Annotated in this window: 220 protein-coding genes, 3 tRNA genes and 7 pseudogenes (1 of these 230 running past the window's edge); 119 read left to right on the forward strand and 111 right to left on the reverse strand. The window is 66.3% G+C overall.

The annotated features are described in order from the left end of the window. Positions 1-1,338, reverse strand: partial view of an alpha/beta fold hydrolase gene (locus tag FXF75_RS09695; RefSeq protein ID WP_163521672.1) — the 5' portion only. 99 nt of this gene lie to the left of the window's left edge; only the first 1,338 of its 1,437 coding nucleotides appear in the window; its start codon is at positions 1,336-1,338; its stop codon lies off the left edge, out of view. Between the two features lie 337 nt (positions 1,339-1,675). On the opposite strand from FXF75_RS09695, the gene FXF75_RS09700 reads away from it, so the two are divergent. Both FXF75_RS09700 and FXF75_RS09705 read left to right on the forward strand, forming a co-directional pair. Continuing rightward, positions 1,676-2,056: a MaoC/PaaZ C-terminal domain-containing protein gene (locus FXF75_RS09700; protein WP_163521673.1), complete on the forward strand. Its 381-nt coding sequence runs from the start codon at positions 1,676-1,678 to the stop codon at positions 2,054-2,056. Between the two features lie 136 nt (positions 2,057-2,192). After that, positions 2,193-2,747: a metal-dependent hydrolase gene (locus FXF75_RS09705; protein WP_163521674.1), complete on the forward strand. Its 555-nt coding sequence runs from the start codon at positions 2,193-2,195 to the stop codon at positions 2,745-2,747. Here the strand turns inward: FXF75_RS09705 and FXF75_RS09710 are convergent, their stop codons facing one another. Continuing rightward, positions 2,748-3,773: a hypothetical protein gene (locus FXF75_RS09710; RefSeq protein WP_163521675.1), complete on the reverse strand. Its 1,026-nt coding sequence runs from the start codon at positions 3,771-3,773 to the stop codon at positions 2,748-2,750. An 84-nt stretch (positions 3,774-3,857) separates the two neighbouring features. After that, positions 3,858-5,063: an enhanced intracellular survival protein Eis gene (eis, locus tag FXF75_RS09715; RefSeq protein WP_163521676.1), complete on the reverse strand. Its 1,206-nt coding sequence runs from the start codon at positions 5,061-5,063 to the stop codon at positions 3,858-3,860. A gap of 113 nt (positions 5,064-5,176) precedes the next feature. On the opposite strand from eis, the gene FXF75_RS09720 reads away from it, so the two are divergent. Further along, the gene (locus FXF75_RS09720; RefSeq protein WP_163521677.1) at positions 5,177-5,407 is read left to right on the forward strand and encodes a hypothetical protein; all 231 of its coding nucleotides are present in this window, start codon (positions 5,177-5,179) and stop codon (positions 5,405-5,407) included. 17 nt (positions 5,408-5,424) lie between these two features. On the opposite strand, the gene FXF75_RS09725 is transcribed toward FXF75_RS09720, so the two are convergent. Further along, a complete protein-coding gene (locus FXF75_RS09725) occupies positions 5,425-6,513 on the reverse strand; it encodes an NADH:flavin oxidoreductase/NADH oxidase (RefSeq protein ID WP_163521678.1) in 1,089 nt (362 codons plus the stop codon). 189 nt (positions 6,514-6,702) lie between these two features. Between FXF75_RS09725 and FXF75_RS09730 the strand changes: the two genes are divergently transcribed. Continuing rightward, positions 6,703-7,338 (forward strand): hypothetical protein, encoded by a 636-nt coding sequence (locus FXF75_RS09730; protein ID WP_163521679.1) that lies wholly within the window; start codon positions 6,703-6,705, stop codon positions 7,336-7,338. Positions 7,339-7,365: 27 nt separating this feature from the next. Here the strand turns inward: FXF75_RS09730 and FXF75_RS09735 are convergent, their stop codons facing one another. The 3 genes from FXF75_RS09735 to FXF75_RS09745 all read right to left on the reverse strand — a co-directional run bounded on the left by FXF75_RS09735 (position 7,366) and on the right by FXF75_RS09745 (position 9,769). Further along, complete coding sequence (locus FXF75_RS09735) at positions 7,366-8,205, reverse strand: hypothetical protein (protein WP_163521680.1); 840 nt, start codon at positions 8,203-8,205, stop codon at positions 7,366-7,368. Positions 8,206-8,286: 81 nt separating this feature from the next. Further along, positions 8,287-8,820, reverse strand: coding sequence for a DNA starvation/stationary phase protection protein DpsA (gene dpsA / locus FXF75_RS09740; RefSeq protein WP_163521681.1), 534 nt, complete (start codon positions 8,818-8,820; stop codon positions 8,287-8,289). A 151-nt stretch (positions 8,821-8,971) separates the two neighbouring features. Next, the gene (locus FXF75_RS09745) at positions 8,972-9,769 is read right to left on the reverse strand and encodes a sugar phosphate isomerase/epimerase (protein ID WP_163521682.1); all 798 of its coding nucleotides are present in this window, start codon (positions 9,767-9,769) and stop codon (positions 8,972-8,974) included. Positions 9,770-9,909: 140 nt separating this feature from the next. Here FXF75_RS09745 and FXF75_RS09750 point away from each other — a divergent pair, with 140 nt between their 5' ends. Beyond that, entirely contained in the window at positions 9,910-10,551 is a 642-nt protein-coding gene (locus FXF75_RS09750; protein ID WP_163521683.1) for a plastocyanin/azurin family copper-binding protein, read from the forward strand. Positions 10,552-10,684: 133 nt separating this feature from the next. Here FXF75_RS09750 and FXF75_RS09755 read toward each other — a convergent pair whose 3' ends face one another. Next, entirely contained in the window at positions 10,685-11,899 is a 1,215-nt protein-coding gene (locus tag FXF75_RS09755; RefSeq protein ID WP_163521684.1) for a Cdc6/Cdc18 family protein, read from the reverse strand. 468 nt (positions 11,900-12,367) lie between these two features. On the opposite strand from FXF75_RS09755, the gene FXF75_RS09760 reads away from it, so the two are divergent. Next, positions 12,368-13,729 (forward strand): hypothetical protein, encoded by a 1,362-nt coding sequence (locus tag FXF75_RS09760; protein ID WP_163521685.1) that lies wholly within the window; start codon positions 12,368-12,370, stop codon positions 13,727-13,729. A 163-nt stretch (positions 13,730-13,892) separates the two neighbouring features. On the opposite strand, the gene FXF75_RS09765 is transcribed toward FXF75_RS09760, so the two are convergent. Further along, positions 13,893-15,323 carry an aldehyde dehydrogenase gene (locus FXF75_RS09765; RefSeq protein ID WP_163521686.1) on the reverse strand — a complete coding sequence of 477 codons (1,431 nt, stop codon included), beginning with the start codon at positions 15,321-15,323 and terminating at the stop codon, positions 13,893-13,895. Positions 15,324-15,483: 160 nt separating this feature from the next. Here FXF75_RS09765 and FXF75_RS09770 point away from each other — a divergent pair, with 160 nt between their 5' ends. From FXF75_RS09770 to FXF75_RS09785, 4 genes are all read left to right on the forward strand, one after another. Beyond that, positions 15,484-16,314, forward strand: coding sequence for a carbon-nitrogen hydrolase family protein (locus tag FXF75_RS09770; RefSeq protein ID WP_309221786.1), 831 nt, complete (start codon positions 15,484-15,486; stop codon positions 16,312-16,314). Between the two features lie 85 nt (positions 16,315-16,399). Further along, positions 16,400-17,377, forward strand: a complete 978-nt coding sequence (locus FXF75_RS09775) for a carbohydrate kinase (RefSeq protein ID WP_163521687.1) — start codon at positions 16,400-16,402, stop codon at positions 17,375-17,377. A 125-nt stretch (positions 17,378-17,502) separates the two neighbouring features. Continuing rightward, positions 17,503-18,861 (forward strand): MFS transporter, encoded by a 1,359-nt coding sequence (locus FXF75_RS09780; protein WP_375335534.1) that lies wholly within the window; start codon positions 17,503-17,505, stop codon positions 18,859-18,861. A 120-nt stretch (positions 18,862-18,981) separates the two neighbouring features. Continuing rightward, positions 18,982-19,458 carry a YbaK/EbsC family protein gene (locus FXF75_RS09785; protein ID WP_163521688.1) on the forward strand — a complete coding sequence of 159 codons (477 nt, stop codon included), beginning with the start codon at positions 18,982-18,984 and terminating at the stop codon, positions 19,456-19,458. Positions 19,459-19,497: 39 nt separating this feature from the next. On the opposite strand, the gene FXF75_RS09790 is transcribed toward FXF75_RS09785, so the two are convergent. After that, positions 19,498-20,121, reverse strand: a complete 624-nt coding sequence (locus tag FXF75_RS09790) for a trimeric intracellular cation channel family protein (protein ID WP_205427492.1) — start codon at positions 20,119-20,121, stop codon at positions 19,498-19,500. Between the two features lie 273 nt (positions 20,122-20,394). Here FXF75_RS09790 and FXF75_RS09795 point away from each other — a divergent pair, with 273 nt between their 5' ends. The 4 genes from FXF75_RS09795 (at position 20,395) to FXF75_RS09810 (ending at position 22,478) form a co-directional block, all read left to right on the forward strand. Beyond that, the gene (locus tag FXF75_RS09795; protein ID WP_240334596.1) at positions 20,395-20,703 is read left to right on the forward strand and encodes a DUF4149 domain-containing protein; all 309 of its coding nucleotides are present in this window, start codon (positions 20,395-20,397) and stop codon (positions 20,701-20,703) included. A gap of 29 nt (positions 20,704-20,732) precedes the next feature. Continuing rightward, on the forward strand, positions 20,733-21,164 hold the full coding sequence (locus tag FXF75_RS09800) for a DUF123 domain-containing protein (protein WP_163521690.1): 432 nt from the start codon (positions 20,733-20,735) through the stop codon (positions 21,162-21,164). Between the two features lie 96 nt (positions 21,165-21,260). Then, a complete protein-coding gene (locus tag FXF75_RS09805; RefSeq protein WP_163521691.1) occupies positions 21,261-22,151 on the forward strand; it encodes a mechanosensitive ion channel family protein in 891 nt (296 codons plus the stop codon). A gap of 111 nt (positions 22,152-22,262) precedes the next feature. Beyond that, positions 22,263-22,478 (forward strand): YgaP-like transmembrane domain, encoded by a 216-nt coding sequence (locus tag FXF75_RS09810; protein WP_163521692.1) that lies wholly within the window; start codon positions 22,263-22,265, stop codon positions 22,476-22,478. Between the two features lie 30 nt (positions 22,479-22,508). Here the strand turns inward: FXF75_RS09810 and FXF75_RS09815 are convergent, their stop codons facing one another. Further along, positions 22,509-24,035, reverse strand: coding sequence for a phosphoenolpyruvate carboxykinase (ATP) (locus FXF75_RS09815; protein ID WP_163521693.1), 1,527 nt, complete (start codon positions 24,033-24,035; stop codon positions 22,509-22,511). Positions 24,036-24,321: 286 nt separating this feature from the next. Here FXF75_RS09815 and acs point away from each other — a divergent pair, with 286 nt between their 5' ends. Continuing rightward, a complete protein-coding gene (acs, locus tag FXF75_RS09820; protein WP_163521694.1) occupies positions 24,322-26,433 on the forward strand; it encodes an acetate--CoA ligase alpha subunit in 2,112 nt (703 codons plus the stop codon). Further along, entirely contained in the window at positions 26,430-27,539 is a 1,110-nt protein-coding gene (locus tag FXF75_RS09825) for a phosphotransacetylase family protein (RefSeq protein ID WP_163521695.1), read from the forward strand. The genes acs and FXF75_RS09825 overlap by 4 nt, the downstream gene beginning before the upstream one ends. 2 nt (positions 27,540-27,541) lie before the next feature. On the opposite strand, the gene FXF75_RS09830 is transcribed toward FXF75_RS09825, so the two are convergent. The 5 genes from FXF75_RS09830 to FXF75_RS09850 all read right to left on the reverse strand — a co-directional run bounded on the left by FXF75_RS09830 (position 27,542) and on the right by FXF75_RS09850 (position 30,761). Next, the gene (locus tag FXF75_RS09830) at positions 27,542-28,573 is read right to left on the reverse strand and encodes an NAD(P)-dependent alcohol dehydrogenase (RefSeq protein WP_163521696.1); all 1,032 of its coding nucleotides are present in this window, start codon (positions 28,571-28,573) and stop codon (positions 27,542-27,544) included. Positions 28,574-28,653: 80 nt separating this feature from the next. Next, complete coding sequence (arsN2, locus tag FXF75_RS09835; RefSeq protein ID WP_163521697.1) at positions 28,654-29,103, reverse strand: arsenic resistance N-acetyltransferase ArsN2; 450 nt, start codon at positions 29,101-29,103, stop codon at positions 28,654-28,656. Between the two features lie 57 nt (positions 29,104-29,160). Further along, positions 29,161-29,451 (reverse strand): hypothetical protein, encoded by a 291-nt coding sequence (locus FXF75_RS09840; RefSeq protein ID WP_163521698.1) that lies wholly within the window; start codon positions 29,449-29,451, stop codon positions 29,161-29,163. 85 nt (positions 29,452-29,536) lie between these two features. Next, positions 29,537-30,403 (reverse strand): arsenite methyltransferase, encoded by an 867-nt coding sequence (locus FXF75_RS09845; RefSeq protein WP_163521699.1) that lies wholly within the window; start codon positions 30,401-30,403, stop codon positions 29,537-29,539. After that, complete coding sequence (locus FXF75_RS09850; protein WP_163521700.1) at positions 30,396-30,761, reverse strand: helix-turn-helix transcriptional regulator; 366 nt, start codon at positions 30,759-30,761, stop codon at positions 30,396-30,398. The genes FXF75_RS09845 and FXF75_RS09850 overlap by 8 nt, the downstream gene beginning before the upstream one ends. Positions 30,762-30,922: 161 nt before the next feature. Here FXF75_RS09850 and FXF75_RS09855 point away from each other — a divergent pair, with 161 nt between their 5' ends. The 5 genes from FXF75_RS09855 (at position 30,923) to FXF75_RS09875 (ending at position 33,608) form a co-directional block, all read left to right on the forward strand. Further along, positions 30,923-31,453: a GNAT family N-acetyltransferase gene (locus FXF75_RS09855; RefSeq protein WP_163521701.1), complete on the forward strand. Its 531-nt coding sequence runs from the start codon at positions 30,923-30,925 to the stop codon at positions 31,451-31,453. Between the two features lie 120 nt (positions 31,454-31,573). Beyond that, positions 31,574-31,858, forward strand: a complete 285-nt coding sequence (locus tag FXF75_RS09860; RefSeq protein ID WP_163521702.1) for a hypothetical protein — start codon at positions 31,574-31,576, stop codon at positions 31,856-31,858. Further along, positions 31,855-32,250, forward strand: a complete 396-nt coding sequence (locus FXF75_RS09865) for a hypothetical protein (RefSeq protein ID WP_163521703.1) — start codon at positions 31,855-31,857, stop codon at positions 32,248-32,250. Before FXF75_RS09860 ends, FXF75_RS09865 begins: the two co-directional genes overlap by 4 nt. Further along, complete coding sequence (locus FXF75_RS09870; RefSeq protein ID WP_163521704.1) at positions 32,193-32,723, forward strand: hypothetical protein; 531 nt, start codon at positions 32,193-32,195, stop codon at positions 32,721-32,723. The genes FXF75_RS09865 and FXF75_RS09870 overlap by 58 nt, the downstream gene beginning before the upstream one ends. Positions 32,724-32,816: 93 nt before the next feature. Continuing rightward, positions 32,817-33,608: a rhodanese-like domain-containing protein gene (locus FXF75_RS09875; protein ID WP_163521705.1), complete on the forward strand. Its 792-nt coding sequence runs from the start codon at positions 32,817-32,819 to the stop codon at positions 33,606-33,608. Between the two features lie 100 nt (positions 33,609-33,708). Here the strand turns inward: FXF75_RS09875 and FXF75_RS09880 are convergent, their stop codons facing one another. Beyond that, the gene (locus FXF75_RS09880; RefSeq protein ID WP_163521706.1) at positions 33,709-33,993 is read right to left on the reverse strand and encodes a HalOD1 output domain-containing protein; all 285 of its coding nucleotides are present in this window, start codon (positions 33,991-33,993) and stop codon (positions 33,709-33,711) included. A gap of 242 nt (positions 33,994-34,235) precedes the next feature. Between FXF75_RS09880 and FXF75_RS09885 the strand changes: the two genes are divergently transcribed. The 3 genes from FXF75_RS09885 (at position 34,236) to FXF75_RS09895 (ending at position 39,347) form a co-directional block, all read left to right on the forward strand. Continuing rightward, positions 34,236-37,376, forward strand: coding sequence for an MMPL family transporter (locus FXF75_RS09885; protein WP_309221787.1), 3,141 nt, complete (start codon positions 34,236-34,238; stop codon positions 37,374-37,376). Then, positions 37,376-38,146 (forward strand): TrmB family transcriptional regulator, encoded by a 771-nt coding sequence (locus FXF75_RS09890; protein WP_163521707.1) that lies wholly within the window; start codon positions 37,376-37,378, stop codon positions 38,144-38,146. Before FXF75_RS09885 ends, FXF75_RS09890 begins: the two co-directional genes overlap by 1 nt. 163 nt (positions 38,147-38,309) lie before the next feature. Beyond that, a complete protein-coding gene (locus FXF75_RS09895; RefSeq protein WP_163521708.1) occupies positions 38,310-39,347 on the forward strand; it encodes a hypothetical protein in 1,038 nt (345 codons plus the stop codon). Between the two features lie 40 nt (positions 39,348-39,387). Here FXF75_RS09895 and FXF75_RS09900 read toward each other — a convergent pair whose 3' ends face one another. The 4 genes from FXF75_RS09900 to FXF75_RS09915 form a co-directional block, all read right to left on the reverse strand. Further along, positions 39,388-39,810 (reverse strand): hypothetical protein, encoded by a 423-nt coding sequence (locus FXF75_RS09900; protein ID WP_163521709.1) that lies wholly within the window; start codon positions 39,808-39,810, stop codon positions 39,388-39,390. A 104-nt stretch (positions 39,811-39,914) separates the two neighbouring features. Next, positions 39,915-40,703 (reverse strand): hypothetical protein, encoded by a 789-nt coding sequence (locus tag FXF75_RS09905; RefSeq protein ID WP_163521710.1) that lies wholly within the window; start codon positions 40,701-40,703, stop codon positions 39,915-39,917. After that, entirely contained in the window at positions 40,700-41,146 is a 447-nt protein-coding gene (locus FXF75_RS09910; protein ID WP_163521711.1) for a hypothetical protein, read from the reverse strand. Before FXF75_RS09910 ends, FXF75_RS09905 begins: the two co-directional genes overlap by 4 nt. A gap of 127 nt (positions 41,147-41,273) precedes the next feature. Further along, a complete protein-coding gene (locus tag FXF75_RS09915) occupies positions 41,274-41,669 on the reverse strand; it encodes a thioredoxin family protein (RefSeq protein ID WP_163521712.1) in 396 nt (131 codons plus the stop codon). A 72-nt stretch (positions 41,670-41,741) separates the two neighbouring features. Between FXF75_RS09915 and FXF75_RS09920 the strand changes: the two genes are divergently transcribed. Continuing rightward, positions 41,742-41,915, forward strand: coding sequence for a hypothetical protein (locus tag FXF75_RS09920; protein WP_163521713.1), 174 nt, complete (start codon positions 41,742-41,744; stop codon positions 41,913-41,915). Positions 41,916-41,957: 42 nt separating this feature from the next. Here FXF75_RS09920 and FXF75_RS09925 read toward each other — a convergent pair whose 3' ends face one another. Further along, positions 41,958-44,291 carry a DEAD/DEAH box helicase gene (locus FXF75_RS09925; RefSeq protein ID WP_163521714.1) on the reverse strand — a complete coding sequence of 778 codons (2,334 nt, stop codon included), beginning with the start codon at positions 44,289-44,291 and terminating at the stop codon, positions 41,958-41,960. Between the two features lie 385 nt (positions 44,292-44,676). Here FXF75_RS09925 and FXF75_RS09930 point away from each other — a divergent pair, with 385 nt between their 5' ends. Then, a complete protein-coding gene (locus tag FXF75_RS09930) occupies positions 44,677-45,576 on the forward strand; it encodes a hypothetical protein (protein WP_163521715.1) in 900 nt (299 codons plus the stop codon). Positions 45,577-45,628: 52 nt separating this feature from the next. Here FXF75_RS09930 and FXF75_RS09935 read toward each other — a convergent pair whose 3' ends face one another. Continuing rightward, positions 45,629-46,768 carry a citrate synthase/methylcitrate synthase gene (locus FXF75_RS09935; RefSeq protein WP_163521716.1) on the reverse strand — a complete coding sequence of 380 codons (1,140 nt, stop codon included), beginning with the start codon at positions 46,766-46,768 and terminating at the stop codon, positions 45,629-45,631. 177 nt (positions 46,769-46,945) lie between these two features. Between FXF75_RS09935 and dps the strand changes: the two genes are divergently transcribed. The 4 genes from dps (at position 46,946) to FXF75_RS09955 (ending at position 50,440) form a co-directional block, all read left to right on the forward strand. Beyond that, entirely contained in the window at positions 46,946-47,605 is a 660-nt protein-coding gene (dps, locus tag FXF75_RS09940) for a DNA protection during starvation protein (RefSeq protein ID WP_163521717.1), read from the forward strand. A 136-nt stretch (positions 47,606-47,741) separates the two neighbouring features. After that, positions 47,742-48,104, forward strand: a complete 363-nt coding sequence (locus FXF75_RS09945) for a 2Fe-2S iron-sulfur cluster binding domain-containing protein (protein WP_163521718.1) — start codon at positions 47,742-47,744, stop codon at positions 48,102-48,104. 70 nt (positions 48,105-48,174) lie between these two features. Further along, entirely contained in the window at positions 48,175-48,630 is a 456-nt protein-coding gene (locus FXF75_RS09950) for a DCC1-like thiol-disulfide oxidoreductase family protein (RefSeq protein WP_205427405.1), read from the forward strand. Between the two features lie 118 nt (positions 48,631-48,748). Beyond that, positions 48,749-50,440, forward strand: a complete 1,692-nt coding sequence (locus FXF75_RS09955; RefSeq protein WP_163521720.1) for a thiamine pyrophosphate-binding protein — start codon at positions 48,749-48,751, stop codon at positions 50,438-50,440. A 118-nt stretch (positions 50,441-50,558) separates the two neighbouring features. Here the strand turns inward: FXF75_RS09955 and glmU are convergent. After that, a pseudogene (glmU, locus tag FXF75_RS09960) lies at positions 50,559-51,738 on the reverse strand (bifunctional sugar-1-phosphate nucleotidylyltransferase/acetyltransferase). A 264-nt stretch (positions 51,739-52,002) separates the two neighbouring features. Between glmU and FXF75_RS09965 the strand changes: the two are divergent. The 4 genes from FXF75_RS09965 to FXF75_RS09975 all read left to right on the forward strand — a co-directional run bounded on the left by FXF75_RS09965 (position 52,003) and on the right by FXF75_RS09975 (position 55,012). Further along, positions 52,003-52,869 (forward strand): MarR family transcriptional regulator, encoded by an 867-nt coding sequence (locus tag FXF75_RS09965; protein ID WP_240334597.1) that lies wholly within the window; start codon positions 52,003-52,005, stop codon positions 52,867-52,869. Next, positions 52,863-53,099 carry a MarR family transcriptional regulator gene (locus FXF75_RS22570; RefSeq protein ID WP_240334598.1) on the forward strand — a complete coding sequence of 79 codons (237 nt, stop codon included), beginning with the start codon at positions 52,863-52,865 and terminating at the stop codon, positions 53,097-53,099. The genes FXF75_RS09965 and FXF75_RS22570 overlap by 7 nt, the downstream gene beginning before the upstream one ends. A 142-nt stretch (positions 53,100-53,241) precedes the next feature. Then, positions 53,242-53,808 carry a response regulator transcription factor gene (locus tag FXF75_RS09970; protein ID WP_163521721.1) on the forward strand — a complete coding sequence of 189 codons (567 nt, stop codon included), beginning with the start codon at positions 53,242-53,244 and terminating at the stop codon, positions 53,806-53,808. Positions 53,809-54,265: 457 nt separating this feature from the next. Beyond that, positions 54,266-55,012: a DNA-directed RNA polymerase subunit epsilon gene (locus FXF75_RS09975; RefSeq protein WP_163521722.1), complete on the forward strand. Its 747-nt coding sequence runs from the start codon at positions 54,266-54,268 to the stop codon at positions 55,010-55,012. A 90-nt stretch (positions 55,013-55,102) separates the two neighbouring features. Here the strand turns inward: FXF75_RS09975 and FXF75_RS09980 are convergent, their stop codons facing one another. Next, positions 55,103-55,510 carry a hypothetical protein gene (locus FXF75_RS09980; protein ID WP_163521723.1) on the reverse strand — a complete coding sequence of 136 codons (408 nt, stop codon included), beginning with the start codon at positions 55,508-55,510 and terminating at the stop codon, positions 55,103-55,105. 113 nt (positions 55,511-55,623) lie between these two features. Here FXF75_RS09980 and FXF75_RS09985 point away from each other — a divergent pair, with 113 nt between their 5' ends. Genes FXF75_RS09985 through FXF75_RS10010 form a run of 6 tightly spaced genes read left to right on the forward strand, consistent with a single transcriptional unit; the run spans position 55,624 to position 61,625 of the window. Continuing rightward, positions 55,624-56,511, forward strand: coding sequence for an ABC transporter ATP-binding protein (locus FXF75_RS09985; RefSeq protein ID WP_163521724.1), 888 nt, complete (start codon positions 55,624-55,626; stop codon positions 56,509-56,511). Further along, positions 56,508-58,391 (forward strand): ABC transporter permease subunit, encoded by a 1,884-nt coding sequence (locus FXF75_RS09990; RefSeq protein WP_163521725.1) that lies wholly within the window; start codon positions 56,508-56,510, stop codon positions 58,389-58,391. The genes FXF75_RS09985 and FXF75_RS09990 overlap by 4 nt, the downstream gene beginning before the upstream one ends. Continuing rightward, positions 58,384-59,433 (forward strand): ABC transporter permease, encoded by a 1,050-nt coding sequence (locus FXF75_RS09995; protein ID WP_205427407.1) that lies wholly within the window; start codon positions 58,384-58,386, stop codon positions 59,431-59,433. Before FXF75_RS09990 ends, FXF75_RS09995 begins: the two co-directional genes overlap by 8 nt. Before the next feature lie 42 nt (positions 59,434-59,475). Further along, complete coding sequence (locus FXF75_RS10000; protein ID WP_163521726.1) at positions 59,476-59,721, forward strand: DUF4177 domain-containing protein; 246 nt, start codon at positions 59,476-59,478, stop codon at positions 59,719-59,721. Then, positions 59,714-60,742: a hypothetical protein gene (locus FXF75_RS10005; protein WP_163521727.1), complete on the forward strand. Its 1,029-nt coding sequence runs from the start codon at positions 59,714-59,716 to the stop codon at positions 60,740-60,742. The genes FXF75_RS10000 and FXF75_RS10005 overlap by 8 nt, the downstream gene beginning before the upstream one ends. Positions 60,743-60,797: 55 nt before the next feature. Continuing rightward, the gene (locus tag FXF75_RS10010; RefSeq protein WP_163521728.1) at positions 60,798-61,625 is read left to right on the forward strand and encodes a hypothetical protein; all 828 of its coding nucleotides are present in this window, start codon (positions 60,798-60,800) and stop codon (positions 61,623-61,625) included. 20 nt (positions 61,626-61,645) lie between these two features. Here the strand turns inward: FXF75_RS10010 and FXF75_RS22085 are convergent, their stop codons facing one another. Further along, positions 61,646-61,822 carry a hypothetical protein gene (locus FXF75_RS22085; RefSeq protein ID WP_205427409.1) on the reverse strand — a complete coding sequence of 59 codons (177 nt, stop codon included), beginning with the start codon at positions 61,820-61,822 and terminating at the stop codon, positions 61,646-61,648. Between the two features lie 35 nt (positions 61,823-61,857). Next, the gene (locus FXF75_RS10015) at positions 61,858-62,094 is read right to left on the reverse strand and encodes a zinc ribbon domain-containing protein (RefSeq protein WP_163521729.1); all 237 of its coding nucleotides are present in this window, start codon (positions 62,092-62,094) and stop codon (positions 61,858-61,860) included. A gap of 38 nt (positions 62,095-62,132) precedes the next feature. Between FXF75_RS10015 and FXF75_RS10020 the strand changes: the two genes are divergently transcribed. Further along, complete coding sequence (locus FXF75_RS10020) at positions 62,133-62,273, forward strand: hypothetical protein (RefSeq protein ID WP_163521730.1); 141 nt, start codon at positions 62,133-62,135, stop codon at positions 62,271-62,273. Between the two features lie 6 nt (positions 62,274-62,279). Here the strand turns inward: FXF75_RS10020 and FXF75_RS10025 are convergent, their stop codons facing one another. Beyond that, positions 62,280-63,530 (reverse strand): MFS transporter, encoded by a 1,251-nt coding sequence (locus FXF75_RS10025; RefSeq protein ID WP_163521731.1) that lies wholly within the window; start codon positions 63,528-63,530, stop codon positions 62,280-62,282. Between the two features lie 91 nt (positions 63,531-63,621). Next, entirely contained in the window at positions 63,622-64,554 is a 933-nt protein-coding gene (locus FXF75_RS10030) for a helix-turn-helix domain-containing protein (RefSeq protein WP_163521732.1), read from the reverse strand. 194 nt (positions 64,555-64,748) lie between these two features. Between FXF75_RS10030 and FXF75_RS10035 the strand changes: the two genes are divergently transcribed. Beyond that, positions 64,749-66,182: an FAD-binding oxidoreductase gene (locus tag FXF75_RS10035; protein ID WP_163521733.1), complete on the forward strand. Its 1,434-nt coding sequence runs from the start codon at positions 64,749-64,751 to the stop codon at positions 66,180-66,182. A gap of 127 nt (positions 66,183-66,309) precedes the next feature. Then, positions 66,310-66,510, forward strand: a complete 201-nt coding sequence (locus tag FXF75_RS10040; RefSeq protein ID WP_163521981.1) for a hypothetical protein — start codon at positions 66,310-66,312, stop codon at positions 66,508-66,510. A gap of 84 nt (positions 66,511-66,594) precedes the next feature. Here FXF75_RS10040 and FXF75_RS10045 read toward each other — a convergent pair whose 3' ends face one another. Both FXF75_RS10045 and FXF75_RS10050 read right to left on the reverse strand, forming a co-directional pair. Further along, a complete protein-coding gene (locus FXF75_RS10045; protein ID WP_163521734.1) occupies positions 66,595-67,128 on the reverse strand; it encodes a nitroreductase/quinone reductase family protein in 534 nt (177 codons plus the stop codon). A 121-nt stretch (positions 67,129-67,249) separates the two neighbouring features. Further along, positions 67,250-68,449, reverse strand: a complete 1,200-nt coding sequence (locus FXF75_RS10050; protein WP_163521735.1) for a PQQ-binding-like beta-propeller repeat protein — start codon at positions 68,447-68,449, stop codon at positions 67,250-67,252. A 194-nt stretch (positions 68,450-68,643) separates the two neighbouring features. Here FXF75_RS10050 and FXF75_RS10055 point away from each other — a divergent pair, with 194 nt between their 5' ends. From FXF75_RS10055 to FXF75_RS10075, 5 genes are all read left to right on the forward strand, one after another. Next, positions 68,644-71,649, forward strand: coding sequence for a transglutaminaseTgpA domain-containing protein (locus FXF75_RS10055; RefSeq protein ID WP_163521736.1), 3,006 nt, complete (start codon positions 68,644-68,646; stop codon positions 71,647-71,649). After that, positions 71,649-72,338 (forward strand): hypothetical protein, encoded by a 690-nt coding sequence (locus FXF75_RS10060; protein ID WP_163521737.1) that lies wholly within the window; start codon positions 71,649-71,651, stop codon positions 72,336-72,338. The genes FXF75_RS10055 and FXF75_RS10060 overlap by 1 nt, the downstream gene beginning before the upstream one ends. Further along, on the forward strand, positions 72,335-73,774 hold the full coding sequence (locus tag FXF75_RS10065) for a DUF58 domain-containing protein (RefSeq protein WP_309221788.1): 1,440 nt from the start codon (positions 72,335-72,337) through the stop codon (positions 73,772-73,774). Before FXF75_RS10060 ends, FXF75_RS10065 begins: the two co-directional genes overlap by 4 nt. Further along, positions 73,771-75,411 (forward strand): hypothetical protein, encoded by a 1,641-nt coding sequence (locus FXF75_RS10070; protein WP_163521738.1) that lies wholly within the window; start codon positions 73,771-73,773, stop codon positions 75,409-75,411. Before FXF75_RS10065 ends, FXF75_RS10070 begins: the two co-directional genes overlap by 4 nt. A gap of 83 nt (positions 75,412-75,494) precedes the next feature. After that, on the forward strand, positions 75,495-77,357 hold the full coding sequence (locus FXF75_RS10075) for a prolyl oligopeptidase family serine peptidase (RefSeq protein WP_163521739.1): 1,863 nt from the start codon (positions 75,495-75,497) through the stop codon (positions 77,355-77,357). Positions 77,358-77,411: 54 nt separating this feature from the next. On the opposite strand, the gene FXF75_RS10080 is transcribed toward FXF75_RS10075, so the two are convergent. The 4 genes and pseudogenes from FXF75_RS10080 to leuS form a co-directional block, all read right to left on the reverse strand. Continuing rightward, positions 77,412-77,717 (reverse strand): Htur_1727 family rSAM-partnered candidate RiPP, encoded by a 306-nt coding sequence (locus FXF75_RS10080; protein ID WP_163521740.1) that lies wholly within the window; start codon positions 77,715-77,717, stop codon positions 77,412-77,414. Positions 77,718-77,857: 140 nt separating this feature from the next. Further along, positions 77,858-78,826, reverse strand: a complete 969-nt coding sequence (locus FXF75_RS10085) for a MoxR family ATPase (RefSeq protein WP_163521741.1) — start codon at positions 78,824-78,826, stop codon at positions 77,858-77,860. Positions 78,827-78,942: 116 nt separating this feature from the next. Beyond that, positions 78,943-79,497 carry a hypothetical protein gene (locus tag FXF75_RS10090; protein WP_163521742.1) on the reverse strand — a complete coding sequence of 185 codons (555 nt, stop codon included), beginning with the start codon at positions 79,495-79,497 and terminating at the stop codon, positions 78,943-78,945. Positions 79,498-79,646: 149 nt separating this feature from the next. Next, positions 79,647-82,336: pseudogene (leuS, locus tag FXF75_RS10095) on the reverse strand (leucine--tRNA ligase). Between the two features lie 106 nt (positions 82,337-82,442). Between leuS and FXF75_RS10100 the strand changes: the two are divergent. Then, a complete protein-coding gene (locus FXF75_RS10100; protein ID WP_240334599.1) occupies positions 82,443-83,393 on the forward strand; it encodes a M48 family metallopeptidase in 951 nt (316 codons plus the stop codon). Between the two features lie 74 nt (positions 83,394-83,467). Then, positions 83,468-84,067 (forward strand): plastocyanin/azurin family copper-binding protein, encoded by a 600-nt coding sequence (locus FXF75_RS10105; RefSeq protein WP_163521743.1) that lies wholly within the window; start codon positions 83,468-83,470, stop codon positions 84,065-84,067. A 27-nt stretch (positions 84,068-84,094) separates the two neighbouring features. Here FXF75_RS10105 and FXF75_RS10110 read toward each other — a convergent pair whose 3' ends face one another. After that, complete coding sequence (locus FXF75_RS10110) at positions 84,095-84,817, reverse strand: homing endonuclease associated repeat-containing protein (protein ID WP_163521744.1); 723 nt, start codon at positions 84,815-84,817, stop codon at positions 84,095-84,097. 308 nt (positions 84,818-85,125) lie between these two features. Between FXF75_RS10110 and FXF75_RS10115 the strand changes: the two genes are divergently transcribed. Together FXF75_RS10115 and FXF75_RS10120 are read left to right on the forward strand one after the other, a co-directional pair. Then, positions 85,126-85,584: a type IV pilin gene (locus FXF75_RS10115; protein ID WP_163521745.1), complete on the forward strand. Its 459-nt coding sequence runs from the start codon at positions 85,126-85,128 to the stop codon at positions 85,582-85,584. Between the two features lie 2 nt (positions 85,585-85,586). Continuing rightward, the gene (locus tag FXF75_RS10120; protein WP_163521746.1) at positions 85,587-86,093 is read left to right on the forward strand and encodes a type IV pilin; all 507 of its coding nucleotides are present in this window, start codon (positions 85,587-85,589) and stop codon (positions 86,091-86,093) included. A 170-nt stretch (positions 86,094-86,263) separates the two neighbouring features. Here FXF75_RS10120 and FXF75_RS10125 read toward each other — a convergent pair whose 3' ends face one another. The 10 genes from FXF75_RS10125 to FXF75_RS10165 form a co-directional block, all read right to left on the reverse strand. Continuing rightward, positions 86,264-86,935 (reverse strand): DUF47 domain-containing protein, encoded by a 672-nt coding sequence (locus tag FXF75_RS10125; protein ID WP_163521747.1) that lies wholly within the window; start codon positions 86,933-86,935, stop codon positions 86,264-86,266. Positions 86,936-87,030: 95 nt separating this feature from the next. Further along, the gene (locus FXF75_RS10130) at positions 87,031-87,174 is read right to left on the reverse strand and encodes a hypothetical protein (protein WP_163521748.1); all 144 of its coding nucleotides are present in this window, start codon (positions 87,172-87,174) and stop codon (positions 87,031-87,033) included. A gap of 17 nt (positions 87,175-87,191) precedes the next feature. Further along, positions 87,192-91,856 carry a fibronectin type III domain-containing protein gene (locus FXF75_RS10135; RefSeq protein ID WP_163521749.1) on the reverse strand — a complete coding sequence of 1,555 codons (4,665 nt, stop codon included), beginning with the start codon at positions 91,854-91,856 and terminating at the stop codon, positions 87,192-87,194. Continuing rightward, on the reverse strand, positions 91,856-92,986 hold the full coding sequence (locus FXF75_RS10140) for a hypothetical protein (RefSeq protein WP_163521750.1): 1,131 nt from the start codon (positions 92,984-92,986) through the stop codon (positions 91,856-91,858). The genes FXF75_RS10135 and FXF75_RS10140 overlap by 1 nt, the downstream gene beginning before the upstream one ends. 19 nt (positions 92,987-93,005) lie before the next feature. Then, positions 93,006-93,620, reverse strand: a complete 615-nt coding sequence (locus tag FXF75_RS10145) for a hypothetical protein (protein ID WP_163521751.1) — start codon at positions 93,618-93,620, stop codon at positions 93,006-93,008. A 73-nt stretch (positions 93,621-93,693) separates the two neighbouring features. Continuing rightward, positions 93,694-95,091: a hypothetical protein gene (locus FXF75_RS10150; protein ID WP_163521752.1), complete on the reverse strand. Its 1,398-nt coding sequence runs from the start codon at positions 95,089-95,091 to the stop codon at positions 93,694-93,696. Then, a complete protein-coding gene (locus FXF75_RS23080; RefSeq protein ID WP_275897402.1) occupies positions 95,078-95,206 on the reverse strand; it encodes a hypothetical protein in 129 nt (42 codons plus the stop codon). The genes FXF75_RS10150 and FXF75_RS23080 overlap by 14 nt, the downstream gene beginning before the upstream one ends. Beyond that, positions 95,206-95,757 carry a hypothetical protein gene (locus tag FXF75_RS10155; protein WP_163521753.1) on the reverse strand — a complete coding sequence of 184 codons (552 nt, stop codon included), beginning with the start codon at positions 95,755-95,757 and terminating at the stop codon, positions 95,206-95,208. The genes FXF75_RS23080 and FXF75_RS10155 overlap by 1 nt, the downstream gene beginning before the upstream one ends. A gap of 1 nt (position 95,758) precedes the next feature. Continuing rightward, positions 95,759-96,721 (reverse strand): phage tail tube protein, encoded by a 963-nt coding sequence (locus tag FXF75_RS10160; RefSeq protein WP_163521754.1) that lies wholly within the window; start codon positions 96,719-96,721, stop codon positions 95,759-95,761. Positions 96,722-96,831: 110 nt separating this feature from the next. Further along, the gene (locus FXF75_RS10165) at positions 96,832-97,467 is read right to left on the reverse strand and encodes a hypothetical protein (protein ID WP_163521755.1); all 636 of its coding nucleotides are present in this window, start codon (positions 97,465-97,467) and stop codon (positions 96,832-96,834) included. Between the two features lie 172 nt (positions 97,468-97,639). Here FXF75_RS10165 and FXF75_RS10170 point away from each other — a divergent pair, with 172 nt between their 5' ends. The 14 genes from FXF75_RS10170 to FXF75_RS10235 all read left to right on the forward strand — a co-directional run bounded on the left by FXF75_RS10170 (position 97,640) and on the right by FXF75_RS10235 (position 108,807). After that, positions 97,640-98,617 carry a phage tail tube protein gene (locus tag FXF75_RS10170; protein WP_163521756.1) on the forward strand — a complete coding sequence of 326 codons (978 nt, stop codon included), beginning with the start codon at positions 97,640-97,642 and terminating at the stop codon, positions 98,615-98,617. A 6-nt stretch (positions 98,618-98,623) separates the two neighbouring features. Further along, entirely contained in the window at positions 98,624-99,160 is a 537-nt protein-coding gene (locus tag FXF75_RS10175) for a hypothetical protein (RefSeq protein ID WP_163521757.1), read from the forward strand. Positions 99,161-99,377: 217 nt separating this feature from the next. Continuing rightward, positions 99,378-100,874 carry a hypothetical protein gene (locus FXF75_RS10180; RefSeq protein WP_163521758.1) on the forward strand — a complete coding sequence of 499 codons (1,497 nt, stop codon included), beginning with the start codon at positions 99,378-99,380 and terminating at the stop codon, positions 100,872-100,874. Beyond that, positions 100,875-101,372 (forward strand): hypothetical protein, encoded by a 498-nt coding sequence (locus FXF75_RS10185; RefSeq protein ID WP_163521759.1) that lies wholly within the window; start codon positions 100,875-100,877, stop codon positions 101,370-101,372. Continuing rightward, positions 101,372-102,619, forward strand: coding sequence for a hypothetical protein (locus FXF75_RS10190; RefSeq protein ID WP_163521760.1), 1,248 nt, complete (start codon positions 101,372-101,374; stop codon positions 102,617-102,619). Before FXF75_RS10185 ends, FXF75_RS10190 begins: the two co-directional genes overlap by 1 nt. A gap of 12 nt (positions 102,620-102,631) precedes the next feature. Then, the gene (locus FXF75_RS10195) at positions 102,632-102,991 is read left to right on the forward strand and encodes a hypothetical protein (protein ID WP_163521761.1); all 360 of its coding nucleotides are present in this window, start codon (positions 102,632-102,634) and stop codon (positions 102,989-102,991) included. A gap of 2 nt (positions 102,992-102,993) precedes the next feature. Next, a complete protein-coding gene (locus FXF75_RS10200) occupies positions 102,994-103,578 on the forward strand; it encodes a hypothetical protein (RefSeq protein ID WP_163521762.1) in 585 nt (194 codons plus the stop codon). A 266-nt stretch (positions 103,579-103,844) separates the two neighbouring features. Next, positions 103,845-104,063: a hypothetical protein gene (locus FXF75_RS10205; protein WP_163521763.1), complete on the forward strand. Its 219-nt coding sequence runs from the start codon at positions 103,845-103,847 to the stop codon at positions 104,061-104,063. Positions 104,064-104,067: 4 nt separating this feature from the next. Then, a complete protein-coding gene (locus tag FXF75_RS10210) occupies positions 104,068-104,463 on the forward strand; it encodes a hypothetical protein (protein ID WP_163521764.1) in 396 nt (131 codons plus the stop codon). A 359-nt stretch (positions 104,464-104,822) separates the two neighbouring features. Further along, the gene (locus tag FXF75_RS10215) at positions 104,823-105,077 is read left to right on the forward strand and encodes a hypothetical protein (protein ID WP_163521765.1); all 255 of its coding nucleotides are present in this window, start codon (positions 104,823-104,825) and stop codon (positions 105,075-105,077) included. A gap of 155 nt (positions 105,078-105,232) precedes the next feature. Then, on the forward strand, positions 105,233-105,619 hold the full coding sequence (locus tag FXF75_RS10220; protein ID WP_163521766.1) for a hypothetical protein: 387 nt from the start codon (positions 105,233-105,235) through the stop codon (positions 105,617-105,619). Between the two features lie 54 nt (positions 105,620-105,673). Then, a complete protein-coding gene (locus tag FXF75_RS10225; protein WP_163521767.1) occupies positions 105,674-106,048 on the forward strand; it encodes a hypothetical protein in 375 nt (124 codons plus the stop codon). Positions 106,049-106,549: 501 nt separating this feature from the next. Continuing rightward, positions 106,550-108,031 carry an aminodeoxychorismate synthase, component I gene (gene pabB, locus FXF75_RS10230; RefSeq protein ID WP_163521768.1) on the forward strand — a complete coding sequence of 494 codons (1,482 nt, stop codon included), beginning with the start codon at positions 106,550-106,552 and terminating at the stop codon, positions 108,029-108,031. Positions 108,032-108,171: 140 nt separating this feature from the next. Continuing rightward, positions 108,172-108,807, forward strand: a complete 636-nt coding sequence (locus tag FXF75_RS10235; protein ID WP_163521769.1) for an aminodeoxychorismate/anthranilate synthase component II — start codon at positions 108,172-108,174, stop codon at positions 108,805-108,807. A 121-nt stretch (positions 108,808-108,928) separates the two neighbouring features. Here FXF75_RS10235 and FXF75_RS10240 read toward each other — a convergent pair whose 3' ends face one another. Continuing rightward, positions 108,929-109,384 carry a hypothetical protein gene (locus tag FXF75_RS10240; RefSeq protein WP_163521770.1) on the reverse strand — a complete coding sequence of 152 codons (456 nt, stop codon included), beginning with the start codon at positions 109,382-109,384 and terminating at the stop codon, positions 108,929-108,931. Between the two features lie 115 nt (positions 109,385-109,499). Between FXF75_RS10240 and FXF75_RS10245 the strand changes: the two genes are divergently transcribed. Next, positions 109,500-110,660, forward strand: a complete 1,161-nt coding sequence (locus tag FXF75_RS10245; RefSeq protein WP_163521771.1) for a pyridoxal phosphate-dependent aminotransferase — start codon at positions 109,500-109,502, stop codon at positions 110,658-110,660. A 94-nt stretch (positions 110,661-110,754) separates the two neighbouring features. After that, entirely contained in the window at positions 110,755-111,051 is a 297-nt protein-coding gene (locus FXF75_RS10250) for a PRC-barrel domain-containing protein (RefSeq protein WP_163521772.1), read from the forward strand. A gap of 122 nt (positions 111,052-111,173) precedes the next feature. Here FXF75_RS10250 and FXF75_RS10255 read toward each other — a convergent pair whose 3' ends face one another. From FXF75_RS10255 to FXF75_RS10270, 4 genes are all read right to left on the reverse strand, one after another. Next, on the reverse strand, positions 111,174-112,625 hold the full coding sequence (locus FXF75_RS10255) for a DHH family phosphoesterase (protein ID WP_163521773.1): 1,452 nt from the start codon (positions 112,623-112,625) through the stop codon (positions 111,174-111,176). 101 nt (positions 112,626-112,726) lie between these two features. Continuing rightward, positions 112,727-114,037 carry a YcaO-like family protein gene (locus FXF75_RS10260; RefSeq protein WP_163521774.1) on the reverse strand — a complete coding sequence of 437 codons (1,311 nt, stop codon included), beginning with the start codon at positions 114,035-114,037 and terminating at the stop codon, positions 112,727-112,729. Continuing rightward, positions 114,009-115,079, reverse strand: a complete 1,071-nt coding sequence (locus FXF75_RS10265; protein WP_163521775.1) for a TOMM precursor leader peptide-binding protein — start codon at positions 115,077-115,079, stop codon at positions 114,009-114,011. The genes FXF75_RS10260 and FXF75_RS10265 overlap by 29 nt, the downstream gene beginning before the upstream one ends. Then, positions 115,076-115,996, reverse strand: coding sequence for a SagB/ThcOx family dehydrogenase (locus FXF75_RS10270; RefSeq protein WP_163521776.1), 921 nt, complete (start codon positions 115,994-115,996; stop codon positions 115,076-115,078). Before FXF75_RS10270 ends, FXF75_RS10265 begins: the two co-directional genes overlap by 4 nt. Positions 115,997-116,420: 424 nt before the next feature. On the opposite strand from FXF75_RS10270, the gene FXF75_RS10275 reads away from it, so the two are divergent. Next, positions 116,421-116,494, forward strand: a tRNA-Lys gene (locus tag FXF75_RS10275). A gap of 257 nt (positions 116,495-116,751) precedes the next feature. Here the strand turns inward: FXF75_RS10275 and FXF75_RS10280 are convergent. The 4 genes from FXF75_RS10280 to guaB all read right to left on the reverse strand — a co-directional run bounded on the left by FXF75_RS10280 (position 116,752) and on the right by guaB (position 120,747). After that, on the reverse strand, positions 116,752-117,195 hold the full coding sequence (locus tag FXF75_RS10280) for an AAA family ATPase (RefSeq protein ID WP_163521777.1): 444 nt from the start codon (positions 117,193-117,195) through the stop codon (positions 116,752-116,754). Between the two features lie 33 nt (positions 117,196-117,228). Beyond that, positions 117,229-117,693 (reverse strand): GNAT family N-acetyltransferase, encoded by a 465-nt coding sequence (locus tag FXF75_RS10285; protein WP_163521778.1) that lies wholly within the window; start codon positions 117,691-117,693, stop codon positions 117,229-117,231. A 108-nt stretch (positions 117,694-117,801) separates the two neighbouring features. Beyond that, positions 117,802-118,830: an LLM class flavin-dependent oxidoreductase gene (locus tag FXF75_RS10290; RefSeq protein ID WP_163521779.1), complete on the reverse strand. Its 1,029-nt coding sequence runs from the start codon at positions 118,828-118,830 to the stop codon at positions 117,802-117,804. 423 nt (positions 118,831-119,253) lie between these two features. Further along, positions 119,254-120,747, reverse strand: coding sequence for an IMP dehydrogenase (gene guaB, locus FXF75_RS10295; protein WP_163521780.1), 1,494 nt, complete (start codon positions 120,745-120,747; stop codon positions 119,254-119,256). Between the two features lie 482 nt (positions 120,748-121,229). Between guaB and FXF75_RS10300 the strand changes: the two genes are divergently transcribed. The 7 genes from FXF75_RS10300 to FXF75_RS10330 all read left to right on the forward strand — a co-directional run bounded on the left by FXF75_RS10300 (position 121,230) and on the right by FXF75_RS10330 (position 126,911). After that, the gene (locus tag FXF75_RS10300) at positions 121,230-122,159 is read left to right on the forward strand and encodes a DUF5794 domain-containing protein (RefSeq protein WP_163521781.1); all 930 of its coding nucleotides are present in this window, start codon (positions 121,230-121,232) and stop codon (positions 122,157-122,159) included. 113 nt (positions 122,160-122,272) lie between these two features. Further along, a complete protein-coding gene (locus tag FXF75_RS10305) occupies positions 122,273-122,500 on the forward strand; it encodes a DUF5795 family protein (protein WP_163521782.1) in 228 nt (75 codons plus the stop codon). Positions 122,501-122,545: 45 nt separating this feature from the next. After that, positions 122,546-122,725: transfer RNA gene (locus FXF75_RS10310), tRNA-Trp, on the forward strand. Positions 122,726-123,741: 1,016 nt separating this feature from the next. After that, the gene (locus FXF75_RS10315; protein ID WP_163521783.1) at positions 123,742-124,251 is read left to right on the forward strand and encodes a hypothetical protein; all 510 of its coding nucleotides are present in this window, start codon (positions 123,742-123,744) and stop codon (positions 124,249-124,251) included. A 77-nt stretch (positions 124,252-124,328) separates the two neighbouring features. Then, complete coding sequence (locus FXF75_RS10320) at positions 124,329-124,739, forward strand: metal-dependent hydrolase (RefSeq protein WP_163521784.1); 411 nt, start codon at positions 124,329-124,331, stop codon at positions 124,737-124,739. 71 nt (positions 124,740-124,810) lie between these two features. Beyond that, a complete protein-coding gene (gene dinB / locus FXF75_RS10325) occupies positions 124,811-126,481 on the forward strand; it encodes a DNA polymerase IV (protein WP_205427411.1) in 1,671 nt (556 codons plus the stop codon). Between the two features lie 58 nt (positions 126,482-126,539). After that, positions 126,540-126,911, forward strand: a complete 372-nt coding sequence (locus FXF75_RS10330) for a thioredoxin family protein (RefSeq protein WP_163521785.1) — start codon at positions 126,540-126,542, stop codon at positions 126,909-126,911. A 30-nt stretch (positions 126,912-126,941) separates the two neighbouring features. Here the strand turns inward: FXF75_RS10330 and FXF75_RS10335 are convergent, their stop codons facing one another. From FXF75_RS10335 to FXF75_RS10345, 3 genes and pseudogenes are all read right to left on the reverse strand, one after another. After that, positions 126,942-129,122, reverse strand: coding sequence for a hypothetical protein (locus FXF75_RS10335; RefSeq protein ID WP_163521786.1), 2,181 nt, complete (start codon positions 129,120-129,122; stop codon positions 126,942-126,944). A gap of 37 nt (positions 129,123-129,159) precedes the next feature. After that, positions 129,160-129,921, reverse strand: a complete 762-nt coding sequence (locus FXF75_RS10340; protein WP_163521787.1) for a hypothetical protein — start codon at positions 129,919-129,921, stop codon at positions 129,160-129,162. A gap of 134 nt (positions 129,922-130,055) precedes the next feature. After that, positions 130,056-132,283: pseudogene (locus FXF75_RS10345) on the reverse strand (thioredoxin domain-containing protein). 180 nt (positions 132,284-132,463) lie between these two features. On the opposite strand from FXF75_RS10345, the pseudogene purD reads away from it, so the two are divergent. The 3 genes and pseudogenes from purD (at position 132,464) to FXF75_RS10360 (ending at position 134,849) form a co-directional block, all read left to right on the forward strand. Beyond that, a pseudogene (purD, locus tag FXF75_RS10350) lies at positions 132,464-133,755 on the forward strand (phosphoribosylamine--glycine ligase). Positions 133,756-134,061: 306 nt separating this feature from the next. Next, a complete protein-coding gene (locus FXF75_RS10355; RefSeq protein ID WP_163521788.1) occupies positions 134,062-134,253 on the forward strand; it encodes a hypothetical protein in 192 nt (63 codons plus the stop codon). Positions 134,254-134,306: 53 nt separating this feature from the next. After that, positions 134,307-134,849: an acyltransferase gene (locus FXF75_RS10360; protein WP_309221789.1), complete on the forward strand. Its 543-nt coding sequence runs from the start codon at positions 134,307-134,309 to the stop codon at positions 134,847-134,849. Between the two features lie 28 nt (positions 134,850-134,877). Here the strand turns inward: FXF75_RS10360 and FXF75_RS10365 are convergent, their stop codons facing one another. The 5 genes from FXF75_RS10365 to FXF75_RS10385 form a co-directional block, all read right to left on the reverse strand. Further along, positions 134,878-135,381: a hypothetical protein gene (locus FXF75_RS10365; RefSeq protein WP_163521789.1), complete on the reverse strand. Its 504-nt coding sequence runs from the start codon at positions 135,379-135,381 to the stop codon at positions 134,878-134,880. A gap of 4 nt (positions 135,382-135,385) precedes the next feature. Then, positions 135,386-136,162: a mechanosensitive ion channel domain-containing protein gene (locus FXF75_RS10370; protein WP_163521790.1), complete on the reverse strand. Its 777-nt coding sequence runs from the start codon at positions 136,160-136,162 to the stop codon at positions 135,386-135,388. After that, on the reverse strand, positions 136,162-136,977 hold the full coding sequence (gene dacZ, locus FXF75_RS10375; protein WP_163521791.1) for a diadenylate cyclase DacZ: 816 nt from the start codon (positions 136,975-136,977) through the stop codon (positions 136,162-136,164). The genes FXF75_RS10370 and dacZ overlap by 1 nt, the downstream gene beginning before the upstream one ends. Positions 136,978-137,118: 141 nt before the next feature. Next, complete coding sequence (locus FXF75_RS10380) at positions 137,119-137,709, reverse strand: hypothetical protein (protein WP_163521792.1); 591 nt, start codon at positions 137,707-137,709, stop codon at positions 137,119-137,121. A gap of 322 nt (positions 137,710-138,031) precedes the next feature. Next, positions 138,032-138,116: transfer RNA gene (locus FXF75_RS10385), tRNA-Leu, on the reverse strand. A 159-nt stretch (positions 138,117-138,275) separates the two neighbouring features. Here FXF75_RS10385 and FXF75_RS10390 point away from each other — a divergent pair. Together FXF75_RS10390 and FXF75_RS10395 are read left to right on the forward strand one after the other, a co-directional pair. Beyond that, on the forward strand, positions 138,276-138,605 hold the full coding sequence (locus tag FXF75_RS10390; protein ID WP_163521793.1) for a transcription initiation factor IIB family protein: 330 nt from the start codon (positions 138,276-138,278) through the stop codon (positions 138,603-138,605). Between the two features lie 74 nt (positions 138,606-138,679). Continuing rightward, positions 138,680-139,000: a hypothetical protein gene (locus tag FXF75_RS10395; RefSeq protein ID WP_163521794.1), complete on the forward strand. Its 321-nt coding sequence runs from the start codon at positions 138,680-138,682 to the stop codon at positions 138,998-139,000. An 84-nt stretch (positions 139,001-139,084) separates the two neighbouring features. Here FXF75_RS10395 and FXF75_RS10400 read toward each other — a convergent pair whose 3' ends face one another. The 5 genes from FXF75_RS10400 to FXF75_RS10420 form a co-directional block, all read right to left on the reverse strand. After that, complete coding sequence (locus FXF75_RS10400; RefSeq protein ID WP_163521795.1) at positions 139,085-139,573, reverse strand: phosphopantetheine adenylyltransferase; 489 nt, start codon at positions 139,571-139,573, stop codon at positions 139,085-139,087. Positions 139,574-139,634: 61 nt separating this feature from the next. Next, positions 139,635-140,135 carry a winged helix-turn-helix domain-containing protein gene (locus tag FXF75_RS10405; RefSeq protein WP_309221799.1) on the reverse strand — a complete coding sequence of 167 codons (501 nt, stop codon included), beginning with the start codon at positions 140,133-140,135 and terminating at the stop codon, positions 139,635-139,637. Between the two features lie 272 nt (positions 140,136-140,407). Beyond that, positions 140,408-141,490: a glutamate--cysteine ligase gene (locus tag FXF75_RS10410; protein WP_163521797.1), complete on the reverse strand. Its 1,083-nt coding sequence runs from the start codon at positions 141,488-141,490 to the stop codon at positions 140,408-140,410. Positions 141,491-141,639: 149 nt separating this feature from the next. Further along, positions 141,640-142,272 (reverse strand): fibrillarin-like rRNA/tRNA 2'-O-methyltransferase, encoded by a 633-nt coding sequence (locus FXF75_RS10415; RefSeq protein WP_163521798.1) that lies wholly within the window; start codon positions 142,270-142,272, stop codon positions 141,640-141,642. Then, positions 142,269-143,237: an NOP5/NOP56 family protein gene (locus FXF75_RS10420; protein ID WP_163521799.1), complete on the reverse strand. Its 969-nt coding sequence runs from the start codon at positions 143,235-143,237 to the stop codon at positions 142,269-142,271. Before FXF75_RS10420 ends, FXF75_RS10415 begins: the two co-directional genes overlap by 4 nt. Positions 143,238-143,387: 150 nt before the next feature. On the opposite strand from FXF75_RS10420, the gene FXF75_RS10425 reads away from it, so the two are divergent. Beyond that, positions 143,388-143,771 (forward strand): PaaI family thioesterase, encoded by a 384-nt coding sequence (locus FXF75_RS10425; protein ID WP_163521800.1) that lies wholly within the window; start codon positions 143,388-143,390, stop codon positions 143,769-143,771. Positions 143,772-143,800: 29 nt separating this feature from the next. Continuing rightward, on the forward strand, positions 143,801-144,058 hold the full coding sequence (locus tag FXF75_RS10430) for a hypothetical protein (protein WP_163521162.1): 258 nt from the start codon (positions 143,801-143,803) through the stop codon (positions 144,056-144,058). Between the two features lie 84 nt (positions 144,059-144,142). Here the strand turns inward: FXF75_RS10430 and FXF75_RS10435 are convergent, their stop codons facing one another. Beyond that, entirely contained in the window at positions 144,143-144,886 is a 744-nt protein-coding gene (locus FXF75_RS10435) for a twin-arginine translocation signal domain-containing protein (RefSeq protein ID WP_163521801.1), read from the reverse strand. A gap of 253 nt (positions 144,887-145,139) precedes the next feature. Then, a complete protein-coding gene (locus FXF75_RS10440; RefSeq protein ID WP_163521802.1) occupies positions 145,140-145,784 on the reverse strand; it encodes a helix-turn-helix domain-containing protein in 645 nt (214 codons plus the stop codon). Positions 145,785-146,312: 528 nt separating this feature from the next. Here FXF75_RS10440 and paaA point away from each other — a divergent pair. The 6 genes and pseudogenes from paaA (at position 146,313) to FXF75_RS10465 (ending at position 149,637) form a co-directional block, all read left to right on the forward strand. Beyond that, positions 146,313-147,254 carry a 1,2-phenylacetyl-CoA epoxidase subunit PaaA gene (paaA, locus tag FXF75_RS10445; protein WP_163521803.1) on the forward strand — a complete coding sequence of 314 codons (942 nt, stop codon included), beginning with the start codon at positions 146,313-146,315 and terminating at the stop codon, positions 147,252-147,254. Positions 147,255-147,256: 2 nt separating this feature from the next. Beyond that, positions 147,257-147,577: a 1,2-phenylacetyl-CoA epoxidase subunit PaaB gene (paaB, locus tag FXF75_RS10450; protein WP_163521804.1), complete on the forward strand. Its 321-nt coding sequence runs from the start codon at positions 147,257-147,259 to the stop codon at positions 147,575-147,577. Next, the gene (paaC, locus tag FXF75_RS10455; RefSeq protein ID WP_163521805.1) at positions 147,577-148,416 is read left to right on the forward strand and encodes a 1,2-phenylacetyl-CoA epoxidase subunit PaaC; all 840 of its coding nucleotides are present in this window, start codon (positions 147,577-147,579) and stop codon (positions 148,414-148,416) included. The genes paaB and paaC overlap by 1 nt, the downstream gene beginning before the upstream one ends. A 111-nt stretch (positions 148,417-148,527) precedes the next feature. Further along, positions 148,528-148,949 (forward strand): annotated as a pseudogene (gene paaD, locus FXF75_RS10460) (1,2-phenylacetyl-CoA epoxidase subunit PaaD). 2 nt (positions 148,950-148,951) lie between these two features. Further along, positions 148,952-149,119: a 1,2-phenylacetyl-CoA epoxidase subunit PaaE gene (gene paaE, locus FXF75_RS22090; protein ID WP_205427413.1), complete on the forward strand. Its 168-nt coding sequence runs from the start codon at positions 148,952-148,954 to the stop codon at positions 149,117-149,119. A gap of 311 nt (positions 149,120-149,430) precedes the next feature. Beyond that, positions 149,431-149,637 (forward strand): DUF2196 domain-containing protein, encoded by a 207-nt coding sequence (locus FXF75_RS10465; protein ID WP_163521806.1) that lies wholly within the window; start codon positions 149,431-149,433, stop codon positions 149,635-149,637. On the opposite strand, the gene FXF75_RS10470 is transcribed toward FXF75_RS10465, so the two are convergent. Further along, complete coding sequence (locus FXF75_RS10470) at positions 149,634-150,026, reverse strand: methylated-DNA--[protein]-cysteine S-methyltransferase (RefSeq protein ID WP_163521807.1); 393 nt, start codon at positions 150,024-150,026, stop codon at positions 149,634-149,636. The two genes, FXF75_RS10465 and FXF75_RS10470, sit on opposite strands and share 4 nt — an antisense overlap. A gap of 150 nt (positions 150,027-150,176) precedes the next feature. Here FXF75_RS10470 and FXF75_RS10475 point away from each other — a divergent pair, with 150 nt between their 5' ends. Continuing rightward, the gene (locus FXF75_RS10475) at positions 150,177-150,941 is read left to right on the forward strand and encodes an enoyl-CoA hydratase/isomerase family protein (protein WP_163521808.1); all 765 of its coding nucleotides are present in this window, start codon (positions 150,177-150,179) and stop codon (positions 150,939-150,941) included. 27 nt (positions 150,942-150,968) lie between these two features. Here the strand turns inward: FXF75_RS10475 and FXF75_RS10480 are convergent, their stop codons facing one another. Then, a complete protein-coding gene (locus tag FXF75_RS10480) occupies positions 150,969-151,334 on the reverse strand; it encodes a hypothetical protein (RefSeq protein WP_163521809.1) in 366 nt (121 codons plus the stop codon). 100 nt (positions 151,335-151,434) lie between these two features. On the opposite strand from FXF75_RS10480, the gene FXF75_RS10485 reads away from it, so the two are divergent. Then, on the forward strand, positions 151,435-151,815 hold the full coding sequence (locus tag FXF75_RS10485; protein ID WP_309221791.1) for a hypothetical protein: 381 nt from the start codon (positions 151,435-151,437) through the stop codon (positions 151,813-151,815). Positions 151,816-152,140: 325 nt separating this feature from the next. On the opposite strand, the gene FXF75_RS10490 is transcribed toward FXF75_RS10485, so the two are convergent. The 3 genes from FXF75_RS10490 to FXF75_RS10500 form a co-directional block, all read right to left on the reverse strand. Beyond that, positions 152,141-153,022, reverse strand: a complete 882-nt coding sequence (locus FXF75_RS10490) for an amidohydrolase family protein (protein WP_163521810.1) — start codon at positions 153,020-153,022, stop codon at positions 152,141-152,143. A gap of 70 nt (positions 153,023-153,092) precedes the next feature. Beyond that, on the reverse strand, positions 153,093-153,809 hold the full coding sequence (locus FXF75_RS10495; RefSeq protein WP_163521811.1) for a CPBP family intramembrane glutamic endopeptidase: 717 nt from the start codon (positions 153,807-153,809) through the stop codon (positions 153,093-153,095). 67 nt (positions 153,810-153,876) lie between these two features. After that, complete coding sequence (locus FXF75_RS10500; protein WP_163521812.1) at positions 153,877-154,347, reverse strand: MaoC/PaaZ C-terminal domain-containing protein; 471 nt, start codon at positions 154,345-154,347, stop codon at positions 153,877-153,879. 240 nt (positions 154,348-154,587) lie between these two features. Between FXF75_RS10500 and paaI the strand changes: the two genes are divergently transcribed. The 3 genes from paaI (at position 154,588) to FXF75_RS10515 (ending at position 156,756) form a co-directional block, all read left to right on the forward strand. Beyond that, a complete protein-coding gene (gene paaI, locus FXF75_RS10505; protein WP_163521813.1) occupies positions 154,588-154,989 on the forward strand; it encodes a hydroxyphenylacetyl-CoA thioesterase PaaI in 402 nt (133 codons plus the stop codon). An 81-nt stretch (positions 154,990-155,070) separates the two neighbouring features. Next, positions 155,071-155,283: a hypothetical protein gene (locus FXF75_RS10510; protein ID WP_163521814.1), complete on the forward strand. Its 213-nt coding sequence runs from the start codon at positions 155,071-155,073 to the stop codon at positions 155,281-155,283. A gap of 111 nt (positions 155,284-155,394) precedes the next feature. Further along, on the forward strand, positions 155,395-156,756 hold the full coding sequence (locus FXF75_RS10515) for a hypothetical protein (protein WP_163521815.1): 1,362 nt from the start codon (positions 155,395-155,397) through the stop codon (positions 156,754-156,756). A 57-nt stretch (positions 156,757-156,813) separates the two neighbouring features. Here the strand turns inward: FXF75_RS10515 and paaK are convergent, their stop codons facing one another. Then, the gene (gene paaK, locus FXF75_RS10520; protein WP_163521816.1) at positions 156,814-158,109 is read right to left on the reverse strand and encodes a phenylacetate--CoA ligase PaaK; all 1,296 of its coding nucleotides are present in this window, start codon (positions 158,107-158,109) and stop codon (positions 156,814-156,816) included. A 266-nt stretch (positions 158,110-158,375) separates the two neighbouring features. Between paaK and FXF75_RS10525 the strand changes: the two genes are divergently transcribed. The 4 genes from FXF75_RS10525 to FXF75_RS10540 all read left to right on the forward strand — a co-directional run bounded on the left by FXF75_RS10525 (position 158,376) and on the right by FXF75_RS10540 (position 163,028). Next, entirely contained in the window at positions 158,376-159,605 is a 1,230-nt protein-coding gene (locus FXF75_RS10525; RefSeq protein WP_163521817.1) for a thiolase domain-containing protein, read from the forward strand. Further along, positions 159,602-161,161: an OB-fold domain-containing protein gene (locus FXF75_RS10530; RefSeq protein WP_163521818.1), complete on the forward strand. Its 1,560-nt coding sequence runs from the start codon at positions 159,602-159,604 to the stop codon at positions 161,159-161,161. Before FXF75_RS10525 ends, FXF75_RS10530 begins: the two co-directional genes overlap by 4 nt. Before the next feature lie 149 nt (positions 161,162-161,310). After that, a complete protein-coding gene (locus tag FXF75_RS10535) occupies positions 161,311-162,198 on the forward strand; it encodes a 3-hydroxyacyl-CoA dehydrogenase family protein (RefSeq protein WP_163521819.1) in 888 nt (295 codons plus the stop codon). Beyond that, on the forward strand, positions 162,195-163,028 hold the full coding sequence (locus FXF75_RS10540) for an enoyl-CoA hydratase/isomerase family protein (RefSeq protein ID WP_163521820.1): 834 nt from the start codon (positions 162,195-162,197) through the stop codon (positions 163,026-163,028). Before FXF75_RS10535 ends, FXF75_RS10540 begins: the two co-directional genes overlap by 4 nt. A 317-nt stretch (positions 163,029-163,345) precedes the next feature. Here FXF75_RS10540 and FXF75_RS10545 read toward each other — a convergent pair whose 3' ends face one another. Continuing rightward, the gene (locus FXF75_RS10545; RefSeq protein WP_163521821.1) at positions 163,346-164,107 is read right to left on the reverse strand and encodes an SDR family oxidoreductase; all 762 of its coding nucleotides are present in this window, start codon (positions 164,105-164,107) and stop codon (positions 163,346-163,348) included. A gap of 146 nt (positions 164,108-164,253) precedes the next feature. Here FXF75_RS10545 and FXF75_RS10550 point away from each other — a divergent pair, with 146 nt between their 5' ends. Together FXF75_RS10550 and FXF75_RS10555 are read left to right on the forward strand one after the other, a co-directional pair. Further along, the gene (locus FXF75_RS10550; protein ID WP_163521822.1) at positions 164,254-164,850 is read left to right on the forward strand and encodes a DUF2391 domain-containing protein; all 597 of its coding nucleotides are present in this window, start codon (positions 164,254-164,256) and stop codon (positions 164,848-164,850) included. A gap of 105 nt (positions 164,851-164,955) precedes the next feature. Beyond that, positions 164,956-165,111, forward strand: coding sequence for a hypothetical protein (locus FXF75_RS10555; protein WP_163521823.1), 156 nt, complete (start codon positions 164,956-164,958; stop codon positions 165,109-165,111). 62 nt (positions 165,112-165,173) lie between these two features. On the opposite strand, the gene FXF75_RS10560 is transcribed toward FXF75_RS10555, so the two are convergent. Together FXF75_RS10560 and FXF75_RS10565 are read right to left on the reverse strand one after the other, a co-directional pair. Then, positions 165,174-165,599, reverse strand: coding sequence for an RNA-binding protein (locus FXF75_RS10560; RefSeq protein ID WP_163521824.1), 426 nt, complete (start codon positions 165,597-165,599; stop codon positions 165,174-165,176). Between the two features lie 186 nt (positions 165,600-165,785). After that, on the reverse strand, positions 165,786-165,986 hold the full coding sequence (locus FXF75_RS10565) for a DUF1918 domain-containing protein (RefSeq protein ID WP_163521825.1): 201 nt from the start codon (positions 165,984-165,986) through the stop codon (positions 165,786-165,788). Between the two features lie 298 nt (positions 165,987-166,284). Between FXF75_RS10565 and FXF75_RS10570 the strand changes: the two genes are divergently transcribed. Further along, positions 166,285-166,848: an NUDIX domain-containing protein gene (locus FXF75_RS10570; RefSeq protein ID WP_163521826.1), complete on the forward strand. Its 564-nt coding sequence runs from the start codon at positions 166,285-166,287 to the stop codon at positions 166,846-166,848. A gap of 323 nt (positions 166,849-167,171) precedes the next feature. Here the strand turns inward: FXF75_RS10570 and FXF75_RS10575 are convergent, their stop codons facing one another. The 4 genes from FXF75_RS10575 to pyrB form a co-directional block, all read right to left on the reverse strand. Beyond that, positions 167,172-167,993, reverse strand: coding sequence for a hypothetical protein (locus FXF75_RS10575; protein ID WP_163521827.1), 822 nt, complete (start codon positions 167,991-167,993; stop codon positions 167,172-167,174). A gap of 93 nt (positions 167,994-168,086) precedes the next feature. After that, positions 168,087-168,812, reverse strand: a complete 726-nt coding sequence (locus FXF75_RS10580) for a hypothetical protein (protein ID WP_163521828.1) — start codon at positions 168,810-168,812, stop codon at positions 168,087-168,089. A 158-nt stretch (positions 168,813-168,970) separates the two neighbouring features. Further along, complete coding sequence (gene pyrI, locus FXF75_RS10585) at positions 168,971-169,432, reverse strand: aspartate carbamoyltransferase regulatory subunit (protein WP_163521829.1); 462 nt, start codon at positions 169,430-169,432, stop codon at positions 168,971-168,973. Next, entirely contained in the window at positions 169,429-170,343 is a 915-nt protein-coding gene (gene pyrB / locus FXF75_RS10590) for an aspartate carbamoyltransferase (protein ID WP_163521830.1), read from the reverse strand. The genes pyrI and pyrB overlap by 4 nt, the downstream gene beginning before the upstream one ends. A 227-nt stretch (positions 170,344-170,570) precedes the next feature. Between pyrB and FXF75_RS10595 the strand changes: the two genes are divergently transcribed. Together FXF75_RS10595 and cutA are read left to right on the forward strand one after the other, a co-directional pair. After that, positions 170,571-171,908 carry a cytochrome P450 gene (locus FXF75_RS10595; RefSeq protein ID WP_163521831.1) on the forward strand — a complete coding sequence of 446 codons (1,338 nt, stop codon included), beginning with the start codon at positions 170,571-170,573 and terminating at the stop codon, positions 171,906-171,908. Positions 171,909-172,075: 167 nt separating this feature from the next. Next, entirely contained in the window at positions 172,076-172,396 is a 321-nt protein-coding gene (cutA, locus tag FXF75_RS10600) for a divalent-cation tolerance protein CutA (RefSeq protein ID WP_163521832.1), read from the forward strand. Between the two features lie 111 nt (positions 172,397-172,507). Here cutA and FXF75_RS10605 read toward each other — a convergent pair whose 3' ends face one another. The 5 genes from FXF75_RS10605 to glpK form a co-directional block, all read right to left on the reverse strand. Continuing rightward, on the reverse strand, positions 172,508-173,182 hold the full coding sequence (locus FXF75_RS10605) for an HAD-IIB family hydrolase (RefSeq protein WP_163521833.1): 675 nt from the start codon (positions 173,180-173,182) through the stop codon (positions 172,508-172,510). 64 nt (positions 173,183-173,246) lie between these two features. Further along, entirely contained in the window at positions 173,247-174,299 is a 1,053-nt protein-coding gene (gene arsB, locus FXF75_RS10610; RefSeq protein ID WP_163521834.1) for an ACR3 family arsenite efflux transporter, read from the reverse strand. Then, positions 174,296-174,688, reverse strand: coding sequence for a metalloregulator ArsR/SmtB family transcription factor (locus tag FXF75_RS10615; protein WP_163521835.1), 393 nt, complete (start codon positions 174,686-174,688; stop codon positions 174,296-174,298). Before FXF75_RS10615 ends, arsB begins: the two co-directional genes overlap by 4 nt. Before the next feature lie 129 nt (positions 174,689-174,817). After that, on the reverse strand, positions 174,818-176,005 hold the full coding sequence (locus FXF75_RS10620) for a hypothetical protein (protein ID WP_163521836.1): 1,188 nt from the start codon (positions 176,003-176,005) through the stop codon (positions 174,818-174,820). Next, positions 176,006-177,550 carry a glycerol kinase GlpK gene (gene glpK / locus FXF75_RS10625; RefSeq protein WP_163521837.1) on the reverse strand — a complete coding sequence of 515 codons (1,545 nt, stop codon included), beginning with the start codon at positions 177,548-177,550 and terminating at the stop codon, positions 176,006-176,008. Between the two features lie 242 nt (positions 177,551-177,792). Here glpK and glpA point away from each other — a divergent pair, with 242 nt between their 5' ends. From glpA to FXF75_RS10650, 5 genes and pseudogenes are all read left to right on the forward strand, one after another. After that, positions 177,793-179,535: an anaerobic glycerol-3-phosphate dehydrogenase subunit GlpA gene (gene glpA, locus FXF75_RS10630; protein WP_163521838.1), complete on the forward strand. Its 1,743-nt coding sequence runs from the start codon at positions 177,793-177,795 to the stop codon at positions 179,533-179,535. Then, a pseudogene (gene glpB, locus FXF75_RS10635) lies at positions 179,525-180,858 on the forward strand (glycerol-3-phosphate dehydrogenase subunit GlpB). The gene glpA and the pseudogene glpB overlap by 11 nt, the downstream one beginning before the upstream one ends. Before the next feature lie 6 nt (positions 180,859-180,864). Then, a complete protein-coding gene (locus FXF75_RS10640) occupies positions 180,865-182,265 on the forward strand; it encodes an anaerobic glycerol-3-phosphate dehydrogenase subunit C (protein WP_163521839.1) in 1,401 nt (466 codons plus the stop codon). A 6-nt stretch (positions 182,266-182,271) separates the two neighbouring features. Beyond that, the gene (locus FXF75_RS10645; protein WP_163521840.1) at positions 182,272-183,426 is read left to right on the forward strand and encodes a Cdc6/Cdc18 family protein; all 1,155 of its coding nucleotides are present in this window, start codon (positions 182,272-182,274) and stop codon (positions 183,424-183,426) included. A 115-nt stretch (positions 183,427-183,541) separates the two neighbouring features. After that, positions 183,542-183,781 carry a helix-turn-helix domain-containing protein gene (locus tag FXF75_RS10650; RefSeq protein ID WP_163521841.1) on the forward strand — a complete coding sequence of 80 codons (240 nt, stop codon included), beginning with the start codon at positions 183,542-183,544 and terminating at the stop codon, positions 183,779-183,781. 28 nt (positions 183,782-183,809) lie between these two features. On the opposite strand, the gene FXF75_RS10655 is transcribed toward FXF75_RS10650, so the two are convergent. The 9 genes and pseudogenes from FXF75_RS10655 to FXF75_RS10695 all read right to left on the reverse strand — a co-directional run bounded on the left by FXF75_RS10655 (position 183,810) and on the right by FXF75_RS10695 (position 195,724). Next, positions 183,810-184,784, reverse strand: a complete 975-nt coding sequence (locus FXF75_RS10655; protein ID WP_163521842.1) for a DUF368 domain-containing protein — start codon at positions 184,782-184,784, stop codon at positions 183,810-183,812. 136 nt (positions 184,785-184,920) lie between these two features. Continuing rightward, positions 184,921-188,064 (reverse strand): oligosaccharyl transferase, archaeosortase A system-associated, encoded by a 3,144-nt coding sequence (locus FXF75_RS10660; protein WP_163521843.1) that lies wholly within the window; start codon positions 188,062-188,064, stop codon positions 184,921-184,923. Positions 188,065-188,145: 81 nt separating this feature from the next. Then, positions 188,146-189,609, reverse strand: coding sequence for a lipopolysaccharide biosynthesis protein (locus FXF75_RS10665; protein ID WP_163521844.1), 1,464 nt, complete (start codon positions 189,607-189,609; stop codon positions 188,146-188,148). 3 nt (positions 189,610-189,612) lie between these two features. After that, positions 189,613-190,731 carry a sulfatase-like hydrolase/transferase gene (locus tag FXF75_RS10670; RefSeq protein ID WP_163521845.1) on the reverse strand — a complete coding sequence of 373 codons (1,119 nt, stop codon included), beginning with the start codon at positions 190,729-190,731 and terminating at the stop codon, positions 189,613-189,615. Between the two features lie 5 nt (positions 190,732-190,736). Then, positions 190,737-191,711, reverse strand: a complete 975-nt coding sequence (locus tag FXF75_RS10675; protein ID WP_163521846.1) for a hydrolase — start codon at positions 191,709-191,711, stop codon at positions 190,737-190,739. After that, complete coding sequence (locus FXF75_RS10680; RefSeq protein WP_163521847.1) at positions 191,708-192,679, reverse strand: LTA synthase family protein; 972 nt, start codon at positions 192,677-192,679, stop codon at positions 191,708-191,710. The genes FXF75_RS10675 and FXF75_RS10680 overlap by 4 nt, the downstream gene beginning before the upstream one ends. Beyond that, positions 192,676-193,797, reverse strand: a complete 1,122-nt coding sequence (locus tag FXF75_RS10685) for a glycosyltransferase (protein WP_163521848.1) — start codon at positions 193,795-193,797, stop codon at positions 192,676-192,678. Before FXF75_RS10685 ends, FXF75_RS10680 begins: the two co-directional genes overlap by 4 nt. A 73-nt stretch (positions 193,798-193,870) precedes the next feature. Then, positions 193,871-195,012: pseudogene (locus FXF75_RS23475) on the reverse strand (glycosyltransferase). Between the two features lie 103 nt (positions 195,013-195,115). Continuing rightward, entirely contained in the window at positions 195,116-195,724 is a 609-nt protein-coding gene (locus tag FXF75_RS10695) for an archaellin/type IV pilin N-terminal domain-containing protein (RefSeq protein WP_163521849.1), read from the reverse strand. 207 nt (positions 195,725-195,931) lie between these two features. Here FXF75_RS10695 and aglJ point away from each other — a divergent pair, with 207 nt between their 5' ends. The 3 genes from aglJ (at position 195,932) to FXF75_RS10710 (ending at position 199,460) form a co-directional block, all read left to right on the forward strand. Continuing rightward, positions 195,932-196,837 (forward strand): S-layer glycoprotein N-glycosyltransferase AglJ, encoded by a 906-nt coding sequence (aglJ, locus tag FXF75_RS10700; protein WP_163521850.1) that lies wholly within the window; start codon positions 195,932-195,934, stop codon positions 196,835-196,837. A gap of 78 nt (positions 196,838-196,915) precedes the next feature. Next, a complete protein-coding gene (locus FXF75_RS10705) occupies positions 196,916-198,613 on the forward strand; it encodes an acyl-CoA synthetase (protein ID WP_163521851.1) in 1,698 nt (565 codons plus the stop codon). Positions 198,614-198,896: 283 nt separating this feature from the next. Continuing rightward, a complete protein-coding gene (locus FXF75_RS10710) occupies positions 198,897-199,460 on the forward strand; it encodes a hypothetical protein (protein ID WP_163521852.1) in 564 nt (187 codons plus the stop codon). A 58-nt stretch (positions 199,461-199,518) separates the two neighbouring features. Here FXF75_RS10710 and FXF75_RS10715 read toward each other — a convergent pair whose 3' ends face one another. Then, positions 199,519-199,860 carry a hypothetical protein gene (locus tag FXF75_RS10715; protein WP_163521853.1) on the reverse strand — a complete coding sequence of 114 codons (342 nt, stop codon included), beginning with the start codon at positions 199,858-199,860 and terminating at the stop codon, positions 199,519-199,521. After that, positions 199,857-202,244 carry a penicillin acylase family protein gene (locus FXF75_RS10720; RefSeq protein ID WP_163521854.1) on the reverse strand — a complete coding sequence of 796 codons (2,388 nt, stop codon included), beginning with the start codon at positions 202,242-202,244 and terminating at the stop codon, positions 199,857-199,859. The genes FXF75_RS10715 and FXF75_RS10720 overlap by 4 nt, the downstream gene beginning before the upstream one ends. Positions 202,245-202,437: 193 nt before the next feature. Here FXF75_RS10720 and FXF75_RS22095 point away from each other — a divergent pair, with 193 nt between their 5' ends. The 3 genes from FXF75_RS22095 to FXF75_RS10730 are packed head-to-tail and all read left to right on the forward strand — an operon-like array spanning position 202,438 to position 204,821. Next, on the forward strand, positions 202,438-202,584 hold the full coding sequence (locus FXF75_RS22095) for a hypothetical protein (protein WP_205427415.1): 147 nt from the start codon (positions 202,438-202,440) through the stop codon (positions 202,582-202,584). Next, entirely contained in the window at positions 202,574-204,319 is a 1,746-nt protein-coding gene (locus FXF75_RS10725; RefSeq protein ID WP_163521855.1) for a sodium/proline symporter, read from the forward strand. The genes FXF75_RS22095 and FXF75_RS10725 overlap by 11 nt, the downstream gene beginning before the upstream one ends. Next, positions 204,309-204,821: a hypothetical protein gene (locus FXF75_RS10730; protein WP_163521856.1), complete on the forward strand. Its 513-nt coding sequence runs from the start codon at positions 204,309-204,311 to the stop codon at positions 204,819-204,821. Before FXF75_RS10725 ends, FXF75_RS10730 begins: the two co-directional genes overlap by 11 nt. A 240-nt stretch (positions 204,822-205,061) precedes the next feature. Here FXF75_RS10730 and FXF75_RS10735 read toward each other — a convergent pair whose 3' ends face one another. From FXF75_RS10735 to FXF75_RS10765, 7 genes are all read right to left on the reverse strand, one after another. Then, a complete protein-coding gene (locus tag FXF75_RS10735) occupies positions 205,062-205,379 on the reverse strand; it encodes a hypothetical protein (protein WP_163521857.1) in 318 nt (105 codons plus the stop codon). A 93-nt stretch (positions 205,380-205,472) separates the two neighbouring features. Beyond that, a complete protein-coding gene (locus FXF75_RS10740; RefSeq protein ID WP_163521858.1) occupies positions 205,473-206,126 on the reverse strand; it encodes a glycerophosphodiester phosphodiesterase in 654 nt (217 codons plus the stop codon). Positions 206,127-206,265: 139 nt separating this feature from the next. Next, complete coding sequence (ndk, locus tag FXF75_RS10745; protein ID WP_163521859.1) at positions 206,266-206,730, reverse strand: nucleoside-diphosphate kinase; 465 nt, start codon at positions 206,728-206,730, stop codon at positions 206,266-206,268. Beyond that, entirely contained in the window at positions 206,727-206,918 is a 192-nt protein-coding gene (locus FXF75_RS10750) for a 50S ribosomal protein L24e (protein ID WP_163521860.1), read from the reverse strand. The genes ndk and FXF75_RS10750 overlap by 4 nt, the downstream gene beginning before the upstream one ends. Positions 206,919-206,921: 3 nt before the next feature. Continuing rightward, positions 206,922-207,149, reverse strand: a complete 228-nt coding sequence (locus FXF75_RS10755; RefSeq protein WP_137287534.1) for a 30S ribosomal protein S28e — start codon at positions 207,147-207,149, stop codon at positions 206,922-206,924. Between the two features lie 12 nt (positions 207,150-207,161). Continuing rightward, the gene (gene rpl7ae, locus FXF75_RS10760) at positions 207,162-207,524 is read right to left on the reverse strand and encodes a 50S ribosomal protein L7Ae (protein WP_163521861.1); all 363 of its coding nucleotides are present in this window, start codon (positions 207,522-207,524) and stop codon (positions 207,162-207,164) included. A 171-nt stretch (positions 207,525-207,695) separates the two neighbouring features. After that, positions 207,696-208,235, reverse strand: coding sequence for a GNAT family N-acetyltransferase (locus FXF75_RS10765; RefSeq protein ID WP_163521862.1), 540 nt, complete (start codon positions 208,233-208,235; stop codon positions 207,696-207,698). A gap of 122 nt (positions 208,236-208,357) precedes the next feature. On the opposite strand from FXF75_RS10765, the gene cysK reads away from it, so the two are divergent. The 3 genes from cysK to FXF75_RS22100 all read left to right on the forward strand — a co-directional run bounded on the left by cysK (position 208,358) and on the right by FXF75_RS22100 (position 211,969). Further along, a complete protein-coding gene (cysK, locus tag FXF75_RS10770) occupies positions 208,358-209,293 on the forward strand; it encodes a cysteine synthase A (RefSeq protein WP_163521863.1) in 936 nt (311 codons plus the stop codon). Between the two features lie 67 nt (positions 209,294-209,360). Then, on the forward strand, positions 209,361-211,784 hold the full coding sequence (tmcA, locus tag FXF75_RS10775) for a tRNA(Met) cytidine acetyltransferase TmcA (protein ID WP_163521864.1): 2,424 nt from the start codon (positions 209,361-209,363) through the stop codon (positions 211,782-211,784). Between the two features lie 23 nt (positions 211,785-211,807). Further along, complete coding sequence (locus FXF75_RS22100; RefSeq protein WP_205427418.1) at positions 211,808-211,969, forward strand: hypothetical protein; 162 nt, start codon at positions 211,808-211,810, stop codon at positions 211,967-211,969. Between the two features lie 12 nt (positions 211,970-211,981). Here the strand turns inward: FXF75_RS22100 and FXF75_RS22105 are convergent, their stop codons facing one another. The 3 genes from FXF75_RS22105 to FXF75_RS10785 form a co-directional block, all read right to left on the reverse strand. Beyond that, positions 211,982-212,701 (reverse strand): cyclase family protein, encoded by a 720-nt coding sequence (locus FXF75_RS22105; RefSeq protein WP_205427420.1) that lies wholly within the window; start codon positions 212,699-212,701, stop codon positions 211,982-211,984. A gap of 53 nt (positions 212,702-212,754) precedes the next feature. Beyond that, positions 212,755-213,195: a hypothetical protein gene (locus FXF75_RS22110; RefSeq protein ID WP_205427422.1), complete on the reverse strand. Its 441-nt coding sequence runs from the start codon at positions 213,193-213,195 to the stop codon at positions 212,755-212,757. A 246-nt stretch (positions 213,196-213,441) separates the two neighbouring features. Continuing rightward, a complete protein-coding gene (locus FXF75_RS10785) occupies positions 213,442-215,166 on the reverse strand; it encodes a glutamate--tRNA ligase (RefSeq protein WP_163521865.1) in 1,725 nt (574 codons plus the stop codon). Between the two features lie 114 nt (positions 215,167-215,280). On the opposite strand from FXF75_RS10785, the gene FXF75_RS10790 reads away from it, so the two are divergent. Both FXF75_RS10790 and FXF75_RS10795 read left to right on the forward strand, forming a co-directional pair. After that, positions 215,281-217,368 (forward strand): bacterio-opsin activator domain-containing protein, encoded by a 2,088-nt coding sequence (locus FXF75_RS10790; protein WP_163521866.1) that lies wholly within the window; start codon positions 215,281-215,283, stop codon positions 217,366-217,368. Between the two features lie 206 nt (positions 217,369-217,574). Then, the gene (locus FXF75_RS10795; protein ID WP_205427424.1) at positions 217,575-217,976 is read left to right on the forward strand and encodes a hypothetical protein; all 402 of its coding nucleotides are present in this window, start codon (positions 217,575-217,577) and stop codon (positions 217,974-217,976) included. Between the two features lie 360 nt (positions 217,977-218,336). On the opposite strand, the gene idsA3 is transcribed toward FXF75_RS10795, so the two are convergent. Together idsA3 and FXF75_RS10805 are read right to left on the reverse strand one after the other, a co-directional pair. Continuing rightward, positions 218,337-219,398 (reverse strand): geranylfarnesyl diphosphate synthase, encoded by a 1,062-nt coding sequence (gene idsA3, locus FXF75_RS10800; protein WP_163521867.1) that lies wholly within the window; start codon positions 219,396-219,398, stop codon positions 218,337-218,339. Between the two features lies 1 nt (position 219,399). Further along, the gene (locus tag FXF75_RS10805) at positions 219,400-220,752 is read right to left on the reverse strand and encodes a ribonuclease J (protein ID WP_163521868.1); all 1,353 of its coding nucleotides are present in this window, start codon (positions 220,750-220,752) and stop codon (positions 219,400-219,402) included. Positions 220,753-221,187: the final 435 nt, after the last annotated feature.

Consider the following 221,187-nt stretch of genomic DNA (forward strand, 5'->3'; position numbering starts at 1 on the left):
CGGTTTGCCGCTACCGGGCATGAAGAAGTGGTTGAGCTTCGGGTACCGCTGGAAGGTGACGTTCGACCGGTCGCCGAGCGCCCGCTTCCACCGCGCGAGGTCGTCCTCGACCGTGACCTGATAGTCGCGCTCGCCTTGGAGGAACAACTGCGGCACGTCGAGACGCTTCGCGGTCGCGGTGGCGTCGTACTCCCGGAGCGTGCGCCAGTACTCGTCGCCGCCGAGGTAGATGACCTCGTCGTCGGGAACGTCGAGCGAGCGTATCCGCTCGGCGGTCCGGTTCGCCCTGTCGAGTTGCTGCTGTTCCGGATTGGTCACGGTGCCGTCGAGTCGGGCGAGATACAGGTTCTGGTCGCGTATCGCCCGCGGTGCCGACCGGGCCAGCGCCGCGAGCATGACGATGCCAGCGAGGTCGCCGTCGCGTGCGGCGATGCGGGGTGCCAGCGTCGCGCCGATGCTGTGGCCGACCACGACCACGTCGTCGGAGGCGACGGTCGGGGTCTCGCGCAGTCGCTCGACCGCGGTCAACGCGTCGTCGGTCACCGCTTCGTCGATGGTAATCTCGGCGAGGTCCACGTCGCAGGCCTGCGTGCGCTTGTCGTACCGGAGGACCGAGACGCCCCGGGAGGCGAGTCCCCACGCGAGGTCCTTGTACGGCTTGTTCGGACCGACGGACCCGTCGCGGTCGCTCGGTCCCTGTCCGTGGACCAGCACGACGCCGGGGGCCTCTTGGACCTCTTTCGGGACCGTCAGCGTTGCGCCGAGCGAGCAGTCGCCGGGTGCGTCCAGCGACACCGACTGTTCGGTGAACGCCGACTCGTCGGCGTACGACGGTGACGACCAGTTTGCCGCCGTCTGGCGAACGCGGAACCCCGTGATGCCGTCCTCCCCGAACGCCAGCACGACCTTCCGCTGGCCGCGCTCGAAGTTGGCGATGGCCGTCACCACGTCGTATCCGCCCTGCTCGCCGGTTTCGAAGTTCGAGAGCGACAGGAACGCTCCGTTCTGCTCTTCGAGCCTCGACCAGACCTGTTTCAGTTGGTCCGGGCCGAGTTGTCGGGCCGCCTTCGGGCCGAATCGCTCGTGGGCGGTCTCGTAGGAACCGTCGTCGAGGAGACCGACGAACCCCTTCGCCCGGCGTTCGAGTTCGGCCGGGTCCGCGGTCGTGCTGACCGTTGTCGTCTCCGTCGGTTCTGCGGTCGAAGTTGTGGTCGAGGTCGTCTCCGTAGTCTCGGTCGGGTCTGATTGCGCTGGACCGGACGATTGGCATCCGGCGAGGAACGCCGTCAGTCCCGCGCCTGTGGCGGTCAAGAGGGTTCGTCTGTCGAAGTCGTTCATGGATGAGCGTGTCGCTGTCTGAAACGTTCGCCGTTCGGTGCTTGCGATACGGTATCGAATGCTCGGCCCCGCGAGCGCCGCGAGACGCGGCGACGATTCCGTCGGCCGGGCGAGCGGTCAGTCGGGAGCGATGGGTTTCGGGACATGGTTCGATGGCTGGGAGACCCTTCCGTAAAGCATCCTTTACAGTAAAGCGTGCTTTACACATTTACTTAGTTCTACCGGAACGGTTGACACTTCTGCGGCGCGGAGCGCGGGGGTCAAGCGTGGAACGACACGGGTCGAAGGTTCTTCCGAATCGATAGTTCCAGTAGCCCCCGAGCAGAAATCGACACGGATGACCGTACCCACAGAAGGCGACACCCGAACCTTCGAGCGAACCTTCACGCCAGAGGAGGTCCGACAGTTCGCCGAACTCTCCGGTGACCGACAGCCTCGCCACCTCGAATCCGACGAGGATGGCCGCCTACTGGTCCACGGACTGCTTACGGCCACGATGCCCACGAAAATCGGCGGTGAACTCGAAGTTCTCGGGCGTTCGATGACATTCGAATTCCTCCGCCCCGTCTACACGGGCGACACCGTGACCTGCGAGATGACCGTCGAGACGGTCGAGGAGCGCGAAGACCGCTACGACCTCACCGCGTCGGTTACCTGCGAGAACGAGGACGGCGAGTCAGTGATGACGGGCACCGTCGAGGGACTCGTCCGGAAGTGAGACGACGGAGAGAATCGGGACCGCCGACCGCATCGCGTTCGCCCGGCGCGCCAGCCACCGATACCGACTCGGCGTGTTCGACCGCCAACACCTCATAAACCGGCAGATTAACATTGAACCCGACACCGCTTCCGGTATGTTCCCGCCGGGCCACTACGGGATGGCGCTCGCGCTCTACGCGGTGGTCGGGTACGGACTGCTCTCCCGCGGTTACGAGCGCGACGCGCTCTCCGGCGGCGGTATCGTCCTCGCGTACACGCTCTTCCCGGACTTGGACGGGCAGTTCGAGTTTCTGGTCCACCGAGGCGTGACCCACACCCTCTGGTTCGCGCTGGCGGTCGGCGTCTTCTGCGTGCTGGTCGTGGCGTCGTCGCTCCGACACCGGCCGCGCCGAGAAGCGATTCGGGGGGCGCTCTGGGCGTTCTTCCTCGGGTCGTCGGCGGTCGTCGCCCACCTGCTCGCGGACGTTATCAACCCGTGGGGCGTGATGCCGTTCTACCCCGTCTCGTCGGCGCTCTACTCGCTGGACGTCGTCCGCGCGACCAACGACACTGCCAACTACGCCATGCTCGCCGCCGGGGTCGGCATCGCAACGGTCACGTGGCTCGCGGCCCGGCCGAGACGGTCCCGTCCGTCGCTCGCCCGACGGCTCTACCGGAGATTCCGCGACCGGGAACCGGTAGCCGAGTAGCTACTCGTCGTTCGAGTCGTCGGCGTCGGAATCGCTATCCCCAGATTCGACCTCGTCGGACTCTCCGTCGTCCGACGCGTCACCGTCGGTCTCCCCCGCCTCGTCCGCGTCCTCGACATCGCCGGTCGGCCGGGCGCTCTCGTTCTTCCGATTCTCGATTTCGTCCTTGATTGACCGGAGTTCCGCTTCCACGTCCACTTCCGCGCGGTCGTCGGAGTCGTCCCGGTCCTCGCCCGAACCGTCGTCCTGTTCTCGACCGCGTTCGTCGTCGTCCGCACCCTCGTCGGTGAGTTCGATGGTCGTGCCTCCGTCGAGACCTGTGTCGGTGTGGTCGCGGTCGGCGCGGTTGCTGTCGGTTCGTTCGCGCTCGGCGTTTGGCTCGCCTCGACGGGAGTCGGTGTCGTACCGCTCGCGGTTGATATCGCGTTCGCGCTGACGGGCCTCGTCCACGTCTCGGCGCTCGTCCTCGACCCGGTCGCGTATCTCCCGGTTGATGCGTCGAACGTCGTCGAGGATGCCCCGCGCCTCGTCCTCGCGGGGCAGGTCGCTCTCTCGAATTGTGGTCTCGACCTCTTCGAGCGCGGACTCCAGTCGGTCGAGCGTGAGTCTGCTCGCGTCGGCCGCCCTGCTTTCGAGGCGGTCGCGCTCCTCGTCCACGACGCTCCGCTCGGGGTCGAGGACCCGAACCACCTGCTGGAGCGCCTTCAGCGCGCGGAGGTTGGCTTCGAGGACGGCGATGGCGGTCGGAATCGCGTACTCGCCGGTGAACGACAGCACCTCGCGGGGGGTCGGCGGTCGCGGCAGGCCGAGCGGTCCCTCCGGCGGTCGGCCGAGTTCGTCGCGGAGTTCGCGCACTCGCGCTTCGAGTTCGGCGACGCGCTCGTCGATGTCCTCGGGGTCTCGCCGGTCCGGGGAGCCGTGTCGGTCGTCGGGGTTCTCGGCGTCTCGGGGGTCCACTACGTCGCGGCGGTCGCCGGGTGTACGCCGGTCGTCCCGGTCGCGTCGGTCGTCGCGGTCGTCTCTCATGGTCGCTCCTACGTGTCGCGGCGTAAAGAGTTTGGCCGCTTTTCGAGATAGAGTAGAAAAGTCGCGCTCGGCGCGGACGACCTCTCAAAATCCCTCGCGCAGGAACACGTCGCGCTCGGGGAACATCGCCGACAGCGTCTCGCGTGCGACGGGCGTCCGCACGTCGAGGTCGGTCAGCGACTCCGCGTCCGCGACTGAGTGATAGCCGACGTAGACCTGCGAGAGCGCGGAGACGCCGGTCACGACGTCGGCCTCCGCCTCTCCCGCAGTCCGCTCGCAGGTCGCCCGGCCGCCCTCGACCCGGACCCGGAACGTACCGTCGTTCCAGTCGGCGAGCGAGTCCGAGACCCTTACGGTGAACGAGGCGTCCGGCGCGTCGGGGTAGTCCAGCGCCTCGAACGCCGCCGGAACGTCCACGAGGCGGACCATCGGTCCGGGCTTGATTTCGCAGTCGACGTCCGCGGGGTCGGTCGCCGAATCGAGCAGGGTGGTCTCAAGCGGGCGGTTGACGCTCACTCGCTCGACCTGCGAGTCGTGGTCGGCGAGGAACCGAAGCAGGTTCACCCGCGCCTCGCGGTCGGCGGCCGCGAAGTCGGAGACGTGGAGTCGCTTCCCCTCGCTCTCGACCTCGTCTTTCACGCGGTAGACGAGGTAGCCCCGGAGTTCACCGTCCTCGGACTCCCAGCCGTACGCGTAGGGGTCGGTCTGCCACCCGCTGAAGATGCGCTCGCGCCACCACGCCTCTGTGCGCTCGATGCCGAGTTCGTACCCCGCGTCGGCGGCCGCGAGGACCGAGTCGAGGCGCTCGTACTCGTCGGCGTCGATTGGGCGGAACTCGCCGCCAGCGAGGGAGTCGTCTCTGGTCCACGCCAGCGCCTCGGGGTCGCACTCGTACCGGGTCCACTTGTTCGCCAGTCCCCAGCCCTGTCGCTCGTAGAACGGATGCTCGAACGCCCAGAGGGCCGTCAGAACGTCGCCGCGGTCGCGGTACTCTCGCAACGATTCCCCGAGAAGACGGGTGACGTGGCCCTGTCGTCGGTGTTGGGGCGGGGACGCCACCGCCGACAAGCCGGGCATCTCGAACTGCTGGTCCCGGAGGTGAGTCCGGAACCAGTAGTGCCGACAGACACAGAGCATGCTGTCGCCGTCGAACAGCGCGCGCTCGTCACCGGGTTGCTCGTCCGGGTCCCAGTCGTACTCGTCCTGCGGGCCGTCTTCGGGACTGAACGCGTACTCGACGTACTCCTGAAACTGCTCTTTCCGGTCGTCCGGAAGCGGCCGGTACTCCATGGCGTAGGGCGCGTCCCGGGCAGACAAATAGGTTGCTCCGGTGTGAGACGGGGTCGCAGGAAGCCCAGCGCAGGTTGCGAAGCATTTTCGTCGGACGAGTAACACGTCGAAATGTGTCCCGAATTTCCGCCCGCGACGCCCTCGAGTACGCCACGCGAGACGAGTTCCTGAAACTCTACGGCGTCCTCGTCGTCGGGTGGACGCTGACGCTCGTCGGTCAGTCCGTGGCGGCCGGAGCGACGCCTTTCGGGTTGCTCCTCGGAACCCTCGTCGTCATCGCGGGCCTCCTTGCGATGCTGGCCGCCGCGGTGGCAACCCTCCGCAAGATTCTCGCGGAGCGTTGACCGTCCGTCGGGCCGACCTACTCCGCCGCGCGACGGTACTGAATCGGCCACTCCACCTCGTCGGCGTCCAACTTCTCGGCGGCGTGGAGCGCGAAGTACGGGTCTCGGAGGTGTTCCCGACCGACGATGGCGAGGTCCGCGCGGTCGTTGCGAATCACGGCGTCGGCCTGTTCGGCCTCGGTGATGCCGCCGACCGCACCCACCAGCGCCTCGGTCGCCTCGCCGACGCGTTCGGCGTAGCGCACCTGATAGTTCGGTCCGGTCTGGGGAATCTGCTGGTCGGGGTGGGTGCCGCCCGAACTCACGTCCACGAGGTCCGCACCCGCGTCTGCGAGCAAGGGGGCGAGGCGCGCGGTATCCTCGACGGTCCACGACTCGCGGTCGGGCAACCAGTCGCTCGCCGAGACCCGGACGAAGACCGGTCGGTCGCCCGGCCAGACCTCACGGACGGCCGCCACGACCTCTCTGATGAGACGCGTTCGCCCCTCAAAGTCGCCGCCGTACTCGTCCTCGCGGCGGTTCGTGACCGGCGAGAGGAACTCGTGGAGCAGGTAGCCGTGTGCGGCGTGGACTTCGGCGATTTCGAAGCCCGCGTCGAGCGCGCGTTCGGCCGCGGCGACGAAGTCCTCCTTCAGGGCTTCGATGTCATCGCGGGTCATCTTCCGGGTCTCGGTCTCGCCGTCCTCGTAGGGGTACGGAATCGCGCTCGGCGCGAGCGTCTCCCACCCGCCTTCGTCGGGCGCGAGCGGTTCGCTCCCGTCCCACGGCCGGGTCTTGCTCGCCTTGCGTCCCGCGTGGGCGAGTTGGATGGCGGGGGTCGCGCCGCGGTCGGAGACGAACTCGGCGATAGGTTCGAGCGCGTCGGCGTGGTCGTCGCTCCAGATGCCGAGGTCGTTGGGCGTGATGCGGCCTCGCGGTTCGACCGCCGTCGCCTCGGTCATCACGATGCCAGCGCCGCCGGTCGCGCGACTGCCGAGGTGGACCTCGTGCCAGTCGGTCGCCAATCCGTCTCGGTCGCAGGAGTACTGGCACATCGGCGATACCATCACTCGGTTTCGGACCGTCGTCTCGCGAATCGACAGTGGGCTGAACAGATGGTCAGTCATCGCGTGTGTCTCGTCACTCGGGGTCCGAAAGGCCTCTGCTCACCCACGTTTCTTGCCGACGACTGGGAACCGCCGTTTCACCCCTCCGAAACACTTATTGTACGCGCTAGCTTTATTGGTGAATCAATGTGTGGGGAGGAACGAAGGGGGAGTCAGGCGGCGGTCAGATTCCGACGTCGGCTGGCGAATTTGAAACGAAACGGGAGCAACATCCTGCTCGTCGGTTCGGAGGCGCTCGACGCGGCCTGCGAACGGTTGCTCGGAGAGTCGAGCGCGGGACCGCGGTATCGACTGTTCGTGACGACCGACGCTAGACCGGGGGCGGCGGACGCGAAACTCGCGTCCGTCGAGTCGGGACTGCACGGCGACGAGGCGGTGGTCGTGGACTGGCAGGCCGACGTACGCGGGAGTCGCGCGGCCGACGGACCTGCCGCCGATGGTCCGCCGTTCCGACGCGTGAGCGTAGAGAGCGACGACCTGCGCGAACTCGGCGAGACCGTCGAGGAGACTATCGCGCAGTTCGACCCGGGTCCGGACGGGTTCTCACCCGCGGAACTCCGACTCTGCTTCGACTCGATTACGCCGCTGGTCGCCGACTACGACGAGAGAAGCGTCCGTCGGTTCCTGCTCGGCCTGACCGAGACCGTCGAGCGCTTCGACGGGATGGCCCATTACCACCTACCTGTCGAGTACGACTCCGAGGCGGTCCGGTCGGTCGAACCCCTGTTCGACGCGGTAGTCGAGGTACAGTACGGAGACGGCGGCGTGGAGCAACGCTGGCATCTCACGGACCCCGACTTCACGACCGACTGGCTGTCGCTGTAGGTCGCCGGCGAGTTCGGAAAACGTTCGCTACCCTTTCGCCCCTGCTCCGGCGGTAGCGGCCTGCTCGTCCTCGTGGCCGACGTACCACGGATACTGTTCGAGGAGTCGCTTCCAGACGCGAGCGTCGGAACCGGGCGACTCCCGATTCAGCGTCCGAATTCGGCGCAAGTCGCTCTTGTCGAGGCGGTCGAACTGCGGCCTTCCGAGGAGTTCCTCGATACCGCGAGAGTCCTCCGTGCCCTCGATTCGCTGCTTCCGGCGTTCGCGGTCCTCGGCCACGAGTTCGCCGGGACTGAGACTGTAGTAGTACGACTCCACGACCGGAAACCAACCGCGACTGATGGCCCGGTCGGTGCAGGCGAGTAGCGTCGAACGAATCGCCGACTCGGCCTGCTGACGCTCCGACTCCGGTTTCGTGCGACCGACCGTCTCGGCGGCGACCTCGACCAGCGTGTCGTGGGCCGAGAGTAGCGCGTGGAGGTCGTCCACGCAGTCGCTGAGCGCCTCGGCGGTCTTGATTCGGAATCGTCGCTCCGCGCGTTCGTCGTGTTTCAGATACTTCCCCTTGGCGTCGTCCTCGTACTCGCGGGCCGCGAAGTAGCGTTCGTTGACCCGGACGAGTGCCTTCAGATACGCGGCCTTCGCTTCGTCGGCCTCGTCGGACTCCGTTCGACCGTCCGACGAGTCGAGTCCCTCCGAACCGAAGGGCGCGTGGACGACTTTCTGTCCTGCCGCCGACAGTGCCGCGAGAAATCTCTCGCCGTCGTACCGGACGTAGTCGTGTCTCCCGTCGTTCTCTTCGACGAGGTACTTCGACCCCGTGAAGAACGCTTTCGACACCATCGGCGCTGTTTCGTGACGACTCACCGACCGGTAATAAATCTCTCGCGGATTATCACCCGCGAAAATCGAGCGGTAGACGCTCCCGAGACCACACAGAGCGGGGAATCACCGCGGCGAGAGCGAGTCGCGTGCCAGAAAACCGTGGATGGCGTGTGCGCGAGATTCGAGTTCGACCAGTTGCTCGCGGAGGAGCGACCCGGTGGCGTGGTCGCCGAGACTCTCGGCGAGTTCGATGTGACTGCTGACGCTCTCGATGAGGTCGCCGTAGGCGTCGAGGTCGCTCTCCAGCGAGGCACGGACGTCGTACACGTCCGCGCCCTCGAACGGGACGGGACTGTGTCGCTCGAACGCCGCCGGACCGCTCACCGGAACCCCGCCGATGGCAGCGATTCGACCGGCCAGCACGTCGGCGTGACGCTCTGCCTCGGCCGCGGCCTCGCCGAAGAAGCGACCGAGTTCGGCCGACTGCGCCCCGGTGACGGTCCAGTGGTGCTTGCGGAGTTGATGGTAGAGGACGTACGTCGCCGAGAGGTCGGCGTTCAGCGCCTCGACCATCTGCTCGGCCTTCTCGGCGTCGAAGCGCACGGCGTTGCCCTCGACGGTGCCCGCCTGCTGGAGTACCTGCCGCTGTTGGCTCACGTTCGTGTTCCCCCGCGTCGCGTACCACCGGCGGCCGCTTAAACCTGTTCGCAGTCGGTCGCCGCGTCTCGGCCGTCTCTCCTCGTCGGCCGGTCACTCGTCGCCCAACTTTCGTCGGTCGTTCACTCGTCGCCCGTCTCTCGTCGGCCGGTCACTCGCCCACTGTTCCTGCATCGACCGCCGAGAGAACGTCGTCCAGATACTCCTTGCTCACGCCGATGTAGCCGTAGTCGAGGGTGAACACCTCCAGCGAGAGCGACCCCGTCCAGTCCGCCGGGAGCGCGCCCAGCACTCGCTCGAAGTCGATGGTTCCGGACCCGAACGGCAGGTGTTCGTCCTGCGGTTTCCGGGTGTCGTTCAGGTGGAAGTGCGAGATTCGGTCGCCGTGGTCGCCGACGAACCGGGCCATCTCCGCCGAATCGAGACCGTCCACGCGAGCGTGGCCGGTGTCGAACGTCATCGCGGCGTCGGTCTCCTCGAACAGGTCGGGGAAGTTCCGAGTCGAGAACGCACCGCCGGGGATGTTCTCGAAACAGATTTCGACGTCGTCGGGCGTCTCGGCGTCCACTTCCCGGACTGAACCGAGGACGATGTCGCGGAGGTGGTCGCGGTCCCACGCGGGACCCCACGCCTTCGAGTTGGCGTGGGCGACGCCCTTTTCGGCCCCCATCTCGGCCGCGGTTTCGGCGGCCGCGACGAGTTCCCGAATCGCGCCCTCGCGAACGTGTTCGTAGGCCGACCCCACGTCGAGCGCGAACGGGAGGTGGACGAGCAGGTCGAGGTCCCGCGCGGCGGCCGCCTCGCGGACCGCCGCGGGGTCGAACGCCCGGCGCTCGTAGTCGCCGTCCATCAGTAGTTCGACGTAGTCGAATCCGTGCTCCTCGGCGGCGTCGAAGGCCGCCTCGTGGTCCATGCCGAGTTGGGTGACGAACCCGGTCGTACGTTCCATGGCGCGACCACGACGGCCGAGCAGTTAGTCATTGCCGGGGCAGCGGTGGGGCTACCGGCCGTCGTTTGCACTGTCGGTACCGCGTGCGCGTGGCCCGTGGACTCTTACGGATTCCCCGCCAAGTTACGCCGAGAAGGGAGATGACGGGGGACTCTACGACTGCCGAGACCGCGGACTCGACGCGCGAGGGGACGGGAGCGAAGGGTGAACGAGACGAGAGCGACGACGGCGTGACCCGGCGGTCGTTCATCCGGGCGACTGGTGCGACCGCCGCGGCGGGTGCGACCGTCGCGGCCGGGAGCGACGACGCGTCTGCGCAGGCCCAGACCTACCGCTTCGGCGGCGAGGTGGCCGCGTGGCACGGGCGAGCGCCCCCGGAGATTGAGGGCGAGACCAATCCGAGCGTCGAGTTACAGGCCGGAAACGAGTACGAATTCTGGTTCGAGAACCTCGACGGCGCACCGCACAACATCACGATACAGGACGCTCAGGGGAACGTCATCGCCCAGAGCGAACTCATTCAGGAAGAGGGCGCGACCGCCTCCGTGACGTTCACCGCGACGCCGCAGGCGGCCCAGTACATCTGTACGGTTCACCCGACCACGATGGTAGCCGACGTGAACGTGACCGGCGAACTGGAGGGCGGCCAAGGCGGTCCCTCCATAGAGTCGCTGGCGTTGGTCGGCGCTCTCGCCCTCGCGTTCGTCTCGCCCCTGCTGTTCGCACTGTTCCTCTTCTCGCGCAGGACCGACCGCGGCGACGAAACGACGACGAGAACGTAGTCAACCGCCCGTCTCCGCGGTTCGACGACTGCGGTCCGTGGGTCGTTATCGTCCTTGGGACGCCGTGTTTTTCGTGAACGTTTTGCCAATGAGGAAATTCGCCGGAGGCGGATTCCCGAACGCAGCGAAGGTTTCAGAGGTAGCCCTTCACGCTCGCGTGGACACCCATCGACTCGAAGGTCTCTTCGAGGGCGTCCAGCACGACCGCGAGGTCCTGCTGGAGGTCGTACTCCCGGTACTTCCCGCCCGCGGACCCCTCGTTGATTTCGGTGACGTTGAGGATGCCGAGCATCGAGAGGTCGTCCAGATGCTCGCGGAGCCACCGGGCCGTGAGCGAGTCCTTCCCGGCGGCGTCGGCCAGCGACTTGTACCGGGTGTAGATTTCGCGCGAACGGGCGGGCGTGTCGTCCTCGGCCTCCAGCGTGGCGAGGGCGTAGACGACGAGGCGCTCGTGGTCGTTGAGGTCCGCGATGCCGCGGGCGACCTGCTCGCGTTCGAGGAGTTCCCGACCGCGGCGGACGTGCTGTTCGGTGACCTTCTCGTCGTTCTCCTCGCGGGCGAGGTCCCCGGCTTTGAGCAGGAGGTCGAGGGCCTTTCGGGCGTCGCCGGACTCCTGCGCGCCGAACGCGGCGCAGAGCGGGACCACGTCGTCGGTCAGCACGTCCTCCTTGAACGCCACGTTCTTGCGCTGTTCGAGGACCGCCCGGAGTTCGTTGGCGTCGTAGGTCGAGAAGGAGATGGCGCGTTCACACAGCGAGGAGCGGACCTTCGGCGAGAGGGAGTCGCGGAACGTGAGGTCGTTGCTGATGCCGATGAGACCGATGCGGGCCTCCGTGAGGTTCTCGTTCTCGCGGGCGCGCGAGAGTTGATAGAGGATGGAGTCGTCCTTCAGGTGGTCGATTTCGTCCAGCACGATGAGGATGATGCCGCCGTAGTCGTCGAGTTCCTCCCACATCAGGTCGTACACCTGCGAGCGCGAGTAGCCCGTCTCGCTGATGTGGTTCGAGGGGTTGCGCATGGTGTTGACGAGGTTGCTGGCGACTCGGTAGGAGGAGTTGAGACCGTCGCAGTTGATTATCTCGGTCCGGACGTCGAGGTCCTCGTACTGCTCGGCGTTGTCCTCGAGTTTGTTCAGGAGGAATCGCGTGGCGGCGGTCTTGCCCACTCCCGCTTTCCCGTAGAGAAAGATGTTGTCCGGCTGTTCGCCGTAGATTGCGGGTTGGAGCGCACCGTGGTACTCGTCCAGTTCGTCGTCGCGTCCGACCAGCGTGTCCGGCGTGTAATCGTCGAGTAATGCCTCCCGATTGGTGTAGGGGGAGTACTCCCGGACGAAGTCGAAGGAACCCATGGTACTCGGGGACCACTTGTGGCGGGTTCATGAAGGTATCGAAACCACCCGTTCCGCTGATTCCGCTGATTCATGTGAACGATTCGTTTAAGAAATACCCCCACCCCGTCGTTCCGCTGAATCCCGCGAGAGGAGGGTGGGGTGGCCCACCCTGCGCTCTAGAAGAGCAAACTTCTTGTCCTAGTTGGAGAAACCGTATCCGTAAACCAGTCAATTTAGACTATTCCGACTATATTGGCGCGGAAAGAAGTCCGACTCTTCGATGCGACAGACTCCCGCCCACTCCCCCGTGAGAGATTCAGCGGAACGATGGGGTGGGGGCGTTTATAAATTACCCCAAACAGACGAAACAGCGGAAATGGTGGTTGGCTGTACCACGACTGCACCCCGGGCCGACCCCTTCGGTCTCTCGTCGAATATATTCAATACGACCGAATGCTTTTATGCGGCCGTTCGTTCCACCCGTTCGTGGACGACGTTCGAGACGTCAGTGTGAACGACGACGTTAGAGAGATTCGTGGAGACGGCAACCCCGGAGACGTCCGCGTGAACGACCGCCTCCGAGACGTTCGCGGCGCGGTGTACATCCCGCAGAAAGACTGGAACGCTTACCAGATGTGGGCCGACTACCGCAACGCCGTCGTCGAGCGAGACCTCGGCTACGCCGCCACCGTCGGTCTGAACAGTCTCCGCGTCTTCGCGTCCTACGAGTACTGGCGCGAGGACGGTCCGACGTTCTTCGCGCACGTCGAACACCTCCTCTCGGCCTGCGACGCCCGCGGTGTCCGGCCAGTCGTCGTCCTCTTCGAGGCACCGCCGAAGGCCCCGCCCACCGAGGAGAACCTCCGGGCGACGGACCCAGAGAACGCCTTCGGCGTCCACTCGCCGTCGCGTCCCGAGGTGCTGCAACCCCGCGACTGGAAGGGGGACGACCGGTCGCCCGTCCACTTCGCTCGGCGATGGGCGCGGGAGTTCGCCGAGGACGACCGCCTGCTCGCAACCGAAATCATGAACGAACCCGGGGCGGTCCAACCCCGCCGGGATTTCGTGACCGACGCGCTCCGGGCAGTCAGGACCGAGGCACCCGACGCCACCCTCACGATGGGCACCAAGGACGTTCGGTTCGCTCGATTCTACGACCGAGAGGCCCTCGACGGTCTTGCCGGACTCGACGCCTACCAGTTCCACATGAACCTCCCAAAGCGACCGGCCGAGGCCTACGAGTACGTGACCGAACAGCGCGCGCTCGCCGACGAAATCGCCGCGGAAACCACGGGGGCCACGAAATCCTCCGAAACCGACGCCCGCAAACCCCTCTGGTGTACCGAGTGGCAGCGCACGCTGGAGGAACCGCCCTCGCGGTTCGCGCCGAACCTCGCCAGTCTCGCCCCGACGATTCGGAAGGCCCACGCCGATGGAACCCTCGACGGCGACTTCTTCTGGAGTCTGCTGCTCCGCCCGGCCTACCTGCGCGAACCGCGCGAGAAGGGCCGGGTCAACGGTCTCTTCCACGCCGACGGCGCGGTCTACTCCCGGTCCGACGCCGAGTCACTCGCGGGCCGACCGCTCGCGGTCGCCGAACGCGGCGCGCTCCCGGCGTCGTGGCGCGCCCATCGATTCCCGTATCCCGGTCCGGTCGCCGACGGACCGGTCCGGCCGAGCGATGGTGACGTTCGCCCCGGCGACGCGCGCCCTTCGGACCCGGACCACAGTCGCGGGTCGAAATCGGACGGAATCGAGGGGTTTCGCGCGCTCCACGAGTCGCTCGTCCGACGAATCAGAGACGCTCTCGGCTTCGATTCCGGCCGCGGTCGGTCGCGAGAGAAGTGACGACGAGTGGAAGCGCGAGAAGCGAAGAAGTTCAGGTCACTGGACGAGACGAGACCCGAGCGACGAGGAGAGACCGAAGAACAGAGAAGAGACCGAAGAACAGAGAAGAGACCGAAGAACGACTGAGAGACCCAAGAACAAACGAGAGACCGAAGACGGCCGTTCAGAGGATGATGCTCTTCTTCCGGACCATCTCCTCGATGGTCGTGTGGAGGCCCTGCCGACCGATGCCGGAGGACTTGTTACCGCCGAAGGGGATGTCGCCGAGACCGTGGCTCGGAGCACCGTTGATGCGGACCGCACCGGCGTCCAGTCGGTCGCTCAGGTCCATCGCGCGGTCGTAGTCGCTGGTGAACACCGAGGCGTCGAGCGCGAGGTCACCGCGGTTGGCGATTTCGACGGCCTCCTCCTCGTCCTCGAAGGTCGTCACGGCCGCGACCGGGCCGAACTGCTCCTCGTGGACGATGCGGGCGTCGTGGGGCACGTTCGCCAACAGAGTCGGTTCGAAGTGTGCGCCGTCGCGCTCGCCGCCGCGCACGAGGTCCGCGCCCTTCTCGACGGCGTCCTCGACGAGTTCCTCCACCCACTCTGCCTGCCCCTCGTTGATGAGCGGTCCCATCGTGGTGTCCTCCTCGAAGAGGTCGCCGGGTTGCCAGCTATCGACCTCGGCCTCCAGCAGGTCCACGATTTCGTCGTGGACGGACTCGTGGGCCAGCACTCGACTGACCGCCGAACAGCGCTGACCGGCGTACTTGAACGACCCCTTGGCGCACTGGCCAGCCACGTCCGCGAGGTCGGCGTCGGGGAAGACGACCGCGGGGGCGTTGCCGCCGAGTTCCATGTGGAGGTTGACCATGCCGCTCTCCTTGGCGACGTGCTTGCCCGCCGCGCTGGAACCGGTCATCGAGACGACGTCGATTCGGTCGTCGCCCGAGAGGACGTCGCCGATGACGCTCCCGCGACCGGGGACGAAGTTGAACGCGCCGTCGGGCAGGTCGAGTTCCGAAACCACGTCCGCCAGAATCGCGGCGCTGATGGGCGTGTCACTGGCGGGCTTGAGGATGACGCTGTTCCCGGCCGCGAGCGCGGGGGCGACCGACAGCGCCGTGGTCGAGACGGGGTAGTTGTACGGCGTGATTGCCAGTACCGTCCCCATCGGTTCGTGCTTGACGATGGCGTCCCAGCCCTCGTGTCCGGCGGTCGTCCCCTCCCGGAACTCGCCTTTCAGCGACCGAATCTCCTCGCAGGCGCGGCGGAACCGCTCGGCGGCGGCTTCGACCTCGCCGCGCGCCGAGGAGATGGGCTTGCCCGCTTCGCGGACGATGACCTCGGCGAGTTCCTCCTTGCGCTCCAGCAGCCCGTCGGCGATGGCGTCGAGCCACGCGACGCGCTGGGGGATGGTCGTCTCGCGCAGTTCGGCCTGCGCGCGCTCGGCGGCCGCGAGCGCGTCGTCGGCCTGCTCGGGACTCGCGGCGGCGACTTGCGCGAACGACCCGCCGTCAGCGAGGTCAGAGACTTCGAGTACGTCGTCGGCGTCGAGCCATTCGCCGTCGATGTAGAGACGTTCTCGACGCTGGAGTGGTTGTTGGGACATACCCGCCCCTTTGCGCTCCGAGGGTAAAATATTTACTCACGATTGGGTTAATGGTGTCGCGGATTTTCGACTTCTGCGTGGCTCGCACCGCGATGCGACACGACCGCGTCTCCCGCCGTCTACCGCACCGTTTTTCTCGCTCGCCTTCGACCCGATAGCCGTGACCGACACCGATTCGCCGACCGTCGCGGCCTGTCAGATGACGGTCGCCGACCTCGACGTGGACGCGAACCTCGACGCGATACGGGAGCGCGTGGCCGACCTCCCGTCGGACGTGGACGCGGCGCTCTTCCCCGAGTACGCCCTGACGGGGTTCGTCGCCGACGAACGAATCCGCGCCGCGGCACTCCACCGCGACGGCGAGGCCCTCTCCCGCCTGAGCGACCTCGCAGGTGCCACCGACTGCGCGCTCCTCGTCGGGTTCGCGGAGCGCGATACCGACGCCGCCGTCGCCACGAATTCCACCGAGGACGCCGACGACATCGAGTCGAGTTACTACAACGCCGTCGCGTACCTTGACCCTGATGGCGAGACCACCGTCTATCGGAAACGCCACCTCTGGGCGAACGAGCGAGAGGTCCTCGAACCCGGACGCGAGCGCGTCACGGTCGAGACGCCCGCGGGGACGACCGGACTGCTCACCTGCTACGACCTCAACTTCGTGGACGAGAGCGCCGCACTCGCGGGTCCCGACGTGGACGCGCTGTTCGTCGTCGGGGCGTGGCCCGCGGCCCACACCCAGAACTGGAAACTCCTCTTGCGCGCACGCGCGCTCGACGGCGTCCGCTGGGTCGTCGGTGCGGGACGGACCGGAGAGAAGGCGGTCGGCGACTCGACCGAGTACGCCGGGCGCTCCCGGGTCGTCAGACCGGACGGGAGCGTGCAGGCCGGACTGAACCGGGGCGAGCGCGACCTCGTGGCCGAACTCGACCCCGCGGTCCTCGCGGAGTGCCGGGAGTTCATCCCCGTCTTCGACGACACGCACGGATGACGCAAATTGGAACGGAGCGCCGCCGAATCCGCGTCCCGTCTTCCGCCGAATGCTTTTCGGGGCCTGCGCCGAATCTCCGAGACGCATGACCGACTCCGAGCGCAGTCCCGACATCCTCGTCGCCGGGGAGACGCTCGTCGATTTCCTCCCCGACAGCGTCGGCCCGCTCGCCCACGTGGAGAACTTCTCCCGGCGCGCCGGCGGCGCGCCCGCGAACGTGGCCGTCGCGCTCGCGCGCCTGAACGCGACCCCGTGGTTCTGGACGCGCGTGGGCGCGGACCCCTTCGGCGACTACCTCGCCGCGACGCTCTCGTCGTTCGGCCTGCCCGACCGGTTCGTCGAGCGCGACCCCGCGGCCAAGACCGCGCTGGCGTTCGTCAGCCACGACGCCGACGCCGACCGCGCGTTCACCTTCTACCGCGACGGCACCGCCGACACGCGCGTCGAACCCGGCGGCGTCCCCGACGAGACGCTGGATGCAGTCGAGTGGGTGTACGTCGGCGGCGTGATGCTGGCGGCCGACCCCGGTCGGACGGCCACGCTCGACCTCGCCGAACGCGCGACCGAGCGCGGCGCGACCGTCGTCTTCGACCCTAACGCCCGGCCCGAGTTGTGGGACCGAAGCGACCGCGACTTCCAAGCCCTCGTCGCCGAGATGCTCACCTTCGCCGACGTGGTGAAGGCGACCCCCGAGGACCTCGAAGTCGCCGGGTTCGAGGGCGAGTCGCCGGAGGCGCTCTCGGCGGCCGTCACGGAGACCGGACCGCACACCGTCCTGCTGACGCAGGGGGATGCGGGAGCCTTCGCTTACGCGACCGACCGGGCACCGTGGGGCGCTGGCGCGGCTTCCCACGCCGGCTACGACGTGAAGCCGGTGGACACGACCGGCGCGGGCGACGCCTTCACCGCGGGGGCGCTCGCGGCCCTCGCCGACGCTGACGACGACACCTCGCTCTCGGCGGTCCTCGGATTCGCGAACGCGGTGGCCGCCGTCACGACGACGGCCGCGGGCGCGATGGCGGCGTTGCCGACCCGCGAGCAGGTCCGAGAGTTCCGGGACTGAACGCGAGGACATTGGGTTCGACGCCGACCGACGACGCCCTGTTACCGACCGACAAACTACAGCCACGAGCGCCGAGAGTCCCGAACACCCCGGCTTTACGTACCGCCGTTTCGTTCGCTCCGCCAATGGACGAACGGTGGCTCTACGCGTGGGGACTGGGGTCGGTCGCGCTCGGCGCGGCCTCCCTGCTCGTTCCGCTCTACGTCGTCGCGCTCGGCGGCGACCCGACCGCGCTCGGCCTGCTGGCGGCCAGTGCCGCGCTGCTGGGGACGCCCGGCGCGTTACTCTGGGGCCGCATCGCCGACCGAACCCGGAATCCGCGGTCGGTCGTCGTCGCCAGTCTGCTCGGCGCGGCGGTCTCGCTCGGCGCGATTCCGCTCCTCGACTCGGTGGTCGCCGTCCTCGCCGTCAACGCCGTCCTCTGGTTCGTCTCGGCCGCCGCCGCTCCTGTTCTGACGCTCCTCGTCGTGGCCGACGCGCCCGAGCGAGCGTGGTCGGGGCGAATCGCCGCCCTGAATCGCTATCAGGGGTTCGGCTGGGCGGGCGGTCTCGTCCTCGGAACCCTGTGGCTCGGCGTCCTCGCGCCGCAGTTCGACTCCCCGCTCTCGGCGCGGCGCTGGCTGTTTGGCGTCACCGCGGCGCTCGCCGCCGTCTCCGCGGTGGCGGCCGCGAAGTGGATGCCCTCGGCCGCGACCGACCTCGGTCGGGCCGACCGCAGGCGAATCGCGCGCTTCCTCTCTGGGACCCACCGCAACGTCAAGACCGCGACGTTCGCGTTCACTCCGAATCGGCTCTACTGGACGACGCTCGGGCTTCGGCCCCGACACCTCGCCCGGCGATTCACGCCCCGACTGGCGGCGTACTTCCTCGCGGTCGCGCTGTTCTCGACCGGGTTCGCGGCGTTCTGGGCACCGTTACCGGCGTATCTCTCTGCGGAGGGGTACGGCGGCGATGCGACCTTCGGGCTGTATCTCGCCACCAGTCTCGCGTCGGCGGCCTGCTACGGCGCGGTCGGGAGACTCAGCGAGCGGTTCGACGTGCGACTGTTCCAGAGCGCCGCGCTGGGGGTTCGGGCCGCGGCGTTCCCCGTCGTCGCGCTCGTCGGCGCGGCGACCGGACTCGTGGCGACGGGCGGTGCGGTCGGGGTCTTCGTCGTCATCGGCGTGACGTGGGCGGTCATCGCCGTGACCGGAACCGGACTGGTGACTCGTCACGCCCCTGCGTCCATCCGCGGCGAGGCGCTCGGCGTCCACGCCGCGCTGGTGGCGGCGGCGGGCGGGGCGGGAGGACTGCTCGGCGGGTGGACCGCGGAGTTCGGCTATCTGGTGGCGTTCGGGGTCGCGGGCGGTCTCGTCGTGGCGGGCGCGGTCGTGGTCGCCGCGCTCCGGGGACTCTCGACGCCGGGCAGTTCCGGCGCGGAATCGACCGAACGAGGGACCACCGAGCAGACGGAGTCAACCGACCGAGTCGAGACGACCGATTGAACCGAGACGGCCGACCGAGTGAAGACGACCGACTGAGCGCGGACGGACCGGACGCTGACGGCCGACCCCGACTTGCGCCGACCCCGAACTATTTGAACTGTGCCGACACAACCCACGGCCATGCACGACCGAGCGAAGGAGTTCACAGACCGCGCCCGTCGGGAGCACGACTTCGAGGTAGACGTGAAGGAGTTCTCCGAGGGGACCAAGACCGCCGAGGACGCCGCCGCGGCAGTCGGCTGTGAGGTCGCGCAAATCGCCAGCAGCATCGCGATGCGCGCCGCGGACCGACTCGTCGTGGTAGTGACGAGCGGCGCGAATCGAGTGAGCGAGACCAAACTCGCCGACCTGCTCGGACTCGCCGAAGACGACGTGGAGATGGCCGACGCCGCCGAGATAAAGGCGACGCTCGGGTGGTCCATCGGCGGCGTCCCGCCGTTCTGCCACGACGCCGAAGTGCCGGTCTACCTCGACGCGACGCTCACCGAGTACGAGACGGTCTGGGCCGCCGCGGGGACCCCGGAAGCGGTCTTCCCCATCGACCCGCACGAACTCCGAGAACTCTCGGGCGCGGAAGTAGCCGACATTGCCGAGTGAGACGCCACAGAACCAGCCGGTGAGCCTCTACTCTGTTCCCTATCGATTGCCGGTCTCCCGGCGGGCCAGTCCGAGCATCTGCGCCGTGGGGAGGGTCCACCCGTAGGTCACCGCCGCCATCCGCGTCCCGACCGTCGTCGCCGCGCACACCGCCGCGGCGGTACTGCCGGTCGCGCCGACAGTCACCGCAATCCAGTACGTGCTACCGCCCAGCACTGCGCAACTCGCGTAGAAATCGTCGAACAGGATGAACGGCGACCGGTCGAGGAGGATGTCGGCGAAGGCACCGCCGCCGACCGCGTTGATGGTCGCGATAGCGACGACGCCGAACCCCGAGACGCCGGCGTCGGTCGCCACGATGGCCCCGGCCGTGGCGAACGCCGCGAGTCCGACCGCGTCGGAGAACAGCGTGACGGGGTGGTCGTCCGGCGAGTCGAGGACGACGCTCAGCAGGACGGCCAGACCCACGCCGAGCATCCCGAGGCCGATTTCGCCGACGGACCGCAGCGCCAGCGGGACCCGGTTCACGAGGAGGTCCCGCGTCGCACCGCCGGCGAACGCCGTGACCAACCCGACGACCGCGACCCCGAACACGTCGAACTCCTCGCGTATCGCCTTGGTCGCACCGACGAGCGCGAACGCGACGAGACCGACCGTGTTCATCGCCGTGAACGGGTCTACCAGCAGTACCTCGGCGAAGTCCTGAACCACTAGTTTCGGCCACGGGTGCGAGCGTATTGAGACCTGCGCATCGCGGTCGCGGGGGTCGAGCGGAGCGCACCTCGCCGAAGCCGAACCCTTGATTTCCCGCGCCTCCCAACCGCCGGACATGAGCCTCCTCGAAACTGCGCTCGCGACGGTCACCGACGCCGCGCTCGGCGTCTGGCTCGGGAGCATCGTCTTCTTCTCGTTCGTCGCGCGCCGACGACCTTCGACGTGCTCGGCGACGACGCCGGCCGAGTCGTCAACGCCATCTTCCCGAAGTACTACTCGTTCGGCGTCGGCCTCGGGTTCGTGGCGTTCGCCGCCGCGTACGTCGGGGGCATCGGTCCCTACGACGGTCTGCTCGTGGCGGTCCTCCCGCTGGTCGGCGTCGCGCTCAACCTCTACGCCGACCGGGTCCTCATCCCGAAGATGGAGCGGGCGGGCGACGACGGCTTCGCCGAGTACCACAAGCAGTCGGTGGTGCTGAACGGCGTGACGATGCTCGCGGTCGCCGCGGCGCTGGTCTTCTCACACGTCTGAACGGGAGTCACGCAGGAGGAACATCGACGATGACGAAAGGAACCTACACGCTGCTCGTGGAACTCGCCGAACCCGCCACCGTCGAGTTCGGCGCGGCGGGCGAACGCGACCTGTCCGCCGGATGGTACGCCTACACCGGGAGCGCGTTCGGCACCGGCGGGTTCGCGCGCGTTGAGCGCCACCGCGAACTCGCCCGCGGCGAGCGCGACGCCCGCCACTGGCACGTCGATTACCTGCTCGGCCACCCCGATAGTCGAGTCGCCTCGGTGGTGAAGACGGCGGGCGAGGACGCGGAGTGCGAGGTGAGCCGGGCCATCGAGACCCACGGCGGCCCGGGCGTCGAGTCGGTCGCCGGTCTCGGCGCGTCGGACTGCGACTGCGATTCGCACCTGCAGTTCGGTCCTGACCGCGAGTCGCTGGAGCTGGCGGTTCGCGCGGCCCACGCGGAGTTGGCTGACTGATAGAACGACGTCCCGTCCACGCTCGACGCGCCTCGAAACCGGCCGTTCGCCCAGGGTGATTATCCTTCTGGCGGACATATCAGTGTGGACGCGCCGATGCAACTCGACCCGCTCCAAGACCCCGTCGATACGCCGGCGGAGGCGTACCGCGAGGTACTGCTCCCGTTCGGGAAGTTCGCGCTCGCGTTCCTCGCGGTCTACCTCGTCGGTCGGTTCGTCGCCGAACCCGCCGCCACCCGTATCGTGCGCCAGCGAAACCCGAACAACCCGACGATACAGGACGCCTTCCGGCGCTACCTACATCTGCTCGTCATCGTCGTCGGCGTCATATTCGGGATGGCGGCGGGCGGGTACGGACAGGTGCTGACGAACTCGACGCTCATCGTCGCCGCGGCGACGCTCGCCATCGGCGTCGCGGGCCAAGAGGTCATCGGGGCGCTCATCAGCGGCCTGTTTCTGGTCGTCAACCCGAACTTCAACGTCGGCGACTGGATAGCGTGGGGCGACCGAGAGGGCGTCGTCGAGGCCATCAGTTTCCGCACCACCCGCGTCCGGACCGAGAGCAACGAGACGGTCACAGTTCCGAACACGGAACTGACGACGAGTACCATCGTGAGCCAGTACGGTCGCGCGGAGTTCCGCGTATCCGAGGAGGTCGGCATCGCGTACGAGGACGACGTGGACGAGGCCATGTCGCTGCTCGGGGAGGCGGCGGTCTCACAGCCCGCGGTGCTGTCCGACCCCGAACCGCGCGTCTACTTCTCGGAGTTCGGCGACGACGAGTTGGTACTCCACGTCCAGTTCTGGATACGGAACCCGACGCGAAGGGACATCCTGCGGGTCCGCTCGGAGTTCGGACTCGCGGTCAAGTCGCGGTTCGAGGCCGCCGGAATCACCATCAGTCCGGCCGCAGGGCGCGAACTGAGCGGCGACCTCCGGGTCGAGCGGTCGGCGACCGGCGAAAGCGACGTTGCGGACGAGCGGTAAATCGCGAACCGTCGGGTGGGACCGCCGCTCGGAGTCGTGGACCCGGGAGAGCCGAGTCCCGCCGTCCCGGTCCGGCGTAGAGTTAACTGACTTCGGTCCCCACTCCCGTCCGTGACACTCGAACGAAACGTCGGCGGACTCGACCGAATCGCCCGCGCAGTCGGCGGCGTCGCGCTCGTCGCGGTAGCGGTCGGCGCGTTCTTCACCGGGCGTGACCGCTTCGGCGTCGCCGCGGCGCTCGCGGGCGCGGGACTCCTGTTCAACGCCGCCACGCAGTTCTGCGGCGTGAACGCGCTACTCGAAATCGACACGTGTTCGCGGGAGTAGAAGGGAAAGAACGGAACGCGGGTCCGAGCGTCAGTACACCGCGTCCCGAATCGCGTCGTCGAGGTCCTCGAAGGTGTCGAGGTGGGTCCGGCGCTCGGTCCGGAGCCTCGCCAGTTTCTCGTCCAGATTCGCCACGTTCTCGGCCACGTCGAACTCGGCGATGTCCATGCCGGGAACCGCGCTCGGAATCGTCAGTCCGGTCGCCTCGTCGTCGGTCCACTCGACGGTGCCGCGGGCGATTTCGCGCAGAATCGTCACCGACTCCTCGACGCCGATGTCCTTCTGTTTCGCGCCGAGGTGGCCGGTGTTGATGACGAAGCAGTCCACGTCGAGGTCGGCCACGAGGTCCCGGAAGCGGTTGCCCTCCTCGCCCTTCGACCCCACGATGAACGGGTTGGTGCCGACCACGCGGATGGACTCCCCGGCCTTCGAGGGGTCGCCAGCGCTGGTCTGGATGGACTCGCCGAGCATGAACGCCGCGGCGGCCTCCTCCGGCGAGAGTTTGGCGACTGGGGGCATGACGGGGTTCCGGGTGATGAAGAACACCTGGTCCACACCGTCGAGGTCGATGTCCTCGTCCGCCGACGAGAGCTGCTCGCGCTCGATGACGGCCCGACCGTTGGTGGTGTAACGGTCGCTGTCGAAGTCTACCGTCCCGTCGTCGGCGACGTCCACGTTCTCCAGCACGGCCGACTCGTCGGTCACGGCGTCGTACATCGCGGGCTGTTCGTCGGCGTCGAGTCCGATGGTCTTGACGTAGAGACCGTTGCCCTCGCTCCCCGCGATGGTCCCGTCCGGGAGCAGGGCGCAGACGTCGTCCTGCAGCATGGTCGCCTCCTCGGGGTCGTCCAACCAGAGACCGTGGGCCGTCAGGGTGGACTTCCCGGTGGCCGAGAGACCGAGGAACGCCTGTCCGACCTCCTTCAGGTCGCCGGACTCGTCGGTCAACCGGACGCGCTTGCTCCCGGCGTGGAGACCGAGTCCGCCCTGCTTCTTGGCGTAGTACATGAACAGGCGGAGGAACGACTTCTTGGCCTCACCGGTGTAGTCGCTCCCGAGGACGGCGGTGACGCCCTCGTCGGGGAGGATTCTGACGGCGATTTCGTCGGCGTCGGGAATCTGGACCGTCACGAAGTCCGGGTCCGGACGGGAGTCGCCGTCGCTCGTCACGGGTTCGAAGAGCTTCGCCCACGCCAGCGCGATGCGACCGTACTCGCGGGGAACGTAGAGTCGGCAGACGTAGGAGTGGTCGTCGTCTCGGCCCATCCGGCGGTCCACGCAGACCATCTCTCGCTCGCGGGCCGCGTCGAACGCTCGCTCGATGCGCGCGTAGTCGTCCGCGTCGAAGTCGTCGTCCACCGCGTTCTTCGTCCGGTCGGCGTTGCGCGAGCGCTCGTCGCTCACGTAGGACGGGGAACCGAACTCGGTGGTCGTCTCGAGGTGGTCGGAGAACTCGCGGAGGCGGTCCATCGACGGGTCGTATATCACGTCGTCCGCTTCGGCCGGGTCTGGAAGCGCTGTCTCCAGCGACTGAACTGTCTTCCCGGATTCTGACATCGGGTGAACCAAGAGTACCCGGACGTATAATTATGCACCATTTACGCGGGCGTTGGGCGCTCTACTACGGATTTTTGATTTCACATCCGAGTAAATAATATCGCTTCCGGGGTGGATACCCGAGGTTGTGTCCGTTTAGGTCCCGATTATCGTACTCGCGCTCGCGTCGGTCTCTACGAATCGTTCGCAGCGCGGCGGAAGGGGTGAAGATTCCCAGACGCGGCCGATTCCCGCTGTCCGGAAACAGGACACCACTTTTAAGCGCGAATCGGGCGAACTGCCGAACGTGGACGAGAACACTGGAGGGTTGGCGGGGCTGTTCGCGCCCGAGCGAGTCGCCGTAATCGGGGCGACCGAGAGCGAGGGGTCTATCGGTCGCGCGATTACCGAGAACCTGCGGGCCGACTTCGCGGGCGAGACCGTCCCGGTGAACCCCAACTACGACGACGTGCTGGGGCTAGAGTGCTACCCCGACGTGGCCGACGTTCCGGGCGAGTTGGACCTCGCGGTGGTCGTCGTCCCGCCGAAAATCGCGGTCGAGGCCGTCCGGCAGTGCGGCGAGGCCGGCGTCCGGAACGTGGTGGTCATCACCGCCGGATTCGGCGAGACCGGAAGCGAGGGCGCGAGTCGGGAGCAGGAACTGGCGGAGGTCGCCGAGGCGTACGACCTCAACGTGGTCGGGCCGAACAGTCTCGGCGTGATGAGTACGCCCTCGGGGATGAACGCCACCTTCGGTCCCGAGAACGCGCTCCCGGGGTCTATCTCCTTCATGAGCCAGTCCGGCGCGTTCATCACGGCGGTGCTGGACTGGGCCAACGACGAGGGAATCGGCTTCAAGGACGTGGTGTCGCTCGGTAACAAAGCGGTCCTTGACGAGACCGACTTTGTGGAGGCGTGGGGCGACGACCCCGACACCGACGTGATTCTGGGCTATCTGGAGGGCATCGAGGACGGCCCGGCGTTCATCGACGCCGCGCGCCGAGTCACCGACGACACGCCCATCGTGATGGTCAAGTCGGGCCGGACCGAGGCCGGAGCGCAGGCGGTCTCCTCGCACACCGGGACCCTCGCGGGGAGCGAGCAGGCCTACGAGGCCGGACTCGAACAGGCGGGCGTCCTCCGGGTCGAGAACGTGCAGGAACTGTTCGACTTCGCTCAGATTCTGTCGGGGCAACCCCTGCCCGACTCAGACGACGTGGCCATCGTGACCAACGCGGGCGGCCCGGGCGTGATGACCACCGACGCGGTGGGCGACTCGAACCTCTCGCTGGCTTCCTTCTCCGACGAGACGCTCGACGCGCTCTCCGAGTCGATGCCCGAGGAGGCCAACATCTACAACCCCATCGACGCCATCGGCGACGCCGACATCGACCGGTTCGAGGAGGCGCTGGACCTCGCGCTCGCCGACGAGAACGTCGGGTGCGCGGTGGTCCTGTCCGCGCCGACCGCGGTCATCGACTTCGACGACCTCGCGCGGGTCATCACCGACCTGCAGGCCGAACATGGGAAACCGGTCGCGTCGGTGCTGATGGGCGGCGAGAGCACCGACTCCGCGAGGGAGGTCCTGCGCGAGGGCGGCATCCCGAACTACTTCGACCCGGCGCGCGCGGTCCGGAGTCTCGACTCTCTCTCGCGCTACCGCGAAATCAGCGAGCGCGAGTACGAGGACCCCCGGACGTTCGACGTGGACCGCGAGCGTGCCCGCGAGATTCTCGAACGCGCCGAGGAGCGCGGCGACAACCGCCTCGGCGTGGAGGCGATGGGCCTGCTCGACGCCTACGGGATTCCTACCCCGGAAGGCACCGTCGCCGAGACGCCCGAGGACGCGGTCACGGCCGCGCAGGACATCGAGGACGACGTGGTAATGAAGATAGTCTCGCCCGACATCCTCCACAAGTCCGACATCGGCGGCGTGAAGGTCGGCGTCTCGCCCGAGGAGGTGTACGACGCCTTCGAGGACCTCGTGACCCGCGCCCGGAACTACCAGCCAGACGCCGACATTCTGGGCGTGCAGGTACAGGAGATGGTGGACCTCGATTCGGGTACCGAGACCATCATCGGGATGAACCGCGACCCGCAGTTCGGTCCCCTGCTGCTGTTCGGACTCGGCGGCATCTTCGTGGAGATTCTGGAGGACACCGAGACCCGGGTCGCGCCCGTAAGCGAGCGCGAGGCGACCGAGATGGTCGAGGGAATCCGGTCCGCGCCGCTCCTACGCGGCGCGCGAGGCCGCGACCCCGCCGACCGCGAGGCCATCGTCGAGAGCCTCCAGCGTCTCTCGCAACTCGTGACCGACTTCCCCGCGATACTCGAACTCGACGTGAACCCCCTCGTCGCGGGTCCGGACGGCGTGCAGGCCGTGGACGTGCGACTCACCGTGGACACCGACAACCTATGAAAACGATACTCGTCACCGCGACCGAAGAGAGCACAGGCAAGACCGCGGTCGCGCTCGCGCTGGCTAAACTGGCCGCCGAGCGCGGTCTCTCGGTCGGTTACATGAAACCCAAGGGCACTCGACTCCAGAGCAACGTCGGCAAGACGCTGGACGAGGACCCGATGCTCGCCCGCGAGCTGCTCGACTTGGACGCCGAGATGCACGACCTCGAACCCGTCGTCTACTCGCCGACGTTCGTCGAGCAGGCGATTCGCGGCCGCGAGGACCCCGACGAACTCCGCGAGCAGGTCCGCCAGAGCTTCGACAGTCTGGCCGAGGGCAAGGACCTGATGGTGGTCGAGGGGGGCGGGAAACTCACCACCGGCGGCATCGTCGGTCTCACCGACCCCGAGGTGGCCGACCTCCTCGACGCGGAGGTCCTGCTCATGTCGAAGTACGACCAGGGCGGCGACGTGGACGACCTGCTGGCGGCCGCCGACGACGTGGGCGACCGACTGCTCGGCGTGCTGTTCAACGCGGTGAAGGAGGGGAACTTCGACGGTCTCGAAACCGAAGTCGTCCCGTTCCTCGAAGCGCGCGGCGTCCCGGTCCTGGGCGTCGTCCCCCGCGACCAATCGCTGGCGGGCGTGACGGTCGCGGAACTCGCCGCGGAACTCTCGGCCGAGCAACTGAACGACGCGCCCGGGGACGCCTTCGTCGAGCGGTTCCTCGTCGGCGCGATGTCGGGCGACTCCGCGCTCCGTCACCTCCGCCGGACGAAGGACGCCGCGCTCGTCACCGGCGGCGACCGCCCGGACCTCCAGCGCGTCGCGCTGGAAGCGCCGGGCGTGAAGTGCCTGATTCTGACCGGCGGGTTCCGCCCGCCGGGGGCCATCGTCGGCAAGGCCGAGGAGAAGGGCGTCCCGATTCTGCTGGTCCAGTCGGACACCCTGACGACGATAGAGCGCGCCGAGGACGTGGTCCGGAGCGGTCGGACCCGCGACGCCGAGACGGTCGAGACGATGCGGGGCTTACTCCACGACCACGCCGACGTTGAGTCCATCCTCGGCGACGGCGACGAGTTCTCGCCAGCGGAGGACGCCGACCCGGACCAATCGCAGGAGTAACGCTACTCGCCGATTCGGACCATCCCTTTCACGGTCTCTGGGTCCATCGCGCGCCGGAAGGCGTCGTCCACGTCTTCGAGGTCGGTCTCGAAGTCCACGATGCCCGCCGCGTCCACCGCGTCGTCCGCGAGCAGTTCTATCGCCGCAGGGTACGTGTTCCGGTAGCGGAACGACCCGCGCACGTCCAACTCGTTGTCCACGATGTCGAGTACGTCGAGGGGCACCTCGGCCTCGTCGCCGAGTCCGACGAAGACCACGGTGCCGCCGCGCCGGACCGCGTCGAGCGACCCGGCGACGGCCGACGTCGCGCCGGAGGCCTCGATAGCGACATCGACACCCTCACCGTCGGTGGCGTCCGCGACCGCCGCGCCGAGGTCCTCCTCACGGGGGTCGATGGTCGCGTCCGCGCCGCGCTCCTCGGCCCGCCGGAGTTTGGAGTCTACCACGTCCGAGACGAAGATGTCGGTCGCTCCCGCGGCGCGGGCGGCCTCCATCGTTAGCAGACCGATGGGTCCCGCGCCGGTAATCAGCACCGAGTCGCCGACGCCGACTTCGCCGCGGCGCGCGACGTGGATGCCGACGCTGAGGGGTTCGCACAGCGCGCCCTCTCGCGTGGAGACGGACTCGGGGAGTCGGTAGGCGAAGTCGGCGGGCCACGCGACGTACTCGGCGAACGCGCCGTCGTCCGGCGGCGTCGCCATGAAGGTCACGTCGGGGCAGAGGTTGTACTCGCCTCGCTTGCAGTGGGCGCAGCGTCGGCAGGGGACGCCGGGTTCGAGCGCCACTCTATCACCCCGTTCGAGGTCGGTCACGCGCTCGCCGACCGCGACCACCTCGCCCGCGCTCTCGTGGCCCAGAATCAGCGGGTCCTCCACCACGTAGTCGCCGATTCGACCGTGTTCGTAGTAGTGGAGGTCCGACCCACAGATGCCGACTTCGCCGACCGCGACCAGCATCTCGTCGGGCGCGGGGTCGGGCCGCGGCCGGTCCTCGATGTCGAGTCGGCCGGGTTCTCGCAGGACTGCCGTGCGCATGGCCGGGTGTTGGTCGCGGAGCGATAAATCGGTTCGTACGAGGGGAGCGACTGCTCCGGTTCCGCTCGCTCGTCGAGCGATTACTCGTCGAGGTCCTTCCGCATGCAGGTCGCCGAATCGGGACACAGGTCGGCGAACTCGGTCGTCCCTCGAATGCTCTCCGGGACCGTCTCGCGGTCGGTGACCTCGTAGCCGCGCCCCCGGAAGAACGTCGCCGCGGTGGTGGTCAGGAGATAGAGCGTCTCTATCTCGTTCGCTCGCGCCCGGCCCTCCAGCGCGTCGCACAGCGCGGTTCCGTAGCCCTGCCCGCGATGGGGTTCCGCGACGACGACCGACCGGAGCAGACCGTTCGACCCGTGGGGTTCGACGCCGCCGATACCGACGAGTTCCGCGTCGTCGTGGCCGACGAAGAAGCAACTCGGCTTCTCCCGCACGTCCTCCGACGGGAGTCCGCTCGCCTCCAACAACGCCTCGATGCGGTCCAACTCCGCGGTCTCGGCCTTCCGAATCGATATCGTCGGCGTAGTCATGCTGACCTCGTGAAGTGTCCAGTTCGCCCGCGGTGGCTTTGCGGTTCGAGACGTCGGTTAGCACGAATCATCGGATGGAATCTGGGTGACCGTGATTCTGGCTCTTCCGCCGAGGTCGAACGCCATACCCGGGCAGTCGTAGAAGCAACGCATCAGTGCGTATGCGCGGCGCGCGGCGACGACGAGTCCGGCGACACCTGCGAGGACCACGGTGCCGGTCAGCGGTTGGCTGACGAACCACAGCGCCGCGGGAATCGCGGCGACCACGGCGTAACTCAGCAGGATGTCGCTCCACGTGTACTCCTCGATTCTCGCACGCTCTCGTGAATCTGACGGTGGTCGGTACATTACGTATCTGGTGTGGTAATCGGTGTTCGTTCGTGCGACGCTACTCGCGGCGTCGGCGACGGGTCTGGCCTCGAAACGACTATCCTCATTCGGCGGAGTCCCCCCGCGACGGTCGCTGCCCGGATGCCGGCTTCTCGGCCTCGATTCTCGCGGCGACGACGTAGTCGCTCAAATCGCGCTCGTCGTCCCACTCGCGGATGAACTCGTCGCTGTCGGACTTGGGTTCGATGGAGACGTCCGTGAATCCGGCGTCGGTCAGCATCGCGTCGAGCGCGGGAATCGACGCCGCGCCGCCGACGCAGGCCGCCACCGACGTGGGGTCGGTCCGTATTCCGTCGGGGAGTTCGGCGGTCAGGACGACGTCCGAGACAGCGAGTCGCCCGCCCGGACGCAGGACGCGATACGCCTCGCGGAACACCTGCGGTTTGTCCGGCGAGAGGTTGACGACGCAGTTCGACAGAATCACGTCCACCGACGCGTCGGCGACCGGGAGGTGTTCGATTTCGCCGAGGCGGAACTCGACGTTCGACGCGTCGTTCGCTTCGACGTTCTCGCGGGCCGTCTCGACCATCTCGGGCGTCATATCGACGCCGACGACGCGACCGGACTCCCCGACCTCTCGGGCCGCGAGGAAGCAGTCGAACCCGCCGCCGGAACCGAGGTCGAGGACGGTGTCGCCCGCTTCGAGACTCGCGATTGCGGTCGGATTCCCGCAACCGAGACCCAGATTCGCGTCTCCGTCCACGGCGTCGAGGTCCGCGTCCGAGTAGCCGAGTTTCCGCGACTCGTCGGCGGGGGTGTCACCGCAGGAGTCCGTCCCATCGCAACACGACGACTCCGTCGACGACGACCCGGCGGCGATACGCGAGTACCGTTCGCGCACGGCGGTGCGCTGGTCCGCGTCCGTGAGACCCTCGCGGTCAGTCTCGGCCGTCGGAGCGTCGTCAGTCATCGTCGGCTGACCTCGTCTCGTCGAGGACGCCGAGGAGTCGTTCGGCCCGCGGCGTCGCGGTGTAGTATCGCCATCGACCCTCCTTTCGCCGTTCGACCAGTCCGGCGCTGAAGAGTCGCGAGAGCGCTTGACTGACCGCGCCCTGACTCACTCCGAGCGTTGGTTCCAGTTCACAGACGCAGACGTCGTCCTCGGAGTCCGCGATGAGTCGGAGCGCTTCGTACCGGGTGTCGTTCCCCAGCGTTGCGAGCGTCTGGACGTCACTCGCCACGGCTTCTTCGGACAGCGAGTGTCCGACTTCACAACAGCCAGTCCCTCGTTGCGCGTCCGGTTCGGGGTCCGTCGTTTGCCCACTCATTTTAGCACATGCTAATATTAGACTCTACTAATATAAGCGTTCGGGTGGTTTCTTCGACGGAACCGAGTCGGGAGAATCACCGAGTTTCGACGAGCTATCGGTACGACAGACACTATCGCACGACCACGGTCCTTATGTCAACTCCCGCAGTACCACCGCCCATGCCCGGCGCAGTGTTCCTCCGGGGCGACTCGATTACCCTACGGACCATCGAAGCGGAGGACGTGGAGTTCATGCGCGACACCGTCAACGACCCCGAGGTGCGCGAGGGACTGACGACGGCGTTCCCCTTCAACGCCGAACAGGAGCGCGAGTACTTCGAAGAGCGAATCTCGAATCAAGAGGACGTGAACCTCGCTATCTGTACTGACGGTGAGATGGCGGGCACCATCGGTCTCCACGACATGAACCAGCGGTCGGGCCACTGCGAGGTCGGTCTCTGGCTCGCCACCGATTACCACGGCCGCGGCTACGGCACCGAGGCCTCGCGCCTGTTGACCGACTACGCCTTCCGCGAACTCCGGATGCACAGGGTACAGGCCCGCGTTCTCGCCACGAACGATGCCTCCGCGCGAATCTGGCAGAAGTTGGGTTTCAGGGAGGAAGGCGTCCACCACGACGAGGCGTTCACCGATGGCGAGTACGTGGACATTCGGTACTTCGGGGTGCTGGAAGACGAGTGGGGGAAATAGCGACGGCGGAACCCAGTTGCTGTCGGTTCTCTCCTTGGCGGTGACACTCGACGCCGGAACCAGAGACTGGCCGCGTGCACCGGCGGGTTATTTAATGCGGGAGCGAAAACCCCGGTCCGAATGCCGCTCGAACGCATACTCGCGCTGACGACGACGCTCGTCCTCGCGGGGACGTTCCCGGTCGCGGTCATCGCGGCCCGGGGATTCCGTGGCGCGCCGTTCGGTTCGGTCCTCCGTCCGTTGCCGGTCGTGATACTCGCGTACATCGCGCTCAACGCGAACGTGGCGGTCGGCGTGGCCGTGCCGCCGGGGTACGAACTCGTGGCGTCGGCGGTGGCGACCGTCGCCGCGTTGGTCGCGGCCGCGCACGTCCTCGTCCTGCTGACCGAACGGAGGAAGCTATGACGCCGATGAGCGACCTGCTCTCGTTCGTCTTCATCGCCCAGACCACGATGCTGGTCATCACCTGCGTTCTGCTGGTGTATCCCGTGGTCACCTACAGTCGGAACGTCGCGCACACGCGGGGCTTGCTTTTGCTCGCGGGCGCGTTCTGCGCGCTGACGGTCTCCTACGTCACGGCCGTCGCGTTCGGCATGACGTTGGTCTCGTCGGCGCTGGACCTCGCGGCCTCACTCCTCGCCGCGGCCGGAATCTGGCAGTTCGCCAGACCGTTCGTCCAGTTCGACGAGGGGACCGTGGAGACGACTGCGGTCGGCGAGACCACCGGGGGGGTTCGAGAGTGCCGGGGACGACTGACGGCGAGGGACTCGCGCTCGCGCCGGGCGAGCAGGTGTTGACCTCGGTGCCGTCGATGGGGTCCCCGCTCTCGTTCCTGCCGGACGCCGCGTTCGAGAACCTGTTGGTCGTGTCGGCGACCGCGTCCCCGAAAAAAGTGGAGTCGATAGTCGAACGACGCGGCGGCGACCCTCAGAAGGTCGGCGTCGTCCCCGTCACGGGGTCGCCCAGCGAGTACGAGGGGCCGATGTGGACGACGGACGCGGTCGACCCGAGCGACTTGACGGGCATCAGCATCCGTCTCTCGAAGGCGATGGAGTACGTCATGCGCGGCGGGTGGGTCGTCGTGGACAACGTGAACGTCCTGTTGATGTACGGCCGAGAGGAACAGGTCTTCCGACTCCTCGACTCGGTCGTGTCGAACACCCGGAAGAAGGGGGCGTGCGGAGCGTACTGTACCGTCCGCGAGGCGGTCACCGACCAGACGTACTCCCGGCTGCAGAGTCTCTGTGACCGGACGGTTACGGTCGAATAGTTCAGTCCGTGTTCGTCCTGATTTACCCTCGTCTGAATGCGAAAGTACTGATGGTAAAATTAATACAGCGCGCCTTGCTAAGGGTATGCATAGATGAAACGTCGAACGTTCGTGGCGACCAGTGCGGCGTCACTTTCGGCAGTCGCGGGGTGTCTCGGCGGAATCGGTGGCGGTAGCGGCGGCGAGGACCTCACGGTTACTCCGACCGACGGTAACGTTGACGGCTATCCGCCGGAGTTCGACGAGGTCCCCGAGAAGCGCAGCATCGACACCTCGTCGTTCGCCACCAAGGCGGAGAACGGCGTCGAGGTTCCGCTCGCCCCTATCGACGTCGTGCACTACTGGTACAAGCGCGGAGAAGCGAGAATGGCCGACGCTCGTGGGAAGCAATCCTACAAGAAATCGCACATCTACGGCGCGGTTCTGAGTCAGGCGGACCCCGACCGACGCGTCTCGAACGACCCCGTGATGGACTGGCCGAAGGGCGACCGCATCGTCTGTTACTGCGGTTGTCCGCACCACCTCTCGTCCATCCGGGCGTCCCAACTCATCAACGAGGGCTTCGAGAACGTTTACGTCATCGACGAGGGGTTCTGGGCGTGGAACGAACGCCGCTATCCGAGGCGCGGAACCGACGTGGGCAACAAGCCTAAAAGCTGGGTCGTCCGGGGCGAAACCGCCGCCGGTCTCGCCGGTCGGAACGCGTGGGCGAGACACAGACCGACCGAGCAGGTGGAATCGACCGACATCACCGACGACGGCAGTTACGAACTCCACCTCAAGTTCCACGAGGTCGGTCCGGAATCGACCATCGAAGTCGAGACGCCGGAGTACACGGTCGAAGGCAAACTGAAGAATCTCGCGTCGGGCACCGTACAGGGGTAGCTGACTCTCACCCGACGCGAGACGCCGTAACGGCCGATTGGGGTCGTCACCGTCGTCGAAAAGTACGACGCCGACTCTCGCACGAACCGGTAGTTCTGATTCAGACGACTCGTTCTTGGTCGGAATCGTCTGCGGCCCGAACGACGATATCCCCCGCTCCCTTCACAGTGACTTCGTAGCCGCAGTACGTGAACGACACGTGTGGTCCGTCCTCCGAAGCGGCCCACTTCGTCTCGAACAGTTGATTCAACGCGTCCGGGTCGACGACGCGGTACAGCGGTGGGGTCACTTCGGTCGGAGGGATTCCCTCGGCGTCTGCCACCGCCGTCACTATCCTCGTACTGATTCGGTCGTCGTCACCGAGAGCGGTCCGCGAAACTCGCATACCACGTCTCTGCTCGCCGGACTGTATAAAAGCTATCGCAGATTGCGAAATTCGGTCCGAAACCACCGGTTTACGTTCCGACTCGGAGGCGGATTCGGTTCGCAGTCCATCTTCGAGGGACTGCGCCGACCGGCGACCCTTCCGAACCCGAATCCCGGGTCTTTATGCTCACCCTGTTAGTACCATCCTAACAACAGCGCCGAACACATGTTCCGACACACAGTCGCGCGGAGGGGTGGCTCGTGAACGCGAGCGACCTCTTCGCCGCCGTTACGGAGTACAGTCGCGGAGTTATCGCCGTCCTCCTCGTCCTGACCGTGCTGGTCGGGGCGGGCGCGCCGATGGTCGAACAGTCGTCTTCGCTCGAACAGTTCCAGAGCGATAGCACGGCCGCCCAGAAACTCGACTACATCGACGCCAACTTCACCTCCGGACGGGAGAACACGACGACGGTCCAACTCATCGTGAAGGACGGCAACGTCCTCTCGAAGGACGCTCTCGTCGAGACGCTACGACTCCAACAGGCGTTACGAAACAACGAGACGATAAACCGGACGTTAGCCAACGACACGCCGACCTCGGGCGTCGCTAACGTCGTCGCCACCGTGGCTATCCGGCAGGAGCAGGCGAGTCAACTCCGGAAGTCGGCGGCCGAACTCCAACAACGGCGGCAGTCGCTCAACGAGTCGCGGGCGGAGATTCGTCAGCGAAGTCAGTCGCTGAACCAGACCGCTGCCCGCCTGAGCGACGCGCTGAACCGGACGCGCGAACTGCAGGCGCAGTACGACCGACTCAACGCCTCCTACAAGCAGGGCGAGGTGAACGACTCGGCCTACCGACAGCGGTCGGGCCAAATCGAGACCCGACTCCGACAGGTTCTGACCTCGGCGACGGCGAACCTGAGCGCGAACCAGTCGGCCACGTTCACGCAGGCGTTCGAACAGACGCGGGGCCTGCAACTCCAACTCGACCGTCTCAACGCGTCCTACCAGCAGGGAGATATCAACCAATCGACCTACCGGGAGCGCGCGGCGGAGATTCGGTCGCAGTTCGAGCAGGTGTACCGACTCGGAACGCGCGGCGTGTTGGCGAGCGAGTACCGGCAACTCCAGCAGCGCGCCGCGGAACTGAAAGAGCGCGGCCAGCAACTCAAGGAGGACGCCGAGAAGCTACAGGCCCAACGCCAGCAGTTACAGAACGCTTCCTCGCCCACGCTACAGGAGCAGATTGACAAACTTCGCTCGATGAATCAGTCGGAAGTCGAGTCGGCGGTCACGACGGTCCTGAGCGAGGGCGGCGACGGGCCGTCGAGTCAGGCGTTCGCGTTCATGCCGACCTCCTACGAACCCGGGAGCACGGAGTCGAACGCGACGATGCTCGTCGTGTTCCAGAACGTCGGCGGTCAGGGCATGCAGGGCATGGGTTCGGCCTCCACCGGTCTCGTGGAGTCCCAGACCGCCATCAAGCAGGTCGCCCAACAGTCGATGGACCGCGAGGTCATGGTGTTCGGGTCCGGCATCATCAGCAAGGAGACCGAGCAGTCGATGACCGACAGCATCGCCATCGTCGGCCCGATGGCGCTGCTGTTCGTGATTCTGACCCTGCTCATCGCCTACCGCGACCTGCTCGACATCCTGCTCGGGGTGTTCGGCATCTTCGTGGTGCTCGTCTGGACCTTCGGCTTCATGGGATGGACGGGGGTGACCTTCAACCAGATATTCATCGCGGTGCCGGTGTTGCTCATCGGCCTGTCCATCGACTACGCGATTCACGTGTTCATGCGCCACCGCGAGGAGCGCGAGCAACACGAGGGCGAGAGCGTCCGTCAGGGCATGTCGGTCGCGCTGGCCAGCGTCGGCGTGGCGCTGGTCTGGGTGACCGCGACCACCGTCATCGGGTTCCTCTCGAATCTGGTGAGTCCCCTGCCGCCGATTCAGGACTTCGGTATCGTGAGTTCGGTCGGTATCGTGGCCGCGCTCGTCGTCTTCGGCGGTCTGATTCCGGCGCTCAAGGTCGAAATCGACGGGTTCCTCGAATCCAGAGGCTTCGACCGGAAGAAGCGAGCGTTCGGCACCGGTGGCGGCGCGCTCGGGTCGATGCTGTCGGTCGGTGCGGTCGCCGCGCGAAAGGCACCCTTCGTCGTGCTGGCGCTGACGCTGGTGCTGTCGGCGGGCGGCGCGTACGGCGCGACGCAGGTCGATACGAGTTTCGAGCAGACCGACTTCCTCGCCGAGGACCCGCCGAACTGGATGAAGGACCTGCCCGAACCGTTCGCGCCCGGCGACTACTCGGCGAAGGCGAACCTCGAATACGTCAATCAGAACTTCCTGCGACAGGACTCGCAGGCCCAGATACTCGTCGAGGGTAACGTGACGACCCCCGAGACGCTCGATAAGCTACAACAGGCCGAGCAGACGGCCGCCCAGAAGGAGGACGTGGTCGTCGTCCTCTCGAACGGCGAACCCCAGATTCGGAGTCCGCTCTCGGTGATGGAACAGGTCGCCGCGCAGAACGAGTCGTTCAACGCGACGCTCGCGGCGTCTGACACCGACGGTGACGGCGTGCCCGACCGCAACGTCGAGCAGGTGTACGACGAACTGTTCGCGGTCGCCCCGCAAGAGGCCGAGGGCGTCATCCACCGCAAGAACGACGAGTATCGCGCGGTCCGGATGGTCGTCTCGGTCAAGGGCGGCGCGGCGTCCTCGACCGTGACCGAGGAGATGCGCGCCATCGCGGCGACCATCGACGGCGACGGACTGGAGGCCACCGCGACCGGCCAACCCATCGTCTTCGAAATCGTCCAGAACCAGTTGCTCGACACGGTCATCCAGAGCCTCATCATCACGCTCGGGGCGACGTTCGCCTTCCTGATGATAGCCTACCGGTTGGCTCACGGGAGCGCAACGCTCGGAGCCATCACGCTGCTCCCGGTGGCGTTCAGCGTCTCGTGGATTCTCGGAACGATGTTCCTGCTCGGGATGCCGTTCAACGTCCTGACGGGGATGATTACCAGCCTCACGGTCGGACTCGGCGTGGCATACAGCATCCACCTCAGCGAGCGTTACACCATGGAACTCGGGCGTCGCGACACCATCTGGGCCGCCATGCGCGAGAGCGTGACCGGGACCGGGGGCGCGCTCCTCGGGAGCGCCGCGACGACCATCGGCGGGTTCGGCGTCCTCGCGTTCGCCATCCTGCCCGCGCTCCAGCAGTTCGGTATCATCACCGGTCTCACTATCACCTACGCGTTCCTCGCCAGCGTCCTCGTCCTGCCGAGTCTGCTGGTGCTGTGGACCCGCTACCTCGGGCCGGGCGAGACCGGCGAGGCGACGACGAAAGAGACGAGTACCGCGGTCGCAAATGGGGGTCTCAGAGAGGACTAATGGACGAAGACGACGCCATCGAGGCTCTCGAAAATCTCGGACTGTCGAACTACGAGGCGAAGGTGTTCACCGCGCTCCAGAAGTTGGGCACGGGCACCGCTCGCGACGTGCATCGGACGACCGACGTACCCCGGTCGCAGGTGTACGGCGCGGCCGAGTCGCTTCAGGACCGCGGTCTGGTGGAGGTCCAGCAGTCCAAGCCCATCCAGTACCGGCCCGTCAGCCTCGAAGCGGCGGAGTCACACCTCCGCGGCGAGTTCGAGCGCACCCAAGAACGGGCGTTCGACTATCTGGAGGCCGCCCGCCAACAGCGCGGTGACGGCGACGAGCGCCGCGAGGACATCTGGACGGTCCACGGCCGGGCCAGCATCGACGGCCGGGTCGAGCAACTGCTGGCGGAGGCCGAGGACCGCGTGCTGTTCGCGCTCGGCGAGGACGCCGACCCGATGGGCGAGACCATCGCCGACTGCCTGCGCAAACTGGCGGCCTCGGGCGTCACGGTGAACGTGGTCGGTGACGACGACGTGGCCGAGCGATTCGAGGACAGCGGCGTCGCGGTCCACCAACTGCCGATGGACCACCCCCACGCCGACGACCCCGTGGGTCGGGTAGTCGTGGTGGACGGCGAGATGATTCTCCTGAGCGTCCGCGACGAGAGCGACGACCCCGAACTCGACGAGGAGACCGCCATCTGGTCGTCCCGCACGGGTATCGCCGCGGTCCTCATCCAACTCATCGACGGCGGACTCGGCGAGGCCCTCTCGGTGTAAGCAGTCCGCCCCGTTATCTATCGGGGCCTATCGTTCTCGCAAGATAGAAGTAGGTCTGCTGTTTCACTGACTGCGACCCGCTACGAACGGGCAGGAACTGTACCTATCAAATCCTATTTTCGAAACCCAGACAGTTTTCTCGGTCGGTGTCGTACCCCGAGTCATGCCGTGGTACGCCGTCGAGGCACTCGACGACGCGTTCGACGCCACGAAAGCCCTGCTGACCCCGCTCGACGCACGCCAGTGGCTGGCACTCGCGTTCGTGGTCTTCTTCCTCGGGAACGCCGGGGCCGGGGGTACCTCCGTGACCGCCGGGGGTTCGTCCGGCGCGCCCGCGGACGGGCCGCAGGTCGGTCCCGGCGGTCCGCCCGGACAGATGGGCTGGGAGGGTGACCTTCCGTTCGCGTTCGGAGAAATTCTCCCAATTATCGCCGGTGTCGTCGCGGTCGCGCTCGTCGTCGGCCTGCTGTACGTGCTGGTGGGGTCGGTGATGGAGTTCGTCTTCGTGGAGTCGCTCCGCCGCCAGCGCGTCAGAATCCGGCGGTACGCCGACCAGCACTTCGGGCAGGCCGTCGGCCTGTTCGCGTTCCGGGCCGTCCTCGGTATGGTAGTCGCGCTCCCTGCGCTCGGACTGATACTGGGCGGCGTGTCGGTCGCTACGGGCGGACCGTCCGTCGCTCTCGGGGCGGTCGTACTGCTCGTCCCATTGCTCGTCGTCGCCGGACTCGTCGTCGCCCTCGTGGACGGGTTGACCGTCAGCTTCGTCGTCCCGGTGATGATACTCAGAGACGTCGGCATCCTCGACGGGTGGCGGCGGTTCTGGCCGACGTTGACCGGCCAGTGGAAGCAGTACGCCGTCTACGTCCTCGTGCGGTTCGGACTCTCGCTCGTCGTCGGGACGGTGGCGTCGGTGGTCGGCGGCGTCGTCGGCGCGGTGCTGTTTGCACCGTTCGCCGCGCTGGGGGTCGTCTCCGTCCCCGCGCTCGGCGGTCCCGAGGCGATTCTCTCGAATCCGGTCGCGGTGGCTCTCGGCGTCGCCCTCCTGCTCGGGTACCTCGCGCTCATGACGGCCGTCCTCGCGGCGGTCTTCGTCCCGGTCCAGACCTACCTCCGGTATCACGCGCTGCTCGTCCTCGGGGACACCGAGGGAGACCTCGACCTGATACCGGAACTCCGCGGAGACGTGCGGGAAACGAGATAGTCCGCGAAACACGAGCGCCGAAGAGACGGGAACGTCCGTCTCAGAGCTTCGACCGAAGTTGTAGCGTGACCGTCGAGTCGTCGAGCAGTTCGCCGTCGCGGCGGACGTGGACGACCGGCGCGTCGTCCATCTGGAGCCACTCGTCGTCGTTTTCGCCCGAGATTGTAATCGTCCGCGACGAACGGCCGAGGCACTCGGAGGCGTCGTCGATAGCGAGCGGGTCGGGGGTCGTCTCGGTGGCGACGATGGGGATGGATTCGAGGTGCGGGTCCACGTCGCGCAGTACGTCCCGGTACTCGCAGACGAGTTCGACGGCTTCCTCGGCGACGTTGGCCGACGGGAACGAGGCTCCCCGAACCGGGACGGGGCGCTTCCCCGAGAGGGGACAGACGACGGCGAAGTCGCCTTCGGGGTCGGTTAGGTCGTCGATTCGCCGGTGGAGGACTTCGAGGCGGTCGGGCATTGCGGTTCAGGTGCGACACGGCAGACCAACCGGGAATAGGTTTCGGAATCGCCATCGGCCGCGACGGTGACAGAATAGTCCGGAGACATCTCCGTTCGCGTAACTCAGACTCGCGCACAGAGGTGGCGGCGAACCGCGCGCTGGCAGTCGGCGAGCAGGTCGTCCACTCGCGCGAGGTCGGCCAGCATCGGATGCGCCTCCTCGAAGTCGCCGTAGAGGTGGTCGAGCAGTTCCCGTTCCCTGATTCCGGTGAGACCGTCGCGCCGTGTCCCCCGGATGGTGGCCTGCCGCTCGCGGACGAGACGGTCGCAGGTCTCCCGACGGTCGGCCAGTCGGTCGTGGCGCTCGCGGAGTTCCTCGAACCCGAGTTGCAACAGCGGCGTCTCGTCGGCCTCGGCGACCCAGTCGGTGACTGCGTCGAGTTCGTCGCCGACCTCCCGAGCGCGGTCGCGCTCGGTCGCGATGGCGTCGGCGAGCAGTTGGCACTCCTCTGCGCGCGTCTCGGCCCGCGAGACCAACTGGTCCGCGAGACCGGGTGCGAACGCGCCCGCCGCGGGCGAGAGCGCGGCGGCGAGGTCGGGCGACAATTCGTCGGCCATCGCCTCCGGGAGCGAGTCGGCGTCGGCGTACGGGAGTACGGTGTCGCGGAACGCCTCGCGGACGACCGATACCCCGTCGGCGTTCCCCACCGAAGACGTTCCGACGGCGAGCGCGTTTCCGGCCGACCGACTCGGGACCGACTGCGCGGACGTTCCGACCCGCTGGCCCGCATCCGGCGACGCCTCGCGGACGCGCTCGGCGAACCGTTCGAAGCCCGCGACCTTCTGGTCGATGCGTTCGCGTTCCGATTCGGCGCGCTCGACGGCGTCGTGCGTCCGGAGTTCGACGGTCATAGCTTCGAGTCCAGTTGGCGCTCGACGGCGTCGTCCGGGAGCGGTTCGCCGTCCTGCCGGACGTGGACCAGCGGCGCGTTGTCCATCCGGAGCCACTCGCGCTCGCCGTCGCCCGAGAGGACGACCGAGCGCGACGTGCGCGGCAGACCGTTCTCGCGTCGGCCCGCCGCGCGTTTGCGGGTCGAGACGAGGGTCAACGGTTCGCCGCCGTTCTCGTAGACGGAGAGGCGGTGTTCTGGGAGTTCGGTGTCGGACTCTCGGAGTGCTCCGCGATACCGACGGGCGAGGTCCGCAGCCTCGCGCGCGGCCGCTTCGGAGGGGAACCGTCTGCCGGTCAGCGGCGCGGGACACTCGTCGGTTTCGGCGCAGGCGACGTAGAAATCACCGTCGTCGGTGGCTAACTCGCCGATGGTCTGCCGGATACTGTCGAGGGAATCGGCCATGGTTTAGGCTGGCCTAATCTATGTTAGGTCGGCCTAAAAGAGGTTTCGAACGGTGGAGCGTGTAACCAGTTTGCATAGAGATACCGAGCGAACGAGACGGCCGACGAACTGGGACGAACGCGAAGCGTCACAACGCCGTGTACTCTCCGACGAGTTCCACCAAGTCGTCTTTCTCCAAACTCTCCTCGATGCGCTCCTCGCGCTCGCCGTCGGCGTAGAGGTCGAACGTCGGTGTCCCCTCGATGCCCCGCTCCAGCGCCAACTTCTGGTGGTGTACGACGTTCACCTTCGCCACCGCCGCGAAGGTCTCGCGTGCGACTGACTCCACGACGGGGTGGAGACGTTGGCCCGCGCCGCCGTCCGCGTAATAGTGGACCAGCACGACGTCGTGGGCGGCAACGGTCCGGTCGAAGTTCTGCGAACCGTCTACGTAGACTGGCGCTGACGGGGCACCGAGACCCTGTTCCTGCACGAGCGCTCGCTTCTTGCGCTCCCGAACCGCTTCGAGGTCCTCGTCGTCCATGCAGGAGGGGGTAGCGAACCGGGCGACTTAGTTGTGTAGCCCGCTTCTCATCTCCGATAATTCGGTGGTGATATGGGGACGTCGGGCCGTTCATCCTCGGTCGCCGTGATTACGCAGGACTTCCGTACGCCCGACGAATGCGGCAACCCCGAACAGGGAGGCGGCGCCGGACGCGAGAGCGCCGGCGAGCGGGTCGAAACCGCCGAACGGACCCGCGACGAAACCGACGACGGTACCCGTGATTGAACTGTTCACGGCTACGTGTTACCGAACTCCACCGAACGTAGCCTACTCTCCGGCGTCGATACCGACGAGTCGTTCGAGCAGATACTGCGCCTGTTCTCTGTCCAACGGGTCGTTCGCGTTCCCACAATGGGGTGATTGCACGCACGCCGGACAGCCGCCAGTCGAATCGCAGTCGCAGGCCGCGACCATCCGAGCGGTCCGCTCCATCAGGTCCTCAACCGTCTCGTACCCCTCCCGGACGAGTCCGACACCGCCGGGATAGCCGTCGTAGATGAAGATGGTACTCTGGCCCGTGTGGGGGTGCATCGGTGTCGAGAGACCGCCGATGTCGCCGCGGTCGCAGAGCAGTTCGAGGGGGAACAGCGAAATCATCCCGTGTTCGGCGGCGTGGATGCCGCCGGCGAAGTCTCCCGCCTCGCGCATCGACGACTCCACGTCGGCGGGGACCGTGAAGTAGAGCGCTTTCGTCCGGAGCGACACTTCAGGCAGGTCCAGCGATTCGCGGCCGAGCATCTCTCCGGACCGGTCGCGGCGCTCGAACCCCGTAATCTGCTTGCGCATCGTCACGTCCGCAAACCGGACCGGCACGTCCTCACGGGTCGAGAGTCGCTTCTCTTGGATGTCCTCCTCGACGGTAATCTCCTTCTCGTGGAGGACTTTGGTGTGATAGTCGGCCCACGTCGGCGAGAGTTCGGCGACTTCCCGCGAGAGGTCGAGGTCAACCACCTCGTAGGACTGGCCCTGATGGTGGTAGATGGCCCCCGGGTGGGCGTCCGTCAGCGCGTCGCCGAAGGGGAGGCTGGCGATAGTCTCGCCGCTTCGGCGGTCCAGCAGATTCACCTCGCGGTCGTCGATGGACCGGAGGCTCATCTCGTGTTGGGGGCTTCCGTCGCCGTCGTAGGTCCAGCGCACGCCGTCCGAGGTGGTCCGGCGCTCCAGCAGGCCCTCGGTTTCGAGGTCCGCCACGAGGTCGGGGAACTCGTCGCCGAAGTACTCCTCGTCCTCGGGCGAGAGCCACGTCTCGCGGGCCGCCGACAGCACGTGGTCGGGCAGGAGTTGGTCGTTGGTTGGGTTGACGACTGCACGCTCGGAGTCCCCGGCGAAGAAGTCCTCGGGGTTGGCCATCAGGTACTGGTCGAGTTGGTCCTCGCCAGCCACGAGCGCGACGAGCGACGGGTCGTCACCGCGTCCCGCGCGCCCGGCCTGCTGGAACGCGGCCATACGCGTGCCGGGGTAGCCGTCGAGCAGCACCGCGTCGAGACCGCCGATGTCTACCCCGAGTTCGAGCGCGTTGGTACTCCAGACGCCCCGGACGTCGCCGTCCTGAAGTCCCTCCTCTATCTCCTTACGACGGTCGTTCCCGAGGGCTGCCTGATACGCCGTCACGTCGGGCGCGAGGTCGCCTCGGCCCCGGTCTCGGAGTTCGCTGGCGCTCTCCATCGCCCACTGCTCGGCGGCCTGTCGTGCGCGGGTGAAGGTCAGGGTCTGGTGGCCCTTCGAGACGAGGTCGGCGAACAGGCGCTTGGTCTCGGCGTGGTTCGACTTCCGCCGACCGCTGGTTCCGGCTTGCGGGTTCTCGTACTCCGGCGGGTTCCAGAAGAGCCAGTGGGTCGGCCCGGTTTCGCTCACGTCTTCGTCCACCAGTCGGTAACTCGACTCCGGGGTCCCGGTAACGCTCGCGGCGTGTTCGACGGGGTTCCCGATAGTCGCCGAACAGCAGACGAACTGCGGGTCGGCGTCGAATCGGTCGCAGACCCGTCGGAGGCGACGCAGGACCAGCGCGACGTGGCTGCCGAACACGCCGCGGTACTCGTGGACCTCGTCGAGTACGACCGTCTCCAGCCCTTTGAAGAACCAGTCCCAGAGGCGGTGGGCGTGGGGCAACAGCGCGTAGTGGAGCATGTCGGGGTTCGAGAGGACGACCGTCGGCTGGCGGTCCCTGACCGCGCGCTTCTCGGCCTTGTCGAGTCTCCCGGTGTACTGCGCGACCGAGACGCGACTGCCGAACCCGAGGTCCCGGGCGAGATTCGAGAGCGTCTCCTCTTGGTCGTTGATGAGCGCGTTCTGCGGGGCGACGTAGAGCGTGCGCCCGCCGTGGTCCATCGCGCGCTCGAACGCGGGCACCGTGTACGCGAGGCTCTTTCCGCTGGCAGTCGGAGTGGCGAGGACGACGTTCTGCCCGTCCCGAACCGCGTCGATGGCCTCGGCCTGATGGCGGTAGAGCGCGTCGATGCCCCGCGATTGGAGGGCGCTCTCCAGTCGCTGTTCGAGGTCCACCTCGCGGAAGTCGCCGTCTCGGCCGGGCCGCGTTCGGTGGGCCTCTACCTGCCCGTCGTAGTACGGCCGACTCCGGAGCCAATCGATTGTCTCGTCCACGATTCCGGGATAGGGTCGGGGTACCTAACCGCTTTCGCCGCGGAGCGGAAGTGAACGCGCAGCGAACGCGACGGTGACCGGACCGGAAGAACGAGCGCTCGACCGGAGACCTGAATCTGTCGATTACGACCGCCGGTACGAGTAGCGCGAGTGGCGAACAGGCGGCACGACCGAGACGCGGGGAGACGTGCCGCGCTCCCGCTGCCCTCCCCGCGGTGGAACTCACGTCACGTGGTGGGGTGGTCCCGCTTTGGTACTTAAAATCTCGTACGACACCGGCATAAGCTGCGGAGAACGCCCGTCCAACCGTTCTATCCCTCCGTCACTGGAAACGTTCGCGCGATGTCACAACTCTTATTTCGGTTATCGATAAAATTTGTATCCAATGACAAGACGCCGGAGTCGACGCGCTCTCCTACGGGCGGGGGCGGTCGCGGTCACTGGTCTCGCCGGATGCGTCGGTAGCCTCGATATCCCCGACGACGGTCGGCGTCAGAGCGATACTACCCGCAGTAGTCCCGCCGAGACCAGCCCCGCGGGCGAGACGCAGTCCACGACCGAATCCGAAACCACCCGCGCTCCGACGGTCGAACTCGACCCCATCGACGTCCGGTCGTCGTTCTTCTACCTCACGACGCCGGACTCGCTCGACGTCGAAGCGGTCGAGGCGACCCAGTTCGTGTTCGTGAGAGTCCGGCCGCGAACCGACGCTCCTCGGCCGAGCGACTTCGCGCTGGTCGCCGACGACCGTCACTTCTGGGGGACGCTCGCGCCGGGCGACGTCGGCGGTCCGCACCGACTCTCGGAGTTCGGGTCGGTCTACCGCGCCGGAAAGCGTCGGTCGGGATGGGTCGCGTTCGAGGTGCCGAATCCGTTGGACGCGGAAGCGGTCGCTCTGACCTACGACGATTGGAGATGGTCGCTCGACGAGGACCGTCTCGCCGCCCTGCGCGCGCCGCCCCCCGACTTCGAACTCGTCTCGTTCGAAGCACCCGAGGAAGTGGCTCACGACGAGTCGTTCGACGCGACGGTCGTGGTCGAGAACGCCGGTGAAGGAGACGGCGTCTTCCGAGCCAGTCTGAATCAGGCCGGACCGGCGTACGCGCCCCACAGGGCGGCGGTTGAGGTCCCTGCGGGAGAGCGACGCGAACGAACGTGGACCTTCGGCGACTCGGTCACTCGGAAAACCGAGCGCGTGAACCTGCGACTCGAATCCGCCGTCACGGACCGCGAGACCTCCGTCGAGGTGCTGGGCGGGACGACGCCCGACAGCGCCGTCAACTGAGACGAGCGACGGCACGTCCGCAGAACCAGCCCCCGTCGGGAGACGCCTCGACCTACCGCTCCTCGATGGACGTCCAGCGCCGGTCGGTCTCGCCGACGTAGGTAGCACGGGGTCGGATGAGGCGGTTGTCGTCGAGTTGTTCGAGCGCGTGGGCTGTCCAACCGCCGACTCGGGAGACGGCGAAGACGGCGGTGAACAGTTCCCGCGGGATGCCGATGCCGTGGAGCAGGACCGCTGTGTAGAACTCGACGTTCGTGTTCAGACCCAGCTCTGGCTTGTGTTCTTCGAGGAGTTCGACCCCGACTCGCTCGGTCTCCTTCGCGGCCTCGAAGAACTCGGCGTCGCCGCTCTCGTCGTAGAACGTCCCGGCGGCGTCCGACAGGACCGCCGCGCGCGGGTCCCGGACCTCGTAGACGCGGTGGCCGAACCCCATCAGGCGCTCGCCGGACTCCAGTTTGTTCCGGACGTAACTCTCGGGGTCGCCCGACTCGTAGACGTCGAGCAACATCTCCAGAACCGGGCCGGGCGCGCCGCCGTGGAGCGGTCCCTTCAGCGCGCCGACCGCCCCGGTGACGGCCGAAACGACGTCCGACTCGGTGGAGACGACGACGCGCGCCGTGAACGTCGAGGCGTTGAGTCCGTGGTCCACCACGCTGTTTAGGTAGGTCTCCAGACCGCGGACCTCGTCGTCGCTCGGTTCGCTCCCTGTCAGCATGTAGAGGAAGTTCGCGGCGTGGCCGAGGCTCTCGTCGGGGTCGACCGGTTCCTCTCCGTTCCGGAGTCGCCAGTAGGTCGCCGCGACGGTCGGGAGTTGCGCGACCGCGAGTCGAGCGTCTCGCTCGGGGCGCTGCTCCGCGTCGGTCTGGACGAGGGTGGCCGCGGCGATGCCCATCCGCACGGCGTCCATCGCCGGGACCCCGCGCTCGGCCGCGAGGCGGAGGAGACCGACCGTCGCGTCGGGAATCGACCGCGCGGACGCGAGGTCGGTCTCGAACGCGTCGAGTTCGTCGCGGGTCGGAAGCCGACTGTTCCAGAGCAGGTAGAGCGTCTCCTCGAAGGTCGCGTTCGGCGCGAGTTCTTCGAGGGGGTAGCCCCCGATGACGAGTTCGCCGTTCTCCCCGTCGATGCGACTCAGTCTTGTCTCGGCGACGGTGACGTCTTCGAGTCCGTGGTGGACGGAACTGTCAGCCATGTACGAAACAACTCCGACTCGGTATATAATAGCTATCGTCGCCCCCTGAATCACCGGTATCGCCTACTGTACCCGGCGTCTGCCAGTTTGCGTTCCGCAAACCCGAATCGATGTTCGGAATCTGGGAAGAATAATTAAGGGTTTGTGAGTAGTTCCGAGTCGTGGGGGAGACCACAAATGGCAGACGACGAACGACGACACGGTTCAGGGAGCGTCGAACCGGGAACGACCGACACGCGCGTGGGGATGGAGTCGCTGCGCGAACGCGGTCTCGACCCGGAGGAACTCCGCGAGCGTCTCATCGACGCCATCGGCGCGGAGTTCAGCACGTACTACTACTACACTAACCTCCGGATGCACCTCGCGGGCCACGAGGACTACAAGGAGATTACCGAGGACGCTCGACTCGAAGACCGCGCCCACTTCGAGTTGGTCGCGCCACGGGTGTACGAACTCGGCGGCCACCTGCCCTACGACATCGACGACTTCATGGGGCGGGCGTCCTGCCCGCACGCCGAGATGCCGGTGCCCTACGAGGGCGAGGAACCCGACCTCTCGCAACTCGACGCCGAGGGCGTCCTCGAAGTCCTGCTGGAGGCCGAGCGGTGCGCCATCCGGACGTGGAGCGAGATTTGCGACATGACGCAGGGCAAGGACCCGCGGACGTACGACATGGCGAGTCGCATCCTGCAGGAGGAGATAGAGCACGAGGCGTGGTTCATCGAACTCCTCAGCATGGAGCGCGACGGCGAAATCAACCCCGCAGGCCACTTCGTCCGGGGCGAACCCGGCGACGCGCCCTATTCGACCAACCGGCGCATCAACGACTCGGCGTAACGACTCGACGCACTAGGTGTGACAGACCGCCGAGGCGTGCTCGGTGTGACAGACCACCGGGGTGCGCTCGGGAATAACATCGACCGGCGATTCGGGGGCCGACACGCTCATCCTCTTTTGGCTGTTATCCGTCCCCGTGAGCAGCTACACCGTCGAAATCGAGGTGCCGGACGACTGCGACGTGGAGCAGGCGGGCGAGACGGTCGAAATCGAGGTGCCCGAGACCGAGTACGTCCTCTCGGCCGCCCGGAGCGAGGGACTCTGGCTCCCCGCCGACTGCCAGCAGGGGTGGTGTACCACCTGCGCCGCCGAGTTGCTGGAGGGCGAGGTGGACCAATCGGACGCCCGCCGGTACTACGAGTCCGACGAGGCGGCCGACCTGATTCTGCCCTGCACCGCCAAGCCGGAGTCCGACCTCCGGATTCGGGCCTGCCAGTACGACGAGATGCTCGAACACCGCGCCGAACACGACAACCCGCCGGGCCGGTCGAAGCGGTGAGCGCGCCGAGTCGCGGACGTTCCGAGTCGGCCTTCCGGAGGCAACTCCCGATTCGACGGCAACTGCGTTTATGGGTGCAAACGTGGTACACCCGGACGTGAGCGACTACCACGGCGTACTGGTGTACGACGGCGAGTGTCCGTTCTGCTCGGCGGCCGCCTCGGCGCTCCGGCGCGTCGAGGGCGTCGGCGCGATAGCGTGGGAGGACGACCCGGCCCAGACGTTTCTCGAAGCCCAGTTCGGCGAGACGCCGTTCGCGCTAGTGTTCGCCGACCGGAGGGAGGAGACGGTGTACGTCGGCCGCGAGGCGGCCCGCGAACTCTGCGAGCGCGCCGGGATGCCGGTGCTGATTCGGGACGTCGTGGGCGACAACTACGAGTCCATCGCCGACGCCATCCGGAGCGTGACCGGAGTGGAGGGCGACCCCGACCCCTACCACGGCGAGTATCCGATGGCCGACCGAGCGCGCGAGGCGTTCGGGAAACTGGCAGAGAACGCGTGGCACACCGCGAAAGTGAGCCGGTAGCGACCGTCTCCCATAGGAATCGGTCCCCACTGCGACCGCGACTACAGCCTTCTCGACCGCCAGCGAGTACCGAGCGGGACCAACATCTTTCACAGGTGCTTGCGAACAGTGGACACACATGTCCGACGAGTACACCGGAGCCGACCTGTTCGTGGACGCGCTGGAGCGCTACGGCGTCTCGCACGTCTTCGGCAACCCCGGCACCACGGAACTCCCCGTGATGAAAGCCCTCGGGGACAGCGACCTCGAATACGTCCTCGGACTCCACGAGGACGTGGCGGTCGGGATGGCCGCGGGGTACGCCAGCACCCGGCGGTATCACTCCCACCACGACGACTCGGTGACCCCGGTCGGCGTCGTGAACCTCCACGTCGCGCCGGGTCTCGCGCACGGTCTCGGCAACCTCTACGGCGCGAGCGTGGCCGGCGCGCCGCTGGTCGTGACCGCCGGGAACCACAGCACCGACTTCCGCCACGAGGAGCCGATTCTGTCGGGCGACCTCGTGGAGATGGCCGACGAGTTCGCCAAGTGGAGCGCCGAGGTGCGGGACGTGAGCGCCCTGCCGACGATGCTCCGGCGGGCGTTCCGCGTGGCGCTCACCCCGCCGACCGGGCCGGTGTTCCTCGCGCTCCCGCTGGACGTGATGATGACCCCGACCGACGCCGACCCGGAGCGACTCGGAGAGATTCCCGACGCTGGCCGGGGCGACCCCACGCAGATAGAACTCGCGGCCGACCTGCTCGCGGACCCCGACGAGGACGTGGCGCTCATCGTCGGCGACGGCGTGGCGCGCTCTGGGGTGGACGCCGTGGAGTCCGCGGTGGCGTTCGCGGAGGCCACCGGAGCGCGCGTCCACGGCGAGATTCTGGCCTGCGAGGTGGACTTCCCCACCGACCACGACCAGTGGGTCTCCTACGTCCCGCCGGACGAGGACCTCGCGGCGACCCTGCTCGGCGCGGACAACCTCGTCTTCGCCGGCTGTTCGACGAACACGACGCTGACGCGCCACGACCGCGAACTCGTCTCCGAGGACACCACCTGCGTCCACGTCAGCGACGACGCGTGGCAGGTCGGCAAGAACCAACCCGCGGACGCCACCGTCGTGGGCGACCCCGGCCGAGTCCTCTCGGAACTCGCCGACCGCCTCCGCGAACGCGTCACCGACGAGGGCCGCGAGGAGCGACTGGAGCGGGTCGGCGCGGTCAAACAGATGGTCCAGAGTCGGATGACCGAGATGGGCGAGGACGAGACCGACGACCCCCGGGCCTCGAAGGCCGAACTCGTGGAGGCGATGGAGCGAGTCGCCGGGGACGCCTACGTCGTGGACGAGGGCGTCACCGCCAAGTACGCCATGCTGACTCGGTGGAACTTCGAACCGGAGCAGTACATCTCGAACAAGGGCGGCGGACTGGGGTACGGACTCCCGGCGTCGGTCGGCGCGGCCGTCGCGGAGTCGGAGACCGACGACCCCCGAGACGTGGTCGGATTCGTCGGCGACGGGTCGTACCTCTACTACCCCCAGACGCTCTACTCGGCCGCCCGCCGCGACGTGGACCTGACGGTCGTGATTCCGGACAACCGCAACTACCGCATCCTGAAGGACAACACGCTCGACCTCTTCGGCGGCGAGGAGGACGACTACGAGTTCGTCGGCATGGACTTCGAACCGCCGGTGGACATCCCGGCGAACGCGGAGAGCCACGGCGCTCGCGGGCGGTTGGTCGAGGACCCCGACGAAATCGAGTCGGCTCTGTCCGAGGCGCTGGAACGGGAAGGCCCGGACGTACTGGACGTACTGGTTCACGACTGAGTCCGTTCGCGACTCCGTTCGGTTTCGGGGAGACTCCGGTTCTGAGACCGACTTCGATTTCGAGTCGGACTCCGGGCTTCGAGACCGGCTTAGACCCGATTCCGGGTCGGATTCGCGGCTATCTGTCGCGCGTGACGACTTCGCCGGGCGTCGTCGTCGCACCCGACGAGAGCCTCACGCCCGCGTTCAAACTCGTGTTGATGCCGGTTTTCGCGCCGTCGCCGGCCACGACGCCGAACTTCCGGCGGCCGGTCGAGATTCGTTCGCCTTTGACTGTGAACTTCACTGGTTGGTCGTCGTGGCGGAGGTTGGCGACGTTCGTGCCCGCGCCGAAGTTCACGTCACGGCCTAGCACGCTGTCGCCGACGTAACTGAGATGGGCGACGTGCGTGCCTCGGCCGAGAACGCTGTTCTTGACCTCGACGCTGTGGCCGACCTTGGCGTCTTCATCGACGAGCGTCGCGCCGCGGACGTACGCGTTCGGGCCGACGCTCGCGCCCGAGCGCACCAGCGCCGGACCCTCCACGACGACCCCGGCGTCCACGGTCGCGCCTTCCTCGACCACCACGTCGCCCCGGATGTCGGCGTCCTCGTGGACCGTCCCCCGGAGGTCGCGGTCTAACTCGCCGAGTTTCCACTCGTTGGCTTCCAGCAGTTCCCACGGACGCCCCACGTCCAGCCATCGGTCCATCGCGGCGTAACCTACGTCGTACTCCTCGACGGCGCGCGCGAGAACGTCGGTGATTTCGTGCTCTCCGCGTTCGCTCTCGGCCACGTCCAACCACGTCCGCGTTCCTCGGGGAAGACGTATGCTCCGGCGTTGGCGAGGTCGGTGGGTGGGTCGGCGGGCTTCTCGACGATGTCGGTGACGGTGTCGCCGTCCGTCGAGAGGACGCCGTAGTTCGTGGGGTCTTCGACCCGCATCGCGCCGACCGCCGGTCCCGCCTCGAACAGGTCGGCGATGGCGTCGGAGTCGTAGAGGTTGTCGCCGTTGAGGACCGCGAAGGGACCGTCCAGCAGGTCGCGGGCGGCCCGCACCGCGTCGGCGGTCCCCGACTGGGATTCTTGGACCGCATAGCGGACCGGCACCCCGGCGTATTCTTCGCCGAAGTAGTTTCGGACCGCGTCGGCCCCGTAGCCGACGACGATTACGAGTTCGTCCGCGCCCGCGTCCACGGCGGCGTCGCCGCGTGGGCGGCCAGCGGGCGGTCCGCGACCGGCAGCATCGGTTTGGGGAGCGACGCCGACAGCGGCCGAATCCGTGTTCCCTCGCCAGCCGCGAGAATCACTGCTTGCATGGTCGTGGCTTCGACACACCGCCGTTTTAGTCTCCCGGAGTCGCCTCCGATTTCGACTCCCCACTTAATGTCCCTTACGCGTACTGGCGGGTGCTTTTACGGGAGGGGTCTCTCTTTTGCAATACGACTCGTCCAGTCGCCGAAACGCCGCCGAAACCCGATGGCAATGACTTAATATCCATCGGGCCGTCAACACTCACTACTTGCAATAGCTCCGGAACACGTTCAAATTGATGAAACAAAACGAAACATGATGGCCAACGAATGAACATCGATACATCCGACAGGAGACAACTGGAGCAGTCGTCGAACGTTCTCCTGCTGGCACCGTTGACACCCACGGGCAACCGGGCGTGTCTCGAACTACTCGCCTCGACGACGCCGCCGGAGGACGCGAACGTCGCCGCAGTGACGTACACGCCGCCGCCAGAGACGTGGATTTCCGACTGGAAGAAGTACATCGAGCGTCTGCCCGACGAACTCGCGTTCATCCACGCCAACACGGTGGAGACGACCGGCGACTACGACGAGAGCGAACTCCCGCCGGACGTGTCGGTCGCACGGGTGGACCCCAACCAGCCGATGGACATCATCGCGCCGCTGAGCGAGCAGTTGACCCGGTGGAACGGGAACGGGAATCAGACGCTCGTCTCGGTCCAGACGCTGACCATCCTCTTGGAGTACGTCGATTTCGACACCGCGTTTCGGTATCTCCACATCCTCACCCACCGGGTACAGGCCGCCGACGCCATCGGGTTCTACCAGATGGACCCCGACATCCACGACGAGGAGACCATCAACACGCTGAAGACTCTGTTCGACGCCGTGGTCGAGGTGTCCGACGACGGCGAAGAGTGGTCGGTCACCGAGACCTACGGCGACCGAACCGCGACCAGCGACCACGTCCAGTCCCACGACACGGACGTCTCCGTGCCGGACTCCGAGAGCGGCCTATTCGCCTCGATTCGCGACTCGCTGACGGGCGTGTTCTCCGACGCGAGCGACTCGGAGTCGGCCGGCACCGCGACGGGCGGGTCGCCGAACAGGTCGGCGAGGGGACCTCGGCCGGGTCGGCCGCACAGTCGGGGCGGGAGTCGGGCGTCGAAGACCTCCCCGAAGAGGCGATGCTGACCGACGAGGACCGAATCCGGGAACTGCTCACGACGTACGGGGGCCGGATGAAACAGGCCGACGTGACCGAGGAGACCGACTGGTCGAAATCGACGGTCAGTCGCAAACTTTCGAAGATGGAGGAGAAGGGCCTCATCACTCGCGTCCAAGTCGGCAGGGGGAACCTCGTCTTCCTGAGCGGGTACGAACCCGAGACGGCGAAATCACCTTTCGAACAGGAGACGGACTGATAGATGACGGAACCGAACGCGCGAACGACCGGCCGGACCCACCGGCGAACGCCGGACCGGCGACCAGACTCGCCGAGACACGGCAGTTTAAGTTTGACTGGATATGAGTGAATCACTACAGAGTGCAAGCGAGACCGGAACTATGCCAAAAGATGCTACAGTGCTGATAGTCGACGACGAGAAGCCGATAACGGACGCCTACGCCCAATGGCTGGAAGACGACTACCAAGTTCGGACGGCCTACAGCGGGTCCGAGGCCCTCGAAAAACTCGACGACGAGGTCGACGTCGTCCTACTGGACCGACGGATGCCGGACCTCTCGGGCGAGGACGTACTGAACGAGATACACGAGCAGGGACTCACCTGTCGAGTCGCGCTCGTGTCGGCGGTCGAACCCGACTTCGACATCCTCGAACTCGGCTTCGACGCCTACCTCGAAAAGCCGGTCTCGGAGGCCGAGGAGTTGCTCGAAACCGTCGAGACCCTCATCCGACGCTCGACCTACGACGTCCAGATGCAGCGGTTCCTCTCGCTGGCGAACAAGAAGGCCGCGCTAGAGACCAAGAAGAGTCCGGAGGAACTCGACGCCAACGAGGAGTACGAGAAACTCACGCAGGAACTGGCCGACCTCCGCGCGCAACTCTCGGACACCGCGACGACGCTCGACGACGACGACCTGCGCGCGGAGTTCTACGAGAGCGAGCAGTGACGATTCGGTTTCTCGCTTCGTCGGTCTGACGGCACCCGTGTCCGAGGCTATCGGTTCGTCGTTCGCCGTCGCGCTTTAAGTGGTTCTGGCGATAAGGGATAGATACGAGGGAAGACGGTCTCGTTCTGCAGGACTCAGTTCTGGCTACCACTGCGTCCGTCGTTCGAGACGTGTCGATGGAACCCTTGACCGAAAGAAAGTGCTGTCGCTTCCGGAGAGTGACTCGATAGAGCCGAAGACACCCTTCGTATCCACTCGTTATCGCTAGAGGTGCGTGAACGACCGACGACCAAATTCGGATATCCGCGGCTCTCGTTTAAGTGCTTCTGGCGACAAGGGATAGATACGAGGGAAGACGGTCCCGTTCTGCAGGACTCAGTACTCCGTAGCCGCGCTTTCCGGCGGCGCTTCGTCGCAGGCGCATGTTTAAACTATCCCCGCCGACTACGGATGCGTAATGACCGAGGGGTGGACCGACCAGCAGTTGCCGACGTGGCAGTCGGACGCTGTCGGCGACGACCGCGAGGTGGAGCGACCGTTCAGCCAGCGACCCGGCGACGGCGCTGTCGGCCGGGCGGACCTCCAGCGCGACCAGACGGTCCGCAAGTGGGGACCCGTCACGCCGAGCGCGACTCAAATCGGCCGCGCGGAGTCGCCGGAGGCAGACCTCTCCGAGAACGTGCGCCGACTCCACGAGGAACGCCACTCCGCGATGGCCGGACACAGCGCGCGGATGCACCGCCTCGACAAACTCCGCATCGCCCACGCGCTCTGCAACGACCTGTCGTTGACCCCGTGGCAGCGCGACCGGGTGGTCGGCATCATGTCGGACCTCGACCTCACGGCGTTCGGGAGCCAGCGCGCGATTCCGAAGGTCGCGCTGGTCGTCATCCGCCACGTCGTGGACCGCGAGCGCGAACACTACCTCGGTCTCCACGACCAAGAGTGGATTCGAGGGCTGTCGCCCGACCGACTGAACGACCTCTACGACCAGTTCCGGTCGATTACCGACGAGGAGGAGTTCTCGGCGCTCGTCGCGAAACACGGACTGGACGTGACCAGCCTCAACCGACTCCGGCGCACGCTCAAGGACCAACTCGACGAACAGGACCTCGAAGCGGCAGTGTACGGTCGGAACCCCTACCGAGACCCGAACCTGCCGAGCCTCGACGCTCGTCGCGCGGACGAAGCCCACGAGAAGTAACTGCCGTGTGGCCGCAACCCGATTTTTGGTTTCGAAGACACCGAGAGAAATCAGCAATAGAGAGAACAGACGAACGAATCTTCCTCGTATCTATCCCTTGTCGCCAGAAGCACTTAAAGAGACGTCGTCGGGACGACCGACCGAGTTCGCTCGCGCCGACTGCGCGAACAGGCCGCCGACGTAGACGAACGCCGCCGAGGCGAACGCCAACAGGAACGTTCCGCCGATTAACAGGTCGTACAACACCGCCAGCACGAGGAGCGACCAAAGGAATCCACTTCGGAGCAGGAATCCGGACGACGCGGCCAGTTCCGCGAACGATTCGGTGTCCCGCTTCGACAGCGAGCGCAGACGGACTGCTTCCGCGACGGCGTACGCCACCGCCGCGAAGAAGATGGCTTCCGGTGCGTACCGGAGGAGGATTCCCACGGCGAGAATCGTCAGTACGAGCGACCTGACGCCGACTTTCCGCCACGAGATTCGCTCTGTGAGTTCCATGGTCGAAGTTCTGACAACGTACATACAACTGTTGTGGATTACCGCCGGGGCGTCGATTCTCCGCCGCCAACCACAAAATCAAGTCCCCCCGGCGAACACTCCCCAGTATCCCGATGATTGAAGTCGAAAATCTGCGGAAGGAGTACGGCGGGTTCACCGCCGTCGAGGGGAGCAGTTTCTCGGTCCCCGAGGGCGAAGTGTTCGGCGTCGTCGGACCCAACGGCGCGGGCAAGACCACGACGCTCAAGATGCTCGCGGGGTTGGTCGAACCGACCTCCGGGACCGCCCGCGTCGCGGGGTACGACGCCGAGGACCCCGAGATGCGGAACCACCTCGGATTCCTCCCGGAGGAGTCGCCGCTGTACGAGGACATGACCGCCGTCTCGTACCTCGAGTTCTTCGCCGACCTCTACGACGTGCCGGGCGACGTGGCCAGCGAGCGCATCCACGACACGTTAGACCGACTCGACCTGCAACACCGCGAGCGAAAAATCGGCGACATGTCCAAGGGGATGACCCGCAAGGTCGCCATCGCTCGCTCGCTGGTCAACGACCCCGACGTGCTCATCTACGACGAACCCGCGAGCGGACTCGACCCGCTGACGACGAACTACATCATCGAGTTCACTCGCGACCTCGCGGAGTCGGGCAAGACCGTCGTCTTCAGCGCTCACAACCTGTTCCACGTCGAGAGCATCTGCGACCGGGTGGCCGTGATGAACGACGGTCGCATCGTCGCGCGCGGGAGCGTCGAGACCATCCGCGAGGAACACGGCCGGACCGAGTACCGCGTCTACACCACGGTCGAGGTCGCGGGCGCGGTGACGGAGAACGGCCGCTACTGCCGCACGGTCGAGAGCATGGACGCCGTCGAGGAGACCCGCGAACTCGCCGAGGCCGCCGGCGGAAAGGTCGCCGACATCCAGACCGAGACCCCGAGCCTCGAAGACATCTTCCTCGAACTGGCCGCGGAGTCCCCCGACGTGGAGGGCCGACCGTGAACCTCCGCAAGACCCTCCGCATCGCCCGGTGGGAGGTCTCGAAGAACGCGGGCCAACTCGACCGCCGGACCGTGGCGGTCGGACTGGTCGTCTTGCTCGCGGTCGGCGCGCTCACGCCGATGGTCGCCAGTGAGGGCGTCACCCTCGACGACGGCATCTACCGCGTCGGCGTCTCGGAGGACAGTCCCTACTACGCCCCAGTCCAGAACGACCGGACGTTCGTCGCGGTCGAACCCGACAGCGCGGCCTTCCCCGAGCGAATGGAACTGTTGGTTCACGGCCCCGGACGCGTCGTCGCGGCCGACACCCCGAAGGGAAAGGCCGCGCTCGCCGAGTTCCGGAAGTCGGTCAAGCGGTACAACGACCGCCTGCTGGCCGACGACCCCGATAGGGCCGCCGCTTTCCCGGTCTCGGTCTCGGTCAGTTACGAGGAGCAGACCGGCTTGCGCGCGGCCGGGAGTGGTTCGGAGTCGCCCGCGAGGCGAACGACTCGCGAGGGCGAGAAGCGCCTCGGCGGTGGCGGAAGCGGCGGTGACGGAAGCGGCGGTGGCGGAAGCGGCGGCGGTTCCGGCGGGTCAGGAACCGACTCGTCGGACTCCACCGGCGACAGCGACGGTCCCGCGCAGGCCCCTTCGGTCGGCAGTGGCGGCGGGTCGCTGTTCGGCGGGAACGCGGCGGGAGAAACTCCGTCCGACATCGCGCCGCCGTTCCCCTTCGAGTCGCTCGTGCTGGCGTTCGCGTTCGTCCTGCCGATGAACTTCGTGATTCAGGCGTACGCCTCCACGATTCTGGACGAACGGGTCAACGAGCGCGGCGAACTCCTGCTGGTGTCGCCGGTCTCGCGGGGCGACATCATCGCCGGCAAGACGCTGCCGTACTTCGTCGGGATGGTCGCCATCGCCTCCGTCACGGCGGTCGGCATCGCGGTGCTGACCCCCGCTTCGGACGGCGCGCTGGCGGTCGCCGCGACAGCGGCCAAGTCGGTCTCCGCGGTGGTTCCCATCGCGCTGCTGTTCCTCTCGGCGTCGTTCGTCGGCGGGATGTTCGCCCGGTCGTTCAAGGAACTCACCTTCGTCACGGTGACGCTGTCGGTGTTCCTGACCTCATACGCGTTCGTCCCGGCTATCTTCACCAACGTCCACCCCATCGCGGCCATCTCGCCGCTGACCCTCGTGGTGAAGGCGCTCCGTGGGACCGCGTTCTCGCTCGGCGAGTACGCCTTCTCGACCGGGCCGCTCTTCCTCTCGTCGGGCGTCCTCTTCGCGCTCGGCGCGGGCGTCTACCGCGAGGAGGACATGTTCACCCAGCGGTCGGTCCCGCTGAAGTTCCTCGACGCGCTCGACAGCCAGATTTCCGGGCCGCGCTCGGTCGCGAAGTTGAGCGCGCTCTCGATTCCGTTCGTCTTCGTCGCCGAACTGCTGGTGGTCGCCCTGCTGTTCGCGCTCCCGGGGTCGATTACGATGCCCATCCTGCTGGTGGCCATCGCGGGCGTCGAGGAGGTCGCCAAGAGCGTCCACGTCTACGCCGGGTTCGCCCACTCGCGGTTCGAGCGGACCGTCCGGTCGGCCGCGACGCTCGGGTTCCTCTCGGGACTGGGCTTCTTCCTCGGCGAGAAGGCGACCGCGGTGGCCCAACTCGTCGGTCTGCCGAACCTCGAACTCGGGAGGGCCGCGTTCGGCACCGTGACGGGTCTCGGCGTCGAGGCCACGCCGCTGGTGCTGGTCGCGTTGTTCCTCACGCCGCTCGCGCTCCACACCGTCACGGCGACGATTACCGCCGCGGGCGCGACCCGGGACCGGAACTGGTACGTCGGGACGCTGGCGGTGGCGACGCTGGTTCACGCCGTCTACAACCTAACGGTGGTGAGTTACCTTGGGTAAGCGCCTGACGGTCGCTCGGCGCGAACTCGCGTCGCTCCGGAGCGAGAAGACCATCGTGCTGGCCATCCTCATCCAGTTGTTCGTCGCGGCGTTCTCGTCGTTCCTCGCGGTCGGACTGGTCTCGCTGTACGACCCCGGGTCGGTGTCGAACCAGTTCGTCGTGGAGTTCGGCGTCACGGGCGAGGCCAGCGAGGACATCGTCCCCGTCATCGAGGAGCGCGACGGCTGGCGGGCCGTGGAGTACGGCGACGAGTCGGCCGCGATGCGGGACTTCGACAGAGGTGCGATACACGCCGTTCTCAAGGTCGAACGCTTGGCCGACGGTCGGGCGCACGTCAGTGCGGTCGCGCCGGACGGCAACGTCCGGACGACGCTCGTCGTGACCCAGATAAAGGGCGTGCTGGAGGCGTTCGAGCGCCACGAGCGAACGCGACTCAGTTCCCGGCTCACCCGCCAACCGGTGGAGTTGCCGCCCGACTCGTCGTCCAGTCCCTACTTCGGGTTCACCTACACGGTGCTGGTCCCCCTGCTCACGTTCCTGCCGGTGTTCATCAGCGGGAGCATCGCGGTGGACGCCATCGCCGAGGAGTACGACCGCGGCACGCTGGAACTGCTGCGGGTGACGCCCCTGACCGCGACCGACATCGTGGACGGGAAGATGCTGGCGATGGGCGTCCTCGCGCCCGTACAGGCCGGCGCGTGGCTGGCGCTGTTGTCGCTACGAGGCACCAGCATCGCCAACCCCGTCGAGATTCTGTTGCTCGTGACCGGATTCTCCGTCGGCGTGGTCACGATGGGCGCGACCGCGGCGCTGGCGTTTCGCGAGCGCAAGCAGGCCCAGTTCCTCTTCTCGATGGGCGTGATGGTGGTGTTCAGCGCGACCTACCTCCTGACCGAGTCGCCCGCCAACACCGTGGCCAAACTCGCAATCGGGAGTCCGACCGAGGTGACCCACCTCTCGGTGGTCGCCTATCTGGTCGTCTCGCTGGCGGCGTTCGCGGGGCTTCGGTGGGTGGTGGGCAAGCGAGGACTCGGGTCGTAGAGCCGTCACGTTTAGCCCCTTCTGTCCCGTCAGTCCGGACGAATGTGTCCCGACGCGGCTCCGCGATGGGAGTATCGGGTCGTCAAGCCACCGCGCGAACCCTCGAAGAAGGAGGCCCGCGACCCGACCGCCGCGCTGAACGAGGCCGCGGCCGACGGCTGGGAACTCGACGCGACCATCGACTACGTCGGCGGCGGAACCAAGTTCCTCGTCCTCAGGCGGCCGGCGGAGGGAGTGACCGAGACCGACGACGCAGAAGCCGACGACACCGAGACCGACGATGACTGAGACGGACGGCGACGAGATACGGACGGCCAACACGCTCCGCGAACGCGTCGGTCTGGGTCGAGTCTACAGTTGGTTCCTGCTCGGCGGAAATCGGTTCGTCGTCACCGGACTGCTCGCCGTGACCGTCTTCGTCACGTTCGTCGGAATCAGCACGCTCGTCGTCCCGTCGCTGCAGGTGGCGATTCGCTCGGCAGACACCATCGAGACCATGTTCTCGACCATGATAGGGACGGTCATCACCGGGACGACGCTGGTCGTCACCATCAGCCAACTCGTTATCTCGCAGGAGAACGGACCGCTGGGCGACCAGCGCCAGCGGATGAGCGACGCGATGGACTTCCGAACCTACGCGACCGAACTGTTCGACACCGCCCCCGAAGCCGAGCCAGCGGGATTCCTCGCTCAACTCCTCGAAGCCAACGTGCGCCGGGCCGACGCGCTCGAAGAGTGCCTCGCCGACAACGGTAACGACGAACTTCGCCGGCAAGTCGGCGAGTTCCTCGACAGCCTGCGGGACAACGCGGACGTGGCGTTGGACGACCTAGACGGGGAGCAGTTCGGCACCTTCGCCGTGTTGAACGCGATACTCAACTACAACTACGCGTGGAAGATTTATCAGGTCGAGCGACTCACCGACGAGTTCGCCGACAGCATCGACGAGGACGAGCGCGAGGCGTTTCACCGACTGGAGACGGCGCTGACCATGTTCGGCCCGGCGCGAGAGCAGATAAAGACGCTGTACTTCCAGTGGGAACTCGTGGACCTCTCGCGGTACATCCTCTACGCCGCGGTTCCGGCGCTCGTCGTCGCCGGTGCGATGCTCGCGTTCGTGGGTGCTCCGACGTTTCCGGGGGTCACGCTGGGCGTCCCGAACATCACGTGGGTCGTCGGCGCGGCGTTCACCGTCACGCTCGTGCCGTTTCTGCTGTTCCTGACCTACATCCTGCGAATCGTCGTCGTCGCCAAGCACACGCTCGCCATCGGCCCGTTCATCCTCCGGCAGTCGTACGGCGGTGAGTGAACGCGAGCGTTCGGACGAGCGAAGTTACTTATCACCAGCGGAACTATTCGCGTCCGTGAACCGCCGCCCCTTCCTCCGCGCCCTCGCCACAGGGGGCGCTCTCCTGACGACCGGTTGCACCGAGTCCCTCCCCTTCGTCGCCGACGGACCGTCGCGGGAGGACGTGTTCGCAGACCACCGATTCGACGGGACGGAACTCGTGGTCGCGTTCCGCGACGGCGTCGAGGTCCGGAGAGCCGTCCTCTTCGACTCGTCCACCGACGAGGAGTTCGAGGCGGTCGAACGACCGACGGGAGCAGTGCGTTTCCCGGTCGTGTTCCCCGACCGACTGGAGACGTACGTCGGCCGGTCGCTCCACGTGAAGGCCGAGACGCCGGACGGGTGGGTCCGTCGGTGGATACCGGAGATGGTGCACGGAAAGGCCAAAAACGTCGAAGTCTTCCGAGACGGGCGCGCACGGTTCGAGGTCGAGAATCAGGGCGACGCTCCCCTGCTCGTCCGGTTCGTCGGAATCTACGGCGACGTTCCCAACCCCACCGTGGACGTCCAGAGCGACTCGTTCGACGAGTCGTCGTTCGACCTCGGTCCCGGCGTCGTCGGCGTCGGACGGAACCGTACGCTCTCGCCGTCCAGAACAGACCTCGTCGTGTCGCCCGGCGAGGTGGCACCGTTCGAGACGACCTACGCGCCGTTCGCGTTCCCCGACGGGGCCGACGCCGACGACTGTCGCGGCGACGAGCGGACGGGCGAAATCGCGGTCCTCCACGCTTCCGGCGGGAGCGCGGCCTACACGTTTCAGTACCGACTCGACGGCGAACCGACCTCAGTCGAGGGACAGTCGGCGGCCGTCTGTGGCGGTACGGACACCGCTGGCGGCGACTGACGGGGTAATCCCTCCGGAAATCAGAAGCCGCGGCGCTCGTCTTCGTCCTCGTCCGTGTCCCGCCGCGCCGCCTTCTCCGCCGACCCGCGGTCCATCACTTGCCGGTCGCGCTTCTCCGAATCGACCGCGCCCCAGAGCAGCAGGCCACCGCCGACGCTCAGGAGCACGAACAGGACGAAAATTCCGATTGCAGGCATTGTGGAGTTCGAGGATAGTGCTGTGTTCGGGAGCCTCAGCCGAGGAACACGTCCACGATGTCGCTCCCGGCCGACCCCGTGTCGCGGTAGAGTTCGGAGTAACCGCAGTTCAGACACGAGACGACTTGGAAGTGGTTGTTCTGGATGTCGAACATCTTCGAGAGACCGCCGCCGGTCGTGGAGATGGTCCCGACGTCGGTCTCGGTGTGACCGCACTTCGGACAGCCTTCGTCGTCGTCGTTCGCGGGGGCAGAGCTTTCTTCGAAGGGCATGGCCGAGACTCGTCACAGCATTGGCATGAGCTTTGTGGATGCTGTCGCCGAGTCTGGACCTCCGGCCGAGCATCACCGCGCGCCTCCGAGACCCAGTCCGGATTGAGATTCACGACCGCGAGGGGGACGACGACTCGACTGGAGGGACTGACCGGCCGTTCGAGTCGGCGGCCGAGTAGTTCGAGTCACCCTAGTCCGAGAACGCGTTCGTCGGCGTCGGCCACCGGCGGGAGCAGTCTGATTCCCGGTCGGACGAGGAAGTAAACCACGAGAAAACCCATCGAGGCCACGGTTCCGTACAGCGCGAACGAGACGCCCAGCGCGCCTGCCATCGTCCCGCCGAGCAGCGACCCGACCGGCATCATCGCCGTACTTCCGCTCGACACCACCGACGTGACGCGGGCCAGCATGGCATCGTCGACCGCCGACTGGAGCATCGAGAAGAAGATGACGTTGAACGCCCCCGCGGGGACGAACGCGCCGAAGAACCCGACCACCGTCGCCGGAACGCCGGGGACCGAGACGGCACCGAGCAGGCAAACCGTCGAGACGGTGAAACTGGCGACCGAGAGCAGTCCGAAGGGGTACTCCTCCACGAGCGAGGACCCCGCCGAACCGGCGAGGTTGCCCGCGGCGACCGACGCCATCAGGAGACCGTAGGTTTCTGGACCTCCCAGCGCCTCCGCGAACGCCGGAAGAACGGCCATCATCACGCCGAAGGTGAAGTTGACCACGACCGCACCGAGGACGATGGACGCGACGGCCGACCCCCGGAGGTAGTCGAACCCCTCGCGCAACTGGTCGAAGTAGTCGCCGACCGGGGCGTCCGGCGAGGCGTCGTCTGTCTCTGCCTCGCTCGTTCGGTCTCCGGACTCGATGGCGAGTCCGAGAAACAGGACCAGCGCGACGACGAAGGTGACGGCATCGATTAGGTAGATAGTCACCGCGCCGACGACCGCGACGAGTGCGCCGCTGAGGGCGTTGAAAACCGTGTCGAGGCTCTGGCCGGCGGTCGAGAACAGCGAGTTGGCCTTTACCAACTGGTCGTCCTCGACGACGTGCGGGAGGGCCGCGTTCATCGCGGGCGAATCGAACTGCGAGACCATCGACAGGACGGGCATGACGAAGAGGACGACCCAGACCGAGAGGTGTCCCGTCGCCGCCGCGACCGGAACCGCGAGGACGCCGACGGCCTGCACGGCCTGCGTCGAGACGAGGACGCGCCGGAGCGACCACCGGTCCACGAGCGGACCGGCGAGGAACTGGAGCGCCTGCGGGCCGAGCGTGAGGAAACTGGCAACGCCTGTGTAGAACGTCGACCCGGTCAGGTCGTAGACGAGCCACATCGCTGCGATGGCGTAGAGGCTGTCGCCCGCGTTCGTGACGACTCTCCCGACGAACAACCGGACGAACGACGGGTTGGAGCGCAATTCCATGGACGGGACCACCGCCGCGCCGCCGATAAGTGTTTTTAGAAGGACATTTCTGCGGCGTCGTTTGCAGAAATTCCGTTCTGTTGGTATATTGTCACTCTCGTCGCTCGTCGACCACGTTCATCTCCTCGTCGAAGGTGAAACAGATACGCTGGTCGCCGACAGTCGTCGTCACTTCGACCCGAAGGGGGTCGCTGCTCGCCACCGTCGCCGCGTCGGCCTCCAAGCCGTCGAGGTTCCAGAAGGGCGTCTCGCGCACGTCGATACCGTTGTCGTGGTAGACCCCGACCACGGCGGGATGGAGGACGGCGGGGAAGGGGAAGGAACTGTACCAATTGAACCCACAGCGAGTACACGTGTAGCGGACGATTGCCTCGTCGTCCGTCTCTAGGTCTTCGGGAGCGTCCTCGTCGCCGGGGAGGAGAACCGTCTGGTCGAGTCTGCCGTCGCAGTTCGGACAGAACCCGTAGTCGGCCGTCGAGTGGAGTCGCTTCAACCAGCTATCGACCACCGCCGGAGCCTCGTCGGGCGACACGCCCTCGAATATGCCTGCCGGTATCGGGATGTTCGTGTAGGTCTCGTCGCACTGGGGGCACTGAATTTGGACCTTCTCGCCTCGGAACCGGAGTTCCATCTCGCTCTCGCACGACAGGCACGGGACGCCCGTCTCGATGGGGTCGGCGTCCAGCGCCTTCGTGTAGCCGCCGGAGAGGACCGCACCGACCACCCGCCACCCGGGAGCGGCGAGTTCGTATCCCTCGTCACTGCTCGTGACGAATCGGTCGGTGAGTTTCCCGAGGTGGTAGTTGAACTGTCCGGGGTCGTCCACGCCGACTCGCTCGCGGAGTTCGGAGAAGGCGAGCGACCCGTCGGTCTCGTTCAGCGTTTCGAGGATGCGGAAACGGGTCTCGTGCGCGAGAAGTTCGAAGGCCTCGTCCGGCGGCAGGCGTTCTACGACCACCTCGTCGCCGTCTCCAGTGGCGGACGAGTCGGCCGACCGACGTCGGCCGTCGTCGGAGTCTGACATGGTACCCGGTTCAGTTGGGTCGATTATAAATCGTCACGGTCGTCGCCGCGGCGGACACGACGCGCCGCCGCCGGTGACTGCACCCTTCTCGGTGACTGCGCCCCGTTCGTGCTCCGTGTTCGTAAGCGGCGATAGGTGCCCGCGGACTCGTCGCCCGGTCCAACGTTTAAGCCGCCATAGGTCCACGGTAACGTATGACTCACGACTGTTCGTTCCTCTCGGAACTCGACCTGACGGGCGACGTGTCGTTCGGCGACTCGGTACGCGAGAGCCACGCCGCCGACTTCGGTGCCGAGGAACGCGGCGAGGGCGTCACCCCCGACGCCGTGGTCTGGCCCGAATCGACCGCCGACGTGTCGGCCGTCCTCGCGGCCGCGAACGAGCGCCGGGTCCCGGTCACGCCCTACGCCGCCGGGACGAGTCTGGAGGGCAACGCCGTGCCCGCCCACCGCGGCGTGAGCCTCGACCTCTCGCGGATGGACGCGGTACTGAACGTGCGGCCCGACGACTTCCAGATAGACGTGGAACCCGGCGTCTACGGCACCGCGGTGGACGAGGCGGTGGCCGACCGTGGCCTGTTCTTCCCGCCGTTGCCCTCCTCGGGCGACATCTCGACGGTCGGCGGGATGATAGCCAACGACGCCTCCGGCATGAAGACGGTCAAGTACGGCGAGGTCGGCGACTGGGTGCTGGAACTCGAAGTCGTCCTCGCGGACGGGTCGGTACTCACGGCGGGGAGCAAGGCGGTCAAGACCTCCAGCGGCTACAACCTCGCGGACCTGCTGGTCGGGAGCGAGGGCACTCTCGGGGTCGTCACGCGCGCGACCCTCGAACTCGCGGGCAGGCCCGAGCAGATTCGGGGCGGGCGCGCCCTCTTCCCGTCGCTCGACGACGCCACCGAGGCCGTCTTCGACGCCGTGCGCTCGGGCGTGGACGTGGCGACCATCGAACTCGTGGACGCCGACTCGGCCCGGATGGCCAACGACTACACCGGCACCGACCTGCCGGACGTGCCGACCGTCTTCCTCGAATTTCACGCCGACCACGGCGTCGAACGGGAGATAGCGTTCTGCGAGACCGTCTTCGAAGACCACGACGTGCAGCGGTTCGACGTGGCCGACGACGAGACCGAGATGGCCGACCTCTGGCAGGCCCGCAAGGAACTCGCTTACGCGGCACAGGTCTGGGACCCCGACCTGAGCGCGCTCCACCCCGGCGACGTGACCGTCCCTATCAGCGACTATCCCGAGATGGTCAGATTCGTCAAGCGCCTCGCCGACGAGCGCGACCTGCTGGTCCCCTGCTTCGGGCACGCGGGCGACGGCAACCTCCACTTCTCGGTGCTGGTGGACGAGGACGACGACGAGCAACTCGCGGCCGCCGCGTCGGTGTACGAAGCCACCGTCGAGAAGGCCATCGACCTCGGCGGCACCGCGACGGGCGAACACGGCATCGGTCTCGGCAAGCGCGAGTTTCTGGAGACCGAACACGGTCCCGAGTCGGTCGAGGCGATGCGCCGCCTCAAGCGGGCGTTCGACCCCCGAGACACCCTCAACCCCGGAAAGATGTTCCCCGAGACTGCGGAGGGCGAGCGCGTGCGGGCCGACCCGGCCGACGACGCCCGTTGAGGCAGTCGCGTCTGCTCCGACCGCTTCGGTGGCGACCCGTGGACGACCGCTCGGGTGACGAACTGCGAACGACGGTCTCGACGCCGACCGTGACCGGTGTCCCAAAACTAACGGAACTCTCTCCGGAATCCAACGGTATGGTGCGTCAGGGGCGCACCACGCGACCGAAATCGACAGAACCGACCGCCTGAGCGGTCCGATGTTGGCGCTCGCCCTCGACGGCACGCTGTCGCTGGCGGTCACCTACGGCGAGGACGTCTGGGTCGAGGACAGCGACCGGGGCGGCGCGGCGTTCGTCGTAGAGCTACCCCGCCACGACGACGTGTAGGACGCCGGGCGGGCGCTCGTCCCGACGACTGCCCGGCCCGTTCAGGCTCTCCGGCACCCTCAGGCCCTCCGACGCACTCAGTTCTCAGTCCCTCCGATTCGCGGCCCACCACAGAACCGCGACCAGTAGCGCCGCACCCGCTAACCCCGCGACCGCGGGACGCGCCGGATACCGTCTCGTCACGTCCCGATACTCCGCCGGGACCTCCTCGCCGCGGTCCATCCGGAGGTACTGCCGGGCGCTCCCCCGAGACAGCAGCCGGTTCACCCCGGCGGGAAACGCCTCCGGGACCGCGGCCGGGTCTACCAGTCGCGGCGACTCGGCTCGATAGGCGCGGCCGTCGTAGACGACGACGCACTCGTCGGCCGCCCGGACGTCCCGGTACCACTCCGCGTCGGTCCCCGACCGCAGGGCGAGCACGAACTGGTCGCCGACCGTCCCCGTCAGGACGGGCGTGTCGCGGCGCTGGCCCGACTCCCGCCCGACGTGGCGCACGATGCCGTGGGGCGCGGCCGGTCGTCCGGCGAACCGCAGCGCGGTCGATTCCAGAACCCGGCGGTCGCCCGCGCGCGCTCGGTCCCGCGTCGCTCGGTCCGGTGATTGCCGTGTCCCCGCCATGTTCACTCGTTCGAATGACGCTGACTGCCTTAATCGTGTTCACGGTTACCAAGAACTGGCGGCGGTGGCGTCCGGCGACCTGCTCCCGGACCTCATTGGTCCGAACCGCGGAACGCGTCCGTCACGCTCTGTGGCGTGGGACTTGGCCGACCCACGACCCGGTCACGGTGAGCGAGTACTCGCCCGCGGCCAGTCCGGCCGCTCGCTCGTACTTCGGACTCCACCCGCACTTGTTCTCCCACGATTTCTCGGCGACGCGGAACCGGTCGCGGCGCTCGCCGGACGCGGCGTCGAGGACGCTGACGTATCCGCGCTGGTCGAGGACGTAGGCCAGCGACCCGTCCGACGAGATGTCGGCTATCGCCGCTTCGCCCTCGAACCGCCAGTCCTCCGGACCGCCGGAGCGCGGGAAGGCGATTACTCGTCCCGAGTCGGTGCCCACGAAGAAGGTCTCGTCGTCGCGCTCGGTGGCCCGTATCTTCCGCTCGTTCTCGCCGTTCGCCTCCCCCGAAAGTGAGGTGGTCCACCGCTTCGCTCCGGACTCGGAGTCGATTGCCGCAACCGTTCCGTCGCCGCTGGCGACGTGGACTGCGCCGTTGCCTCCGAAGATGGGTTCCCAGATTTTTTCACCGACCGCGGTCCGCCAGCGTCGGCTTCCGTCGCCCACTGCGAACCCGTACACGACCCCGGCCTCGGTCGCCGCGACCACGGTGTCGCCGACCGCCACCGGGCCGGTCCAGACTGTCGCGCCGACGGTTCCGGCCCAGACCTCTTCGCCGGTGTCGGCGTCGAGCGCGGCGACTCGATGGGTGAAGGCGTCGCTGTTGCTCGGGTCCGGGTCTGACTCCCCGGAGTAAGAGGCTCCGACGATTACGAGACCGTTCGCTTTCGCGGGTTGCCCCCACGCGCCGCCGCCGTAGGTCTCCCGACCACCGGCGTCGTAGCGCCACTCGACGTGGCCGGTCCGCTTGTCGAGCGAGTAGACGTAGTCCGCGCCGGTCCCGACGTAGACGCGCTCGTCGGTGACTAGCGGAACTCCGGCACCGCCTCCGGTCACCGTGAACACCCAGTTCGGCTCTCCGTCGGACTGTTTCAGCGACGCGACGCGCGAGACGCGCTCGCCACTGGTCAGGCCGTGGCCCTCCGAGACGTAGACCGAGTGCTCGTCGGTCGCGGGCGGCGACCAGCGGCGGCCCTCCAAGGTCCAGCGCGGGTCGCGTCGGTCGATGCAGTGGTCCCCCTCGAACCACCAGTAGCCGCCGACGCCGACCGCAGCGGTGCCGAGGGTCGCGAGGACTTGGCTGCGGGTCCAGTCGGGCATCGACGGAGTCCGGTCGCTCGGACGTGATAAGTTTTCTACTTTTTACCCGTCGACAAACGTCCCGTGTTAACGCTTCTGTCTTCCACCAGTCTTTTTACCTATCTCCGCACACGTTCCATCCAGACTCCCGGTCCGCGGACGCGACGCCCCGTCCGGTCAGTTCGCGTCCGCGGACCGACTCCAACCCAGTTCCCATGCCCGACAAGCCGTCACCGCTGTTGCCGGACGACGAACAGTCGCGCGACCGACTCCGCGCCGCGCTGGCGCTCGCGTGCGCGCTCGCCGTGGTCCTCGCGGGTCTCGTCGTCCCCGGCGTCTCGGGGGCCGGACTCGGCCAGACGCCGCTCGGGTCCGCGGTCCCCCAACCGGGCGTCAACCCGTACGGTCAGTCCGGTAGCGGCGGCCTCGCAAGCGGCGGCGGTCTCGGGGCGCTCAACCCCAGCGACAGCACCTCCGTCGGCGGGTCGCTGGCCAGCAATCAGAGCGCCTTCCGGTCGCAGAACGCCGAGACCCACTTCACGGTCCGGAGTTCGGTCCCGTCGTACTGGCGGACCGGCGCGTACGACACCTACACCGGGTCGGGGTGGGAGCGGTCGGGCGAGAGGCAACCGTACACCGGCCCGATGAGAGGTGAGGGGATTCGAGGCCGAGAGGTCCAGTACCGCGTCACCCTGCGGCAGTCGGCCACCGCACTGCCGAGCGTCTGGCGAGCGAACTCAGTGTCCGGGACCAGTTCGGACTCCCTCTACGTCACCGACCAGCGTTCGTTCGTCGCCGAGGACCCGATTTCTGCGGGGACGACCTACTCCGGCGTCAGCCACCTCCCGGCGCGCGACCCCGCGGTGCTGAAGACGGCGGGCCGGGACTACCCCGCCGAAATCGAGCGCCGGTACACCGCGCTCCCCGAGGACACCGACCGTCGGTTGGGGAAGTTCACCTCCCGCCTGACCGCCGACGCCGACACCCCCTACGAGACGGCCGCGCGAATCGAGTCGTGGCTGGAGTCGAACAAGACCTACTCGCTGAACGTCTCCCAACCCACCGGCGAGGACGTCGCCTCCCAGTTCGTCTTCGACATGGAGAAGGGCTACTGCGAGTACTTCGCCACGTCGATGACCGCGATGCTGCGGTCTCAGGACATCCCCGCCCGGTACGTCGTGGGCTACTCCACCGGCCAGTCGATTGGGTCGAACGCCTACAAGGTTCGGGCGATGAACGCCCACGCGTGGGTCGAGGCCTACTTCCCGGACGTCGGGTGGGTCCGGTTCGACCCGACGCCGGGAAGCGCTCGGTTGCAATCCGAACAGGAGGCGTTCCGCAACCAGACGGATTCGCAGGCCCGCGACTACTCGCCCACCGAGTCGGGTAGTCCCGGCGAGCGGTTCTCGCCGAACGAGTCGGCCGACGCGACCGGCCGAGACGGCGGCAGTGGCACCTCCACCGCGACGCCGCCGGAGTCGGGGACGCCTACGACCGCCGGAAGCGGCGGTGACGGGGAGTCGAGAACCGCGACCGACTCCGGGTCAGAGACGGCCACTGCGGGGCCGGGTGAGACGACCGAACGGACTTACGAGACCACCCGCGACCCCTCCGAGACGACCACGAGCGATTCCTCGGATACCGCCCGGTCGAGCCGTGGGTACCGCGTCGAACTCAACCGAACGGCGGTGCCCGGCGCGACCGTCGAAGTCACGGTCCGGAAGAACGTGAGCGTCGTCACCGGCGTCCCCGTCTGGTTCAACGGTGAGCGCGTCGGTATCACCGACGAGTCGGGGACCGTGGCCGCGCAGGTCCCCTACGCCGAGCAACTCCGGGTATCCGTCGGAAACACGTCCGGCGACGCCGCCGCGGCGGTGGCCTCGCCCCCGGCGAACTTCGACGCCCCGATGTCGCTGGACGGGGGACCCGACGCGCTCGTCCCCGACGAGTTCTCGCCCGACGCGCTCTCGCCCGGTAACGAGAGCGACGGCAACGGGACCGAGTACGCGCTGGCGACCAACGCCACGCTCACGGTCTCGGGCGACGTGGCCACCGACAACGAGGTCGTCGTGACCGCGACGGTCCGCGACGTGCCGGTTCGGAACGCGACCGTCACGCTCGACGGGGAGTCGGTCGGCACCACCGACCGGAACGGTCGCGTTCGCGTCCGACTTCCGGACTCGCCCGGCAACGTCACCCTCGGCGTCTCTCGCGGGTCGGTCTCCGGCGAGCGGACCCTCTCGATTCCGCGACTCGAACTCTCTGTGGACCCGACGCTCCCGTTCGCGCTCCCCGGAACTCCCGTCGAGGTCACGGCGACCTACGGCGGCGACCCCATCTCGAACGCCAGCGTCCGGGTCGGCGATACCGCCCGCGCCACCGACATCAACGGGTCGGCCACCCTCTCGCTCCCCTTCCGCGGAAGCGCCGCAGTGGTCGTCTCGGCCCGCGGGCAGACCCGCCGGACGACCGTCTCGGACCTCTACCGCAACCTCGCGGGCGTCCTCGGCGGGGTCGTGCTCGTCCTCGGCGGTCTGGGCAACGGGGCCGCCCGCCGAGGCCTGACCCCCCGGCGACTCGGCGCGCTCCTGCTCGCGGCGCTTCGAGCCATTCCCGGTCTCGTCGTCGCGGCGCTGTTCGGGGCGGCCGACCGCCTCTCGCGGGCGGTCGAGACGGCCCTCGACGCGCTCCGGGAACTTCGGGCGGGCGAGACCACGGTCGGGGAACTCCTCGCGCGCCTCCGGGCGTGGCTCCGCGAGCGCGCGACGGCGGCCGGTGAGGCGGTCTCGCTCGGCGCGCTCGCCGGTGAATCGGCGGCGAAAGCGGGTGAATCGCCGTCGGACGAACGCGACCCCGACTCCTACCGGACCCTCCGCGAGGCGTGGGAGACGTTCGTTCGGACCGTCTCGGTCCGGCGGCCCGCGGTCTCGACGCCCGCCGAACTCGCCGACCACGCGGTCGGCGAGGACGGCCTGCCGCCCGGTCCAGTCGTCACGCTCCGGGACGCCTTCCGGGACGTGGAGTACGGCGCGCGCTCGCCCGACGACCGACTTCCACAGGTCGAACAGGCCATCGAGGCCATCGAGCGCGCGGCCCGTCCGGATACCGATACGCCCGACGCCGCGAACGCGTCTGAATCGCCGGACGCCACCGAGGCGGCCGACACTGCCGACTCGCCGGACTCGCCCGGAGCACCCGACGCCGCGGGAGGTGACGACTGATGCGCGCTCGCGTCCTCGGCGGTCTCGGCGCGCTCCTGACGCTCGCGGCGGCCGCGGTGGTCGTCGCCCCCGGTCTCGCGGCCCCCGTCTCGGCGGCGGTCGGAGTCCTCGAATCCCAGAGTCCCGAGCGACTCCTGCTCGTCCTCGGGTCGGTCGTCGGGGCTTACGCCGCGTGGGCGGCCCGCGGGGGGACCGCCGAGCGCCCGCCGACGGACTCCGCGTCGGCGATATTCGAGGGCGTCGGTGCCCGACCCGAGTCGGTGAGCGCGACCGACCGGACCCGGACCGGCGAGGCGTTCGACCGGCGGGTCGCGGCGGCCTGCGACGGCGACGACCGGGCGCTCCGCGCGGTCCGGGCCACGCTCGCCGACACCGCCGCGAGCGCACACGCCCGCGCCGCCGACCGCACGCCCGACCGAGCGCGCCGGGCGGTCGAGACCGGCGCGTGGACCGACGACCCAATCGCCGCGGCGTTCCTCGCCGACGAGTCGGGTCCCCGATTCTCGCTCCCGGCCAGACTCAGGGCGTGGCTCGACCCCGCCGCCGAGCGACGGCGGCGCGTCGAGCGAACCATCGACGCGGTGGGTCGCGTCTTCGACCGAGAGGATGGAACCGATAGCGAACGCGACGCCGACGATGGGACCGATGGCCAATCCGACGCTAGCGGCGACGGGGGTGAGTCGCGGTGAACCGCGAGCGAGTGACGCGCTTCCGCGGCGCGCTCGCCGGGACGCTCCTTCTGACCACGCTGGGGCTGCTGTACGCCCGACCGCGGCTGTTCGCGGCGGCGGTCGTCCCGCTGGCGTACGTGGCCTTCGGCGCGCTCTCGTCGCTGTCCGGAGCGACCGAACCCCGAATCGAGCGCACCTTCGACCCCGAGAGTCCGCCGCCGGGTGCCGAGGTAGAGGTCACCCTGCACGTCGAGAACGCTGGCGACTCGGCGCTCGCCGACGTGCGGGTTGTGGACGGCGTTCCCGACGAGTTGGCGGTCGTCTCGGGGTCGCCCCGGGCCGCGGTCGCGCTCCGACCGGGCGAGGCGGCGACCCTCTCGTACTCGGTCGTCGCCAAGCGTGGCAACCACGAGTTCGGCGACCCGGCGGTCCGGGTCCGGACCGCCAGTGCCACCGACCGCGCGACCACCGAGATTCCGGTCGATGGCGAGACCACCCTCTCGTGCTCGCGGTCGGTCTCGGACCCGGAGTTCGGTCGGGCCTCGCCTCGCCGGGTCGGGACCCACACGACCGACTCGGGCGGCGAGGGCTTGGAGTTCCACTCCGTCCGGGAGTACCGGCCGGGCGACCCGATGAGCCGCGTCGATTGGCGGCGGTTGGCCAAGTCCGGCGACCTCACCACCGTCCAGTTCCGCGAGGAGCGGGCGTCCCGGACCGTCGTCGTGGTTGACGCCCGGCCCGTCGCCCGGACGACGCCGAGCGCGGGCTACCCCAACGGCGCAGCGCTCTGCAACTACGCGGGGGAGCGACTCTACGACGCGCTCACCGCTGCCAACGTCGCCACCAGCGTCACCGCCGTGGGTCTCGACGACGGGGACCTGCCGGGCGGTCTCCCGGCCGACGACCTGCCGTGGGCGGCCTCCGACGAGCACGGGGCGAGCGCTCGACTCGTCTTCGAGGCGGCGGGCCGCGCGGCCGACCGCGACGCGCCGGGCGACGTTCCGACCGACGGAACCGGGTCCGGCGGCGAGACGGGAACCGGGGAGCGGTCTTCGCTCGGGACCCGCTCCCCGGAGACCGCGACTGCCGACGGCGGGGGTCCCGAAGACGCCACGATTCGGCGACTGCTCGCCCGACTCCCCGCCGACGCGCAGGTCGTGCTGGTCTCGCCCGTGCTCGACGACTGGCCGGAGTCGCTGGCCCGGTCGCTCGCGGCGCGGGGTCACGAACTCGCGGTGCTGAGTCCCGACGTGACCGGCGGCGGGTCGCCCGACGGAGAGTCGCTCGACGGCGCGTCCGACGTCGGTTCGTCGGGCCGAGCGGTCGCCGGAACTCGGCGCGCGATTCGGCTCTGGGACCTCCGGATGGCCGGTGCGACGACTATCGACTGGGACGTGGACGACCCGCTGGGCATCGCGCTGGAACGCTCGCTGCAGACACTGCTCCGACCATGATGGACGAACACGCCGACGCCGAACGCGACCGCTCCCGAACCGACTGGGCACCGACCCTCGCGAGTACCTCCCTCGCAGTACTCGGCACCGCGGGCGGAGTACTGGCCCTGAGCAGTGCGGCGGGCGTCACGAGAGGGGCGGCCGTCGCGGTGACCGGCGCAGTCTGTCTCGCGGCGGCGCTGTGGCTGTTGACGTTCGAGCGGTGGCGCGCACCCGCGACGTTCGCCGCGAGTCTCCTGCTCGTTCCGGCGGGCGCGGGCGTCGCAGTCGGGGTCGGCTACGAGTCGCTGGTGGCCGTCGCGGCGTCGTTCCCGGCGTCGTCGCCGACCAGAGTCTCCGGCGAGATACTCCGCATCGTCGGCGCGATGGCGGTCCTCTGGGGCTGTACGGTGGGCGCGTTCGGTGCGGCCGCGTCGGTCCGGGACATCGCCACCTTCCGCTCGGTCTCGCGGTGTCTCGGCGTCGTGACCCGCGTCGCGGTCCTCCCGGTCGGATTCTTCCTCGCGCTCGCGGGCCACGCGCTTATCACGAACCTCGAACTCGGTGCTGCGGGCGCGCTCGGCGAGCTGGTCTCGACCGCGACCGACTGGCTACTCGCGCCCGAACCGGGCCGACTCCACCTGCTCCCCTTTACGCTCCTACTCGCGGCCGCGAGTTACGCCAGCTTTCGGGCGCTCCGGGAGCTTCCGACCCGGGAACTCGCCGGCGAGGCGTCGGTCGGCGACGTGCGGGTCGCCGACGCGCTGGCCGGACTGAGGCGGAACCTCGGACGGTTCGCGGCCGTGGTCGCGATGGCGGTCCCGCCCGCGTTCCTCGCCGACGTCGCACTGCCCGCCGAACTGGTTCGGGACGCGCTCCCCGGGTCGGTCTACGACCTGCTCGCGGGTCTCACCGCCGCGCCCGGCCTCCGCACCCTGCTCTGGTGGGTCGCGCTCGTCTCCGGAACGCTCGCGGTGCTCGCCGCGCTCGTCCGCCGGTCTTCGCGGGCCTCGGCGCAGGACCTGCTGGTGGGCTACGCGCCCTTCGCGGCGGGACTGGCCGTCGTCGCGGGCGTCCGCGCGGTCCATCGGCCGGTCCTCGACGCGCTCGTCGGGTTCGTCGTCGGGCGACTCGAACCGCCCCTCTCCGAGCAGTTCCGCTCGCTGTCGGGGGGCGTCGTGGAGTTCTACGGCCCTGAGACGGTCGTTCTCGGCCTGACCGCGGGCGTGCTGGTGCTCGCGGCGGCCGTCATCTTCGCGCTCTCGGTGTCGTTCGTGCTTGGGTTCGTCTCGGACCGCGCGGCCGGTCCCGCGCTGGCCGGAGGCGGCCTGTTCCTCGCCGCGGCGTTCGCGGGCACGCTCGACGCGCCGCTGTGGGCCGTCCTCGGCGGGGCGGTCCTCGCGCTGGTGGTCTGGGACGCCGGGTCGTTCGCAACGAAACTGGGCGCGGAAGTGGGCCGACGCGCCGAGACCCGGCGGGTCGAACTCCTCCACGCGCTCGCGGCGCTCTCGGTCGGCGGCGTCGCGGCGCTCGCGGCGGGCGTGCTGGCGCGCGTGGTTCCCGCGGGACCGAGTTCCGGCGGGGAGGTGGGCGGTCTCTCCGTCGCGCTGCTGGCGGCCGTCGCCGGTGCGGTCCTGCTGGTGATGGCGCTCCGGTGACCGGTCTAGAGGGCGTGTGAGATATACGACAGAAACTCCCTTCTGCAAACGTTTACTATCCCGCAAGCGTTCTGATTTCGTACATGACCGACGACTTCCTGAAGGAGCTAGCGAGTCTCCCGACGTTCGCTCACCCCACCGCGTCCCCGGACGGCGACCGGGTCGCCCTGTACTACGACGAGACCGGCCGGAACGAACTCCACGTCCTCGACGCCGAGACCGGCGACTGGGCGACGTGGAGCGACGGCGATGTTCCGCGCAACGCCCGCTGGTGGGTCCGCTGGGCCGCGGACGGCGAGCGCGTGTTCTACCACAAGGACGAGGACGGGAACGAGCAGAACGACGTCCACGCCATCGACGCCGACGGCGAAACCGAGGCCGTGGTCGAGATGGCCGGACAGAGCGTCCTCAACGACGTGGGCGCGGACGGGGAGACGCTACTGGTCGGGTCGGCGGCCGACGGGCAGATGAACCTCTACGTCCACGACCTGCCGAGCGGCGAGACGAGGAAGATAACGGAGTACGACCGGGCCGTCGGGGAAGGACTGCTCTCGCCGGACTGCGACCGGGTCGCCTACGCCACCAACGAGTCGGACGACTACCGGAATCAGGACGTCTACGTCTCGGACGTCGATGGCTCGGACCCCCGAAACCTCCGCATCGGCGCGGAGGGCGCGGAGGCCCATCCCGTTGACTGGGGTCCCGAGGGCGACCGCCTGCTGGTCGCCGACACGACCGAAGACCTGTCGAGAGCGGGCGTGTACGACCTCCGCACCGACGAGGTGACGTGGTACGGCGACGGGAGCTATCAGGAGCAACCGGTTCAGTTCCTCCCCGACGGGAGTCGCTTCCTCGCGACCCGCACGCGAGACGCCTCAGACGTCGCGCTGGTCTACGACACCGACACCGGAAGCGTCCGGAACCTCGACCTCCCCGAGGGCGTCGCTTCGTACCCGGACGAAGGGTCGGCCGCCCTCGACGACGACCGCGTACTCGTCGTCCACACCACGCCGACGACTCGACCCGAACTACTGCTGTACGACCTCTCGACCGACGAGTACGAGACGCTGGTCGAGGCCGAATACGGCAGTATCGACCCCGAGACGTTCGCCGACGCTGAGTTCTTCACGTTCGCGTCGAACGGCGTCGCCGACGCGCCCGCCGAGGCGGTCGAACTGGAGCCATCGACGGAACTCGACATCGAGGCGCTGCTGTACGACTCCGGCGAGCGACCGTCACCGCTCATCGTCGCCCCGCACGGGGGACCGCCAGTTCAGGACAAGCGGAAGTTCGGCCTGTACACGCAGTTTCTGGTCTCGCGGGGTTACAGCGTCCTGCGGGTCAACTACCGCGGGTCGGCGGGACGGGGCCGCGAGTTCCGCGAGGAACTGTACGACGACTGGGGCGGGGCCGAACAGGCCGACGTGGCGCGGGCGGTCGAACACGTCCTCGACACGCGCGACTGGATAGACGACGACACCGTCGCCGTGTTCGGCGGGTCGTACGGCGGCTACTCCGCCTACTGGCAGATGGTCCAGTACCCGTCGCTGTACGACGCGGGGGTCGCGTGGATAGGCCTGACCGACCTCGAAGACATGTACGAGAACACGATGCCCCACTTCCGGACGGAACTGATGGAGAAGTATCTGGGCACTCCCGAGGAGAACCCCGGTCTCTACGAAGAGCGGAGTCCCGTCACGCACGCCGAGAATCTGGCGGCACCGCTGTTACTCCTCCACGGAGTCAACGACCGGCGCGTCCCGGTCTCGCAGGCCAGAATATTCCGGGACGCCCTCGACGACCTCGGCTACGAGGGAGGCGAGGACGGCGACTACGAGTACGTGGAACTCGGCGAGGAGGGTCACGGCTCGTCCGACATCCAGCAGAAGATTCGCGCGTTCGAGATTCTAGACGACTTCCTCGGACGGCGTCTCGGGGACTCCTGAGTCGGCGTCTGTCCGGCGCTCTTCGCAGTTCGGGACGACGACCCCCGAGTCCCGCTACAGTTCGTGCGTTCGGCCTTCGGTCCCCGACTCCGGAACCGCCAAGTCCGACTCCTCCGCTGCGTCGGCCGCGGCGTCCGCGGAGAACTTCCGAATCTCTCCGGTCGGGCACACCCACACCTCGTGGGCGTACCAGCAGAACAGTCGCGTCGCCTCCTCGTGGGCGGTCTCGGCGTCCGCGGCGCGGACGGTGCCGACGTACCGGGGTGGGTCGTCCGCGTCGTCACGGGCCAGAATCTCCCACGCGGGGTCGGCGTCCGGCCGCGACTCTTCGACCTTCGCGCGTCTCGCCTTCTCGACCATGTGCGGGAATCCCGTGGGGGGAGAAAATCTCCTCCGGCGATTTCCGCCGGTCGGGAACGCCCCCGATGACGTTCGGGGGAGCGATTATGAGCGCGACCGCTTCGGTTCGAGAAATCGCGTGCGGGCCGAAACGGAGACGGCTACGCCGACGTGGAGGACGACTTCACGGCGGGCACGTCCACCCGGTCCAGCACGTCCGCGACGACGCCGCTCCGGTCGGCACCCCGGACCGTCGCCTCGTCGGTCAGCACGAGTCGGTGAGCGAACGTCGGTTCGACGACGCGCTTCACGTCGTCCGGGACCACGTACTCGCGGCCCGAGATGACGGCCCGGGCGCGGGCGGCCTCGAACAGGCGCTGGATGCCCCGCGGCGAGACGCCGACGTCGACGCGGTCGTCCGCTCTGGTCGCCCGGCCGAGCGCGACCACGTAGTCGCGCAACTTGGGGTCCACCCGGACCGATTCGAGGACGCGCTGGATGGCCGCGACCTCCCGGCCCTGCACGACCGATTCGACGCTCGGGGCCTTGGCGGTCCGGTCGGCGCGTCGGTCCACGAGTTCGCGCTCGCCGTCGAAGTCGGGGTAGCCCATCGCGGTCTTGACGATGAAGCGGTCGCGCTGGGCCTCGGGGAGGCCGAAGGTGCCCTCCTGCTCGACTGGGTTCTGGGTGGCGAGGACGAAGAACGGCGTGGGGAGGTCGTGGGTCGTCCCGTCCACCGTGACCTGCCCCTCGCCCATGGCTTCGAGTAGGGCGGCCTGCGTCTTCGGCGGGGCGCGGTTTATCTCGTCGGCCAGCACGACGTTGGCGAACACCGGGCCGGGCGAGAACTCGAACTCGCCGATTCCCTCGTTGTAGACGTTCGACCCCGTGATGTCGGCGGGGAGCAGGTCGGGAGTGAATTGGATGCGCGAGAACGAGAGGCCGAGCGCGTCGGCGAAACTCCGCGCGGTCAGGGTCTTGCCGGTGCCGGGCACGTCTTCGAGCAGGACGTGCCCGCGAGCCAAGATACCGGTGAGGACGGTTTCGAGAAACTCCTCGTCGGCGATGACGGCGGCGCTGACCGCGTCGAGGACGCGCTCACACCGCTGGGTCGCCGTGGATTGGTCCATGAACGTGGCGTCGGAGGCGGAGACAAAGAAGGTTCGGCCTCCGCGTACCGACCGCCGAGAGTGACTCCGGAGAGGTGAACGCCGCTACTCTTCTCGGCCGTCGCTCTGTCGGCGGTCTATATTCCGAGCCACTGGTCGTTGCGTACTTGATACCCGTTCGACCGGCAGAACTTCGCCGCCCTCCGGCGGACTCCCCGGGACCCCGGGAGCTTCCCCTTCTCGGTAATCTGCTCGACTATCCAGTCGCTGACGACCTGTATCCCCTCGTCGTCGTCGTCGGCGTCGATGGCCTTGAGTTCCTCGAACGTCTTCTCATAGGCCTTGCGCTGTGACCGTCCGAACTCCGCGTTCTGGAGCGTCTCGGTGGCCTCCACGACCTTCTTCATGGCCGCGGCGACCGTCGGCCGGTGTATCTGCACTCGGACGGCACCGGGAGAGTCGAACCGCTCCGTGTCCACCTTCGGTATCAGTTCCTCGACGGCGTACGTCCCCTCGGCCGACTCGATTTCGCGGTCGCCGACCGCGTCCACGACTTCGGTCCCCGTCGCCGGGAACTCCAGCGATTCGAGTTCCGCCTCGACGTCGGCGAGTTCCGCTGGCTCGACCGGTTCCGGTTCGTTCCTACGCTCCGGTTCCGTGGCGGCGTCGCGCTCGGTATCGTTGTCTGCCATCCCCGAATGTACGCTCCGTAGTCGGATAATGCTGTGGCCAGTGACGGTGGTCCCGACGAACGAGACAGAAAAACCGAACGAACGGGGTGAGAGAAGACCGGGCGGCCTCGGCGGTGGTGTCGCTCCGGTCAGGCGCGCTCCGGTCCGGACTACTCCGCGATGTCGATGGCGGGACGGCCGGGTTCGGCCTTGCCCGCGAGGTCCGGGTCGCCTCGTCGGCGCTCCGCACGACGACATCGGCCCCGAACTCGCGTTCGAGGAGCCACGCGGCGCGTTCGAGGGCGGCGCGTTCGCGCTCGGGCGGGAGTTGCTCGTCCAGCGCCTCCGACTGAGCGGCGAGGTCCTTGGCGAAGTCGGCCGCGTCCTCGCCGACTTCGCGCAGTTGCTCGTCGCCCATGACCGTTCCGACGACGTTGCCGTCGGCGTTCATGGCGACCTCGTGGGCGCGGTGCTTCCACTCGGGCGCGACGGCCAGCGTGATTGTCTCGGGGTCCTCGATACCGACGGTCTCGACGATGTCGCGCACGTCCTCGCGGGTGTTCTCCACGAGGCGACGCTCCACGTCGTAGTCCTCGGGCGCGTCGGCGGCGGGCCACTCGGCCTCGGCCACGAGTCCTTCGCGGCCCAGCCGGTCCCAGACCTCCTCGGCGACGTGGGGCGCGACCGGCGAGAGAATCTTCACCGCCGCCACCAGTCCGCGCTCGAAGGTGTCCTCGTCGGGGACGGTGTACTCCCGATACCGACGCAGCAGCGAGACCATCTCGCGGACGGCCTGCAGCGCGTGGTTGAACCGGAACGACTCGAACTCCTCGGTCGCGGCGGCGACCGTCGCGTCGATTTCGCGGGCGACGTACTCCGAGACCGCCTCGTCGGACTCGTCGGACGCGGAACCGTCAGTCGCCGCGACCTCGCCGTCGGCGAACTCGTCGGCCAGCGTATAGACGTTCTGGAGGAACCTGTGGGCCGACTGGACGCCCTTGGGACTCCACGCGAACTCCTTCTCGGGTTGGGCGGCCTCCATGATGAACAGGCGAGCGGTGTCCGCGCCGTACTCCTCGATGATGCGCTCGGGCGAGACGCCGTTGCCCTTGCTCTTGGACATCTTGTTGCCGTCCTCGCCCAGCACCATCCCCTGATTGGTCAGGTCGGTGAACGGTTCGCGCACGCCGTCCAGCAGGTCGATGTCGTCCAGCACCTTCGTGAAGAACCGGGCGTACAGCAGGTGCATCACGGCGTGTTCGATGCCGCCGACGTACTGGTCCACGGGCATCCAGTCGCTCGCTCGCTCGGTGTCGAAGGGGGCGTCGTCGAGGTCCGGTGAGACGTAGCGCAGGAAGTACCACGACGAGTCCACGAACGTGTCCATCGTGTCGGTCTCGCGCACCGCGTCGCCGCCGCAGTCGGGACACTCCACGTGCTTCCACTCCTCGGCGGCGTCCAGCGGGTTGCCCGTGGTGTGGACGAACTCGGGCAGTTCGACGGGCAGGTCCTCGTCGGGCACGGGGACGTAGCCGCAGTCGTCACAGCGAATCATCGGGATGGGCGTCCCCCAGTAGCGCTGGCGCGAGATGCCCCAGTCCCGGAGGTTGTACTCGGTGCGGTGTTCGCCGTCGAACTCCTCGACGAACCGCTCGCGGGCCGCCTCGCTGGTCAGGCCGTCGAACTCGCCGCTGTTGACCAGCACCCCGTCGGGGGTGTAGGCCTCCTCCTGCACGTCCACGTCCTCGGGGTCGGTCTCGGCGTCCGGGGCCGGTTCCACGACCTGTCGGATGGGGATGTCGTGGGCCTCGGCGAACTCGTGGTCCCGTTCGTCGTGGGCGGGCACCGCGTACAGCGCGCCCGTGCCCACGTCGGTCAGCACGTAGTCGGCGACGTACACCGGAATCTCGTCGCCGGTGGCGGGGTTGACGGCGTACTCGCAGGTGAAGACGCCGGAGGTCACGTCGAGGTCGTCCTCGTCGGCGTGTTCGGCCTCGTGGATGTACTCGGCGACCTCCTCGTTCTCCTCGGCTATCTCTTGGGCGACGGGGTGGCCGGGCGCGAGCGAGAAGAACGTCGCGCCGTGAATCGTGTCGAGTCGGGTCGTGAAGATGTCCACCTCGCCGTGGCCCGGAATCTCGAACGCCACGGTGTCGCCCTCTTGGCGGCCAATCCAGTTGCGCTGCATCTCCCGGACGTTGGCGGGCCACCCGTCGAGGTCGTCCAGCGCCGCCAGCAGTTCGTCGGCGTAGTCGGTGATGGTGAAGAACCACTGGTCCATCTCGCGCTGTTCGATGGGCGTGTCACACCGCCAGCAGAGTTCCGCCTCGCCCTCGACCTGTTCGTCGGCGAGGACGGTCTCGCAGGAGGGACACCAGTTGAGTTCGGCGCTCTGGCGCTCCAGCAGGTCCTCGTCGCGGAACCGCTTGAACAGCCACTGGTTCCACTTGTAGTAGTCGGGGTCGCAGGTCGTGACCTCGCGCTCCCAGTCGTAGCCGAAGCCCATCGCCTGCAGTTGCTCCTTCATCGACTCGATGCACTTCATGGTCCAGTCGCGGGGGTTGGTGTCGCGCTCCTCGGCGGCGTTCTCGGCGGGGAGACCGAACGAGTCCCATCCCATCGGGTGGAGGACGTTCTCGCCGCGGAGTCGCTCGAAGCGGGCGTAGGCGTCGGTGATGGTGTAGTTCCGGACGTGGCCCATGTGGAGGTTCCCGGACGTGTAGGGGAACATGGCGAGGACGTACTCGGGGTCCTCGGCCGAGTCCTCGATGCGGAACACGTCGGCCTCGTCCCACTCGCGTTGCCACTTCGGTTCGACCGAGGTGTGGTCGAACCCCCGTTCGCGCTGCTCAGTAGCCATTATATAGGAATACGGGCGACCACGATACAATAGCTTTGCCTTCTGTCAGTCACCGCACGCCGTCGAGACCGTCATCTCCTTGCGCCTGCCGACCTAACTCTCACCCATGCGCCGAGTCGGTATCCGCGCCCTGATGGTCTTCGTCGGCGTCGCCCTGCTCGCCGTCTACGCGAGCGCCGCGTACCTCGGCTACCGACTGCTGGCCGCGGTCTGGTTAGCGCGTTCTGACCTGCTGGAGGTGGTCCTCTGGACCACCGGACTCGCGCTCCTCCTGAGTTACCTCAGTTATCGGTTCGGGACGATTCGACTCCTCTCGCAGGTCGAAGCGACCGACGTTCCGAGGAGTCGGGCACCGGCGGTCCACGACAGACTCGACAGACTCGCCGAGCGGATGGACGCGGGCCGACCCCGCCTGCTGGTCGGTCGCATCGGCGCGCCCAACGCGATGGCCCTCGCCGGGGTCCGGGGCGGCGCGGTCGTCCTCGACCGCTCGCTGTTCCACCTGCTGACCGCCGACGAAATCGAGGGATTGCTGGCCCACGAACTCGCACACCTCGAGAGTCGCGACAGCCTCGTCCAGACGCTCGGCTACAGCGCCGGGCAGTCGCTCGTCTGGGTCGTCGTCGCGCTCGCGCTCCCCGTCGTCCTCGTCGGGACCGGCCTGCGCCGCGCGTTCGACTGGATTCGGGGACGGCCGCCGTCCGACCCGCTCGCGCCGGTCGCGGCGCTCCGCCGCCGGGTCGCGCGGGTCGTAATGGTGGGGTTCGTCGCGCTCACGCTCGTGCTGCTCGCGCACTCGCGCAGACGCGAGTTCGCGGCCGACGAACGGGCGGCCGAGGTCACCGGCGACCCGCTCTCGCTCGCTCGCGCGCTCCGGAAGATTCAGCGGGCGACGAAGCCTCGCTGGGAGATGGCGTCGCCGCTCTACGTCAGCGGCGACGAGGAGGGCGCGCTGACGCGCCTGCTCTCGACCCACCCGGAGATGGACGACCGAATCGACCGACTGGTCGAACGCGCCGACCGCGAGCGCGGTGCCGTCTCCATCGAAGTTCGGTAAGTAGTGCCGTCAGGACCGATTCTCCGGTGCGGTCGGCCGTGCGCTTATTCCGCCTCGGACCCGTATCGAGGGCCATGAGACGGCGAACGTTCTTGAGCGCGGTGAGCGCCGTCGGGGTGGGCGGACTCGCGGGTTGTAACGCTCCGACGGGCGGTACCGAGACCGAGTTGGCAGACGGAACGGGGACGACTGCCGGTGGTGGTTCGGAGGCAGAGACGACTGCGGGAGGCGAAACCGCGACCGAACAGGAGACGCAGGGCGGCGCGACCGAGACGGTCCAGATGGTCACCGAGGGGAGCGAGTACTACTTCGACCCCATCGGACTGTTCGTGGAGTCCGGTGACACCGTAGAGTGGGTCATCGAGTCGGGCGCACACTCCTCGACCGCCTATGCCCAGAGCCTCGACTCCGCCGACGTCACTCGGATTCCCGAACAGGCCGAACCGTGGAACAGCGGTATTCTGACCTCCGCGGGCGCGTCGTTCAGTTACACCTTCGAGGTCACGGGGACGTACGACTACTTCTGCATCCCGCACAAGGCGCTCGGCATGATAGCGCGAATCGTCTGCGGTGAACCCGGCGACGTGGAGGGCGACCCGCCGGACGGCGACGTGCCCGCCGAGCAGGCCATCGTCGAACAGGGAGCTATCTCCTACAGCGAGTTTTCGGGGTGAAGCACTCGTCGTACGCTCGTCGGCGAATCACTCCTCGAAGTCGTCGAACGCCCGTTCGCGCGCGGCGGAGAAAGAGTCGAAGCGGTCGTAGTAGGTCCGTAGCGAGTACGACCCGTGTTCGCGCACGTCTTCGGTCGTCGGCGGTTCGCCGAGTTCGTCGGCGAGTTCGCGGAGGGCCGCGAGCAGGTCGTCTTCCGAGACGTACCGTCGGTCGCCGTCGAGGTCGGCCTCCGTGAGCGCCTGTCGCCACGACCCGAAGCGCCGGTGGTAGGTCACGGGGGCGTACTCGCCGTGGTCGTCCATCTCCGCGGCCTTGGGCGCGCGGCCGAGTTCGTCGGCGAGGCGTTCTATCTCTCGGAGGAGTTCGGACTCCGAGATACCGTCGTTGGTGTCGAGCATCGCCTCCTGTAGCGCGTTCGACCAACTGCCGAATCGGAGTTGGTAGGTCCGGTTGGAGTACTCCCCCCGCTCGGTCATGTCGCGCTGGGTCGGCGGCGTCCCCAGTTCGGTGTAGAGTCGCTGGAGTTCGGCCAGCAGTTCTCGGTCGGGGATGCGCTTGCTCCCCATCTCCTCGGGGTCGAGTCCGGCGTCCTCCAAGGCCTCGTTCCATCCCCCGAAGACCTCCTGATACCGCTCCGGCGAGAACTCACCCTCCTCGTGCATATCGACGACGGTGGGGGTCTTCCCGAGACGCGCGGCCAGCGACTGGAGCGCCGACCGAAGTGCCTCGGGAGAGACTTGCTGGCTCATCAGTTTCGAGAAGGGCACGCGCAGTCTTAAATTTGAACGTTCATACAATCGGTAGCGTTATAATGAAATCTACTTGTAACTTATCTCGGCGTATCAAATTCTATAATCCTGTTTTCAAGTAAGGAAGTATTTATATAGGGCGACTGTGAACGAGGCAATTAAGCACGTATCATCGATAGAGAATTGCCGGACTGGGGCGGCTTTGGCGCTCCCCCGCCGACGAATGTTCCTTGTTCGTCGGCTCTGATAAAGTATCCGGCCGCTTCTCAGGGATGATAACGTGCCGGAAAACGGAGAAATACGAACACATGAACCTCAAAGCACTCTTCGAAGACGACGGCGCAGTGTCGCCGGTCATCGGCGTCATCCTGATGGTGGCGATTACGGTGATTCTCGCGGCCGTGATTGGAACATTCGTTCTCGGTCTCGGTGACCGAGTGAGCGAAGCACAGCCTAACGCTCAATTTTCCTTCGAGTACAGCCAAGCTGAAGGGCATAACTGGGTCAACGTCACCCACGATGGTGGCGAAGGTGTCGAAGGAGACCAGTTGAAGATGGACGTCGGCGGTGATGAAGTCTGGACTCCCAGCTACACGACTACGGGTCGGGAAGTGGACGAGTGGTCTGGAAACAAGATAACTGCGGGTTCGGCCCTCAAGGTGTACGACGACAGTAACATTGGTGACGGGCAAACGGTCAAAATAATCTGGTCTGCCTCCGGCAGTGACAAGACCGCCGTTATCGGTGAATCCGAGGTCTCGTACTAACGATGGACCTGAAAAACGCCTTAGAATCGTTCGTTGGCGGTGACGAAGAGCGTGCCGTCTCACCGGTTATCGGCGTCATTCTGATGGTCGCAATCACCGTTATCCTCGCCGCCGTTATCGGTACGTTCGTTCTCGGTCTCGGTGACCGAGTGAGCCAGGCTCAACCCACTGCACAGTTCACATTTGATTACGCAAACAACGCAAGTGACCAAGCTGGTAGTACAGCTGACTACGTCAACGTCACCCACGATGGTGGAGATGGTGTCGAAAGTAGTCAATTGAAGATTACTGTGGATGACGTAACTGCGTGGGACGAAAACGGAATCAAGGGTGGAAATGGATTCGCCGAGCAGTCCGGATGGTCCGGAAAACTTACTGCAGGAAGTAGTATTTCAATCTACGACGATGCAGACGCCAAAATCGAAGACGGACAAACTGTGAAAGTTATCTGGACCGCTTCCGGTAGCGACAAGACGGCAGTCATCGGCGAGTCCGAAGTTAGCTTCTAACCGCCGAACACCTTTCGTTTTTGCGTCAGTTACTCTGCGTCCGGCAACCCCATTTTCTCAGTCGCGACTCTGACCCGCGACGAAGAATCTGCCGAGGAGATGGACTAACCGAGTACATCCTTTGAGTAAGTGGAGACCTCGAAACCGAGTGAAGTAGACTCTTTGACCGCTCAAACGCTTCCGCTACTCAGAAACAGCAGTTGGTCGCCGGCGTCCTCCACGGCGTCCATCGCGGTGTCCAGCGTCGAGACTAACTCCCTGACCACCAGCGCCTCGGCGGTGGGGAGCATGTCGAACGCCACCGAGAGGGCCTCGTGTTTCAGTTCGTCGCACTCGCTCTCCAGTTCGGCCAGTTTCTCGACGGACTCCGTCGCTCGGACCGCCTCGCGCTCGGCGACGAGACTCTCGACGTAGGCCGTCACGACGTCCGCCAGTATCGCCGACGCCTCGACGGTCAGCACCGCCATCTCGCGGAGCGTCGCACGGAGGTCGTCGGCCAGCGTCGGTCCCATCGCGTCGAGTTCTCGGACGAAGCGCTCGGCGCGGTTCGGTATCGCGTCGATAGCGGCGTAGAGTCGGGCCACGTCGTCGATTCGGAGGTACATCTCCGTGTAGTTCGGCGGCATCGCGTCTCGGACGACGGTCCGGAGTTCTCGGAGCGCGTCGTCGCAGGCCGATTCCCGCGTCGCGACTCGCTCGACGGCAGCTTCGAACGCTTCCGGGTTGGTCTCGTAAGCGGTGACGGCGTCGGGAAGGGCCGACGTCGTGTCGGTGACTCGTTCGAGGTACGTCTCCGTCAGCGCACAGACCGTCGTCGCGTAGTCGGTCCTCGCGGTCGTCATTGACGGAGGTCCTTCGAGAAGTTCCGAAAAGTCTTCTATGAAGGATACGTTCGTGAACGGAAGACAAATGTAGCGGTACGGTCGGGTACCGACCGCTACGACCGCCGGGAGACTCGATTGACGCGCTTGCGGAGTCGCTCGACTACTTCGCCCATCGTCTGGCGATTTCCGGCCTCAACCGTAATCTGGCGCGGTCCGTTCGAGACCGACTTCACTTCGACCGGAGCGTCGGTCGGCAAGTCAGTGCCGACAGCAGTTACACGCGGTCGCTCACGCTGGAGAGTCGGGATTGCAGGTCGTTGATGGTCTCACCCAGCGACTGCCGACTTCCCAACTTCAACATCACCTGTTTGGGCGTCTGCTCGATTTCCTGAACCTCCATCCGCTCTCCTTGCGTTGGCAAGTCCTCAAGTAGGAGGTCGTCGACGAGCGACCGGCTAGCCTCGGTTTTCGGCACCGTCACTGTCGCCTCCCACAACGGTTCTTGAACTCGCTGGACGAGGTAGAGTGCCGCGTTCTTGCACGCCTGATTCGTCGTCAACCCAGACACAGTTCGTACGACCGTGTTCGGGTCCGAACCGGCGGAGGACGCCGTATACGACCCTTCTGTTTTAAACTTGTAGTCGATTTCGTACGTCGTGTCCGTACTCGTACTCCCGCCGTTCGAACCCGACACGAGTTTGATTTGGCCGTTCTGGCGGTCCAGTTTGTAGTCCTCTTGAACCGTGTAGACCGTCCCCGTCGACGGATTTCGAACGATATCCGTTCCTGGAACGAACCCGGATTTTGCGAGATTGACCCACGTATCGAAACTCGGCGCACTGAACTCCTCGCTCTGGACGGGTTGGGCAGCACCCTTGATAACCGCTTTGTCGTACTGACTGCCAGATTTTTTCGTCACTGAGTACGAAATTAAGCTGTCATCACCAGTTGCCGTCCGCTGTCCGGGTTCGGTCCACTCTACCCGCCACCCGTTCTGATTGCGCTGGAGTTCCCAGATGAAGTTCCCGTAGTCCGCAATCTGATTCAACACTTTGCGGAGTTCACCATCGTGCTTCTGACCGTCCAGTATCGGCGTATCCTCTAAGTCCGCATAGAGGGTGAACGACTCGATTCGTTGTGACTGGAATCCCTGTGTCGGTGTCACGCCCGACCGGCTACCGTCCCGGCCGACCGTCCCCCGCCACTGTATCGCAGTGCCAACCGACTCGAACGGCGTCGAAAACGACTCCGTGTTCGAACTCGACGACCACGACCCGGCCGTATCGTTCCGAATCGCAACTGCTTGATTCCCAGAAACACGATTGTAGTCGGCAGTAATTTTACCGCCCGTTACTTGGTAGGCAGTCTCGACTCCGTCGAACACAACTTCCGCCCCATCCGGATACGTTTCCGGCCCGGCGAGTGCGTAGTTGCTGTCTATGGTGTTGTCGTAATTGTACGTGAAACGATCGTCGGCTGCGCCGAGAATATCGACATACACGTCGTCGGTCGCCGTCCCCTTTTCCACGATTCCAATTCTGACTGTATATTGGGTCCCGGCGGAGAGCGTCGTGGAGTACGACCCGTCGAGCCACGTCATGTTGTTGGTTAATCCGAAGCCCTTTACGGTACCGAAGACCTCCGTACCGTCGATTTGGACCGATATTGCGTGTCCATCGTCGATGATTTTATTCGGATTGCCGAGACGTACGAAGATGTTAGACGACGGGATGTCGTAATCGGGGGTAAACGTAACTTCGACGTAGTCACCTTCCCCGCGGAGTCTGATTGCCTCGCCCTTGTCGTCGTACGCATTGCTAGAGAAATGAGTCGAGTCCTGGTAGTAATCTCCAGTGTATGATCCATCAACACTCTGAATAGGCCAGCATGACTGGTAGGCCTCGACGCCGCCGTTCACATTCTGATAGGGGTCAGACGCCGTCCGAGAGATTACCGAGTCGAACTCACTGTCAGTATCTGCGGACTGCATCTGCGTATCCCCTTTTGTTTTCGATGCTGGATTATCGACGTTCGCGGTGTAACTCGTCTGATTCGTAATTAGGTTATCGGCAGCAATGTGGGCCGGAGTATCGTCGTATTCAGCCTGCACGCGGTCCTGAAGCTCACTCCCGCCCCTACCTTCAAGGACAGTCCGCCCCTCCTCCATCCGGACGTTGATGAGTTGGTCGATGGGGAGAATCTGGCCGTCCTGCCACACACTCAGGGAGGCCTCCTCGAACGCTTGCGCCTGCCACTTCTCGTCACGAGGGACGGGAATCTCCACCCGCGGATAGTCGTTCAGGGCGGGCGTGAACCGGGGGTCGTCGAGAAGTCGGGGCCGAAGCGTCTGCCCACTCGGGTGCTCGATTTCGACGGTCCATCCTGACGCCCCTGTCGCCTCACGCGTCTCTGAGGTGGCGTCGGTCGTTACCGAATTCGTTGCCCCGCTCGTGTTTGAGGCGTCTTCCGTGTAGGCCTCGAACCGGTAGCGGTAGGTGTTCCCCGGACTGCAGGTGTCGTCCGTTCCTGAAGTCGTGTTCGGAGCGAGGTCCTCGACGACCTGCCACGGTCCCCAGCCGTAGTCGAACTTCCGTTGACGTTCGACACGGACGCCGTCTTCATTGTCGGCGTTATCTGTGAACGAGTAGTCGATAGCGGTTCGTGGGTTCGTCGAGGATAGCGACGCTGACGGATTTTTCGGCGAGGGGAAGTTTGTGACGATGCTTTTTGTGGCCGTCCAAGCGCCCGTAACGTGCTCGGTTTCAGCTCTGAGCCTGACGTCGTACTCTTCGCCATCTTCGAGGCCGGTGATGGTCGTGGATGTCGTGGACTGCGAGACTGTCGTGTGCGCGGTCCACGTCGACGCCGAGGACTCCCGATACTCGACGCGGTAGTCACCGTTGTCGATGACGTCGCCCCAGGACACGCCGATTTCGTCTTCGATACCGTTATCCAGCGATGGCGCGGAGACGTCCGGCAGGACGGTCGTCGCCGTCTGAGCTGCCGACCAAGAGACCGCGTCCTCAGTTCGTGCACCGACGCGGACGTCGTACTGTTCGCCGTCGAGTAGGCTGGTGGTACTCATCGAAGTCGTTCCAGCGGCGACGGTCTTGTCCTCGACCCACGTGCCGCCGTCGTGAGCGACGTGGATGACGAACTTGTCCTCGTTGTCCGAGTTGTCCGTGATAGCGAGGTCGAACTGGTCGCCGCTCACCGAGACGCTGTGGAGCGCCGGCGCGGGCAAGACCGTCGTCGCGGACGATTGGCTGGAGTCCGCCGACATGTGGTCGGTCCGCCGCCGAACCGTGTAGTGGTATTGCTCGCCGTCGTCGATGCCGGTGTCGGTGTAGCTCGTTTGCGAGAGGTCGGAGATGGTGGCGATGTTCGACCCGAGGGTGCCATCCGCCGACCGACAAATCTCCACAGTACCATCCGTCGAGTTGTCGGCAAGAGTATAGTTGACCGTGATTTGGTCTTCGGTGCTGGCGTCGAGCGAGTCTAGCGTGGGCGCGGGGAGTTGGGTGATGGCGACGTCGTCACCCGAAGGCTCGTCCTCAGCGCCGCCATATACGGGTGCGACCCGCCAGTGGTACTCTTCGCCGTTCTCCAAGCGCGTGTCCGAGTACGTCGTGGTGCCAGCGGTGGGCGTCGCTATGCGGGTGTAGTCGGACAGAGACGTGCTCGACGCTTCAGCGCGGTAGACGTGGTACTCGTCTGCGTCGCGGTTCGAATCCCACGAGAGGTCGACTTCAGTCCCGGAGACCACCGTCGAGGTGAGGCCGGACCCGTTGGTCGAGACCGTGGCGGAGGTCGCCCACGTCGACTTGTTGCCACCGGAGGTTTCAGCGCGGAGACGCCACTGGAAGGTGTCCGCAGACTTCGATATCGTGGCCTGGTAGCTCGTCGTCCCTGCGGGGATGTCGGTGACGTAGGCCCATGCGCCACCGTCGACGGACTTCTCCAGCCGGTGGTGAGCCTCAACGCTGGAGTTATCCTGGAACGTGATGGTGGCCGCGGTCGGGGAGTCGATGGACTGTTGGATGTTCGATGGAGCATTGACGCTGGTCGTCGCGGACCCCTCGTTCGACGGCTGGGACTCAGTCGCGTCAGTAGCCGCCGTCACCCGGTAATAGTACGTCTGGTCCTCCGACAAGCCAGTGTCCCTGTATTCAGCCACGTCCGCGCCGACGCTGTCGACGAGCGTGTAGTCCGAGAGACTCGACCCAGACGACGTACTCCGATAGATATTGAACCCCGTCTCTTGACTGGAGTTGTCCGTCCACGTCGAGTAGGTCTCCCCGCCGGTCTGAGTCTGCGATGTGGACAGACTACTGGGCGCCTCCAGCGCCCCTCCAAGATAGAAATCGTCCTGCCAGTTGTCCAGATTCTCGTTCATGTCGGAGCCGAACGCCCCAACATGAAGCGTCGTGATTTCTGACGCGGCACTGTTCTCAAACGCGATGCCGGTGGCGGTCGCGCCGCCGTTGTTCCAATCGACGCTGTACGTCGAATTGCCCCAGTCGATAGTAACTTCAACCGGATACCAGACTTCGTAATTGCCGGATGCGAGCTGGACCTCCGTCCCGCCGTCGCGGTAGACTACGTCTGGGTTTGTCGTCCCAACTGCGAATGAGATGTTGCCGTCGCTGTCGGTCGCCCAGCAGCCGACGCCGCCCTGGCCGTTCGAGACTTCCCGGTACGCCCACCGGACTGTCGTGTAGCCGCCTGCTGAGAACGTCGACGTCTGAAACCCGGGCGTGAATTCATCCGCGCCTTGTGAATGGCTCAAACTGTCGATAGCGCTCAGGTTGTAGGAGATGGAGCCGTCGTAGGAGCTTTCATTAGCGACGAGGCCGTCCGCGCCGTTTAGTTCAGTCCAGCCGCTGGGGACGTCGTTACCGTCTGATTCGTTCTCGAAGCTATCGCTCCACTGAACCATCAGGCACGCACCTCCTCGCGAGCGATGAGTCCCTGCTCGCTCTGCGGCTGGTAGTCCTGACCGTCCGCGACGGGCGACAGCAGGTCCTGCAATCCGCTCGGGGTCGGCGGTGTCTCGCCCGTTGGGACGGTCCACTGCGGCCACTGCCAGCCCCGCTTCACGCTCATGTCCAAGTGGAAGGGGGAACTCGACGATGAGGAGTTGACGAACCGGCACTGTACGGTGACGCGCGTCGGACTAATCCGCGTGATATCCCACGCGTCGAAACTCCAATTCGAAGTCCCCAGCGCCACGCTCGACCACGACGACGTCGAGGAGTCCCACGACTCGACCGAGAGACCCGCCGACGCGTCGAGGTGGACCCGAACCAGACTGTTGTCCACGACCGGCACGCCGGAGAACTCGTGGGCGGTCGAGAAGGCTCGCTGCCACGTGTTGAGGGCGTCTCCGTCGTACTTCGCTCGACTGTGGTCGTCCCAGATAACGACGTCTGCTTTCCCTTCGTCCGCGTACGGAAGGTCGTAGACGAGCGTCGCGTCGTCGAACGGAGTATTGCGGCCGCCAACGACGTTCACGTCTCCGTGTTCAGCCGCTCGGGTTTCGACCGTCGAGACGGGTTCGGTCTGCCCGGTCTCGCGGTCGAACCATCGAACGTCGGTCGCTTTCGCCGGAATCCCGATGGAAGCGGTCTGCTCGTTGCCGAAGTCGTTCTCGACCTGTACGACCGCGGTCTCGACTGCGCGTCGGTGAGACTCGCGGGTCCCCGCCCTCGACATCGCGCCCTTGAAGGCGACCACTCCGCCTTCTCGCGGGTCGAGTCGCCGCACGTCGAGGGTCTCGGGCGTGTAGTAGCCGTCGACTGGGGTCGACCCGTCCGCGGCCGCGTAGCCGACCGCTTCGAACTGACTGGCCTCGAAGAGTTCGGCGAGTTCGGTCGCCATGAGTTCGGCCCGGACGCCGCGGTACTGCCCCCGGACCTGTCGCCGGTCGGGGTCCGTCGAGAGCGATTCGACGACTCCGACGTCTTCATCGAGGACGCCCTGTTTGCTCGTGTTTCGCTTGGTTTTCGTTCGGGCACTCGTCTGGCTATCCGCCGGTATCGTGAGCGTGTAGAGTTTTCTATCTGTCATGTGTGTGGTGGTGTGCGTCTCAGTAGTCGTTTCGTCGCTTCGCGTCGAGGGGTCGCGTGAGGTCGGCCGTCTCGACGCAGGTAAGAGACCCGTCGTAGGTCGAGGGGCGGTCGGTCGCGTAGGCGTTCTCGGGTCCCTTCACGACCACGTCGAGGTGGTCCTCTCCGAGCGCCGACGTGTCCCAGACGCCACCCGCGGTGTACTGGCCGACCTCCAGTCGCGCGGGGTTGGTGCTGTCTACTCGACCGGCCGAGAGGTAGCGGTCGAGCATCTGCATCTGGGTCACTGGGTCCTCACCGGTCGCGTCGCCCGGCGTGAGCGTGGACGCGTTGCCGGTGTTGCCCCACTGCTCGTCGGACCCGCGCCACCCCGAGAACGAGATATCGACCACGTGGTCGCCGGTCCCGGCGTCGAGGTGGATTCCCTTTCGGGTCGATTCGCCCGCGTCGAGCAGGCCCGCGAGCGCGGTGTTGGCTTTACTTCCCTGTCCGCCGACGACGAACTCGGTGCGGACGCTGAAGTCTATCTCCACGTCGCGCATCACGAAGACGCCCTCCTCGGGCGTGCCGTCGCCGTCGATGTCCACGTTCGGTATCGTCAGCTTCGCTCCGTTGACTGGTGGTTGGGTGCTCATGGTATGGAATCACAACTTTGCCCGCCTCTCGGCAGGGCGTACGAAAAATGGTCTCAGTGACTGGGAGACTCCGCTAGAACGGTGACGGTCGCGGACCGACCCGGTTCTCCATCTCCCGAATCGCTTCCTGCTTCGCCTCCTCGATTTTTCGGTCCACGTCAGCTATCGAGGAGGGGTCTACTCTGACTTCCTGATTGACTATCTGTGGGCCCGAGCGGGCTCGCTTGTTCTCCTTCGCACGATTCTTCGGCATCGAAGTGTCGGTGTCATCAGTCACCGAGGCATCGACGGGTTCGAGTGGCGCAATGGGGAGTTCGCCGTAGCTTGCCGTCCCAGAGCCGGACGTGAGACCGGTCGACTCCGAGGAATTGGTGGCGATGCTGTGAGCTGAATCCATTCCTCGTTTCATCTCGGTGATGTTGGCCCTAGACGAATTAGTGGATGACTGGGTAGTCACAGTGGCCGATTTCGACTTCTTAGACGAAGTGAAGAACTTTTTAGTTATGGCACCACCTGCGGGTTTTCCTGCCATCTCACCAATAATACTTCCAGCAATCGCACCGACTGGGTTCCCGCCGGTAGCGACAGCACCGAGGCCACCACCCAAGAGACCACCGACCAATCCTCCAGTTACCCTCCCCATCTTTATCTTCATCTTACGTTCCGAGATTTTCCCGGTCTCCTGTTTCCGATAGGCGTTCTTCATCTGGTTTGCCCACAATGCGATGTCGAGTACGCCGGGCAACGACCTTCGCATAACGTCGTCGACGAATTTCTTGGACCGGCCGACCGCCCCAGCGATTTTAGTACTGAACCGCCCGATAAAGTCTGCCGATTTGATGCTGTGTGCCCACTTTACGATGTCCTTGGGGGTTCTACCGAATGGAATGAAACTTCGAATCTGTTCCGGCAAGCCGATTTCCGATAGTTTGCTTTTGACTTTCTTTCGGATACCCATCTCTGACAGTTCGCTGTTTGAATCGAACCAGTTCCCCGAGAGAACTCCATCGGTTTGTTTCCCCAGACTGAATTGGTTGAGGGCCCCTTTCGCCTTTGCCAAGGTATTCGATGGTGTATTCTTTATCGTGTCATACACCTCTTCCTCGAGCTTTGCTCTTCCATCCTCGTACTTCTTCAGTCCATTTCCTAACCACTCCCCGACTTTCGTACTATCAGACCCTTCGAACGAATTGACAATGTAGCTCGGTTTGCCGGTCCCGGAGGTGAAGCTCAAGCCATCTGAGTGCGACTGATAGACCCGCGTTGGATTAAGGGTCTTACCGAGACCTGACGACAGGGTGTGAGGGCTCTTTTCGAGCTCACTGGCCGTTTGTAGTGCAGTCGTTTTGTACACCTGGCGCAGGCCTTTCGAGAACCACGGTTCCGTGTCCGTACGTTCCTCAGTTCCGTACGAGTCCTCAGTCAAGTGATACGGACTGTTGACGCTCCCACCACCGCTATACAGTTCCATCGTTCACGCCTCCCATCGCTTCCTTCTCTCTGATGACCGGCAGTGCGGCCATGAACAGTTCGAGGTCCCGAGAGGAGTACTCCCGGACCTCGCGCGGGTCGTGGCCCCGGTACATCAGGACTGCTCTGGCGTACTGGAGTCGCGCCCGCTCCGGCGCTTCTTTGCCTCGACCCGCGCGGCGAACGAGTTTCCCGTGTCGTGGTCGAGCGTCGTCAGGTCGTCGATGCGATGCTCCAGCCACGCGGTGAACTGCGGCGGGAGGCTCCGGACCGCCCGGACCTTGGTCTCGAACTCGTGGCCGTCGAGGAAGGGGGCCTCCTCGATTCCGGCGGCGCACCAGAACGGCGTGGCGAGACCTTCGGGTGGGCCTTCCGCGGGGTCAAATCCGACCTGCTGGCGTTGGGCGGCCCGCACCCGGTCGAGGACCCGGCCGCGCTCGCCGGTCGTGAGTCCGCCGATACGGACCGTCGAATCGTCGAACTCCTCGCTGGCCCAGTGCAGGCCCGGGAGGAACTGGCTCTCGATTTGGTTCGCCTCCATTACTGCCTCCTCGTGTTCGACCGACTCCTCGTCGGTTTCGGCGACGACTTCCGCCAGTTCGTCGAGTTTAGCGTCGAGGCGGTCTCGCTCCTCCGCGAAGTCGATTCGGGTCTCGTTTCGAGTCACGTTACCGGGCCTCGCTCTGGTCGGACTCGGCGGTGGCCGTGACGCTGTTCACGACGTAGGAGGTGTTCTCGACCGCGTCGGCGTCGAGGTCGCCCCACTGCTCCCACGAGTACGAGTCGGGCGTGACGCCCGAGAGGTCGTAGGTCATCGCGGTCGCGTCGGGCGAAGTGAGCTTCAGCGTCGCCGAACTCGCGCCCTCGACCGCGGCGTCGGGGGCCGACGAACTGCCGTAGGCAAGTTCGAGTTGGTTCGTGTCGGTCACCACGTCGCGAACGTCCAACGTGGTCTCGACCGCGCCCATCACGGCCGCGACCGGGTGGCGACTCATGTCGGTCTGTGGCCGTGCGCCGGTCTTCAGCGAGAGCTTCGCCTCCTTGACACGGTTGACTGTCGTCGAGTCCGGTATCGACAGCGACCCGCCGTGGAACCGGAGCGGGGTCGCCTGTTCGCTGGGCTGGGAACCGGGCGTCAGGCTCGCGTTCTTCTGCTCGTCACCGTAGAAGCCGGTCAGTGTCACTTCGACCGGTTCGCCCGCCTTCAGGCTGACCTGCATGTCGCTGAAGACGACACCCATCAGCTCGCGCTCGGCGGTCGCTTGGCTGTAGTCGATACCGGTGTACCAGCGGGAACTCTGGACCTCACCGGGCTGAACGGCCCACTCGTAGGTGTAGGGTGCGCTGGTCTCTCCGCCGGCGGTCGGCGCGCCGCCGAAGACGTGGTTGCTCCACCACGGGTTCCCCAGCGTGAACGAGACGGTTATCGCGCCCGAGAAGTTCCCGGCGAGCGCCTCGGTCGTCTCGGCGTCGCCGGGAGTTCGCATCCGTCGGAGCGCGTTCTCGAGGCGTACGTCTTCGACCACGCAGTCGAGACCGGGAATCTTGTAGTCGGTGTCGGTCGGGGTGCCCATGTAGTCGTCGCTCGGTTCGTGCAGGTACGCGATTCGTGTCGTGCTTCCGGTTGGCATTGTGGAAAATCGAGTCGATTCGTCGTTCGGTCAGAAGTCGATGCCCGACGCCGCTGGCCCCGGCGAGAAGCGATAGTCTCGGAGGAGAGCGCCAGCGGGGAGGCGGTCGGTCACCGGTCGCCGGACTCGTCGTCCGCGCGACGGAGCGCGACCGCCAGCGCTCGCCGGTAGATAGCGGCGTCGTCGTGGTCCTGCAGACCGGGCCGGGACTTGAACTCGCCCACGGCGTACTGGAGCGCGTCCGAGTCGTGGGTCCACCGTTCGACGCGCGACCGCAGTGTCGAGTCCTCGGCGTCGCGGTACTCGTCGCGGAGCGTCTCGATTGCGGTCGAGAGGTTCGCGGCGCGCTCGACGGCGGCGGACTTCGAGACGCACCGCAGTCGAGTCCGGTGGTCGGTCGCGCCGCACTCGCAGATGCGGCGGGGTCGGCGTATCGAGCTGTGGCCGACCGGCGCGACGGCGTCCGTCGTTCTGTCGGTCGGCAGGGACCGTGCGGAGACACAGTCGCGGTCGGCCGCCCGTCGGTTCCACACCTCGTCGATCTCGCGCACCACCGCGAAGCAGTTCGAACAGATGCGATAGTCCCGTTCGACCACCTCGAAGATGGCGTCGGCGATGCCCGTGGCTGTCGAGGAGTGGCAACCTTCGGGGGTCGTCCGGCGTGTCGCCCCGGAGGCAGGGACCTGCTGGTCCGAGTTGGCGGCCGTCGACTGTCCTCCGTCACTTTCAGGTTGGCTTCCGTTCATATTAATGGGTTTTCGGCACCGCGAGGGTGCAACCGTACTCGGTTCGGGGACCGTATTAACGAGTTTTGGAATTTCACTTTCACCGAGGCGTCAAACCTCATATAAATAGGTCGGCGTGTAGGAGTAGTCGGGTTCCGGGCCGCCGGCGGAGGCGGCCTGACCCGGAGTAACCATGCGCTACGCCCAAGCCAACAAAGGACAGGTGAGTTACGGTATCGAAGACGCGGCGTACTCGAAGGCGAGTGCGACCGGCAACTACTTCGGCCTCGTGAACGAGGACGTCGAAGTTCCGAACCCGAACGAAGTGACGCCGATGGCGACCGGCGGCGGTCGCCGCGGTCCGCACGTCAACGCGCCGAACGCCAAGGAGTACGAGTTCGAGGTTCCCTTCGCAGTTCTGGACCACAACGCTCCGTTCGAGGTGGCGCTCGGAAAGCGAACGACGACGACCGAGGACCCCGACGGTACCGCCGGTTCGGGCGACGAGTACGAGAAACACATCGTCACGGAGGCCGACAAACTCCCGACGATGACGGTCGAACACTATCAGGAAGACCTCGACCTCAAGGAGTGGTTCGTCGGGAGCAAGGCCGGGCTTCAACTCGAAGCCGAACAGGGCGAGGCGCTCTCGGCCACGCTCTCCGTACTGGCCGCCCAGCGCGAGTACGACGACGCCGCGACGACGGCTACCGACCTCTCGGTTCCCAGTAACGTGAGTCCGTATCGTTTCTGGATGAAGGGCGACGTGACCCTCAGCGACTCCAGCGGTACCGTGGACACGCTGGCGACCGTCTCGGGCATGGACCTCTCGTGGGACAACGGTCTCGAAGCCCAGCATCAGGGCAACGGCCGCGAGGCCCACGCCGTCGCCGAGACCACCGCGGCCGAGAAGTACGACATGAGCCTCACGGTCAACGTCGTGGACACCGACCTCTACAGGCGTGCGGCCGAGGACGAGGCACCCGTGGACGTGGAGATTCCGTTCTTCCGCGAACCCGGCGCTTCGACCGTCACCGACGCGCTGTACGTCCGACTGAAGGAGTGTACCGTCACGAGCGCCCCCGTCCCGAAGGCGGGAGAGGGCACCGTGGAGGCCGAAATCGGACTCGCGCCCCGCGACACCGAAATCGAGTTCCGCACCCCCGCATAACGCACCATGAGCCACCACGCAACCGAATCGCGAGACGAGGAACAGGATTCCGACGACGGAAACGAGGACGCCGCCGACCGAACGGACCACCCCAAGGAGCAGATAAAGCGGGCCAAGCGAGACCGACGACAGTCCGAGTCCGAGACCGACGCGAGCGACACCCTCTCGTGGGACGAGGCCGCCAGCGGGTTCGAACGCCAACTCGAACAGCGCCGGACGGTCGGCGTCGAGATTCCGGAGATGGGCGTCGCGGAGTTCACGCTCCGAGGTCTCTCGCGCGAGGAGCGCGACGAGGTCGAGCAGAAGGCCGCCAACGTCAACCGCAAGGGTCGCCGCGATACCGAGGTAGAGGTCGATACCGGCGCGATTCGCCAGACGATGCTGAAGTACGGCATCGTCTCCGGACCGGAGGGGTTCAAGCCGCAGCGCGAGGACCACCTCGACGCGCTTCCGCCGGGTGTCCAAGACGAACTCGTCGATATCGTCGAGGACATGAGCACGCTCTCCGTCGAGGAGCGCGACGGGTTTCAAGAGATGGGGTAAGGGGAAGCGTGTCGAACCAGAGACGGTCTTCGAGCGACGCGTCCTCGAAGACGCGGCCTTCTGGGACGCCTACGGGTGTCCTGCCGACCCGCGTCGCCTCCCCGCTCGGGAGCATGCGGCGCATCTCGCGGTGCTGGAAGGCAAGCAGAAAGCGAAGGAAAAAGAGCAGCAGAAAGCACAGCGACAGCAACGCGGTGCGGGACGACGGGGGTAACAGATGAGCGGAATGAACGGCACCGTCCAGAAGTACGCGAGACGGGCGGGTCGAGCTAGCAGACGGGGTCAGCACCGACTGACTGCACCGTCGCAGGCCCAGAGCCAAGCGATGACCTCGGTCAGCAAAAAGCTGGTCGGCGTCTGGAAGCGGATAATCAAGAACTCGCCGAAACTTCAGGACCAAGTCACCCGCATCAACAAGAGTCTCGACAAACTCGCCGGGACGCTCGGTTCGTCGCTCGTTCCGGCCTTCCGACTGCTCGCCGACGGTATGAAGTTCGCCGTCAAGACATTCAAGGCGATGCCGGGGCCAGTCCGCGACTTCGTCGGCATCGCGTTCGCCCTCGTTTCGGGCCTCGTGATGGTGACGACCGCGGTCTCTACGGTCGCCACCGCACTCGGCGGTGTTGCGGCGGTCCTCGGCGGACTGCTCGGACCGATACTCGCCGTCATCGCGGTCGTCGCACTCCTCTACGTAGTTTGGAAGAACAACCTGTTCGGGATACGGACCATCGCAAAACGGGTGTTCAACTGGCTGAAAGGGTTCGTGACGGGGGTTATCGCTTTCATCAAGTCGCCGTGGAAGACGTTCACGAAACTCCTCCCCCGCCTCTGGAAGTCTGCTGGGAAGGCGCTCAGAACCGGCGTCAAAGCCGTCTTCGGTGCCATCAAAGCCCTCGTCGTCGGATACCTGACGTTCACGCTGACGTTCTGGAAACGAACCCTGAATCTCCTCGTCACGGCGGCGCGAACCGCGTTCGCCTTCGCCAAGAAGGTGATTGCGAAGGCGTTCGCCGTCATCACGAACGTGGTGAGGACCGGCGTCCGAAAGCTGAAACAGCTCTGGAACTCCGCGCTCGGCGTCGTCCGAACGTTCGTCGTGAAAGCGAAGAAGAAGGTCGGCGCGCTCGCCGGGAAAGTGACGAAGGCGTTCACGAATCTCGCCGAGTCCGCGCTCAAGTGGGCCAAGGACCTCGTGAAGCAGTTCGTCGCCGGAATCAGCGCGAAGATGAAGGCGTTCACGAAGAAACTCGGAAAGCTGAAAAAGAAAGTCGAGAGGACACTCGGCAACTTCGCCAAGTCGGCGAGGCGCTGGGGCCGAGACCTCATCTCCGAGTTCATCTCCGGCATCGACGACAAAATCGACCACTTCCGGAGCAAGATAAACGACCTCAAGAGCACGGTCCAAGAGGCCATCTCGTTCGACCGCGTGGAGAACGACCGGATGGCCCAGCGCTGGGGGTCGGACCTCGTGGACCACTTCTCGCGGGGGATGGCTCGCAAGTCGGGCCAACTCCAGAGCGCGCTCCCCACCCAGCGACCCGGCTCGTTCGGGCTTCAAGCTTCGACTGCAGGCGGTGCTCGGACCACCGTGGACGTCACCGTCGAGGCCGGGGCGGTCCAGATGCGCGGCGGAAGCACCGCCCGGGTCAACGCGCAGAAAACCGCGGAGGGCGTCGCCGACGAGTTCGCACAGCGGTTCGGGAGGCGGTCGTAGATGGCCGACCACACCGAGGTCCGACTGGAGAAGCCCCGGGAGAACGCCGACGACGACGTCGTGGCGTACTTCGCGCCCAACTTCGAGGTCCAGCCGAGTTTCGACAACGACCTCTTCACCGCCGAGCGCGCGACGAGTCGCCCGACGGTCGCGCGCGACAACCAGCAGTACAGCCACGAACTCTCGGTCGAGGGCGTGTTCGAGGACTCCGACAGGCTTCCGGACGCACACCGCGCCGACGTGGAGGCGATGGTCGGGTCCTCGCCCGCGACCGCCCGCCAGCAGGTGAACAGGCTGGTCCACTACGCGACGCAGGTCGGTGGTCCCTTCTACCTCTACGAGGGTACCGACGAGTACACCGCCGAATCGACCGCCGCGATGGACGTTCAGAACGGCGTCTACCCCGCGGTCCAGATAGCGTCCGTCGAACCGCCCTCGCAGGGCGGTCTCTCGCGATTCGAGTACTCGGTGCAGTTCGTCGTGGGGGTGCCGCGCTGATGGGCGTCGAGTGGCGACTCCGACGCGTCAACGACGGCACAGTGGACGACGCGCTGTTGGACGTCGAGGTGACCGACGCTTACAATCGGTTCGCCCGACAGGCGACGGCCATCCTCGACGACCCCGATGGCGTGAAATCCGGAGCGTATCCGCAGCCAACACCGGTCGAGTTGGACGTGCGCCGCGACGACGGAGCGTTCGTCCAGCGGTTCGGCGGATTCGTCATCAATACGACCACCGAACAGGACGCCACGACGCTGGAGATACTGTCGCACGACTTCTGGCTCCGCAAACGGCAAGTGTTCCGGTCCTTCGCGGGCGACAGCATCGCAGCCGTACTGAAACTACTAATCACCGACCTCACGCCACTCAACTGGGCGAACGGAGCCGAGGTCGAAATCGCCAACGAACAACCCGTCGAACGCGACTGGAAGGGCGAGCGTCTCGACGAGGTGGTCGCGGAATTGGCAGCTAAATCGGCTGGCGAGGACTTCGGCGCGACCGACGAGGGCGTGTTCTACTTCCGCCCTCGCGACTCGACGGCCAACGAAGCGCCACGAACCTTCCCACCCGGGGAGTACGACGAGGCGAACTTCTCCGAGGACGGCAAGCGGGAAGTCAACAAAGTCACCCTCTACTACGGCGAGGGGTCGAACACGGGTGCTGTTGCGGTCCAGGACCGCGGCAGCCAACAGCGACTCGCCGACGAATTAGGCCGAAGTGAACCGGTCGTCGTCGGCGAGACCAAGACCTACCCCGAAATCGCCGACGAGAAGACGGCCGAACAGAAGGCGCGCCAGATTCTGAACGACCGGAGCGCGGTCCAGACAGGGACGCTGAAGACGTGGGAGGCGTTCGAGGTGACGCCCGGCGACGTGACCAGCGTCGTCGTCCCGGAACAGGGCGTGAATCGGGACTTCCGCGTCGCCGAGGTCACCTACAAGTGGCGAGACGACCGGACGGAAATCAAACTCGCCGAGAACTCCGACGGAGTGCTCGACACGCTCGTCAGCCTCAGTCAAGAGGTGTCGCGTCTCGACTCGCGGGCGGCCGACGAGAGCGCCACGATTACCCAAATCGTGGACCTCGCCGAGCAGGCTGGCGTCGAGTTCGACCTGACCGCCTACAAGCGGAGCGTTCCAGACGACCAGTTACTGTTCGGCCAACTGAAAGGCGGGTGGGGCGACCCGCGCTCCGGCGGCGGACGCTGGGGCGACCAGCGCGGTCCGCGGGAGGAAATCGCCTAAACGGTTCGAACCATGGCAGGAAAAATCACGAACGCCGGGCGCGACGCCATCCGCGACTTCGTCCAATCCGAGGTCGCGGAGATGGGCGTCGGAACCGGCACGACCGACCCGACCAAGACGAACAGTTCGCTCGAATCGGAGGTGACCCGGAAGTCGGTGTCGAAGGCCGACGGCGCGACGGGAGAGACGGTGTTCAAAATCACCCTCTCGACCAGCGACGCCAACTACGCCGACGTGGGCGCTGAACTCACCGAAGTCGGCACCTTCGACGCCGACGGAAACCTGCAAGCTCGGCTCACCCACAGCGGCATCCGCAAGACCTCCGACTTCGAGGTGGAGTATCGCCTTAGCGAGACGGTAGTGAACACGTAATCATGAGAGAACACACGGACGGCGACTTCCCGTTCGCCAACGACTTCAACGCGCTCGTCCGCGACGCCCTCGAAGGCGGCACGCAGGTCGAGAGCGGCTGCGGCGTCAGCGACGGCGGCACGCAGGACATGAACGTCGAGGTGGCGAGCGGCTCGGTCGTCATCGACGGAACAGAGCATTCGATTAGTTCCCAGAGCGTTAGCCTCGCCAGCGCCGACTCAGATAATCCGCGCTACGACCTCGTGGTCGCGGATTCGTCTGGTGCGAAGGCCGTGACGGGAACCGCGAGCGCGACGCCGAAAGCGCCCTCGATACCCTCGAAGAGCGTGCTGTTGGCGATTGTGGAGGTCCCTGCTGGCGCGAGTGGCGCGACCGATGGCGAGATTAGTGATGCGAGGGTGATTCTCCACGAAATCGCAAATACAGCGGTTTCGGCGTTGGAGAATCTGAGCGAGGGTGACTCCTTCAGTGGGTATCCGTTGGCGCATGGGACCGATGTGGACGCGCCGACGAACGCGCACCATGACCGATTCACGGACGCAGAGGCTCAGAAACAAGCACTGGCGTACGACTTCATAGGAGTGTGAATCATGGTTCAGGCGACTATCGACAACAGTCCGGTTAGTATCGTTTTGGCACACGGGGAATCAGTGACCGTTCCGAGCGGTGAAACGTGGCGAGTGACAATAAAACTAAATGGGAGTGGTTCGTACGCATCGATTAATAGTAAGGCATTCGTAAACGCGGACTCAAATAACGATGCTAATCCGGTTGAAACAGTCGTAACTAGTGGAGATAAAATTACTAGTCACGGGAGCAATCTCCACATCGGCGGCTTCGTGGTGAACTAACAATGTACAAACGAAAATCCAACTCCGGTCACGAAATCGAGTGGGAACCAGAAGACGACGCTATCGCCGCGCAGGCGCTCGCAGAGGTCGAAGAGACGGGCGTCGTCGCGAAGTCGCAGGCCGAAGAGGACGCTGTCGATATCGGCGACGACCACGAACTCGCCCAACAGGTGCAGGAACGCTACCAGCAGTTACTGGAGCAGAAGGAGTCTACGCAGTAACTCCATGCCGACCCACGACACCACCAAGAACGACCAGAGTATCACCGGACGACAGACCCTCAACGGCACCGACGACACCCTCGTCTCCGTGTCCGTCCCCTCGGGCGAAATCTGGTACGTCGAGGGCGTCCACGTCACGGCCGACGGAAGCGGCGACACGTCGGGCATCAGCATCGACGCGGGCGTCGCCGACGCCGTCACGCTCGACAACATGATGCCGACCGTCGGTCGCGCAGGCCGGGGCGACAGCGTCGGCGTCGATACGACCGTCAACGACAGCGCGAGCGCGGACGTGGACGCCTACGCCAGCGCTGGCGAGGAGATTCGCGTGGTCGAAGCCCACGAGAACGGTTCCTCGGGCGGCTACCACTACAGCGTGCAGATGCGACAAGTGCTGTAGGGGCGGAGCCGCTGGAGACCATCTCCGATACATCTGCGTTTCTTTTGTCGATGGTGTAGTCATCACGACCTCCAGTGGAGTAGAACGACGCTCACGACACACCCTGACAGCGGAGGTGTGGAACAGGTAACGTCCAAACGACAATGGTTAATTTCCCACCAACACCACCAACAAATTTATACGACAACAGTCCGTTGAAAGTAATACCGACGGAGCGCGACGGGTAGTCCTGACGCGCGACGTCCCGAATCGGACGACGAGCGACCTGCGGCGGCGGTACGGTCGAGGTTCGTCGGCACCCGCGCTCGACGGGCCGCGCGGCCGACTGTCGCCGCTCCCAAATCCATCAGCCACCACGCATGCCGAACAAACAGCTACGAGACTGGCAGAAAGTCGTGATTATGGCCTGTGCCCCGTTCTTCGGGAATCGGGCTATCGCCAAGAAGGCCAACTGCTCGGTCTGGGCAGTCCGGAAGTATCGGAACCGAATGAAAGAACGAGGCAGTACGCTCGACATCGACGAGGACGCCGACGGAGTCGTCACCCCAGAGGGAATGGACGTCCTCGACGATATCGTGACTGACGGTCTCGAAGAGGAACGCGGTCGCGTCTGAGCGGCCGGCGGAACTGCACTCACAGCGCTTCCTTTTTTCGCGACTAGTAAAGACCGACCGAGCGCGGAGTAGAAGGCTTCTCCACCTCGTGAAGTACGCTTGCGACCGTGCCGACGTGAAAACCAGTATATTACGCAGCGCACCTCTACTCGTCTATGTCTAACGAGGATTCCACCGCAGAGAGAGTCACGAGCGAAGCGTCGCGACCCCGAACCACGTTCGCAGTACAGTTCGTTTTCGAAGTTGAGCAGCGTGCGGACGCGGAAACCATCCGAGCGTACCTTCCCCACCCCGACGTCCCGGGGGTCTCTCGGACCGGATACCGGTCCTACGTCGAGTCGGCGGGCCTGCGACTACCCACGACCGGCGGGTCGGTTCCGTACTACGACCGGCGAGACGCCGAGCAACTGTACGAGACGTTGGCCGAGACCGACGACGTTGACGACTCCGTGGCGGCGGGGACGCTCGCACTCCGGCGGTTCGACGGCGGGACGGCGCTCGACGAGGAACCGGTGGTCGTCGCGGCGACCGAGTTCCCGTGACCCGACCGGGCGCGGAAAACGAGTATGTATCCCGTATCCGCTACGCTTCGAAGAATGGACTCACTCGGTCCCGCCGACGTGGCACAGTTGTTCGGAACGACCGTCGCCGTCCTGAGTACAGTGGGAGGGTTCGTCTACTGGGCCGTCCGACGTTCCGCGGGTATCGCGACGAAGTCGTACGTCGAGCGACACGTCGAGGAGGAACTCGACCCGATAGAGTCGCACGTCGTGACGGCGCTAGACCGCCTTCGAACGAACGAAGAGGAACTGGAGGAACTGAAGGGGTTGATTCACGGCGGTCCCAACCAGTTCGACAAGGGGATACTCGACTTCCTCGACGAGAACATCGAGCGGACCAAAGAGATACGAGAGGAACTCGACGAGATTCACGAGTTCCTCTCGACGCTCGAAGACCGCACGGAGGACTGACGGCCGTTTCGGGGACCCATTCGGGAGCGCACGGCGCTCCTCGGTTACTATCGGCTATCGTGGTGGCTGATGGTGAGTCCGTTCGGCGTGGAAGGCCACGCCACCCGTCCCTTCTCGTCATCACGATAAAGTAGTTAGTGTATGGCGGAGTGAAAGTGAAATTGAAGCTCGAACCTGTCGATGGGCGTCGAGACCCTTCCACCGGGACGTTCCGCCTCGAAATCGGGCGCTCGACCGACGGCTAGCCGCGGTGAAAGTAAAGCATCGACTCGTTCGATAGCCCTCGAAGAACACGACCGACGCGTCCCGAAACGGACCGAAGAGGTCCGTACTCCGCACCATCAGCCACCACGCTTACGAAATGCGGAGCATGCGATGTATTGGTCCAGACCAACATAATGGTATCGGTGACGAGGGCGAAACAAACTGACGACGGAGGTCGCCCGATACCCGACGCCGAAACCCGAACCGAAATAACGCTCGGCCGGTTACTCACTCGCGATGAACGGTCGCCTCGTCACTTCCCGGGAGGAGTTCGAACGCCTCGCGGCCGCAGTGGACGCCCCGGCCCGAATCCCGGTCGAACTCCGGGCGGAGGTCGAGGACCCCTTCGACGCCTACCGCCGGGCGCGCGACGAGGAGGGCGGTATCTACCTCGAAACCACGGGCGGACAGGACGGGTGGGGCTACTTCGCTACCGACCCCGAGCGGTGGGTGACGACCGACGCTACCGCCGAGACGCCCGCGGGGTTCGACGCGCTCGACGGCTTGCTCGCCGACGAACGCCTCGTACGCGGCGATTGCGAGGTGCCTTACCCCTGCGGCGCGTTCGGGTGGTTCTCCTACGACCTCGCCCGCGAGTTGGAGGACCTCCCCGACACGACCGACGACGACCGAGGTCTGCCGCGACTCCAGTTGGGCGTCTACGACCGCGTGGCGGCGTGGCGCGAACCCCGCGACGACGGGCCGACCGAACTCCGAATCACCTGCTGTCCACGCGTGGACGGTAGTGACGACTCCGGCGAGGTCTACGACCGCGCGGTCGAACGCGCTCGTGAACTCTTGCGCCGGGCGACCGAGGGCGACTCGACGACCGGGCCAGCGCCCGCGGAGGGCGAGACAGCGACGTTCCGGAACGAGGCCGGCCGCGAGGAGTACGCCGAGCGAGTCCGGCAGGTCAAGCGGTACGTCCGGGACGGCGAGACGTTTCAGGCCAACGTCTCCCAGCGACTTGTCGCGCCCGCAGGAGTCCACCCGGTCTCGGCGTACGCCGCCCTCCGTCGGGTCAACCCGGCACCGTACTCGGCGCTCGTCGAGTTCCCCGGCGTGGACCTCGTGAGCGCCAGTCCCGAACTCCTGATAGACTGCGCGGGCGACCGACTCGTGACCGAACCCATCGCCGGGACGCGTCCGCGGGGCGAGACTCAGGCGGAGGACCGCGCGCTCGAACGTGAACTGCTCGACAGCGAGAAGGAACACGCCGAACACGCGATGCTGGTGGACCTCGAACGCAACGACCTCGGGAAGGTCTGCGAGTTCGGGTCGGTCGAGGTCCCGGAGTACCGCCGCATCGACCGCTACTCCGAGGTGATGCATACCGTCTCGAAGGTTGTGGGCCGACGCCGCGCCGACGCCTCGGTGGCGGACGCCATCGCCGCGGTGTTCCCCGGCGGGACCATCACGGGCGCGCCCAAGCCCCGGACGATGGAGATAATCGACGAACTCGAATCGACCCGCCGGGGACCCTACACCGGAGCCATCGGCGTCGTCGGGTTCGACGACCGCGCGACCCTGAACATGACAATCCGGACGCTGGTCCGCGAGGGCGACCGTTACTACCTCCGGGTCGGCGCGGGCATCGTCCACGACTCGGACCCCGACGCCGAGTACGAGGAGACGCTGGACAAGGGCCGGGCGCTCGTCCGCGCGATGGACGACGCGCTCGACGAGACCGAACTCCGTGTCGAGGACGCGGGAGAATAGACGCCGAGAGCGTCTCCGAAACGTAGCCGCCGAGAACACCTTCGAACGCTCGAATCCGACGAGCCACCGCGAAGTTCCGAAGACGATTTAGCCGCTTGCGACCACCATACGACAACGAAGCCACTGCGGACCGCTCCACCATGTCCATCCTCGTCATCGACAACTACGACTCGTTCGTCTACAACCTCGTCCAGTACGTCGGCGAGTTCGACCCGGAAGTCACGGTCCGGCGCAACGACGCCGTTACAATCTCCGAGGTGCGTGAACTCGACCCCGACGGCATCGTCGTCTCGCCCGGTCCCGGCACCCCGGCGGAGGCCGGAATCTCGGTCCCGCTGTTCGAGCACACGGACTACCCCATCCTCGGAGTCTGTCTCGGCCATCAGGCCCTCTGCGCGGCCGAGGGCGCGACGGTCGGCCACGCGCCGGAGGTGGTCCACGGCAAGCCCTCGGTCGTGACCCACGACGGCGAGGGACTCTACGAGGGTCTGCCCGAGACCTTCGAGGTCGGTCGGTACCACTCGCTGGCGGTCGAGCGCGAGGACGTCCCCGACAGCCTCGAAATCACTGCGCGAACTGTCGGCGAGCGAGACGAAGCCTCGGACGACTTCGACGCGCCCGACGACCGGCGAGGGGTCGTCATGGGCGTTCGCCACCGCGAGCGGCCCCACGTCGGCGTCCAGTTCCATCCCGAAAGCATCCTGACCGACGCGGGCAAGCGACTGGTGGAGAACTTCTGCGAGTACTGTCGGACGAGTTCGGTCGCGGAATCCTGACGAACGCGGACGAGACGACCGACGACCGGTAGGGCGACGACGGTAAACAAAGGAAAAAGAGACGAGCGATTCCGACGCCGACTACGGTAGCGAGACGCTACGCCTCTCCCGCCGGGAGTCGTTATTCGGACGCCACTCGCTCGACGTGGTCGAGCCATTCGTCGAGCCACGCGTGACCGCGGTACCGAACGGTCCGGCGTTCTGAGTCGTAGGTCACGACGCCGTGAGACTCCAGTTTCGGTAGGTGCAAGTGGTGGAGGCGGAAGGCCAGCGACCGCGCGTCGGTGTCGCCGTCATCCGGCGTCCGTTGGGCGGTGATGGCGTCGGCGAGCGACGAGAGTTCCAGACCGCTCTCGCCGTCGCGGTCCTCGCTCTCGACCGCCCGGAGGTGTGAGAGCGCCTCCCTCCGGAGAGGGTCGGCGAGCAGGTCGAAAGCGGCGTCGAGTTTCTCCGAGGGTTCGTCTCCGGTGAGTAGGTTCGCAGTGGGTGCGCTCTCCGACCGCCTGCCTCCCGTCGTGGCGTGGTCGGGCCTCGCAGTGGGCCTCTCGGGCGTGGATTCGCTCGTGTCCTCGGACATCGTTAGGGGTTCGTACCGTGATACTGGATTCGCTCACGGATAAGCAGTCTGCACGCACTGTCAGGGTAAAAGTCGTATCCCGAAGGTTATTCCTTCGCTTCCCTTACACGCGGACGTGTTCCCTGACATCGCGTATCTCGACTGGATTGACGGGCGACCCGCCGAAGCCGAGTACGACCTCGGGTCGTCGGACCTCCGCCGCGGTCCCGCCGACGCCGGGAGCGTCGTCCCGCCTGCGCTCGACGGGACGCCGACTCCCGACTCGACTCTGGAGGCCCAGATAGCGGCGGTTTACGGCGTCGATGCCGAGAACGTCCTCGTGACCGCCGGCGCGACGCACGCCAACGCGCTCGCAGCGGCGACCGCGCTCTCGATTGCCGAAGACGACGCGACGACCGAGGACGACCCCGACGCCCCGGCGGCCACCGAGAAACACCGCGTGCTGGTCGAGAAACCCGGCTACGAACCGCTGGTCGCCACGCCCGAGGGATTGGGGGCCACCGTTGACCGGTTCCGACGCCCCGACGAAGAAGGGTATCCGCTCGACCCCGACAGGGTTGACGCCGCGACGGTCGAAGACACTGCGCTCGTCACGGTGACGAATCGCCACAATCCGAGCGGTCGTCGGGCCAGTCGAGAGGAACTCTCGGCGGTCGCTCGCCGCGTCGGAGACGAGGACGCGAGGTTACTCGTGGACGAGGTGTACGCGCCGTTCGACGTCGAAGCCGGCGACGGGCCGTTCGGCGGTCCCACGGCGGCCGGACTCCCGTACACGGTCGTCACGAGTTCGCTGACCAAGTTCCTCGGGTTCGGCGACCTGCGCGTCGGTTGGCTCGTCGGCGACGCCGAGTTCGTCGCTCGCGCCCGGTCGATAGACCACCACTTCGCTCAGGTCGCGGAACCGAGTCGGCGACTGGCCCGGCGAGCGCTCGCCGACGCCGACCGACTCGCCGACGAGTCGCGCGCACGCATCCGGGAGAACCGGAACGCACTGGCGACGTTCGTGGCCGACCGCGAGGACCTCTCGGGTCGGGTCGAACCCGGCTGTCCCTACGCGTTCCTGCGCCACGAGTCGGCCGACGGTGGGGAAGACGACGACGCGCTGTCTGACGGCGACGAAGTCGCGCGAGCGGCGTGGGAGAACGGCGTTCTCGTCGTCCCCGGCAGGTTCTTCGACGACTCCGAGCGCTTCCGAATCTGTGCGTGTCGCGACCCCGAGACGGTTCGAGAAGGTCTCGACCGACTCGGAGACGTGCTCGACTCGCTCGGTGGGTGAGGTCCGACAGGATAACCTCGGCTCACTGACGATACTCGATGATTTCGGCGACCTCTGCCAAAAGTTAAGACCCACCCAGACAATCCTTGTCCACATGGACGGAACACCGCAGGAGATTACCAGTCTGGTCGGCCGGGAGGTGTACTCCAACAACGGCGTCTTCGTCGGCGAAGTCGAGGACGTACAGTTGAACGTGCAAGCGTGCGCGGTCACGGGTATCGCGCTCGGCGAACTCAACCACGAACTGTTCTCGGACGTGGTGGGCGGCGAGAACGGCGTGATGATTCCGTATCGGTGGGTGCGCGCGGTCGGCGACGTGGTTCTCATCAACGACACCATCGAGCGACTCCGGCAACCCGACGCCGAGGGCGACGAAGAGGTCGCGGTCTGAGAACCGAGTCGTAGCACTTTCGGTCCGTTCTGCTCCTCGAAACTCCTCGTCGGTTCTGTGACGTAAGTCGAACGAGCAGCAACGGAGCGTACAGACGAGAAACAGCGCCGAGATTACCTGTTTTAGCTGCCGTTGCTCCCCTCGCCGCTCTCGACGCCCATCGCGTCGAACAGCTTTCGCTTGACCGCTTCCTCGGTCAGCGACAGGAGGGTGTCGCGGTTGTCGTCGGTGGTCTCGATGCCGGTGAAGATGCCGAGCGGAATCTCGACGCTGGCCTGCGTCGAGTGGCCCGCGGCCTCCCCGATTTCGGCGAAGGCGTCCTGCAGCACCTTCCCGATGTTCATCCGGATGTCCTTCGAGCGCGCGGCGAGGTAGATGGTGTCGTCGGCGATGCCGAAGACGGCCGTGGTCGTGATGCCCTCCAGATTCAGGAGGTGAGACGCGGCCTGCGTCAGCGCGTCGCGGTCGCGGATGAACCCGGCGTTGCTCACGAGGTGGCTCCCCTGCACTTCGCGGTTCGTGATGGCCTCCGCGAGCACGTCCAGCGTCTCCGGGGACATCGAGGGGGACTCGACCTGTTCGAGGGTGTCGTGGTTGGCGAAGGGGTAGAGGTACGCCGCGGCGGTCAGGTCCGCAGGCGTGGTGTCGCGCTTGAAGTCCAGCGTCTCGGCCCGGATGCCGTACAGCAGCGCGGTGGCGACCTCCTCGCTGACGTTGAGGTCGAACTCCTGCACGTACTTCGTCATGATGGTGGAGGTCGAACTCACGCTCGGTCGGATGTCCACGAACTCGGCCTCGTACTCCTCGTCGGGTTCGAAGTGGTCGATGAAAATGTCCACCGGCTCGTCGAACGTCGCCTCGGTCGCCTTGGCGTGGTCCACGAGCGCGATGGTGTCGTAGTCGTCCGGGTCGGCGTCGGCGTAGGGGAGCAGTTCGATGCCGAGCAGGTTGACGAAGGCTCGGTTCTCCTGATGGCCGATGTCGCCGATGTAGAGGATGTCGGCCTCCACGCCGAGCGTGTCGGCGATGGCCTGTAGCGCCACCGCGCTGGCGATGGAGTCGGGGTCGGGGTTGTCGTGGGTGACGATGGAGAGGCGCTGGTCGGTGTCCTCTATCACCTCCGCGAGCTGCTGGGCCTTGTACTCCAGTTCCCCGGTTTCGAGGGCGCGGAGCGCGGAGTCGGCGATGACTTCGGAGGGGTTGATGACCACGTCCGCACCCAGCTCGGTCAGTTCGTCCTCGGAGACGGGGTCGCTCGCGCGGACGACGACGAACTGCTCGCCGCCGTTCGCGCGGATGTTTCGGACGGCCTCCTTGTTGGCCTCCACGTCGGAGGACATGATGAGAACGACCTCGTTGTCGGCGATGGTGTCGTAGAGGTCCTCCTCGCGGATGTCGGCGGTCTGGGCGTTGAGGTCCTGGTCGCGCAGGGCCTCGACGCGGTCGGCGTCCCGGTCGATGATGAGTACGTCCTTGCCCTGCCCCACCAGTTCCTCGGCGACCGCGTGCCCGACGCTACCACAGCCTAAGATAGCGTAGTCGGACATCGAGGAGATGGTAATCCCGGCGCTCATGATACTGTGGCGTTGCTTCGGACCACACTTAACGTTCCCGGAGCGACGCTATCCGCCGCCCGCCGGGGGTTCGGCCACGCACGGCGGGTAACCGACGCTTGTCAGGGGAACGGGTGACCCTGCCCGACGAGTTCGTCGTCGGCGAGCGCCGGATGGCCGACCGGCGGCAGGCCGGGTGGACACAGCGACACCAGTTCTGGAGCGACGACGCGAGCGACCCGGAGACCGGTCTCCTCGACGCCAGCCGTCGTGAGGTCGTACGCTATCGGGGTCGCACCGACGGCGTCGAGCGCGTCGAGGCAGGCGTCGAGTTCGCGCTCGGGAGTCGGGAAGGTCCGGGACTCGCGGTCGGGAGCGACTTCGCGTGGTCCCTCGAAGAACAGCGAGACCTCGTCGAAGTTCTCGGGGTACATGTAGTACTTGAAGTTCTCGTCGAGGTTCAACACGTTCGGCGACGCCACGTCTTCCGGGCCGTCGTACGCCAGCGCGGTCTTCATCGAACGGAGACCCTGCGTGGCTTCGACCAGTGCGTCGCGGACCGCCGCCTCGAAGTCGAGGTCGGCGGCCGCTCCGAAGAGGAACTTCGGGGCGCGCTCGCGCTCGTCCACGTAGACTGCACCGAGCGTGTGGAACTCGCTGTCGGTCTCGAACCGACACAGCCGGTAGTCGCCGAAGTCGTTCCCAAGCCGTCGGCGCTCGCGTTCGAGGGCGGGCCACTCGTCGAGCGAGAGCCTCGTCGGCGGGTCTTGGCGATACCAAGAGCGCATCACTGCGTCTCGCTCGACGGACTCGTAGATGGCACCCACCAGTGCGGACGCGAGGTCCGGACCGCAGGCGAGACCGTTAGACGACGTGAAGAAGTACGGGTCTCCGCCCGTCGCCTCGCCGAGGGAGACGAGCGGGACCGGGACGAACTCCTCGTCGCCGTCTATCAGGTCGGTCCCGGCGGCCCACTCGACTTCGGTCGTTCGGTCGAACGGCTCGGCACCGAACTCCCTGACGGTCTCCGGGTCGAACGGCGCGACAGACCCGAAGTCCGGGACCGACGCGTCGCTGGCGGCGAGGTCCGCGTAGGTCGCCTCGACGGTCCGGTAGTCGTGGACCTCGCTCGGCCAGAGCGCGCAGTAGCGCTCGGTGAACTCTCCCACCGCGGTCTGGACGCCCTCAGCCACGGTACGACCCTTGCCGCCCGCTTCGGGGTCCGGTTCGGTCTCGGTGTCCTGTGGGAGGAGTTCTCCCACGGACGCGGTCGAGATATCGGCCCCGACTATCGAGTCGTCGTCGCGGGGTGGGTGGTCGAACTCCACTTCGGAGACGATGCCGGTGCGCTCGCCGACCAACCGTTCGACCGTCGCGGTCTCGGACCGACTGCGGACGCGAGGTCTAATGGTTCCCGCCCCCGTTGCGGTCACGAACCATGTCCTCGACACTGACGTGTCGGCTGTGGTCGATGTCGTCGCTCGACTTCCCGCAGACCGGGCACCGAGGCATCCGCAACACGTCGTCGGCCCCGACCGAGAGGTTCGAGAAGTCGTAGTGGACGACGCGCCCGACCGTGAACCCGACGCCGCTCACCAGTTGATTCACGAGTTCGAGACCGAGACACCCCGCGACGATGCGTCCGAACCCGGGGAGGTTCGGACCGGGTGCGCCGGGCGCGTCGGCGACGACCTCCTCGTAGGCGCGGTAGCCCTCGGGCGCGTCCACGTTCGCGTACCGCCGTTGCCTGAAACACTCGTAGCAGGCGGTCTCGCCCGGGAGTATCGTCGGCCCGACGACCCCGTCCATCCCGGCCACCTGCCCGAGGAGTAACGGCGTCTCGGTCTCGTGGGCGAGTCGGTTCAGTCGGTCAGTCGCGTCGGGGTCCGGCCGGTCGGCGGCGTAGACCGCGTAGTCGGCAGCAGCGAGCGCGTCCCGTAACTCCCCGGACTCCAGCGTCGAGACCTCTGGTGCGTCCGCGAGGTCCTCGGGTATCGACGACCCGTGAAGAGAGCGGAATCGCACGTCGCCGACGCCCATCTCCACCGCGTCGCGCGCGAGGTAGGTCGCGGTCCGGCCCGACCCGACGAGCGCCACCGTCGCGGCGTCGAGGTGCGCCAACTCGTCGCCCGAGTACTGGTCGGTCGCCGAGAGGTACCCCCGGACGCCCTCGCGCCCGATAGCGCCCTCGCCGGCGTAGATAACGTCCTCGTCCTGTAGCAGATAGAGGACCTCCGCGACCTCGTCGGCGTCGTCGCCGAACGCGTCCAGTATCTCGTCGACTGTGTTCGTACCGTCGAGCATGGCGACGAGGTCCGCGAGCGTCCCCTCCCGGTCGTCGTCCGAGAGGTCGAAGACGGTCCCGCTCCACGGTCCCGACCGGAAGTGAACGTCGTCGGGAGAGAGTCGCACCGGAACCAGCGACGCGTCTATCTTCGGATACTCGACGAGCGCGTCTTGGAGCGAGTCCGTCATGGAGCGCTCACCTCCGACGCAGGGTGGCCAGCGCCGACCGTGTAGACCACGGCCTCGTTGACGCCGTCCACGTCGAGGACGTCGTTCAGCGCTCTGTCGCGGAACGCCGCCGCCGGGACGGTCCCCAGACCCAACGCCTCGGCGACGAGCAGGAGGTTTTGGGCGGCGTGGGCCGACTCCTGAAGCACGTACCGATAGCCTCTAGGTCCGTACTTCGCCTTGTTTCGGGGAAACGCGCCGGTCATCACGAAGACGACCGGAGCGGACGCGAGGTTCAGTCGGTCGCTCGTGATGAGGGCGTCCGCGAAGTCGTCCGCGAGTTCGGGGTCGTCGGTCCGCAGGCGTCGGAGTCCGTGTTCGGACGCGCTGTAGTAGTAGAGTCCGGAGTCCAGACCGTCTACGTCGAGGACGACCGGATACAACTCGACCGGATAGAGACCGCCTGCGGAGGGGTAGGTTCGGAACTGCTTGGCGTTGCCCGCGCCATCGCTCCGGGTCGCGGAGACGCCGACGCCGTACCGGAGCAGCGTAGCGAGGTCCCGTTTCGAGAGCGAGTCGTCGGCGTACTGGCGCACGGTTCGCCGACCGTCCAGCACCGTCCCGAGGTCGGCGTCGAGTTCGACGTTCGACGGGAGTTCGACCAACTCCGAACCGGCGTAGTCCGCGTCCACGTTCGCGAGAACGTGGTGCATCCCCGGTTCGGACAACCGCTGGGTGGACCGGGACTGCTGCCGGTCGTGGACGGGGTCGCCTTTCGTGTTCTCGTGGAATATCTCGGCCACGTCGCCCGGTTCGAACTCTCGCCGCTGGAACTGCTGGATGTAACTCTCGTCCGGCCAGAAATCGACGCCGCCGTCGTCGTACGACTGCACTTGGAAGGCGCGGACGTTCTCGTATCCTTCCTTCGACAGGTCCATGTTATTACACGCCACGCCCGAATCATATCAATGTTTTCGACTATTAATCGAAGAGATACTCGCATCCCGAATAGCGACGGCCGTTCTCTAAAGTTACTCCAATACGTATAAATTACTATATTAAAATAGAAGATTATTTTCACAGCGCACATATTAAAACATTGTAAAAAAGACTATTTATGTACTCTATCTATGATATGTTGGTTCACACCATGGAAGTCAATGTCAGCCGCTTCGAGAAGCAGAACAAGGTAGAAAAGAGCCTCGAAGAAGTCGCGTGCTGTTGTATCGGTTTCTGCACCGGCGGCGGATAATCCGACGCCCAGCGTCAATCATTTTTTGTGAATAAAAGCAGGAGAACGGCGACTTCCTCGTCGGAAACGGAAATGTATTTACGTCCGACGGGGTAAGGATAGGATGCGTTGGGCCGGTAGCTCAGTTAGGGAGAGCGTCTGACTCTTAATCAGACGGTCAGGGGTTCAAATCCCTTCCGGCCCGTGTTTTCCGGCGAACTACACCTCGAGCAGTTCGTCTGCTCGTTTCTACTGTGAGGCGGACAACCCGTCGCCGAAGGATTTGAAGTAGACGAGTCGCACGCCCGGAAGCGCAACGAAGTGAGTATCCCGGACCGTCGCGGCGTAGTTCGACTCCCTTCCGGCGCGTATTCTATCCGCGAATAAATTGGTGAGCACCGCTCAGCGTATCATCGTCTCCTCAAGAGCGGAAGCGTCGGCGTCTTCGGACAACGAGCACTGTCACGTCCACGTCGAGACGTACCGTTCCAGCGCAGCCACCGTCTCCTCGACCGACGACGCCTCGGTGTCCAGCGTCAGGTCCGGGGTCTCCGGCTCCTCGAACTTTCCGTGCATGGCGCGAACGCCCCGCTCGTCGATGGCGTCCTCCCGCGTCCGATTTCGCTCCAACGCAGTCTCCAGACTCGCCGTGAGATAGACGAGGTGAGCGTCCGGCAGTGCCCGGAACCGTTCTCGGTACTCGCGGCGGTAGAACGTCCCGTCGAGAAGCCAGTCGGCGGCGGGGTCGGCGAGCACGCGCTCGTACATCTGCTCGTAAGTGTTCCGCGAGAAGTCGTCGGAGTGCAGTACTCGAACCTCGCGGCCAGCCGCGCCCAGAGCGTCGCGCAGTCGCTCGGCGACGGTTGTCTTGCCGACGCCGGGCGGTCCGCAGAGGACGAGTTTCACGACAGCATCGTGGGGAGAGACGGTGAAAAGCGTTCAGTCCAGCGACTTCTCCATCTCGACGTGCGGAATTCCTGCCTCCTCGAAGACGTCGCTGGTGGTCTCGTAGCCGAGGTCCCGGTAGAACTGCTCGACGGGTGTCTGGGCGTGCATCACCAGCGTCGAGAGACCCTGCTCCGCGGCGGTCGATTCGATTTCGTCGATAATCGTTCGACCGACGCCTTCGCCGCGATGTTCCTCCAGCACCGCGATGCGCTCGACCTTCCCCGTTCGGTCCCCCACCTCGCGGAGACGACCGACGCCAACCGGCGCTCGGTCGGCGTCGGTTCCCTCGCCGCGTTCCCCCTCGGCGTAACCCACGAAGTGGATTGATTCGTCGTCTTTCCCGTCGATTTCCACGTCCTCCGGGACGCCCTGCTCGTCCACGAAGACTTCGAAACGGACCGAGAGCGCATCTGCGCGCTCGGTCTCGGTCTCTGCGCGGCGGACTTCGTACGACATCGGCGAGGATTCCGGTTCCACGGTTCTGAACGTTTCGAACGAGGAACCCCGATTGCGGCGACCGACAGTCGCCTTCATCGTCGGGGGTATCCCTCGCACCGACGGCTCTCAACGCGGGGTGAGACCGACGCCCTCGGCCAGCAGTTCGTGCGAGCGAATCCTGTCGTCGGGGTCCTCGACGAGGTTCTGGACGACGACTTCGTCGGCACCCACCGCGTCCGTCATCTCGTCAAGGAGCGTCGCGAGCGTGTCGGGACTCCCAGAAATCGCGCGCGGCCACTCGTCCGGCGCGAGCGACTCCGGGGTCGGGTCGGGGACGCCGCCGAGTTCGTCGATGGCCTCCTCGACGGTCGGCGGCGGCCCGAAGGCACCGCGCTGCATCCGCCGGTACGCGGCCTCCGACGACGCGCGGAGGCGCGCCGCCTCGCGGTCGGTCTCGGCGCACGCGGCGTTGACGGCGAGCGCGCTGTGTGGGTCGTCCAACCCGGCGTCGAACTCGGACGTCTCGAAGTGGTCGCGGTACGTCTCCATCGCCGCCTCGGCCACTGTCGGCCTGATGAACGCCGCGAACGCGTAGGGTAGTCCGAGTTCGCCCGCGATTTCCGCGCTCGCCGGACTCGACCCGAGAACCCACGTCTCCGGCACGGTGTCCGGCGAGCGCGGAATCTCGATGTCGTCGTACGGATGGTCGTCCGGGAACGCTCCGTAGAGATGTCTCGCGGTCTCTTCGACCTTCTCGGCGTGGTCGTCACCGGACCGCTGGTGGGGGACGCCCGAGCGCAGGGCGCGGTCGGCCGCGGGCATCCCCGTCGCTCGCCCGAGACCGAGGTCGATACGACCGGGGGCGAGAGCGTCGAGCGACGCGAACGTCTCGGCCACCTTGAACGGACTGTAGTGGTTGAGCAGGACCGTCCCGGACCCGATTCGAATCTCGGACGTCTTCGCAGCGAGATGCGAGACGAGCACTTCGGGGGTCGTACTCGCTATCGAGTCGGCGAGACCGTGGTGTTCGGCAACCCAGAACCGGGAGTAGCCGAGACGTTCGGCCGCCTGCGCGAGTTCGACCGTGTGCTGGTAGGCCTCCGTGGCCGTGCTTCCGGACCGCACCGGCGCGATATCGACGATTGAGAGCTTCATTGTCGGGGGTTCGACGCGGGCTTGGTCCCGAACACGGTTATCCATTTCCGAGTAGGGGCGAGAGAACTGGCTCTCTGAATGCGAACACTCCCCGCGACTCGGCCCACCGGCGTGTGATTCGTGTGACGGACCGGCGTATAATTCGTGTGAGAGACCAGCGTGTGATTCCTGCGACGCGAATCGCAGAATACAATGAAATCGAGACCCTACATCTCCGGTTGGAGGCATCAGGAACGATGTCTGACTTCGAGACCTACACCTGCGACAACTGCGGTGACGAGTTCAAAGCCCAAGAAAGCGCGAACGCCGCGGAGGAGTCGTACTGTAGTCCGAAGTGCCAGACGGCGGGACGCTAACCCGCTTCGGTCGGACCGTCGAGGTTCGGCGGTCGACTCCGAGGTTCCGAACCGATTCTTTCGGTCGTTACTCGCTAGGGCTGTAGTTCGGCGCTTCGTCCGTAATCATCACGTCGTGGGGGTGGCCCTCGGTCTGGCCCGCCGAGGAGACGCGGACGAACTCCGAGCGCTCCTTGAACGCCGGAATCGTCTCCGCGCCGACGTAGCCCATGCCCGACTGCATCCCGCCGACCAACTGGTGGAGTTCGCTTTCGAGGCTTCCCTTGTAGGGTTCGGCGGCCTCGACGCCCTCGGGGACGTACTCCTCGTCCTCCTCGGGTTCGTCCTTGAGGTAGCGGTCGCCGTCGCCCGACTGCATCGCGCCGACCGACCCCATGCCGCGGTACTGCTTGTACTTCTTGCCGTCCACGGTGATGACTCGGCCGGGCGCTTCGTCGGTGCCCGCGAAGTAGGACCCGAGCATCACCGCGTCCGCGCCCGCCGCGATGGCCTTGATGGCGTCGCCGGAGTACCGAATCCCGCCGTCGGCGATGACCGGCACGTCCTGCTCGCTGGCCACGTCGGCGACCTCAGCGATTGCCGAAATCTGGGGCATGCCCGCCCCGGAGACCACACGCGTCGTGCAGATGGACCCCGGACCGATGCCCACCTTGATGCCGTCGGCGAAGTCCACCACGTCCTCGGCCGCTTCGCGAGTACCGACGTTGCCGACCACCACGTCGGCCTCGACTGACTCGCGGATTTCTCGCGCGCCGTCGATGACGTTCAGGTTGTGCGCGTGCGCGCAGTCGATGAATAGTACGTCAGCGCCCGCTTCGTCCACGGCGACCGCGCGGTCGGTCTCGAAGGGACCGACGGCGACGCCGACGCGGAGGTGACCGCCCTCGTCCCGGGCGGCGTTCTGGTACTCGCGGCGCTGGAGGATACCCTGCATCGTGACGAGACCGGTCAGGCGGTGGTCCTCGTCCACGATGGGGACGCGCTCTATCTTGTGTTCGTACATGAGTTCGAGCGCTTCGCGGGCGGTCACGTCTTCACCGGCGGTGACGACCTCGTCGGTCATGGCCTCGCGCACTTCGTCGCTCTCGCCGACTTCCAGATAGGGACGGATGTCGGTACCGGAGATGATGCCCAGTACGTCGCCGTCGTCGTCGGTGACGGGCGCGCCGGAGACGCCCTGTCGGTCCATCATCGCGTCCACCTCGCGGACCGTCTGGTCGGGGTCGGCCGTCACTACGTCGCGGATGACAAGTTCGTCCGCGCGCTTGACGCGTTCGACCTCCGCGACGGCCTCCTCGACCTCGAGATTGCGGTGGAGGACGCCGAGACCACCCTGTCGGGCCATCGCTATCGCCATCTCGCTCTCGGTCACGGTGTCCATCGCCGCCGACAGAATCGGCACGTTGAGTTCGACGCTCGTCGAGACGCGCGTCGAGACGTCGGCCTCGTCGGGTTCGACGCGACTCTCTTTGGGTCGCAGAAGTACATCGTCGAAAGTCAACGCCTCCGGTACGCGGAGTTTGTCGGTGAACGAACCTGCCTGCCGAGAATTCTTTTCCATGTAAGTCGAACGTATCCCCCCGTCAAAAACGTTGCGAGATACTGCACGTTTGGACTGCCCGGATGTGCATGATATACACAGTCGTGTAACGACACGCTCTCCGAAACGGGAACGCGAAAATAGAGGTTGTAATTATGAGCCGAGTTAATTTACATTCTAAAGGCGTATTTAAGTACTAATTCTATGATTATCAGTCGATTGTGGTTGTCTCTCACGCAACATTTATGCTCGAAACCCGTTTTGTATCGAGTATGGACTCTACCAGTCCCATCGCTGCGCGTACTGCAGGCCAGACGATTGCTGCCTCCGGTAGCTCCTGCAAACCGATTTTTGCGATGGAATTTCTTACACTGGTAGAGAATACATTCGTGGGACGACGATGGGATTCCGGAAACGGTGACCCCGGAAACGGCGACCATCGCAGGTACCGCGACTATCACTACCGTTCGGCCGGTGGGTACGGCCAAGCCAGCTAGTGTCCAATGAGTAGCTCACAACATCCGGTCGCCCTACGCTTAGAGCGACACGTAGGTGGCGCGACGAAGTTACTCGCCACCGTCATGGGGCTTCCGCTGGTAGACGGTATCTTTCCGGCGCTCGTCCTCGCGGGGGGCGTCGACACCATCACCGGCGTTCTGCAGGTCGGACTCCTCGTCTTCGGCGGGAGCGCCACCGTGGCGGTCATCCTCGCCGAGATGGACGGCACGCCCCGCGAGCAGGCGAAGACGGTGTTCGCGGTCGGCGTCGTCATCGTCGCGGTCGCGGCCGTCGAGGCCGCGTTCGCGCCGACCATCAAGAGCGTTCTCGACCCCAAGACCTTCGAGCGGTTCGCCGCGCTCGTCATGCTGGCAATCGCCGCGAAAACCGCCAGTTCGCGCATCGGGGAGTACCTGCCCCGTCCGGCAGTCATCGTCGGACTCGGGATGATTGCTAGCTTCCAACCGGGTCAGTTCCAGATTGCGACGGTGGACTACTGGCTCATCCTGAAGGCGACCGCCGCCGCGGCGACCGGCGTCACGTTCGCGTTGACCGTCGCGCTGACCTCGCCGTGGCTCCGCGACGTCGTGGACATCGACCGCTTCCGCTTCGGGAGCGCGGTCGCTCTGGGCATCCTTCCGCTGAGCCTGCTCGGACTCGCGCCCGGCAACGCTCCGCTCGCGGTCCTCGTCGTCACCAGCCTGCTCGCGTTCGACCCCGGTTCGACCGAAGACGAAACCGACGACGCGATAGAGGAGACCGCGGCCACGGAAGCGATGAACGAAGAAACCACTTCCCCGGTGAACACGTCACCCTCGAATCCTGTCGGTTCGCAGGCGGTCGCCACCGACGGCGCGGGGAGTTCGGACTCCGACGACGCGGGCTACAGCTACCCCAGTTCGGAGGACGGTGACGAGCGGGAACCGTGGCTCTGAGACCGATTCTGACGTTACTCGTTCGCTGAGATTGTTTCGACGCTCTTTCTGAACCGACGGACGACGTAACCGCGACGGGAAGGCTTACCCCGCAGGACCTGCTTCGTTCGGACATGACTGCCAATCGCGTCGTCCAGGGTCGCATGGTGACCGCCGAAAGCCTCGCCGAGATGATAGAGGGCGAAGACGTAATGGACGCCCAGTCCATCGAAGACGCCGACCGGGAGTGCCCCGAGTGCGGCGGCGACGTACTCGAAGTGGGCTACATGCCCAGTGTCACGGCGTTCGTCACCGGTTGGAAGTGCCAAGAGTGCGATTGGTCCGACACTGACCGCGAGTAAGAAAATCGAAACCCCTTTAGGGAGAATGGACCAACGAATTCCTGCGGGGTCGTGGCCAAGTCAGGGATGGCGACTGACTCCAGAGGCTACGCGCCCGGGACGAAACTCCAGCTGATATACCGAGCGGCCGACTGATCATCGGTCCGCGTTGACGACCCTCTGGAGTTCCGAGGCGCTCACACCGGAGATATCAGTCGATCGGGGGTTCAAATCCCTCCGACCCCACTTCACTTCCTAACGTTTCGAGATTGCCAGCAGAAGCGCTGTTCCTTGATTTGCGGGAACCGAAGTGGTTGTGGATTTCAGTCCAGTAACTTCTGGTCCTCAGTTCCGTCTGGCGACGCTGACTGACAAGGGAAACGGGCAGTAAAACCAGCCTCACCACCTCGGCGAATTGGTCTGTTACTAGTCGATGTCACCACGGACTCGACGGGAAAGGCTACGGCTGGCGAGCAACTGTTCTCGTGGACCGTCGCTCCAACCGACGGAGTGCCCGCCACATTAGCGGGAGTCCAACGATTGCACCGATTACCGTGATAGTGAGGAGATTCCCGACGAGAAGGTGAAGGAAGTCCGTAACCGTGCCTCCTTTTGGCAGGCGATAGCCACAGTGCGTACATTCGACTGCCGTTATCGATAGTTCGCTACCACAGCTCAGACACTCTCCAGTCTCAGCCGTGACCCCGTTGGGTCTCATCGTGGCTATAGTCCGTGTTCATCGTGTAAAGTAACTCACTTCTTAGGGTCTCCTGAATAAAATCCCTAGATAATGACTGAAGTTAGCGTGAGCATGAGAATTTTGGAATCTTAGCTCAGGACGTCGGAAATCCAACTGTGTGGGCTGATTTGCGGTGCTAATTTACCACAGCCTTCCACCGAGCGAATAGCGTTCCTGATTGAGCGCCCGAATAACGCTGTCGCCGGACAGTTCCTCGACTTCGACGACGACGTGCCCTGCTCCGACTGCCTCGAGACCGTCAGTGCCGAGTTCTGTGGACTCTTCGACGAGTGCTTTGGCTGGGCGTCTCCGACCCCGGGTAGAGACCACCGATTCCCATCGCGAGGCCGGACGCACCGAGAAATTATCTACGGTCCATGTCCCCGGTTCGGGATTCTGCACAACAAAGAACCGACTACTCGGAAAGTAGCGGAGTCCGTTCGCAGTCTCCGTAGGGGCCATAGAGCTACGCCGGTTGCCACAACAGTAACCCGTTCCGAACCACTACCTACGCAGACCCACCATGACCACCCACCACATCGCCTCGTGGCTGATGGAACACAGTAGCGTCCCCAAGACCGTCCTCAAACCAGTCGCCACCAAACTCGGCGTCTCGACGAACTACGTCGGCGCGGCGCTGTTCGCGGGTCAAATCGTCTACGAGAATCAGGACACCGTCGTGACGTACACCGGCAAGGGCAGCGTCACCGTCGGCCAGTTCCTCCACGAGCAGTCTCGACGGCGGTACGGCGACGACCATCCGCTGACGGAGTACCTCGGCGAGAACGTGGACGCCGTAACCGAGGCCTTCGAGGGAACCGAAGAGGAGGCCCGCTCTTTCGCCGAGTTCTACCGCCGATTCCGCGCGGTGGACCGCGACTATCGACTGCGAGACGGAATCGATGTCGGCGTGCCGGAGTCTGTCACCGACAGGATGCCCGACGCGGACTCGATTCCGAGTCTCGGCGGGAATGCCGACGAGACCGACCCGAGTGACGCCGTCGATATCCCCGTCACCGACCCGGAGTCGTAGTTCGAGACCGAGCGGACGGTCGTCCGTCGGTCGCCGACCCCGACGAATTAATTGTCCCGCCTCCGAAGGCCCGCGCGATGAAGTCTCCCGAACACGCGACGCTGGGCGCGATAGCCTCACTGCTCCTCGTCTTCGCGCTCCCCGTCTCGGTCCCGCTCGAAGCCGCGGTCCTGTTCGGTTACGGCGTCCTCCTATCGGTGTTCGTCGACCTCGACCACTTCGTCGTGGCCCGCTACCACGCGGGCGACTGGTCGCACCTCCGGCGGTGCGTGACCGACCCCGTCTTCGCGTTCACCGAACAGGAGCAGGTCTTCGATGGCGTGGACACCCGGACGCTGGAGGTCCATCGCCTGCTCAGTCACTCGCTCGTGGGCGGCGCACTCGTCGGGGTGCTCGCGCTGTTCGCTCCCGTCTACGCGCTGTTCACGGCTGGCGTCCTCTACGTCCACGTCGTCGCCGACCTGCTCCGCGACGGCGAAATCGCCTGACGTGTGACCCATGGGTGAACGACCGGACCCGAACTGAACCTTTAACCCACCTCGGAAACCAACTCCTCCCAATGACTGGTGGCGGGTCGCACCTACCGGGAACTCGGGACGAGGAGGGTGACGACCCGATAGTCCTCCACGTGGACATGGACTGCTTCTACGCGGCCTGCGAGCGACGACGGGAACCGCAACTGGAGGGCGAACCGGTCGTCGTCGGGATGGGGTACGAGGGCGGCCAGACCCACGGAGCGGTCGCCACCGCAAGCTACGAGGCCCGCGAGTACGGCGTCGAGAGCGCGCAAGCCATCAGCACCGCGCTGGAGCGCCTGCCGAGAATGGCGGACGCCGAGGACCCCGACACCGACGTAGACCCGGACGAGGCGGGCTACTATCGCCCGGTGGACATGGACCACTACGAGGCGGTTAGCGCGGAAGTCAAGGAGATTCTCCACGAGTCGGCCGACGTGGTTCGGGAGGTCAGCATCGACGAGGCCTACCTCGACGTGACCGACCGGACCGGGTGGAAGGTCGCCGAGGGGTTCGCGCGTCACGTCAAACACCGCATCGACCGCGAGGTGGGCGTGACGGCCAGCGTCGGGGTCGCACCGAACATGTCCGCCGCGAAAATCGCCAGCGACCACGACAAGCCCGACGGTCTCGTGGTCGTGAGACCCGACGAGGTCAGCGAGTTCCTCGCGCCGCTCGACGTGGGAGAGATTCACGGCGTCGGTCCGGTCACGGCCCGCGAGTTGCGCGAGATGGGCATCGAGACGGCGGCCGACCTCGCTGAGGCCGACCGCGCGGAACTCCGGTCCAGATTCGGCGAACGCGGCGCGGAGATGCACCGCCGGGCGCGCGGGGAGGACGACCGCGAGGTGACGCCCAGAGGACGCCCGAAGAGCCTCTCTCGGGAGTCGGCGTTCACCGAGGCGACCGACGACGACGAGCGAAAGCGCGAACAGGTTCGGACCCTCGCGGAGGCGGTGGCCGACCGCTCGCGCCGGAAGGGCGCGATGTACCGGACCATCGGCATCAAAGCGGTGACGCCGCCCTACGACGTGAACACCCGCGCGAAGTCGCTCCCGGGTCCGGTGGACGACCCCGGACTGGTCGAGGAGGTCGCGCTGGAACTGCTCGCGGAGTTCGACGGCGTCGAGGTCCGGAAGGTCGGGGTCCGCGTTTCGAACCTCTCGTTCGCGGACGGCGAGCAGTCGAGTCTCGGCGACGGGTGGGGAACGGCCGGAGCCGAGACCGACTCGTCGGGGCCGGACGGCGCGGGGAGCGAGTCGGCGCCCCGGCGACCGGACGAGGACGCGGACGACGAGGACGACTCCGGCAACCAACGTTCGCTCGGCGACCAGTGGGAGATGTCGGACGGGGAGAGGGCAGAGGAAGCGTCGTCGAACGGAGGGATGGCGGCCGGGGAGACGGCGGACGGAGAGACGGTGGTCGGGGAGACGGCGGACGGAGAATCGCCGACCGCTGTGACCGACGGCGAAGCGGACGGCGGCGTGCCCGCCGACCCCGACAGTGACGGTCAGTTGTCCCTCCGAGACGCGTGGGCCGGTGACGACGTGGCGTTCGACGAGAGAGCGAACGACGCCGACGGCGACCGGGACGCTGATTCGGATGGCAGTTCCGATTCCGACGCGGACGGCGACTCCGTCGGCGATGCGGACCTCGACGGACAGGTGTCGCTCGGCGTCTTCGAGTCGGCCCCGGAGTCGGATTCGACTCGATAGCGTCGCATACACCGCCGCGACCCGTGTGACTAAAGCAATCGAGCGACAATTCACGGACATGGATGCGACGCAACCGGACCCGACGTGGGACGCCGAGGCGCACAGCGAGAGCGTAGACATCATCGAGGCCGCTGTCGGCGAAGTCACGTACAGAGTGTGGGGTGCCGACTGGTGCGGCGACTGCCACGACGTCCTCCCCGACTTCTTCGCCGCGCTGGAAGCCGCGGGCGTTCCGAACGACGAGATAGACGTCCACGAGGTGGACGAGAACAAGGACGGAGAGGGAGTTGAGGAGTACGACGTGACGCTCATCCCGACCATCGTGGTCGAACGCGGCGACGAGGAGGTCGCGCGCTTCGAAGAGAGCGAGGACCGGCCCGCGGCCCGGTACCTCGCCCAACGACTGCACGACAGCGACGTGATGGTCTGAGCGCCACCGGTTCGTCTCCTCTTCTCCCGATTACTCGTCAGGTTCGCCCTCCGCGAACCACTCGTCGGTCCAGTGGAGTTCTCCCCCGACGACGACCGGGGCCGAGTAGTCGCTCAGGGTCCTCTCGATTTTCGCCCCGGAGTTCGTGAACGTCTTCAATCGACCCGGAACGAGGTAGAAGTCGGGGTCCTCCGCGCTCTGGAACTGGGGCTTTGCCGCCGCGCCTATCGGATACTCCTCGGTCGCGTAGCTAACGAGGGTCATGGAGACTTCCTCGTCGGGGGCCGGTACCGTCGTCGCGTCGTACTCGTGGCCGAAGTCGTAAATCAGCGGGTTGCCGTCGGCACACTGGGCGATGGTCACGCTAGGGTCGCCGACGACGAGGTAGTGGCGGCCGATGGCGGTGTACTCCTCGACGATTTCGAGCGCCGCGCCGACGCCGAACCCGTAGTTGAGCAGACGCGCGAACGTCTCGCCGACCTCGACCGCTCCGAGGTTGTCCACGTCGCCCCAACTCACGATAGCCGTGCGCGCGCCCGCTTCGACCAGCGCGACGCCCTGGTCGTGCGACCGGCAGGCGTTGAGCAGGATGGTCGTCGCGCCGGTCTCCTCGACCGTTTCGGCGTCCAAGATACCGTCCGAACACGCGAACCCGCGACCGTCGATGTGACCGATGAAGTGAAACAGGTCGTGGTCTTCGGCCAATAGCGACCGGAGTTCGGCGGTCGAGACGTCAAACCGGCAATCGACGTCGAACGGGACCGTGTCCCGCATGCCGTACACCTCCGAGACCGTATCCCACTCCTCGCGCATCTGCTCGTCGTTGCAGACGACGGTCACGTCGATGATGCCGTCGGTGGGTTCGGTCCTGTCGTGGGCGAAGGCCGAGTCGAGGAGTTTCGCCCCGTGGACCGGCGTTCCATCGCCCACCCACGCCCGCTCCATGGAGTCGGTCTCGGGGAGCGGAACGTACTCGCTGGAGTCCGGGACGCCCGTCGCCCGGGAGTCGGCGTCAGTCGGGAGACCGAGACCGCCGTCGTCGAGTTGCGGTCCGCGCTTGAACGCGCTCAGCGCGTCGTGCTGGTCGGGATGAGACCCGTCCGTCGATGCCGCCGAACCGGGTGACGGCGACGAGTCGGTCGCACGGGACTGGACTCGGACTAGCGAGAGGTCTCTGGCGACGAACGGAAGCAGTTCGACGCTGTCGGCGACGGGCCGGACGTGAGTGGTCCGACTCCAAGCGGGCATCGCGTCGGTCAGCGCCGAGTACGGGACCGAGAGGTACGCCGCCAGTTGCTCGCCGAGCGCCGCCCCGTACAGGTCGGCGAAGTCGAGGTCCGTCACCGATTCGACCGCGCGTCGCTCGGCCATATCCATCGGGTGGAAACCCTCGGTTCGAGTCACGCAGTCGAGCAGGAACGCCTGTTTCAGGACACGAACTACCTCGTCTTCGAATCCGCGCTCCGTGTCGAGTGGGTGGCTGAAGCCGGTCTCTGCGGTCAGTCTCGGTCTCTCGTCGGGCACCACGGTCGCACCGAGGTAGTAGGCCAGCGGCGCGACAGTGCAGACGTGTTCGTAGTCGGCCGGGATGCGGAGCGTGACCCCGGTATCGGGCGTGTCGATGTCGTCCGGAATCGCCAGTTCGTCGCCGCGTTCGAGGAGCGGCGGATGGCCGCGGAGCGTCGGCCACGACCGCTCGCAGGTCGTCGTCTTCAACCCCGACCCGAACGTCGAGAGGGCCTGCATTACGGTCTCGGGGTCGTCGGGGACCGTGACCGTCCCCGCGGGCGAGGAGTGATTAGACCGCGCGCCGAGTTCGATGGTGGTCTCGCCACCGAACGCTATCTCGACGTACTCGGTGGTCGCCTCGACGACGAGCGACGACGCGACTCGGAGGTACGTCTTCACGGGGGCGTCCACTTCGAGGAGGTATTCGTCGGCGTCGAGTTCGAAAGTTCGGTCGTGGCCGACGTCGGTGATGTGGGACCCGTCGGCGGCGTCCCGGACGACCACGACGGGGACGTTGTACGGTAACCTGATTCCCGAGGTGGTGACTCGCCAGGCGACCGAAACCGGATAGACGAACGCGTCGGTGTCGGCGGAAGTCGGGGATACCGTTTCCGGCGTGTGGAGAGCGTACCGGTTGTTCTCGATGGGGTCGAGTATCTCCACTCCCGTCGCGTGGTCGAGCGGGTCGATTCGCGGGCGCATATTGGTGTACCTCCGTTAGGAATCGAGAGCGGCCGTCTCAGAGGGGGAGCCAGTCGGTCATCAGGTCGTGGCTCGGGACGTGCCAGCGTTCCTCGGCGTGGTGGTCGTGTTTCGCGGAATCGACGGCCCGAACCTCCACGACGGCGTCGAACTCGTCCGCCAGTCTCTCGACGCGGTCGCTTCCGTACGGTTCGGTCAGGACGTAGTGACCCATCGCGTCGTAGTCGTGAACGTACCCCGTGACGACCTCCAAGCATCGGCGGACCACGTCGCGGTCGTAATGTTCGAACAGGGCACCGAGCGAGTCCACGCCGACGCGCAACTGGGCCGGTCCGAGACCGCCAGCGTGGCGATTGAACGTCGCCATCGATTCGGCAACCTCGGCCTGTAAGCCCGCGAGTTGGGGGTCCACGACTCGACGTTCGGAGATAGCCAACGGTGGCGATTCAGGTCGGTCGCCAGCCTCCACGACCGACCGAGGCGGTGAGGCGTGGTTGATTACTTCGGTCGTCTCGGTGAACGACCCCTGAATCTCCTCCGGGTCGGGCAGGCGCTCGACCACGCTCTGAGGACTCGCGTCGGTGATAGCGAGCAGGCGGTATCGGCGCTCGTCGGTTCCGCCGAGGAGGCTACCGCTCGCCTCTGTGAACAGGCGACGCGGCGCATCGCCGACGACTAGCAGATTACAGCCGTCGGACTTCAGCTCCCGAAGGACGTCGAAGAACCGCGTCACACCGTCTGTGTCGGTGGTATCGGTCTCCGAATCGTCACGCCGACGGCCGGAACTCCCAGCACTCATTCGCGGAATAGTTAAATATGTATGTTTAATAATCTTTCGCACCGGGCGGAAATATGGCGGAACGACGTCGGTCTTCCTATCGATTTCGAAGAGTGAGAGAGACCGACGCGGCGTATCGACGTCGGTAGCAGTATCTATTGGTCGCCGTCGGCCCAGTCGAGCGCGTCGGCGAGGTCCGCGTTCGGTGGCGAGCAGGCGAAGTTCCGGCAGACGTAGACCGTGGGTTCGTCACCCGACTGGCCGCGCCCGGCCCAAATGGGCGGCGCTTCGTCGAGACCGAGTCGGTCGAGCCACTCCGATACTCCCTCGTCGGTCGGCGGGCGGCGCGACAGCAGGCGGGTCGGCAGGTATCGGTCGCCGAGTTCGTCGGCCCACGCGTCCAGGAGTCGCTCGGCGGCCATCGTCACTTCGAGAGACCCCTGCGCGTACCGGTCGGCCGCCAGCGCGAGCGAGGCGTGCTGGAGCGGGTTCGAGCGAATCTGCTGACCCCGCGTTTCCAGCACGCGCTCGGCGATGTCCGCGAACTCGTCGTCGGGCCTGAACTCGGCCAGCGCGAGCAGCGTGTCGGCCGCGACGCCGAGACTGGAGGGCGTCGATTGGTCGCTCGGTTCCTGCGGGCGAGCGACCAGTTCCTCGCCGGTCTCCGGCGTGAAGTAGATGGTTCCGGCGTCGGCGTCCCAGAACTCGGCTTCGATGGCCTCCGCGAGGTCGAGCGCGAACCCGAGGTGGTCGGGGTCGCCGGTGGCCTCGTACAGGTTCAGCGCACCTCGCGCGAGGAAGGCGTAGTCTTCGAGGTAGCCCTCGATGGCAACGTCGCCACCGTGAGACTCAGTCTCACGAGCTTCCGAGCGCGACTCGGAAACATCTCTGAACCGCCGGAACAGGTGTCCCGACTCGCCGTCCCCGTCGGGATTCCAGAGCCTCTCGCGGACGAATCCGAGCGCGTCCGCCGCGAGGTCCGCCCACCGCTCGCCGTCGTCCAGCACGAGCGCCCCCTCCGCGAGCGCGGAAATCATCAGACCGTTCCACCCGGCCAGCACCTTCTCGTCGCGTCGCGGTCGGACGCGCTCCTCGCGCGCTGCGAAGACCTGCTCGCGGGCGTCTTCGATAGTTTCCTCGACCGCTCGCTCGTCCATCGCGTACTCGTCGGCGAGGTCCGCGACAGACTCGCTGATAGTCAGGACAGTCTTCCCCTCGAAGTTGCCCGACTCGGTGACGCCGAACCGGTCACAGAACAGGTCGGCGGCGGTGTCGGCGTCGGCGCGTTCGCCGCCCCAATCGCCGTCGTCGATGGCCTCCCGAATCTGCTCTGGCGTCCAGACGTAGAACTTGCCCTCCTCGCCATCGCTCTGGGCGTCGAGCGTGCTGTAGAACCCGCCCTCGTCGTGGGTCATCTCGCGCTCCACGAACTCGAACGTTCGGCGGGCCGCTTGCGCGTATCTGTCGTCGCCCGCGACCTGATAGCCCGCCAGCATCGCCCGCGGAATCTCGGCGTTGTCGTACAGCATCTTCTCGAAGTGGGGGACGACCCACTCGCGGTCCACGGTGTAGCGGTGGAACCCGCCGCCGACGTGGTCGAAGAGACCGCCCTCGGCCATCGCGGTCAGGGTTTCGGTGGCGACCTCACGGTACTCCGCGGCGCTGTCGTCGTCGCCCGCGTCCGCGGCGCGGTCGGCCGCCCGCAGGAGGAGGTGGATTCGCCCGGCCTGCGGGAACTTCTGGCCGGTGCCGAACCCGCCGTGTTCGCGGTCGGCGACCGGACCGCGGCGTCGGCGGCGCTTCCGAGCAGGTCCCCGCCCGGGGTTTCGCCGGGGTCGGGCACGGACTCCAGTTCGCCCTCGATGGCGTCGGTCCACTGGTCGGCCCGGCGCTCCATCTCCCGGCGGTCCTCCTCGTCGCTCCACGAGTCGGCGATGCTGGAGAGCAGGTCACGGAAGCCGGGTTGACCGCGCTTGGCCTCCTTCGGGAAGTAGGTGCCGACGTAGAAGGGTCGGCCGTCGGGCGTGAGCCAGACCGAGAGCGGCCACCCGCCGCGGCCCGAGACCGCCTGACAGATGGTCTGGTAGATGCTGTCGAGGTCCGGCCGCTCCTCGCGGTCCACCTTGACGGGGACGAAGTTCTCGTTGAGCGTCTCGGCGATTTCCTCGTCCTCGAAGCTCTCCTCCTCCATGACGTGACACCAGTGGCACGCCGAGTAGCCGACCGACAGGAAGATGGGCACGTCGCGCTCCTCGGCGGCCGAGAGGGCGGCGTCGTCCCACGGTTGCCAGTTGACCGGGTTGTCGGCGTGCTGGCGGAGGTACGGACTCTCCTCCTCGTCCAAGCGATTCCGCTCGGTCGGGTCGGCGTCGGGTTCGCTCATGGCTGACCCGAAGGGCTTGAGGGACGTAAAGTCGGGCTTTCTCGGAAGGTCGGTGGTGACGGAGTTGCGTTCACTGGGCCATCGAATCGGTTGGAGTTCGGCGGTCGAAATCCACGTACGTGCATACTTCCCTTATCGGCAAGAGCAACCTTTACACTCCCTTGCCTACATCGTCCGAGCATGAGCGAAACAGTCCTGCTGGTCGGCGGCGGCGGCCGTGAACACGCTATCGCCCGGGCGCTGAGCGAGAGCGACGCTGACCTCTACGCCTGCGCCGGGAACCGCAACCCCGGCATCGCGGCGCTCGCCGAGGGGTTCGAGACGCTCGATACCGAGAACGCCACCGCGGTCGTCTCCTACGCCGAGGACGTGGGCGCGACGCTCGCGGTCGTCGGCCCCGAGGGACCGCTGGCGGCCGGGGTCGCCGACGCGCTGGACGACGCCGGAATCTACGCTTTCGGCCCGAACGAGGCCGAGGCCCGCATCGAGACCGACAAGGCCTACCAGCGCCGGTTCATGCGCGAGAACGACGTTCCGGGCTGTCCAGACTTCGAGACGTTCGACGATATGGAGGCCGCCTGCGAGTACATCGACGAGTACGACGGCGACCTCGCCGTGAAACCCGCCGGACTCACCGGCGGGAAGGGCGTCCGGGTCATCGGCGACCAAGTCACGAAGGAGGAGGCCAAAGAGTACCTCCGCGACTCGGACTACGACCGCGTGGTCCTCGAAGAGCGCCTCGTCGGTGAGGAGTTCACCGTGCAGGCGTTCGTGGCGAACGGCGACCTGCGGGTCACCCCCGCGGTGCAGGACCACAAGCGCGCCTACGAGGGCGACGAGGGACCGAACACCGGCGGGATGGGCAGTTACAGCGACTCGGGACTCGAACTCCCGTTCATGACGAGGACGACTACCGCGAGGCGCTCGACGTCCTCGAAGCCACCGTGGAGGCGCTCTCGGGCTACAAGGGCGTCCTCTACGGCCAGTTCATGCTCACCGCCGACGGCGTGAAGGTCGTGGAGTTCAACGCCCGGTTCGGCGACCCCGAGGCGATGAACACCCTGCCCGTCCTCAACACCGACTTCCTCGACGTGCTGGTCGCCGCCCGCGAGGGCGACGACTTGCCCGAACTCTCGTTCGTGCCGAAGGCCACGGTCTGCAAGTACGCCGTCCCCGAGGGCTACCCGACCGACCCGAAGGCGGGCGCGAAGGTCCAAGTCACTGAAGAGAACGCGGGCGACGCACTCCTGTTCTACGCCAGTGTGGACGAACGCAACGACGGTATCTACACGACCACCTCGCGGGCGTTCGCGGTCGTGGGCGTGGCCGACACCATCACCGAGGCCGAGGAAATCGCCGAAGCGGCCCTCTCGGTCGCTGGCGAGGAGGGACTCGACGTGCGCCACGACATCGGCAAACCCGACCTCGTACAGCAGCGAATCGACCACGTGGCCGCCCTCCGCGGCGAGTAACCGCGACCTACTCCCCGTTCAGCGCCGACCTGTCCTCCCGTAGTCGTGACCTGTTCACTCGTAGCCACGACTTGTCCGGCCTTAGCCGCGACCTGTGGCGCGCCAAGCGACCCATAACAAACCGCCGTCTGGTCGTTTCCGCGCACATGTCCAAGCACGACGCCCCCGCCGAATCGCTGACGACCGACCAAGCGTTCGACCTGCTCGGCGACAGCACCCGGCGGCGAGCGGTGGCGGCTCCGGGAGTTCGACGGGTCGGCGACCCTCGACAGACTGGCCGAGGCCACCGCGGCCGGCGTCGAGGACGTGGACCCGTCGGCGGTGACGGCCGACCGTCGCGAGCGAACCGCGACCATGCTCCATCACAACCACCTGCCGCGACTCGAAGACGCCGACGTGGTGGAGTACGACCCCGCTGAGAGTCGGGTGGAACTGACCGACGTCGCGACGGACCTCGAACCGTACTTCGAGGTAATCGACGGAACGTACTCCGAGTAGGACCGCTCCGGCGACCAACTACTTTCAAGACCGAACCCCACTAATTCCCGCCCGTGCCCGACGACATCGACGAGACGGACGAGACCGACGAGAGGCGACGCCACGACCGCATCGCGCATCACGCCACGCCGGGTCCGGGCAACTCCCTTCGGTCGTGGACCCGCGCCAAGAGCCCCCTCCGCGTCGCTCTGAACTACGTCGTCATCGTCCTCGCGCGCATCTCGCCGAGCCTCAAACTCAAGAACCTCCTCCTGCAAAGCATCGGCGTGACCGTCGGCGAGGGCGTCTCGTGGGGACTCGAATCGACGCCGGACGTGTTCTGGCCCGAACTCGTCACGGTCGAGGACCACGCTATCGTGGGCTACGATGCGACCATCCTCTGTCACGAGTTCCTGCAGGACGAGTACCGGACCGGCGAGGTGGTCGTCGGCGAGCGCGCCATGATAGGTGCGGGCGCGATTATCCTCCCCGGCGTCGAAATCGGCGAGGGCGCGAGCGTGGCCGCGAACTCGCTGGTGACCCAAGACGTGCCGCCCGGCGAGACGGTCGCCGGGGTGCCCGCCCGTCCGATGGGCGGCGAGGGGTCGGCGGACTGAGTTCTCCCACGCCGGTTCGTGTGCGGGGCTACCCCGCCAACAGGAATCGCCTGACGCCGAACTCCGCGAGCGCGAGGATGCAGGTGGCGACGACGAGCGGCGGGCCGAAGACGAACGGATAGAGTCCGACAGGGTCCGTCTCGCCGTTCACGTTGAGGAACAGGACCAGCACCGCGACCGTCGCCGCGAACGCGCCCGCCAGCGGTGCAACGAATCGCCAGCGAGCGTAAACGTAGTACGGAATCGCCACCTGCAACGCGATGACGACTGCGTTCAGAGCGAGGACGACTCCGAGGGTGGCGGGTTGCTCGGACGCCGCGGACGGGAGACCGACCGTGGCGAGTCGCGCGACGGCCCAGACCGCGAGACAGGACGCGGCGTAGACCGCGCCGCCACCGACTGCGAAGGTCGCGGGCCGGGGACGCGGCGCTGGGAACCAGTAAGGCGCGGCGGCCGCGAGTGCGGCGAAGAAGCAGGCGACGCCGAGCGTCAGTGCGTCACTTCCTAGAACGGGGTCCGGACTCCCCGGCATCGAATCAGTCCCGAATCCGGACGACGCCCTGCTCGAACACCCGACTGTTGGGGATGATGTACTCCTCGCCGTCGTTCTCGATTCGGGTGACGAGGACGTCCACTTCCTGAACGATTCCGCGGTCGTCGCCGACCTCGACCTCGTCGCCGATGCCGTAGGGCTGGTTCAGCAGGAGGTAGACGCCCGCCGCGGACGACCGGAGGAGGTCCCAGAGCGCCACGACGCCGAAGAGGATGACCGCGAGGACGTACGCCGCCAGCAGGATGAGGAGGGCCTCGATGGCGACGTTGACCTGCCCCAGCGCGACCAGCACCGCGAGGTAGACGATAGTGTACTTGACGAGTCGCGGGATGATGCCGACTTCCGGGAGTTTGACCGACCGGAGTCGCTCGCCGACGACGAGTTCGGCCTTGTCGGCCACGACGAACCCGACGATGAACACGAGGATGGCGATGAACAGGTCGGGAATGAACGTCAGCACGCCGTTCCAGAAGAGGCGGGCGTTGAGGAGTTCGGCGACGTTGAGCGCGATGAGGACGACGACGCCGTAGATGAACCACGAACTGAGTCGGGAGACCAGCGAGACGGTGTCCGTCCCGAGGCTCTGGGCCGTGCGCTCGAAGGGCGTGCGCTCGACCGCTTCCGGGACGCCCGCGGCGGTCAGAAGTCGCTGGTTCACTCGGCCGATGACGTACCCCGCGAGCAAACCGGCGATGAGGATGAGCAGCGCGAGGATGAACTGAAACTGGTCGCGGAGGAGGACGTCGAACGCCACCTGCATCAGTACTCCTCCGGGTCGATTTCGAGTACCAGTTCGCCGCCCTTGAACGCGCGGACGAGACCGTCACTCTCGGAGAGGACGACCGCCGTCGCGTTCGTCTCGCGGGTGACAGCGCCCGCGGCCATGTGGCGTGCGCCGAGACCCTTGGGGATGTCCACGCCCTCGGCGGACGGTTCGAGATAGCGGTAGGCCGAGACTATCTTGCCCGCGTCGCTGATGATGAACGCGCCGTCGAGTCGCGAGAACTCCTTGAGCATCACGTTCACGATGGGGTCGCCGACGTGGACGTGGGACTTCTCGAAGGGGTTGTACGAGAGCGGCCGGGACTTGTTCATCACCTTGCCCGCGTCGCCGACGACGAACAGCGCGCCGACCGGTTTGCCCTTCTGGCCCTTCTTGCCGAGTTCGATGGCCACCTCGAACACGTCCCGGATGACGCCGGGGTCGGCCCGCGAGTTGGCGAAGAGGTCGTAGACGCCCGAGTGCATCGAGTCGCTGGCACGCGCCCGCGTCACGGTGTCGGTCCCGTCCCCGAACATGCTGACCGCACAGACGACCACGTCGCCGTCCTCGACGATGCCCTGTTCCATTCCGCCTTCGATGCCGAACCGGATTCGCTCTCGGTCGTTGTCGAACTCCAGCGGAAGTTCCACGAACTCGTCGGCCCCGACTGAGTTCTCCGGGCCGACGACGACCAAATCCACGTCCGCGTCGAGGTCGGCGTATCGGTCGTAGTAAGACCCGCTGGGTGAGAACAGAAAGACCGCATCGGCGTCCTCGGTAACGTCCCCCAAGAGTTCGCTCACGTCAGCCATTACCCGAAACGACTCAGCGACCGGAGAAAAGGTTTGTGGGTGTATATATCAGGCGAATGTGACTATCTGTCGGCGGAATTCCCCGGTGACTGCTCGGTATCCTCTCTCGGATTCGTCGTCTGATACTAGGTAGCGGACTACTTACGAACCCTCGTCGTCGAAGAACTCGAGGTCGCTCCCGGTCTCACCGCCGTCGCCCACGGCCGCCGTCCGCGCGGCGTCTTCTCCCTCGTCTTCGGCCGACACTACGACCGTCTCGATACTCCCGAAGGCGTCCGATTGGTAGCGAGTTTCCTTCGACTCCGGGTCATCGTCGTCGGGGTCGGCAGTGACGCCCGCACCGAACACGGCCAGTAGACCCACGACGTACGCACCGACGGCCGCGGGCGGTAACGCAGCGAGTTCGCCGGTCCATCCCGTCGGAACCGTCGTCCAGAACAACGCGAGACCCGTCGCACCGACGAGCGTTCCGACACCCGTGACGCCCCGCGAGAAGTCGGTGTCGACCGCGCGGACGAACAGCGCGAGGAACGACGTTAGCAGCGACCCACCGCCGAAGAGGACCGCCACCCGTAGCGCGGCGGGTTTGCCGAGACCGAATCCCGCGACGAGACTCGCAGTCGCGGCGACGACCCCGACTGCGGCCACCCCGCCCCCGCCGAGCAGAAGTACGGCCCGCATCAGTCCCCGCCAACGGACCCCCGGGTCGAACGTGTCCCCAAGACCTGACATGTCTAGAGTAATATGTAACGAGGGAGGAAAAGTATATCGAACGGAAACGAGACTGGTGGTATATTTACGATGGTTCGGGGTTGCTACAGATATGTACTGTTTAGTGGTACCACCTATCACTAACCTCGATGCGGTCGTCGGGTTGCGAAAGGGAGACTCACCGGCGCGAAGTAGACGAACCACCAGGCGAGTTCGTCACGTCGAAAATGCGCAGGACCGGATTCGAACCAGAGCAAGAGGGCCGGGCATGCGGCGCACGACGCCGTTCCGGGCGACTTGCAGGGTTCGAATCGCCCCGCTCTTCGCTCACTTCGTTCGCTGATGCGCGGGACCGGATTCGAACCGGCGGACCCCTACGGGATAGCGTCCTAAGCGCTACGCCGTTGGCCTGGCTTGGCAACCCGCGCGCACTCCTCAGTTCCGGCGAGGGCGACAAGAAACTGTCGTTCTCTCGGCATCGGTGGGAAGACTCGGCACGGGGCGGCCACGCGCCGAACGCATCGCCGTCCGCCCAATCGCAACCCGACCCCGAGACGCTTATGTGAACTCGGTCGTAACGACGTATCGTGTATCGGGCACGCGACCACGTGGAGAACCAGCGCTGGCTCGCCGAAATCGAGGAGGCCGCCGACCGCCTCGACCTCGACGCGGCCGCCCGGTCTCGGGCGACCGACCTGTTCCTCTCGACCGTCTCGGAGTGGGACGCTCCCGACGAACGAGACGCCGACTCCCGGCGGGCCGTCGTCGCGGCGAGTCTCTACGCCGGGTCGCTCATCGAGGGCGACCAGCGCTCGCAGGGGGCGGTCGCCGACGCCGTGGGCGTCGCTCGACTGACTATCCAGCAGCGCTGGAAGGAACTGCTCGAAGAGGCGGGACTCGAACCGCCGTCGTGGTAGCGGCGGACGGGCGCGACCGTCGCGGAGCGAAGCGTGTCGTTTAATTGACCCCACTAGGAAATTTCGGATTACTGATGGCTCAGGTGCTCTCCAGTGCGTGGGCGACACTCCTCCTCGGCGCGGTAATCCTCGCGGTCGGCTATCTCGTGAAGTATCGCCAGTGGACGACGCTCGTCGCGAGGTCCGCTCCCTTCGATGGCACGGACCCCTCGCCCGTGTTCGCGAGTTACGCCGGGAACGTCACGCTCGTCGCGGGCGGGTTCGTAGTCAGCATGGGCGTCGCCCAGTCGCTCGGTCTGCTGGCGCTCGTTCCGGGATGGCTTCGGGGACTGCTGTTCGTCGGCGCAGTCGTACTCGTCACTCCGCGACTCGGCGTCGTCGCCACCGAGCGATGAAGCAGGAGTCGCTCGGGTCGCGCGTATCGGTCGTCACGTTCGACTAATAGGGAGTGGTGGCGATAGGCGAGTCTCGAAAATTGATTACCGTTCGGCGTCGCGGCCGTCTCGTTCCGGGGTGAGGTTACCGTGTTCGTCGATTTCGCCCTTGACGATGCGCGTGCTGGAGATGATGTCGCCGTCCTCGGCCGTGACGTGGGAGACGACCTCGACGTCGAGGGGGTCGTGGCCGCGCTCTTCCCGAATCTCGTTGATTCGCTCGGCACCGTCGGTCGTCTCGGGCGAAACCACCAGCGCGTCGAACTGGGGTTCGGTGGCGATGCCGGTCGGTTCGGTCAACTCCCGGACCTCGAACTCTCGGTCGTACTCGTCGGCGATTTCGGCCAGCACGGCCTCCAAATCGGCCTTCCGTTCGTCGAACGGGCGGACGTACCGGTCCTCGTGACGCGTCTTCGGGGCGAGTTCGTCGCTGGTCAGTCCGACCGTCACGTCACCGAGTTCGAACGCGCGCTCGAACAGCGCGCGGTGGCCGTCGTGGACCGGGTCGAAGGTCCCGCCCAGGGCAACCCTCATACCCTCGCGAAGGGTTCCCCGCGGCTTAGTGCCTTCGGAATATCGTCCGGAGACGTGAATATTACTCCTCGTCGTCGTCCGACTCCTCTTCTTCGACGCTGATGCTCACGGGTTCGCTCGTCTCCGACTCTAGTTCGGCGTCGGACTCCGATTCGAGGTGGTCGTCCAGATTGAACACCGTGTTGAGTTCGTCCTGTATCTGGCCCACGATACCGCCGACGAGGTCGCTCGGCGCGATGGCGGTGTACTCGTAGGGGTTGTTGCCCGCGCCCTCGCTCTCGCGCTTGCGGCGTTCGACTATCTCTTCGTCGTGGAGTTCGGCCAGCGATTCGCGGACCGTCGAGGGGTAGAGACCGGTCCCCTCGGCGATTTCCTCGCTGGTGCTGTAGGGCTGTTGGCGGAGGTAGACGTAGATTCGGGCGCGCGTCTCGGTGTCGAGGACCCACGAGAGCAAATCGACGATGCTCTGGTCGAACTGGTCCACCGCGCGGTCGGCCTCCTCTTCGAGGCGCTCACGGCCCTTCGAGATGCGGTCCCGGCCCTCCGCGTCTTCGACAGGCACGTCCTGTTCGACCGACACCGTCTCTTCGCCCGCTACCTCCACGTTCACTTCCTCGGTGAGGTCGCCTTCCTCGTCCACTTCGAGTTCCTCTTCGACCGTCACGTCGTCGTCCACGTCGTCGATTTCCGCCTCCTCGACGGTGTCGTCCTCGACGTTCACGTTCTCGTCGTCTGTGTTTTCTCCGGACATGTCCTCTCTACGAGGACACAAGCCGCGGGCGAGTAAAAACTTTGCTTACAGGCGGTGGCGCTCCGCTGTTCGGGGTCGGGCGGCTATCGCTCGCTCAGAACCAGCGACTCGTAGAGGGCGTCGGTCCCCTCCTCGTCGCGGACCCGCCGCTGGCGGGCCGCGCCGCTCTCGCCGTCGTAGATGTCGCGGATGCCGGAGACGCCGAGTCGTTCGCACTCGCGGTCCACGACCTCGCCGAGACCGATTTCGCCCTCGCGGTCGCGCCGGATAAACGCCGCGTCGTGGCCGTAACGCATCGCCCGCCACTTGTTCTCGTCCAGGAGCTCTCGCCGGTGGCGATACCCCTGCTCCCCGTCTTCGTAGCGCTCGGCGAGGTCGCGGACCAGCGCGTGGGTGTACTCCACGAACGCCAGCACGCGCTCGGGGTCGCGCTGGCCGTCGGGCGTTCGGACTTCGACCGTGCCGAGGCCGGTGTGGGGTCGCACGTCGTACCAGAGTTCGCCGCGGTCGGCGATTGAGTCGGTCCGGAGCATGGTCTCCTCGAACGCGGCGAAGTCCTCGTACGAGTCGAAGTCGGTCGGCATCCCGGTGTTCGGGAGCGCCTCGAATATCTTGGCCCGGGCCGACTGGAGACCGGTGTCGAACCCGTTCCAGTACGGCGAGTTAGCCGACAACGCGAGCATCACGGGCAGGTACCAGCGAATCTCGTTGGCGACCCAGACCGCCTTGTCGGCGTCGTCCACGCCGACGTGGACGTGGAGACCGGTGGTGGTGTTGCGGTGCTGTGGGTACTGAATCCGGTTCAACTGGTTCCGATACCGCGGCTTCTCGGCGTGTTCGAGTTCGCGCCACTTCGCACCGGGGTGAAGCCCCGCCGCCGCGATTCGGAAGCCGCCCGCTTCGGCGTGTTCGACCAGCGCGTTTCGGACCGCCAGCAGGTGGTCGCGGGCGTCCGCGAGTCGCTCTATCTTCGGCGTCTGGGTCTCGATGACGCACTTGAACAGTTCGTGGTCGAGTCGCCCGTCGAGAATCTCGGGCGGGTCACGCTCGTAGACGAGTTCGTCGGTCCCGGCCGTCGGGCGGCCCCGGCGGTCGACGACGTAGAACTCCTCCTCGATGCCCAGCGTCCCCATCTCCGCGAAGCTCTTAGCCGAACCCGAGTCCATTTCTCGGACGTTCGCAATCCGGCGTATAAATAGTTCCGAACCCGGCAGGGTCGGGCGAAAGCGGCCGGGGCGGTGGTTCACCGCCGTCGAGCGACTCGGTTACTTCGGTCGGCCGAGCGACTCGCTTCACTTCGGCCGAGCGACTGGTCTCACTTCGGTCGGGCCACGACGCCGAGGTGGTCGTCGTGGTACGGTTCGAGTCGTTCGGTCGCCAGCACCTCGTAGCGCTCCCGGAGGTTGGCCAGCGCGTCGTCGAACACGTCCTCGGGGTCGCGAGTCACGTCCTCGCTGCGGGCCTTGATGGCCGCGAGCAGGCGACCGTCCTCCCGGAGGAACCGGGCGTTCTCGACAGCGACGCGCGCCTGTCCGCGCGTCGCCACGTCCTGAACGATGGCGTCCACCTCGGACTCCACGACGTGCGCGTAGCTCTCGGGTTTACGGGCGTCTTTCAACAGGGGGAAGAGGTTCTGTCGGTCCTCGGCGACGCCCACCAAATCTCGGACCGGACGGGGAGCGAACTCCACGGCGTAGGTCGGCCCGGAGAAGTCGGCAACGTGGCTGACGGTCGTCCCGCTGGCCGCGCCGAGGTAGAGGACCGTCTCGCCGCCCGCGAGGCCGGTGTCCATGCCGGACTCGACCATCGCGGCGAGCTTCGACCGTCCGGCGTCCCAGCACCGCCACCCCTCGTCGGTGGGTTCGCCGTAGACCGGCGGCCCCCGCGTCGCCAGACGCTCGCGTCCGTCGAAGGCGCGGCGCTCGACGCCCTCGGGAAGGTCGGTCACGCTTCGCCCTCCTGCTCGGTCCCGTCCGCGTCTCCCGTCTGCTCGCTTCCGTCTCCATCTCCGGCGTCGTTTCGTCCCCGAATCTGGTCCATGCGTCGCCGTAACTCCTCGTCCAGTTCGGGTTTGCGTTCGCCGGAGTAGTGGTCCACGCGCGCCGCGATGGTGAGTTTCCCGGCGAGGGTCCGGGCCGCCGACCCGCGCTTCTCCGGTCGGGTCCCCCGGACGTACTCGTGGGTGAAGATGACGCCGTGCTTGGGCGAGGGGGCGCGCCCGCGGAGGTGCGCGAACAGCGCGTCCTCTGCGCCGAGAACCTGTACGGTCCCCGCCGGTTTCTTAGCGAGCGATTCGAGTCCGCCCGCGAGCGATATCAACCGCGACGCGAGAACCGGCCCGGCCATCGCCGCGAGGTTCGGCGCGACGTCGGCCGTCTCGCGCTCGATGAACTCCCGGAGCGCGTCGCTCTCGTCGGCGAGGTCGGCGGTCCGGCGAGCCAGCGAAATCAGTCGCTCCTCGGTCGGCGACGCCGGGTCGCGTGCGGCGAGTTCCCGGGCGTACTCCACGCCGGTCCCGGCGTCGGCGTCCCGACTCCCGGCCCACTCGGCGACGCGCTCGGCGAGTTCGTTGGCCTGCGCCGCGGCGTCGTCCATCGCCCGGACCGCGTGGACGAGTTGCTGGTCGTCCGCGCGCTCGCGCTCGGCCGCGGCCTCGCGCGCCGCTCGCACGGACGCCTCGCGGAGTTTGTCGTAGTAGTCGCTCTCGTCGTCGGCGAACCCCGATTCGACCGCTCGCCGGGGCCAGTCCTCCGGCGCGTCGGCCCGCCCGTCGCGGATGCTGGCCGCGCCCGCCTCGGTGTCGTCGGGAGCGAGGTCCTCGAACCATCCGGCGCGCTCGGGGGTCGCGTCCCCCTCGTCGCCGGCGGTTCGGGGCGCGTCGCTCTCCCCCGAACGAGTTCCGTCGTCGGTCATGTCCGTGGATTGCGCGCCGTCGCGTTTAAACCTACGCGACTCGTCCTGCGGGCCGTCCGACGAGGTGGTCGGGCGAGCGACCGCGCCGATAGGGTCGGCGAGGTTACAGAAGAAGTATCCTTAAGCCGCTGCCGCGTGCAGAACGCCAGTATGGACGTGGAGAACTTCTTCGAGGAGATGCCGTTCGCCGACCTGCTCGGTGTCGAAGTGACCGAAGTCGAGGACGGCCACGCCGAGGGCGAGGTGGAGATGCGGGAGGAACTGTCGTGGAACGCCGACCGCATGATGGCTCACGGCGGCGTCACGTTCACGCTGGCCGACACCGTGGGCGGCGCGGCGCTGGTCTCGCTGGTGGACCAGCCGGTTCCGACCATCGACATGCGCATCGACTACCTCGAAGCGGGGACCGGCGACCTGCGCGCCGAGGCCGACGTGGTCCGGTGCGGGAGCGACGTGGGCGTCGTGGACGTAGACGTGTTCGCAGAGGACGGAACGCAGGTCGCCGACGCGCGCGGCGTCTACAAGACGGGATAGGAAAAGCCGAATTGGAACCCCTCCGACGGATGCGACTCCTCCACTACTCCGACGGAGAGAACGGCTACGACCGCCCCGAGCGCGCGGGCCGTCTCGCCGGATGCGTCGCCGTCAGACGCGACGACAAGACGGTCATGACCGGCACCGGCGAGACAAGCGAGGACGAGTACGGCGAGTGCCCTGTCTGTAGCTCTACTGACGGGAAAATCCGAGTGACCGTCGCTGTGTTGGTCGATGGGCTTCTGCAACGACTACGAGCAGTCCGTCGAGAAGTTCAGGTACCGTAGTCTCTGTTCGCTCGGGAGACCGACTGTGACGGAGCGACTGAGCACCACACAAAAAAAGGTGAGTTGGTAGCGCACAGTGGGCACTCAACAGGCGCCTGCCGCCGAACAGATATCTTCCGGACTGTACCAACTGCACAGCCACCTATTGAGCCAGTCGATGAGGGCTTCACAGCTCTGCTCGCACTTGTACGACCAGCAGATGTAGTTACAGCCCTCTTCGCCCAGCCAGTATAGACCGTAGTCACAGATGACATCTATGACCCACGTGCAGGCCGAACACCAGCTCTGGGTGGTGAAGTTGCTGGTGCTCGTGCTACTGACGGGTTCGGACGCGAGGATTGCTGGCGCCTCGTTTTCCCATCCGTAGATACGATGGCGGTGCTCGCCGTCGACGGTCTCGACGGAGGTTCCCACGCCGCCGTTCGGTCGCCGATTCCCGTCGGCGTCGTCTATCTGGGTGACCCAGAGGAAGCCCTGTTGTTTGCCTTCCGGGCCACGGTAGGGGAGACTGAGGATGACTGGATTACGCGCGTTCAGTTCCTCGTCGCTGGTCTCGATTCGGTATCCGAAGACGTTCTCGGTGTACGCCTCCAAGGAATCGCCCGCCATGAACTCCGCGAGCCGGGTGTAGTAATCGTAACTCGTTGCAGCGTCGAACTCGGCGGCTGCTCGGTCGGCCGAGACGAGTTCAGAGCCGCTTACACTGAGCGTGTCGTCGGCGCTTGCGAGGCCGCTGAACCCGATGACGCCCGAACCTGCACCAAGTGCTTTCAGGAACGACCGTCGCTCGAAGTCCGATTCGCCGTCGGTGAACTCTTCTCCGGTCATGTGAACCCAGCTACAACTCCAATTTTGTTGCTAATAAAATTATTCATTTTTCTTGGATATATATGAAAATAAATTTCTTCGACCTGCTCTGTTTGGTGTCGCAGATACTATCCTCATCACGTTAGGAATCCACAACCTAGCGTCGGAACGACGTCGAAGTCGTACACACCTGCGTCATCGTTCGCGTTCGATGGTCCTGTCCGAGCGACACCGAGTTTGGCCGCTGGCTTAAATCTCCTTTCCAACGACCCATTTACGACTGGAGTATCTGGGTGAACAGCGTCGCCTGTCCGCGATGGAGGCGCTCCAGAAACGCCGACTTGCTAATTCCCAACTCGTCGGCGACGTCGCTCGCAGTCGCGCTGCGCGGGACCTCGAAGTAGCCCATCTCCAGCGCGGTCCGGAGCGCGACCTCTTGGGCGGACGTCAGGTCCCACCGCTGGGCGACCGCGTCGTCGTCCTCGCTCCCGAGCGGAGAGACCCGTTCGAGCGAGACGCCCACGGTCTCGGCGGCCGCCGCGAGGACGCCCTGTAACACGTCGTGGCCCACGACCGCGCCGGTGTGGCGCTCGACTCCCTCCCGGTACTGGAGCGTCTCGGCCATGAACCCCGCGTCGGTCAGTTCGTGGACGACGCAGGGGTGTTTCGAGAGACACCGAAAGTTGGTCGCGCCGTCGGTCCGGGAGGTGTGGAGGTAACGGATTCGCTCGTCGGCGTCGAGGACGGCGGCGAGGTCGTCGGCCGCGTCCCCTGCGGAGAATCGGAGGAGCGCGTTGTCGTCGCGCCGGAGTTGCGGCGGTCGGGCATCGACGGTGACGCCCGTTTTCCGGGACGCGTCCGCGAGGGGGCAGTCGTCGCCGGTCACGCTGAACTCCACGACGAGGCACTCGTCTATCACTCTCGGACACCTCCCGAATCGACGGTTCGCCGAGACACGGAAGACCGTCGGTGAAGAGGGGCTAGAAAGCCCCCGGTCGCTCGCCGCCGGAAGACGGTCCTGCTCGCTACGCTGCGCGGGCTGCGACTTCCGAGGTCTCGTTCGCTTCGTTCACGAGACGGTCGCTGGCCGACCCCTATCGGCGCGGACAGTGTGGAGAGCGCCGATATGTCGGCCAGACGACCACGGCCTTCGGCCGCGAGCGACCGGCCCCTTTCAGTCCCGCCTGCGGCAGATTGTGAGCAGGGCTCTTTTGCTGGACTGGTCGGTACTCGCACGGCTGCTCGACGGCCGGGGTCGCTGGTCGGCCGGCAGTCGGACTCGCCTTCCGACGAACGGCCGGATTTTCCAACAGTCAGACGGTCGGCCGGGCGTCCGCGGGTGGCGGTCGGCCCGTCGGTCATGCGAGAATATCCCCCGGCGAAGTACTTAAAACCGCTACATGGACGGGTTAATCGGTATGTCAGTCTGGATTGTAGATGATTGTATATGGACATCGAACAGGTGAAAGAGCGCGCCGGACCGCGCGAGTTCAGTCCGAAGGACGACCTCCCGGAGAAGTACCGAAAGGCCGCGACTCGGATGATTCAGTTCCACGCGAACAGCGAGATAATGGGGGCGTACCTCGAACGGCCCTTCATCCGGCAGGCCCCGAGCCTCGACCGGAAACTGGCGTTCTCGGCCAAGGTACAGGACGAAATCGGACACGGGCAACTGCTCTACCGGGCCGCCGAGTCGCTCGGCGTCAAGACCCGCGAGGAGATGCTCGACGAGTTGGCGAACGGGGAGGGCAAGTTCCTCAACTGCTTCCACTACCCGATGGAGTCGTGGGTCGAGACGCCCATGATAGCCTTCTTCGTGGACGGCGCGGCGATGCGCCGACAGGCCACGCTCAAGCAGAGTAGCTGGGAACCCTACGCCCACGCGATGGACAAGGTGTGCTTCGAGGAGGGGTTCCACGTCAAGCACGGCGAGGCCATCCTCTACGAACTCATGACCGGGTCGAAGGCCGAACAGGAGAAGACCCAAGCGGCCTTCGAGACGTGGTGGCCCCGCATCATCCAGTTCTTCGGCCCGACCGACGACAAGTCCACGCACCACGACTTCTCGGCCGACGTGGGCCTGAAGACGATGACCAACGACGAGTTGCGAAACGCCTTCCTCAGCGCCTACGTCCCGAAGGCCGAGAAGTACGGACTGGAGATTCCCGACGAACCCCGTATCCGCGAAAACGGCGACGGTACCTACGAGGTCGTGGAGGACGACCTCGACTGGGAGGAGTTCTTCACCATCGCGAAGAACGACTCCGAGGGGAGCCACGAGCAAATCGGCAAGCGGCGTCGCACGCAGGAGGCCGTCGAGTGGGTCCGGAACAGCATGGACGACTGGGAAGCGAAGGGCGCGGGCCAGACCCCGCAGGCGGCCGACTAACCATGATTTGGGAAGTGTTCCGACAGGAGCAGTCCGGCGACTACCACACCCACTGCGGGAACGTCCACGCGCCGGACCGCGAGATGGCGCTCATGTTCGCCGAAGTTCAGCACGGACGGCGCAAGCCGACCAACAGCCTCTGGGTCGTTCCCCAGAAGGAAATCGGCGAAGTGGACACGGAGGAGGCCAACTTCGGCGGTACGACCGACAAGTCCTACCGGTGGGCGCAGTCGTACAGTTTCGAGGCCGCGGCCGAAGAGGTCGCGGACTCCGAGAGCGAGCAGGTGCAGGCCGAGGCCGAGCGCCAGCGGGGTGACGACTGATGACGACCGCCGAGCAACTGCCCAGTCCCGACGACCTCTCCGACGAGGAGCGCGAGGCGGTCGAGACCCTGTTGTTCCGTCTCGCCGACGACGAGTTCGTCCTCGCCGAGCGCTACACCGAGTGGCAGGTCCGAGCGCCGACGCTCGAATCCGACCTCGCGCTGGCCAACATCGCGCAGGACGAACTCGGGCACGCACGCCTCTGGTACGACCTGCTGCAGGACTTCGGTCCGGACGAACCCGACCTGATATGGGAGCGCCCCGCCGACCGATGGCATCACAGCACGCTGGCCGAACTCCCCTACGAAGAGGGCGACTGGGCCGACCCAGTCCTGCGGTCGTACCTCTACGACGTGGCCGAGGAGATTCGGCTCGAAGCCCTCGTCGATTCGTCGTACGCCCGCATCCGCGACCGGGTCGGCAAGATTCAGGGCGAAGAGGACTACCACCGCGAACACGCCGAGAACTGGCTGGAGCGACTCACCGAAGACGAAGCGGGCCGCGAGCGCGTTCAGAGCGCGCTGGACCGCCTGTTCCCGTACGCGCTGACCGTCTTCGAACCGACCGACGAGGCGGTCGAAGGCCGCATCGACGACCTCGGCCTGCGAACCGAATCGCTCGCGGACATGCGCGAGACGTGGCTCGACACCGTAGTGCCGTACCTCGACGGTCTCGGTCTCGACGTGGACGCGGACGCCGACCTCCCCGAAGAACTCGGTCGCGATACGTCCCATACCGACGACTGGGACGACCTCTGGGACGAGTTCACCGCGACCTACCGCGAACTCGACCGACACGAGGCGACTCGCATCATGAACGACCCCGACGAGGTGGAGTGATATCGCGTGTCCAGCGATTTACCCTACGACCCCGAGATTCCGGACCTCCGGGACACCGACCCCGAGGAGCTGTCGGCCGACGAGATTCCCGGCACAGGCGGCGTCCCGGGTCTGGGAGACGACTGCGAGGACCCCGCGCTCTGTGCGTACACCGAGTACGTCGAGGGCGACGACGTGGAAGACTTCCCCGCGACCGGCGAGGGCGCGCAGGGAATCGAAGCCGACGTGTGGGACGCCCTCTACGACGTGGAGGACCCCGAGATGCCCGTCTCCATCGTGGACCTCGGGCTGATATACGGCGTCGAAGTGACCGACCGAGTTGACGAGGGCGTCCACGCCGAAGTGCTGATGACCCTGACCTATTCGGGGTGTCCGGCGCGGGACATGCTGACCGACGACGTGAAGCGGTCCGTGACGGGCGTCGAAGGCGTCGAGTCCGTGGACCTGCGTCTCGTCTGGAGTCCTGAGTGGTCCGTCGAGATGGTGACCGAACGCGGGAGGCCGACCTGAACGAGTTCGGCCTGAGTATCTGACCGTGCGACGACCCGACCCGAGCGTGGACACGTCCGGCGACGAGACGGGGGCCGAGTGCCCCTACTGCGACTCGACCGACACCGAGCGCGAGCATCCGAAGGGACCGTCGCTCTGCCGGTCGATGCACTACTGCAACGACTGCGAACAACCGTTCGAGAAGTTCGAGTAATCGAATTTCCGCGGTGTTTTCACCTCTGCGTAACTGACATGATTCGGTGACGCGTCGATGAGGCGGAGTCTATCAGACGGTATCGAAAGTGGAGGATGGAACTCGACGACCCGAGGACCGCGCGGATGGTGAGAACGCGGTACCGGATGACAGGCGAGGACGGGCGGCTCGGTCGTCGACCGGAGTCACGGCGCAACCGCGTTTTACTCGTCTGGTAGTACCCGCTTAGTAATTATGGCCGAAACCTGAGAAATACTCCTCGATATTTTCGGGCCGTCATCTTCTTGTCCGACTCGCCCCCAGTTGGGCGTATGTCCGCAGACCGTCCGGCGGAGAGTGAACTCCGTCGCGGCATGACAGTCGAAATCGAGCAGTCGAACGCCGACAACGCCGCGGACGCCGACCCGATTCGAGGCGAGATTCAGACCATCATCGACGAGGGGGAGAGTCCGCAGGGAGTGAAGGTCAAACTCCAGTCGGGCATCACGGGGTACGTGACGCAGGTCGTCACCGACTAATCGCCAGCGCTGCGTTCGAGTTCGAGGAGGCGGCGCTTGAGCGCAGGTCCATCACCGGCCGAGTACCCGCCCAGCGACTCCGCGCCGACGACGCGGTGGCAGGGGACGACCAGCGGAACCGGATTCTTCCCGCAGGCCTGTCCGACGGCGACGGGCGCGGTGTCGAGCGCGTCGGCGAGTTCTCCGTACGTCCGGGTCTCTCCGTAGGGAATCGCCCGCATCTCGGCCATCACGTCGCCCACGAATCCGTCCGGGAGGGCCACCGATGCGTCGAACGTCTGCCGGTCGCCCGCGACGTACTCGCCGACCTGCGCGCGGAGTTCGTCCTCCGGTATCGCGACGCGACCGGCGTCCAGTTCGACGGTTCGACCGAGTACTCCGACGTTCATCGGTCGGTGAACGTCGGGCGGGGTCTTTGCGGTTTCGGTCGCGCCAGGTCGACCGATTCGGGCCGGTCTTGGACACGCGGTTCTCGTGGCATCCTCGGCGTCGCGTTCTCGGTGGAGTACCCTTATCGTGGTGGGAAAGGAGGGTGAAATATGGAGATTTCAGACGACGATGGTATCAGGACCGTCACGTTCGACCGCCCGGAGGTCATGAACGCGTTCACCCCGGAACTCGCCGAGGAGTTGGCCGAGGTGTTCGCCGAGGCCGACCCCGACGACCTCGACGCTATCGTGCTGACGGGCGAAGGAGGGGCGTTCAGCGCGGGCGGCGACATCCAGTCGATGGCCGACCGCGAGAAAACGACCGACGAGTACTACGACCACGTCACCGAGACGTTCGGTCGTCTCGTGGAAGAGGCGCTCTCGGCCGCGGTCCCCATCGTCGCCAAGGTCAACGGCGACGCCGTCGGCGCGGGACTGGCGGTCGCGGCGGTCAGCGACTTCGCGTACGCCGCCGAGTCCGCGACCTTCAGTTGCGCGTTCGTTCGAGTGGGCCTGATTCCGGACACGGGCGGGAGTTTCCTGCTCCCGCGCCTCGTTGGACTCCGGACCGCCAAGCGCCTCGCGTTCACCGGCGAGTTCTTCGGGGCCGAGGAGGCGGCCGAGATGGGACTGGTGAACGAGGTCGCGGCCGAGGACGAACTCGACGCGGCGGTCGAGGACCTGCTCGACACCCTGCGAGAGCGCCCGACGAGGACCATCGGTCTCGCCAAACGCGCCATCCACGAGAACATGGGCAGAGAGTGGCGAGAAGCCTTGGACTACGAGAACATGGTCCAGTCGCAGGCCTCCGCCACGCCCGAACACGAGGAAGGCGTCGCGGCGTTCTTGGAGGGACGAGACCCGGAGTTCGAGTGAACCGGCGACCTCGTCCACGACCCGCCGTCACTCTCGCCACGTGATTCGGCCGTACGTCGTCCCGTGGCGGTAGTTGTACGACTCGACGACGACGCCGAGCAGTCCGCCGGCGACGAGGAGTAACGCGAGGCCCACCGGGTCGCTATCGCCGAGATAAAGCGCGAGACCCCAGACGAGGAGAACGGCGTTCTCCGTGACGTTCCACGCGGCGTGGTTCCGGACCCGTCGGAAGGCGCTCGCGACGAAGAAGACAACTCCCGTAGCGAGGAGTACCAGCGACGACGGACGGAGGTTGCCGCCCCTCGCAGCGGCCACCAGCAGTGCCAGCAGGACCACTGCCACCGACGAGCGACCGACCGACAGGCCTCGGGAGCGGAGAGCGTCGAGTGCCACACCGAAACGTGATTTCCGAACGACAAGTTCGTTTCCGTTCCGTTCTCTCGCTCCGGTCTCGGTGACGACACTCAAATGGCTGGCCTCGCTACGGTGAAACGTGTCCGACCGAAACGACTGGGACCCGACCGACGAACTTCCGAACGGCGACGACCCGACCGGCGAGGAGTTCGACGCCCCGACTATCAGTTGCCAGCGCTGCGACCGGACGTGGGACCTCTCGACCGAGTTCGAGGAGTTGGGCGTCGGAAACCACGCTGTCGAGCAGTTCGCGCTCGACCACGAGCGTCACACCGGCCACTTCCCGGACGACGTGTCCACGTGGCGCGCGACGTGTCGCAACTGCACGGAGGTCGTCGAGCGACTCGCCCGCGACGCCGCGACGCGATGGGCCGAGACCCACGTCCGCCACACGCGTCACGCGGTCGAACTCAGCCACGCTGGAAGCGACGAGACGACGCTCTTCGGCGACGATGAGTGACGGTCGGGAGGACCGAACCGCGCGTTCGCTTCCGTCGAAATCCCCTTCGCGAGACGAGCTTGTATTCTAGCCGAAAATAATATAAATCATACGTAAATAATGAATTATTACGGAGGTGAGAAACGAGATGATACTGAGCGTTCGCCTGAACCCGCTTTGCACGTGCGAAGAGTTCAACATGTGCTGACGGATAGCGTACTAACCAAGTTTTTCGCAGTGTAGTTCCGAAGCGACACACGGGACCGAGACGCGTCTCCGTACTCGCCACGGTAACGAACTGACCGACCGAGTCTGTGTGTAGTTCCTCAGATTTATCGTCGTCTCGTCACAAACCGAGGAACTCTTCGGCGTTCTCCCAGAGAATCTTGCGCTGTACCGCCTCCGGGAAGTCGAGTTCCGCGAACTGCTCCAACCACGGCGCGGGGTCTATCATCGGATAGTCGGTGCCGAACATCACTTTGTCCTGTAGCAGGGTCTTCGCGTAGTGGAGGACTTGGTCGTCGATGTACCGGGGCATCCACCCCGAGAGGTCCATGTAGACGTTACCCTTCTGCTGACAGATGGCGAGTTGCTCCTTCTCCCACGGGAACGCGGGATGTGCGAGCAGAATCTGGAGGTCGGGGTGTTCCGCGGCCACGTCGTCTATCAGCATCGGGTCGCCGTACTTTATCTTGAGACCGCGTCCGCCCGGCGCGCCCGCGCCGAGCGTGGAGTTGCCGCCGTGGAAGACGACCGGCACGCCGAGGTCCTCGATGGTTGCCCAGAGGTCGTCGTGTTCGGGGTCGCTCGGGCCGAACCCCTGCGCGATTTGCTGGAACTTGAATCCCGAGAGGTCGAGGTCCTTCACCGCGCGCTCGGCCTCCTGTACGCAGTCGTCCTTCAGGGGGTCCACGCTGGCGAACCCGACGAAGAAGTCGTCGTACTCGTCGCGGACCTCCGCCACGTAGTCGTTTGGCACGGGCGGGTTCCCGGTGTTGGTCTCGGCGTCCCACCCGAGCAGGATGGCCCTGCCGATGCCGCACTCGTGATACTCCGCGACGAGGTTGTCGTAGGTGTCGGTCTCCATCTCCGCGCCGAACTTCTTCGCGGCGTCTTCCATCATCTGGCCGCCTGCCTTTTCGAGGAACTCCTCGGTCGGTTGGTGGCAGTGGGTGTCGATGATGGGGTAGTCGTCCTCGTGGTCGGCGACGACGTCGAGTTTCGACATGCGACGGTGTTCGGGAAGTATGGTGAAAAATAATGCGAATCGAACTGTTCGGTCGCGTGACGCGAGGACGCTACGTCCCGAGCGCGACGACGACCAGATACGAGAAGGCGTTGTTGGCGACGTGCAACAGACTCGCACCGGTGAGGTCGCCGTACCGTAGTCGGAACGCGGTCGGGAAGACGCTCCAGACCGTGACGAAGACGCCGCCAGCCACGCCGAAGAACGGGACGTGAATCGCGCCGAAGACCAGAATCATCCCCGCAGCGGCCGCGAGCGGCGACCACCCGCGAGCGAGCAATCCGCCGAGCAGGAGGCCGCGGTACAGCATCTCCTCGACCCACGGCCCGAACAGGACCGGACCGGCGAGGACGACTGCGAGAGTCGCGGGGTCCGACAGCGAGTACGCGAGGCCGCCGACTTCGTAGCCGAACGCCGACGTAACGGCCGTGGTCGCCTCGTAGGCGCCGAGACCGACGACGAACGCCGCGGCGACGGCGAGCAGTTCCCGGCCGGTCGGTCGCCGGAACGGGAACGCCGCCCGGCGCTCGGCGGGCGAGAGGACCGCGTACGCGCCGCCGAGGACGACCGCGTTGGCGAGGCCGTAGAGCAGGAACGCGGTCGGTACGTCGAACTCGCTCGGCTTGGTGCCGGTGAGTCCGCCGACGACCGCGAACGCGGCGAGTGCGACGGGCATCGCCGCGACGGCAGTCCCGACCGCGAGTAGCGACCGGTCTTCGAGCGCCGCTGCGTCGGGAGGACCGCCGTGCCGTGCAGACGAGTGGCTCATGGGCTGACAGTAACAGATACGTTATAAAAATATTTCTACTCTTATTCGCGGAGGGAGTCGAATCGACCTACTCGCCCGTCTCTTCCTTCTTGATGAGGAACTTCATGTCGCCCTCGAAGACGACCGTGTCCTCCTGATTCGTCATCGTGGTGTCGATGACGACCAACCCGGCGTCGTCCCGACTCGAAATGTCCTTGGTCTCGACGACCTCCATGTCCAGCGAGATGGTGTCGTCCATGTGGACCGGGTTCGGGATGTCCATGTAGTTCATCCCGAGGAAGGCAAGCACGGTCCGCTCCAGAATCCCGGTTCGGTAGACGAACCCCGTCGCCAGCACGAACGTCATCGGGCCGTGGGCCACGCGTTCGCCGAACTCCTCCTCTTCGGCGTACTCCTTGTTAGTGTGGAGTTCGGTCCAGTCGCCCGCGAACGCCGAGTGCATCACGAAGTCGTACTCGGTGACGGTCCGACCGACGCTCTCGAACGTCTGGCCCTCCTCGAAGTCCTCGAAGTGGTGGGGTGTGTAGCTGTACGGCATACTTCCGGGTTCGTTCGGTGACGATAAAATTCTATGGTGTAATTGATGAACGAGAGCGGAGACCGACGCCGGAGGTGTGAGTCAGAAGCGCCTGCGGTAATCTAACAGTCGGACGTGCGGGACGGAGTTACCGCGAGTGCCACCCGATTCTCCCCTTCCCGAGAGTGACGATAGAGTGGTCTTCGGATTCCAGAACCACCGCTACTCGGGTTATAAGTGTCTATCGCGCCACCTCCCTGCATGACCGAGGTGCCAGACGACCGCCGCGAGACCATCGAGTCCGACCCCTTCTGCGAGACGTTGGGTGTCGAACTCGTCGCTCTCGGTCCGGGAAGCGCGCGGACCGAACTCACCGTGACCGACGACCTGCTCAACTTCCACGGGACGCCCCACGGCGGGGCCGTCTACTCGCTCGCGGACGCCGCGTTCGCCGCCGCGTCGAACAGCGAGGGCGACACGGCCCTGGCGATGGAGACCAACATCTCCTACTTGGAGGCCGTCGAAGTCGGGGAGACGCTGACCGCTGACGCCGACCGTCTCCACCGGCGGGGTCGGACGGCCTCGTACCGGGTCGCCGTCACCGACGAGAACGGCGACGAAATCGCTACCTTCCGCGGCCGAGTCTACCATCCCGGCGAGTAGTGCGAGGCGCGCGGCGACGTTCGAAACCAGTAACTTTCTTGCCCTTTCCGGCCCATCGTTCGAACGCGTACGGGTGATATCATGGACAGGAGAGCAGTACTCGGTAAATCCAAAGCCGAACTCGTCATGGCGCGAGTCGGACAAGTGATGGCCGCGAGCTACCTCCTCTTGCTCTTGCCGGTTCTGCCGGTCCTGCTCGCGTACGTCGCCCTTCGGAAACTGGTCGCGCTCTTCACCGGCGAGTCCGGCGAGCGACGACAGTACGAACCCAAAATCGGCACGCAGTCGTCCTGACGTGACTGACCGCGTGCCCGCGCGCCGAGTCGGCCCGGGGCCTCAGACGTGGCGACCCGGAAACGACTTTAATTCCTGCATGCTTTTGAACCGCGAGTGTCATCCATCGGTATGCAACGCCGCCCGTTCCTCCGCCTCGCGGTCGGTGCGGCCGCGACGACCGCCGGATGCCTCGGTGCGTCCGGCGCGTTCGCGGGACCGACCGACGCGACCGCGTCGGACAGCGACTCGACTCGGATGGCGGCCGCGGACGGTCCGTCGGACGCCCCGACGCTCTCGGTCTCGGGCGTCGAGACGTTCGACTACGTCGTCCGCCTGAACGACCTCGGCGACGACCCGACCGGCGCGGTCACTTCCGCCGCCGACCTGAGCGACCGCGAACGCGCCGTCCTGCGGTCGGCCGTCGCCGGGACCCACCGCACCCGTGACCCGCCGGAGTGGCTCCGCCGGTTCGCCAGTTCGACCTCGTTCGTCGAGCGCAACGGAACCTACCTCCGACTCGACGACAACTTTCCGACCTATCGAGTCACCGCCGAGGCGGTCCCACACGGCGACGTGACCGGCAAGGTCGCCACCTACGAGGAGTACGAGCGGGCGGTCACCCGCGAGGACTACGTCGCCAGCGGTCTCCTCCGCATCGCCCGCGAGGAAGGCATCGAACTGAGTTACGTCTGGCCGTCGCTCGCGGCGTTCTTCGACGCCTACGACGCCGCCCGGTACCACGGCGAGGTCGTCTCGTTCTCGGTCGAAGTCACCGACTCCGGACCGCCGTACGAACTGTCGGCGACCGAAGTGCCTGTCTCGGCGGCGGTCGGCGGGCCGGTCTGGAACGCCGACGCGGCTAGCGAGCGGACACGGGAACTCCTCCGGCGCGCTGGCCGGACGCGAGGCGCGTACGGGTTCGACCGCGCGCCCGCGGGCCTGCTCGACGAACTCCAGTCCCACGAGTACGTCCGCCTCGACGGCACCTTCTACACGTCCGTGGTCGAGAAACGCGCCCCGATTCCGGTCTCGGTGTCGGCCCGGGTCGGGAACGGACGACTCCGCCTCGCGCTCGACAACGAGAGTGACACCGCCCTCACACTCTCCGGCGGCGCGCCCCGCCCCTTCGGCGTCGTCCGGTGCCGCCCGACCGACACGTCGAATCCCTCGTCCGGCCAGACCGACCGCGCCGACTCGCCGGACTCCTCGACCGACCGCCTGCTCTGGACCGACGCCTACGCCGCCAGCGACCACGTTCGGACGAAGGGCCGCGACGTTCAGTTGGTCGAGGACGTCGCACTGACCACGACCGTCGACCCCGGCGCGACGGTGAGCGAGACGTACGCGGTCCCGGCCGACCTCCCGCCCGGCGAGTACGCCGTCGAGGGGTCGCTCGGCGTGCGGGAGGCACGCGGCCAGCGAAGCGCCGACGAGTCGAGTCCGACTCGGAGTTCGACGGTCGGATATCGAGTCTCGTTCACCGTCGCGTAGAGCGGGACCGGCGATTTCGAACGGACTCGTCGGTCGGCAGCGAAACTCTCGTCGCGGCTACTCCTCGCCGCGGTGGTCGAACACGCGCTTGACCTTCCCGACTTCGGTGCGCTCTACGACGCCCGGGCCGACGACCTCTATCTCGTCTGGCTTGACCTCCAGCGTCTCTTCGAGTTTCCCGCGGATTCGGCGCTCCAGTTCCTCGTGGGTCCCCTCGTAGTTCTCGTGGTACTCCACGGTGAGTTCCATCGCGTCGAGGCTTCCCCGTCGATAGAGGTCGATGCGGTAGTGAGGAGCGACGTCCTCGATGTCCACCAGAACCTCCTCGATTTGGCTCGGATAGACGTTGACCCCGCGGACGATGATGAGGTCGTCGGTCCGGCCGGTGACGTTGTCCATCCGGGCGACGGTGCGGCCGCAGTCACACTCCTCGTAGGTCAGCGAGGTCATGTCGCCGGTTCGGTACCGCAGGACCGGCAGGGCCTCCTTGGTCAGGGTCGTCAGGACGAGTTCGCCCTCCTCGCCCTCGGGTAACACCTCGCCGGTCCCGGGGTCCACGACCTCGGGGAGGAAGTGGTCCTCCCAGACGTGGAGACCGTTCTGCACTTCCTCGCACTCGATGGAGACGCCGGGTCCGATGATTTCGGAGAGGCCGTACACGTCCACCGCGGTCACGTCGAGGGCCTCCTCGATTTCCTCGCGCATGGGGTCGGTGAACGGTTCGGCCCCGATGACCACCGTCGAGAGCGGCAGTTCTCTGGGGTCGATGCCGCGCTCCTCGGCGGCCTCCGCGAGGTAGAGGCAGTACGACGGCGTGCAGGCCAACACGTCGCTCTCCAAATCCCGGAGCATGTCCAACTGTCGGGAGGTGTTGCCCCCGCCGGTCGGGACGACGCAGGCCCCGAGTTCCTCGACGCCGTCGTGGAACCCGAGTCCGCCGGTGAACAGTCCGTAGCCGTAGGCGTTCTGGACGACCTGCTCGGGTCGAACGCCCGCGGCGTACAGCGACCGGGCCATCACCTCGCGCCAGACGCCGAGGTCTCCGTCGGTGTAGCTCACGATTTTGGGCTTGCCGGTGGTGCCCGACGACGCGTGAACCCGGCGCACGTCCCCGTGTTCGACCGCGAACAGACCGTCGGGGTACTCGTCCCGGAAGTCCTCCTTGGTCGTGAACGGAAGCTTCGAGACGTCCTCGACCGATTCGATGTCGTCCGGCGAGACGTCCGCTTCGTCGAGCGCCTCCCGATAGAAGTCCACGTTCTCGTAGGCGTACGCCACGGTCTCGGCGAGTCGCTCGTCCTGCAAGCTCCGGAGTTCGTCGCGCGAGGTGGTCTCGACGTCGTTGTAGACCATGTCTGATAATAGTTCGCAAGAAAACGACTAAACTGTTTGGTCGATAAGAGGTCGATTGCACCACCCCGTTTAAGAGTAAACAATACGGTATTTTTATGCAGTGCCTGTGAATCACTCTCACTTGCACTATCCGAGAGTTCGATAGTGCTTCGGGGACAGAGAACCCAGCATCCCCTTCCCACCCCCTCGATTCTGTGGCGTCCCGGGACCGTGCGAGACCGTTTCGCGGCGGCAACTATTTCCACCGAGACCGACACGTGTTACCCATGCGCGACGCTTACCTCGTCGGCGCGGCCCAGACGGACTTCGGGTCGTTCCCCGACGAAAGCTACCGGTCGCTGTTCGCCAGTGCGTTCGAGGCGGCCCGCGAGTCGGTCCCCGAAGGTATGGACCCCGACGACGTGGACGAGGCGGTCGTCGGCACTCTCGGCGTGGGCGGCCGCCAGTTGGGTCTCTCGGGACCGGCCGCCACCGAACACGTCGGTCTCCACGGCATCCCGACGACGCGAGTGGAGAACGCCTGCGCCGCCTCCGGATACGCCGTCCGGCAAGCCGTGCAGGCGGTCCGTTCCGGGATGGCCGACGTGGTGCTGGCGGGCGGGGTCGAAATCATGACCGACATGTCCGGCGACGCCACGAAGTACTGGCTGGGCGTCTCGGGCGAGACCGAGTGGGAACGGCTCTCCGGCACGACGTTCGCGGGCGTCTACGCCCAGATGGCCGACGCCCACATGGCCGAGTACGGGACGACCAGCGAGCAACTCTCGCGCGTCGCGGTCAAGAACCACCGCAACGGCGCGAAGAACCCCCACGCCCAGTTGGGCTTCGAGTGCTCGCTGGAGGACGCCGAGAACGCCCAGACCGTCGCCGACCCGCTCACGCTCTACCACTGCTGTCCGACGACCGACGGGGCCGCTGTCGCCCTCATCGCCAGCGAAGACGCGGTGTCGGAGTACACCGATGACCCCATCCGAATCGCGGGCGTCGGCGCGGCGAGCGACGCGGTGGGTCTGTTCCAGCGCGATAGCTACACCGGCATCGAGGCCTCACAACGTGCGGCCGAGACCGCGTACCGGCGCGCCGGAATCACCCCCGAGGACCTCGACTTCGCGGAGGTCCACGACTGCTTCTCCATCGCCGAGATTCTGGCCTACGAGGACCTCGGCTTCTGCGAACCCGGCGAGGGCGGCCGACTGGTCGAGTCCGGCGCGACCGCGCTCGGCGGCGACCTGCCGGTCAACACCTCCGGCGGTCTCAAGTCGAAAGGCCACCCCATCGGCGCGACCGGCGCGGGGCAGGTCGCGGAGGCGTTCAAGCAACTCTCCGGCGACGCCGGCGACCGGCAGGTCGAGGGCGCGACCCGCGGTCTGACCCACAACGTCGGGGGCAGCGGCGGGGGCGCGGTGGTCCACGTCTTCGAGCGCGAGGCGGGAACCGCCTCGGAGAAACCGAGCGAACCGAGTCCGCGAAAGCGCGAACAGGAGGTGGGGCGATGACGACCGACCCGAGAATCGAAGCCGTCGGCGCGTACGCGCCGCGATTCCGCGTCTCCGCCGAGGCGTTCGAGGAGGCGTGGGGCCAGTTCCACGCCGCGGGGGTCGAATCGAAGGCGGTCCCCGACGCCGACGAGGACGCCCTGACGATGGGCTACGAGGCCGCCGCGCGGGCGCTCGACGCGGCCGACCGCGCTGGCACGGACGTGGCGTTCCTCGCGTTCGCCTCGACCACACCCCCGCTGGCCGAGGAGGACCTGACCGCGCGCCTCGGCGGGATGCTCTCGGTGCCGAGCGAGGCCACGCGCCACGTCTTCACCGGGAGCACGCGGGCCGGGACGCGGGCGCTCGACGCCGCGCTGTCGGCCGGACCGTGGGAGAACGGAGGCGCAGGGGACGACGAGGGTGAATCGGTCGGTCTGGTCGTGGCCGCGGACTGTCCGCGCGGCGACCCCGACAGCGACGAGGACCACGCCGCCGGAGCGGGCGCGGCGGCGTTCGTCCTCTCGGCGTCGGGCAACGCGGCGGTTCGCCGGCGCGCCGAGTACGCCACCGAGTACCCTGGCACTCGCTTCCGGCGTTCGGGGTCCCAGTCCGTCGAGGGACTCGGCGCGACCGGGTACGAGCGACAGGCCTTCACCGAGACGCTGGCGAAGGCAGTGAACCAGTTAGACCTCGGAGTGCGGGACGAGGACGGCGAGAACGGAGCAATCGACGCGGCGGCGGTCCAAGCGCCGAACGGCAAACTCCCGTACCGCGCGGCGGGGGCACTCGGCGTCGATACCGAGACGATTCGGCGGTGCGCGACGGTCCACGAGTTGGGCGACACCGCCGCCGCGAGCGTCCCGCTCGGACTCGCGACTGCGCTCGCAGCGGGAGACGAGCGGATTCTGGCGGCGTCGTTCGGCAGCGGCGCGGGCGCTGACGCCCTGCTGGTCGAGAGCGACACCGGCGACGGCGTCGCCGCGGAGACGGCACTGGACGACGCCGAGGCGGTCAGCTACGCCGAGTACCTCCGCAAGCGCGGGGAACTCACCTCGGGACCGCCCGAAGGCGGCGGGGCGTACGTCAGCGTCCCGTCGTGGCGGCGGACCCTCGACCAGCGCCACCGCCTGCTCGCGGGCCGGTGCCCGGAGTGCGGGAGTCTGAACTTCCCGCCGGAGGGGGCCTGTAACTCCTGCAAGACGCTCGTGGACGAGTACGACGAGGTGGAACTCACCGGCGAGGGAACCGTCGAGGCCGCCACGGTCATCTCGCAGGGCGGCGCACCCCCGGAGTTCGCCGAGCAGCAGGCTCAGTCGGGCGACTTCGCCGTGGCCGTGGTCGCGTTGGAGGGGCCTCGCGAGGCGCTTCGCGCCTCGCGACGGTCGAGCGGGGAAGAGCGGAGCGACGACCCGCGAGACGGCGGCAGTTCCGCAAGCGTCCCGGCGCAGGTCGTGGCCGCTGACCCCGAGACCGTCGAAATCGGCGACGCCGTGGAGACGACGATGCGTCGCATCTACACGCAGGAGGGCGTGACGCGGTACGGGTTCAAAGTTCGTCCGCAGGGGTCGAACTGACCGATGACGATTCGGGCGAAACGTGAGTTCCGACGTTCGGACGGGTCGTCGCATTCCTCCGGACTGGAACTCGTCCCGCGGGCCGAGACACCCGTTTAACTTCCGAGGGATAAACGCTTAACCGCGCTCCGCTCGCGGCTTGAACTGTCATGAACGTTGCTGTACTCGGAGCCGGAACCATGGGCCACGGCATCGCCCAAGTTTCGGCGATGGCCGACCACGACGTGACGATTCGGGACGTAGAGCGCGACTTGGTCGAGGAGGGTATCGACGCCATCGAGGAGAACCTGCGGGGCGGCGTCGAACGCGACAAGGTGACCGACGAGGAGATGCGGGCCGCGCTCGACCGCATCTCGGGCACGACCGACCTCGCGGAGGCCGTCTCGGCCGCCGACCTCGTGGTCGAGGCGGTCCCCGAGGACGTGGACCTCAAGAAGCAGATATTCGAGGACGTGGAGACCGAGGCCCCCGCGGACGCGGTTATCGCCTCCAACACCTCCTCGCTCCCCGTCACCGAAATCGTCTCGGCGCTCGACGACCCCGGGCGCGGCATCGGCCTGCACTTCTTCAACCCGGTTCACATCATGCAGTTGGTCGAGGTCGTCGTGGGCGAGCAGACCGACGACGAGACCGCCGCGTTCGCCACCGACTTCGTGGAAGAAATCGGCAAGACCGCCGTCGAAGTGCAGGACACCGCGGGGTTCGCCTCCTCCCGTCTCGGCGTCGCCCTCGGCGTCGAAGCCATGCGGATGGTCGAGGAGGGCGTCGCGAGTCCGCGCGACATCGACCAGTCGATGGAACTCGGCTACAACCACCCGATGGGTCCCGTCGAGTTGGGCGACGTGGTGGGACTGGACGTTCGCCTCGACATCCTCGAACACCTCCGCGAGGAACTCGGCGAGCGGTTCCGCCCGCCCCAGATTCTCCGCCGGAAGGTCCGGGCCGGGAACCTCGGCAAGAAGACGGGCGAGGGGTTCTACGTCTGGGAGGACGGCGAAATCGTGGGCACTAGCGGCGACTGGGGTGACGAGCAATGAGTGACGAGAGCGAGGACGTCGGCAGTCCGGAGACCGTCGGAGCGGAGTGCGACACGGTGAACGTCTCGGTCGGTGACCGCGTCGAGAACGTCGCCACCGTCACGCTCTCGCGGCCCGACGCGCGGAACGCGCTGAACGCCCAGTTGCGTGCGGAGTTGAAGCTCGTGTTAGACGCTATCGAAGCCAGCGACGTGCGCGTGGTCGTCCTCACTGGCTCGGCGGAGTCGGGCGCGTTCGTGGCGGGTGCGGACGTGACCGAACTCCGCGAGCGCGACTCGCTCGAACAGCGCGAGGCGAGCGAGCGCCCCCGCGTCTACGAGTACGTGGATGACCTCGACCAACCGGTCATCGGCGCTATCAACGGCCACGCACTCGGCGGCGGGTGCGAACTCGCGCAAGCATGCGACACGCGCATCGCCCGCGAGGGAGCGAAGTTGGGGCAACCCGAAATCAACCTCGGCATCATGCCCGGCGGCGGGGGCACTCAGCGCCTCCCCCGACTCGTGGGCGAGGGACAGGCGATGAAGCTGATTCTCTCGGGCGAACTCGTCGACGCGACCGAGGCCCGCAACATCGGTCTGGTGGACGAGGTTCACGACGAGGAGTCGTTCGAGGACCGCGTTTACGACCTCGCCGAGTCGATGGCCGAGAAGAGTCCGCTCGCGCTGGAGTTCGCGAAGAAGGCCGTGAAAGCCAGCAGTCGGATGGAGTTAGACCAGGGCATCGAGTACGAGGCCGAACTGTTCGCGCACCTGTTCGCCTCCGAGGACAAGAACGAGGGCATCGACGCCTTCTTCGAGGACCGCGACCCCGAGTGGGAGGGGAAGTGAGTCGTTCGTGAGAACGTGATTCCGTCGTTAGGAGTGTGGTTCCGTCCACGAGAGTGTGATTTTGTCCACGAGTGGCCATCTGGACGACGGCGGAGTAAAGCGAACAGGCTTGAGCCAATCATACCCCAAACCGCCTCGCACCGCGACCGCGGCCCTCACGCCTCCCCAACCGATTGCGGTCCTCGGCCACGGGCCTGCGGTCCTCGTCCCTCGCGTGCTGCTGGCGCGGCCCGCGAGGGGCCGCACCAGCACGCGCCCGGGTGATGAACTCATCGAGCGCGACCGGTTCGTGTCCCAAAATATGCCTTCTACCGTCGCTACCGCATCAGTTCGCCGCCGTTGACGTTCAGCGTCTCGCCCGTGACGAACCCGGCGTCGCGGAGGTAGGCCGCGGCGTCGGCGATGTCCGCGGGCTGGCCGTATCGCTCGACCGGAATCTCGGCCAGTTCGGCCTCCTTCTCCGCCTCGGTCCGGTCTGCGGTCATGTCGGTCTCGACGTGACCCGGCGCGATGGCGTTGACCCGGACCTCCGGCGCGAAGTCCCCGGCGTGGCTCTTGGTGAGACCGAGCAGTCCGGCCTTCGACGCGGCGTAGTGGCACTCTATCGGGGCACCGGTGTACGCCAGAATCGAGGAGACGTTCGTGACGGAGGGGGTCGGCGCGGAGTCCGCGTCGGTCGTCCCCTCCGCTGCCGCCTCCCGGAGGTGGGACAGGGCGGCCTTGGTCACGTTGAACGCGCCGCTGACGTTGGTGTCCATCACGCTGTCGAAGTCCTCGGGCGAGAGGTCCTCGGTGTAGACGTGCTGGTCCACGCCCGCGTTGTTCACCACGTGCGAGAGACCGCCGAAGGCCTCAACCGTCGCGTCCACGAGGTCCGCGGCGTCGTCCGGGTCGCCCACGTCGGCCCGGACCGCGACCGCGTCGCTCTCGGTCTCGGTTCGGACGGTCTCGGCGACCGCCCGCGCCTTCTGTGCGCTCGAAACGTAATTGATGGCGACGTCGTAGCCGTCTCGCGCGAACCGTTCGGCTATCGCTCGACCGATGCCGCGGGACGCCCCCGTGACGAGTGCTGCTGGCATACCCCGAACCCGACTCGCCACGGCCTTGGCGTTTACGTCTGCGGAATGCTGGGATTCCCGACCGAGCGGTTCGGAGGGAAGACCGTCGGACGTTCGACTCGTCTCCGACCTCGGCGTTTATCATCACCGCGTGTAATTGCTCACGCATGAGCGACCGGAGCGCTAACCCCCGGGTCGGTTCCGCGAGTGCCGACCCGTCGGAGGACCCCGAGATGGAGGACCTGCTCGACGAACTGGAGGAGTTGGAGGATACCGTGGACGACCCCGAGGAGCGCGAGCAGGTCCGCGAGACGATGCGGATGGCCCGGCGCGTCTCGACGCCGAGCGCGTTCGGTCGGGTCATCCGCGGGTTCGACCGTCACGACGCCGCCGAAGCGCTGGTCGGGAGCGTGGTGTTCGGGATTCCGATGCTGGTCGAAGGTGGCACCATCGAAATCGGAGAGTTCATCGCTGCCCATCCGGCCTCCCTCGTAGTCACACTCGTCGGCACCATCGGACTGGTCATCGGTCTGCTGTACGTGGCCGAAATCCAGCAGGTCGAGATTCATCGACCGCTGTTCGGGTTCGTTCCGCGGCGACTCGCCGGGGTCGTGGGCGTATCGTTTCTCACCGCGGTCGTCATGATGACGGTCTGGGGTCGCGTTGACTGGGCCGACCCGTGGTTGGCGCTCTGTCAGACGAGCGTGACGTTCTCGGCGATGGCGCTCGGGGCCGGACTCGGCGACATCCTGCCCGGGTCCTGACTGTCGCCGAACGCGAACGCCTCGCCGACGCGGCAGTTCGACACAAAGTATATTAGCCCAGTGCGGGTAATGGTATCTGTTCACACGCGAATTCTGGTGATTAGTATGATAGAATGTCCACACTGCGGTTCGGACCTGAATCGGCGAACGAAGACCCAGACGAGACGGAACGGCGAACCCCTCGGGAGCAAGTCGACCGGTTCAGAACTCGTCTCCTGTCCGGACTGCGACGAGATGATAGACGGCTTCTCGGCCCACTAACTCGGTAGCACGCCCTCTTTTCTTCGGTCGGTGCGCGAGAACTGTGCTCTTCGTGCCAGCGCTCAGAGCGCCGCCAGCGCCTCGCGGGCGTTCTCGACGGCGGCGTCCTTCTCGGCGGGGTAGGCCTCGACCTTCGCGCGGAAGGTGATGCCCTCGCCGAGTGCCGCCTCGCCGCGGTAGGCCGCCTGCTTGTCGAGGCGGAGGAACAGCGAGCAGTTCTCGTCCACGCGCTCGTCGAGTTCGTCGATAAGGGTGTCGGCGTCGGGCAGTTCGGCCACCTTCGAGAGGACGTGGCGCATCTCGTCGGCGTTCTCGACGCGCGTCGAGAGGACGAGGATGCGGTCGCCGTGGTGGCCCTCGCTGGTCGCGCGCTCGATTTCGAAGTCCTCGGGGAGGTAGGTCCGGAGGGCCTGCTCGACGCGCTTGTCGTCCTCGGTGGCGTAGCAGAACGCCCGCAAGTCGATGTAGTGGAACGGAACTTCGGCCATTGCGAGGAGGTAGGACCCCCGAACGGAAAAAGGCGTTTCGTTCGTCGCAGGTCGTCTCCCCGTTCGTTGGCAGTGTGCTCGCGGGGGTCTCCGGCCCTCGGTCTGGACTACGAGGTCACGACTCACTCTCGACGTATCCGCAACTACCGCGCTTCGGTCTCGGAGAACGAGAGGTGTATCGAGTCGCTACTCTTCGTCGTCTTCGTCGCCGTCGGCGGCTTCCAGCGCGTCCTCGGGGATGCCGGTCTCCTGTCCGTCCTCGAAGCTGACGGTGTAGGTGCTGTCGCCGAACATCGTGTCCATCACCTGCGTAATCTGTCCCTCTTCGCCGTCGTAGTCGCTGTGCTCGTCGTGCAGAATGACGTGGTCGTCTTCCTCGAAGCTCATGCATCCGACTAACCCCGCGGCCGATAAAAACGGCCCGGTTCGGCATCGCGCGGGGCAGACCGTTTCGCTCCGCTCCCACCGGTTCCGGTGGTCGCGCCACCGCTTGCGGGGGTCCGATGTCTCGTGCCGGACTACCTCGGCGAGACCGCACGACGAGGCGGCCGCGATGGCGAGCCTTCGGGGGACCGAAGGCTTATTCGGGCGGCCGACGAAACCCTCAAATTATGACCCGACGCCTTACGCCCTTCGCCCTCTCGCCACGGTCCTCACGAGCAGTCCACCGACCACCGTCACCGAGATGACTACCATCGACGACCTCTGGTACCTCACCACGCAGGCCGAACAGCAGGCCGAACAGGTCCACCACCAGTTGACCGACGACTACGAGGAGTTCCTCGACCGGAGTCACGCCCGGCGAGTCTCCCGACCCCGGTTTCGCACGCTCGCCGAACGCATCGCGGAGTTCGGCGCTCCCTACGGCGCCCACTCGGTCGTCTACCGCCCGTCGGGCGAACTCCTGCTCGTCTGGCACGCGGGCGTCGAGAAGTGGGTCGTCCCCGGCGGCGAACCCGACCCCGGTGAGTCGTTCCGGGAGGCCGCCGAACGCGAACTCGCCGAGGAGGCGGGTGTCGAGGCGTCCTACCGCGGACTGGCGATGAACGTCCGGGTCGAGATTCGGTGCGACGACTACTCGACGTGGGGCGTCCTCCCGCTGTTCGAGGCCCGCGTCGAGGACCCGACGACTCCCGACCCCGACGACCCGGACGGCGAAATCACCGACGCCGAGTGGTTCGACGACCTGCCCGAGAACACCCGCGACCGGGAAGACCTGCTGGCGTGGCGCGAGTTCGCGCTAGGTTGACGTACCGTCTGGTCACTTCTAGACGTTTGCTCTTGCTCTTTCCTTCCAGAGGTACGACCCGGAGAAGCTAGCGATTGCCCTCGGCGATGAAAACCGAACGAGCTAGCTACTCCTTGAGCCAATGAAACCGCAAGCACCGCCCCGCACCTCACGCCTCCCCAACCTCCTCCCTCACAGAGTTCGGTCGTCCCTCACGCGCCGCGGCGGACACGGAGGTCCGCCGGCGCGTGCCACCGCGGAGATTTGGGGTTGGGCAGTCGAGGACGTGAGGACGGAAGCAGTAGAAGAGCGAGCGATGATACCACCGACCGCACGGGTTCGACTCAGTTGTGGGAGACGCCGTCGCGCGACTCGGCTTTCATCCGGCGGAGCGTCGCCCGCGCGTTGCTGGCGTCGTAGCCGAACAGCACGTTCTGGCCGTAGGCCTCGGCGACTTCCGCGGCGTGAATCAGGTTGTCCACGTCCACGTCCACCGCGTAGAGTTCGACGCTGAACGGGGCGTCGAGCGCGTCCTCGAAGCCGCTGGCGATGGTTTCGAGCCAGTAGGTCGTCTCGTACGCCATGTCGTAGAGCGGGACGACGAACTCGTCCACGTACTCCGAGAGCGCCTCGAGGTCCAGACCGGCGCGCTCGTAGAGGTGGCCCGGATACGGGTCGGGGTAGAGCGTGAAGTAGGTCTTCCCGGGGATTCGGTCGGCGGCCTCGGCCACGAACTCGGTGACGACGCTGGCGCGCCACGCGTATCGGTCCTCGAAGTCGCTCTCCTCGAACTGGCGGGTGCATCGCTCGCAGTGGCAGTACTCCGCCCGCGGGAATCCCACGTCGTCGAGTCGCACGTCCGGGTTCACCTCTGCGCAGTCCGAGATGATTTCGAGGACGCCCTCGCGGTAGTCCTCGCGCGTGGGACAGACGTAGGCCCAGTCGAAGTATGGTCGCTCGCGGGTCGCGCGCTCGCCCGCCTCGTTGACCGGCGCAAGGTCGGGGTCGGCTTCGACGGCGGCGTTGTCCCCGAAGCACGACACCATGTTCACCCCCTCGGCGACCGGTTCGGCCGAGCGTCCGGTCACGTCCTTGACTTCGTAGAACCGCAGGTCGAACTCCGGCCAGTCGAGTTCCTCCTCGTTTCGCGTGACGACGCCGAACATACCCGACGTTGGCGGGCGCGAGGGGTAAGTGGTTCGCTCTGGGGTGGCTTTGCTCCCACTCGGGACGGTCCCTCTACCGACCCGAAGCCCTCGCTAGCCGCGGCTACAGCCCTTCGGCAGCGTCGCGTTGCTCGGGGTGGGTTGCTGGACGGACTGGACCGACCAGTTGGTCGCGCCGCCCTTGATGATGAGCGCCTCGCCGACCGTGCCGTTCTCGACGGTGATGTCCGGGTCGTTCTCGCTGGCGGTCGGGTCGAACGAAGCGGCGTCGGTCGCCTGCTGGCCGAGCGTGGCGTTCCCGCAGAGTATCGCGGCGTCCACCGTCATCTGGTCGATGACGACTCCGGACACGGTCAGGTTCTTCGTCCAGTGGCGCTCGATAGTCCGGTTCTCGACGTCCGGGTCGATGAAGCCGCCGCCGGGGATGTTGAGAACCGACTTGTTGCGCACCACGAGTCGCTCGGCGGTCACGTTCTTCAGACGCGCACGTTCGAGGATGAACCGACCGACCGTCACGTTCGAGAGGGTGACGTTCGTCGTACGCCCGTCCGTCGTCGTGGCGTTCCGGACCACGACGTTCTGAATCGTCACGTTGACCACCGTGGAGTTGCGGACGAGCCACGTCTCGATGGTCACGTTGTCGAGCGACACCTTGTACTGGGCGAGGGCGTCCCCGCTCCGGTGGACCGGACCGTCGGCGACGCGTTCGGGGGCGTCGGCCGCCACGCTCCCGGCAGGACCGACGCCGACGACCGACCCGACGCCCGCGAACAAGACGAGCGTCGCGACGGCGACTGCGAAGGGTGGTCGTGAATCCATGTCCCTGTCGTACTTCGAGACGGAAAATAAACGAAAACGACCGTTCTGACCGTTTTTCCATGTAACGAGACGTTTCACGTGGGGTAGCCGACGCTTATCGGAATTGGAATCGGAACCCGGCCTTGTGAGGCCGAGTCGAGCGGTCGGTGACGGACGCGCTACTCGGCCGCGATGTGGGCCGCGAGGTCCTCGCGGACGATGGTCTCGCAGTACTCGCATCGAACGCCGTCGTCCAGCACCTCGAACTCGGTCTCGACGGGTTCGTCGGCGTTGGTGATGCAGTTGTGGTTGGGACACGAGAGGACGCCGACCACTCGGTCGGGGCGTTCGAGGTACTGCTTCTCGGCGACTTCGTACTCCCGGATGATGTTGATGGTCGCCTCGGGAGCGATGAGCGACAGCACGTCCACCTCGTCCTGACTCAACTCGCGGCCCTCGACCTTCACGATGTCCTTGTGACCCATTCGGTCGCTCGGGATGTTCATGCCGACGCTGACCGTCTCGCCGGACTCGCCGTCGATGCCGAGGATGGCGAGGACGTTCAGCGCCTGCCCGGCGCGAATGTGGTCGATGACGGTGCCTCTCGGAATCTTGCTGACGCGGAGTTGGTGGTCGCTCATTGTCCGTCCTCCAGCATCTGGTCGAGCAGGGCCATCCGGACCGGGACGCCGTTGTGGGCCTGCTCGAAGTAGGTCGCGTAGTCGGTGTCGTCCACTTCGGGCGCGATTTCGTCCACGCGCGGCAGGGGGTGCATGACGGTCAGGTCGTCCTTGGCGGGTTCGAGCGTTTCGAGGTCGATGCCGTACTCGCCCGCTATCGCCTGATACTCGTTCTCGTCGGGGAACCGCTCGCGCTGGATGCGGGTGACGTACAGCACGTCGAGCGCGGGCAGAATCTCCTCCAGTTCGGTGTGTTCCCGGACGTTCGCCCCGGATTCGTGGAGGTCGTAGCGCACGCTCCGCGGGAGTTTCAGGCTCTCGGGGCTGATGAAGTGCTGGTCGGCGTCGAAGTTCGTCAGCGCGTGGGCCAGCGAGTGGACCGTCCGGCCGTACTTCAGGTCGCCCATGATGCCGATGGTGAGGTCGTCGAGACCCGCGTTCTCCCGAATCGTGTAGAGGTCGAGTAGGGTCTGGGTCGGGTGGTGGCCAGCGCCGTCGCCCGCGTTCAGGAGCGGCACGTCCACGAACTCGCCGACCATCTTGGCCGCGCCCTGACTCGGGTGGCGCAGGACGAGCGCGTCGGCGTACCCCTCGATGACGCGGGCGGTGTCGGCGAGGCTCTCGCCCTTCTTGACCGACGAGGACTCGACGGTACCCATGTCCACTGCGTCGCCGCCGAGGCGCTTGATGGCGGTCTCGAAGCTCATCTTGGTCCGGGTACTCGGCTCGAAGAACATGAGTCCGAGTATCGCGTCGGCGTGGCGGTCCGCGAACGCGGCCGGGTCGGCGTCGATTTCGGCCGCGCGGTCGAGAACCGCCGCCACGTCCTCGCGCGAGAGTTGTTTGGCAGTTATGAGGTGGTCGTCACGCATTGGTAGTGTATGGGCGGGGGACGCTCCTTGAATCTCTCGGACTGGTGCGGAGGTGAGACGGCGTGGCGAGACCGGGTCGGACCGCCCGGCGACGACCGTCTGCCGTCCGACCGACCCGACGTGACGCCTGTCGAGGGTCGCTTCGGTCCTCGCCCGCGCGAGCGAACGCCAGTTTACCGGTTGACATCACCGCTGGATTCATGCGGATACAGCCCAATATCGTGTTGATGAGTTCCTCACCGCCCGGACCCAACGGAGAACCGCTGTTCGGCAGCAGTCGCCGGTACGCCCGCGACCCGTTCCGCTTCCTGTCGGCCTGCGAGCAGGCCTACGGCGACGTGGTCCGGTTCGACCTCGGGCCGCTGAACACCTACCTCCTGACCGACCCCGCCGACGTCGAACGCGTGCTTGTCTCGGAGGCCGACCGGTTCCGCAAGCCCGAGTTTCAGGACGACGCGCTCGGCGACCTGCTCGGGAAAGGTCTCCTCCTCAGCGAGGGCCAGACGTGGCGCGAACAGCGCGACCTCGCCAGTCCGGCGTTCAGGCCGGGTCGGCTGACGGGGTTCGCCGACGACATCGTCGCCCACAACGACGACCTGCTCGCGGATTGGTCGGACGGCGCCGAAATCAACGTCGAACTGGACATGACGGAGGTGACTCTCGCGGTCATCGTGGACCTGATGCTCGGCACCGACCTCGATGACCGACGCGTCCGGACCATCCGCGAGGCGCTGGAACCGCTCGGCGCTCGCTTCGAACCCGACCCCGTCCGGTTCGCCGCGCCGCAGTGGCTCCCGATGCCCGGCGACGGCGAGTACCGGAACGCCGTCGAGACGATGGAGGACGTCATCGACGACATCGTCTCGGAACGACGGGGTACTCACGGTGACTCCCCCGCCGACGAGGGACCGGACGACCTGCTCTCGATTCTGCTGCGGGCGCAGGACCGCGGCGAGCAGTCCGACCGCCAGATTCGCGACGAGGTGATGACGATGCTGCTGGCCGGCCACGACACCACCGCGCTCACGCTGACCTACTCGTGGTATCTGCTCTCCCAACATCCGGACGTCGAGCGTCGAGTCCACGACGAAATCGAGTCGGTGCTCGGCGACGACCCGCCGACGATGGCGGACGTGAGAGACCTCGACTTCGTCGAACAGGTCATCGACGAGGCGATGCGGCTGTATCCGCCGGTGTACACGATGTTTCGCGAACCGAAGGGTTCCGTGGAACTCGGCGGCTACCGAATCCCGGACGACGCCGCCATCATGCTCTCGCAGTGGGCGATGCACCGCTCTGAGCGCTACTGGGACGCCCCCGACGAGTTCGACCCCGACCGGTGGACGCGCGACGTGGACCGGCCGCGGTTCGCGTACTTCCCCTTCGGCGGCGGTCCCCGCCACTGCATCGGCAAACACCTCGCCAAGTTGGAGGCCAAACTCATCCTCGCCCGGACCGCACAGCAGTACCGCCTCGAATACACGCGCGAGAGGGAACCGGAACTCCGACCGACCCTGACGATGCATCCCCGAGACGGGATGCCGATGCGCGTCCACGAGCGGTGAGTTAGGGCCGTCGCCCGGGCGAGGATTCAAGTACGAAGGTGGGACGATGCCCACCCGGACGCTTCGCGCGGTTCCGGGCGAGGGCGGTGCGCGCGCACCGTGGAACCGCCAGTCCGACTACCCCGAGAGGGCTGAGCCTTAAGATTCACCGCACCGGAGCTACGGGTATGCCGACCGCCTACGTCACCGCACCGCCGGAAGCGGCGTCCGACCTCGCCGAGACGCTCGTGGAGGAACGACTCGCGGCCTGCGTCAACCGATTCCCTTGCACCTCGGTCTACCGGTGGGAGGGCGAGGTCCACCGAGACGACGAAGTGGTGTTGCTGGCCAAGACCACCGACGCGGCCTACGACCGCCTCGAAGCGCGGGTCGAGGAGCTACATCCCTACGACGTACCCTGCGTCGAGCGGTTCGAGGAGAGCGAGACGCTCGACTCGTTCGCGGCGTGGCGCGACGGGGAAGTCGGCGAACGGGAGGAGCGACGATGACGGACCGGGAGTGGGGTCCGTGGACGCTGGTCGTCGGCGTGTTCCTCGTCGCCGTCGCGGCGATTGCGCGGGGCGCGCTCCGACGGCTTCGAAGACGCGCGTAGCGGCCAATTAGGCCCGACTCCGGAGTTCGTCCAGCACCGAGAGCGTCGCCTCGGAGTACGACTCGTCGAGCACCACGTCGGCCGCGCGCTTGGCCTTCTCGTCGGCGTTCGCCACGGCGTAGGACTCCCCGACTACGCCGAACGTGGACACGTCGTTCTCCGAGTCGCCGACCGCGACGAACTCCTCGGGGTCGCGGTCGAGGAGTCGCGCGACCGACTGCAGGCCGACGCCCTTCTCGATGCTGGGCGACTTGACGTGGTAAGCGAACCCGGTATCCACGACTTCCAGTCCGTGTTCGGCCGCGAGTTCCTCTAGGGGACCGAGCGGTTGGTCCCGGGCGATGGCGACCTCGGTCTCGCGCCACCGGTTTACCATGTCCGTGGAACCCCACCCGAGGTCGTAGCCCGCCGCGACGTACTCCTCGGCGACTCGGCGAGCGGCCTCGCCGTCGGCGTTCTTCGACACCTGCTCGCCCGAGAGGACGAGACCGCCGTTCTCGGCGATGACGTTCTGCTCGACGTACATGAAGTGACAGAGCGCGACGGGGTAGGGAAACGCCTTCCCGGTGGCGACGACCACGGGCGCGTCCCACTCGGGAAGCACGTCGAAGAACCGCGGGTCTACGGAGTCGTCGGGCCGGGTCATCGTGCCGTCGATGTCGAGGACGAGCGGCGGAGCCATGGCTCACGGTGGGAGCGTCAGCCACAAAAAGCGGTCGTTCGCGGCTCTCGAACGCGACCTCGAATCAGTCGGAGTAGGCGGCTTCGCCCGCTACGCGGGCCTCCGGGAACAGTCGGTCCTTCGTCGCCAGCGCGACCCGGACGAGCGCCAGCATCACGGGCACCTCGATGAGCGGGCCGACGACCGTGGCGAGCGCCACGTTGCTCCCGATGCCGAAGACGGCGACGGCGACCGCGATAGCCAACTCGAAGTTGTTCGACGAGGCGGTGAACGCGACGCTGATGCTCTCGGTGTAATCGAAGCCCAGCGCGGCGGACGCGCCGTAGGCCAGCGCCCACATCCCCGCGAAGAAGACGAACAGCGGAACCGCGATGAGGGCTATCTGCTCGGGGTTCTCGACGATGTACTCGCCCTTGAGCGCGAACATCACGACCACGGTGAACAGCAGGCCGAGGAGTCCGAGCGGACTGATTCGGGGGACGATTCGGTCGTAGTACGCCGTCCGCCCGACGGTCCGGAACGCGACCTGTTGGGTGAGATAGCCTAGAAGCAGCGGCAGACCGAGGAAGACAAGCACAGTCTGGGCGATGAGACCGATGGAGACGTCCACCGAGGTTCCCCGGAGGACCGTCAGGAAGACGAACGCGTAGGGGACGAACAGCACGATTTGCAGGAGACTGTTGACGCCGACGCAGACCGCGCACATCTCCTGATTCCCGGCCGCGAGTTCGTTCCAGACCAGCACCATGGCGATGCACGGCGCGATGCCGACGATGACCAGTCCGGTGACGAACTCGGGGTGGCCGCCGAGGAAGAAGACCGCGAGACCGTACATCACGAACGGTGCGACGAGCCAGTTGAGCGCGAGCGTCAACCCAATCTCCTTCCGGGCCGTGCGCGTCACCTTCGGGATTCGCCCGTAGTCGATTTCGGCCATTATCGGGTATATCATCACGAACAGGCCGACCGCGATGGGGAGGCTCGTGCCGTTGAACGTGACCGCGTTCAGCAGGTCGGCGACGCCGGGCACCGCGTAACCGAGACCAACGCCGAGCGCCATCGCGAGTCCAATCCAGACCGTGAGATAGCGGTCCAGCACGCCGATGTCGTCGCTCACGAGTCGCTCACCTCTCGGTCTGCGGTCCCGAGGAGCGCCTCGGCGAGTTCGGTGGCGTCGTAGTAGCGCCAGTTGCCGTCTTTCCGCCGCCGGACGAGTCCGGCGTCCACGAGGTCCGACAGCGCGTGACTGACCGCGCTCTCGCTGACCTCGACCAGCGGTTCGAGTTCGCAGACGCAGAGTTCGTCGTCCGCGGCGGCGAGAACCCTGGCGAGTCGGTAGCGCGTCTCGTCGCCGAGGACAGCGAACACCGGCCGAGCCGAGTCGTCCGCGAAGGTGCTGTCGGCGAGTTCGTCCAGTTCCGCGAGCCGACGGTCGAGGTCGGCGTCCCGGCACTCGCCGAGTTCGTCCGAGACGAGTCGGCGGAGCCGCGTCGTCGTACTTGCCATGACCGTCGATTGAGAGAAGATTCAGATAGGCCTTGCGGAATGAACTGCTGTTCAGATAGCCGGTGACGTAACCGGACCCTCCCGAACTGAGTCGAAAAACAAGTCCGCCGGTGTCCTCCGACAGCCAGTTCAGAAGCCGAGCGACGGCACCCAGACGCTCTGGGGGAAGACGCCGACGCTGGCCAGCACCGCGATGAGGAAGGTGCCGACCACGATTGCCGCGGCGGGCGGGTCGAAGTGCGTGTCGGCGTGCGCGTAGAAGACGCGCTGGACGAGTTCGCCGACGAGCGCGCAGACGAGTCCGAAGACACCACCGACCGCGAGCGCGGGGCCGAGCGGAATCGCGGCCGCCACCTCGGCGATGGGAGCGGTCGGGACCGACATCCCGGCCGGAGCGAGCGCCAGCGCCGCGGTGCTGGCGGGGAGGCTGATGTGGTGGGTCACCGGAATCTGCTCGACGCCGCAGTTGAGGAAGACGAGACTCGCCGCGCTGATGCCGAACGCGAGGAACGGACTCCCCGTTTTGTACGCGACGAACGCCGCGAGGACGCCCACGACGAACCCGAGCATCGCCACGTTCGCCCACTTGTACTGGTGGGGGAGCCACGGTTCGACGACGAACCGGCCTTCCGCGGTCCCGCCGTCAGAGCGAGTCTCTGACGAGGCTCGCGCGTCTTCGCGCTGCTCACCGCCGTCGGCGGCGGGTTCGCCGCTCCCGTCGGTGTCGGCGGTCGCGGCCTCGCCGATGACGCGCCTGTCGCCGTCCTCGAACGGTCCCATGTCGAGGATGCCCCCGCTGGTGTCACCGATGATGTCGTAGCCGAAGACGACGCGGTGGACGACGGCCGACAGCACGACGCCCATCGCGATGGGGTCGTAGGGCATCCCGAGCGTCGAGGAGGCGACGGTCAGCCAGTAGCCCACGATACCGAACGCGCCGCCGACCGCCAGCACGTCGGGCTTGGTGCCCTGCGCGTACGCGATGTTCTTGGCCTCGTGGAAGTCGAAGTCGGTGTCCATGTACCCCTTCTTGGCGGCGTAGGCGGCCGCCGCCGCACCGCCGGCGAAACTGATAGCCGGGGAGAACACCGGGCCGAACGCGATGGACCCCGTGATGCCGACCGCCGCGAGTTCGCTGGCCGCCCCCGCGTCGGACGCACCGGCGACTACCTTGCCGATGGCGTTGGCCGACTCGCCAGCGATGACCATGAACCCGGTGAAGATGAACGCGGGGAGCGCGCCGAGCGCCGCGCCGAACGCGCCCCCGGCGAACGCCGCGAGCAGCATCTCGACCGCCCAGAGGTCACTCCAAGGCATTCACGAGTCACCCCCGTCGCGCGCCCAGTCGGTCGCGCGCTCGACGGCGTCGCTCCACCGGTCGTACATCCGGTCGGCCTCCGTCCGGTCCATGTCCGGTTCGAACTCGCGGTCCACGCGCCAGTTGTCCCTGAGTTCGTCCGGGTCGTCCCAGTAGCCGACCGCGAGACCGGCGGCGTAGGCCGACCCGAGCGCGGTCGTCTCGTCCACCTCGGGGCGGGCGATTTCGGTACCGATGATGTCGGCCTGTAACTGACAGAGGAAGTTGTTCTTGACGGCCCCACCGTCGACTTTCAGGCTCTCCATCTCGATGCCGCTGTCGGCGACCATCGCCTCGGCCACGTCGCGGGTCTGGTAGGCGATGGATTCGAGCGTCGCGCGGACGACGTGTTCGCGCCGCGTGCCGCGGGTCATCCCGACGATGGTGCCCCGCGCGCGCTGGTCCCAGTGGGGTGCCCCGAGTCCGGTGAACGCCGGAACGACGTAGACGCCCTCGGTCGAATCGACGCTCCGTGCGAGCGCCTCGGACTCGGCGGCGTCCTCGATGAGCGTCATGTCTTCGAGCCACTCGATGGCCGCGCCCGTGACGAAGATGGAGCCTTCGAGGGCGTACTGGACGGGTTCGCCCGAGCGCTGGAACCCGACCGTCGTGAGCAGTCCGTGGTCGCTGTCCACCGCCTCGTTGCCCGTGTTCATCAGGAAGAAGCTCCCGGTGCCGTAGGTGTTCTTGGCGTCGCCCGCGTCGAAGCAGGTCTGGCCGAAGAGCGCGGCCTGTTGGTCCCCGAGCGCGCCCGCCACCGGAATCTCCGTGCCGAGGAAGCCGTCGGCGTCGGTGGTGCCGTAGTAGTCCTCGTCGCTGGAGGGCCGGACCTCCGGGAGACACGCCGCGGGAACCTCGAACTCCCGGAGCAGGTCGTCGTCCCACTCCATCTCGTGGATGTCGAACAGCATCGTCCGGGAGGCGTTCGTCACGTCGGTGATGTGGTTCCCCGTGAGGTTGTAGATGAGCCACGAGTCGATGGTCCCGAACAGGAGTTCGCCCTCTGCGGCCCGCTCTTTCATGTCGGCCGGGCGAGCGCGCTGGGTCTTGATGGGGTCGGCGTTGTCGAGCAGCCACTCGGCCTTGGTCGCCGAGAAGTAGGCGTCGGCTTCGAGACCGGTCTTGGCTCGAATCTCCTCGACCTTGCCCTCGGATTCGAGTTGCTCGACGCGGTCGGTGGTCCGCCGGTCCTGCCAGACGATGGCGTTGTGGACCGGCTTGCCGGTGTCGCGGTCCCAGAGCAGCGTCGTCTCGCGCTGGTTGGTCACGCCGATGGCGGCGAGTTGTTCGGCCGAGAGGTCCGCGTCGTCGAGCGCCGTCCGCACGACCGACTTGGTGTTCTCCCAGATTTCGAGCGGGTCGTGTTCGACCCACCCCGGTTCCGGGTAGAACTGTTCGTGGGTCTCGTAAGCGTCCGTGACGACGGTTCCGTCGTGGTCGAAGACCATGAACCGGGTCCCCGTCGTCCCTTGGTCGATTGCGCCGATGTATGAGTTACCTGACATAGTTTGCCACCGTTGGTGAGCGCCGGTCGCTACCGGATTCAGACAACCGCGCGAACTTTACGCACGGTACCGTCCTACCCGTAAACAATATTGACTTTCATTATAAAACTTTCGTCGGGAGTCCTGTATCGGTGGTTTTCACCCCGTCGGAGACCTCCTCTACGGTGTTTCGAGGGAATTTACTCAGGCAACGACAGTGGCGGTAAAGTAAAGTATCGCGGGTCCCACGTCTGAGAAAACGGATGACAGCAACCACGGACGTTCTCGTCATCGGCGGGGGTTCGACCGGCACCGGCATCGCCAGAGACCTGTCGATGCGGGGGGTGGACGTCACTCTCGTCGAGAAAGGGAATCTGACCCACGGGACGACCGGCCGGATGCACGGCCTGCTCCACAGCGGGGGGCGCTACGCGGTCTCTGACCGAGCGAGCGCGGAGGAGTGCATCGAGGAGAACCGCGTCCTCCGGGACATCGCGAGCCACTGCGTCGAGGAGACCGGTGGCCTGTTCGTCCAGTTGGAGGGCGACCCCGACGAGTACTTCGAGGAGAAACTGGAGGGCTGTCGTGAGTGCGGCATCCCCGCGGAGGTCCTCAGCGCCCGCGAGGCCCGCGAGGAGGAACCGTATCTCACGAAGGAGGTGAAACGCGCGATTCGAGTTCCGGACGGCGCTATCGACCCGTTTCGCCTCTGCGTGGCCAACGCGGTCAGCGCCGAGAACCACGGCGCACGCGTCGAGACCCACGCCGAGGTCGTGGACCTGCTGGGCGACGGCGAGCGCGTGACCGGCGCGGAGGTACGCCACGACAGCGGCCCCGGCAAACGCTCCCACGGGAAGTCCGGCCAGACCGAGGAGATTCGCGCGGAATACGTCGTCAACGCGTCGGGCGCGTGGGCGGGCCAAATCGGCGAGATGGCGGACGTGGACATCGAGGTCCGACCGTCGAAGGGCGTGATGGTCGTGATGAACTGCCGGCAGGTGGACACGGTCGTCAACCGCTGTCGGCCGAAGGGCGACGCCGACATCGTGGTACCTCACGAGACGACCGCCATCCTCGGCACCACCGATGAGGAGGTCTCGAACCCCGACGACTACCCGGAGGAACGGTGGGAAGTGGACCTGATGATAGACGAGTTGAAGCGACTCGTTCCCATCCTCGGGGAGGCCCGGACGGTCCGGTCGTTCTGGGGCGTCCGCCCGCTGTACGAACCGCCGGAAGTCGGGAGCGCCGACCCGACCGACATCACGCGCGACTACTTCCTGCTCGACCACGAGGAGCGCGACGACCTCCGCGGACTTACCTCCATCGTCGGCGGGAAGTTCACCACCTACCGGATGATGGCCGAGGAGATTTCCGACCACGTCTGCGACCAACTCGGCGTCAGCGCGGCGAGTCGAACCGCCGAGGTCCCGCTTCCGGGGAGCGAGGACGAGTCGGTCCTCGACGCCGGGATGGACCGCTTCGGCCTGCGCTCGCCGGTCGCGCGCCGCAGCGCCCAGCGACTCGGCAGTCGCGCCGACGAGGTGCTCTCGTCGGTCGAACCGAACCCGGTCCTCTGCGACTGCGAGGCCGTCACCCGCGCGGAAGTGCGGGATGCCATCGACCAGTCGGGAACCGACCTCAACGCGGTCCGCATCCGGACCCGCGCGTCGATGGGCAACTGTCAGGGCGGGTTCTGTTGTCACCGGATGGCGAGCGAACTCCACCCCGAGTTCGACGAACCGCAGGCCTACGCCGCGCTCGACGAACTGTTCGAGGAGCGCTGGAAGGGCGAGCGCCACGCCCTCTGGGGCGAACAGCTCTCGCAGGCCGCGCTCAACTACGCGCTCCACGCGACCACGATGAACCGGGACCGCGACCCGACGGTTCGGGGCCGCGATTCGTCCGAGAGCGAGAACGCCGAACCCATCGACTTCGGCGCGTTCGACGCGGGCGAGTCGGCGGGTCGGCGGCCCGCCGCCGACGGAGGACAACGTGGCGATTGAAGACGACGTGACCGTCGTCGGCGGCGGCATCGCCGGGATGACCGCCGCGCTCGCGGCCGCCCGTGAGGGCGCGGACGTCCGCCTGCTCTCGCACAAGGACTCCACCCTGCGGAGCGCGAGCGGACTCGTGGACGTGCTGGGGTATCTCCCGGAATCGGACGGACCGCTCGCCGACCCGTTCGAGACCATCCCGCAACTCCCCGACGCGCACCCGTACAGCACCGTGGGGGTCGAGGGCGTCCGCGAGGCGCTGGACCTCTTCGACGGGGTCGTCGGCGACCGCTATCGCGGCGACCACACCGACCGAAACGCGCTGGTGCCGACGCACGGCGGGTCGGTGAAACCGACCGCCCGCTACCCCGCGAGCGCGGCGGCCGGACTGGCGAGCGACGACCGGGACGCCCTCCTCGTGGGCTTCGAGACCGTCACCGACTTCGACGCGCCGCTGGCGGCCGACCACCTCGAATCGGTGGGCGTCCCGTTCGCCGCGCGCGGCGCGACGATTCCGTTCCCGGGCGATTTCAGGGTGGATACCAAGATTACCCGGTTCGCCGACGCGCTCGACGCCGACGAGCGCGTGGCGGTCGAGGGCGACGGTTACACGACGGAACTCCCGGTCCGCGAGGCGCTCGCGGAGGCCGTGAAACCGCACCTCCGCGGCGAGGAGCGCGTGGGGTTCCCGGCAATCCTCGGCCAGCATCACCCCGACGAGGTGCGCGAGTCGCTCGAAGCCGAACTCGGCGCGGCGGTGTTCGAGGTGCCGATGGGACCGCCGAGCCTCCCGGGGATGCGCCTCGAAGGCGCGTTCACCGAGGCTTGTCGCGAGGCGGGCGTGCGCTTCACGACCGGTAATCCGGTGGTCGATTACGAGACCCGCGGGATGGGCGATGGCGCGACGGACGACGGCGGGGCGAGAGGCGGAGAAATCGCCGCCGTGCGCGTCGAGCGCAACGGCGCGGCGATTCCGTTTCACGCCGACCAGTTCGTGCTTGCGACCGGCGGACTGGTGGGCAAGGGCATCGATTCGGACCGCGAGGGGGTCGCCGAGCCGATTTTCGACTGCCACGTCCCACACTCGGGCGACCGGTACGACTGGTTCGCCGACGCGGCGTTCGGCGACCACCCCTTCGCGCGGTTCGGCGTGGAGACCGACGGCGACCTGCGACCCCTCGACCGGGAGGGCGACGCGGAGTTCTCGAACCTGCGCGCGCCGGGGCGGTCCTCGGCGGCTACGACTTCGCGGCCGAAAAGTCCGGGGCGGGCGTCTCGCTCACCACCGGAGTGGCGGCCGGACGCGGTGCGGCGCGGGAGTTGACGAGGTGACTATCCATGAGTGACGCAGAACAGCCGATGGACGCGAACGACGCGAACGACGTGCGAGAGGAAGAGACAGTCGCAGACGACGAGTTCGAACCGGTGCAGGTGTTCCCCGAGAGCGAGGAGATGGACCTCCGGCCGGGGAGCGACGACTGCTACAAGTGCTCGACCTGCGATACCAACTGTCCCGTCGCGGAGGTGGACGACGACTTCCCCGGGCCGAAGTTCCAAGGACCCGAGCAGTGGCGACTCAAGCGCAAGGAGGACACCGACATCGACGACTCGGTGATGTCCTGTTCGAACTGCATGCGCTGTGACTCGTCGTGTCCCTCCGACGTTCCACTCAGCCAGATGCACAACACGGCGCGGGGGGAGTACGTCGAGAACCAGATGGACAAGCTATCCCGGGAGTACGTCCGCAACCGGATTCTGGCGAACTACCGGACGATGGCGGAACTGGGGAGCAAGGTCCCGCGACTCACCAACTTCGTGATGGGCAACTCGCTCGTGCAGGCGGTCAACGAGAAGGTACTGGGTATCACCAGCGAGCGCGAGTTCCCCGAGTTCGCCGAGGAGACGTTCCGCGAGTGGTGGGAAAAGCGAGGTGGCGCAGCCACCTCGGAAGAGCGAGCGGGGAGGGACGACTCGCGAGCAGAGCGAGGTGGCCCGCAAGTGCGCTCGGAGGACAAGCGAGTCGCGTACTTCCACGGCTGTTACTCGAACTACAATACCCCCGCAGTCGGTAAGGCCATGGTCCGACTGTTCGAGTGGTTCGGTTACGAGGTGGTCGTCCCGAAGCAGCGCTGTTCGGGGACGCCGATGTTCGCCAACGGGATGCTGGCGGACGCCAAGCGGGCCGCGGGAATCAACGTCGAGAACTTCTCGGGCCTCGTCGAGGAGGGGTACGACGTCATCGCCTCCTGCACCTCCTGTTCGATGTCGCTCCGTCAGGAGTACCCGGAACTGTTCAGCTACGACGGGACCGCCAGCGTCGCGGCCCACACCTACGAGGCCCTCGAATACCTGCGACTCCACGAGGACCTCGAAGCGGAGTTGGAAGACGCCGAGGTCGATGCGGGCGAGTTCGCCTACCACGCACCCTGTCACGCCCGGAATCAGGGGCTTGCCGGACAGGCCGTCGAGGTCCTCGACGGCCTCGACGGCGCGAACGCCGAGGACGTGGGCGACTCGTGTTCCGGCATCTCCGGGACCTACGGCTGGAAGGACGAGAAATACGAAACGTCCATGGAAATCGGGTCAGAGATGTTCGAACACATGGAACGGACCGACGCCGAGACGGGGATGACCGAGTGCCCGACCTGCGCGATGCAGATGGAACACGGGACGGGCTACGAGATTCGCCATCCCCTCGAAGTGCTGGAGGAAGCCCTCGTCGGCGAGGGGAGCAACTGACCGCCGATGGACCTCGAAGAACGAATCGCTCGGCGGCAGGCCACGCGGGGCGACGACCTGTTCGTGGACCGAAGCCCCCTCAACCCCGCCGTCCACCTCCCGGACCCGGTCGGTCGCGGTCCCGTCCTCGAACGCCTCCTCGACGTTCTCGACCCCGTGTTCGACCGGCGACTCCCGCCGGACGCCGCGGTGTACGGGCCGAAAGGCGCGGGGAAGTCGGCGCTGGTGAGCGCGCTGTTCGCTCACCTGAACGACCAGTTCGGCCGACAGCACCGCCGAATAGGCACGACCACCCGGGCCGGAACCGCGACCGACACCGTCGAGTTCGTCCACGTCGACGCCTACCGCACGACCAGCGAGTTCCAGTTTTACCACACGCTGCTCGACGCCGTCGTCGAGGAGTCGGTCCCGCGACGCGGCGTCGGCACCGAGGAGTTCCGGGAGCGGTTGGTCGAACAGTTCTCGTCGCCCGCCCGCAAGGCCGTCGTCGCGGTGGACCACGTCGCCGAACCGAGTTCGCCCTCCGGCGGCGAACTCCGCGAGTGGTTCGCGCCGGTCGCCGACGACGCGTCGCTCGTGGTCGTCGGTCGAGCGGTCCCCGACGACTGGGACTCGAAGACCGTCCACGTGCCGGAGTACCGCCAGCACGCGCTCGTTGACATCCTGACCGAACGGGCCTCACGGGCGCTGGCGAGTAGCGCCCTCAGACTCGGACAGGCCCGACACCTCGCGGAGTGGGCCAGCGGCGACGCCCACGACGCACTCGCCGCCGCGTTCGGGGCGGCCGACCTCGCGGACGCCGACGGTGCCGACCGAATCCGCGCGAGCGACGTGGACGCGGGTATCGCGGACGTGCCCGACGACGGGATTCACGTCGGCCGAGTGTTCGCGCTGCCGGAGAACCGACGGAAGGTCCTCCTCGAACTGGTCTCGCTGGACGCGACGCCGCCGATAGACGAGGCGGCGAGCGCCATCGCGGAGCGCTCGGACCTGTCGGCGGCGACGGTCAAGCGGTTCCTGTACGAACTCGCCGAATGCGGCGTCCTCGAACGCGTCCAGACCGAGGCGACGGACGGGAGCGGGCGCCGCCCCAGTCGGACGGTCCCGCGGTTCCCGACGATTCCGTTCCGGCGGTTCGAGGGCGAACTACGGGCGGAGTGAGTGGCACTCGGTCACTGACCGACAAGCCGGGAATCTTCGAGACCAACCAGAGACCGACGAGCGCACCGACCGCGTCGGTGACAGCGACCAGCCTCGCGGTCCTTCCGAACGGGCGGTGACACGGTCACGCGGCGACCGCATCCACGTGGTCGGGGTTGGGGACGCCGAAGTGGAAGGTGAGACCGAACGCCAGCAAGAGGCCGTCGAGACGGCCGTGGCGGTCGGTTACTACGACGTGCCCCGGACCGCCACCCACGAGGACGTGGCCGCGGAGTTGGCGTGCGCGCCGAGTACCGCGTCCGAACACCTCCGGAAAGCCGAGTCGAAGGTGCTACAGTCGCGGTTCGGAGAGTAACGAGGAATCGGTGAGAGTCGCGTCGGTTTCAGTCGTTGCGAGGGGCGGGAGTCGGGTCCGCGCGCTCGTCCTCGACGTAGTCGAGGTCGTCGGTGTAGTAGTCTATCAGCAGGACCGCCGCTCCGCCGGCGAGTGCCGCGAGCGCGACCGCGGCCACGCGTGCGACCGGCCACGCCCCGTCCGCGGTGACGACCTCGGCGGCCGGAAGTCGAAGCGCACCGACCATCAGCGCGACCAAGAACGTCAAGGTCACTTCCCGGTAGTTCGACAGCGCCCACTCGACCACGCGGGCGAAGGTGAGGACGCCGACCGCCGCACCCGCGCAGAACGACGCGACCGCCACGGCGGGACCGACCAGCGAGTCGAGCGACCCGCCCCGCACGACCGCGATAGCCTCGTCGATGAACTCGTGGAGCGCGTTCGACATGAAGTCGTACTGGCCGAACAGCAGGAGCAGGAACGCCCCCGAAACGCCCGGAAGCACCATGGCGGTGACCGCGAACCCGCCCGCGAGGAACAGCACTACCGGCGAGTGGGGGACCGACGCGCCGGTCGAGACGCCGGCGAGCAGGAACGCGGCGACGAATCCCACCACGGCGGCGGCGCGTTCCGCGTTCGTGTCGAGTCGGACCTCGGTCCAGAGCGCGACCGCGGAGGCGGCGATAAGACCGAAGAAGAACCCGTACAGCACGGCCGGGTTCGACTCCTTGACCGAGAGGATAGCGCCAGTAACCGCGACGATGGCGCTCAACATTCCCGCTAGCAACACCGCGAGGAACACCACGTCCATCTCTCGGAGCATCGCGGCGATTCGACCTCGCGCTTCGGAGTCGTACGCCCGGGGCAGGTCGGCCACGACGCGCGGGTCGAAGGCCGCGATGGCTCCCACGAGTCGCTCGTAGATGCCGGTTATCAGCGCGATGGTGCCGCCAGAGACGCCCGGCACGCCTTCCGCGATGCCCATGAACACACCCTTCAGGTAGATGGAGAGCAACTCTCGCATTGGCGATTTCGTACGACGACCGACCGGAAAACGGTTTGCTTTCGCGGCGGTCGACCGTGGGATAGCCGGGACTGGAAGCGTCGAGAGACGCGTATAAAATCAGACGTCGAGAGTCTGTCCGCCGAGACGACTCGTCTCAGTCCCGCAGACCGACGACGAGTGCACCGGCGTACGCACCGACGAGACCGGCCCGCATCGGGGTCGTGTCCTCGCGGTCCGGCAGGGCGCTCTCGGGCGTCGAACGCGACTCGGCATCAGCGTCCGACTGTGCGCTCGGGGTCGCGAGCGCCGAAGTGTTACCGCTCGACTCGTTGCCCGACGCCGTCTCGTTCGTCTGGTCGCCCGAAGCGGTCTCGTTACCGGACGCCGTCTGGTTGCCCGACTGGTTCTGCTGGAGCGAGACCGACTCCTTCGTCAGTTCGACCGTCACGTTCTCGTCACTCTCGCCGATGACCTGCGCCTCGGTCACCTCTGCGGAGGCGTTGGAGAACGTCAGGTTGCCGTCCTCGATGCTCCGCGACGTGTAGAACTGGTACGGACCGGTCGCCCGCACGCTGACGTTGGTGTAGCCGTTCTCCGGCCCCCAGTTGTCGTACCCCGTCGAGGAGTACGGCAGCGTCATCGTGAACTGACCGTCAGGCCCGGTCCGGGCCTGCTGACTGTAGACGAACGAACCGGACTGGCCGACCGGCGACAGTTGGACCTGCGCCGTGACCGTGGTGTTGGCCGGGCCGGTGCCCGTCACCGTCGCGCCGGGGACTCGCTCGAACGTCTTGACCCACGACGGAGAGGTCTGGAGCAGCTGGCGCGGGTTCATCCCGGCCTGCTGGAGCAGTCGCATCTCGCTCCGGAGCGTCCGGGCGTACTGCGAGGAGTTCGCGCCGGAGGACTGACTCTGCTTGACCACGCGGTAGTGTTCGAGCGCCGGAACCGATTCGCTCGGGAACGGCCCGATGCCGCCTATCTGGGACGTGCTGTCGTTGGCGACGAACTGCCGGGCCTGTTGCATCGTCTGGAACTTCCGGACGAGCGTCGCGTTCGGTCCCTGTTCGCCTATCTTGTACGAGACGGTCTCTCCTTCAGGCGTCCGGTAGGTCTGGGCGCGCCAGTCCACGACGACGGGTGCGGGTTCCATCCGACTGCCGTGGTAGAGGTAGAGCCGCGCCACCTGACTCTGGTAGTAGCGTTGGCTCTTCATCCGGAAGGCTAACTGCGGACCGTTCTGGCCCTGCTGGTAGACCGGACTGTAGAAGTCACCGGCCGAGACGTTCGGGTGGAACACCGTCGGCGCGGAGAACTTGGAACTCGGTTCGGCCATCTTCCAGTCCACCATCACGTACCGAGTCTCCTCGCTGTCGTTACCGAGGGTTTGGAGGATGTTGTTCGCGCGCTGCTCGCTCGGTGCGAGCAGGTACTTCGCGGCGGTGTCGGCACCCTCTTGGAACGGGTTGGCGTTCGGGATGCGCTCGCCGCGGGTCGTAATCCAGTGTCCGTAGTCCCACCACGACATGACGCCGTAGGAGCCTTCGGGATACTGGAAGTCGTTGTTGCTCTGCTGGTAGGTGCCGTAGTAGTCGAGTTCACCCTCGTTATTGGCGTTGGCGTAGTCGCCCTCCGCGGGCGTGTTGTTCGCCAACCAGTCGAGCGACCCGGCCCAGTTGACCGTGCCGGGTTTGGGACCGGACTGTCCCGTCTGCATCGCAGTGTTCGTGTTATCGACCGCGGGATACCCGGACGACCCGATGCTGGCGGGGGTGACCAGCACGGGAACGATGAGCAGGACCACGAACACGACCGCGAGTACCTGATACCCCTCGACGTCGGTCAGCGACTCGCGGTTCGTCAGGTTCGCCACCGAGAGAATCTGCTTGAGGAGGTAGGCGTTCAGCACCGCGACCGGCACCGCGAGGTAGTAGTTGAACCGTAACTGCGTGAACGCCGCCGCGGTGATGAAAGCGGCCCACACGAGGACGAGCAGTTGTTCGGCACGGTGGTCGTCGGTTCGGTAGGTCCGCCAGACCATCCAGACCGCGGCGACGACCGCCGTGAACAGCATCAGGCCGTACTCGCGCATGATGACGTCGTACCACTCGATACCGAATCGCGGTTGGACGTTCGAGAGGAACGGCTTGGCCTCGCCGATGGTCCGCGTCTGCGCGCCGGCGCTGAAGCCGATGAACCGGACGAGATTCCGGCGAATGAGGTTGAACAGCGACGGGACCGCGAGGTAGACGACGCCGGTGACGGCGAGGATGATACCGCCGATAGTCGCGGGATAGAGAGCGGTCGCGAGGTCGCGGGCGTCCCACTCGCGGGCGAGCCACGCCATGAAGACACAGCCACCGGCCACCGCGAACGCGAGCAGCGGTTGCAGCGGCGAAAACCGGGTCGGACTCATGTCGAGCGTGCCGAGCGGGACCAACAGGAGCAGGCCCGTCACGGTCATGCTGACAGCGCCGACGAACGCGAGGTGGTCGGGACTGACCCCGCGGACGTAGTCCGCGGTGAGTTTGATGCCGAAGAAGACGCCGAAGATACCGACGAGCAGCACGCCGGGTGGCCACGTCCAGAGGTACAGGGCGGTGGCGACCCCGGCGAGCGCACTGAAGCCGAGCGGCGCGCGGAGCGCCTCGAAGTCACCGTCGGCGAGCAGTTCGTAGACGGGACGTTCGCGCTCGGCGACGGTCAGCGCGACCATCATCGCCAGCACCGCGAACGTCTGGAACAGCGGTTCCGCGATGTTGTGGTCGGCGAATCCGACCAGTCCGCGTCGCAGGAACGTGCCGGGGAACAGTGCCAGAACGACGACCCCGAACAGGCCGCCGGGACGGCCGCCGAGGCGCTTGCCGACGAGATACGTCGGGATTGCGACCAGCGCACCGAAGACAGCGGGTGCGACCAACAGTGTCTTCGCGACGAGCGTGCTGGAGGGGTCGCCGAGTCCGACTACGAGGGCGGCAGTGGCGACCAGTTGGTCGTAGAGGGTGCCGAACTGACCGACGCTGGTCCCGAACGGGAAGTAGGTCCACGGGTCGAAGGGCATCGTCGCGGGCCAGTTCTGGACCGTGTACTGTACCTGTCTGAGGTGGTACCACGCGTCGTTTCCTTTGAAGATGACCTCACCGTTTCTGATGAACTTTCCGTAGGACTGGAGTCGTACCCAGAGCATAAACGCGATAGCCGCGGCGAGTACGGGGACGTGATACCAGTCCTCGAACGAGTCGAGGACCGAATCGGCCGACTCGGTCGAGTCCTCGACCTGCTCAGTTTGCTGGCTCATTGAGTTGATGGAGTGCCAAAACGCGCATAAGCCTTGTGACTTTGAGTTTCGACACTTCGAGGCGGACCGTTCGGTCGGGGTTCAGCCCTCGGAACGGCCGCGGCGTGCGAGTACCTGCTCGTAGACCGGCCCCAACACGTTCGCCAGCGTGAGTCGGAAGTGCGAACTCGCGACGGCGAGGACCGCGAAGTAGACCACCGCACCGAGTCCGACGAGTGCGATGACCGGGAGCCAGTAGTCGAGCGCAACGACCGCTCTGACTTCGCTGATGACGGCGAACATCGCCAGTCCGCTTACCGTCTGTGCCGCGATGGGGGTCGGGAAAATCGTGCCCCCGAACAGTTCGCGACAGAGGTACTGGAACGCGAAGAACATGAGCACTTCGGCGACGAGCGTCGCACCGATGACGCCGAGCAGGCCGTACCGCTGTGCGAGAACGACCGCGAGCGGGACGTGAACGAGGAGGCCGGCGAAGTTCACGCGAAACGTGAGTTCGGGTCTGTCGGTCCCGTTGATTGCGGATTCGAGCGGAAGCTGGTAGATGTAGAAGACGTAGAACAGCGCGACGCCGACGAGCGCCTCGCCGCCCTCCCCGAACCCGGAACCGAAGAACGTCCGCATCAGCACGTCCGGCAGCGCCAGCGCGCCGAAGAACATGGGGATGCCGAGCAGTCCGGCGTAGGTCATCGCGTTGGCCACGTCCTCGCGCACGCCCTTCCCGAGCGACGACCGACCGCTGACTTTCACTTCTAGCGGGTTGCTGATACTGGCGGTCAACTGCGAGGCCGGAAGCACCAGTCGGAGCGCCGTCTCGTAGAAACCGACCGCACCGGTGCCGACGAACCACCAGATGAGGAGCGGGTCGGCGCGTTTGTACACGTCGTTGACGACCGAGGTCGGGATGCTCCACCGGGCGAACTCGCCGGTGTACGCGAACGTCTCGCGGGAGGGGAGCGCGGGCCGGACGCCGCTGACGACCGCGACGACCACCGCCGTGATGGCGCTCGCTATCGCCAACCCGAGCAGGATGCCGAACGCCTCCATCCCGAGGAGCAAGAGTACGAGCTGAAACGCGAGGGTCACGACGCTCCGCACCGTGTCTATCCAGAACGACCGTCCCGGGAACCCGATTCCGGCATAGAACCGATTCAGAATCTGGAAGGAGCCGACGGTGCTGAACACGAGGACGATGCCGAGAACGTCGTCGGCCGTGATGCCCTGAACCGGCAGGGCCGGTAACAGCGCGACGAAGGCGGCAGTCACGCCGCCGACGTAGAGGGCGTGGAAGGCCAGTCCGAGACCGAGGTACTCCGAGGACCCGGTCTCGACCTCGCTGACTCGTTTCTTGATAGCGTTGCCGAGACCGGCCGAAACCCGCACGAGCATCAGCGCGATGGAGAGCGCGACGTAGTACCGGCCGACACCGGCGTTCCCCAGCACTCGCGCGAATATCATCACGCCGACGAACCCGAACGCCGACATCGTGAACTTCGCGCCGATGGAGACGAGCGCTTCCTTGCCGATGTCGAGGTCAGCGGTACTCATCGCTCAGAGGTAGCCCAGTGCTTCGAGGTCGTCGTGGGGGAGTTCGTCCTTCCGCACCGGTCTGGACGCTCTGTTCTCGAACTCCTCCTTCGCGGCGAGCAGGTCGTCGTCCTCGGCGGGGTCGCCGTCGAGGGTCACCACGCCGTCGTCGGTCGCCACGTGGTCGCGGTTCATCGCGGCGTGGTTCCCGTTCGAGGCCGCGAACGCCGTCTCGCGCTCGAACGAACCGTGGTTGTACTCCTCGCCGAGCAGGAGGGTCGGCACGTCCACGAGGCTGAGAACGTCGCTCTCGATGGGGATGTTTCTGGTCGCGAGCGGCAGACGAAGGAGTTCGGGGCACATGGTCGCGTGGTGACCCCACTCGCCGTACTCGCCGAGCAGTTCGCCGTGGTCCGCGACGAACAGCACCCGCGTGTCGTCCGGAATCGCGTCCCAGAGTCGCGCGAGTCGGTCGTCGAGTTCCTCGACCTCGCCGCGGTAGAGTTCGCGAGCGAGTTCCTCGTCGCGGTCGCTCGCGCGTCCGTTGAGGACGCGACGCGTTATCTGCTGGGCCTCGCCGCGCGAGACGGGACCGTCGTCGGGGTTGTATGGGTGGTGGGGTTCCATGAAGTGGAGCCATCCGAACCACTCGTCGCGGCCCTCCGTCGCGTCGAGGAATTCGGCGACGACGTCGGCGGCGGGGCGGTAGTCGCGGTCCACCGAGGAGAAGCGCTGTTGGACCTCCTGAACGACGTTCCAGACGCGCGAGGCGATGCCGAACAGCGTGCTCTGGGGCGTCATGTGCTCGGCGACCCGGTCTTTGAGTCCCTTGCTCTCTCGCCCCGGTGCCGTGAACTCGTCGAATCCGAGGTCGTAGCCGTATCGATTCGAGAGGAAGCGATTCGTCGAGACCCCGTACTTGTACGGTGAATCGAGCGCGACGCCGACGTTCGAGTCCGCATCGACGCCGACCTCGCCGGGGTAGATACCGCCGATAATCGACTGGAAGCAGGAGGGTGTGGCGGTGTTCGTCGCGAACGTCGCGGGGTGAGATTCGCCGAGGAACTCCCTCGTCGCGGTCATGTACTGGTAGTGGTCGTAGCGGAGCGAATCGACCGTGACCAGAAGTGTCGTATCAGTCATCGAAATCACTTGTACCCAAGCGCGCTTAAACGCTGTTCAACGTCGTCTCCTTGTTCGTCTTCGGCGTCGTCCTCTCTCTCCAGTTCGGGTTCGTACGCTCCGGTGTCGGTCGCGCTGGTTTCTATCCACGGGACGCGTTTCAACGCCGGAATCGGGACGTAGTCGGGGTGAGCGTAACACCACCACTCGCCCATCGCGTTCGCGTGGTCGCTGGAGATGACCACGGTGTCGGCGTCGGCGTTGTCGAGGAAGAGCGCGACGTCTTCGAGGACCCATTCGAGGTTGTCCCGGTAGCCCTGCCACAGTTCGTCCCGAGAGAGGTCGCCGTCGAGGAGTCGGTGCCACGGGCCGCGCTCCTCGCCGGTTCCGCCGTCCTTGACCCCGAAGTTCTCCTCGGGGTCGCCCCACCGGAATCCGGCGTCGGGCATCGAGCGAAACGGGACGTGGGGTTGCAGATAGTGGACGATGAGCCGGTCCGGGTCGCGGTTTCGCTCGACTTCTATCGCTCGGTCGGTTAGCGGCCGCGGCGGCATCAGGTCGCGCTCGTCGTCCCACGCGTAGCGCCACACCTCGTCCAACAGGCCGAACTCGTCGGGGTCGAGGTCGCGGGTGAACGGGTTGCCCGAGACGTACGCCGTGTTCGCCTTCTCGTCGGCGTACTCGTCGCCGAAGTTCTTCTCCATCCACTCCTTGGACATCGACGCGGCCGAGTCGAACGTCTCGAAGTCCGGGTCGAGGAACGGGAAGCGGTCACCCTCTTCGGCGGCGACCTCCCGCATCAGGTCCACTCGGCACGCGTCGAGGACGAGCAGGACGTCCCAGTCTCGCTCGTAGATGGGTTCTCCGTAGTTCCAGACGTCGCGGCCGAACCGCCGGAGCATCCCGACCCAGAACTCGTTCGCCGAGGCGACGGCCCCTCGCTTCGCGCCCATCGTCCGGAACCGCGTCCGGGTCTCCGCTACCCAGTCGGCGAACGTCATAGGTATCCGAGATTCTTGAGTCGGTCCTCGTACTCCGCCTCGCTCACCTCGACGTCTTCGGCCTCCAGTTCGGGTTCGTACTCCCCGGTGTCGGTCGCGGAGAACGTGACCCACGGGACGCGTTTGAGTGCGGGTATCGGAATCGGACTCTGGTGGCCGTACACCCACCACTCGCCCATCGCGTTCCCGTGGTCGCTGGAGATGGCCACGGTGTCGGCGTCGAGGTTCTCCGACAGCAATGCCATATCGTCGAGAACCCATTCGAGGTTGTCGCAGTAGGCCTCCCACACGAGGTCGTGGGGCACCTCGCGGTCGCGGAGTCGCCGCCAGAGCGTCTTGTGCTGACTGGGTGCGGGGTTGTCGAGTCCGACCTCGAACCGGAACCACTCGGGGTACTCGTCCACCAGCGAGCGGAACGGTAGATGCGGTTGCATGTAGTGGACTATCATCTGGTCCGGGTCGTGCTCGCGCCACACGTCGATAGCCCGGTCGGTCATGGCTCGCGGCGGGACGACCCCGTAGTCGGTGTCCCATCCGTACTTCCACACTTCGTCGAAGAGATACAGCGAGTCGGGGTCGGGGACGTCTCGCGAGTGCGGGTTCGCCGTGACGTACGCCGTCCCCGAAAGCTCGTCGGCGTACGTTTCGGGGTCGAACGTCTTCGCTATCCACTCGGGCGACCGCGACGCGACCGAGTTGGTCGCGTCGCGGTCCGGGTCGAAGCCGTCGAGGACGTCGTACGACGTCTCGTCGGCCACGTCGGCCAGCAGGTCGATTCTACAGGCGTCGAGGACGAGCAGCACGTCCCAGTCTTTGTCGTGAACCGACTCGCCGTAGTTCCAGACGTGACGGCCGAAGTGACCGAGCGCACCGGCCCAGAACTCCTGCGCAGACGCGTACGCGCCCTTCTTGACACCGTCGTGTCTGATTCTGTCTCGACTCTCCTCAATCCAGTCACCGAATGTCATAGTTGTTCAATCGTCGTTTGCTTCGCGTGCGGTTCGATGGCGGCCGCCTCGACGGCGTCCGCGACGACTTCGCGCATCTGTTCTCTGAAGCGGTCGGCCCCGAAGCGCTCGGCGAACGCCGCTATCTCGTCGGCGTTCCACTCGACGCCGTCTCGCTCGAACGCCTCGACGGAGTCGCGGATGCTCGCGGGGTCCGGGTCGTGGAGGCGACCGTTCTCGCCGTCGAGAATCTGGTACTTGGTGTACCCCTCGTTCACGCCGAGCACGGGCGTCCCGCTGGCGAACGCTTCGACCGGGATGATGCCGAAGTCCTCGTTCATCGCGTTGAACAGGACGGCCTTCGCCTCGCCGAGCCGCCGGACCTTCTCCTCTTCGGACATGTAGCCGACGAACTCGACGTTGTCGGGGGCGAGTCGTTCGAGTTCCTCGCGCTCGTCGCCCGCCCCGCCGACGACCAGTTTGGCGTCGAGCGCCTCGAAGGCACGAACGATGTCGTCGATGCGCTTCTCGGGAATCAGTCGGGAGTAGGTTAGGTAGTACTCTTCGGTCTCGCGATTTTCGTACTGGTCCACGTTCACGGGCGGATAGACGACCTCGACCTTCTCGTCGGGGACGCCCCAGTAGCGACGGAGGCGTCGGGCGACGAGTTCGCTGTTCGCCACGAACTTGTCTGGGAACTTCGTGTTCGGGAGGAACATCGTCCGGGCGACGAACGCGTAGAGCCGCGAGAAGAGCGAGTCCGCGCGCTGTTGGAACAGGTCGTAGGGAACCCGCGGCGTGCTGTGCGTGTAGTGAACCACGACCTGTTCGTCCTCGGGGACGTACCAGCTGAGTTCGTTCTTCGAGAGGACGACCACGTCGTAGTCGGTGAGTTCGGGGATGCGCTGGGCGTTCCACGCGTAGTAGAGGTCCCGGAGGAACACCGACTTCTTCACCGCCGAAAGCGGGGAGTCTTCGTAGAGGCTCCGTGCGTCCACGTCCTCGGAGACGTGTTCGTCGCTTCCGAATCCGTAGTACAGCGGTGCGTCGAACGTGCGAGCGAGTTCGTCCGACAACGCTTCGGCACCGCCCCGTTCGAGGTAGTTCCCGTGGGCGATGGCGATGGACTGGTCGTTCATGCTGTTCTGTCGATTTTGGTTTTTGCTGACGCGGTTTTAACTGTACTCATTCCCGGCGACTGCGGAACCGCCCTCATTCGAAGGCCTCCCGCAGTTCCTCGTCCACTTCCCACGTCCCGTCGCCCTTCCCGCGGAGGAGTTCGACGGCGGCGTGGAGCAGCGACACCTGCGAGTCGAAGACGGCGTAGAGTGCCTGAAGCGGGCCGAGAAGGTCCTTCTGTCCGAGCCAGACGAATCCGGCGAGCGCGGCCGGGACGGCGAGTCCGGCGACGCCCGCCACCGCGATTCCGGCGGCCGTGACCGCCAGTACGTCCAGCGCGACGAGCCACGGCGAGACGACCATGAACCACCAGTTGAACGGGAGGACGACTCGGCCGTAGTTACCGTACTTGCCGAGGGCGTCGCGGTGCTGGGCGAGCAGGCGAATCAGCCCCATGCCGCGGCGGTCCTTCTGAAGCCTCCGTTTGCTGAAGTCTGAGTGGGAAGCCTCCTTGTACCGGACCGCGGGGTCGAACAGGACTCGGTCGCCGCCCCGCCGAATCTTCAGTGCGAGTTCGGTGTCGTCGGCCAGCGAGTTGGGGTCGATGGGGACGATGGCGTCGTTCTCGAACGCCGAGAACGGCCCGTGGAAGATGAGCGTCGAGTCGAGGTGTGATTCGAGCGTCTGGATGTGGGCCTGCACGCCGCGGTAGCCCGCTTCGACTTCACTCCCGCCGAGGACCTCCGCGTTCTGACCCGTGACGGCCGCCACGTCGGGGTCGGCGAGGTTCGCGGCGGCTCTCGGAGGGCGTCGTCGGCGACGTAGGAGTCGCAGTCGGTCTTGACCACCATCTCGTTGTCCGCGGCGGCGTACGCGTCGTTGAGTGCGGGCGCGAGACCCCGGCGCTCCTGCTCGCGGATGAGATTCAGGTCTGGATGCTCGCGGTCGGCGAAGTACTCTTCGATGCGGTCGGGCGTCTCGTCGTCGCTGGAGTCCACGACGACCAGTTCTACCTTCTCCATCGGGTAGTCCAGCGACACGATATCGTCCAACTTCTGTTCGATGATGCCCGACTCGTTGTACGTCGGGAGAACGATGCTGACGGTCGGTTCCGCCTCGCGCTTGTCCGCGGGCGAACCGCTCGGACGGACCAGCGCGTAGAGGGCGAGATACGCGAGGTACGGGAGCGCCGTGGCGGCGACGAGTGCGCCGGTAACGGCGACGAGAGGGTTCATAAGACCGCGTATGGAATCGGGCTATAACATACTGTTGGTCGCTCGTCGCGGTGAAACGGCAAAAGTAAAACGCGGACAGGATGTGAGAGGAAGGTCTGCCGCGTTAGACCGTGACTGCGCTCTCTTGGGAGAGCGACTGCGGGACGTTGGCGCGGTAGAGCGTCACTGCCCCGTACTGCGTGGTGAGCTTCAGTTTGACTTCCTCACCTTCACCGAGACCCTGAGAGCTGATACTCGAAGCACTCATGTTGACTTCGAGGCGGTCGTCCTGCGTGTTGAGGACGGGAGAGGACTTGTCTGGGTCTTTGATGGTCTTGACGGTGAACTGTGTCGCGTTAGCCTTGTCACCGTACACGAGAGTCTTGGCTTTCTCCGGACCAATCCACTCTATCGTGGCGGCCGAGAGATTGATGTCGTCGGCCCCGGACCCGCGCATGACCGTCAGACTGATGTCTTTCACTCGCTCGTTGCCGACGTTACCGAACGCACTCACGACCTGCACGCGGTTCGAGACCTGCGCGCTGGACTCCTGACCGGTCTGCTCGGACTTCGTCTGGAGGAACCCTGCCGTGTTGATGAGAACGCCCGCCGCGATTGCGGCGACCAGCACCATCGCGATGAACACGATGAGTGTACCGATACCCACCTGGCCGCGGTCGTTGACCGCGCCCTCGATTCTATCTTTGACTGCTGAGAGATGGTTTCGTGTCATTCTTCAGATTCTATGGTATTCGGGAACTTTCCCAACGAGCAAGTACCACCACCGATATATATAACATTCGTCCGTTTTCACGGCTGATAATCGCGGGACGTGCCCGGGGCGGTTCCCGTTTCACGCCTGTCACCTTCGGCCGAACCAAATGGTCGCCTGGCAATAGGTTGGAAAGCCTTTTGCGCTCGTGGTGACCACTCACTCCCAATGGCCGAAAGCGAGGACGTGTGCGTACTCGTTCCGACGTTGAACGAGAGTGAGACCATCGGCGAGGTCATCGACGGATTTACCAGTCGCGGATACGAGAACGTCCTCGTCATCGACGGCAACTCCACCGACGGGACGTCCGACGTCGCTCGCGAACACGGGGCGCGGGTGTTGCAACAGTCAGGAAGCGGCAAGGGACAGGCAATTCGAGAAGCGATTCGACACATCGAGGCCGAGTACGTCCTGATGCTCGACGGAGACGGGACCTACCGCCCCGAGGACGCGGATGCGATGCTCGACCCCCTCGTGAACGGCGAGTACGAACACGTCATCGGCGACCGGTTCGCCGACATGGAGGACGGTGCGATGAGCCGCCTCAACCAGTTCGGCAACGGACTGTTCAACTGGGTGTTCCGGCACATCCACGGCAAGAACTTCGAGGACATCCTGAGCGGGTATCGGGCGTTCACCCGCGAGTCCGTGGAGAACTTCTACCTCGACGCCGACGGGTTCGGCGTCGAGACCGAGATGGCCGTCGAATGCGTCAAGCACGGCGTGCCGACGACGGTCGTCCCCATCCGGTACGAGGCGCGCCCGGATGGGTCGGACACCAACCTCCACCCGATTCGGGACGGCGGGGTCATCCTCGTCACGCTCTACCAGTTGGCGAAGACGAGCAACCCCCTGTTCTACTTCGGGAGCATGGGCGTCCTCAGCGGACTGTTCGGTACCGGCGTCGCCGTGTACGTGGGATACGAGTGGTTCGTCCCGCCTCGAACCTCCCACGAAGTACTGGCAGTCGTCGCGGCGTTCGGCATCCTGTTCGGCGTGCAACTGCTGATGTTCGGCGTCCTCTCTGACCTCATCGTGACGCTGCACCGTGAGCAGATGCGACGGTTGGAGTGACCGGACTTCGTTCCGGCGACATTCTTCTCTGAAAACTGTCGGTACTGTTATTTTTGTTACCTGAGTACGGACGTTCGTATGGTGGACGGTCACAACCTACACGACTACGACGAGGTGCGCGAATCGTTCTCTTGGGACGACATCTACGCGGAGGCCGACTGGGACGCGCCCGGAGAACTCAACGTGGGCCACGAGGTCTGCGACCGCCACGCCCGAAACAGGGAGAAAGTCGCGCTGTATCAGGTGAGCGAGGACGGCGACCTCACGAAGACGACGTTCTGGGAGTTGGCCGACCGCTCCAGTCAGTTCGCCAACGTCCTCGAAGACCTCGGCGTCGAGCGGGGCGACCGGGTGTTCTCGTACATGCCCCGGATTCCCGAGCACTACGTCGCGCTGGTCGGGACGCTCAAGCGCGGCGCGGTGTTCGGCGGCGTCAACGAGCGGTTCGGCCCGGACGGTATCTCGTACCGACTCGACGACTGCGACGCCTCGGTCGTGGTGACCACGAGCGACAACCGCGAGACGGTCGGGGAGGCGCTCGAAGACGCACCCTCGGTCGAACACGTCATCACGGTGGACCGGAGCGACGGGTCGGACGAGGGAGTGACCTCGGACGACGTGGCGTTCGGCGAAGCGCTCGACGCCGCGAGCAAAGAGTACGAACCGGCCAGAACGAGCGGCGAGGACGACGCGCTGCTCTACTACACCAGCGGGACGACCGGCCCAGCGAAGGGCGTCCGCCACAAGCAGCGGTGGGTCGCGGGCGTCGCGGCGACCCAGAAGTACGCGGTGGACCTCCGACCCGGCGACCTCTACTGGTCCACCGCCGACCTCGGGTGGCTCACGGGTCCCATCAACACCCTCGGCGCGTGGTTCTGGGGCGCGTCGCTGTTCACCTACGAGGGCGAGTTCGACCCCGAGACGTGGGCCGACCTGCTCGACGAGTACCCGATTTCGGTCCTGTTCAGCGTGCCCACGGCCTACCGGATGCTCCGCGAGAAGGACCACGTTCTGGAGGACGTGAATCTGGACCTCCGCCACGCCCTCTCCATCGGCGAACCGCTCTCGGCGGGGGTCGTGGACTGGGGCGAGGAGACGCTGGGGGTCACCATCCACGACACCTACGGCCAGACCGAGACGGGCAACATGATAATCAACAACTACCCGACGATGGAACTCAAGCCGGGGAGCATGGGCAAGCCCCTGCCCGGCATCGAGGCCGACGTGGTGGACCCCGAGACGGGCGAACCGATGGACCCGGGCGAGACCGGCGAAATCGCCCAGCGCGGCGACTACCCCTGCTTCTTCGCGGAGTACTGGCAGAAGCCCGAGAAGACCGCCGACTGCTTCGTGGACGGACCCGACGGAGAGTGGTACCTCTCGGGGGACCTCGCCAGAAAGGACGAGGACGGCTACTTCTGGTTCGAGGGCCGCGCGGACGACGTGATAATCTCGTCGGGCTACCGTATCGGCCCGTTCGAGGTCGAGAGTTCGCTCGGCGAACACCCCGCGGTCGCGGAGGCCGCGGTCGTTCCCAAACCCGACCGCGAGCGCGGTAACATCGTGAAGGCCTACGTCGTCACGAGCGACGATGCCGAGGCCGGGGATGGTCTCGCAGAGGACATCCGGACCCACGTCCGCGACGAACTCTCGGCCCACGAGTACCCCCGAGAAATCGAGTTCGTCGACGAACTCCCGAAGACGGTGACGGGGAAGATTCGCCGGACGGAACTGCAGGACGACGCTCAACAGGAGGCCGAGGTCGAGGAGGAGTAGCCTCCGGGTAGCATCGATTACTTCCCGTCGGGGTCTCGCTGCTTCCGGTGGTGCTCGGCGTCGTCGCCAACTTCCTACAGGACGTCGGGGTCGCCCTACCCTATCCCAACGTCAAGGAGTGGACGAGACGAATCTGACCGGCTTGCGGGCATTTGCGGTGGAGTCCGAACCACAAGCGCTCGGGGCGCTGTGAAGGTGAGTCCCGTTCCGCCGGAACTGCTACTCGCGACTGGCAGATTTCCGATACCACCAGAATTTTGTGAACTTGCTCCTGCGTTCGGTTGTGGATAGAACACGACGCCAGTCGCTGATAGCGATGGGTTCCCTCTCGCTGCTGGGTCTCCCCGGTTGCTCCAGTAGTGGGCCGACGGACAGCGATGGAGACGGAATGATTGACTCGAAGGACTACGCCCCGCAGGACCCCGACGTCCAAGAGAAGAGCGACATCGACGGTGGAAACGGCGGGCAATCGAGCGAACAATCGAACGACGGCGGTTCTGAGGACCAGTCGACGGCGGCCGACAGTAGTGGAAGCGGCGTGAATCCCCACATCGGTCAGATCGACGTCGACGTCCAGTCGGATATCGGGACGAACAACATCGGCTACGACGTCGAGGCGTACTTCGAGGACACCGCCGTGCTCACCGTCCAGATTTCCGACGGCGAGCGGTCTGACCAGCGCACTTTCGAGGGGACGACGACGAGCGGCACGATGCAGGAGTTCAACGACGACATCAACCCGCCGGAGTCGTTCAAGGACAACGAGCAGTTCGCGATTCGATTCATCCTCACCGTCGACGGCCGGGAAGTGGACCGGAAGACGCTCAACCACACGTACAGCGAGTAATCCGTTCTCCAGTTCGACGGAATCGTCCCAACCGTCGCCGTTGTTTCGACTGAAGACGTCAGACGACACCCCGGACCAGCGACCCGAGCGCCGACAGGCCCACCGGAATCCCGACGCTCAGATAGAGGAGTCGGCCCATCCCGGCGTACTTCAGCAAGTTCCCGTTCGCAGCTACGAGTCCCGCGAAAACGGCCCACGCCAGCACGCCGAAGCCGATTCCGGCCAGCAGGCCGCGCTTGGCGTCCGTCGAGACGAGACCCACGAGCGCGCCCCCGAGGACGAACCCGTACCAGTGGACCTGTGCCGCGGCGAGTCCGACCGCGACCCCCGCCGCCAGCGCGAACCAGCGCTCGCGGCGGTTCGTCCGAACTTCGGTCAACCACGCCCGAGCGACGCTCATCGCTCGCCCTCCCCTGCGTCCGTGAAACGGATGGCGCTCTCGCCCGCGAGGTCCCGACTCATCGACTTGTACTTCCCGTCGGCCCAGAGTCGGAGCTGGTCGTCGTAGTGGCCCGAGAAGTACTCGCCGGAGTTGCCGCCCGGCAGGACGCAGACCGACCGTTCGCGGTCGGCCATCGGGCAGACCATCCGCCAACTGCTCCCGACCGCCGACTCCTTCCGGTAGTTGTTCAGCGTGTAGGGCGACCCGTCGGTCGGGTACGCCGGGTAGTTCAGGAACGACTGGTCGAACGGGTGGGTGACGGTCTCGGTGGTGTTGTAGTCGCCGTAGGTCGCGCCGGCTTCGATTCCGTCGAGGGCCGCCCGGAGCGCCCGGACCATCACGGTCTCGCGGCCCTCGTCGCCGAACCACCGACTGTCGGCGGGCAAATTCGCCAACACCCAGTCGTTCGGGTAGTACGACTCGTCGAGACCCGCCGCGTCGAACTCGTCGGCGAACGTCTCGCTCCGGAACTGCTCGGCCCACTTCGCGAAGACGAGCGCGGCCCGCGAGTCGCGGGTCATCCGGGCGTCCCACTCGCGGAGGGTCGCCACCGCGTCTCCGAGACCGTCGCGCCCCTCCGCGGCCGAGACCAGTTCGTCGCGCAACTGCTCGGCGCGGGCCGACTTGGCGTCGCGCTGGACGCGTCGCATGAACTGGGGGTGCATGCGTTTTTCGGAGGCGGCCCGCCGGTCGAGCAGTTCGTAGAGGCGCTGACCGCGGTACGGCGTGCTGTACTGCTCGCCGATGTAGTGGTCGGGGTCGTCCTCGATGCGCTGGTTCGCGGTGCCGACGTAGTCGGGATTGACGGCGTGCGGTTTCTCCTCGAAGGGGACGAACCCCTCCCACGAGGAGACGCCGAAGGGTTCGAAGCCCTCCCATTCGGCCTCGCCCGCGGACCCGTCGAAGACCCGCGTTCCCCACACTTCTTCGCCATCTATCCGCCGAATCGGAATCTTCCCCGTCACGTAGAACAGGGTGTTACCCTCTCTGTCGGCGTAGACGACGTTCTGTGTCGGCAGGTCCATCTTCCGGGTCGCCGCGAGGAAGTCGTCCATCCCCTCGGTCTTGCTGTAGCGGTGAATCGCCCGCGAGGTCCGGGTCGCGGTATGACCGGTCCACGAGACGCCCACCTGCTGGCCCTCGCGTTCGATTACCGGCCCGTGGACAGTCTTCCGGACCGAGACGGTCCGGTCCTCGCCGCCGGCGACCCCGATAGTCCGCTCCTCGGTGTCGAACTCGCGCCACTCACCCCGGTAGCGGTAGCGGTCGCCCGCGTCGTCTGTCTCGTACCTGTAGAAGTCGATGACGTCGGCCCCGGAGTTGGTGAACCCCCACGCTCCGGCGGTGTTCTCGCCGATGACCACGAACGGGACGCCCGGGAAGGTGACCCCGCGGACGCTCACGCTGTCGGTCCGGAGGTTCATCTCGTACCAGACCGGCGGAGCCATCAGCGAGAGGTGCGGGTCGTTGGCCACGATGGGTTCTCCGCTCGCGGTCTGCTCGCCGGAGACGACCCAACTGTTCGACCCGACGCCCGGCGGGGACTCGAACTCGCCGAGCCAATCGAGCAGGTCCGCGTCGGCGAACGCCCCCGAAGGAGTGACGGTCCGCCCTGCCTGCTGGTCGCCCGTGTCGCCCGTGCCACCGTTCTCCCGGAGAATCGGCGCGTCGTGGTCCATCCGGAAGGGGTACAACTGTTCAGCGGCGTCCGCGCCGAACGTCCGGGCGAGCAGTTCGCGCCGGAGCGTCCAGAAACTCCCGGTCAGCCCCCACGATATCTGTTGCTCCATCAGCATCGTGTCGGCGGGAGTCCACGGGTCGGGTTCGTAGTCGAGCAGACCAAATTCGATGGGCAGCGACTCCCGCTCCCGACAGGCGTTCACGCCCTCGGCGAACGCTTCGACCGCGTCGCCGGTCGGAGTGTCCGAGAGGAGTTCCAGATTCGCCGCCGCGCCGCCCGCGAAGTCCATCTGCACGTGGAACTCGTCGGAGTCCAGCGCTCGCTCGCCCACGACTTCCGAGAGTTCGCCGCCCATCACCCGACGCTGGAGGTCCATCTGGAACAGTCGGTCGGCGGCCTGCGCGTACCCGACCGCGAAGTAGAGCGCCAGTTCGCCGTCCGCCTCGACGTGGGCGGTCCCGTAGTCGTCGTAACGCACCTCGGCTGCGCCGTACGGACTCTCGACGCGTCGGTCCGTGCGGTCTGTCGCGTCGCGCCACGCCGACCCGGAGTGCGGGGCGAACCTGTCGAGGTAACCCCGGACCGGCGAGAGCGACCCGCCGACGGTCCCGCCGCCCACGATGGCGGCGACGAGCGCACGTCGCGTGGTATCGATGTCCATACCAGAGGAATGACGTCTCTGGCATAAAACCGCTGTTCCACGAGTCCTGCGTTGTTCGCCGTTGTTTCGGCCGGCGGTCCGTGGGCACACGAGTCGGGCCGCCACAGCGACGAATTCGTCGTGGCGGACCAGACGAGACCGGCGGTGACTCCGAAAGAGCAAAATATCGCGTTTGATTACGATTCCACCGATAATGCCCGCTATGAGTACCATCGACTGGCTCGGTGTAGCCGGACCCTACGTCGTCTTCTTCGTCCTGTTGATAGTGTACTACGTCTGGGAAGGGAAGCGAGAGCGGCGACTCCGGGAACGCTACGAGGAGGGAGAGTATGCAAGGTAGCGGCGGCATCGCGGGCGAGGCGGGTATCTGGGTGTTGGGCGCGTTCTCGCTCTACCTGCTCGTCCTGCTGGGCATCGGTCTCTACTCCTCGCGGTTCATGGACTCGGTGGGCGACTACGTCATCGGCGGCCGCGAAATCGGACCGGTCGTGACCGGGTTCTCCGAGCGCGCCTCCGAGATGAGCGGGTGGCTCACCCTCGGCGTGCCCGCCGACGCCTACGGAACCGGTATCATGGCGTTCCTCAACGGTCTCGGGATGATTCCGGCCGACCTGTTCGCGTGGGCGGCCATCGCCAAGCGCCTCCGGAAGTACACCGAACTCGTCCAGTCGGTGACGCTCCCGACGTTCTTCGCCACCCGACTCGGCGACGACACGGGCGCGGTCAAGGGCATCTCTGCGGTCGTCCTCATGCTGTTCGAGGGCGGCTACGTCGGCGCCCAAATCGTCGCGGCCGGGACCCTGCTCGAAATCCTGACCGGCATCCAGCCGTGGGTCGGTATCGTGGTCGGCGGCGTCATCGTCATCGGCTACACCTTCCTCGGCGGCTACTTCGCCGTGGCGTGGTCGGACTACTTCCAAGGAGCCATCATCCTCGCGGCGTTCATCCTCCTGCCCGTCATCGCGTTCGCCAACATGGGCCTGCCGTTCGAGGAGGTAGCGGCCACGGCGGGGTCGTCGATGACCAGCATCACCGCTGGGGCCGCCGGTTGGGCCGCCGTCTTCGGCGTTATCAGCTACGCCGCTATCGGTCTCGGTGTTCCCGGCAACCCCCACATCATGGTGCGGTTCATGGGCATCGACCGGGTGAAGAACGTCCGACTCGCGGCGCTCGTGGCCCAGTTGTTCATGTTCGTCGCCTACATCGGCGCGGCGCTGGTCGGCCTGTACGCGGTCGCGATGTTCGGCGACGGTGCGCTCGCCAACCCCGACAACGCGATGCCGCGCCTGACGCTCGACCTCCTGCCGGGCGCGGTGGCGGGAATCGTCCTCGCGGCGGCGCTCGCCGCGATGATGTCGAGCGCCGACTCCCAACTGCTCGTGGCGACCAGCGCCGTCGTGGAGGACGTCTACCACGGGTTCGTGGACCCGGACGCCTCCGAAGAGGAACTGGTGAAGTACTCGCGGTACGTGACCTTCGGTCTCGGTGCCGCCAGCGTCGCGTTCGCGTTCCTCGCCAAGGACACGCCCATCTACACGCTCGTCCTCAACTACGCGTGGGGCGGTCTCGGCGCGGCCATCGGTCCGACCGTCATCGCCACCCTCTGGTGGAAGCGCGTGACCGCGAAGGGGTCGGCCGCCAGCATGGTGGTCGGCGCGTCCGCGATGATTCTGTGGACTCAGCTTCAGACCGTCCTCGAAACGGTCGGCCTGATGCCGCCGGAGTCGGCCGCGTTCTGGTACGGTCTCGTCACGGTCTACGGCCTGTTCCCGGCGTTCGTCCTCTCGTCGGTCACGCTCGTGGTCGTCTCGCTGTTCACCGAACCGCCGTCGGACGTGGACGACCACTTCGACGCGTTCGACAAGCCCCTCTCGGCGGTCGTCTCCACGGACGGCGACGGCGCGCCCGACTACGCCACCGACGGCGGTGAGCGGACCGACGGTCCGCGAGCCTCGTCGAACCTCCGGTCCGACGGCGGGACCGGCGGGGACACGTCCCCGAAGGTCGTGACCGAGGGCGACAACATCCGCGGCCACGTCGCCGCGTCGGGGTACTGGAGCGACGATGAGCGCTGAGACCGCGGCGGCAGAGGCTCCGCACGCGCTGGTCGGCGACCGCCACGAGTCGGTCGAACTCGCGGTGTTCCCGCCCGCAATTGCCCGCGAGGAGGTCCAGTCGTCGGGGCGGGTCGGCGCGGTCGCCTACCCCTACCGGGTGTACGAGGCCGAGGTCGAGGTGGACCGACCCCTGCTGTCGCCCCGGCGGGACCGCCGCGTCGTCAGCGTGGACTGCTCGCGCCGCCTCGCGCTCCGGGCCGATACGGTTCCGGAGTTCGAGACCCGGACGGTCGAGGACGCGCTGGTCCTGCCGAGCGAACTCTCGCCCGAGCAGGCCGACGAGAAGGCACGCGACGCCGCCTTCAGGTGGACGCTCCGCACGTCGATACTCGCCGACGTGCCCGACGTGGAGTTCGCTCGCGTCGCCGACGCCTACAAGTTGTTCTGGCTCGCCGAGCGTCCGGACGGCGACGTGATTATCGACAGCCTCGACGGGAGCGAGCGACAACTGAACGAGTAACCCCGGCTTCGGTCCGCGGCTCACGCCTTCTACCGGTCAATCGCCCTCCGACTCACCTTCCTGCGGCTGACCCCCATCCCTCCGAGACTGCCTCCCTCGACCGCCTCGTCGATAGTCTGCTGGTCGGCCGCTTCGCGCGGATGCGGGTGGTACTCCCCCCGGACGAGGTCCGCCCCGGTCGGGTCCAACTGTTCGAACAGCCACGCAAACGCGGGTTCGCCCTCGGGCGGGAGCCAGAGCTTACACCACCGCGCGGTGGATGTGTTCGCCCCCGAAGCGGTCGGCCTTCCGCCCGACGACGTGGCACTTCCCGGCCTCGCCGGGCGCGCCCTCCTCCCAGAACCGACACCGACCGCAGGAGTTGACCCACATGTTCGGCGGGAACGGCGACTGCGGGAGGTAGGCGGCCTCCTCCTTGCCGAACTTGCTTCCCGGTTGGTCGTGAGCGCGCTGGTGTATCTCCTCGGCGAGGTTCGAGAGGCCGTCCTCGCCGTCGCGCAGGTACGCGAGCAGGACTCGACCGGCGTGCGACGGCCACGAGATGTCTCCCTTCCCCATGGACGGGAGTGCGACGCGTTCGGCTAAACCGTTGGTGGCGCTGGCGGACGCAGGTACAGCATTTTGGCGGATTTCACCGCCGTTCGGCCGGGTTCACAGCGGTCGGGTCAGTACCAGTCCGTCCACGCCACGACGTTCGAGCGCCCGCGCGAGCGGCCGCGTCGCCACCGGCCACGCGTGGACTTCCATGCCCGCCTCGTGAGCGCTCTCGACGAGGCCAGTGAAGAAACACAGCGTCCAGTGGGGATTGGCGTACTCGCAGTCGATGGTCTCTGCGGTGAGGAAGTTGGCGTCGGGTCGCACGCCGAAGTTGAACGCCAGCGGTATCGACTCGTCCAGCAACTGCGTCCGCCAGAGCGGGTCGAGGTGGAACGACGAGACGACTGCGTCGTTCTCGACGCTGTACACGATGTCCACCACGTCCGCGGCGATACCTCGCTCCTTAAGGTCGAGGTTGACGCCCACCTCCGACGGAATCGCCGCCAGCACGTCGGTCAACAGCGGGATGCCCCAGTCGGACCCGTCCACGCGCAGCGACGCGAGTTCCGACGCCGAGAGGTCGTCTACGTCGCCGCGGCCGTCCGTGACCAGTTCCACGTTGTCCCAGTGGGAGGCCACGAGTTCGCCCGACCCGCACCGCCGCACGTCGATTTCGATTACGTCGGCCGACTCCGACGCTCGTTCCGCTGCGCAGACCGTGTTCTCGGGATATCGGTCCCCGAAGCCTCTGTGGGCAGTAATCTGCACGCGCTAGTCTTAGTGGCGGAGACGAAAATGCGTTCGCGATTCTTCGAACTGCCGCTCCGCTCTCTCGAACGACTGCGACGCGGAGAACACGCTACTCGCCCTCTAAAAATCGTAAAACGAAGGAAAGCCGAACGCTACCTTACTCGTAGAGCCACTCGGCGTCGATGCGCTCGTAATCGACCAGTTCCTCCTCGTCGAAGAAGAGGTCGATTTCGCGCTCGTTCGCGCCGGGGTCCTCGTGGTCCGAACCGTGGATGACGTTGCGGCCGAGGTCCAGACCGTAGTCGCCCCGGATGGTGCCCGGTGCGGACTCGGCAGGGTCGGTCTCGCCCATCATCTTGCGGACCTGTCGGGTCGCGTCCTGGCCTTCCCAGACCATGGCGAAGACCGGGCCGGACGTGATGAAGTCCACGAGACCCTCGAAGAACGGCTTGCCCTCGTGCTCGCCGTAGTGGTCGTGGGCGAGGTCCTCGTCTATCTGCATGAACTTCCCGGCGACCATCTTCAGACCGCGGTCCTCGAATCGGGAGACGATGTCACCGATGAGACCGCGCTGGACGCCGTCGGGCTTGACCATCACGAAGGTGCGCTCGGTCTCGCTCACTGTTCACCCTCCTCGGCACCGCCTTCCTCGGTCCATTCGAGGTCGCGGGGTTCGCGGCCGAGGTCGGCGTTCTTCTCGCACTTCGCCGAGCAGAAGTGGACCGTACTGCCGTCGGTGCGGACGAACATCGTCCCCGTGCCGGGTTCGATGTCGGACCCGCAGAAGTCACACTCTCTCGTCTGGGGCATTGGTTACTGACCTCCGATGGAGTCGGCTTCGCGGGCGGTCTCGCGCAGTTGCAACACGTCGCCCTCGCGGACGGGACCGAGACAGTTCCGCGTGATGATGCGGCCCTGATTCTCGCCCTCGCGGATGCGGCACTTGACCTGCATGGCCTCGCCGTGCATCCCCGTCTTGCCGACGATTTCGATTACTTCGGCGGGCGTGGAGCTTTCTTCTTCAGTTTCCTCTGCACTCATGACTCAACCACCTCAGCGGAGTTCCTCGACCTTGTTGGCGATGTCATCGACGTCGTCTTCCGCTTCGCCGGAGTCGGTGATGGCCGCGGCGGCGCTTCCGACTTCCAGACCGGCGGCGTGACCGATGTCGTCCTGGGTCTCGACGAAGACGAAGGGGATACCCTTCTCGTCGGCGAGTTCCGGCAGGTGCATGACGATTTCTTCCGGCTGAACGTCTTCGGCGATGAAGACGAGGTCGGCGTTGCCGCGCTCAATCGCCTTGGTCGTCTCGTTCGTTCCTTTCTTTACGCTACCTGTGTCTCGTGCGACCTCGAGCGCCTCGACGGCGCTGTCTTGGAGGTCGGCTGGGACGTCGAAGTTTACGTATACTGGCATAGGTTGTTCACCCTCCCTGCACGTCGGCTCAGGCTCCCCTGCCGGGCAAATCCTTTGCGGCTAGGAGCATCATCAACCGCGCGCAGGTCGTATCCTTGCGTAGTTCGTCACCCCTTAAAAGCGCTTTCAAATGCTCCGGCGGCGTGCGAAACGAATGCACGGGGACCGGAATCACGGCGCTCCGTCCCACTCGTCGCGCAGGAGACCGTACAGCACCACGTCGCGGTACTCACCGTCGAGGAATACGTGTTCGCGCAGGCGGCCTTCCTCGGTGAACCCCAGTCGTTCCAGCAGGTCGTGTGACCCGTCGTTGTGTTCGACCACGCGCGCGTACGTCCGACGAAGCCCTCGCGTCTCGAAGGCGTAGTCCAGAAGCAGCGTGACGGCCTCGGTCGCGTACCCCTCGCCGCGGGCCTCGGGGACGAGCCAGTAGGCTATCTCGGCGTGGTCGTCCTCGACTCCGAAGAGGTCGACCTCACCGAGCGCGCCCTCGCGGTTCTCCGTACAGACGAGGAAGTTCGCGTCGCCGTTGTCCGCGGCGACCGTGTTCTCGTAGAACGCCTCGACCTGTCCGCGAGTCTGCGGTTCGGTGAACGTCAGCGCCGTCCGAATGTCGGGGTCGCTTCGGGCGCGCTGGAGCAGGTCGAGGTCCTCGCGCTCGGTTACTCTGAGGTCTACGCGCTCGCCAGAGATGAAGACCGGACCGGGCATACGTCAGCGGACGAACCTGTAGCTGAAAAATCCGCCGGTACGTCGCGGGTTCCGGCAATTCTCCCGACCGGCCGAAGATGTGCGACCGAACGACTACCGTCTCGCTACGGGTAGTTCCGCCGATGGCAGAATCGAGCGAGTCCACGACGAGTTTCGACGCGGCGGAGTCGATAGCCGACCTCGTCGGCGAGACGCCGCTGCTCCGCCTCGACGCGTTCGCCGACAACCTGTTCGGGAAGGTCGAGGCGAGCAACCCCTACTCAGTGAAGGACCGCATCGCTCGCGAGATGATAGACGCCGCCGAACGGAGCGGCGAACTCGGGCCGGACGGGGTCGTGGTCGAATCGACCAGCGGCAACACCGGTATCGGACTCGCCGCGGTCTGCGCGGCCCGGGGCTACGAACTCGTGCTGACGATGCCGACCTCCATGTCCGAGGAGCGCCGCAGACTGCTCCGAGCGCTCGGCGCGGAACTGGAACTCACGCCCGCCGAGGAGGGGATGGGCGGCGCGAACCGACGCGCCGCGGAACTCGCCGACGAACGAGAGGGTGCGGTGCTGGCCCGCCAGTTCGAGAACGCGGCCAACCCCCGCGCGCACCGGCGCACGACCGGCCCCGAACTCTGGCGCGCGACCGACGGGGCGGTGGACGCATTCGTCGCGGGCGTCGGGACCGGCGGGACCATCACCGGCGTTGCCGAGTACGCGAAGGAGGAGCGGGGCGCGGACGACTTCACCGCGGTCGCGGTCGAACCCGCCGAGTCGCCCACGCTCTCCGAGCAGTGCGCCGACGGCCACGACGTTCAGGGAATCGGTCCGGGGTTCGTCCCCGAGATACTCCGCGAGGAACTCGTTGACGAGGTACGGGCGGTCTCCGGAGAGGACGCCAAAGCGGCCGCCCGGAACGTCGCGCAGACCGAGGGACTCGCGGTCGGTATCTCCTCCGGGGCGGCCGTCGCGGCCGCCGCGAGGTACGCGCGCGACCACCCCGACGAGACGGTCGTGGCGATGCTCCCCGACGGCGGCGAACGATACCTCTCGACCGACCTCTACGAGTAGGTCGCCTCGACCCGACGCCGGACCCGCGAAGGAAAACCCCTTGTCCGCCTCGCGCCAAGCCCCGGACATGACTCTCGCCGAGGTCGCCGCCGCGCTCCGGGAGGAAGCCCGCGCGGTCGGCGAGCGCCGACTGCTCGTCCTCGCAGGCGAACGCGAGGCCTGTTACGACGCGGCCGACCGGGCGCTCGACGCCGCCGAAATCGACCGCGATGCGACCGCGCTGGTCGGGACGGGGAAACTGGGCTGCGAGCGCGTCGGCCCGAAGCGCGCCGACCGCCTGCTCGGGACCACCCGCGACTGCGTGGTCTTCGACGCGCACGCCGACTTCCGGCCGAACGCGGTGGGCCGCGTCGTGGGCGCGGTGGACGGCGGCGGTCTGTTCGTCCTCCTGACCCCGCCGCTCGACGAGTGGGCCGACCGCCGGACCGACTTCGACCGGGCGCTGGCGGTCCCGCCCGCCGACGTCGACGACGTGACGGGTCGGTTCCGGCGGCGCTTCGTCCGGACCCTCCGGTCGCATCCCGGCGTCGCAATCGTGGACGCGGACTCCGGACGCGTCGAGCGCGACGGCCTGACCCGCCCCGCTCCACGACTCTCGACCGCGACCGACGTACCGCAGTTACCCGAAAACCGCGCATTCCCGGACGCGGCCTACGACGCCTGTCTCACTCAAGACCAGATGGCGGTGGTCGGAGAACTGGAGGCGCTACGCGGGTCCGGGCCGTCCGCGTCCCCGGCCGCGGTGGTCGTGGAGGCCGACCGCGGCAGGGGCAAGTCCAGCGCGGCGGGCATCGCGGCGGGGAGCCTCGCCGCCGAGGGCGCGGACGTGCTGGTCACGGCCCCGGAGTACCGGAGTTCGCGCGAGGTGTTCGTCCGGGCCGAGGCGCTGTTGGAGACGCTGGGCGAAGAAATCGAGACCGTCGGCGACCCGCCCCGAGAGATTCGAGTCGTCAGTGAACGTCGCGGCGAGGGCGAACGGAGAGACGGACGAGCAGGCGAGCGAGGAGACGAAGGGGGCGGCGGTCGCGTTCGCTTCGCCGAACCCACCGAGACCGCCGACCTGCTCGGCGACCCCCGAGACCAGGCGGCCGATTCGCCGCACGCGTCCGGCGGGTCGGAGGCGTGCGACCAGTCGAGCGCGCCCGACGCCGTCTTCGTGGACGAGGCCGCGGCGCTGTCGGTCAGACTGCTCGAACGGCTTCTGGCCGCGCCGCGGGTCGCGTTCACGACGACCATCCACGGCTACGAGGGGGCGGGGAGGGGGTTCTCGGTCAGGTTCCGCGACCGACTCGCCGAGAGCGACCACGAGGTCGTCGAGACCCGACTCGACGAACCGATTCGGTACGCCGCGGGCGACCCCGTGGAGGTCTGGGCGTTCGACGCGCTCCTGCTGGACGCCCGGCCGCCCGTCGAGGAGGTCGTTCGGGACGCCGGGGCCGAGTCAGTCGAGTACCGCGCGCTCTCGCCCGACGACCTGCTCGGCGACGAGACCCTGCTCCGGGAGGTGTTCGGCCTGCTCGTGCTGGCTCACTACCGGACCGAACCCGACGACCTCGCGCGCCTGCTCGACGCGCCGAACCTCGCGGTCCGTGCGCTGGTCCGGCCGGACTCAGCGTCCGCGAGCGCGCGGAACCACGTCGTCGGTGTCGCGTTGCTGGCCCGCGAGGGCGACCTCCCGGCGGACGTGCGCGAACATATGTACGAGGGCGGCCGCGTGCGGGGCAACATGCTCCCGGACGTGCTGACCTCCCAACTCCGCGACGAACGGGCGGGAGTCACCGCGGGGATGCGGGTCATGCGTATCGCCACCCACCACGCGGTCAGGTCCCGCGGTCTGGGGTCGCGCCTGCTGGCCGAGATTCGCCGGGAGTTCGCGGACGACCTCGACTGGCTCGGCGTCGGCTACGGCGCGACGCCCGAACTCCTCCGGTTCTGGCGAGAGAACGGCTACCGGGCGGTTCAGCTCTCGACAACACGCAACGACACCAGCGGGGAGTACTCCGCGCTCATGCTCGACCCGCTGAGCGAGGCGGGCGCGGCCCTCCGCGACCGCCACGCCCGGTGGTTCGCCTCCCGCGTCGCGTCGATGCTGGCCGACCCCCTGCGCGACGCCGACGCCGACGTGGTGCGCGAACTCCTGCGGTCGGTGGACGCGCCGGTCGAACTCGACCTCTCGGACTGGGACTGGCGAACCGTCGCGTCGAGCGCGTACGGACCGGGACTGTACGACGCCGCGCCGAGACCGTTCCGACGAGTGGCGCTGAAGCACTTCGTGGACCCGCAGGGGAGTTCGGACGCGCTCTCCCCGCTCGAGGAGCGACTGCTGGTCCGGAAGGTCCTGCAGGGCCACCCGTGGCCGCAGGTGGCCGACGAACTCGGCTTCCACTCGGCGGGCCAGTGCATGCGCGCGCTCGGCGACGCCTACGAACCGCTGGTGGACCGGTACGGCACCGAGGCGGCGACGGCGGAGAAACGCCGGTACATCGATTAGCCGGGAGCGAGTAGAACGCCGCCATGGCCGAGTGCGCCGAGTCGGACTGCTCGGAACCCGCGACCGTCAGACTCCACGTCCCGTGGGCCGAGAACCGCGAGGTCTGCGCTGGCCACGCCCGCGCGCTGGCCCAGCAGGACGGCGTGGTCGCGGACCCGATAGCCGAGGACGACGAGTGGCCGTGAGACCGGCGTCGGTCAGCCTGACCCCCCGTCCTTCGACGCTTTCACCGCGACCGGATTGATGGGCGCGCCGGTCGCGCGCTCGATGTTCAGCGGCGCGCCAGCGAACAGGAAGTCGTACACCCCGTCGCTCGCGCAACTCTCCGCGAGTTCTTCGAGCCACAGCACCTCCGCGAACGGGACCCCGAGGTTGCGGTGGAACGCCCCGTGGAGCGGGACGAGATACTGCTCGCCGTCGATGACCTGTACGTTCTTTTCGACACTGAGCGTGTCGCCACCGACGACGGGGAACTCCATCTCGTGGACCCAGTTCACCAACTCCTCGCTGTAGCAGATTCCCGGTTCTTCGAGCGGTTTCCACTCGTACTTCGGGTCGTCGTCGCGGGCGCGAGCGGCCGACCCGGTCCGAATCAGGGGCACGTCGCGCTTCCCGAGCGTCACGTCTTGCTGGTAGGCAGTCCGCTGTAGGTCCTCCTTCGAGACGCAAGCCTTGGGCTTCAGTCGGTCGTTCTCCCCGCCCAGCGCCCGGCCCACGTCGAGCAGGACGCCCCGGCCGACGATACCGTGGTCGGCGACGGGCGAGATGTCTGCCCGCCTCAGACCGCGGGTCTCGCTCACCTGCTCGCCGTCACAGTTCTCTAGCGGTTCGTCGAACTCCTTGGTCGTCGCGGTCGTGCTGGCGTCGAATCCGTTGTAAATCCGGTCGCCGTACCACGCGTGGCCCGGCGCGTCCACATGACTCGTCCCCTGCGGGTAGAGTCGGTTGACGAATCGGTCGTCGCTGAACTTCAGGCCCCCGGCCGACGGGTCGGCCTCACCCGTCTCGTAGGACCGCTCGTCCTGCGTGTTCGTTCGTCGCGCGAGGTTCTCGTCGGGAAGATGGGGTCGTTGGCGACCTCGCCGGTCATCGATATCTGGAGCGTGAACGTCTCGACTCCGTCGGCGTCGGCCCTCGTGGCGGCCTCCATCCCGGCGAGCGCCTCCTCGCTCCCGAGGAAGTTGAACGCCCCGAGTTCGTCGTCCTCGCCCCATCGCCCCCAGTTCCGCGGCGCGTCTTCGAGCAGCGCTTCGAGGTCGCCCTCCGGTCGGTCTGATTGTGCCGCAACCTCGGCCGGACTGACCCCGGCGAGCGCGAACGCGGCGAGCGCGCCGGTTCCCCGGAGCAGGTCGCGTCGGTCGATGTCGGCGGCGGTGCTGTCGTCGGTCGGCTCTGATTGTTTCTCGGTCATGTCTCCCCCGGCATTCCCTCCGCGGTGGTGCCCCGAAGGCGAGTCTGTTTCACCCGACGGGGTCACACTCACTCCGTGACACGGAATGCCACGCGTACCGACTTCGCCGATACGTATGATTTTTTGGATGCGACAGACGGAATCCCCGCCCGAGAGCGATGGTTCCGCTCCTGTGTCGTGGGGTCTCGAAGAATCAGAAACTCGACTCGCTCGTCGGCCGACGGGGTGTTCTCGGTCCGACTGTGCCTACTCGTGGGCGAAGTAGACGACCGTCTCGTCGTCGGCCTCCTGCCGGTCCACCCGCGCGAACCCGACGCGCTCGAACTGGACCATCTCGTCGGGGTCGGCCTCGCGGAATCCGGGTTCGGCGTAGCCGACCACGTCGCCGTCGGGGGTCCGCATCTGCGTCAGCGTCGCGCTGTCGGCGGGCACCCAGTGAATCACGTCCACGCCCTCCTCGCGGACCGCGGTGATGTCGTCGCCGACGTAGTCGAGTTCGTCGTCCTCCTTGCGGAAGCACCCGAAGCCCTTGAGCCAGATGCGCTCGCCGTCGGCGGGCACGTCGGACTCCTCGATGCGGACGCGGTTGCCCGGGTCGATGTCGCGGGTGCCCCGCTCCTCGTGGTCCGGGTGGACCGGCGGGTGGGCCGCGTCCGGGAACTCCCCGGCGAGCGTGAAGTCGGCGTGGTCCTCGCGCACGAAGAAGTAGCGGTCGGCGCCGTCGTCTATCAGTTCGCGGTTGTTCGAGTAGACCGTACTCATCGCGAGGTCCACGTTGCTCGTGGAGGTGCCGAGACCGACCATCGCCTCCACGATGGCCTCGCCGCGGATGCCGCGTCGGCGGACGCTCGGGATGGTCGGGGCGCGCGGGTCGTCCCACCCGTCGAGTTCGCCCGATTCGATGAGTTCGCGGATGGTCGAGGTGGACATCTTCACGTCGTACTCGTCCACCTGCACGTGGCCCCAGTGGATGACCTCGGGGTACTCCCAGTCGAAGTAGTCGTAGACGAACTGCTGGCGCTTCGCGGAGTCCTGCAGGTCGATGCCGCGGATGATGTGGGTGACGCCCGTGAGGTGGTCGTCCACGCCCGACTGGAAGTCGAGCATTGGCCAGCAGCGGTACTCCTCGGCCTCCTCGCGCGGGTGGGGCGTGTCGATGATGCGGAAGCCGACCCAGTCGCGCAGCGCCGGGTTCTTGTGTTCGATGTCGGTCCGCACGCGGAGGACCATCTCGCCGGACTCGTACTCGCCCTCGACCATCGCCTCGAACTCCGCCATCGTCGTCTCGGCGTCCTTGTCGCGGTGGGGGCAGGCCTCCGCAGAGTTCTTCAGGTCCGAGAACTCCTCGCCCGAACACGAGCAGGTGTAGGCCCCGCCCTTCTCGATGAGGCGTCGGGCGTGGTCGTAGTAGGTTTCGAGGCGGTCGCTGGCGCGGTAGACCTCGGCGGGTTCGAAGCCCAGATACTCGACCTCGTCCAGAATCTCGTCGTAGGCCCACAGCAGCGGTCGCTTGGTCTCGGGGTCGGTGTCGTCGAATCGGACGATGAACTCGCCGTCGTACTCCTCGGCGTACGTCCCGATGACCGCGGGCATCCGGGCGTGGCCCACGTGCCACGGGCCGTTCGGGTTCGGCGCGAGGCGCATCCGAACGTCGTCGTACTCCTCTGCGTTCGGGAGGTCGGGCAGGGGATGGTCCTCGCCCTCGTCCTCGCTCTCGATTTCCTCCAACCAGTCGGGCGCGAGTTCGGCGAGTCGCTCGCGGCGCTCCTCGTTCGAACTCTCGTTGACCCGCGAGACGACCGGTCCGATGACGCCGGGTATCTCGTCGCCGTGCTGGCGGAAGTCGGGGTTCTCGCCCATCAGCGGTCCCATGACCGCGCCCACGTCGGCCTCGCTCTCGTGCTTGACCGCGTTGACGAGGGCGTGTTTCTCTGCCTCCGTCTCGATTCGCTCTCGGAGTTCGTCGTTCATTACGTTGCGCTTGGACGGTCTTCGGGAAAACTCGTCCGGATTCTGTTCACCCCGAACGCCCCGGCGCACTAACCGGGACCCTTAGGTTCGCCGGAGCGTACGGACTCCCAGAGAGTGACCTCCGAACGACAGACCCCCGAACGGGCGAACCGCGACCGACAGCGTGCAGAACGGGCGACCGAAGACGGAACGACGGAAGCCCGACCGATGGGGGACCGACCGGCGCGCGAGACCGCTCGGAAGACGGTCCGGGTCCTCTGCGTGGACGAGGACGGCCCGCCGTCGGCGCTGTCGGACGACGACGACGTGTCGGTGTCGTCCGTCTCGACGGCTACCGCCGCGCGCGAGTTCCTCGCGACCGACGAGCGCGTCGATTGTGTCGTCAGCGAGTACGACCTCCCCGACGACGACGGACTCGGCCTGCTCGAATCCGTCCGGAACCACTACCCGGACCTGCCGTTCGTCCTGTTCACCGGGTCGGGCAGCGAGGCGGTGGCGAGCGAGGCCATCGGGATGGGGGCGACGGACTACCTGCCCAAAGGGACCTGCGGCGACCACCTCCGGAACCGGGTGGGTCGGGCCGTCGCCACCGCCAGCGTCGAGACCGAATCGGGTATCTCGGTGGACAGACTCCGCGAACTGACCAACGCGTTCCCCGACGTGGCGTTCGTCATCGACGAGAACGGCCAGTATCTGGAGGTGATGACCGGCCCGGACACGCAGGACCTCCGGACCATCGAACAGGAGCGACTCGTCGGCACGCACCTCCACGACGCCTTCCCCGAGTCGCAGGCCGACCGCTTCCTCGGTCTCGTCCGGAAGACGCTCGAAACCGGCGGCGTGGAGACGACGGAGTACCAGACCGAGACCGCGTCGGGCGAACGCTGGTTCGAGGGTCGAATCGCGCCCCTCGGCGGTACCATCGACGGCCGCGAGGCGGTGGTCTGGGTGGCCCGTGACGTGACCGACCGCCGGAACAACGAGCGACGACTCGCCGAGAGTCGGGACGCGTTGACTCGCCTGAACCGCATCAACGGGCTGATTCACAGCATCGTCCAGTCGTTGGTCGGTTCGGCGACCCGCGAGGAGATAGAACGGACGGTCTGCGAGGAGTTAGCCAACTCGGAGTTCTACGAGTTCGCGTGGACCGGCGGACCGTGGGTCAAAGACGAGCGGATGCACCCGGACGTCGTCGTCGGCACCGAGCGCAGCGACCTAGAGCGACTCGTGGCGGCGACAAGTGCCCGCCCCGACGAGGAGAACTCCTTCGCGCGCGTCGTCCGCGAAGGGGAGTCGGTCGTCGTCCGCGACGCCGCCGAGTCCGAAATCCTCTCCGAGCGAGAGCGCGAGATAATGCTCGACATGGAGATTCCCTCCGCGGTCCTCGTTCCGCTCACGTACGGGAACACGAACCACGGTATCCTCGGCATCAGCGGAGCGTGTACCGGAGCGTACAGTGACCGCGAACTGACCGCACTCGAAACGCTCGGGGAAATCGTCGCCTTCGCCATCAACGCGGTCAAGAACCGGAACCTGCTGCTTTCGGACACCACGGTCGAACTGGAGTTCCGAGTCGAAGGGTCGAACTCCGGGTTCGCCCGACTCTCGACCGAACTCGACTGCAAGTTCAGCCTCGAAGGCGTCGTCGCCGTCGCCGAGGACAGACTGCTCGAATACGTCGCGGTCGAAGGCGCGTCGGCATCGACGGTACTGAACCGTCTCGACGACATCGCCACGGTGGAACAGAGCCGAGTCGTTAGCGAGGACGACACTGAGAGTCTCCTCGAACTCCACACCCCGGAGTCTGGCGTCAACCAACTCGTCGAGGCCGGTACCGTCGTCGAATCCGCGGTGGCCGAAGACGGCGTGGCGCGGTACGTCGTGGAGGCGTCCTCGGACGTGAACGTCCGGAACGTTGTCGATACCTTCAGAACGACCTACCCGGACGCCGAACTGGTGAGCAAGCACGAGGCCGACCGACCGGTCGATACGTCACAGGGGTTACGCCAGCGACTCGGCGAAGACCTGACCGACAAACAGCGAACCGCGCTCCAAGCGGCGTACTTCGCGGGCTACTACGAGTATCCCCGGGAGAGCACAGGCGAGGACGTCGCCGAGTCGCTCGACATCTCGTCGCCGACGCTCCACCAGCACCTCCGGGCCGCCCAGCGGAAACTCGTCGGTACCTTTCTCGACAGTTGAACGTTCTTCTAGCCGTCGCCAGCCGTCTTCGCCGGATGCGACCGAACGTTCGTTCGGTGGGGTCGTCGCCTGTTGAGTGAACGTTCGTTCTACCTCTAAAACCGTTGATATTCGGCGTTTGACACTCTCTCGCGGGGTTACCTTAATGTTGAGGCATGGGTTTGTTAGTCCCTTCAGGCGAACGATTTGAGTGGAGGTCAGCCGCCATGAACTACGATTCCATTCGGTCGAGAAACGAAAGCGACCACGCCCTCCAGAACGGTCGCGCAGTCAGGACTCCTTCGTTCGACACGCTCTTCGACCTCCTCGCGGAGAGTCGTCGTCGATACGCACTGTACACGCTCCTCGGAACCGGGGACGGGTTGGCCGACGTGGAAACGTTGGCCGACGAAGTCGCGATGTGGGAGGCCCGCACCGACGACGACCCGATAACCGAGTCCCTCCGAGAGGAAATCGCCGACGAACTCCGGGAGAAACACCTTCCGCGTCTCGCCGACGCGGACATCGTCGAGTACGACGCTCGAAGCGACGTCGTCCGCTACTGGCGACAACCGACGCTAGAGGAGTACCTCGAACACACCCACTACAAGGAATTTCCTGACGAATAGTCCCCGCTACGAATAGTCCCCCGCTGACGCTGTTCCCCGTGTTTCCGCCTTCCTATCTTCTCCCCTCCGCATCTGCCCTCTCTATCGACTCCCTCTCCGTACTGCTTTCTCCGGACATCAGATTCCCCTGACACCACTCGGTCTTATCCTCTCGCCGACGTTCCACCCGCACGGACACCCTTCTGTCTGTGACACGTCCCGATAGTACGTGAGCGAGCGGGCGAAAACGGACGAAAATGGGACGGCACGAACGAGCGATAGACACGAACGAGCGATAGACACGAACGACAGATGAACGCAAACGACAGAGGGCCGTAGCTACCGCGTCATCGACGATACCGAAAAATTTGGGAGGGTGTGTCAGTAACCGCGCTCGATGAGATAGTCGGCGATTCCTTCGAGGAGTTCCTTCGACTCGTTGTCGGGGAGGACTTCGAGGCGATTCTTCCCGGTCTCGACCAACTCCTGCGCTTTCTCCTTGGCGTAGTCGATGCTTCCGGCCGCTTCGAGACGACCGACCGCCTCCTCGATTTCGGTCTCGGTGACGGCATCGACGTCGTCGGTGCCCACCAGTCCGTCCACGTCCACGCCCTGCTCGCGGGCGTGGAGCGTGATGATGGTCTGCTTGCCTTCGACGAGGTCGCTCCCGCGCTGTTTGCCGAGTTTCTCGCTCGGCACCGTCAGGTCGAGGACGTCGTCCTGAATCTGGAACGCCCGGCCCACGTCGATACCGTACTGGTAGAGTTGCTCGATGGTCTCGTCGTCGGCACCGAGCAGGATAGCCGGGATGGTTGCCGCCGCGCCGTACAGCACGGCGGTCTTGTGCTCTATCATCTGGAGGTACTCCTCGGGGAGTACGTCGTCCCGCCCTTCGAACGCGATGTCGCGGGCCTGCCCCTCACAGATGTTCGTGCAGGTCGTCGCCAGCACGTCCACCGCCTCGACCACGCGGTCGGCGGGCGCGTCGCCCTCGATGAGAATCTCGAACGCCTTCGAGTAGAGGGTATCGCCCGCGAGAATCGCGGTTCCGGTGTCGTACTCCCGGTGGACCGCGGGGACGCCCCGACGCAGGTCGTCGTCGTCCATGATGTCGTCGTGGATGAGCGTGAACGACTGGATGACCTCGATGCTGACTGCGGCGGCCATCACGTCCACGTCCTCACCGTTGACGTCCGGGAAGTCCCGATAGTTCACGTCTCCGGGGTCCGCGTCTACGTCCGCGAGCGCTTCGGCGACGAGTAACAACACGGTCGGCCGCAGGCGTTTCCCGCCCGCGTCGAGCAGGTACCGAACGGCCTCGTAGAGACGCTCCGGTTCGTCTATCGGCAGGTCCTCCTCGATGGCCGCGTTGACGATTTCGCGTCGCTGTTCGACCGCTCCGAGTACCTGCTCTTCCAATGTCTCGGCGCTCGCGTCAGTCATGTTACTCGGCGAGTTGGATGATGTTGCCGTTGCTCGTCACGTGGAGGTCGCGTCCCAGTTCGTAGCCCTGACTCTCACAGAGGCTGACGTACGGGGCGAACCCTTTCATGTCTTGGTGGGCCGGGATGACGTTCTGGGGCTGGAGGGCGTCCAGCATCTCGTAGTGGCCCTCCTCGCGGAGGTGGCCCGAGACGTGGATGTCGTCGTAGATGCGCGCGCCCTGCATCTTCAGGAGGCGCTCGGACTGGTAGCGCTGACCCTCGTTGGTCGGTTCCGGAATCACGCGGGCCGAGAAGATGACCTTGTCGCCGTCCTCCAGTTCGTACGGCGTCTCGCCGCGACCCATCCGGGTAAGCATCGCGCGCGGTTCGCCCTGATGGCCGGTGACGATGGGGAGGTAGTTCTCCTTGCCCTCCTTCATGATTCGCTTGAACGTCCGGTCCACGGACTTGCGGTGGCCGAACATCCCCATGTCCTCGGGGAATTCCACGAAGTCGAGTCGCTCCGCGGTGCCCGAGTACTTCTCCATCGAGCGCCCGAGGAGCACCGGTTCACGGCCGATGTCGTTCGCGAACTCCACGAGGCTCTTCACGCGAGCGATGTGGCTGGAGAACGTCGTCGCCACGATTCCACCGTCGTAGTCTTCGACGGAGGTCATGACGTCCTTGAGGTGGCGCCGCGCGACCGACTCGCTCGGGGTGCGTCCCTTCCGGCCCGCGTTGGTGCAGTCCTCGATGTAGGCGAGGACGCCCTCGCCCTCGCGGCCGATTTCGCGGAAGCGCTTCATGTCGATGGGGTCACCCAGAACGGGCGTGTGGTCCATCCGCTTGTCGAGACCGTAGACGACGGCCCCTTCGGGCGTGTGGAGGACCGGGTTGATAGCGTCGATGATGGAGTGAGTCACGTTGACGAACTCCAACTCGACCTGCCCGGAGTCGCCGATGGACATCGTCTCGCCCGCTTCCATCTTCACGAGGTCGTTCTCGACGCCGAACTTCTGTTCGCCCTGAATCTGCTGTTTCACCAGTTCGATGGTGAACGGCGACGCCACGATGGGCGCGTTGTATCGGTGGGCCAACTTGCTGATGGCACCGATGTGGTCGAGGTGACCGTGGGTCGGCACGATGGCCTGCACGTCGCCTTCGAGGTCCGACATCACGCGGTCGTCCGGGATGGCCCCCATGTCGATGAGGTCCAGACTGTGCAGTTTCTCTGTCTCGACGTTGTCGTGGAGGAGAACCTTCGAGAGGTTCAGCCCCATGTCGAAGATGACAACGTCGTCGCCTGCGCGCACGGCAGTACACTGCCGTCCGACTTCTTCGTAACCGCCGATGGTTGCAATTTCGATTTCCATAGTTTCACCTTTTGTACGCAAAGCCACGCCGTTTCCGTGGCAGAACCACGCACGTGGCGTCCGTACGTACGTAAACCTGCTCGGGCGCGAGGTCCCGGCCGCGGCGTCTTGCAGCCGTCGGTGGGACCTCGGGGTGGCAACAGCCACGTACTCCCGAGCTATCGGTCTATGGGGGCTTTACGCACTCCGGTAATAAAAACTGCCGGGATTGACCGAGTTAACCGCGATATGAAGGTTGTGGTTGATACACATCGAACCGAAACCGAACGAATCGCGTAGAGACCGTGACCCTGTTTCACCGTCTCGGAACCCGAGAACGGTTGTCAGTCACGAGCAGAGGGAACAATAGGACATCCCGTTCGGTCCGCCAACTACTCACCGAGGTTTAAATGCGAAAACGGGGCGAACTCGGCACGGACGCCTCGTGCGGTCGCT

It is taken from the genome of Halorussus sp. MSC15.2 (assembly GCF_010747475.1).
Classification (GTDB): domain Archaea; phylum Halobacteriota; class Halobacteria; order Halobacteriales; family Haladaptataceae; genus Halorussus.

What these genes read in the sequence shown, in the direction of transcription:
- FXF75_RS09875 (WP_163521705.1), top strand. Translation starts at nt 32,817, where the DNA reads ATGAAACGTCGAACGTTCGTGGCGACCAGTGCGGCGTCACTTTCGGCA.
- FXF75_RS10645 (WP_163521840.1), top strand. Translation starts at nt 182,272, where the DNA reads ATGGACCTCGAAGAACGAATCGCTCGGCGGCAGGCCACGCGGGGCGAC.
- FXF75_RS10550 (WP_163521822.1), top strand. Translation starts at nt 164,254, where the DNA reads ATGAGCGACCGGAGCGCTAACCCCCGGGTCGGTTCCGCGAGTGCCGAC.
- FXF75_RS09900 (WP_163521709.1), bottom strand. Translation starts at nt 39,810, where the DNA reads ATGCCCGACCGCCTCGAAGTCCTCCACCGGCGAATCGACGACCTAACC.
- FXF75_RS10565 (WP_163521825.1), bottom strand. Translation starts at nt 165,986, where the DNA reads ATGAGCTTCGAGGAAGACGACCACGTCATTCTGCACGACGAGCACAGC.
- FXF75_RS10135 (WP_163521749.1), bottom strand. Translation starts at nt 91,856, where the DNA reads ATGGTTCAGTGGAGCGATAGCTTCGAGAACGAATCAGACGGTAACGAC.
- pyrI (WP_163521829.1), bottom strand. Translation starts at nt 169,432, where the DNA reads ATGAGCGACCACCAACTCCGCGTCAGCAAGATTCCGAGAGGCACCGTC.
- FXF75_RS10755 (WP_137287534.1), bottom strand. Translation starts at nt 207,149, where the DNA reads ATGAGTGCAGAGGAAACTGAAGAAGAAAGCTCCACGCCCGCCGAAGTA.
- dinB (WP_205427411.1), top strand. Translation starts at nt 124,811, where the DNA reads ATGACTGGTGGCGGGTCGCACCTACCGGGAACTCGGGACGAGGAGGGT.
- FXF75_RS10605 (WP_163521833.1), bottom strand. Translation starts at nt 173,182, where the DNA reads ATGGCTCCGCCGCTCGTCCTCGACATCGACGGCACGATGACCCGGCCC.
- FXF75_RS10100 (WP_240334599.1), top strand. Translation starts at nt 82,443, where the DNA reads ATGCGCCGAGTCGGTATCCGCGCCCTGATGGTCTTCGTCGGCGTCGCC.
- FXF75_RS09970 (WP_163521721.1), top strand. Translation starts at nt 53,242, where the DNA reads ATGCCAAAAGATGCTACAGTGCTGATAGTCGACGACGAGAAGCCGATA.
- FXF75_RS10145 (WP_163521751.1), bottom strand. Translation starts at nt 93,620, where the DNA reads ATGAGCACCCAACCACCAGTCAACGGAGCGAAGCTGACGATACCGAAC.
- FXF75_RS10735 (WP_163521857.1), bottom strand. Translation starts at nt 205,379, where the DNA reads ATGGGGAAGGGAGACATCTCGTGGCCGTCGCACGCCGGTCGAGTCCTG.
- FXF75_RS10545 (WP_163521821.1), bottom strand. Translation starts at nt 164,107, where the DNA reads ATGCCAGCAGCACTCGTCACGGGGGCGTCCCGCGGCATCGGTCGAGCG.
- FXF75_RS10125 (WP_163521747.1), bottom strand. Translation starts at nt 86,935, where the DNA reads ATGACGACCGCGAGGACCGACTACGCGACGACGGTCTGTGCGCTGACG.
- FXF75_RS10165 (WP_163521755.1), bottom strand. Translation starts at nt 97,467, where the DNA reads ATGAACGGAAGCCAACCTGAAAGTGACGGAGGACAGTCGACGGCCGCC.
- FXF75_RS10240 (WP_163521770.1), bottom strand. Translation starts at nt 109,384, where the DNA reads ATGTCCGAGGACACGAGCGAATCCACGCCCGAGAGGCCCACTGCGAGG.
- FXF75_RS09765 (WP_163521686.1), bottom strand. Translation starts at nt 15,323, where the DNA reads ATGTCCCAACAACCACTCCAGCGTCGAGAACGTCTCTACATCGACGGC.
- FXF75_RS10695 (WP_163521849.1), bottom strand. Translation starts at nt 195,724, where the DNA reads ATGACACGAAACCATCTCTCAGCAGTCAAAGATAGAATCGAGGGCGCG.
- FXF75_RS10430 (WP_163521162.1), top strand. Translation starts at nt 143,801, where the DNA reads ATGCGACTCCTCCACTACTCCGACGGAGAGAACGGCTACGACCGCCCC.
- FXF75_RS22095 (WP_205427415.1), top strand. Translation starts at nt 202,438, where the DNA reads ATGCCCGCTATGAGTACCATCGACTGGCTCGGTGTAGCCGGACCCTAC.
- FXF75_RS10380 (WP_163521792.1), bottom strand. Translation starts at nt 137,709, where the DNA reads ATGTCAGGTCTTGGGGACACGTTCGACCCGGGGGTCCGTTGGCGGGGA.
- FXF75_RS10340 (WP_163521787.1), bottom strand. Translation starts at nt 129,921, where the DNA reads ATGAGTGCTGGGAGTTCCGGCCGTCGGCGTGACGATTCGGAGACCGAT.
- FXF75_RS10160 (WP_163521754.1), bottom strand. Translation starts at nt 96,721, where the DNA reads ATGCCAACCGGAAGCACGACACGAATCGCGTACCTGCACGAACCGAGC.
- FXF75_RS09705 (WP_163521674.1), top strand. Translation starts at nt 2,193, where the DNA reads ATGTTCCCGCCGGGCCACTACGGGATGGCGCTCGCGCTCTACGCGGTG.
- FXF75_RS10640 (WP_163521839.1), top strand. Translation starts at nt 180,865, where the DNA reads ATGAGTGACGCAGAACAGCCGATGGACGCGAACGACGCGAACGACGTG.
- FXF75_RS10725 (WP_163521855.1), top strand. Translation starts at nt 202,574, where the DNA reads ATGCAAGGTAGCGGCGGCATCGCGGGCGAGGCGGGTATCTGGGTGTTG.
- FXF75_RS10170 (WP_163521756.1), top strand. Translation starts at nt 97,640, where the DNA reads ATGCGCTACGCCCAAGCCAACAAAGGACAGGTGAGTTACGGTATCGAA.
- glpK (WP_163521837.1), bottom strand. Translation starts at nt 177,550, where the DNA reads ATGTCAGGTAACTCATACATCGGCGCAATCGACCAAGGGACGACGGGG.
- FXF75_RS10015 (WP_163521729.1), bottom strand. Translation starts at nt 62,094, where the DNA reads ATGCCCTTCGAAGAAAGCTCTGCCCCCGCGAACGACGACGACGAAGGC.
- FXF75_RS10090 (WP_163521742.1), bottom strand. Translation starts at nt 79,497, where the DNA reads ATGGCAGACAACGATACCGAGCGCGACGCCGCCACGGAACCGGAGCGT.
- cutA (WP_163521832.1), top strand. Translation starts at nt 172,076, where the DNA reads ATGCCGACCGCCTACGTCACCGCACCGCCGGAAGCGGCGTCCGACCTC.
- FXF75_RS09895 (WP_163521708.1), top strand. Translation starts at nt 38,310, where the DNA reads ATGCCGTGGTACGCCGTCGAGGCACTCGACGACGCGTTCGACGCCACG.
- FXF75_RS09840 (WP_163521698.1), bottom strand. Translation starts at nt 29,451, where the DNA reads ATGTACCGACCACCGTCAGATTCACGAGAGCGTGCGAGAATCGAGGAG.
- FXF75_RS10680 (WP_163521847.1), bottom strand. Translation starts at nt 192,679, where the DNA reads ATGACATTCGGTGACTGGATTGAGGAGAGTCGAGACAGAATCAGACAC.
- FXF75_RS09930 (WP_163521715.1), top strand. Translation starts at nt 44,677, where the DNA reads ATGACAAGACGCCGGAGTCGACGCGCTCTCCTACGGGCGGGGGCGGTC.
- dps (WP_163521717.1), top strand. Translation starts at nt 46,946, where the DNA reads ATGGCAGACGACGAACGACGACACGGTTCAGGGAGCGTCGAACCGGGA.
- FXF75_RS10150 (WP_163521752.1), bottom strand. Translation starts at nt 95,091, where the DNA reads ATGGAACTGTATAGCGGTGGTGGGAGCGTCAACAGTCCGTATCACTTG.
- FXF75_RS10730 (WP_163521856.1), top strand. Translation starts at nt 204,309, where the DNA reads ATGAGCGCTGAGACCGCGGCGGCAGAGGCTCCGCACGCGCTGGTCGGC.
- arsN2 (WP_163521697.1), bottom strand. Translation starts at nt 29,103, where the DNA reads ATGACTACGCCGACGATATCGATTCGGAAGGCCGAGACCGCGGAGTTG.
- FXF75_RS09785 (WP_163521688.1), top strand. Translation starts at nt 18,982, where the DNA reads ATGCACGACCGAGCGAAGGAGTTCACAGACCGCGCCCGTCGGGAGCAC.
- FXF75_RS09710 (WP_163521675.1), bottom strand. Translation starts at nt 3,773, where the DNA reads ATGAGAGACGACCGCGACGACCGACGCGACCGGGACGACCGGCGTACA.
- FXF75_RS10070 (WP_163521738.1), top strand. Translation starts at nt 73,771, where the DNA reads ATGATGGACGAACACGCCGACGCCGAACGCGACCGCTCCCGAACCGAC.
- FXF75_RS10795 (WP_205427424.1), top strand. Translation starts at nt 217,575, where the DNA reads ATGAACTACGATTCCATTCGGTCGAGAAACGAAAGCGACCACGCCCTC.
- FXF75_RS10425 (WP_163521800.1), top strand. Translation starts at nt 143,388, where the DNA reads ATGGACGTGGAGAACTTCTTCGAGGAGATGCCGTTCGCCGACCTGCTC.
- FXF75_RS10560 (WP_163521824.1), bottom strand. Translation starts at nt 165,599, where the DNA reads ATGGCCGAAGTTCCGTTCCACTACATCGACTTGCGGGCGTTCTGCTAC.
- FXF75_RS10720 (WP_163521854.1), bottom strand. Translation starts at nt 202,244, where the DNA reads ATGGACATCGATACCACGCGACGTGCGCTCGTCGCCGCCATCGTGGGC.
- FXF75_RS22100 (WP_205427418.1), top strand. Translation starts at nt 211,808, where the DNA reads ATGGCCGAGTGCGCCGAGTCGGACTGCTCGGAACCCGCGACCGTCAGA.
- FXF75_RS10055 (WP_163521736.1), top strand. Translation starts at nt 68,644, where the DNA reads ATGCCCGACAAGCCGTCACCGCTGTTGCCGGACGACGAACAGTCGCGC.
- FXF75_RS09980 (WP_163521723.1), bottom strand. Translation starts at nt 55,510, where the DNA reads ATGGAACTCACAGAGCGAATCTCGTGGCGGAAAGTCGGCGTCAGGTCG.
- FXF75_RS09725 (WP_163521678.1), bottom strand. Translation starts at nt 6,513, where the DNA reads ATGACTGACCATCTGTTCAGCCCACTGTCGATTCGCGAGACGACGGTC.
- FXF75_RS09855 (WP_163521701.1), top strand. Translation starts at nt 30,923, where the DNA reads ATGCCCGGCGCAGTGTTCCTCCGGGGCGACTCGATTACCCTACGGACC.
- FXF75_RS10670 (WP_163521845.1), bottom strand. Translation starts at nt 190,731, where the DNA reads ATGACTGATACGACACTTCTGGTCACGGTCGATTCGCTCCGCTACGAC.
- FXF75_RS10265 (WP_163521775.1), bottom strand. Translation starts at nt 115,079, where the DNA reads ATGACGGACTCGCTCCAAGACGCGCTCGTCGAGTATCCGAAGATAGAC.
- FXF75_RS10255 (WP_163521773.1), bottom strand. Translation starts at nt 112,625, where the DNA reads ATGAGCGCCGGGATTACCATCTCCTCGATGTCCGACTACGCTATCTTA.
- FXF75_RS10285 (WP_163521778.1), bottom strand. Translation starts at nt 117,693, where the DNA reads ATGTCGTACGAAGTCCGCCGCGCAGAGACCGAGACCGAGCGCGCAGAT.
- FXF75_RS09915 (WP_163521712.1), bottom strand. Translation starts at nt 41,669, where the DNA reads ATGGACGACGAGGACCTCGAAGCGGTTCGGGAGCGCAAGAAGCGAGCG.
- FXF75_RS22085 (WP_205427409.1), bottom strand. Translation starts at nt 61,822, where the DNA reads ATGCCTGCAATCGGAATTTTCGTCCTGTTCGTGCTCCTGAGCGTCGGC.
- FXF75_RS10615 (WP_163521835.1), bottom strand. Translation starts at nt 174,688, where the DNA reads ATGGCAAGTACGACGACGCGGCTCCGCCGACTCGTCTCGGACGAACTC.
- idsA3 (WP_163521867.1), bottom strand. Translation starts at nt 219,398, where the DNA reads ATGACTGACGCGAGCGCCGAGACATTGGAAGAGCAGGTACTCGGAGCG.
- tmcA (WP_163521864.1), top strand. Translation starts at nt 209,361, where the DNA reads ATGACTCTCGCCGAGGTCGCCGCCGCGCTCCGGGAGGAAGCCCGCGCG.
- FXF75_RS10035 (WP_163521733.1), top strand. Translation starts at nt 64,749, where the DNA reads ATGACTCACGACTGTTCGTTCCTCTCGGAACTCGACCTGACGGGCGAC.
- FXF75_RS10435 (WP_163521801.1), bottom strand. Translation starts at nt 144,886, where the DNA reads ATGACCGGAGAAGAGTTCACCGACGGCGAATCGGACTTCGAGCGACGG.
- FXF75_RS10085 (WP_163521741.1), bottom strand. Translation starts at nt 78,826, where the DNA reads ATGGACCAATCCACGGCGACCCAGCGGTGTGAGCGCGTCCTCGACGCG.
- FXF75_RS10500 (WP_163521812.1), bottom strand. Translation starts at nt 154,347, where the DNA reads ATGCCGTACAGCTACACACCCCACCACTTCGAGGACTTCGAGGAGGGC.
- FXF75_RS10515 (WP_163521815.1), top strand. Translation starts at nt 155,395, where the DNA reads ATGCAACGCCGCCCGTTCCTCCGCCTCGCGGTCGGTGCGGCCGCGACG.
- FXF75_RS10540 (WP_163521820.1), top strand. Translation starts at nt 162,195, where the DNA reads ATGAGTGACGAGAGCGAGGACGTCGGCAGTCCGGAGACCGTCGGAGCG.
- FXF75_RS10685 (WP_163521848.1), bottom strand. Translation starts at nt 193,797, where the DNA reads ATGAACGACCAGTCCATCGCCATCGCCCACGGGAACTACCTCGAACGG.
- FXF75_RS10060 (WP_163521737.1), top strand. Translation starts at nt 71,649, where the DNA reads ATGCGCGCTCGCGTCCTCGGCGGTCTCGGCGCGCTCCTGACGCTCGCG.
- cysK (WP_163521863.1), top strand. Translation starts at nt 208,358, where the DNA reads ATGGCAGAATCGAGCGAGTCCACGACGAGTTTCGACGCGGCGGAGTCG.
- FXF75_RS10215 (WP_163521765.1), top strand. Translation starts at nt 104,823, where the DNA reads ATGCCGAACAAACAGCTACGAGACTGGCAGAAAGTCGTGATTATGGCC.
- FXF75_RS09890 (WP_163521707.1), top strand. Translation starts at nt 37,376, where the DNA reads ATGGACGAAGACGACGCCATCGAGGCTCTCGAAAATCTCGGACTGTCG.
- FXF75_RS10080 (WP_163521740.1), bottom strand. Translation starts at nt 77,717, where the DNA reads ATGGTCGAGAAGGCGAGACGCGCGAAGGTCGAAGAGTCGCGGCCGGAC.
- FXF75_RS10315 (WP_163521783.1), top strand. Translation starts at nt 123,742, where the DNA reads ATGACCACCCACCACATCGCCTCGTGGCTGATGGAACACAGTAGCGTC.
- dacZ (WP_163521791.1), bottom strand. Translation starts at nt 136,977, where the DNA reads ATGGCTGACGTGAGCGAACTCTTGGGGGACGTTACCGAGGACGCCGAT.
- guaB (WP_163521780.1), bottom strand. Translation starts at nt 120,747, where the DNA reads ATGGAAAAGAATTCTCGGCAGGCAGGTTCGTTCACCGACAAACTCCGC.
- FXF75_RS09920 (WP_163521713.1), top strand. Translation starts at nt 41,742, where the DNA reads ATGGGGACGTCGGGCCGTTCATCCTCGGTCGCCGTGATTACGCAGGAC.
- FXF75_RS10475 (WP_163521808.1), top strand. Translation starts at nt 150,177, where the DNA reads ATGGAGATTTCAGACGACGATGGTATCAGGACCGTCACGTTCGACCGC.
- FXF75_RS10005 (WP_163521727.1), top strand. Translation starts at nt 59,714, where the DNA reads ATGACTGAGACGGACGGCGACGAGATACGGACGGCCAACACGCTCCGC.
- FXF75_RS10490 (WP_163521810.1), bottom strand. Translation starts at nt 153,022, where the DNA reads ATGTCGAAACTCGACGTCGTCGCCGACCACGAGGACGACTACCCCATC.
- FXF75_RS09860 (WP_163521702.1), top strand. Translation starts at nt 31,574, where the DNA reads ATGCCGCTCGAACGCATACTCGCGCTGACGACGACGCTCGTCCTCGCG.
- FXF75_RS10620 (WP_163521836.1), bottom strand. Translation starts at nt 176,005, where the DNA reads ATGCCTTGGAGTGACCTCTGGGCGGTCGAGATGCTGCTCGCGGCGTTC.
- FXF75_RS09850 (WP_163521700.1), bottom strand. Translation starts at nt 30,761, where the DNA reads ATGAGTGGGCAAACGACGGACCCCGAACCGGACGCGCAACGAGGGACT.
- FXF75_RS10305 (WP_163521782.1), top strand. Translation starts at nt 122,273, where the DNA reads ATGACTGCCAATCGCGTCGTCCAGGGTCGCATGGTGACCGCCGAAAGC.
- FXF75_RS10290 (WP_163521779.1), bottom strand. Translation starts at nt 118,830, where the DNA reads ATGAAGCTCTCAATCGTCGATATCGCGCCGGTGCGGTCCGGAAGCACG.
- FXF75_RS09775 (WP_163521687.1), top strand. Translation starts at nt 16,400, where the DNA reads ATGACCGACTCCGAGCGCAGTCCCGACATCCTCGTCGCCGGGGAGACG.
- FXF75_RS10395 (WP_163521794.1), top strand. Translation starts at nt 138,680, where the DNA reads ATGGCTCAGGTGCTCTCCAGTGCGTGGGCGACACTCCTCCTCGGCGCG.
- FXF75_RS10575 (WP_163521827.1), bottom strand. Translation starts at nt 167,993, where the DNA reads ATGTTCGGCGTCGTCACGCGAAACGAGGAGGAACTCGACTGGCCGGAG.
- FXF75_RS09750 (WP_163521683.1), top strand. Translation starts at nt 9,910, where the DNA reads ATGACGGGGGACTCTACGACTGCCGAGACCGCGGACTCGACGCGCGAG.
- FXF75_RS10075 (WP_163521739.1), top strand. Translation starts at nt 75,495, where the DNA reads ATGACCGACGACTTCCTGAAGGAGCTAGCGAGTCTCCCGACGTTCGCT.
- FXF75_RS10420 (WP_163521799.1), bottom strand. Translation starts at nt 143,237, where the DNA reads ATGACCGACGACGGAACTCGTTCGGGGGAGAGCGACGCGCCCCGAACC.
- FXF75_RS10470 (WP_163521807.1), bottom strand. Translation starts at nt 150,026, where the DNA reads ATGAACGTCGGAGTACTCGGTCGAACCGTCGAACTGGACGCCGGTCGC.
- FXF75_RS10195 (WP_163521761.1), top strand. Translation starts at nt 102,632, where the DNA reads ATGGCAGGAAAAATCACGAACGCCGGGCGCGACGCCATCCGCGACTTC.
- FXF75_RS10235 (WP_163521769.1), top strand. Translation starts at nt 108,172, where the DNA reads ATGTCCATCCTCGTCATCGACAACTACGACTCGTTCGTCTACAACCTC.
- FXF75_RS10205 (WP_163521763.1), top strand. Translation starts at nt 103,845, where the DNA reads ATGTACAAACGAAAATCCAACTCCGGTCACGAAATCGAGTGGGAACCA.
- FXF75_RS10765 (WP_163521862.1), bottom strand. Translation starts at nt 208,235, where the DNA reads ATGCCCGGTCCGGTCTTCATCTCTGGCGAGCGCGTAGACCTCAGAGTA.
- FXF75_RS10175 (WP_163521757.1), top strand. Translation starts at nt 98,624, where the DNA reads ATGAGCCACCACGCAACCGAATCGCGAGACGAGGAACAGGATTCCGAC.
- FXF75_RS09830 (WP_163521696.1), bottom strand. Translation starts at nt 28,573, where the DNA reads ATGCGCACGGCAGTCCTGCGAGAACCCGGCCGACTCGACATCGAGGAC.
- paaA (WP_163521803.1), top strand. Translation starts at nt 146,313, where the DNA reads ATGGACATCGAACAGGTGAAAGAGCGCGCCGGACCGCGCGAGTTCAGT.
- FXF75_RS10465 (WP_163521806.1), top strand. Translation starts at nt 149,431, where the DNA reads ATGTCCGCAGACCGTCCGGCGGAGAGTGAACTCCGTCGCGGCATGACA.
- FXF75_RS10655 (WP_163521842.1), bottom strand. Translation starts at nt 184,784, where the DNA reads ATGCGAGAGTTGCTCTCCATCTACCTGAAGGGTGTGTTCATGGGCATC.
- FXF75_RS10660 (WP_163521843.1), bottom strand. Translation starts at nt 188,064, where the DNA reads ATGAGCCAGCAAACTGAGCAGGTCGAGGACTCGACCGAGTCGGCCGAT.
- FXF75_RS10330 (WP_163521785.1), top strand. Translation starts at nt 126,540, where the DNA reads ATGGATGCGACGCAACCGGACCCGACGTGGGACGCCGAGGCGCACAGC.
- FXF75_RS22570 (WP_240334598.1), top strand. Translation starts at nt 52,863, where the DNA reads ATGCTGACCGACGAGGACCGAATCCGGGAACTGCTCACGACGTACGGG.
- rpl7ae (WP_163521861.1), bottom strand. Translation starts at nt 207,524, where the DNA reads ATGCCAGTATACGTAAACTTCGACGTCCCAGCCGACCTCCAAGACAGC.
- FXF75_RS10020 (WP_163521730.1), top strand. Translation starts at nt 62,133, where the DNA reads ATGCTGTCGCCGAGTCTGGACCTCCGGCCGAGCATCACCGCGCGCCTC.
- FXF75_RS09985 (WP_163521724.1), top strand. Translation starts at nt 55,624, where the DNA reads ATGATTGAAGTCGAAAATCTGCGGAAGGAGTACGGCGGGTTCACCGCC.
- FXF75_RS10410 (WP_163521797.1), bottom strand. Translation starts at nt 141,490, where the DNA reads ATGGACTCGGGTTCGGCTAAGAGCTTCGCGGAGATGGGGACGCTGGGC.
- FXF75_RS09845 (WP_163521699.1), bottom strand. Translation starts at nt 30,403, where the DNA reads ATGACTGACGACGCTCCGACGGCCGAGACTGACCGCGAGGGTCTCACG.
- FXF75_RS09800 (WP_163521690.1), top strand. Translation starts at nt 20,733, where the DNA reads ATGACGAAAGGAACCTACACGCTGCTCGTGGAACTCGCCGAACCCGCC.
- FXF75_RS09825 (WP_163521695.1), top strand. Translation starts at nt 26,430, where the DNA reads ATGAAAACGATACTCGTCACCGCGACCGAAGAGAGCACAGGCAAGACC.
- FXF75_RS23080 (WP_275897402.1), bottom strand. Translation starts at nt 95,206, where the DNA reads ATGTACCGGGGCCACGACCCGCGCGAGGTCCGGGAGTACTCCTCTCGG.
- FXF75_RS10045 (WP_163521734.1), bottom strand. Translation starts at nt 67,128, where the DNA reads ATGGCGGGGACACGGCAATCACCGGACCGAGCGACGCGGGACCGAGCG.
- FXF75_RS10555 (WP_163521823.1), top strand. Translation starts at nt 164,956, where the DNA reads ATGATAGAATGTCCACACTGCGGTTCGGACCTGAATCGGCGAACGAAG.
- FXF75_RS09745 (WP_163521682.1), bottom strand. Translation starts at nt 9,769, where the DNA reads ATGGAACGTACGACCGGGTTCGTCACCCAACTCGGCATGGACCACGAG.
- FXF75_RS09865 (WP_163521703.1), top strand. Translation starts at nt 31,855, where the DNA reads ATGACGCCGATGAGCGACCTGCTCTCGTTCGTCTTCATCGCCCAGACC.
- FXF75_RS10370 (WP_163521790.1), bottom strand. Translation starts at nt 136,162, where the DNA reads ATGCAGGTGGCGTTCGACGTCCTCCTCCGCGACCAGTTTCAGTTCATC.
- FXF75_RS10570 (WP_163521826.1), top strand. Translation starts at nt 166,285, where the DNA reads ATGACTACCATCGACGACCTCTGGTACCTCACCACGCAGGCCGAACAG.
- FXF75_RS09965 (WP_240334597.1), top strand. Translation starts at nt 52,003, where the DNA reads ATGAACATCGATACATCCGACAGGAGACAACTGGAGCAGTCGTCGAAC.
- FXF75_RS10335 (WP_163521786.1), bottom strand. Translation starts at nt 129,122, where the DNA reads ATGCGCCCGCGAATCGACCCGCTCGACCACGCGACGGGAGTGGAGATA.
- FXF75_RS10715 (WP_163521853.1), bottom strand. Translation starts at nt 199,860, where the DNA reads ATGAGCGTCGCTCGGGCGTGGTTGACCGAAGTTCGGACGAACCGCCGC.
- glpA (WP_163521838.1), top strand. Translation starts at nt 177,793, where the DNA reads ATGACAGCAACCACGGACGTTCTCGTCATCGGCGGGGGTTCGACCGGC.
- FXF75_RS10675 (WP_163521846.1), bottom strand. Translation starts at nt 191,711, where the DNA reads ATGACGTTCGCCGACTGGGTAGCGGAGACCCGGACGCGGTTCCGGACG.
- FXF75_RS10665 (WP_163521844.1), bottom strand. Translation starts at nt 189,609, where the DNA reads ATGAGTACCGCTGACCTCGACATCGGCAAGGAAGCGCTCGTCTCCATC.
- FXF75_RS10110 (WP_163521744.1), bottom strand. Translation starts at nt 84,817, where the DNA reads ATGAGCCAGCAAGTCTCTCCCGAGGCACTTCGGTCGGCGCTCCAGTCG.
- FXF75_RS09700 (WP_163521673.1), top strand. Translation starts at nt 1,676, where the DNA reads ATGACCGTACCCACAGAAGGCGACACCCGAACCTTCGAGCGAACCTTC.
- FXF75_RS10140 (WP_163521750.1), bottom strand. Translation starts at nt 92,986, where the DNA reads ATGACAGATAGAAAACTCTACACGCTCACGATACCGGCGGATAGCCAG.
- FXF75_RS10250 (WP_163521772.1), top strand. Translation starts at nt 110,755, where the DNA reads ATGGACGGAACACCGCAGGAGATTACCAGTCTGGTCGGCCGGGAGGTG.
- FXF75_RS10025 (WP_163521731.1), bottom strand. Translation starts at nt 63,530, where the DNA reads ATGGAATTGCGCTCCAACCCGTCGTTCGTCCGGTTGTTCGTCGGGAGA.
- FXF75_RS09790 (WP_205427492.1), bottom strand. Translation starts at nt 20,121, where the DNA reads ATGAACACGGTCGGTCTCGTCGCGTTCGCGCTCGTCGGTGCGACCAAG.
- FXF75_RS09950 (WP_205427405.1), top strand. Translation starts at nt 48,175, where the DNA reads ATGGGTGCAAACGTGGTACACCCGGACGTGAGCGACTACCACGGCGTA.
- FXF75_RS09880 (WP_163521706.1), bottom strand. Translation starts at nt 33,993, where the DNA reads ATGCGAGTTTCGCGGACCGCTCTCGGTGACGACGACCGAATCAGTACG.
- FXF75_RS10210 (WP_163521764.1), top strand. Translation starts at nt 104,068, where the DNA reads ATGCCGACCCACGACACCACCAAGAACGACCAGAGTATCACCGGACGA.
- FXF75_RS09755 (WP_163521684.1), bottom strand. Translation starts at nt 11,899, where the DNA reads ATGGGTTCCTTCGACTTCGTCCGGGAGTACTCCCCCTACACCAATCGG.
- FXF75_RS09910 (WP_163521711.1), bottom strand. Translation starts at nt 41,146, where the DNA reads ATGGCCGATTCCCTCGACAGTATCCGGCAGACCATCGGCGAGTTAGCC.
- FXF75_RS10190 (WP_163521760.1), top strand. Translation starts at nt 101,372, where the DNA reads ATGGGCGTCGAGTGGCGACTCCGACGCGTCAACGACGGCACAGTGGAC.
- FXF75_RS09935 (WP_163521716.1), bottom strand. Translation starts at nt 46,768, where the DNA reads ATGGCTGACAGTTCCGTCCACCACGGACTCGAAGACGTCACCGTCGCC.
- FXF75_RS10105 (WP_163521743.1), top strand. Translation starts at nt 83,468, where the DNA reads ATGAGACGGCGAACGTTCTTGAGCGCGGTGAGCGCCGTCGGGGTGGGC.
- FXF75_RS10580 (WP_163521828.1), bottom strand. Translation starts at nt 168,812, where the DNA reads ATGGATTCACGACCACCCTTCGCAGTCGCCGTCGCGACGCTCGTCTTG.
- eis (WP_163521676.1), bottom strand. Translation starts at nt 5,063, where the DNA reads ATGGAGTACCGGCCGCTTCCGGACGACCGGAAAGAGCAGTTTCAGGAG.
- FXF75_RS10050 (WP_163521735.1), bottom strand. Translation starts at nt 68,449, where the DNA reads ATGCCCGACTGGACCCGCAGCCAAGTCCTCGCGACCCTCGGCACCGCT.
- FXF75_RS10000 (WP_163521726.1), top strand. Translation starts at nt 59,476, where the DNA reads ATGTGTCCCGACGCGGCTCCGCGATGGGAGTATCGGGTCGTCAAGCCA.
- FXF75_RS10115 (WP_163521745.1), top strand. Translation starts at nt 85,126, where the DNA reads ATGAACCTCAAAGCACTCTTCGAAGACGACGGCGCAGTGTCGCCGGTC.
- FXF75_RS09955 (WP_163521720.1), top strand. Translation starts at nt 48,749, where the DNA reads ATGTCCGACGAGTACACCGGAGCCGACCTGTTCGTGGACGCGCTGGAG.
- FXF75_RS10120 (WP_163521746.1), top strand. Translation starts at nt 85,587, where the DNA reads ATGGACCTGAAAAACGCCTTAGAATCGTTCGTTGGCGGTGACGAAGAG.
- FXF75_RS10225 (WP_163521767.1), top strand. Translation starts at nt 105,674, where the DNA reads ATGGACTCACTCGGTCCCGCCGACGTGGCACAGTTGTTCGGAACGACC.
- FXF75_RS10200 (WP_163521762.1), top strand. Translation starts at nt 102,994, where the DNA reads ATGAGAGAACACACGGACGGCGACTTCCCGTTCGCCAACGACTTCAAC.
- FXF75_RS09780 (WP_375335534.1), top strand. Translation starts at nt 17,503, where the DNA reads ATGGACGAACGGTGGCTCTACGCGTGGGGACTGGGGTCGGTCGCGCTC.
- paaB (WP_163521804.1), top strand. Translation starts at nt 147,257, where the DNA reads ATGATTTGGGAAGTGTTCCGACAGGAGCAGTCCGGCGACTACCACACC.
- FXF75_RS10180 (WP_163521758.1), top strand. Translation starts at nt 99,378, where the DNA reads ATGAGCGGAATGAACGGCACCGTCCAGAAGTACGCGAGACGGGCGGGT.
- FXF75_RS10805 (WP_163521868.1), bottom strand. Translation starts at nt 220,752, where the DNA reads ATGGAAATCGAAATTGCAACCATCGGCGGTTACGAAGAAGTCGGACGG.
- FXF75_RS10785 (WP_163521865.1), bottom strand. Translation starts at nt 215,166, where the DNA reads ATGAACGACGAACTCCGAGAGCGAATCGAGACGGAGGCAGAGAAACAC.
- FXF75_RS10750 (WP_163521860.1), bottom strand. Translation starts at nt 206,918, where the DNA reads ATGCCCCAGACGAGAGAGTGTGACTTCTGCGGGTCCGACATCGAACCC.
- FXF75_RS10595 (WP_163521831.1), top strand. Translation starts at nt 170,571, where the DNA reads ATGAGTTCCTCACCGCCCGGACCCAACGGAGAACCGCTGTTCGGCAGC.
- FXF75_RS09975 (WP_163521722.1), top strand. Translation starts at nt 54,266, where the DNA reads ATGACCGAGGGGTGGACCGACCAGCAGTTGCCGACGTGGCAGTCGGAC.
- paaK (WP_163521816.1), bottom strand. Translation starts at nt 158,109, where the DNA reads ATGGTCTACAACGACGTCGAGACCACCTCGCGCGACGAACTCCGGAGC.
- FXF75_RS09905 (WP_163521710.1), bottom strand. Translation starts at nt 40,703, where the DNA reads ATGACCGTCGAACTCCGGACGCACGACGCCGTCGAGCGCGCCGAATCG.
- FXF75_RS10525 (WP_163521817.1), top strand. Translation starts at nt 158,376, where the DNA reads ATGCGCGACGCTTACCTCGTCGGCGCGGCCCAGACGGACTTCGGGTCG.
- paaI (WP_163521813.1), top strand. Translation starts at nt 154,588, where the DNA reads ATGACCGAGGTGCCAGACGACCGCCGCGAGACCATCGAGTCCGACCCC.
- pabB (WP_163521768.1), top strand. Translation starts at nt 106,550, where the DNA reads ATGAACGGTCGCCTCGTCACTTCCCGGGAGGAGTTCGAACGCCTCGCG.
- FXF75_RS10300 (WP_163521781.1), top strand. Translation starts at nt 121,230, where the DNA reads ATGAGTAGCTCACAACATCCGGTCGCCCTACGCTTAGAGCGACACGTA.
- FXF75_RS10400 (WP_163521795.1), bottom strand. Translation starts at nt 139,573, where the DNA reads ATGAGGGTTGCCCTGGGCGGGACCTTCGACCCGGTCCACGACGGCCAC.
- FXF75_RS22110 (WP_205427422.1), bottom strand. Translation starts at nt 213,195, where the DNA reads ATGACCGAGAAACAATCAGAGCCGACCGACGACAGCACCGCCGCCGAC.
- FXF75_RS09815 (WP_163521693.1), bottom strand. Translation starts at nt 24,035, where the DNA reads ATGTCAGAATCCGGGAAGACAGTTCAGTCGCTGGAGACAGCGCTTCCA.
- FXF75_RS10510 (WP_163521814.1), top strand. Translation starts at nt 155,071, where the DNA reads ATGGACAGGAGAGCAGTACTCGGTAAATCCAAAGCCGAACTCGTCATG.
- FXF75_RS10365 (WP_163521789.1), bottom strand. Translation starts at nt 135,381, where the DNA reads ATGCCGGGGAGTCCGGACCCCGTTCTAGGAAGTGACGCACTGACGCTC.
- FXF75_RS10185 (WP_163521759.1), top strand. Translation starts at nt 100,875, where the DNA reads ATGGCCGACCACACCGAGGTCCGACTGGAGAAGCCCCGGGAGAACGCC.
- FXF75_RS10270 (WP_163521776.1), bottom strand. Translation starts at nt 115,996, where the DNA reads ATGGACCTGTCGAAGGAAGGATACGAGAACGTCCGCGCCTTCCAAGTG.
- paaC (WP_163521805.1), top strand. Translation starts at nt 147,577, where the DNA reads ATGACGACCGCCGAGCAACTGCCCAGTCCCGACGACCTCTCCGACGAG.
- pyrB (WP_163521830.1), bottom strand. Translation starts at nt 170,343, where the DNA reads ATGCGTGACGACCACCTCATAACTGCCAAACAACTCTCGCGCGAGGAC.
- FXF75_RS10535 (WP_163521819.1), top strand. Translation starts at nt 161,311, where the DNA reads ATGAACGTTGCTGTACTCGGAGCCGGAACCATGGGCCACGGCATCGCC.
- FXF75_RS10495 (WP_163521811.1), bottom strand. Translation starts at nt 153,809, where the DNA reads ATGAGCCACTCGTCTGCACGGCACGGCGGTCCTCCCGACGCAGCGGCG.
- aglJ (WP_163521850.1), top strand. Translation starts at nt 195,932, where the DNA reads ATGGCCGAAAGCGAGGACGTGTGCGTACTCGTTCCGACGTTGAACGAG.
- FXF75_RS10030 (WP_163521732.1), bottom strand. Translation starts at nt 64,554, where the DNA reads ATGTCAGACTCCGACGACGGCCGACGTCGGTCGGCCGACTCGTCCGCC.
- FXF75_RS10220 (WP_163521766.1), top strand. Translation starts at nt 105,233, where the DNA reads ATGTCTAACGAGGATTCCACCGCAGAGAGAGTCACGAGCGAAGCGTCG.
- FXF75_RS10530 (WP_163521818.1), top strand. Translation starts at nt 159,602, where the DNA reads ATGACGACCGACCCGAGAATCGAAGCCGTCGGCGCGTACGCGCCGCGA.
- FXF75_RS10320 (WP_163521784.1), top strand. Translation starts at nt 124,329, where the DNA reads ATGAAGTCTCCCGAACACGCGACGCTGGGCGCGATAGCCTCACTGCTC.
- FXF75_RS09805 (WP_163521691.1), top strand. Translation starts at nt 21,261, where the DNA reads ATGCAACTCGACCCGCTCCAAGACCCCGTCGATACGCCGGCGGAGGCG.
- FXF75_RS10705 (WP_163521851.1), top strand. Translation starts at nt 196,916, where the DNA reads ATGGTGGACGGTCACAACCTACACGACTACGACGAGGTGCGCGAATCG.